The 169,829-nt window shown below is 68.1% G+C and carries 156 protein-coding genes and 3 pseudogenes; 97 read left to right on the top strand and 62 right to left on the bottom strand.

The window, feature by feature from the left end; translation table 11 throughout:
* Positions 1-337, bottom strand: a 337-nt coding sequence (locus NK1_RS14720; protein WP_063009064.1) for a prepilin peptidase, incomplete at its 3' end; no start/stop codon positions are given.
* Between the two features lie 174 nt (positions 338-511).
* Here NK1_RS14720 and NK1_RS14715 point away from each other — a divergent pair.
* The 5 genes from NK1_RS14715 (at position 512) to NK1_RS14695 (ending at position 3,827) form a co-directional block, all read left to right on the top strand.
* Positions 512-1,648: a M24 family metallopeptidase gene (locus NK1_RS14715; protein WP_063009084.1), complete on the top strand. Its 1,137-nt coding sequence runs from the start codon at positions 512-514 to the stop codon at positions 1,646-1,648.
* Positions 1,649-1,728: 80 nt separating this feature from the next.
* Complete coding sequence (efp, locus tag NK1_RS14710; RefSeq protein WP_036502667.1) at positions 1,729-2,292, top strand: elongation factor P; 564 nt, start codon at positions 1,729-1,731, stop codon at positions 2,290-2,292.
* Positions 2,293-2,392: 100 nt separating this feature from the next.
* Positions 2,393-2,902, top strand: coding sequence for a transcription antitermination factor NusB (gene nusB / locus NK1_RS14705; protein ID WP_051024705.1), 510 nt, complete (start codon positions 2,393-2,395; stop codon positions 2,900-2,902).
* Positions 2,902-3,159, top strand: coding sequence for a YciI family protein (locus NK1_RS14700; protein ID WP_036502665.1), 258 nt, complete (start codon positions 2,902-2,904; stop codon positions 3,157-3,159). Before nusB ends, NK1_RS14700 begins: the two co-directional genes overlap by 1 nt.
* Positions 3,160-3,269: 110 nt before the next feature.
* On the top strand, positions 3,270-3,827 hold the full coding sequence (locus NK1_RS14695; protein WP_063906007.1) for an LppU/SCO3897 family protein: 558 nt from the start codon (positions 3,270-3,272) through the stop codon (positions 3,825-3,827).
* 14 nt (positions 3,828-3,841) lie between these two features.
* Here the strand turns inward: NK1_RS14695 and NK1_RS14690 are convergent, their stop codons facing one another.
* Positions 3,842-4,819 carry a quinone oxidoreductase family protein gene (locus NK1_RS14690; protein ID WP_063009063.1) on the bottom strand — a complete coding sequence of 326 codons (978 nt, stop codon included), beginning with the start codon at positions 4,817-4,819 and terminating at the stop codon, positions 3,842-3,844.
* A 91-nt stretch (positions 4,820-4,910) separates the two neighbouring features.
* Between NK1_RS14690 and NK1_RS14685 the strand changes: the two genes are divergently transcribed.
* Complete coding sequence (locus tag NK1_RS14685) at positions 4,911-5,483, top strand: TetR/AcrR family transcriptional regulator (RefSeq protein WP_245660497.1); 573 nt, start codon at positions 4,911-4,913, stop codon at positions 5,481-5,483.
* On the opposite strand, the gene NK1_RS14680 is transcribed toward NK1_RS14685, so the two are convergent.
* Positions 5,473-6,717: an ArsB/NhaD family transporter gene (locus NK1_RS14680; RefSeq protein WP_084460933.1), complete on the bottom strand. Its 1,245-nt coding sequence runs from the start codon at positions 6,715-6,717 to the stop codon at positions 5,473-5,475. The genes NK1_RS14685 and NK1_RS14680 overlap by 11 nt on opposite strands.
* A 65-nt stretch (positions 6,718-6,782) precedes the next feature.
* Entirely contained in the window at positions 6,783-7,925 is a 1,143-nt protein-coding gene (locus tag NK1_RS14675; RefSeq protein WP_063009061.1) for a serpin family protein, read from the bottom strand.
* Positions 7,926-8,218: 293 nt separating this feature from the next.
* On the opposite strand from NK1_RS14675, the gene NK1_RS14670 reads away from it, so the two are divergent.
* Positions 8,219-8,770 (top strand): DUF4334 domain-containing protein, encoded by a 552-nt coding sequence (locus NK1_RS14670; RefSeq protein ID WP_063009060.1) that lies wholly within the window; start codon positions 8,219-8,221, stop codon positions 8,768-8,770.
* A 4-nt stretch (positions 8,771-8,774) separates the two neighbouring features.
* On the opposite strand, the gene NK1_RS14665 is transcribed toward NK1_RS14670, so the two are convergent.
* The 3 genes from NK1_RS14665 to NK1_RS14655 all read right to left on the bottom strand — a co-directional run bounded on the left by NK1_RS14665 (position 8,775) and on the right by NK1_RS14655 (position 11,137).
* Positions 8,775-9,515 (bottom strand): HD domain-containing protein, encoded by a 741-nt coding sequence (locus NK1_RS14665; protein ID WP_063009059.1) that lies wholly within the window; start codon positions 9,513-9,515, stop codon positions 8,775-8,777.
* Between the two features lie 47 nt (positions 9,516-9,562).
* On the bottom strand, positions 9,563-10,189 hold the full coding sequence (locus NK1_RS14660; RefSeq protein ID WP_063009058.1) for an alpha-ketoglutarate-dependent dioxygenase AlkB: 627 nt from the start codon (positions 10,187-10,189) through the stop codon (positions 9,563-9,565).
* An 81-nt stretch (positions 10,190-10,270) separates the two neighbouring features.
* Positions 10,271-11,137, bottom strand: a complete 867-nt coding sequence (locus NK1_RS14655) for an alpha/beta fold hydrolase (protein WP_245660496.1) — start codon at positions 11,135-11,137, stop codon at positions 10,271-10,273.
* A 208-nt stretch (positions 11,138-11,345) separates the two neighbouring features.
* On the opposite strand from NK1_RS14655, the gene pyrR reads away from it, so the two are divergent.
* The 14 genes from pyrR (at position 11,346) to NK1_RS35730 (ending at position 27,437) form a co-directional block, all read left to right on the top strand.
* Positions 11,346-12,008: a bifunctional pyr operon transcriptional regulator/uracil phosphoribosyltransferase PyrR gene (pyrR, locus tag NK1_RS14650; protein ID WP_082856957.1), complete on the top strand. Its 663-nt coding sequence runs from the start codon at positions 11,346-11,348 to the stop codon at positions 12,006-12,008.
* A complete protein-coding gene (locus NK1_RS14645) occupies positions 12,005-12,970 on the top strand; it encodes an aspartate carbamoyltransferase catalytic subunit (protein ID WP_063009056.1) in 966 nt (321 codons plus the stop codon). The genes pyrR and NK1_RS14645 overlap by 4 nt, the downstream gene beginning before the upstream one ends.
* A 31-nt stretch (positions 12,971-13,001) precedes the next feature.
* The gene (locus tag NK1_RS14640; protein WP_063009055.1) at positions 13,002-14,342 is read left to right on the top strand and encodes a dihydroorotase; all 1,341 of its coding nucleotides are present in this window, start codon (positions 13,002-13,004) and stop codon (positions 14,340-14,342) included.
* Entirely contained in the window at positions 14,342-14,857 is a 516-nt protein-coding gene (locus tag NK1_RS14635; protein ID WP_036502645.1) for a PH-like domain-containing protein, read from the top strand. Before NK1_RS14640 ends, NK1_RS14635 begins: the two co-directional genes overlap by 1 nt.
* Before the next feature lie 37 nt (positions 14,858-14,894).
* Positions 14,895-16,013 (top strand): glutamine-hydrolyzing carbamoyl-phosphate synthase small subunit, encoded by a 1,119-nt coding sequence (gene carA / locus NK1_RS14630; protein WP_063009054.1) that lies wholly within the window; start codon positions 14,895-14,897, stop codon positions 16,011-16,013.
* Entirely contained in the window at positions 16,013-19,339 is a 3,327-nt protein-coding gene (gene carB, locus NK1_RS14625) for a carbamoyl-phosphate synthase large subunit (protein ID WP_063009053.1), read from the top strand. Before carA ends, carB begins: the two co-directional genes overlap by 1 nt.
* A 14-nt stretch (positions 19,340-19,353) precedes the next feature.
* Positions 19,354-19,737, top strand: a complete 384-nt coding sequence (locus NK1_RS14620) for a hypothetical protein (RefSeq protein WP_063009052.1) — start codon at positions 19,354-19,356, stop codon at positions 19,735-19,737.
* Positions 19,734-20,558, top strand: a complete 825-nt coding sequence (pyrF, locus tag NK1_RS14615; protein ID WP_063009051.1) for an orotidine-5'-phosphate decarboxylase — start codon at positions 19,734-19,736, stop codon at positions 20,556-20,558. The genes NK1_RS14620 and pyrF overlap by 4 nt, the downstream gene beginning before the upstream one ends.
* 614 nt (positions 20,559-21,172) lie before the next feature.
* Positions 21,173-21,493 (top strand): integration host factor, actinobacterial type, encoded by a 321-nt coding sequence (gene mihF, locus NK1_RS14610; protein ID WP_030513994.1) that lies wholly within the window; start codon positions 21,173-21,175, stop codon positions 21,491-21,493.
* 7 nt (positions 21,494-21,500) lie between these two features.
* The gene (gene gmk / locus NK1_RS14605) at positions 21,501-22,082 is read left to right on the top strand and encodes a guanylate kinase (protein ID WP_036502635.1); all 582 of its coding nucleotides are present in this window, start codon (positions 21,501-21,503) and stop codon (positions 22,080-22,082) included.
* A 63-nt stretch (positions 22,083-22,145) separates the two neighbouring features.
* Positions 22,146-22,421 (top strand): DNA-directed RNA polymerase subunit omega, encoded by a 276-nt coding sequence (gene rpoZ, locus NK1_RS14600; RefSeq protein WP_025350704.1) that lies wholly within the window; start codon positions 22,146-22,148, stop codon positions 22,419-22,421.
* A 53-nt stretch (positions 22,422-22,474) separates the two neighbouring features.
* Positions 22,475-23,692 (top strand): bifunctional phosphopantothenoylcysteine decarboxylase/phosphopantothenate--cysteine ligase CoaBC, encoded by a 1,218-nt coding sequence (coaBC, locus tag NK1_RS14595; protein WP_063009050.1) that lies wholly within the window; start codon positions 22,475-22,477, stop codon positions 23,690-23,692.
* A gap of 200 nt (positions 23,693-23,892) precedes the next feature.
* Positions 23,893-25,107, top strand: a complete 1,215-nt coding sequence (gene metK / locus NK1_RS14590) for a methionine adenosyltransferase (protein ID WP_036502629.1) — start codon at positions 23,893-23,895, stop codon at positions 25,105-25,107.
* A gap of 122 nt (positions 25,108-25,229) precedes the next feature.
* Positions 25,230-27,437: a primosomal protein N' gene (locus tag NK1_RS35730; protein WP_245660503.1), complete on the top strand. Its 2,208-nt coding sequence runs from the start codon at positions 25,230-25,232 to the stop codon at positions 27,435-27,437.
* A 44-nt stretch (positions 27,438-27,481) separates the two neighbouring features.
* On the opposite strand, the gene NK1_RS14580 is transcribed toward NK1_RS35730, so the two are convergent.
* Positions 27,482-28,321, bottom strand: a complete 840-nt coding sequence (locus tag NK1_RS14580; protein ID WP_063009080.1) for an NAD(P)H-binding protein — start codon at positions 28,319-28,321, stop codon at positions 27,482-27,484.
* Between the two features lie 73 nt (positions 28,322-28,394).
* On the opposite strand from NK1_RS14580, the gene NK1_RS14575 reads away from it, so the two are divergent.
* The 5 genes from NK1_RS14575 to NK1_RS14555 all read left to right on the top strand — a co-directional run bounded on the left by NK1_RS14575 (position 28,395) and on the right by NK1_RS14555 (position 33,342).
* Positions 28,395-28,976, top strand: a complete 582-nt coding sequence (locus tag NK1_RS14575) for a TetR/AcrR family transcriptional regulator (protein WP_063009049.1) — start codon at positions 28,395-28,397, stop codon at positions 28,974-28,976.
* 108 nt (positions 28,977-29,084) lie between these two features.
* Positions 29,085-29,732 (top strand): PadR family transcriptional regulator, encoded by a 648-nt coding sequence (locus tag NK1_RS14570; protein WP_374726714.1) that lies wholly within the window; start codon positions 29,085-29,087, stop codon positions 29,730-29,732.
* A 251-nt stretch (positions 29,733-29,983) separates the two neighbouring features.
* Positions 29,984-30,544 (top strand): peptide deformylase, encoded by a 561-nt coding sequence (def, locus tag NK1_RS14565; protein ID WP_063009048.1) that lies wholly within the window; start codon positions 29,984-29,986, stop codon positions 30,542-30,544.
* Complete coding sequence (fmt, locus tag NK1_RS14560) at positions 30,545-31,468, top strand: methionyl-tRNA formyltransferase (RefSeq protein ID WP_063009047.1); 924 nt, start codon at positions 30,545-30,547, stop codon at positions 31,466-31,468.
* A 542-nt stretch (positions 31,469-32,010) separates the two neighbouring features.
* Entirely contained in the window at positions 32,011-33,342 is a 1,332-nt protein-coding gene (locus NK1_RS14555; RefSeq protein WP_245660494.1) for an RsmB/NOP family class I SAM-dependent RNA methyltransferase, read from the top strand.
* A 13-nt stretch (positions 33,343-33,355) separates the two neighbouring features.
* Here NK1_RS14555 and NK1_RS14550 read toward each other — a convergent pair whose 3' ends face one another.
* A complete protein-coding gene (locus NK1_RS14550) occupies positions 33,356-34,555 on the bottom strand; it encodes a YeiH family protein (RefSeq protein WP_084460930.1) in 1,200 nt (399 codons plus the stop codon).
* Positions 34,556-34,658: 103 nt separating this feature from the next.
* On the opposite strand from NK1_RS14550, the gene NK1_RS14545 reads away from it, so the two are divergent.
* Complete coding sequence (locus NK1_RS14545) at positions 34,659-35,579, top strand: LysR family transcriptional regulator (protein ID WP_063009046.1); 921 nt, start codon at positions 34,659-34,661, stop codon at positions 35,577-35,579.
* A gap of 10 nt (positions 35,580-35,589) precedes the next feature.
* Here NK1_RS14545 and NK1_RS14540 read toward each other — a convergent pair whose 3' ends face one another.
* Together NK1_RS14540 and NK1_RS14535 are read right to left on the bottom strand one after the other, a co-directional pair.
* Positions 35,590-36,321, bottom strand: a complete 732-nt coding sequence (locus NK1_RS14540) for an RNA polymerase sigma factor SigF (RefSeq protein WP_063009076.1) — start codon at positions 36,319-36,321, stop codon at positions 35,590-35,592.
* 194 nt (positions 36,322-36,515) lie between these two features.
* Positions 36,516-36,938 carry an ATP-binding protein gene (locus tag NK1_RS14535; RefSeq protein ID WP_036502614.1) on the bottom strand — a complete coding sequence of 141 codons (423 nt, stop codon included), beginning with the start codon at positions 36,936-36,938 and terminating at the stop codon, positions 36,516-36,518.
* 123 nt (positions 36,939-37,061) lie between these two features.
* On the opposite strand from NK1_RS14535, the gene rpe reads away from it, so the two are divergent.
* The gene (rpe, locus tag NK1_RS14530) at positions 37,062-37,724 is read left to right on the top strand and encodes a ribulose-phosphate 3-epimerase (protein ID WP_036502611.1); all 663 of its coding nucleotides are present in this window, start codon (positions 37,062-37,064) and stop codon (positions 37,722-37,724) included.
* Here the strand turns inward: rpe and NK1_RS14525 are convergent.
* Positions 37,696-38,163 carry a hypothetical protein gene (locus NK1_RS14525; protein WP_063009045.1) on the bottom strand — a complete coding sequence of 156 codons (468 nt, stop codon included), beginning with the start codon at positions 38,161-38,163 and terminating at the stop codon, positions 37,696-37,698. The genes rpe and NK1_RS14525 overlap by 29 nt on opposite strands.
* 491 nt (positions 38,164-38,654) lie before the next feature.
* Here NK1_RS14525 and NK1_RS14520 point away from each other — a divergent pair, with 491 nt between their 5' ends.
* The 4 genes from NK1_RS14520 to NK1_RS14505 all read left to right on the top strand — a co-directional run bounded on the left by NK1_RS14520 (position 38,655) and on the right by NK1_RS14505 (position 41,624).
* Complete coding sequence (locus tag NK1_RS14520; RefSeq protein ID WP_063009044.1) at positions 38,655-39,275, top strand: riboflavin synthase; 621 nt, start codon at positions 38,655-38,657, stop codon at positions 39,273-39,275.
* A gap of 81 nt (positions 39,276-39,356) precedes the next feature.
* Entirely contained in the window at positions 39,357-40,607 is a 1,251-nt protein-coding gene (locus NK1_RS14515) for a bifunctional 3,4-dihydroxy-2-butanone-4-phosphate synthase/GTP cyclohydrolase II (protein ID WP_036502604.1), read from the top strand.
* A gap of 29 nt (positions 40,608-40,636) precedes the next feature.
* The gene (gene ribH, locus NK1_RS14510) at positions 40,637-41,116 is read left to right on the top strand and encodes a 6,7-dimethyl-8-ribityllumazine synthase (protein WP_036502603.1); all 480 of its coding nucleotides are present in this window, start codon (positions 40,637-40,639) and stop codon (positions 41,114-41,116) included.
* Between the two features lie 4 nt (positions 41,117-41,120).
* Entirely contained in the window at positions 41,121-41,624 is a 504-nt protein-coding gene (locus NK1_RS14505; protein ID WP_084460924.1) for a PH domain-containing protein, read from the top strand.
* Positions 41,625-41,628: 4 nt separating this feature from the next.
* Here the strand turns inward: NK1_RS14505 and ggt are convergent, their stop codons facing one another.
* Positions 41,629-43,572: a gamma-glutamyltransferase gene (ggt, locus tag NK1_RS14500; protein WP_063009043.1), complete on the bottom strand. Its 1,944-nt coding sequence runs from the start codon at positions 43,570-43,572 to the stop codon at positions 41,629-41,631.
* 100 nt (positions 43,573-43,672) lie between these two features.
* Between ggt and NK1_RS14495 the strand changes: the two genes are divergently transcribed.
* Positions 43,673-45,142 carry an amino acid permease gene (locus NK1_RS14495; RefSeq protein WP_063009042.1) on the top strand — a complete coding sequence of 490 codons (1,470 nt, stop codon included), beginning with the start codon at positions 43,673-43,675 and terminating at the stop codon, positions 45,140-45,142.
* A gap of 27 nt (positions 45,143-45,169) precedes the next feature.
* Here NK1_RS14495 and NK1_RS14490 read toward each other — a convergent pair whose 3' ends face one another.
* Both NK1_RS14490 and NK1_RS14485 read right to left on the bottom strand, forming a co-directional pair.
* Positions 45,170-45,583, bottom strand: coding sequence for a DUF3291 domain-containing protein (locus tag NK1_RS14490; RefSeq protein ID WP_063009041.1), 414 nt, complete (start codon positions 45,581-45,583; stop codon positions 45,170-45,172).
* An 88-nt stretch (positions 45,584-45,671) separates the two neighbouring features.
* Positions 45,672-46,475: an ABC transporter ATP-binding protein gene (locus NK1_RS14485; protein ID WP_063009040.1), complete on the bottom strand. Its 804-nt coding sequence runs from the start codon at positions 46,473-46,475 to the stop codon at positions 45,672-45,674.
* 248 nt (positions 46,476-46,723) lie between these two features.
* Between NK1_RS14485 and NK1_RS14480 the strand changes: the two genes are divergently transcribed.
* Positions 46,724-48,772: an MFS transporter gene (locus NK1_RS14480; RefSeq protein ID WP_084460922.1), complete on the top strand. Its 2,049-nt coding sequence runs from the start codon at positions 46,724-46,726 to the stop codon at positions 48,770-48,772.
* A gap of 101 nt (positions 48,773-48,873) precedes the next feature.
* Here NK1_RS14480 and NK1_RS14475 read toward each other — a convergent pair whose 3' ends face one another.
* Positions 48,874-49,572, bottom strand: a complete 699-nt coding sequence (locus NK1_RS14475) for a haloacid dehalogenase type II (protein WP_063009039.1) — start codon at positions 49,570-49,572, stop codon at positions 48,874-48,876.
* Positions 49,573-49,741: 169 nt separating this feature from the next.
* Here NK1_RS14475 and NK1_RS14470 point away from each other — a divergent pair, with 169 nt between their 5' ends.
* Positions 49,742-50,461, top strand: a complete 720-nt coding sequence (locus NK1_RS14470; protein WP_063009038.1) for an oxygen-binding di-iron domain-containing protein — start codon at positions 49,742-49,744, stop codon at positions 50,459-50,461.
* Positions 50,462-50,607: 146 nt separating this feature from the next.
* Complete coding sequence (locus NK1_RS14465; RefSeq protein ID WP_063009037.1) at positions 50,608-51,174, top strand: hypothetical protein; 567 nt, start codon at positions 50,608-50,610, stop codon at positions 51,172-51,174.
* On the opposite strand, the gene NK1_RS14460 is transcribed toward NK1_RS14465, so the two are convergent.
* Entirely contained in the window at positions 51,171-52,877 is a 1,707-nt protein-coding gene (locus NK1_RS14460) for an FAD-binding dehydrogenase (protein ID WP_063009036.1), read from the bottom strand. The genes NK1_RS14465 and NK1_RS14460 overlap by 4 nt on opposite strands.
* Before the next feature lie 91 nt (positions 52,878-52,968).
* Here NK1_RS14460 and NK1_RS14455 point away from each other — a divergent pair, with 91 nt between their 5' ends.
* Positions 52,969-54,255 carry a winged helix-turn-helix domain-containing protein gene (locus tag NK1_RS14455; RefSeq protein WP_063009035.1) on the top strand — a complete coding sequence of 429 codons (1,287 nt, stop codon included), beginning with the start codon at positions 52,969-52,971 and terminating at the stop codon, positions 54,253-54,255.
* On the opposite strand, the gene NK1_RS14450 is transcribed toward NK1_RS14455, so the two are convergent.
* On the bottom strand, positions 54,233-55,273 hold the full coding sequence (locus tag NK1_RS14450; RefSeq protein ID WP_063009034.1) for a bile acid:sodium symporter family protein: 1,041 nt from the start codon (positions 55,271-55,273) through the stop codon (positions 54,233-54,235). The genes NK1_RS14455 and NK1_RS14450 overlap by 23 nt on opposite strands.
* Before the next feature lie 71 nt (positions 55,274-55,344).
* Between NK1_RS14450 and NK1_RS14445 the strand changes: the two genes are divergently transcribed.
* The 8 genes from NK1_RS14445 to tpiA all read left to right on the top strand — a co-directional run bounded on the left by NK1_RS14445 (position 55,345) and on the right by tpiA (position 64,985).
* Positions 55,345-56,199 carry a LysR family transcriptional regulator gene (locus tag NK1_RS14445; RefSeq protein ID WP_063009033.1) on the top strand — a complete coding sequence of 285 codons (855 nt, stop codon included), beginning with the start codon at positions 55,345-55,347 and terminating at the stop codon, positions 56,197-56,199.
* 53 nt (positions 56,200-56,252) lie between these two features.
* Positions 56,253-58,373 carry an excinuclease ABC subunit UvrC gene (uvrC, locus tag NK1_RS14440; RefSeq protein WP_063009032.1) on the top strand — a complete coding sequence of 707 codons (2,121 nt, stop codon included), beginning with the start codon at positions 56,253-56,255 and terminating at the stop codon, positions 58,371-58,373.
* A 104-nt stretch (positions 58,374-58,477) separates the two neighbouring features.
* Entirely contained in the window at positions 58,478-59,419 is a 942-nt protein-coding gene (gene rapZ / locus NK1_RS14435) for an RNase adapter RapZ (protein ID WP_030514029.1), read from the top strand.
* Entirely contained in the window at positions 59,416-60,513 is a 1,098-nt protein-coding gene (locus tag NK1_RS14430) for a gluconeogenesis factor YvcK family protein (protein ID WP_063009031.1), read from the top strand. Before rapZ ends, NK1_RS14430 begins: the two co-directional genes overlap by 4 nt.
* Positions 60,504-61,487 carry a DNA-binding protein WhiA gene (gene whiA / locus NK1_RS14425; RefSeq protein WP_036502574.1) on the top strand — a complete coding sequence of 328 codons (984 nt, stop codon included), beginning with the start codon at positions 60,504-60,506 and terminating at the stop codon, positions 61,485-61,487. Before NK1_RS14430 ends, whiA begins: the two co-directional genes overlap by 10 nt.
* Before the next feature lie 465 nt (positions 61,488-61,952).
* On the top strand, positions 61,953-62,972 hold the full coding sequence (gene gap, locus NK1_RS14420; RefSeq protein ID WP_036502572.1) for a type I glyceraldehyde-3-phosphate dehydrogenase: 1,020 nt from the start codon (positions 61,953-61,955) through the stop codon (positions 62,970-62,972).
* A 4-nt stretch (positions 62,973-62,976) separates the two neighbouring features.
* Positions 62,977-64,197: a phosphoglycerate kinase gene (locus NK1_RS14415; RefSeq protein ID WP_063009030.1), complete on the top strand. Its 1,221-nt coding sequence runs from the start codon at positions 62,977-62,979 to the stop codon at positions 64,195-64,197.
* A gap of 2 nt (positions 64,198-64,199) precedes the next feature.
* Positions 64,200-64,985: a triose-phosphate isomerase gene (gene tpiA, locus NK1_RS14410; protein ID WP_063009029.1), complete on the top strand. Its 786-nt coding sequence runs from the start codon at positions 64,200-64,202 to the stop codon at positions 64,983-64,985.
* Between the two features lie 92 nt (positions 64,986-65,077).
* On the opposite strand, the gene NK1_RS14405 is transcribed toward tpiA, so the two are convergent.
* Positions 65,078-65,920: an SAM-dependent methyltransferase gene (locus NK1_RS14405; RefSeq protein WP_063009028.1), complete on the bottom strand. Its 843-nt coding sequence runs from the start codon at positions 65,918-65,920 to the stop codon at positions 65,078-65,080.
* Between the two features lie 110 nt (positions 65,921-66,030).
* Here NK1_RS14405 and NK1_RS14400 point away from each other — a divergent pair, with 110 nt between their 5' ends.
* Positions 66,031-67,206 carry a cytochrome P450 gene (locus tag NK1_RS14400; protein ID WP_063009027.1) on the top strand — a complete coding sequence of 392 codons (1,176 nt, stop codon included), beginning with the start codon at positions 66,031-66,033 and terminating at the stop codon, positions 67,204-67,206.
* A gap of 54 nt (positions 67,207-67,260) precedes the next feature.
* Here the strand turns inward: NK1_RS14400 and NK1_RS33745 are convergent, their stop codons facing one another.
* From NK1_RS33745 to NK1_RS14385, 3 genes are read right to left on the bottom strand one after another with little or no spacing between them, the layout of a single operon-like run.
* Positions 67,261-69,684, bottom strand: coding sequence for a thiamine pyrophosphate-dependent enzyme (locus tag NK1_RS33745; protein ID WP_439955941.1), 2,424 nt, complete (start codon positions 69,682-69,684; stop codon positions 67,261-67,263).
* Positions 69,685-69,691: 7 nt separating this feature from the next.
* Positions 69,692-70,375: an FMN reductase gene (locus NK1_RS14390; RefSeq protein WP_063009026.1), complete on the bottom strand. Its 684-nt coding sequence runs from the start codon at positions 70,373-70,375 to the stop codon at positions 69,692-69,694.
* 60 nt (positions 70,376-70,435) lie between these two features.
* The gene (locus NK1_RS14385; protein WP_063009025.1) at positions 70,436-71,575 is read right to left on the bottom strand and encodes an LLM class flavin-dependent oxidoreductase; all 1,140 of its coding nucleotides are present in this window, start codon (positions 71,573-71,575) and stop codon (positions 70,436-70,438) included.
* Positions 71,576-71,740: 165 nt separating this feature from the next.
* Between NK1_RS14385 and NK1_RS14380 the strand changes: the two genes are divergently transcribed.
* From NK1_RS14380 to secG, 4 genes are read left to right on the top strand one after another with little or no spacing between them, the layout of a single operon-like run.
* Positions 71,741-72,346 carry a TetR/AcrR family transcriptional regulator gene (locus NK1_RS14380; RefSeq protein WP_063009024.1) on the top strand — a complete coding sequence of 202 codons (606 nt, stop codon included), beginning with the start codon at positions 71,741-71,743 and terminating at the stop codon, positions 72,344-72,346.
* A gap of 2 nt (positions 72,347-72,348) precedes the next feature.
* Entirely contained in the window at positions 72,349-73,533 is a 1,185-nt protein-coding gene (locus NK1_RS14375) for an NADH:flavin oxidoreductase (protein ID WP_063009023.1), read from the top strand.
* Positions 73,534-73,568: 35 nt separating this feature from the next.
* The gene (locus tag NK1_RS14370; RefSeq protein ID WP_063009022.1) at positions 73,569-74,315 is read left to right on the top strand and encodes an SDR family oxidoreductase; all 747 of its coding nucleotides are present in this window, start codon (positions 73,569-73,571) and stop codon (positions 74,313-74,315) included.
* A gap of 21 nt (positions 74,316-74,336) precedes the next feature.
* Entirely contained in the window at positions 74,337-74,570 is a 234-nt protein-coding gene (gene secG / locus NK1_RS14365; protein WP_030518417.1) for a preprotein translocase subunit SecG, read from the top strand.
* Here the strand turns inward: secG and NK1_RS14360 are convergent.
* Positions 74,557-75,720, bottom strand: coding sequence for a YbfB/YjiJ family MFS transporter (locus tag NK1_RS14360; RefSeq protein WP_063009021.1), 1,164 nt, complete (start codon positions 75,718-75,720; stop codon positions 74,557-74,559). The genes secG and NK1_RS14360 overlap by 14 nt on opposite strands.
* Positions 75,721-75,790: 70 nt before the next feature.
* On the opposite strand from NK1_RS14360, the gene NK1_RS14355 reads away from it, so the two are divergent.
* A complete protein-coding gene (locus NK1_RS14355) occupies positions 75,791-76,651 on the top strand; it encodes a LysR family transcriptional regulator (protein WP_063009020.1) in 861 nt (286 codons plus the stop codon).
* Positions 76,652-76,660: 9 nt separating this feature from the next.
* Here NK1_RS14355 and NK1_RS14350 read toward each other — a convergent pair whose 3' ends face one another.
* Both NK1_RS14350 and NK1_RS14345 read right to left on the bottom strand, forming a co-directional pair.
* A complete protein-coding gene (locus NK1_RS14350; protein ID WP_063009019.1) occupies positions 76,661-77,152 on the bottom strand; it encodes a flavin reductase family protein in 492 nt (163 codons plus the stop codon).
* Between the two features lie 67 nt (positions 77,153-77,219).
* Positions 77,220-78,056 (bottom strand): SDR family NAD(P)-dependent oxidoreductase, encoded by an 837-nt coding sequence (locus NK1_RS14345; RefSeq protein ID WP_063009018.1) that lies wholly within the window; start codon positions 78,054-78,056, stop codon positions 77,220-77,222.
* Between the two features lie 54 nt (positions 78,057-78,110).
* Here NK1_RS14345 and NK1_RS14340 point away from each other — a divergent pair, with 54 nt between their 5' ends.
* Positions 78,111-79,103: an alpha/beta fold hydrolase gene (locus NK1_RS14340; protein WP_063009017.1), complete on the top strand. Its 993-nt coding sequence runs from the start codon at positions 78,111-78,113 to the stop codon at positions 79,101-79,103.
* Between the two features lie 145 nt (positions 79,104-79,248).
* Here the strand turns inward: NK1_RS14340 and pgl are convergent, their stop codons facing one another.
* The 5 genes from pgl to tkt are packed head-to-tail and all read right to left on the bottom strand — an operon-like array spanning position 79,249 to position 85,724.
* On the bottom strand, positions 79,249-79,980 hold the full coding sequence (gene pgl / locus NK1_RS14335; protein ID WP_063009016.1) for a 6-phosphogluconolactonase: 732 nt from the start codon (positions 79,978-79,980) through the stop codon (positions 79,249-79,251).
* The gene (gene opcA / locus NK1_RS14330) at positions 79,973-80,881 is read right to left on the bottom strand and encodes a glucose-6-phosphate dehydrogenase assembly protein OpcA (protein WP_174552721.1); all 909 of its coding nucleotides are present in this window, start codon (positions 80,879-80,881) and stop codon (positions 79,973-79,975) included. The genes pgl and opcA overlap by 8 nt, the downstream gene beginning before the upstream one ends.
* Positions 80,878-82,440, bottom strand: a complete 1,563-nt coding sequence (gene zwf, locus NK1_RS14325; protein ID WP_063009014.1) for a glucose-6-phosphate dehydrogenase — start codon at positions 82,438-82,440, stop codon at positions 80,878-80,880. The genes opcA and zwf overlap by 4 nt, the downstream gene beginning before the upstream one ends.
* Positions 82,441-82,445: 5 nt before the next feature.
* Positions 82,446-83,576 carry a transaldolase gene (gene tal / locus NK1_RS14320; protein WP_063009013.1) on the bottom strand — a complete coding sequence of 377 codons (1,131 nt, stop codon included), beginning with the start codon at positions 83,574-83,576 and terminating at the stop codon, positions 82,446-82,448.
* 3 nt (positions 83,577-83,579) lie between these two features.
* Positions 83,580-85,724 (bottom strand): transketolase, encoded by a 2,145-nt coding sequence (gene tkt / locus NK1_RS14315; protein WP_063009012.1) that lies wholly within the window; start codon positions 85,722-85,724, stop codon positions 83,580-83,582.
* A 438-nt stretch (positions 85,725-86,162) separates the two neighbouring features.
* On the opposite strand from tkt, the gene NK1_RS14310 reads away from it, so the two are divergent.
* Positions 86,163-87,149 carry a heme o synthase gene (locus tag NK1_RS14310; RefSeq protein ID WP_039778891.1) on the top strand — a complete coding sequence of 329 codons (987 nt, stop codon included), beginning with the start codon at positions 86,163-86,165 and terminating at the stop codon, positions 87,147-87,149.
* A 169-nt stretch (positions 87,150-87,318) separates the two neighbouring features.
* Here the strand turns inward: NK1_RS14310 and NK1_RS14305 are convergent, their stop codons facing one another.
* Together NK1_RS14305 and NK1_RS14300 are read right to left on the bottom strand one after the other, a co-directional pair.
* On the bottom strand, positions 87,319-88,491 hold the full coding sequence (locus NK1_RS14305; RefSeq protein WP_063009011.1) for a hypothetical protein: 1,173 nt from the start codon (positions 88,489-88,491) through the stop codon (positions 87,319-87,321).
* Between the two features lie 145 nt (positions 88,492-88,636).
* A complete protein-coding gene (locus tag NK1_RS14300) occupies positions 88,637-90,070 on the bottom strand; it encodes an FAD-dependent monooxygenase (protein WP_063009010.1) in 1,434 nt (477 codons plus the stop codon).
* A gap of 79 nt (positions 90,071-90,149) precedes the next feature.
* On the opposite strand from NK1_RS14300, the gene NK1_RS14295 reads away from it, so the two are divergent.
* A complete protein-coding gene (locus NK1_RS14295; protein ID WP_063009073.1) occupies positions 90,150-90,770 on the top strand; it encodes a TetR/AcrR family transcriptional regulator in 621 nt (206 codons plus the stop codon).
* A 4-nt stretch (positions 90,771-90,774) separates the two neighbouring features.
* On the opposite strand, the gene NK1_RS14290 is transcribed toward NK1_RS14295, so the two are convergent.
* Positions 90,775-91,740 carry a quinone oxidoreductase family protein gene (locus NK1_RS14290; protein ID WP_063009009.1) on the bottom strand — a complete coding sequence of 322 codons (966 nt, stop codon included), beginning with the start codon at positions 91,738-91,740 and terminating at the stop codon, positions 90,775-90,777.
* 82 nt (positions 91,741-91,822) lie between these two features.
* Here NK1_RS14290 and NK1_RS14285 point away from each other — a divergent pair, with 82 nt between their 5' ends.
* From NK1_RS14285 to NK1_RS14275, 3 genes are read left to right on the top strand one after another with little or no spacing between them, the layout of a single operon-like run.
* A complete protein-coding gene (locus NK1_RS14285) occupies positions 91,823-92,173 on the top strand; it encodes a hypothetical protein (RefSeq protein ID WP_063009008.1) in 351 nt (116 codons plus the stop codon).
* A 1-nt stretch (position 92,174) separates the two neighbouring features.
* Complete coding sequence (locus tag NK1_RS14280; protein WP_063009007.1) at positions 92,175-92,954, top strand: transporter substrate-binding domain-containing protein; 780 nt, start codon at positions 92,175-92,177, stop codon at positions 92,952-92,954.
* 25 nt (positions 92,955-92,979) lie between these two features.
* Positions 92,980-93,852, top strand: a complete 873-nt coding sequence (locus NK1_RS14275; protein ID WP_063009006.1) for a class I SAM-dependent methyltransferase — start codon at positions 92,980-92,982, stop codon at positions 93,850-93,852.
* 6 nt (positions 93,853-93,858) lie between these two features.
* On the opposite strand, the gene NK1_RS14270 is transcribed toward NK1_RS14275, so the two are convergent.
* Positions 93,859-94,083 (bottom strand): FmdB family zinc ribbon protein, encoded by a 225-nt coding sequence (locus NK1_RS14270; RefSeq protein WP_063009005.1) that lies wholly within the window; start codon positions 94,081-94,083, stop codon positions 93,859-93,861.
* Between the two features lie 154 nt (positions 94,084-94,237).
* Here NK1_RS14270 and NK1_RS14265 point away from each other — a divergent pair, with 154 nt between their 5' ends.
* Positions 94,238-95,296: a phosphotransferase gene (locus NK1_RS14265; protein WP_063009004.1), complete on the top strand. Its 1,059-nt coding sequence runs from the start codon at positions 94,238-94,240 to the stop codon at positions 95,294-95,296.
* 30 nt (positions 95,297-95,326) lie between these two features.
* Here the strand turns inward: NK1_RS14265 and NK1_RS14260 are convergent, their stop codons facing one another.
* The 4 genes from NK1_RS14260 to mptB all read right to left on the bottom strand — a co-directional run bounded on the left by NK1_RS14260 (position 95,327) and on the right by mptB (position 99,801).
* Positions 95,327-96,301, bottom strand: a complete 975-nt coding sequence (locus NK1_RS14260; protein ID WP_063009003.1) for a COX15/CtaA family protein — start codon at positions 96,299-96,301, stop codon at positions 95,327-95,329.
* An 88-nt stretch (positions 96,302-96,389) separates the two neighbouring features.
* Positions 96,390-97,178: an ABC transporter permease gene (locus NK1_RS14255; RefSeq protein ID WP_063009002.1), complete on the bottom strand. Its 789-nt coding sequence runs from the start codon at positions 97,176-97,178 to the stop codon at positions 96,390-96,392.
* Positions 97,175-98,107 carry an ABC transporter ATP-binding protein gene (locus NK1_RS14250; RefSeq protein ID WP_063009001.1) on the bottom strand — a complete coding sequence of 311 codons (933 nt, stop codon included), beginning with the start codon at positions 98,105-98,107 and terminating at the stop codon, positions 97,175-97,177. The genes NK1_RS14255 and NK1_RS14250 overlap by 4 nt, the downstream gene beginning before the upstream one ends.
* On the bottom strand, positions 98,104-99,801 hold the full coding sequence (gene mptB, locus NK1_RS14245) for a polyprenol phosphomannose-dependent alpha 1,6 mannosyltransferase MptB (protein WP_063009072.1): 1,698 nt from the start codon (positions 99,799-99,801) through the stop codon (positions 98,104-98,106). The genes NK1_RS14250 and mptB overlap by 4 nt, the downstream gene beginning before the upstream one ends.
* 172 nt (positions 99,802-99,973) lie before the next feature.
* On the opposite strand from mptB, the gene NK1_RS14240 reads away from it, so the two are divergent.
* The 9 genes from NK1_RS14240 to NK1_RS14200 all read left to right on the top strand — a co-directional run bounded on the left by NK1_RS14240 (position 99,974) and on the right by NK1_RS14200 (position 108,405).
* Positions 99,974-100,768 (top strand): helix-turn-helix transcriptional regulator, encoded by a 795-nt coding sequence (locus tag NK1_RS14240; protein WP_063009071.1) that lies wholly within the window; start codon positions 99,974-99,976, stop codon positions 100,766-100,768.
* Positions 100,765-102,225 carry a Fe-S cluster assembly protein SufB gene (gene sufB, locus NK1_RS14235; protein WP_036502488.1) on the top strand — a complete coding sequence of 487 codons (1,461 nt, stop codon included), beginning with the start codon at positions 100,765-100,767 and terminating at the stop codon, positions 102,223-102,225. Before NK1_RS14240 ends, sufB begins: the two co-directional genes overlap by 4 nt.
* On the top strand, positions 102,225-103,418 hold the full coding sequence (gene sufD, locus NK1_RS14230; RefSeq protein ID WP_063009000.1) for a Fe-S cluster assembly protein SufD: 1,194 nt from the start codon (positions 102,225-102,227) through the stop codon (positions 103,416-103,418). The genes sufB and sufD overlap by 1 nt, the downstream gene beginning before the upstream one ends.
* Positions 103,419-103,469: 51 nt before the next feature.
* Positions 103,470-104,246 carry a Fe-S cluster assembly ATPase SufC gene (gene sufC / locus NK1_RS14225; RefSeq protein ID WP_036502483.1) on the top strand — a complete coding sequence of 259 codons (777 nt, stop codon included), beginning with the start codon at positions 103,470-103,472 and terminating at the stop codon, positions 104,244-104,246.
* 1 nt (position 104,247) lies between these two features.
* Positions 104,248-105,507: a cysteine desulfurase gene (locus NK1_RS14220; RefSeq protein WP_063008999.1), complete on the top strand. Its 1,260-nt coding sequence runs from the start codon at positions 104,248-104,250 to the stop codon at positions 105,505-105,507.
* Between the two features lie 46 nt (positions 105,508-105,553).
* Complete coding sequence (sufU, locus tag NK1_RS14215) at positions 105,554-106,048, top strand: Fe-S cluster assembly sulfur transfer protein SufU (protein ID WP_063008998.1); 495 nt, start codon at positions 105,554-105,556, stop codon at positions 106,046-106,048.
* The gene (locus NK1_RS14210) at positions 106,045-106,416 is read left to right on the top strand and encodes a metal-sulfur cluster assembly factor (protein WP_036502473.1); all 372 of its coding nucleotides are present in this window, start codon (positions 106,045-106,047) and stop codon (positions 106,414-106,416) included. Before sufU ends, NK1_RS14210 begins: the two co-directional genes overlap by 4 nt.
* Positions 106,417-106,515: 99 nt before the next feature.
* Positions 106,516-106,953 (top strand): DUF4189 domain-containing protein, encoded by a 438-nt coding sequence (locus tag NK1_RS14205; RefSeq protein ID WP_157104269.1) that lies wholly within the window; start codon positions 106,516-106,518, stop codon positions 106,951-106,953.
* A 189-nt stretch (positions 106,954-107,142) separates the two neighbouring features.
* Complete coding sequence (locus tag NK1_RS14200; protein ID WP_063008996.1) at positions 107,143-108,405, top strand: acyl-CoA dehydrogenase family protein; 1,263 nt, start codon at positions 107,143-107,145, stop codon at positions 108,403-108,405.
* Positions 108,406-108,492: 87 nt separating this feature from the next.
* On the opposite strand, the gene NK1_RS36045 is transcribed toward NK1_RS14200, so the two are convergent.
* Together NK1_RS36045 and ku are read right to left on the bottom strand one after the other, a co-directional pair.
* Positions 108,493-109,254 carry an RDD family protein gene (locus NK1_RS36045; RefSeq protein WP_063008995.1) on the bottom strand — a complete coding sequence of 254 codons (762 nt, stop codon included), beginning with the start codon at positions 109,252-109,254 and terminating at the stop codon, positions 108,493-108,495.
* A gap of 188 nt (positions 109,255-109,442) precedes the next feature.
* A complete protein-coding gene (gene ku, locus NK1_RS14190; RefSeq protein WP_063008994.1) occupies positions 109,443-110,402 on the bottom strand; it encodes a non-homologous end joining protein Ku in 960 nt (319 codons plus the stop codon).
* 857 nt (positions 110,403-111,259) lie between these two features.
* On the opposite strand from ku, the gene NK1_RS14185 reads away from it, so the two are divergent.
* Positions 111,260-111,952 (top strand): ATP-dependent DNA ligase, encoded by a 693-nt coding sequence (locus tag NK1_RS14185; RefSeq protein WP_157104268.1) that lies wholly within the window; start codon positions 111,260-111,262, stop codon positions 111,950-111,952.
* 246 nt (positions 111,953-112,198) lie between these two features.
* Here the strand turns inward: NK1_RS14185 and NK1_RS14180 are convergent, their stop codons facing one another.
* Entirely contained in the window at positions 112,199-112,885 is a 687-nt protein-coding gene (locus NK1_RS14180; protein ID WP_084460916.1) for a TetR/AcrR family transcriptional regulator, read from the bottom strand.
* Positions 112,886-112,947: 62 nt separating this feature from the next.
* Here NK1_RS14180 and NK1_RS14175 point away from each other — a divergent pair, with 62 nt between their 5' ends.
* The 4 genes from NK1_RS14175 to NK1_RS14160 are packed head-to-tail and all read left to right on the top strand — an operon-like array spanning position 112,948 to position 116,514.
* Positions 112,948-113,643 carry an enoyl-CoA hydratase/isomerase family protein gene (locus NK1_RS14175; RefSeq protein WP_063008991.1) on the top strand — a complete coding sequence of 232 codons (696 nt, stop codon included), beginning with the start codon at positions 112,948-112,950 and terminating at the stop codon, positions 113,641-113,643.
* The gene (locus NK1_RS14170; protein ID WP_245660493.1) at positions 113,643-114,539 is read left to right on the top strand and encodes an alpha/beta fold hydrolase; all 897 of its coding nucleotides are present in this window, start codon (positions 113,643-113,645) and stop codon (positions 114,537-114,539) included. The genes NK1_RS14175 and NK1_RS14170 overlap by 1 nt, the downstream gene beginning before the upstream one ends.
* The gene (locus NK1_RS14165; RefSeq protein ID WP_063008989.1) at positions 114,536-115,411 is read left to right on the top strand and encodes a metal-dependent hydrolase; all 876 of its coding nucleotides are present in this window, start codon (positions 114,536-114,538) and stop codon (positions 115,409-115,411) included. The genes NK1_RS14170 and NK1_RS14165 overlap by 4 nt, the downstream gene beginning before the upstream one ends.
* A 20-nt stretch (positions 115,412-115,431) precedes the next feature.
* Positions 115,432-116,514: a PDR/VanB family oxidoreductase gene (locus tag NK1_RS14160; RefSeq protein WP_063906004.1), complete on the top strand. Its 1,083-nt coding sequence runs from the start codon at positions 115,432-115,434 to the stop codon at positions 116,512-116,514.
* Between the two features lie 220 nt (positions 116,515-116,734).
* On the opposite strand, the gene NK1_RS14155 is transcribed toward NK1_RS14160, so the two are convergent.
* Complete coding sequence (locus NK1_RS14155) at positions 116,735-118,462, bottom strand: tyrosine-type recombinase/integrase (protein ID WP_063008987.1); 1,728 nt, start codon at positions 118,460-118,462, stop codon at positions 116,735-116,737.
* A gap of 511 nt (positions 118,463-118,973) precedes the next feature.
* Complete coding sequence (locus NK1_RS34515) at positions 118,974-119,585, bottom strand: hypothetical protein (RefSeq protein ID WP_157104267.1); 612 nt, start codon at positions 119,583-119,585, stop codon at positions 118,974-118,976.
* A 270-nt stretch (positions 119,586-119,855) separates the two neighbouring features.
* Here NK1_RS34515 and NK1_RS14145 point away from each other — a divergent pair, with 270 nt between their 5' ends.
* Positions 119,856-120,275 carry a DUF1003 domain-containing protein gene (locus NK1_RS14145; RefSeq protein ID WP_063009070.1) on the top strand — a complete coding sequence of 140 codons (420 nt, stop codon included), beginning with the start codon at positions 119,856-119,858 and terminating at the stop codon, positions 120,273-120,275.
* 441 nt (positions 120,276-120,716) lie between these two features.
* Here the strand turns inward: NK1_RS14145 and NK1_RS36320 are convergent.
* Positions 120,717-120,833: pseudogene (locus NK1_RS36320) on the bottom strand (transposase); the annotation flags it as partial.
* A gap of 244 nt (positions 120,834-121,077) precedes the next feature.
* Between NK1_RS36320 and NK1_RS14140 the strand changes: the two are divergent.
* Entirely contained in the window at positions 121,078-121,737 is a 660-nt protein-coding gene (locus NK1_RS14140) for a hemerythrin domain-containing protein (protein WP_063008985.1), read from the top strand.
* Between the two features lie 35 nt (positions 121,738-121,772).
* On the opposite strand, the gene NK1_RS36040 is transcribed toward NK1_RS14140, so the two are convergent.
* A complete protein-coding gene (locus NK1_RS36040) occupies positions 121,773-122,264 on the bottom strand; it encodes a transposase (protein ID WP_167354263.1) in 492 nt (163 codons plus the stop codon).
* A gap of 69 nt (positions 122,265-122,333) precedes the next feature.
* Here NK1_RS36040 and NK1_RS14135 point away from each other — a divergent pair, with 69 nt between their 5' ends.
* Entirely contained in the window at positions 122,334-122,993 is a 660-nt protein-coding gene (locus NK1_RS14135) for a nucleoside/nucleotide kinase family protein (RefSeq protein ID WP_063008984.1), read from the top strand.
* A 42-nt stretch (positions 122,994-123,035) separates the two neighbouring features.
* On the opposite strand, the pseudogene NK1_RS33725 reads toward NK1_RS14135, so the two are convergent.
* The 10 genes and pseudogenes from NK1_RS33725 to NK1_RS14090 all read right to left on the bottom strand — a co-directional run.
* A pseudogene (locus NK1_RS33725) lies at positions 123,036-123,222 on the bottom strand (transposase); the annotation flags it as partial.
* Between the two features lie 137 nt (positions 123,223-123,359).
* A complete protein-coding gene (locus NK1_RS14130; protein ID WP_063008983.1) occupies positions 123,360-123,680 on the bottom strand; it encodes a hypothetical protein in 321 nt (106 codons plus the stop codon).
* Positions 123,681-123,857: 177 nt separating this feature from the next.
* Complete coding sequence (locus tag NK1_RS14125) at positions 123,858-124,685, bottom strand: SDR family NAD(P)-dependent oxidoreductase (RefSeq protein WP_063008982.1); 828 nt, start codon at positions 124,683-124,685, stop codon at positions 123,858-123,860.
* Positions 124,686-124,722: 37 nt separating this feature from the next.
* The gene (locus NK1_RS14120) at positions 124,723-125,712 is read right to left on the bottom strand and encodes a PDR/VanB family oxidoreductase (protein WP_063009069.1); all 990 of its coding nucleotides are present in this window, start codon (positions 125,710-125,712) and stop codon (positions 124,723-124,725) included.
* Positions 125,713-125,748: 36 nt separating this feature from the next.
* Positions 125,749-126,954, bottom strand: coding sequence for a cytochrome P450 (locus tag NK1_RS14115; protein ID WP_063008981.1), 1,206 nt, complete (start codon positions 126,952-126,954; stop codon positions 125,749-125,751).
* A gap of 680 nt (positions 126,955-127,634) precedes the next feature.
* Positions 127,635-128,414 carry an SDR family NAD(P)-dependent oxidoreductase gene (locus NK1_RS14110; protein ID WP_063008980.1) on the bottom strand — a complete coding sequence of 260 codons (780 nt, stop codon included), beginning with the start codon at positions 128,412-128,414 and terminating at the stop codon, positions 127,635-127,637.
* 37 nt (positions 128,415-128,451) lie between these two features.
* A complete protein-coding gene (locus tag NK1_RS14105) occupies positions 128,452-129,696 on the bottom strand; it encodes a TetR/AcrR family transcriptional regulator (protein ID WP_084460912.1) in 1,245 nt (414 codons plus the stop codon).
* A 54-nt stretch (positions 129,697-129,750) separates the two neighbouring features.
* Positions 129,751-130,167: a MaoC/PaaZ C-terminal domain-containing protein gene (locus tag NK1_RS14100; RefSeq protein WP_063008979.1), complete on the bottom strand. Its 417-nt coding sequence runs from the start codon at positions 130,165-130,167 to the stop codon at positions 129,751-129,753.
* Complete coding sequence (locus tag NK1_RS14095) at positions 130,164-130,619, bottom strand: MaoC family dehydratase N-terminal domain-containing protein (RefSeq protein ID WP_063008978.1); 456 nt, start codon at positions 130,617-130,619, stop codon at positions 130,164-130,166. Before NK1_RS14095 ends, NK1_RS14100 begins: the two co-directional genes overlap by 4 nt.
* Positions 130,619-131,803 carry a lipid-transfer protein gene (locus NK1_RS14090; protein ID WP_063008977.1) on the bottom strand — a complete coding sequence of 395 codons (1,185 nt, stop codon included), beginning with the start codon at positions 131,801-131,803 and terminating at the stop codon, positions 130,619-130,621. The genes NK1_RS14095 and NK1_RS14090 overlap by 1 nt, the downstream gene beginning before the upstream one ends.
* A gap of 267 nt (positions 131,804-132,070) precedes the next feature.
* On the opposite strand from NK1_RS14090, the gene NK1_RS14085 reads away from it, so the two are divergent.
* From NK1_RS14085 to NK1_RS14035, 11 genes are all read left to right on the top strand, one after another.
* Positions 132,071-132,895: an SDR family NAD(P)-dependent oxidoreductase gene (locus NK1_RS14085; RefSeq protein WP_063008976.1), complete on the top strand. Its 825-nt coding sequence runs from the start codon at positions 132,071-132,073 to the stop codon at positions 132,893-132,895.
* On the top strand, positions 132,892-133,749 hold the full coding sequence (locus tag NK1_RS14080; RefSeq protein WP_063008975.1) for an enoyl-CoA hydratase-related protein: 858 nt from the start codon (positions 132,892-132,894) through the stop codon (positions 133,747-133,749). The genes NK1_RS14085 and NK1_RS14080 overlap by 4 nt, the downstream gene beginning before the upstream one ends.
* A gap of 52 nt (positions 133,750-133,801) precedes the next feature.
* Positions 133,802-134,791, top strand: coding sequence for a DUF7064 domain-containing protein (locus NK1_RS14075; RefSeq protein ID WP_063008974.1), 990 nt, complete (start codon positions 133,802-133,804; stop codon positions 134,789-134,791).
* A gap of 49 nt (positions 134,792-134,840) precedes the next feature.
* Positions 134,841-136,409 carry an AMP-binding protein gene (locus NK1_RS14070; protein ID WP_063008973.1) on the top strand — a complete coding sequence of 523 codons (1,569 nt, stop codon included), beginning with the start codon at positions 134,841-134,843 and terminating at the stop codon, positions 136,407-136,409.
* 107 nt (positions 136,410-136,516) lie between these two features.
* The gene (locus NK1_RS14065) at positions 136,517-137,728 is read left to right on the top strand and encodes an acetyl-CoA C-acetyltransferase (protein WP_063008972.1); all 1,212 of its coding nucleotides are present in this window, start codon (positions 136,517-136,519) and stop codon (positions 137,726-137,728) included.
* Positions 137,729-137,793: 65 nt separating this feature from the next.
* Positions 137,794-139,932, top strand: coding sequence for a 3-hydroxyacyl-CoA dehydrogenase NAD-binding domain-containing protein (locus NK1_RS14060; protein WP_063008971.1), 2,139 nt, complete (start codon positions 137,794-137,796; stop codon positions 139,930-139,932).
* Between the two features lie 2 nt (positions 139,933-139,934).
* The gene (locus tag NK1_RS14055; protein ID WP_063008970.1) at positions 139,935-141,077 is read left to right on the top strand and encodes an acyl-CoA dehydrogenase family protein; all 1,143 of its coding nucleotides are present in this window, start codon (positions 139,935-139,937) and stop codon (positions 141,075-141,077) included.
* Complete coding sequence (locus NK1_RS14050) at positions 141,074-141,880, top strand: SDR family NAD(P)-dependent oxidoreductase (RefSeq protein ID WP_063008969.1); 807 nt, start codon at positions 141,074-141,076, stop codon at positions 141,878-141,880. Before NK1_RS14055 ends, NK1_RS14050 begins: the two co-directional genes overlap by 4 nt.
* Positions 141,881-141,905: 25 nt before the next feature.
* Positions 141,906-142,997 (top strand): phosphotransferase family protein, encoded by a 1,092-nt coding sequence (locus NK1_RS14045; protein WP_310408485.1) that lies wholly within the window; start codon positions 141,906-141,908, stop codon positions 142,995-142,997.
* Between the two features lies 1 nt (position 142,998).
* Positions 142,999-143,409 carry a hypothetical protein gene (locus NK1_RS14040; RefSeq protein ID WP_063008968.1) on the top strand — a complete coding sequence of 137 codons (411 nt, stop codon included), beginning with the start codon at positions 142,999-143,001 and terminating at the stop codon, positions 143,407-143,409.
* Between the two features lie 96 nt (positions 143,410-143,505).
* Entirely contained in the window at positions 143,506-145,041 is a 1,536-nt protein-coding gene (locus NK1_RS14035; protein ID WP_063008967.1) for a long-chain-fatty-acid--CoA ligase, read from the top strand.
* A gap of 60 nt (positions 145,042-145,101) precedes the next feature.
* On the opposite strand, the gene NK1_RS14030 is transcribed toward NK1_RS14035, so the two are convergent.
* Together NK1_RS14030 and NK1_RS14025 are read right to left on the bottom strand one after the other, a co-directional pair.
* Positions 145,102-147,036: a flavin-containing monooxygenase gene (locus NK1_RS14030; protein ID WP_157104264.1), complete on the bottom strand. Its 1,935-nt coding sequence runs from the start codon at positions 147,034-147,036 to the stop codon at positions 145,102-145,104.
* Positions 147,037-147,065: 29 nt separating this feature from the next.
* A complete protein-coding gene (locus NK1_RS14025; protein ID WP_063009066.1) occupies positions 147,066-148,106 on the bottom strand; it encodes an LLM class F420-dependent oxidoreductase in 1,041 nt (346 codons plus the stop codon).
* Between the two features lie 642 nt (positions 148,107-148,748).
* On the opposite strand from NK1_RS14025, the gene NK1_RS14020 reads away from it, so the two are divergent.
* Both NK1_RS14020 and NK1_RS14015 read left to right on the top strand, forming a co-directional pair.
* Positions 148,749-149,948: an acyl-CoA dehydrogenase family protein gene (locus NK1_RS14020; RefSeq protein ID WP_063009065.1), complete on the top strand. Its 1,200-nt coding sequence runs from the start codon at positions 148,749-148,751 to the stop codon at positions 149,946-149,948.
* 224 nt (positions 149,949-150,172) lie between these two features.
* Complete coding sequence (locus NK1_RS14015) at positions 150,173-152,032, top strand: acyl-CoA dehydrogenase (RefSeq protein ID WP_063008965.1); 1,860 nt, start codon at positions 150,173-150,175, stop codon at positions 152,030-152,032.
* A gap of 82 nt (positions 152,033-152,114) precedes the next feature.
* Here NK1_RS14015 and NK1_RS14010 read toward each other — a convergent pair whose 3' ends face one another.
* A complete protein-coding gene (locus tag NK1_RS14010; RefSeq protein ID WP_063008964.1) occupies positions 152,115-154,253 on the bottom strand; it encodes an acetate--CoA ligase family protein in 2,139 nt (712 codons plus the stop codon).
* 313 nt (positions 154,254-154,566) lie between these two features.
* Between NK1_RS14010 and NK1_RS14005 the strand changes: the two genes are divergently transcribed.
* From NK1_RS14005 to NK1_RS34510, 8 genes are all read left to right on the top strand, one after another.
* Positions 154,567-155,463 (top strand): alpha/beta hydrolase fold domain-containing protein, encoded by an 897-nt coding sequence (locus NK1_RS14005; RefSeq protein ID WP_063008963.1) that lies wholly within the window; start codon positions 154,567-154,569, stop codon positions 155,461-155,463.
* Positions 155,464-155,551: 88 nt separating this feature from the next.
* Positions 155,552-156,040 (top strand): flavin reductase family protein, encoded by a 489-nt coding sequence (locus NK1_RS14000; RefSeq protein WP_063008962.1) that lies wholly within the window; start codon positions 155,552-155,554, stop codon positions 156,038-156,040.
* A 32-nt stretch (positions 156,041-156,072) separates the two neighbouring features.
* Complete coding sequence (locus NK1_RS13995) at positions 156,073-156,993, top strand: alpha/beta hydrolase (RefSeq protein ID WP_063008961.1); 921 nt, start codon at positions 156,073-156,075, stop codon at positions 156,991-156,993.
* Positions 156,990-157,787 carry an enoyl-CoA hydratase-related protein gene (locus NK1_RS13990; protein ID WP_063008960.1) on the top strand — a complete coding sequence of 266 codons (798 nt, stop codon included), beginning with the start codon at positions 156,990-156,992 and terminating at the stop codon, positions 157,785-157,787. Before NK1_RS13995 ends, NK1_RS13990 begins: the two co-directional genes overlap by 4 nt.
* Positions 157,774-158,412: a 3,4-dihydroxy-2-butanone-4-phosphate synthase gene (locus NK1_RS13985; RefSeq protein WP_084460907.1), complete on the top strand. Its 639-nt coding sequence runs from the start codon at positions 157,774-157,776 to the stop codon at positions 158,410-158,412. Before NK1_RS13990 ends, NK1_RS13985 begins: the two co-directional genes overlap by 14 nt.
* A gap of 63 nt (positions 158,413-158,475) precedes the next feature.
* On the top strand, positions 158,476-160,173 hold the full coding sequence (locus NK1_RS13980; protein ID WP_063008958.1) for an FAD-dependent oxidoreductase: 1,698 nt from the start codon (positions 158,476-158,478) through the stop codon (positions 160,171-160,173).
* Between the two features lie 190 nt (positions 160,174-160,363).
* Entirely contained in the window at positions 160,364-161,401 is a 1,038-nt protein-coding gene (locus tag NK1_RS13975) for a porin PorA family protein (protein WP_157104263.1), read from the top strand.
* A 350-nt stretch (positions 161,402-161,751) separates the two neighbouring features.
* Positions 161,752-161,985 carry a hypothetical protein gene (locus NK1_RS34510; protein ID WP_157104262.1) on the top strand — a complete coding sequence of 78 codons (234 nt, stop codon included), beginning with the start codon at positions 161,752-161,754 and terminating at the stop codon, positions 161,983-161,985.
* An 88-nt stretch (positions 161,986-162,073) separates the two neighbouring features.
* On the opposite strand, the pseudogene NK1_RS13970 reads toward NK1_RS34510, so the two are convergent.
* Positions 162,074-163,238, bottom strand: a pseudogene (locus NK1_RS13970) (IS3 family transposase).
* Here NK1_RS13970 and NK1_RS35000 point away from each other — a divergent pair.
* Positions 163,131-163,469 carry a hypothetical protein gene (locus tag NK1_RS35000; RefSeq protein WP_063008956.1) on the top strand — a complete coding sequence of 113 codons (339 nt, stop codon included), beginning with the start codon at positions 163,131-163,133 and terminating at the stop codon, positions 163,467-163,469. The pseudogene NK1_RS13970 and the gene NK1_RS35000 overlap by 108 nt on opposite strands.
* Before the next feature lie 1,605 nt (positions 163,470-165,074).
* Here the strand turns inward: NK1_RS35000 and NK1_RS13960 are convergent.
* The 3 genes from NK1_RS13960 to NK1_RS13950 all read right to left on the bottom strand — a co-directional run bounded on the left by NK1_RS13960 (position 165,075) and on the right by NK1_RS13950 (position 169,476).
* Positions 165,075-165,923 carry an SAM-dependent methyltransferase gene (locus NK1_RS13960; protein ID WP_281189155.1) on the bottom strand — a complete coding sequence of 283 codons (849 nt, stop codon included), beginning with the start codon at positions 165,921-165,923 and terminating at the stop codon, positions 165,075-165,077.
* A 281-nt stretch (positions 165,924-166,204) separates the two neighbouring features.
* The gene (locus NK1_RS13955) at positions 166,205-167,329 is read right to left on the bottom strand and encodes an acyl-CoA dehydrogenase family protein (protein ID WP_245660491.1); all 1,125 of its coding nucleotides are present in this window, start codon (positions 167,327-167,329) and stop codon (positions 166,205-166,207) included.
* 473 nt (positions 167,330-167,802) lie between these two features.
* The gene (locus NK1_RS13950; RefSeq protein WP_281189154.1) at positions 167,803-169,476 is read right to left on the bottom strand and encodes a cutinase family protein; all 1,674 of its coding nucleotides are present in this window, start codon (positions 169,474-169,476) and stop codon (positions 167,803-167,805) included.
* Between the last annotated feature and the right edge of the window lie 353 nt (positions 169,477-169,829).

Below are 169,829 nucleotides of genomic sequence, written 5' to 3'. Positions count from 1 at the left end.
CGATCCCGGCCGCGGCGGTCAGCGCAGGTGCGCCGATCGCGGCCCACACCCAGCAGGACGGCCCGCCGCACGCCGCGGCCGCACCGGTGCCGAGTGCCAATTTCACATCTCCGGCCCCGCACGCCGCCGGCGCGATCAGATGCGTCAGCAGATACGGCACGGCGAGCAGTAGCGCACCGGCGATCGCGGCGGTGGCACGGCCGGTCGAGGCCGCGAACATCGGCACGACCGCCGCGCCCGGCAGAGTGAGCACGTCGGGCAGGCGCCCGGTCCGGATATCGATCACGCTGAGCGCAACGCACCAGACGATCAGGGCGAGGTAGGCGGCGGTGGTCATGGCAGCTATCGTCTCCCGTCGGCGAGAGCCCACCCCTGCCCGCGAACCTGAAATGTGGACAACCGCAACAGTTGTGAACACCCGGCGGGTAACACCCGCGCGCCGCCGGTCGCGGCCGTGGGGCGGGGAGACGGCGTGACGGCCTCGCAACACGACAGCGGTAGCGTGGCAGCCATGTCTGCTGATGACGGTGCCCGGCGTCCCGACCACGCTGCGCGTCGGGCCGGGTTGCGAGACCTGTTGGTGGAGAACGGGGTCGATGCCCTGCTGGTGACCGATCTGGTGAATATCCGGTACCTGACCGGCTTCACCGGTTCCAATGCCGCCCTGCTGGTGCACTCCTGGGACGGCAGCCAGGTGGGCGAGGACGGGGAGCGGACCGTCATCTGCACCGACGGCCGCTACCTCACCCAGGTCGGCGAGCAGGTGCCCGACGTGCGCGCGGAGATCGCTCGCGCCAGTGCGCGGCGGTTGGTCGAACTGGCCGGGGAATGGCAGATCGGCCGGGTCGGCTTCGAAAGCCATGTCGTGACGGTGGACCAGCACCGCGGCTTCGTCGATCAGGGCAGCGGGCTCCAATTCGTCCCCGCGCCGGGTCTGGTCGAGCAACTGCGCACGGTCAAGGACGACTACGAGGTCGAGCAACTGCGGACGGCGTGCGCGGCCGCCGACGCCGCGCTGGCCACCCTCCTCGAACGAGGGGGGCTGCGCCCGGGCCGCACCGAGCGCCAGGTCGCACGTGAGCTGGAATGGCTGATGTTCGAGCACGGTGCCGACGCGATCGCCTTCGAGACCATCGTGGCCGCCGGCGCCAATTCCGCAGTGCCGCATCATCGCCCGACCGGAGCGATCCTGGCCGCCGGCGATTTCGTGAAGCTCGATTTCGGCGCGGTGGTCGGCGGCTACCACTCGGATATGACGCGCACGCTGGTCCTCGGCGAGCCGACCGATTGGCAGCGCGAGATCTATCAGCTCGTGTACGAGGCGCAACGGGCCGGCCGCGAGGCGCTGAAGCCCGGTGTGTCGTGCGCGGCGGTCGATGCCGCGGCCCGCTCGGTGATCGAGTCGGCCGGGCACGGCGACCTGTTCGTGCACGGCCTCGGGCACGGCGTCGGACTGCAGATCCACGAAGCGCCTCCGGTCGCCAAAACCGCGACCGGTACACTTCTGGATGGCGTGGCGGTGACCGTCGAGCCAGGTGTGTATTTCCCCGGCCGCGGCGGAGTTCGCATCGAGGACACGCTCGTGGTTCGTGCGGGGGGTCCGGAATTGCTCACCCACACCACCAAAGACCTCACCGTGGTCGACTGACCCCGGCTGCACCACCGGGCCGGGCCCTACGGCCCGGCCTACAGAACGTCGAACAGTACTAACAAGGAGATCCGAGGACAGTGGCGGACACCAGCGACTTCAAGAACGGCCTCGTGCTGAAGATCGACGGTCAGCTCCAGCAGATCATCGAGTTCCAGCACGTCAAGCCGGGTAAAGGTCCCGCGTTCGTGCGGACCAAACTGAAGAACGTGCTGTCCGGCAAGGTGGTCGACAAGACGTTCAACGCCGGCGTGAAGGTGGAGACCGCCACCGTGGACCGCCGGGACATGACCTACCTGTACCACGACGGGTCGGACTACATCTTCATGGACGGCGAGACCTTCGACCAGATCGGCATCGACGAGCGGACCATCGGCAAGGGCGCCGGCTTCCTGCTGGAGAACATGACCGTGCAGGTCGCCACGCACGAGGGCGCGCCGCTGTACGTCGAGCTTCCGGTCACGGTCGAACTCGAGGTCACCCACACCGAGCCCGGCCTGCAGGGCGACCGCTCCAGCGCCGGCACCAAGCCCGCGACCCTGGAGACCGGTGCCGAGGTGCAGGTGCCGCTGTTCATCAACGTCGGCGACAAGCTGAAGATCGATTCGCGCGACGGCGGCTACCTGGGCCGGGTCAACGCCTGATCCTGGCGGATCCACCGGCCCGGCGCCGGAACCATGGGCGGCGCGGGCGTACCGGCTTTCCGGTATCGCACGCGCCGCCATCGACACTGCGAACGGGATAATGGTGATCGTGGCTGATCAGCCTGTGGACAAGAAGTCCACCCACAAGAAACTCGGAGCCCGGCACAAGGCCCGCCGCCGGGCCGTGGATCTGCTCTTCGAGGCCGAGGCGCGTGACGTGGACCCGGCCGATCTGGTCGTGGAGCGTCTGGACCTGGCCGGTCGCGACGAACAGGTCGCCCCGGTGAATCCCTACACCCGCACCCTCGTCGAAGGCGTCGCCGACGATCTGGATCGCGTCGACGGCACCATCGAGTCCTATCTGCAGGACTGGACCCTGGGCCGGTTGCCCGCGGTGGACCGCGCCATTCTGCGGGTGGCGGTGTGGGAGTTGTTCCACGCCAACGACGTTCCGCCCGTCGTGGCGGTCGACGAGGCCGTCGAGCTGGCGAAGGAGCTGTCGACCGACGATTCGCCCGCGTTCGTCAACGGCGTGCTCGGCCGCATCGTGTCGCTGGCCGACCAGGTACGCGCCGCCGCGGCCGCGACCCGCCGCGACGGCGGGGAGTGATGATCAAATATCTCGTTCTCGCGATGCGCACCTCGGCCTGGTCCGACGCGGTCATCGAACCGCACCGCGAATGGCTGGCCGATGTGCGCGCGCGAGGTCAGCTTGATTGCACCGGCCGCTTCACCGACGGCAGCGGCGGGGCGTATCTGGTGCTGGCCGAAGACCTTTCGGCCGCACGGGAATTGGTGTTCACCGATCCCATCCACACCACCGGCGCCTCCGAGCTGACGATCCACGAATGGGAGATCACGGGCTGAGCCGCGCTCCCGGTTCCCGCTCCTGAATTCGGACAAACCTGCGAAATTTCCCGGATCCCCGCGGGGACCGCATACTGTTCCGGTCACTTGACCTAGAAAAGGTGGAACGGATGCGGTTCAATTCGGCGACAGCGCGTGCGGCGCTGCGTCTCGCCCCGGCGATCGTCGCGGCGGCGACCCTGGCCACGACCGGTTGTTCGGCGGTGGAAAAGGGTGTCGACAAGGGGGTTCAGGTCGCCAAGGATCACAACAAATCCGATACCGCCCGCGCCAAGGTCGGTGACTGCATCAACGTGATCAACGCCTCGGCCGTCGATTCCGATACCGAACCGGTCGCCTGCACCTCCGACAAGGCCGTCTACAGGGTCGCGCAGGTGCACAACGACAAGGTCGACTGCGGCGCAGATTTCACCTCGTACGAGGAAACTCTCAACGGTGGCACGCTGGCGTATCTGTGCCTGGCGCCGAATTTCAAAGCGGGGCTGTGCTATGCGGATTCGCCGCTCAGTGGCTACAAATACGCCGACTGCACATCCTCGGAGGCGAGTTTCCGTGTCGCCCAGCGCATCGACGGACAATCCGACGACACGCTGTGCGGCCCGGAGTCCGACAGTGTGATCACACTGTCGGATCCGCAGACGACATTCTGTCTCGCGCAACCGAAATGAGCCCGGGCGTGCCCTCAGGCGGTCTCGGGCCGCAGCACGATCGTGCCGAAGGTCGCGCGCTCGTCGACGCGTCGATGAGCCTCGGCCGCATCCGCCAGCGGTAGGACGCTGTCGATCAGCACCGTGAGGTCACCGGCGGCGGCGAGTTCGAATGCCGCCGCCCGCTTCGCCGCCACCCCGGCCAGCCACTGTGGTCCGGAGCAGCCGGTGAAGGTGAGTCCGCGCATGATCAGATCCATGGTCGTGACCTGCGCGGGAGCCCCGGACAGCCAGCCGTAGCCGAGCATCCGGCCCCGCAGCGGGGTCATGAGATCGAGGACGGCCGCGGCACTCTCGCCGCCGATCGAGTCGAAAACCACGTCGACAGTGGTGTTTTCGAGGCGTTCGCCGAGGTGTCGCGGCCACTCCGGATCGCGGTGGTCGACGACCGTGTGCGCGCCGAGTTCGCGGGCGCGCTCGGTTTTGGCCGCTCCGCCGGCGGTGGCGATGATGTGCGCGGCGCCGGATCGGGCCGCCAACTGGGTGAGGTAACCGCCGATGCCGGTGGCCGCCGCCTCGATCAGGACGGTTTCGGTGCCGGTGAGTGCCGCGGCCTCCAGCAGGGCGAGAGCCACCGATCCGCTCATCGCGACCGCCGCGGCGGCATCACCGGCCAATCCGTCCGGTACGCGCACCGCGGATTCGGCAGGGGCGCACATCCACTCGGCGTAGCTGCCGAAGTCGTTGCGCGCCACCAGGACTCGCTGTCCCTTCCATTCCGGGTCGACGTCGTCGGCGACGGCGGTGACGACGCCGACCGCCTGGGTCCCGAACACCGTGGGCGTCGGCTTCGGCGTCGGATACATGCCCGTACGCAACATCGTCTCCGGGTAGAGCACGGGCACCGCCTCCACTCGTATCAGCACCTCGCCGGGCCGGGGGCTGGGTTCGCCCACCTCGCGCGCGACGAGGACCTCCGGTCCGCCGACCCCGGTCATTACGATTGCCTGCATATCGACCTCATAACTTGACTAACGGTCCAGATATTCCGTCGGGAAGAATATGGACCGTCGGTCAAGTTTGTCAACGGGACTGGAGTGCACAGTGGCGCAGCAGCGCAAAGAACGAGCCGATGCGGCGCGCAACCGCCGTGCGATCCTCGATGCGACTCGGGCGCTGCTGGCCGAAGGTGGGGCCGAGGCCGTGACCATGGACCGAGTGGCGGCCGCGGCGGGAGTCGGGAAAGGCACGGTGTTTCATCGTTTCGGCTCGCGCGCCGGGCTGTTGCACGCGATGGTCGCCGAACCGGCCGAAACGCTGCGGGCGGCGATCACCGACGGCCCGCCGCCGCTGGGCCCGGGCGCGGCGGCGGGGGAGCGGCTGCTCGCCTTCTTCGACGCGATGGCCACGATGGTCGCCGACAACGTCGAACTGATGGTCGCGGCCTACCGCAGCGTGCCTCCGCATCCGCGCACCTCCGAATTCCACGCCACCTGGGCGGAACACATCACGAAGCTGCTGACCGAGGCGCGTCCGGACCTCGACGCCGAGGCGGTCGGCCATCTGCTGTTCGGCATGCTGGGCAGTGATTACGCCCTCGCCGCGGTGCGCGAGGGCGAGAGCGCGAGATTGCGAGCGGCCGTGCGGCAGGTGGTGCTCGCCGTGGTCAGCCCGTGAGCAGAACGCCGCCCACCGCCCCCGCGGTCGCGACCATCGCCAGCGCCAGCCCGGTGCAGACGAACCGCACCGGCGGCACCCGGACCGCATGGGAGCGGCAGAACTCCAGGCACAGCAGCGTCGCCAGCGAGGCCCACGGGGTCGCGATCGCGCCGACGTTCGTACCGATCAGCAAGGACAGCAACTGGTTTCGGTGCTCGGGCGGTATCACCGCCTCACCCGCGGTGTAGGCGGGCAGGTTGTTGACGATATTCGACAGTCCGAGGCCCGCCCCGGCCGCGCGGTAGGCCCCGGCGGCACCGGAATCCGTGCCGATCAGCGCGGCCATCAGATCCGAGAGTCCGTAGCGGCCGAGAGTCGGGATGACCAGGAACAACCCGACCACGAAGATCAGCAGCTGCCACGGGATCAACGACGGCCGCAGGGCATCGCGGTCGAACACGGCGAATCCGGCGATCGCGAGGACAGCCGCGGCGAGTGCGGCGTAGCCGATATGGTCGCCGACGAACGGAATCGCCAGGACGAACAGGGCGCAGGCGCCGCCTGCCGTCGCGAACAGCGCCCGTTCCCGCGCATTTTCCAGCCGGATCGGGGGCGGTGCCACATAGCGATCGGAGCCGCGGCGGCCGCGCCGCCAGTACCAGATCCACAGGGCCGCCATGGTCGCGGCGAGCGAGATCAGCTGGGGCAGCCACATTCTGGCCGCGAAGCCCGTGGCATCGAGTCCGATGCGGTCGGCGGCGAGCAGATTGGTGAGGTTGGACACCGGCAGCAGCAGGCTCGCGGTATTCGCCAGCCACAACGTCGTCATGGCCAGCGGCAGCGGGGGAATCCGCGCGGGCCGGGCCAAGGCCAGCATGACCGGTGTCAGCAGGACCGCGGTGGTGTCGAGGTTGAGCACCATCGTCGTCACGGCCGCGAAGCCGACGCAGAGCACGAACAGCGCCGGATAACTCCCCCGGCCGGCGATCGCGATCCGATGGGCGATCACGTCGAAAACCTGTGCGCGCCGGGCCAGATGGGCCAGCACGATCACGCTGCCGAGAAACAGCAGCAGCGGCCCGATCCGGCGCATATTCGCCTCGGCGTCGGCGCGCGGCAGCCATCCGGTCAGCACGCACACGACACCGGCCGCGAGGACGGCGATGCGGATCCAGTCCAGCACACGGGGGGCGGAGGCTTCCTCCGGCTCCGGGGCCCGCGCGTTGCGCTCGGGCGCCACCGGTTCGGACATCCGGCCATCATCGCACCACGGCGCACGCCGGTGCGTGCCGGTCCGCTCGGCTCCTGAGGGGCGGTTCACGACGCGGGAGTGGCGATCCAGCCGGCCACGATCACCAGCCCGGTGGGACGGTGGACGCCGAGGAAGCCGAAGGGACGATCGAAGTTCACGGCGATCATCAGCGCGGCGGCGGGCGCCGGTGGCCTGCCGGTCGGTTCCATGAGGACCGCGGTGACGGCCGCGGCCGCGAAACCGTCGGCGGTGAACCGGGCGCAGACGTCCTGGGCGGCCGCCGTCACCCGCAGCGCGACCGGCGAGAGGCCGGGGAACGGGTTGTCCGCGGCGGTGGTCGCCGCGGTCAGGCCGAACAGCTCCGGCGTGCGCAGCAGGTCGTGGGTGGATCGAACGGCGAAGGGCGGCACCTGGATTCGCAGGGTGTCCGATACGGCGGTCACCTGCCGGACCTCGAGCCCGGGAGCTGCGGTGCCGAGTCCGGGCCGGAGCGTCTGCACCGAACCGTCGAGTGCCCCCAGCCCGGCCGCCAGCACCGCCGGGGCGGTGACACCGTCCGCGCCGAGCAGCAGATGCACATCCAGATCGGACGCGCCGCGCACCACCACGCGCGAGACGGGTGTGCCGGCCGGCAGCACGGCGGCGTCGCCGAGGTCCGTGCTGTACCGCGCTAGAGCGGGCCCGCGGTGGCCCCGCCACGGACCACTCGACGGTTCCAGCACGTCGGCGTGGAAGTTCTGCCGCCACGCGGTGCGGGCGACGACGGCGGTGGCCAGCGCACATGCGGTCGCCGCGCCGATCCGGGCGGGGAAGCGGTCGATCAGGCCGTCGGTATGGCGACGCGCCCAGTCGTCGAGCCCGTCCGGACCGCGCAGCGCGGCGATCGTCCCCGGCGGCAGGGTACGGATCCACTCGTCGCGCAGCGCGATATCGTCGCGCACCCACACTCCGAGTGCCGCGCGCACCGATTCGGCGGCCTCGATCCGGCGCAGCAGAGTGATCGCGGCGTCGTGGGCGGATGCCGCGGGAATGCCGGCCGCCGCGGTGAGTTCGCCGCGGGCCGGCTCGCAGGCCGTCGCGGCCAGGAGTGCGAGCAGTGGCCAGATCCCACAGCCGGACAGGACGAAATCGTCGGAACCCGCTGCGGCGCACCACTTTCCGGTGAGGTCGTTGGCGGCGGCCACATCGGGCGCGAGGCTCGGCTGCATGGGCGAAAGCCTACCGACGGGCGCCGACAGCAATGCGCCCCTGCCGGGGTGTACGTGGGCGGCAGGGGCGCGTCCGGAGCTGATGGTCCGGACGATCGGCCGGAACCGATCTGCCCACGAGTCTGGTTCCTCAACCGCACTCGAGGTCCAGCCCTCCGGTGCGTGGTCTGCGTCACGCCCGCGGAAACAGTGGCCGAAACTACGTCTTCGTGGCCGAACGTGTTGAGGTGTCCCGGCCGGTGTGTGGCATCCTTCCGAGGCGGAACGGTCCGCGAGAGGTCCAGGAGGTAGGGATGGCTGGTGCCGGTACGGCCCGTCTGGCGGAACTTCGCGCGGGTCGCACGACCCCGGAGCATGCATGGCAGCTGTACGACAGCCTGCCGGAGGTCGCGGTCACCGAGATCACCACCGGCCGCTGGACCGGCGACGAACTGGACACCGGACATCCGTGGGCCGGGGTGCTCGTCGAATCCGGCTGGTACGGAAAGCAGTTCGACTCTCCCGACGAGGTGCAGCCGCTGTTGTTCGCCGGGCCGGACGGCCGGGTCTTTCCGGTCGATCCCCGCCGGGTGCCGCTGGGGCTGGCCGGGACGTTGCCGGCGGCGGGATTCCGGGCGGCGCGGCGCATGCTGCCGGCGTTGCGCCCGCTGCTGCGGACCCGCGTGTATCGTGCGCGCCTGCGCGAGATCGAATTCCGCGGCAAGGTCAGCGCGGCCATGATCTACGACCACCTGCCCATCGTCGACATCTTCCGTCGCGTGGACGAGGACACCCTGCTCGGCGTGATGGATATGCGCGGGCTGAGCGACCCGTACTTCTTCGTCCTGCGCCGCGACCGCTCCTGACCGCTCAGTCGTCCCCGGCGGCGAGGATCACGTCGAAGCGGGCGTCGGCGGTGTCGAGCTGTTCGAGAATGTGCTGCTTGACATGCGGCGCCAACGGTGTGTCCGCGCGGGTGATCAGTTCGCGGTAGACCGCGGTGAGCGGCCGGTATTTGGTGGCGAGTTTCGACATGACGGCCTGTTCGTCGGCGTAGAGGATGCCGACGCCGTTGTCGGTGAAGTCGGAGATCTTCACCACCCGGGCCCACGGATCACGGTCCAGGCTCGCGGCGACGTGGTCGCGATATCGGATATGCCGGTCCTCATCCGCGTCGTGAGCCGGATTGGTCACCGCCGCAACGAGATTCGATACGCGTTCGCCGAAGCGCCGGGTCAGTACCGCGAGTGCCGCCGCGGGGGAGTCCGCGTCCGGATCCCGCTCATCGCGGAGGGTGACCAGGTCGTCGGCGTGATCCTCGACCGCATCGTGCAGGAGTCCGGCGAGTACCAGATCGGTGTCGTGCACCTCGTAGTGGCTCACGATGCGGATCGCCACCCGCAGGAGATGATTCAGATACGGCTCGCGGCCGTAGTTGTCGTCGCGGTGCAGGTCGGCCACGAATTCCAGTGCCGCGTCGACCCGTTCGGGATCGGCCAGTTTGCGCTGCGACTCGAGCAGCAGCCGCTGCCGCAGCCCTTCCTCGCCGTGCACATCGCTGAGTGTGTGCAACGGCATGGCCGCCAGAATTCCCGCCCCGATGGACTCCATCCGCCCAATCTAGCGGGCCGCGGTGACAATCCGCCGCCGCCGGGTTGTCAGCGGACCCCGCGCGGACGGAATTGGATGCTGATCCGCGGACCCACCGGCCGTCGCGTCTTCGGCACCGCATGTTCCCAGGTGCGCTGGCAGGAGCCGCCCATCACCAGAAGATCGCCGTGCCCGACGTGATAACGGATGCTCGCGCCGCCGCCGCGCGGACGCAGCAGCAGGGCCCGCGGCGCACCGATCGACAGGATCGCGACCATGGTGTCGTGGGTGGAACCGCGGCCACCGGTATCGCCGTGCCAGGCGACGCTGTCCTCGCCGTCGCGGTAGTAACACAGACCGGCCGTACGGAACGGTTCGCCGAGTTCCGGGCCGTAATGGCCGCTGAGCGCGGCGCGCGCGTCCTCCAGGATCGGATCCGGCCAGGGCTCGTTCTCGCCGTAGTGCCGCAGCAGTCGCGGCACGTCCACTACTCGGTCGTACATCGGGCGACGGTCGGCTCGCCACGGCACACGAGTGGCCAGCCGTTCGAACAGTTCGTCGGCACCGCGCAACCATCCCGGCAGCAGGTCGACCCACGCACCCTCGGTCAGCCGGGTGCGGCGCACGCCGTCCAATGGTCCCAGCTCGATATCGCCGAAGCCGTCGAACAGCGATCTCTGCAGCGGTGTCGACATGCGTTCGAATCTACGTTCTATCGAACATATGTTCAAGCCTCGCGGTGTACCGGTGTCCGGCGCTGATGCGAGCGGCCCGGATCAGCTCAGGTGCGCACGCACGAAGTCGACCACCGCATCGGAGAATTCGTCGTTGACATCGCTGGCGGCGGTATGGGCGGCACCGGTGATCTCGACATACTCCATCTGCGGCACCAGCGCGCGGAAGTCGGCGACGCCCTGTTCGCTGACCACGTCCGAGAGTCGTCCGCGCACCAGCAGCACCGGGATCTCGAGCGCGCGGGCGGCATCCTCGAGGTCGCCGGTCTGCAGTTCGATGTCCTCGGGCCGGCTCGACATCATCGCCGGATCCCAGTGCCAATACCAGCGTCCGTCCTCGCGCAGCCGCAGATTGCGCCGCAGGCCCTCCGGGTTGCGGGGGCGGCGGCGGTGGGGCAGATACTCGGCCACCGCATCGGCGGCTTCCTCCAGAGAGGCGAAGCCCTCGGGATGGCCGCCGAGGAAGTTCATGACCCGTTCCACGCCCTTGTGTTCCGGGCGCGGCACCACATCGACCAGAACGAGTCCGGCGATGCGCTCCCGGCCGGGACGGGCGGTCGCCAGCAGTGCGGTCAATCCGCCCATGCTCGCACCGACCACGATCGCGGGCCGGTCGAGTTCGGCGAGGATGTCCAGGAGGTCGGCGGTCATCGCCGTGCGCGAGTAGTCGCCGTCCGGCGCCCAGTCGCTCTCGCCGTGACCGCGGGCGTCCAGCAGAACGGCGTGCATTCCCACCTTCGCCAGCGCGGCGCCCGATTCCTTCCACGAGTGCCGGGTCTGGCCGCCGCCGTGCAGGAAGACCGCCAGCGGGCCGTCGGCCGGCCCCCAGCTCTCCCCGGCCAGGGCGATGCCGCCGTGGCCGCGGAAGGTGATCCGGCGGGGCTCGGTGAAGTCGGCTTCGTTGCTCACCCTCCGAGCATCCCACATCCGGTTTACGCTGTATGAAACAGTCCCGGCCAACGGTTGTGCCGCCCGCGTGATGTGTCGGCATAGCCGCAGGTGGCGGGGCTCACAGCGGGACCCCCGCCGACGGGAGGCCGCGGCGGCGCTGCTACGCTCAGGCATCGAAAAGACATCCTTTAACGGACCGTCCGGTGAGGCGGGGAAGGAGGTCGGCATGGCCGTGCCCGAAGAGCGCGGCGGCCGCGTCGCGCCCGAAGAACGGGCCGCCAGGTCGAGCGCTGCCGAATATTCGCAGCGGCACGACCCCGAATGGGTCCGCGCCGGACGTGAACTGTTGTCCGCGTCCGATGTCGGCCGGACCATCGCGCGCATGGCGCATCAGATCATCGAGAAGACGGCGCTGGATTCGTCGGATCCCGAGGCGCCCCGGGTGGTGCTGATCGGTATCCCCACCCGCGGCACCACCCTGGCCGCGCGGCTGACCGATCGCATCGAGGAATTCTCCGGCGTGCGTCCCGCGCTGGGTTCGCTCGACATCACGCTGTATCGCGACGACCTGCGCAACCGCCCGCATCGCCCGCTGGAACGGACCTCGGTCCCCGAGGGCGGCATCGACGACGCGCTGGTCGTTCTCGTCGACGACGTGCTGTTCTCCGGTCGCAGCGTGCGCTCGGCGCTGGACGGTCTGCGCGATCTGGGCCGCCCGCGTGCGGTGCAGCTGGCGGTGCTGGTCGATCGCGGCCACCGGGAACTGCCGATCCGCGCCGACTACGTCGGCAAGAACGTGCCCACCTCGCGCAGTGAGGACGTGTCCGTCCTGCTCAGCGAACACGACGGCCACGACGGCGTCTATCTGCATCAGGGGGATGAGCGGTGAGGCATCTGCTCTCGGTCACCGACCTCGACCGCACCACCGCCACCGAGCTCCTCGACGACGCCCAGCGCTTCGAACAGGCGCTGCTCGGCCGTGAGGTCCGCAAACTGCCCACCCTGCGCGGCCGCACGGTGATGACCGTGTTCTTCGAGAACTCCACCCGCACCCGGGTCTCGTTCGAGGTCGCGGGCAAATGGATGAGCGCCGACGTCATCAACGTCAGCGCCTCGAGCTCCTCGGTGTCGAAGGGTGAGTCGCTGCGCGATACCGCGCTGACGCTGCACGCCGCGGGCGCCGACGCGCTGATCGTGCGGCATCCGGCCTCCGGCGCGGCCCATCAGATCGCCCGCTGGTTCGGCGAATTGGACGCCGGTTCGGGCGGCTACACCGGAACCGGTCCCGCGATCGTCAACGCCGGCGACGGCACGCACGAACATCCCACCCAGGCCCTGCTGGACGCGCTGACGCTGCGGCAGCGACTCGGCGAGCTGGCGGGCAAGCGCATCGTGATCGTCGGCGACATCCTGCACAGTCGCGTCGCGCGGTCCAACGCCTTCCTGCTCGACACCCTCGGCGCCGAGGTGGTGCTCGTCGCGCCGCGCACCCTGCTGCCGGTCGGGGTCGAGCAGTGGCCGGTGCAGGTCTCGCATTCGCTCGACGCGGCGCTGCCCGGCGCGGACGCGGTGATGATGCTGCGGGTGCAGGCCGAGCGGATGAACGGCGGCTTCTTCCCGTCGGCCCGCGAATATTCCATCGCCTACGGACTGAACGAGCGGCGCATGGCCCTGCTCGACAACGACGCGGTCGTCCTGCACCCGGGTCCGATGCTGCGCGGTATGGAAATCTCCTCGGCCGTCGCCGATTCACCGAAAGCCGCAGTGCTGCAACAGGTCACCAATGGTGTGCACATGCGCATGGCGGTGCTGTTCCGCCTGCTGGTCGGCGCGGGGGAGGCCGTCGCATGAGCATGAGCTTCGACGTGGAAGGTGAGGGCGCGTGAGCGATCTGGTTATCCGGGGCGTGCGGCCCTACGGCGAGGGCGAGCCGGTCGACGTGCTGGTGCGCGACGGTGTGATCGTCGCACTCGGCGCGCGATCCGGCGCGGCCGTCGACGGCGTCGAGGTCGCCGCCGATGCGGAGGTGCTGGAGGCGGACGGCCGGATCCTGCTCCCCGGCTTCGTGGACCTGCACACCCATCTGCGCGAACCCGGCCGCGAGGACACCGAGACCATCGAAAGCGGTTCGGCGGCAGCGGCATTGGGTGGCTACACCGCCGTGTTCGCGATGGCCAACACCTATCCCGTGGCCGACACCTCGGTCGTCACCGATCACGTGTGGCGGCGCGGGCAGGAGGTCGGGCTGGTCGATGTGCATCCGGTCGGCGCGGTGACGGTCGGCCTGGCCGGTAAGCAACTGGCCGAGATGGGCACCATGGCCGCCGGTGAGGGCCGGGTGCGGATCTTCTCCGACGACGGGCACTGCGTCTACGACCCGCTGATCATGCGCCGCGCGCTCGAGTACGCGAAATCGCTCGGCGTGCTGATCGCCCAGCACGCCGAGGAGCCGCGGCTCACCCAGGGCGCGGTCGCGCACGAGGGCCCGAACGCCGCCCGGCTGGGCCTGGCCGGCTGGCCGCGCGCGGCCGAGGAGTCGATCGTGGCCCGCGACGCGCTGCTGGCCCGTGACGCCGGAGCCCGGGTGCACATCTGCCACGCCTCCACCGCCGGCACCGTCGAACTGGTGAAATGGGCCAAGGCCCAAGGGATTTCGATCACCGCCGAGGTCACGCCGCATCATCTGCTGCTCGACGATTCGCGGCTGGAGACCTACGACGCGGTGAACAAGGTCAATCCGCCGCTGCGGGAGGCTTCCGACGCCCAGGCGCTGCGCAAGGCCCTGGCCGACGGGGTGATCGACTGTGTGGCCACCGACCACGCACCGCACGCCGAACAGGAGAAGTGCTGCGAGTTCGCCGCCGCCCGTCCCGGCATGCTGGGGCTGGAGACGGCGCTGTCGATCATCGTCGAGACCCTGGTCGCTCCGGGCCTGCTCGACTGGCGCGGGGTGGCGAAGGTGATGAGCGAGAACCCGGCCCGCATCGCCGGGCTCGACGATCAGGGCCGCCCGATCGCGGTCGGCGAACCGGCCAACCTGACCCTGATCGACCCGGATGCCTCGTGGACCGTGCGGGCGCGGGAGCTGGCGAGCATTTCCGACAACACGCCGTACGAGGCGATGACCCTGCCCGCCAAGGTCGCCGCCACGATGCTGCGCGGGCGGATCACCGCCCGCGACGGAGTGGTGACGACCGCCCTGGCGGGGAGAGTGGGGCGATAATGGAGCGAACACTGTGGGTGATCGGGCTGGCTGTCCTGTTCGTCCTGTTCCTGTGGTTGATGTATCGCTCCTGGCTCGTGCGGGCCCGGAAGCAGGCCTCCTCGGTCGGGGAGCTGCCGACGGTGCCGGCGGATCTGGGGGCGCAGGTGCTCGAGCCGACGACCGGGCTGTACACCGGTACCACGTTGGCTCCGAGCTGGCAGAACCGCATCGTGGTCGGAGATCTGGGCTTCCGCGCCACGGCGGAGCTGACCCGCTTCGAACGCGGGATCCTGCTGGAACGCGACGGCGCGGAGGTGATCTGGATTCCGCAGGAGTCCATCACCGCGGTCCGCACCGAACGCGGCCACGCGGGCAAGGTGATGACCGACAATGGTGTGCTGGTTATTCGCTGGAAACTGCCGACCGGAACCGAGGTCGATACCGGGTTCCGCGGCGACGACAAGACGGTGTATCCGGCCTGGACGGCCATATCCGCGACGGGACAGACCGGCGCGGCGACGGGAGACGAATAAACGTGAAGGCTGGATTTCTGGTGAACGAGGTGAGCGAATGAGCGACCGCGCCGCGGTGATGGTGCTCGAGGACGGACGGGTGTTCCGGGGCCGGCGGTTCGGCGCCGAGGGCGAGACGCTGGGCGAGGCGGTGTTCTGCACCGCGATGACCGGCTACCAGGAGACCCTGACCGACCCCAGTTACCACCGCCAGATCGTGGTGGCCACCGCCCCGCAGATCGGCAACACCGGCTGGAACGACGAGGACGACGAGTCGAACCGCATCTGGGTGGCCGGGTACGCGGTCCGCGACCCCGCGAAGCGGGCCTCGAACTGGCGCGCGACCACGACCCTGCAGGACGAGCTGGAGCGTCAGCACATCGTCGGCATCGCCGGGATCGACACCCGCGCGCTGGTGCGCCACCTGCGCACCCGCGGTTCGATGAAGGCGGGCATCTTCAGCGGTGACGCCGCCGCGGCCTCGACCGAGGAGTTGCTGAGCCGGGTCACCGGTCAGGCCTCGATGCTCGGCGCCGATCTGGCCGGGGAGGTCTCCACCGACGGCGTGTACACCATCGAGCCCGCCGGTGAGCACCGGTTCACCGTGGTCGCGGTCGATCTGGGTATCAAGACCAACACCCCGCGCATGTTCGCCGAGCGTGGCATCCGGGTGCACGTGGTGCCCTCCGGCGTCACGCTGGACCAGATCAAGGAGCTGAAGCCCGACGGCGTCTTCCTCTCCAACGGACCCGGCGACCCGGCCACTCAGGACGATGCGGTCGAGCTGACCAAATCCGTTCTGGGCGAAGGACTTCCACTGTTCGGAATCTGCTTCGGCAACCAGATCCTGGGCCGCGCGCTGGGCTTGAGCACCTACAAGATGAAGTTCGGCCACCGCGGCATCAACGTCCCGGTCATCGATCACACCACCGGCGCGGTATCGATCACCGCGCAGAACCACGGCTTCGCGCTCGAGGGTGAGGCCGGGCAGCGCTTCGACACCCCGTTCGGGACCGCCGAGGTCAGCCACACCTGCGCCAACGACGGCACCGTCGAGGGGGTACGCCTGGTGGACGGTCGCGCGTTCTCGGTGCAGTACCACCCGGAGGCCGCCGCGGGGCCGCACGACGCCGCCTATCTGTTCGACCGCTTCGCGGGTTTGATGGAGGAAGCCTGATGCCACGCCGCACCGACCTGAACCACATCCTGGTCATCGGCTCCGGGCCGATCGTCATCGGCCAGGCCTGCGAATTCGACTACTCCGGCACCCAGGCGTGCCGGGTGCTGCGGTCCGAGGGCCTGCGGGTGTCGCTGGTGAACTCCAACCCGGCCACGATCATGACCGACCCGGAATTCGCCGACTCCACCTACGTCGAGCCGATCACCCCGGAATTCGTCGAGAAGGTCATCGCCAAGGAGCGTCCCGACGCCATCCTCGCGACCCTGGGCGGTCAGACCGCGCTCAACACCGCGGTGGCGCTGCACGAGAACGGGGTGCTGGAGAAGTACAACGTCGAGCTGATCGGCGCCGACTTCGAGGCCATCCAGCGCGGTGAGGACCGCCAGAAGTTCAAGGACATCGTCGCCAAGGTCGGCGGCGAGTCGGCGCGCTCCAAGGTCTGCTACACCATGGACGAGGTGCGCGAAACCGTTGCGGAACTGGGCTTCCCGGTCGTCGTGCGGCCCTCGTTCACCATGGGTGGCCTGGGCTCGGGCATGGCCTACAACGACGAGGACCTCGACCGCATCGCCGGCGGTGGCCTGGCCGCCTCGCCCACCGCGAACGTCCTCATCGAGGAATCGATCCTCGGCTGGAAGGAATACGAACTCGAGCTGATGCGCGACGGCCGCGACAACGTGGTCATCGTCTGCTCGATCGAGAACGTGGACCCGATGGGTGTGCACACCGGTGACTCGGTGACCGTCGCCCCGGCCATGACCCTCACCGACCGCGAATATCAGAAGATGCGCGATCTCGGTATCGCGATTCTGCGCGAGGTCGGCGTCGACACCGGTGGCTGCAACATCCAGTTCGCGGTGGATCCGCGCGACGGTCGCCTGATCGTCATCGAGATGAATCCGCGCGTCTCGCGCTCGTCCGCGCTGGCGTCCAAGGCCACGGGTTTCCCGATTGCCAAGATCGCGGCGAAGCTGGCCATCGGCTACACGCTCGACGAGATCGTCAACGACATCACCAAGGAGACCCCGGCCTGTTTCGAGCCGACGCTCGACTACGTGGTCGTCAAGGCGCCGCGGTTCGCGTTCGAGAAGTTCCCGGGCGCCGACCCGACGCTGACCACCACCATGAAGTCGGTCGGTGAGGCGATGAGCCTGGGCCGTAACTTCTCCGAGGCGCTCGGCAAGGTGCTGCGCTCGCTGGAGACCAAGGCGGCCGGGTTCTGGACCCAGCCCGACGGCCGCTGGACCGACGTCGCCGAGATCCTCGACGATCTGCGCGTGCCGACCGAGGGTCGGCTCTACCAGGTGGAGCGGGCGCTGCGGCTGGGCGCGAGCGTCGAGGACGTCGCGCAGGCCTCGGGCATCGACCCGTGGTTCGTCGCCGAGATCGCCGGACTGGTCGAGCTGCGCGCCGAGATCGCTCAGGCGCCGGTGCTCGACGAGCCGCTGCTGCGCTACGCCAAGCACAACGGCCTGTCCGATCGCCAGATCTCCGCGCTGCGACCGGAACTGGCCGGTGAGAACGGAGTGCGCGAACTGCGTCACCGTCTCGGCATCCGGCCGGTCTACAAGACGGTCGACACCTGCGCCGCCGAATTCGAGGCCAAGACGCCGTATCACTACTCGAGCTACGAACTCGATCCGGCCGCCGAGACGGAGGTCGCGCCGCAGCTCGAACGCGAGAAGGTGATCATCCTCGGTTCCGGGCCGAACCGCATCGGCCAGGGCATCGAATTCGACTACTCCTGCGTGCATGCCGCGCAGACGCTGTCGCAGGCCGGGTATGAGACGGTCATGGTCAACTGCAACCCGGAGACCGTCTCCACCGACTACGACACCGCCGACCGCCTCTACTTCGAGCCGCTGACCTTCGAGGACGTGCTCGAGGTGTACCACTCCGAATCGGAGTCGGGCCGGGTCGCCGGGGTGATCGTGCAGCTCGGCGGGCAGACGCCGCTGGGTCTGGCGCAGCGGCTCACCGACGCCGGAGTGCCGGTGGTCGGCACCTCGGCGGCGGCGATCGACCTGGCCGAAGATCGCGGCGAATTCGGCGACGTCCTGGTCGCCGCCGGTCTGCCCGCGCCGAAGTACGGCACCGCCACCACGTTCGAGCAGGCCAAGCAGATCGCGGCCGAGATCGGTTATCCGGTGCTGGTCCGCCCGTCGTATGTGCTGGGCGGGCGCGGTATGGAGATCGTCTACGACGAGAACTCGCTCGAGGGCTACATCTCCCGCGCCACCGAACTGAGCCCGGAACATCCGGTGCTGGTCGACCGCTTCCTGGAAGACGCCATCGAGATCGACGTCGACGCGCTCTGCGACGGCGAGGAGGTCTACCTCGGCGGCGTGATGGAACACATCGAGGAGGCCGGCATCCACTCCGGCGACTCGGCATGCGCACTGCCGCCGATCACCCTGGGCCGCAGCGATATCGAGGCGGTCCGCCGCTCGACCGCCGCACTGGCCAAGGGCATCGGCGTCAAGGGCCTGCTCAATGTGCAGTACGCGCTCAAGGACGACGTGCTCTACGTGCTCGAGGCCAATCCGCGCGCCAGCCGGACCGTGCCGTTCGTCTCCAAGGCGACCGGTGTGCAGCTGGCCAAGGCCGCCGCGCGCGTCATGCTGGGCACGAGCATCGCCGAATTGCGCAAGGAGGGCATCCTGCCCGCCGAGGGCGACGGCGGGCACGCGCCGATGGATGCCCCGGTCGCGGTGAAGGAAGCGGTCCTGCCCTTCCACCGGTTCCGCCGTCCCGACGGCACCGGCATCGATTCGCTGCTGTCGCCGGAGATGAAGTCCACCGGTGAGGTGATGGGTATCGACGCCGATTTCGGTACCGCCTTCGCCAAGAGCCAGTCCGCGGCCTACGGTTCGCTGCCGGTCGCCGGCACGGTGTTCGTCTCGATCGCCAATCGCGACAAGCGGGCCATGGTGTTCCCGGTCAAGCGGCTGCACGATCTGGGCTTCCGGATCCTCGCCACCGAGGGCACCGCGGAGATGTTGCGGCGCAACGGGATTCCGTGTGAGCGGGCGCGCAAGCAGTCCGATCCGGTGCCCGCGGCCGGTAACGGCGAGCCGATCGAACCGTCGATCGTCGATCAGATCAAGGACGGTGAGATCGACATCGTGTTCAACACGCCTTACGGTAACTCCGGGCCCCGCGTGGACGGTTACGAGATTCGTACCGCCGCGGTGGGCGCCAACATTCCGTGCATCACGACGGTTCAGGGTGCGGCTGCAGCCGTACAGGGCATCGAAGCAACCATCAACGGCGGTATCGGGGTGCGCTCGCTGCAGGAGCTGCACGCCGTATTGCGCGGCTAAGAGGAGAGATAACGGTGGGAGCCATCGGTTTCGGCGCGGGAGTGCGGCCCCCGGGGGCCGGTCGGGCGACGACTCGGCGGATTCGGGGATTCGGCGCGGCGGAGGCGGCGCCGCCGGGAGGCGGTGACATCCGCCGGATGCGCAACGTCGGCGGCTACAGCACGGTCGGTTTCCGGGCGATCCCGCCGATCGGGCGCAAGCCCGCGCCCGACGCCGACGCCGAGGCGGACGCGCTCACCGACGCGGTGCTGGCCCGCGCGGACGAGGTTCTCGCCCAGGCCGACGAACTGCTCGCCTACGGCGGTGAGGACGCCTACGCCGAACCCGGGGCCGCCGGCGCGCAGGCCCCGACCGCTCCCGCCGGGGACGAGCTGGCGGGCGCCGGGGCGAGCCGGTGACGCCGTTCGGCCTGCGGCTGGCCGACGCGATGGGCCGGCTGGGCCCGCTGTGCGCCGGTATCGATCCCCATCCGCAGTTGCTGCGTGCCTGGGGACTCGGCGAGGACGTCGAGGGCCTGAAACGGTTCTCCGACATCTGCGTCGAGGTGTTCGCGGGCCGGGTGGCGCTGGTGAAACCCCAGGTGGCGTTCTTCGAGGAGTACGGCTCCGGCGGGATCGTCGTGCTCGAGGACACCATCGCCGCGCTGCGTGAGGCCGGCACGCTGGTGCTGGCCGACGCCAAGCGCGGCGACATCGGCTCCACCATGGCCGCCTACGCGCGGGCCTGGCTGGGCGACGGTCCGCTGGCCAGTGATGCGGTGACGGTATCGCCGTACCTCGGCTTCGGTGCGCTTTCGCCCGCGCTGGACGCCGCGCGGTCGGCCGGGCGCGGGGTCTTCGTCCTGGCGGCCACCTCGAATCCGGAGGCCGCCCAGGTGCAGCGCGTCACCGCGGCCGACGGTCGTTGTGTCGCGCAGATCATGATCGACGAGGCGGCCGGCTGCAACGCCGGGGAAGAATTCGGATCGGTCGGCGTCGTGGTCGGCGCGACCCTCACCGAGCCGGTCGACGTGAGCAAGCTCAACGGTCCCGTCCTGATGCCCGGCGTCGGCGCCCAGGGCGGGGGAGCGGAGTCGATCCGCGCGCTGATCCCGTCCGACCGGTTCGCGGCCGTGGTCCCCAACGTCTCGCGGGAATTGCTCGGCGCCGGGCCGTCGGTCGCGGCGATGCGCACCAAGATGCACAAGCTCGCCGACGAATTCGCCTTCCTGCAGGCCTGATCCGTTCCGCCCGGGTTCGGCGCGAGCCGTCGCGCGCCCGGGCGCAACGCGTCCGCGACGCGCGGCCGTGCCGGGAACCGGTTACCCCTTCGGAAGGCGACCGGTCTGTTTGTGTTTGCGGCTCGTTCGCGCGCGGGTGTGCCCGTTCCCAGGTGGAAGTTACACATACGTGTTTTTCCGGCTCAGCGGCCCTTCCGGAGCGTCTTACGGCCCTGTTCCGCGTGTCGCCGACCGGCGCCGAGCGTGTCCCTGTCGCCGCGCCACACCGCGACACGCTGGGGCAAATATTCGCGACACGCGGAGAATTTTCAGAAAGTTCCAGGTCGCGTGATTACGGGTCGGTTACGGCCGCATCCGGTCGCCCTCGAAACCACCGGCGAACCCGTCGAAAAGGGGATAACCCCAGGTCATCGGCATGTTGGCGAAATCCTTCGGACCGGCGCCGGGACCGGGCGCATTCGGTCGCGTGACCTGCCCGGTAACGGGCCCGAATACCCGAATCGGGCGCTGACCTGGGGGGTGGGTTCGCAATCGGAGCGCCGCGTGGGTACGGTCGCTGAGACCACCGGGTTACCGGAGGTAGATCTAGCAATGAACGATGAGACGGAGGAACCGTGGCCCTTCCCCAGCTGACTGACGAGCAGCGCGCCGCTGCTTTGGAGAAGGCGGCTGCCGCTCGCCGCGCTCGGGCAGAGCTCAAGGAGCGCTTGAAGCGTGGCGGCACTGACCTGAAGACGGTCCTGAAGGACGCCGAGACCGACGAGGTCCTCGGCAAGATGAAGGTATCCGCGCTGCTGGAGGCCCTGCCCAAGGTCGGCAAGGTCAAGGCGGCCGAGATCATGAGCGAGCTGGAGATCGCGCCGACCCGCCGCCTGCGGGGCCTGGGCGACCGGCAGCGCAAGGCGCTGCTGGCGAAGTTCGACTTCGAAGCCTGATCCGAGGGTGGTCGAACACACTCAGAAGGGTCGGCTGGTAGTACTGGTCGGCCCCTCGGCCGTCGGCAAGTCCACCGTGGTCCGTTGCGTCCGGGAACGGCTGCCGGAACTGGTGTTCAGTGTGTCGGCCACCACCCGGGCCCCCCGGCCCGGGGAGGTCGACGGCCGCGACTACCGGTTCGTGACCCGTGCCGACTTCGACACCATGATCGAAGAAGGCGAACTACTCGAATGGGCCGACATTCACGGCGGCCTGCAACGGTCGGGTACCCCGGCCGCCCCGGTGAAGGCGGCAGTGGCCGCCGGGAAACCGGTCCTGGTGGAGGTGGACCTCGCCGGCGCCCGCTCGGTCCGAGCGGCGATGCCCGAGGCGCTGCTGGTCTTTCTGGCCCCGCCCAGCTGGGAGGAACTCGTCGCCCGGCTGACCGGCCGCGGCACCGAATCACCCGAGGTGATCGAGCGTCGGCTCGCCACCGCGAAGACCGAACTCGCCGCCTGTGACGAGTTCGACATCGTGATCGTGAACGACGACGTGACCACGGCCTGTGAGCAGTTGGTATCGTTGTTCGTTAGCACAAATTCGAGATGATCGCGGGCGATCCGCGAACTCGTCTCGACCGCAACTCCCCATCGACCCGCAGGAGCCTCCCTAGTGAGCGACACCAAGACCGTGCCCGCCTACGACACCCCGGTCGGCCTCACCAACCCGCCGATCGACGAGTTGCTCGAGCGCACGTCGTCCAAGTACGCGCTGGTCATCTACGCGGCCAAGCGGGCGCGTCAGATCAACGACTACTACAACCAGCTCGGTGACGGCATCCTCGAGTACGTGGGTCCGCTGGTCGAGCCGGGTCTGCAGGAGAAGCCGCTCTCGGTCGCCATGCGCGAGATCCACTCCGACCTGCTCGAACACACCGAGGGCGAGTGACCCTGCGGTCGTAACCCGCTGTCTCTCCACCGGACCGAAGAGGCCTGATTCAGATGCGAATCGTTGTCGGCGTGGGCGGCGGGATCGCCGCCTACAAGGCGTGCTCGCTGGTGCGCAAGTTCACCGAGACCGGGCACGACGTCCGCGTCATTCCCACCGAGTCCGCACTGCAGTTCGTCGGTAAGGCCACCTTCGAGGCGCTGTCGGGCAATCCGGTGCACACCGGGGTTTTCGCCGATGTGCCCGAGGTGCCGCATGTGCGCATCGGCCAGGAGGCCGATCTGGTGGTCATCGCCCCGGCCACCGCCGATCTGATGGCGCGCGCCGCCTCCGGCCGCGCCGACGATCTGCTCACCGCCACCCTGCTCACCGCCCGATGTCCGGTCGTCTTCGCTCCCGCGATGCACACCGAGATGTGGGAGCATCCGGCCACGATCGCCAACGTCGCCACGTTGCGCGCGCACGGCTCGACCGTGATGGAACCGGCCTCCGGGCGGCTCACCGGCGCCGATACCGGTCCGGGCCGCCTGCCCGAACCGGAAGAGATCTTCGCGCTGGCCTCGCTGCTGCTCGAACGCTCCGACGCGCTTCCACGCGATCTGGAGGGGCGCCGCGTCGTCGTCTCCGCGGGTGGCACGCGCGAACCGCTCGATCCGGTCCGGTTCCTGGGCAATCGCAGTTCCGGGAAGCAGGGCTATGCCATGGCCCGGGTGGCCGCTCAGCGGGGCGCCCAGGTCACCCTGATCGCCGGCAACACCATCGGCCTGGAGCCGCCCGCCGCCGTCGAGGTCGTGCACGTGACGACCGCCGAGCAGATGGGCACCGCCGTCGACAAGCACTCCGTGGGCGCGGACGCGGTCATCATGGCCGCCGCGGTCGCCGATTTCCGCCCGGTCAACGTGGCCGCCGCGAAAATCAAAAAGGGCGCGCACGAACCGAATTCGATCGAGCTGACCAAGAATCGCGACATTCTGGCCGGGCTGGTCCAGGCACGCCGCGACGGGCACCTCGCCGGCCTGGCGATCGTCGGGTTCGCCGCCGAAACCGGCGACGAACACGGTGATGTGCTGACCCACGCGCGGGCGAAACTGGCTCGTAAGGGTTGTGACCTGTTGGTGGTCAATGCCGTCGGCGAGGGTAAGGCGTTCGAGGTCGACAACAACGACGGCTGGCTGCTCGGCGCCGACGGCACCGAACAGTCGCTCGATCACGGTTCCAAGGCGCTGCTCGCCAGCCGGGTCCTCGATGCGCTGGGCCCGCTCTTGCGTTGAGCCGCAAGCTGTTCGACCGCGCCGCCGCCGTTGCGACGTGGTCGGGATACCCGCGGCGGCCGGTGCGAGGGCCCGGACGCCGCCGCTGCGCCCGGCCGTGGCAAGTTTGGAATAGTCTGAGGTAAAGGGTTGTGCGGTGACGCGAGGCCGCTACTGTCGCATCCCGACATGAGAAACCCGTTGAGGGAGAGGGAACAACTGTGCGCACGTCCGGTAGCCGGCTATTCACGAGTGAGTCCGTCACAGAGGGTCACCCGGACAAGATCTGTGACGCGATCAGCGATTCCATCCTCGACGCGCTGCTCACCGAGGACCCGCACAGCCGGGTGGCGGTCGAAACCCTGGTAACCACCGGTCAGGTCCATGTCGCCGGTGAGGTCACCACCGAGGCCTACGCCGATATTCCGACCATCGTGCGCGAGAAGGTGCTCGAGATCGGCTACGACTCGTCGGCGAAGGGCTTCGACGGCGCCTCCTGCGGCGTGAACGTCGCCATCGGCGCGCAGTCGCCCGATATCGCGCAGGGTGTCGACCACTCGCACGAGGCGCGCGTCGGCGGGTCCGACGACGAGATCGAACGCCAGGGCGCCGGTGACCAGGGCCTGATGTTCGGATACGCCACCAAGGAGACCCCCGAGCTGATGCCGCTGCCGATCGCGCTGGCGCACCGGCTCTCGCGGCGGCTGACCGAGGTCCGCAAGTCCGGCGTGCTGCCCTACCTGCGCCCGGACGGCAAAACCCAGGTCACCATCGAATACGAGGGCGATCGTCCGGTCCGGCTGGACACGGTGGTGCTCTCGACCCAGCATGCGGCCGATATCGATCTGGACAATCTGCTGGCGCCCGATATCCGGGAGAAGGTCGTCGACGCGGTTCTGGCCGATCTGGAACTGCCCAACCCGCTCGACACCTCCGACATCCGGCTGCTGGTCAACCCCACCGGCAAGTTCGTCCTCGGCGGTCCGATGGGCGATGCCGGCCTGACCGGCCGCAAGATCATCGTCGACACCTACGGTGGTATGGCCCGTCACGGCGGTGGTGCCTTCTCCGGTAAGGATCCGTCGAAGGTGGACCGCTCGGCCGCCTACGCCATGCGCTGGGTGGCCAAGAACGTGGTCGCAGCAGGCCTCTCCGACCGCGTCGAGGTCCAGGTGGCCTACGCGATCGGCAAGGCCGCCCCGGTGGGCCTGTTCGTGGAGACGTTCGGCACCGAGCAGGTCGATCCGTCCCAGATCTCGAAGGCGATCGGCGAGGTCTTCGACCTGCGCCCGGGTGCGATCATCCGCGATCTGGACCTGCTGCGGCCGATCTACGCGCCGACCGCCGCCTACGGTCACTTCGGCCGCACCGACATCGACCTGCCGTGGGAGCGCACCGACCGCGCCGACAAGCTGCGCGCGGCCGCCGGTCTCTGATCGGGTCCGCGCCTGCCGTGGCGGAAGCGGTAGAACCGACGGCGCCCTCCGTTCCGACGGAGGGCGCCGTTTGCGTGCCCGCCTCGTCGTCCGCCGAAACCGATGGCGAGAAGGCTCGCGACATTCCGCTCGACAAACCGATCGCGCGGGTGCTGCCGTTGCTCGAACCCGCCCATCTGGACCGCGATTTCGATTACTCCGTGCCGCCGGAGATGGACGAGCTCGCCCAGCCCGGAGTGCGCGTGCGGGTGCGCTTCTCCGGCCGCCTGGTCGACGGATACATCCTCGAAAGACTGGCGCGCACAGAGCATTCCGGCAAAATTCAGCCGTTGCAGCGGGTGGTGTCCGGTGAACGGGTGCTGACCCCGGAGACCGTCCGGCTGGTGTCCGCGGTCGCCGCGCGGTACGCCGGCACCCGGGCCGACGTGCTGCGGCTGGCGATTCCACCGCGTCATGCGCGCACCGAAGCGGCCGAACCGAAACCCGTGGAACTGCCGGAGATTCCGGAGGATTTCCCGGCCTGGTCCCGCTATGTGCACGGCGAGTCGTTCCTGGCCGCGCTGCGGCGGGGGGACGGTCCGCGCGCGGCCTGGCAGGCGATGCCCGGTGAGGAGTGGCCGCGCCGGCTCGCGGAATTGGCGGCGACGACCGTCGCGAGCGGCCGCAGCGTGATCGTGATGGTTCCGGATCAGCGCGATCTGGACCGGGTGGTCGCGGATTGTGCTGCGCTGGTGGGAGATTCGGTCGTCGGTCTGTCGGCGGGGCTGGGTCCCGCCGCGAGGTACCGGCGCTGGCTCGCGGTGTTGCGCGGTTCGGCGCGGGTCGTGGTGGGGACACGCAGTGCGGTCTTCGCGCCGGCGCGGGAACTGGGCTTGATCGTGGTGTGGGACGACGGCGACGACACCTATGCCGAACCGCGTGCACCGTATCCGCACGCTCGTGAGGTGGCGATGCTGCGCGCGCACGAAACCGGTGCGGCATGCGTGATAGCGGGGTTCGCGCGGACGGCGGAGGCGCAGGCCATCGTCGAATCCGGATGGGCGCACGATCTGATCGCCGACCGGAAGACGTTGCGCGCCAACACCCCTCGAATCCATGCGCCGGGTGACAGCGACATCGCCCTGGAGCGCGACCCGATGGCGCGGGCCATCCGCATCCCGGGCACCGCCTTCGCCGCGGCGCGCCGGGCCTTGGCCGCCGGTGACCCGGTGCTCGTGCAGGTGCCTCGGCGCGGATACGTCCCGGCCCTGGCCTGCGCGAAATGCCGCGCCCCGGCCCGCTGCCGGCACTGCAACGGCCCGCTGTCGTTGCCGGATAGCGGTAGCTGGGGCAGGCGAGACGTCCGGCCGAACGAGAGATCCCGAGGCAACGCTTCCCGGGGTACGGCGCGGTCGGCAGGCGATGCGACCGCCGCCGGCCGGGTCGGCCGGACGCTCGCCGGCGATCATCGCGTGGGACATGCCGGCGCGCAGCGTCCGGACCTCTCCCGCCCGGATACGGCCCCGGACGAACGCCGACCGTCGGCAGTTCCGTTGGGCAGCAAGGATTCCGGGGATGTAGCCCAGAGCCCGAGCTGTCGCTGGTGTGGAAAGGTGGAACCGGCCTTCCGGTGTGGCACGTGCGGTTCGCGGGCGCTGCGGGCCGTGGTGATCGGCGCCCAGCGCACCGCGGAGGAATTGGGCCGGGCCTTCCCCGGTGTGCCGATCCGCGGTTCGGGCGGTACCGCGGTGCTGGATGCGGTGCCGGACGGCCCGCAGGTGGTGGTGGCGACCATCGGTGCCGAGCCGCCGGTGCCGGGCGGCTACGCGGTGGCGCTGCTGCTCGACGGCTGGGCGCTGCTCGGCCGGGCGGACCTGCGGGCCGCCGAGGATGCGCTGCGGCGCTGGATGTCCGCGGCCGCCCTGGTCCGCCCCACCGGCGAGGTGCTCGTGATGGCCGAACCGGCGTTGCCGACCGTGCAGGCGCTGGTGCGCTGGGATCCGATCGGCCACGCCCGCCACGAACTGGCGGCTCGCACCGAGGTCCGGTTCCCGCCCGCGGTGCGCTTGGCCGCGGTGGACGGTACGACCGCCACCATCGGCGAGCTCCTCGGTGAGACGGCACTTCCGGACGGTGTCGAGGTGCTGGGCCCGGTACCACTGCCGCCGGGCGCCCGCACCCCGTTCTCCGGCGACGCCGCGCCCGCCGAGGTCGAGCGGATGATTCTCCGGGTCGATCGGCGGGCGGGCGCGGCGCTGTCGCGTGCGCTGGCCGCCGCCCTCGCGGTGCGCAGCAGTCATCGCTCGGACGGTCCGTTGCGGGTGCAGATCGATCCGGTCGACATCGGCTGACGCACAAGCGAATTCGTCGTTTCCGGCAGGGCGGCTGGTGATGTTCAGCGGAACATGTCGATATTGCGTCGCGCCCACGCCGAGAACGGCCGCGGTGCCCGGCCGAGGACCGCCTCGACATCGCCGCTGACCCGCAGTTCCTCGGCGGTCGGCGCACCGATGATCGCCAAGGTGGTGTCGGCGGCGTCGGCGGGCATCACGGTGAGCAACTGCGCGTACGCCTGCTCGGCCGTCTGCTCGACGAAGCGCACCGGCTCGCCGAGGGTTTCGGCCAGATCGCGCACCCGGTCATGCGGCGATTCGGGTGCGGGGCCGGTCAACACATAGGTCCGGCCGGCGTGACCGGGCTCGCGCAGGGCGGCGGCAGCCACGGCGGCGATATCGTCTGGGTCCACGAAGGGGATCGCGACATCACCGAACGGGGCGGTGACCGTTCGCTGCGTGCGCACGGCGTCCGCCCACATCGCGGCGTTCGATTGAAAACCGCTCGGCCGCAATATGGTCCATTCCAGCCCCGAGTTCCGGACGGCGATCTCGACCTGCTTTCCGAACTGTCCGTGCGACGCGCTGTCGGGCCGCGTTCCGACGCCCTGGGACGACAGCAGGACGATGCGCCGCACTCCCGCGTCCCGTGCCGCGGCGAGCACTCCCGGCACATCTGCCGCCAGCGATCCCGGCGCGAGCAGGAGGAACAGCTGTTCCGCACCGTCGAGGGCTGCTGTGACCTCGCCGGTATTCGTCAGATCGGCCGCGATGTGCCGCACGCCGTGGGGGAGGTCGTCGGGACGGCGGCGGGATACGGCGGTCACCTTCTCACCGGCCTCGGCGAGCATCCGCACCAACGGCCGTCCGACATTACCGGTCGCTCCGGTTACCACGATCATCTTCACTCCTGAGTTAGTTGACTGACTAACATGACCGTACGGCATCGCCGGCGAGGTGTCTATAGTCAGTTGTATGACTAACTCAGTCGACAGCAAGCGGGCCGGCGGCAAGCGTGAACGGCTTGCCGCCGCGGCCGCCGAGGTCTTCCATCGGCAAGGGGTGGAGAAGACGACGATCGCCGACATCGCACGGGCCGCCGAGGTGCCCGTCGGCAACGTGTACTACTACTTCAAGACCAAGGATCAGCTGATCCAGGCGGCAATCGGCGCCCACGCCCACACCCTGGACGGCTTCCTCGCCGAACTCGACCGGGAACCCCGGCCGGTCGATCGGTTGCGGGCGTTGATCCGGTCCTGGGTCGGCCAACGCGATCTCGCGGCCCGATACGGTTGCCCGTCCGGAACCCTGGCCACCGAACTCGACAAACGCTCCGACGGAATGGAGCAGGAGCTCGCCGAGGTGATGGGCGTCCTGCTGGCCTGGGTCCAGCGGCAATTCGAGGAGATGGGCCGCGCGGACGCGCGCGAACTGGCCGTCGCGCTGATTGCCTCCTATCAGGGAATCTCCCTGCTCACCAACACCTTTCGCGATCCGGAACTGATGCGAACGGAAGGCGACCGGCTGGAACGCTGGATCGATTCGCTCGCGGCCTGAACCGCCGGCCCTGCTGTGGTGCGTCCCATACTTGTCAAAGATGCATTGCCGATATATCGTTGATTGCGTCAACGTAAGACAATGCCCGAGGAGGCAATCATGGAACGCATGGAGAACATGGACAGGTTCGCCCGCGGCCGCCGTCGCGGACCCCGGCCGGACGCGCAGGAACGCGGCGGCCACGAACAGTTCCGTCGCCACCCGCGCGGACACGGCTTCGGACCCTTCGGCCCCGATTTCGGGCCCGGATTCGGTCCGGGCGGTCATGTCGGCCGCGGGCGCGGTCGCGGTGGGCGCGGACGGCGCGGTGATGTCCGCGCGGCGATCCTGCTGCTCGTGCAGGAACGGCCGATGCACGGCTACGAGCTGATCCAGCAGATCCGCGAACGGAGCGACGACATCTGGCGGCCCAGCCCCGGTTCGATCTACCCGGCGCTGTCCCAGCTCGAGGACGAGGGCCTGGTGATCATCGAGAAGGTGGCCGGTCGCAAAACCGCGAAACTGACCGACGCGGGCGCCGAGTACGTCACCGAACATCGCGACGAACTGGGCGATCCCTGGCAGGACGTCCGCGAGGGCGTCGGCGATCAGGCGCTGGACCTGCGCGAACTGGTCGGCCAGCTGATGGGTGCGGTCGGGCAGGTCGCCCGCGCCGGCACTCCCGAACAGGCCGGTAAGGCCGCCGAGGTCCTCACCGAGGCCCGGCGTTCGATCTACCGGATCCTCGCCGACGACGACACCACCGCGGCCGAGTGAGGCGACGACAGTGTCCCGTCCCACGCACCGGGCCACGCGGCGCGCAATCGAAGGATGGGACGAGGCCGGAACCGCCGAGGCGGGGGCCTCGCCCGGCGTAGGGCGCTCGCGACGGTGGTGGCGTGCGGGGCGGTGGTCGCTGGGCACCGAAATCGGTGAGGTGATCCTGGAGCCGCATTCCTGACGAAACGGATTTCCGGCCGCCCGTAAACTGGGGCGACCGCAATGTCGTCTCGCCCGGGAGTGTGCCTGTGACAATCCAGCCCGTTCGCCTGTTCGGCGATCCCGTCCTGCGCGCCCGCGCGGACGAGGTCGACGCCTTCGACAGGGACCTCGAGCAGCTGGTCACCGACCTCACCGACACCATGCACGCCAGTCGCGGCGTCGGCATGGCCGCCCCGCAGATCGGTGTCGGCCTGCGGGTGTTCGTCTACGACACCGGTGATGCCGCCGGACACGTCGTGAATCCGGTCTTCGAAGTTCTCGGCACCGACGAGCAGACCGGCCCGGAGGGTTGCCTGTCGATTCCGGGGCTGCGCTACGACGTGACCCGCGCGCACCGCGTGGTCGCGCGCGGGGTGGATATGCACGGTGAGCCGGTGAAATTCGAGGCCGAGGGGCTGCTGTCCCGCTGCGTGCAGCACGAAACCGATCATCTCGACGGAGTGCTGTATCTGCAGCGACTGGAACCGGCCACCCGCAAGCAGGCCATGCGCGCGGTGCGGGAATCGGAGTGGTTCGTCGCCGGTAAGACGGTGATGTCGGCGGCCGAGGTCGCCGGCAGCCGTCCCGAGTCCGGGCGGGGCGAGTAGATGCGCCTGGTCTTCGCGGGGACTCCCGAACCGGCCGTGCCGTCCCTGCGTCGGCTGATCGAATCCGAGCGCCACGAGGTGGTGGCGGTGGTGACTCGGCCGGATGCGGTGGCCGGACGTGGTCGCAAGGTGACGCGCTCGCCGATCGGTCGGCTGGCCGACGAACACGGCATTCCGGTGCTGACCCCGCGCAAACCCTCGGAGCCGGAATTCGTTGCGGCACTGACGGATCTGAAACCCGACTGCTGTCCGGTGGTGGCCTACGGCGCGCTGCTGCCGCGGGTGGTGCTCGACATCCCGCGCCACGGCTGGGTCAACCTGCATTTCTCGCTGCTGCCCGCCTGGCGGGGCGCGGCGCCGGTGCAGGCGGCGGTTCTGGCCGGTGATGAGATCACCGGCGCCTCCACCTTCCGCATCGAGGAAGGGCTGGACACGGGGCCGGTCTACGGCGTGGTCACCGAACGCATCGGCATCACCGATACCGCCGGCGCCCTGCTGGAGCGGTTGTCGGTCTCCGGTGCGCGACTGCTCGAATCCACCCTCGACGGAATCGAGGACGGCACCGTCCAGGCCGTGCCGCAATCCGGTGAGGGTGTCTCCTATGCGCCCAAGGTGGAAGCCGACGAGGGGCACATCCGCTGGGATCAACCGGCGCTGGCGGTCGGCCGCCGGATTCGCGCCGTCACTCCCGCGCCGGGCGCATGGACCGAAATCGACGGTAAGCGATTGAAACTCGGTCCGGTCGAACTGGTCGAGGACCAACTGCCCGAGCGGGTGATCGAGGTCCGGAAGTCCGGTGTCTACATCGGCACCGCCACCACGGCCGTGCGTTTGGACCAGGTGCAGCCCCAGGGCAAACGGATGATGCCGGCCCTGGACTGGGCCCGCGGCGCACGCCTGGAGCCCGGCGCGGTGGTCGAGTGACCGGCCCACGTCGAGAAGGCGAACGACCCGACCGCGACGGTCGGAAAACGAGCGCTGCCGGCCGTGGAAAAGGCCGGGCGGACAACGGATCTCGGCATCGCGGCGACGCGGAGCCAGGTTCGGGCGGCCGGGGCGGTGACGCCAGTCGGGCCCGTCGGCGCGAGGGGCTCGATTCGTCGCAGGACCGGGCGCGACGCTCCGGCGGGAGTGGTGCTCGCAGTGCCGGGCGCGCCGACGCCGGATCGGGACGAGGCCATGATGCCGCGCCCGGCGACGACACGTCGAAAAGAGCCTCCGATGGTCCTAGGTCGGCTGGGAAACCCGCTGTGGGGCAGCAGAAGTCGTCGCGACCTGCGGCGGGCGCGGGTTCCGCGCGGCGCGGGGGCGCCGGGAAACCGTCGCGGGGCGCCGACCCGCGCCGGGGTCCGCGTCGGGATTCCCGCGGCGACGATTCGCCGCGCGGTGCGGATTCCCGTCGGGCGGACGGCGATGCGCGCCGGACCGGTCGCTCCGCAGACCGGTATCAGGGACGACGCGGTGTGGTGGGTGACGCTCCCCGGCTGGTCGCCCGCGATGTGTTGCGAGCGGTGCGTGAGCGCGACGCGTACGCGAATCTCGTGTTACCCGTGCTGTTGCGCGAATACGGATTGTCCGGGCGCGACGCGGCTTTCGCGACCGAACTCGCCTACGGCTCCTGCCGCGCGCTGGGCGTCCTCGATGCGGTGATCGCCGAATGCGCGGGACGTCCGATCGCGGAGATCGACGGTCCGCTGCTCGATGTGCTGCGTCTGGGCGTATATCAACTGCTGCGGACCCGGGTGGGATCACACGCCGCGGTCGACACGTCGGTCGATCTGGTGCGCACCGAATCCGGTAGCGGCAAAGCCGGTTTCGTGAACGCGGTCCTGCGCCGGGCGGCGGCGCGGACACCGGAGCAGTGGGTGGAGGATCTGGCGCCGCGGGATCCGATCGGTCGTGCGGCGTTCGAATTCGGGCATCCGGTCTGGATCGCGCAGGCCTTCGCCGACGCGCTCGGTGCGCGGGCGGGAGAGCTGCGCGATCTGCTCGCCGCTGACGACGAACGGCCGATCGTGCACCTGGTGGCGCGGCCCGGCGATATCACCGCCGAGGAATTGGCGCTGGTCAGTGGCGGTGAACAGGGCCGCTGGTCACCGTATGCGGTGTACCTGGACAGCGGCGATCCGGGGCAGCTGGAAGCGGTGCGCGAGGGTATGGCCGCGGTCCAGGACGAGGGCAGCCAGCTGGTCGCGTTGTCGCTGACCCGGGCGCCGCTGCTCGGTGCGGACGGTGGGCGCTGGCTCGATCTGTGTGCCGGCCCCGGCGGTAAGACCGCCTTGCTGGGCGCTCTGGCCGATATCGACAGGTATCGGGTCGACGCCGTCGAACCCGCCGAACACCGAGCCGAGCTGGTGCGCAAGGCCACTCGCGGCCTTCCGGTCAGCGTGCATGTGGTCGACGGCCGCGACTGCGGGCTGGAACCCGGCTACGACCGCATCCTGGTCGACGCGCCGTGCACCGGGCTGGGCGCGCTGCGCAGGCGACCGGAGGCGAGGTGGCGGCGCACCCCGGCCGATGTGCGCGACCTGACCACCCTGCAGAGCCAATTGCTCACCGCCGCATGGGATCTGCTGCGCCCGGGCGGTGTAGTGGTGTATTCCACCTGTTCCCCGCACCTGGCCGAAACCGTCTCGGTCGTCTCCGACTTCGTTCGCCGATCCGACGCCGAACCACTCGACACCCGCACGCTGCTTCCCGGAGTCACCGACACCGGCGACGGTCCCGCCGCCCAGCTGTGGCCGCACCGCCACGGCACCGACGCCATGTTCATGGCCGCTCTGCGCAAACCGCTCTGACATCGCGGGCCGCTCAGCCGGCCAGAACCGCGCCGGTGAGGGCGATGCCGGCCACCCATACGGTCGACAGGAGGGCCAGGATCAGCGGGCGCGGCCCGACGCGGCGCAGGGCGGCCAGGCGTACGCCCGCGCCCAGGGCGAACATGGCGGCGGTGAGCAGCGCGGTCTGGAGCAGTTTGGCCGTACCGAGTACCGATTCGGGCAGCAGTCCGGTGGTGCGCAGTGCGGCGCAGGCCAGGAAGGCGACGACGAACAGCGGGATCAGGGGCGGCCTGCGGGTTCCGGGCGCGGTGTCCTCGCACCGGCGAACCTGCCAGCCGATCACCGCCAGCACCGGTGCCAGCAGCACTACGCGCGCCAGTTTGACCACGACCGCGACGGTCAGCGCTGCGCCACCGATCGCGCCGCCGGTCGCGACGACCTGCGCCACCTCGTGCACGGATCCACCGGCCCAGATCCCGGCGGTGCGATCGTCGAGGCCCAGAGCGCTCGACAGCAGGGGCAGCGCGCCGATCATGATCGTGCCGAAGACGACCACGAGTGCGATCGCGGTCAGCACTTCCTCGTCTTCGGCGTCGACCACGCCGTCCACCGCCGCCGCGGCGGCCGCACCGCAGATGGAGAATCCACACGCGATCAGCAGTCGCTGCGTCCAGCTCAATCCCAGCAGCCGGCCCATGAACATCGTGCCGCCGATGCCGAGGGCGACGATCGCGACGACCACCGCGATCACGGCGGGCCCGAGCCCGACAATGTCGGCGAATGTCAACTGCAGGCCGAGCAGCGCGACGCCGACGCGCAGCAGCCGCTTCGCCGAGAACTGCAGCCCCGGCCGCACCCGCTGCGGCAAGGGCACGCCATTGGCGAGCACCGCCCCGACGACGATCGCCGACAGGAGCGGGCTGACCGTGGGCGTGAACTGTGCGATACCCAGCACGAGCGCGGTGATCGCGACCGTCAGAGTCAATCCGGGAACGATATCCGTCCCGTCGGCCGCGCCGGAGCGCCCGGCGGCGAATCCGCTTCGCCGGAGCCGGGCTCGCCACCGCCGCCCCAGCGCGCGGCCGGAGGTCGGCGGGGAGGATTGGATACCGCGCTGCGAACCGACCGCGAGCTTGTCGGTATCGCCGGTCCGGTCGGCCGCGCCCGGCTCGGTGGCGCCGGGCACGTCGTCGGCGGTCTCGGCCGCTCGCGAGGAATCCAGACTTGTCATGACGACTACGGTCTCGTGAATCGGTGGGGGCCGGTAGCGGCCGAAACGGCATCGCACTCATATCCTGGTGATATGAGTCGGGTGTAACACATATGATTGCGGTATGGCCGATGTACGCCCCGACCTGGGTTTCCTCGAGCTGCTGGTCGCCATCGACGACCACGGCAGTCTGGGTGCGGCCGCACGCTCGATCGGCATGGCGCAGCCGAACGCCAGCCGGGCGGTGCGCCAGTGGGAGCATCGGCTGGGCCTGGCCCTGCTGCGCCGCTCACCGCGCGGCTCCACGCTGACCCCCGCGGGAACCGTCGTCGTGCACTGGGCGCGCGAGGTGCTGGCGGATCTGGACCGGCTCCTCGACGCCGCCGCCGCACTGCGCACCGATCAGGAGGCCGAACTCACCGTCGCCGCCAGCATGACGGTCGCGGAATGTCTGCTACCCGGGTGGCTCGGTGCGTTCCGCCGCGGTCATCCGGATGTGAAAGTGCATCTGCAGGTCCACAATTCGCGCCAGGTGTGCGACCGGCTGGTGGCGGGGGAATGCGATCTGGGATTCGTCGAATCGCCGGCGGTGCCCGACGGGTTGCCGCATGTGACCGTCGCACACGATCGACTGCTCGTCGTGGTGGATCCCGGGCATCCCTGGGCGCGCCGCCGCACACCGCTCACCGTCGCCGAACTGGCCGCGACACCGCTGGTGGTGCGCGAACCGGGATCCGGCACTCGCAGCACCCTCGACGTCGCGCTGGCCGAATATCCACGCGCCGAACCACTTCTGGAACTCGGCAGCGCCGCGGCCATCCGCACCAGCGTGCTCGGCGGCGTGGGGCCCGCGGTACTGAGCACGCTGGCGGTAGGCGACCAGCTCGAGCGTGGCGAACTGCGCGCGGTCACCGTCGCGGGCCTGGATCTGCGGCGCACCCTGCGCGCGGTGTGGCGTCCACCGCGCAAACTCGGCGGCCCGGCCGGACAACTGGTATCGGCCATCGTGCAGGCCCAGCGGACCGCGACAGCGGATCCGGTGTAGCGCGCCGGCTTCACTCGCGGGCGCTCTGCTCCCGTAGCCGCGCAAGGGTTTTCGCGAGAATCCGGGAAACGTGCATCTGCGATATCCCCATCCGCTGCGCGATCTGGGTCTGTGTCATCGATTCGAAGAATCGCATGGTGAGGATGCGTCGTTCCCGTTCGGGCAGGCCCGCGAGCAGCGGCCGGATCGCCACGTACTCCTCGACCCGGTCGAACTGTGACTCCTCCTCGCCGAGGGTGTCCAGCAGCGAGGCCTCGGTCTCGCGGCCCACCGACACCGCGTCGATCGAGCTGGGCTGATACGCGTTGCCCGCGATGACGGCCTGGGTCACCTCGTCGGGATGGATATCGAGTTCGGCGGCGATCTCCTTGGCGGTCGGGGAGCGGCCCAGCGACTGCGAGAGCGTATCGATCGCCGAGCCGATGCGCAGATGGGTTTCCTTGACCCGCCGGGGAACTCGCATCGCCCAGGTGTTGTCGCGGAAGTAGCGGCGCACCTCGCCCATGATGGTGGGCACCGCGAAGGACAGGAAGTTCGAGCCGCGCGAGACGTCGAAACGGTCGACGGCGTGGACCAGCCCGACCCGGGCCACCTGCGTCAGGTCGTCGAACGGTTCGCCGCGGCCGCTGAATTTGCGGGCGATGTGATCCGCCAACGGAATACAGCGGTTGATCAACTCGTCGCGCAGTTCGGCGCGGCGGTCGTCACCGGCCTCCGACAGTGCCTGGAACAGCAGGTTCACATCGTCGTATCCGGAAACCGAACCGGTGACCTCGGCGACCTCGTCCCCGTCCTCCTCGTCGTCCGGGGTGGCCTCGCCGCCGTCCGCGCGGCCCTCGCCGTCCTCGGCGCCGGTGTCGTCAGGGGATCCGCTCGCGGCCGTACCCGCGGTGTTCTCGGCGTCCTCGGCCTCGAACACGTTGTTCTCGTCGGCCACTACGCCTTCCCCCGGACCCGGCGAAATTCGACCACCGTCGGGTATCCGGAAATCGCCGAATCGAAGGGTTCCTGCGCGACGTCGATGCCGTCGGTGAGCGTCCGCAGCACATGCCAGCCGAAGCTGCGCTGGTCGGGCAGTTTCGAGGTGGCCGCGATCCCGGCCACCCGGACGAGGAGATCGTTGTCGCCGACGGTGAAGCGGCACTGCAGGGTGCTGCCGGGAACGGCGAGTTCGATCAGCGTCGAGCACGCCTCGTCGACGGCCAGCCGGATATCGGCGACCTCGTCGAGTGTGAAATCGCTGAGCAGGACCAGTGTTTCGGCCAATCCGCGCACGATGGGCAGTTGCGACACGGTGGCCGCCACTCCGATTTCGACGGGTGTGCTGCGCAGTCCCTCTTCAGCCGACATGTTGATCACCCTACGAAGGCTACCCAACTTCGCGTCGCGCAATCGCCGACAGTGCCGAAAACCGGTGTGATCGACCCAGTACACTCACGCGCTGTGTCCCTCTCGAATTCCCACTTTCACCGGCCGTCGCCGATGATCGCGCCGTCCATCCTGTCCGCCGATTTCGCTCGTCTGGCGGAGGAGGTACGCGCCGTCGAGGGAGCGGACTGGCTGCACGTCGATGTGATGGACAACCACTTCGTACCGAACCTGACCCTCGGCCTGCCGGTGGTGCAGAGTCTGCTGAAGACCACCGACATCCCGCTCGACTGCCATCTGATGATCGAGGATCCGGCCCGCTGGGCGCCCCCGTACGCGGAGGCGGGTGCCTACAACGTGACCTTCCACGCGGAAGCGACCGACGATCCGGTCGCGGTGGCCCGGGATATCCGCGCCGCCGGCGCCAAGGCCGGATTGTCGGTGAAACCGAATACGCCCATCGAGCCGTACCTGGAAATTCTGCGAAATTTCGACACGCTGCTGGTGATGAGTGTCGAGCCCGGATTCGGTGGTCAGTCGTTCATTCCGCATGTGCTGGAGAAGGCCCGCGCGGTCCGCCGGCTCGTCGACAGCGGTGAATTGCGTCTGGTCGTCGAAATCGACGGCGGCATCAATATGGACACCATCGAAGCCGCCGCCGAGGCCGGCGTGGACTGCTTCGTCGCCGGGTCCGCGGTGTACGGCACGGACGATCCGGCCGCGACCGTGGAAGCCTTGCGCGAGAAGGTCATCGAGGAGCAGGCGGCGCGGCGCTGAGCCGAGCGGCCTCCACGACCGCGGCCATGGGGACGACCGCCTCGAGGTGGTCCGGCGTCTGCACCCAGATCCGATAGCCGGTCCGTTCGTCCTCGGCCGAGGGCAGCACCACGTGACTACCCGTGCACGCGACCGTCGTGTACAGCCGGAACAGTTCGGCCGCAACGGATGTGCTGACGCCGGCGGAGCACGACGGGCCGGTGATGAAGGTCCAGCGCCGCGCCCGCGGATGGTGTACGACGGGAGTGACGAGTCCGGACTGGGTGAGCTGGCGCAGGACCCGCTCACCCACATCGGCCGGCATGGTGACCGCGCCGAATTGCTGCCCGATCTCGAGCACGATGTGCCGCGATGCGTCGTCCACCGACGCGGGCAGATGAAAGACGCGGCGATACCGCTCGCAACGATCCGTGAGAGACGTATCGATCACCGTGGTCACGCCGCACCCCCATGAGGTTGTTGTCCAATGAACTGTTGGAATCAACTGCATAACAATATTGCTACCGAATTCGCCCCGGTGCAAGCGTTGGGGTTGAATTCGCAGTCACGTGGGTAACAAATTGAATTCGGCCGCGATCCGGGCCGGTAGAAGCCGGATATTCGACCGGTGAAATCCTGAATTCGATTCCCTTTTCCTGAAATTGTCCCGCTATTCCTTTTCGGCATTCGGGGATACGGCGGTCGCGCGGGGGAGTCGATCGGCCCGCTCGGCGCGTCGCCGATACCGCGCCCGGTTCGGTGCGCTTTTCCGGTCCGAAAGTCTTGAATGTCCGGCCGCGACCGGTCGGTAGGACGGCCGGATGTGCTCTGCTACAGCGCGTCGTTACGCTGATGACACTGCGGCCCGTGGGGGAATACCCCGGGCCGCCGGCACCGTTTGCGCTAGCGGACGCCCCGACGCGGTGGGCGCCGGGCTGACAGGAGATACGGATGTTCACAGGCATCGTCGAGGAGCTGGGGGAGATCGTCGCCGCCGAGCGGTCCGCGGACGCGGCCAGGCTCACGATTCGCGGCGCGACCGTGACCTCCGATGCCCGCCACGGCGACTCCATCGCGGTCAACGGCGTCTGCCTGACCGTGGTCGACGTGGTCGACGGTGACAGCTTCACCACCGACGTGATGGGGGAGACGCTCAACCGTTCCGGCATCGGCAAACTCGACATCGGCTCGAAGGTGAACCTGGAGCGCGCCGCGGCGGTGAACAGCCGCCTCGGCGGCCACATCGTGCAGGGCCATGTCGACGGCACCGGGGTCATCCTGTCGCGCACCCCCTCCGACAACTGGGAGGTCGTGCGAATCTCGTTGCCCGACAACCTGGCTCGCTATGTGGTCGAGAAAGGGTCGATCACCGTGGACGGCATCTCGCTGACCGTCTCGGGCCTCGGCGTCGACGAGGGCGGCGAACCCGGGCACCGCGACTGGTTCGAGGTCTCGTTGATCCCCACCACCCGCGAGCTCACCACCCTCGGCGCCGCGCCCGCCGGCACCACGGTGAACCTCGAGGTCGACGTCATAGCCAAATATGTCGAGCGACTCCAGCAGCGTGGCTGACCGGAGCAACCGCGACGTCGTACCGGCGACCCGACCCAGTAGGCTCGAGTCGCACCTATTCCGAAGTGGAGCACAGCAGACGTGACCAGGTTCGACACCATCGAGCGCGCAGTCGCCGATATCGCCGCCGGTAAGGCGGTCGTCGTCGTCGACGACGAGGGCCGGGAGAACGAGGGCGACCTCATCTTCGCCGCGGAGAAGGCGACCCCCGAGCTGGTGGCTTTCATGATCCGATACACCTCCGGCTACATCTGTGTGCCGTTGACCGGTGCGGACTGTGATCGGCTGGGGCTGCCGCCGATGTATTCGATGAACCAGGACAAGCACGGCACCGCGTACACGGTGTCGGTGGATGCGCGCGAGGGCATCAGCACCGGCATCTCCGCCGCCGACCGCGCGACCACCATGCGCCTGCTGGCCGATCCGGCCTCGCGCGCCGACGAGTTCACCCGGCCCGGCCACGTCGTGCCGTTGCGCGCCAAGGACGGCGGGGTGCTGCGGCGGCCCGGCCACACCGAGGCGGCCGTGGATCTGTCCCGGATGGCCGGTCTGAGCCCGGCCGGTGTGATCTGCGAGATCGTCAGCCAGAAGAACGAGGGCGATATGGCCCGCACCGAAGAGTTGCGGATCTTCGCCGACGAGCACGAACTCGCGCTGATCTCGATCGCCGACATGATCGCGTGGCGCCGCAAGCACGAGAAGCAGGTGGAGCGGATCGCCGAGGCGCGCATCCCCACCAAGTACGGCGAATTCAAGGCCGTCGGCTACAAGAGCATCTACGACGATGTCGAACATGTGGCGCTGGTCCGCGGTGATCTGAGTGTCGACTCCGGTGACGACGTCCTGGTGCGCGTGCACTCGGAATGCCTCACCGGTGACGTATTCGGCTCGCTGCGCTGCGATTGCGGGCCGCAGCTGGATGCCGCGATGGAGATGGTCGCGGCCGAGGGACGCGGTGTGGTGCTCTACATGCGCGGGCACGAGGGCCGCGGCATCGGCCTGATGCACAAGCTGCAGGCGTATCAGCTGCAGGATTCCGGGCACGACACCGTGGACGCGAATATCGAACTCGGCCTGCCCGCCGATGCCCGCGACTACGGCACCGGGGCGCAGATCCTGGTCGATCTCGGGATCAAGTCGATGCGGCTGCTCACCAACAACCCGGCCAAGCGGGTCGGCCTCGACGGCTACGGCCTGAGCATCACCGAACGGGTGCCGATGCCGGTGCGGGCCAATGCCGAGAATCTGCGGTATCTGCGCACCAAGCGCGACCGGATGGGCCACGACCTGGTCGGCCTCGACGACCTGGACCTCGGCGAGACCGCGCAGTAGTCAGAATTCGTGAAAAGGGGTATCGGTCGATGAGCGGTACGGGTGTACCGGAGTTCGCGCTGGCGGACGCGAAGGACCTGAGGGTCGGCATCGTCGCCTCGCGGTGGCACACCACCATCTGCGATACGTTGCTCGCCAATGCCGAGCGGGTGGCCCGGGAAGCGGGCGTCGAGCAGATCACGGTGGTGCGCTGTGCCGGGGCGATGGAGTTGCCGGTGGTCGCGCAGGCGCTGGCCCGCACGCACGACGCGGTCGTGGCGCTGGGTGTCGTGATCCGCGGGGGGACACCGCATTTCGAGTACGTCTGCGATGCGGTGACCGCCGGGCTGACGCGGGTGTCGCTGGACGAGGGCACGCCGGTCACCAACGGGGTGCTCACGGTGAACACCGAGGAGCAGGCCCTCGACCGCGCGGGCCTGCCGGATTCGGCCGAGAACAAGGGCGAGCAGGCGAGTGCCGCGGCCCTGGATGCCGCCCTGACCCTGCGCGCGCTGCGCCGAGAAGCCTGAGCCGATGCCGCCGGTCGTGCACCTGTTCAAACGCGGTCCGCAGCCCCCGGGCGCGGACGCACAGCAGTGGGATCTCGAGGTGCGTCCGCGCCGGGCGGTGCGCACCGCGCGCATCGTGGCGGCCGTGATCGCCGTCTTGTTCATCCTGGCAGGGGCGTTGTCGAGCAATTCGACGACCGGGGTGAACTTCCGCGGCGCCGACCAGGTGGCGATCATCTGCTTCGGATTGTTGCTGGCCGGTGCCGTGCTGCTGCTGACCCGGCCGCGGGTGCGCGTCGGACCGCGGGGCGTCGTCGTGCGCAACATCCTGGGCGACAACGAGTTCGGCTGGGCCGATATCCGCGGTGTCGCGATTCCGGAGAAGAAGTCCTGGGCGCGACTGGAATTGGCCGGCGACGAATACGTCCCGATGCTGGCGATCCGCGTCAACGACAAGGATCACGCCGCCCGGGCGATGGATCGCTTCCGCGAACTCGGCGCGAAATACACCGCCGCACAGCAGGACTGACCGGTCAGCGGGCGTCCCCGAGGACGATGCCCTCCCGCCGGGGATCCGCTCCGCCGATCCAGCCGCCGCTCTCGCGCTGCAGGGCGCTGAGCCCGCTGGACTGCGGGTCGACCGAGACCTGATGCCCCATCTCGCGCAGCTTCTGCACCAGCGGATCGTGGGCGCCGTTGTCGGTGGCGTCGATCGCGGGATGTTCCCCGCCCACCCCGGTCACCGGTGTATTCGCCGCACCGAAGGCCACCTGCGAGACCGCCTGCTGCGGATCCAGATGCCAATCCAGCAGGCCCACCAGCGCTTTCACCACGAACTGGATGATCACCGAACCGCCGGGGGACCCGGCGACGTCGACCAGCTGACCGCGGGACCCGTCCGGCGTCCGATCGAAGACCAGGGTGGGGCTCATCGAACTGCGCGGCCGCTTCCCGGGCTGTACCCGGTTGGCCAGCGGCACACCGGCCGCATCGGCCGGTTGGGCACTGAAGTCGGTGAGCTGATTGTTCAGGACGAATCCGTCGACCAGATGGAACGATCCGAACGCCGATTCGACCGTGGTGGTCATGGTCGCGGCGTTGCCGTACCGGTCCACCACGGAGATGTGGCTGGTGCCGTGTTCGGGTTGCTGCACGCCGGTGCCGAGCGGGACCGGACCGAAGTCGCCCGGCTGCGCGGTGCCCATGGAATGGTTCGGGTCGATGCGGGCGGCCCGCTGCTTCAGATAGTCCTTGTTCACCAGCGCGGCGGGTGAGCCGCCGGGCAGCGGAACGAAATCGGGATCGGCGATGTACTTGTCGCGGTCGGCGTAGGCCAGCCGCTCGGCCTCCGAGATCAGATGCACCGCTTCGGCTTTCGGGACGCCGCCGTTACGGTCGAGACGGTCCGGGGACAGGCCGGCGAGATCGAAGTTCTCCAGAATCCCGAGGGTCGCGGCGACGGTGATACCGCCCGACGACGGATTGGGCATCCCGCAGATCCGGTGGCTGCGGTAGTCGGTGCACAGGGCGGTGCGTTTCTTCGCCTGATACCGCGCGAGATCGTCGAGCGAGAGCTGACCCGGGGTGCGGCCGCCGCTGGTGGTCGCGGTGGCGTCGACGATGTCGCGGGCGACCGCTCCGGTGTAGAAGGCGTCGGGGCCGTCGGAGGCGATGGCGCTCAACGTCTTCGCCATGGCCGGATTGGCGAGGTGGAAGCCTCGCGGTTTGGGAGAGCCGTCCGGCTGCAGGAAGTACTGCCGGGCATTCGCGTCCCGGGCCAGGTCCGGGGCCGACTGCGCGATCTGGCTCGCCATCCGGGCGCTGATGTCGAAACCGTTGTCCGCCAGCGAGATCGCGGGACCGAACAGCTCGCGCCAGGACTGCTTGCCGTGGTCGCGATGGGCCGCCTCGAGCAGTCGCAGCACGCCCGGCACGCCGATCGACCGTCCGCTGGCACGGGTATTCGGTTGTGGCATCGACTGATCGGTGTCGCTGATCCAGCGCAGATAGTTTTCGGTCGCGGCGGCGGGGGCGACCTCGCGACCGTCGTAGGCGTCGACCGATCCGGCAGCGGCGTCGTAATAGAGCAGGAATGCGCCGCCGCCGATGCCGGAGGCCTGCGGTTCGACCAGGCCCAGTACCGTTTGTGCGGCGATCAGCGCGTCGGCCGCGGTGCCGCCGTCGGCCAGGACCTCGCAGGCGGCGTGGGTGGCCAGCGGGTTCGCGGTGGAGACCGCGAAGGTGTGGGTGCGAACCGGGGTCATACCGCTGCGGTAGCCGGTGGCGATCTCGGGATTGGTGGCCAGATTCGTCGCACTCGCCGCCGGTCCCGCCGCGGCCGTGATCGGGGTGCCGTCCGGACCTGCGACGCAGCTTCGACCGGCCTCGGAGGTGGTGGACGAGCAGCCCGTGAGCAGTCCGGTGGTCAGCAGCAGGGCGGCGCTCGCGCCGGCCAGAATCGCTCGCGTGCGCCTCATGCAGGCACTTTAACGCGCACCGGCCCCACCACGCCGGGCATCATTCCCACACCGGGTAACGTCGAGCCGCCCCGACCTCGACCAAGGGATCACCCCACCGATGAGCGAGACACCAGCACAGACGCACCTGTCCGCGGAGGACAGCGGCTACCACAAGAGCCTCAAGCCGCGGCAGTTGCAGATGATCGCGATCGGCGGCGCGATCGGCACCGGTCTGTTCCTCGGTGCCGGCGGTCGGCTGGCGCACGCGGGGCCGGGACTGTTCCTGGTGTACGCGGTCTGCGGTGTATTCGTCTTCTTCATCCTGCGGGCGCTGGGCGAACTGGTGCTGCACCGGCCCTCGTCGGGGTCGTTCGTCTCCTACGCGCGCGAGTTCTACGGGGAGAAGGCGGCTTTCATCGCCGGCTGGACCTATTTCCTGAACTGGTCCATGACGGGCATCGTCGACACCACCGCGATCGCCACCTATCTGCACTACTGGGGTGCGTTCGGTGCGATCCCGCAGTGGGTGCTGGCGCTGATCGCGCTGTGCCTGGTGCTGAGCGTGAATCTGATCTCGGTCAAATGGTTCGGTGAACTCGAGTTCTGGGCGGCGCTGATCAAGGTCGTCGCGCTGGTGTCGTTCCTGATCATCGGCATCGTCTTCCTCGGCGGGCGATTCCGGGTCGACGGGGCCGCAACGGGTTTCGGGTTGGTCGCGCAGTCCGGTGGCTGGTTCCCGACCGGGGTGCTGCCGCTGGTCACGGTCGCCTCGGGCGTGGTGTTCGCCTACGCCGCGGTGGAGATGGTCGGCACCGCCGCGGGGGAGACCGAGAATCCGCAGCAGATCATGCCGCGCGCCATCAACTCGGTGATCCTGCGTATCGCCGTGTTCTATGTCGGCTCGCTGATCCTGCTGGCCCTGTTGCTGCCCTACACCGCCTATCACGCCGACGAGAGCCCGTTCGTCACCTTCTTCGCCGAACTGGGTGTCCCGCATGCCGGTTCGGTGATGAACCTCGTCGTGCTCACCGCGGCGTTCTCCAGTCTCAATGCAGGTCTCTACTCCACCGGGCGCATTCTGCGCTCGATGGCGGTCAACGGCAGCGCCCCGCGATTCACCGCGCGGATGAACAGCCGCGGTGTGCCCTACGGCGGCATCGTGCTGACGAGCCTGATCGCTCTGGTCGGCATCTGGCTCAACTACATCGTGCCGGCGCGCGCCTTCGAGATCGTGCTCAACATCGCCTCGCTGGGCATCCTGTCCTCCTGGGCGACGATCGTGCTGTGCCAGCTGGCGCTGTGGCGGCGCTGGCGGCGTGGTGAGCTGGAACGTCCCGCGTTCCGCATGTTCGGCGCCCCGTATACCGGCATCGCGACCCTCGTCTTCCTGGCCGCGATGCTGGTGCTGATGGCCTTCGATCACCCCGTCGGCACGTGGACGGTGGCGAGTCTGGTGATTCTGATCCCGGCGCTGATCGTCGGCTGGTTCGCGGCCCGCTCGCGGGTACTGGAGGTGGCGCGGCTGCGGGAACCGCCCGAGGACGAGGAGCCGGCCAGGCGTTCGGAATCGGTGCCGGTCGACGACTGATCCGGCCGGGCGCGGCGGCGGATCGTCTCAGAGAGTGGCTGTGCTGCTTCGCTTCTCGCGTTCCTCGGCGATGCGACGGCGCGCCTCGGACCAGTCGATCGGCAGGTCGGCGGCGGGGACGGACCAGAACACGAACGTCGATTCGCGCATGACCGCGCGAGCCCGCACGATGGCCGAGGCGTGCGGATCGGTGCGGGCGTAGGCGCCGATCGCCTCCTGATCGGTCCAGGCCGACAGGGTCCAGAACGTGCGGCGGCTGAGGTCGGCCTTCAAAGCGATGCCGAGGGCGCCGGGGGAGCGGCGGGCCTGGCGCCGCAGCACGATCGAGGTCGCGAGGAATCCGGGCACGTGCCGCAGTGACCGGACTTCGAGCCGCGAGGCCATGATCTGGACGGTATCGGTGGTGGGCCGCTCGACGGTGACCCAGGGCAGTGTGGGCATGGCGGAGAACTTTCGACGAGGCGAGTGAATGCTGACGCCTGCCCAACATCGCATGTTCCACGAATCTTGTCAATGACAAGATTCGTGTTCAGGCGTGTACGCTGCGCTCTGCCCGCACCTGCCAGCGCCCGTCGTCGGTGCGGGTCAGCCGGATCGGATGGTCGAAACAGGTGCTGATATTGCCGCTCGTCAGCACCTCGTCCACGGGTCCGCTCGCCACGCAACGTCCCGCGCGGAGCAGGAGCGCGTGGGTGGTGGCCGGGGGTAACTCCTCGAGGTGATGGGTGACCAGGACCGACGCCAGCTCGGGATGGGTGGCCTGCAGCAGATCGATCCGGTCGATGAGCTGTTCCCTGCCGCCGACATCGAGGCCGGTGGCCGGTTCGTCGAGCAGGAGCAGTCGCGGCTCGGCGATCAGAGCCCGGGCGATGAGGGCGCGCCCGCGCTCACCTTGGGACAGGGTGGGCCAGCGGGCGTCGCGGCGATGGGGCAGCCCCATGAGTTCGATGAGCCGATCCGCCTCGGCGTCCTCTTCGGGCGTCGGTGACCAGCGCTGCTTGATATCGGCGGTACCGGTCAGCCCGGTCAGGACCACCTCGTGTGCGGTGAGGGGGTAGGGCGGAGTGTGCCGCGGGTCGACATGCCCGATGGCCGAGCGCAATTCGCGCATATCCACCCGGCCCAGCCGATGGCCGAGCACGTGCACACTGCCGTGGGTGGGATGTTCGAAGGCGCCGAGCATCTTCAGCAGAGTGGTCTTGCCGGCACCGTTGGGGCCCAGTAGCGCCCAATGCTCGCCGGCGCGCACGGTCAGCGACACCGCGGACAGGATCGGATTGCGGTTGCGCACGAAATCTACGGCGTCCACCTGCAGGATGGGGGAGTCGACCATGGACCCACGGTAGCAAACTCCTCAGACAAGCTGATAGGTCGTGGGTCGCGCGTACAGCGCTGCGAATATCCGGCAACCGTCGACCGGTCGGTATGTGCCCCGCAATCGGATCGGTCGGTTCGATCGAGTTGCCGGAAAAGTGATGTGGATCACGGTTGGCCGCTACCCTTTTCCCACCCGGTGCTCGTGCGGAATCACAAGAGATTCGTCCCGCGACGAGATGCCGTGGTCAGAAAGGCATCTCGACCATGAGCTCGACCTCGACAGCAGTCGCACCCACCCTGCTCACCGGATTGTGGCGGCGAAAACTACCGCACTATCCCGATACCCCCGCCCGCTCCTGGTATCTGACGCTCGTGGTGATCACCTCGATCGTGCTGTATTACCAGCTCTTCGTCGCGGGCGCGGTCGGAAATCAGCTGATCGCCTACTTCCACCTCTCCTTCGCCTATTTCGTGTGGATCTTCATCATCGGCGCGGCCTTCGGCGCCGCCGCTTCGGTGGCGGCGGGGCTGCTCGATCGGTGGGGGCGCGCCAATATCGTGGCCTACGGGGTGGTGATCTGTTCGCTGCTCACCCTGTTCGCGCTGCCGGCGACGACCACGAAGATGGCCTATCTCGTCGTCTACTGCGTGGTGAGCGTGGTCGAGGGCGCGGTGCTGGTGGCCACCCCGGCGTTGATCCGGGACTTCTCGCCGCAGCTCGGCCGCGCCTCGGCGATGGGATTCTGGACTCTGGGACCGGTGATCGGCGCCCTCGTCACCAGCGAGATCACCGCCCGCACCCTCGACAGCCATCCGGATTGGCAGTTCCACTACCGCCTGTGCGGTGTGATCAGCTGCGCGGTCGCCGTCGTCGCGGTGATCGGATTGCGCGAACTGAGTCCGCGTCTGCGTGATCAGGTGATGGTGAGCCTGCGGGATCGGGCCCTGGTCGAGGCGCGGGCCAAGGGGCTGGATGTCGAGTCGCTCGAGCGTGGGCAGTGGCGTCAGATGATGCGCGTCGACGTGGTCGGCTCGGCCCTGGCCATCAGCATCTTCCTGGCATTCTTCTACACCATCGTGTCGTTCCTGCCGGTCTATCTGGCCACGAACTTCGGTTTCACACCGGCGCAGGCCAATGCGCTGGGTAACTGGTACTGGATCGCGAACGCGGTGGCGCTGGTGGTGACCGGCATCGTGTCCGACATCCTCAAGGTGCGCAAACCGTTCATGATCCTGGGCGCCCTGATCAGCATCGCCGGGCTGTACGTCTTCCTCGGCTACACCGATCATCCCGACACCGGCTATTACTCGTTCGCGGTGGTGATGATGGTCATCGCGGTCGGCGGCGGCATCGCCTACGCCACCTGGATGGCGAGTTTCACCGAAACCGTGGAGCGCCACAATCCGGCCGCGACCGCGGTCGGGCTGGCCGTATGGGGTGGTGTGCTGCGCACGGTGGTGACCTTCACGCTGTTCGGCCTGCTGATGGTGGTCGACGCGGCCGGGCCGCTGGTCAACAACGGTCCGCGACTGCAGGAGATCCAGGCACAGTACGGACCCCAGCTGGCGACCATCCAGACCGTCGGCGCCGAGACCATGACGCAACTCGGTCGCAATCCCGCCGATCCGTCCGCGCAGATGGCCGCGTTGACGAAGCTGACCGGGGCGACGCCCGCCGACATCCAGGCCACGATCGCGGTGAACGCGCGCTATCCGCAGGAATTGGCGACACTGCAGGCGGTGGATCCGGCGACGCTCGGCGCCCTGGCGGTGAATCCGAACGATGCGCGGGCCGCGGGCGCCGCGGTCGGTCAGGTGGCGGCGAAGTTCGGCATCGGCCCGGCCGAAGCGGCGGGGCGGCTGGCCGCGACCCAGCAGGTGCCGCGTGACCAGCTGGCGGTCGCGAGCACGGTCGGCCCGAAACTCGTTACCGCGCAATCGCAATTGCAGGCCGTGGCCACCGTGCCGGCCGATGATCTGGCCTATGTCGCCGCGCACGGCCCCGAGGTGAAACAGGCGGCCGCCGATTCGCCGGTGCAGTGGCGGCAGTGGTGGTGGATCTGCCTGATCGCCCAGGTGCTGTTCCTGCCGTTCGTGTTCCTGATGGCCGGGCGCTGGAGTCCGAAGCGGGCCGCCGCCGATGCCGCCGAACACGACCTGCGCGTACGTCAGGAACTCGTGGCGCTGGCGGAAACGGATGGTGGGACGCAGTCCTCGGCAGACTCGGTGGGTCTCACCGAAAGCGCCTCCGGGGCAGGTGAATCGGCGGAGGATGAAGCCGCGCCGCCTGCCGAGCCGGCGCCCGCGGGGTAGTTCCGCGACGCGCATCGAGGTCCGGAACGGGCGACACGTCCGTTCCGGACCTCGATGCGCGTCGACCGTCGAATAGCGGCGTATGCGCTCGCCGATGCGGTTCAGCACCCCAGCCGGTCGGCCAGATCCTCGAAATCGGTGACATTGAGGTCGAATTCGTCACTGAATGCGGTGTCCGCCAGGGCCGGATCACCGAATTCGAGCGGTCGTGCGACGAAGGCGGTGCGGAAGCCGAGGGCGGCCGCGGCCCGGATGTCGTACTTGTGACTCGCGACCATCATGATCTCGCCCGGCTGGGCGCCGAGGTAGTGCGCCGCCATGCGGTAGGTGCGGGGATCGGGTTTGTGTGCGCCCGCCATCTCGGCCGTGAACACCGCGTGCCACGGGAAATCGCAGTGCCGGGTGATGCCGACGACCGCGTCGACGTCGGCGTTCGACAACGTCGCGAGTGTGTAGCGGCGTCGCAGGCGGGTCAGGCCCGGCACCGCGTCCGGCCAGGGGTCCAGCCGTTTCCACGCGGAATTCAATTCGGCGCGGACGTCGGAGGTCGCCTCCATACCGCGCTCGGCGAGCAGGTCGTCGAGCGCGGTGCGATAGATCGAATCGACGCTGACCCAGTGGTCGCCGACCGCGGCGGTGCCGCGGAAATACGCTGCGCGCCAATCGTTCACGAACGCCGACCAGTCCCGGCCGGGATACCGCTGCCCGAGGAGCGCCGCGGCCGCCGTGACGACGGTGGAATGAAAATCGGTGGCGGTGCCCTGGACGTCGAACAGCAGTGCCTTCGGCCGGTCGCTCATGATCGCGATCGTATCGGCGGCCGGTCGGCGGGCCGCGCGGCCGGGCGGCGCTATCGACCTCGCAGTGTGATCTGGATAACATCTGATTCGGGGGTCGACTCGGAGACAGCGGGTCCGCGCCGCCGTAGGTGATCCCGCCGGCGCGCGAGGCCCGGATGGGAGCGAGACCATGCAGACCCGTACCGATGAGGTAGCCGACCGGATCTACCGGATATCCACCTTCGTGCCCGAGGTCGGTCCGACCGGATTCAGCTTCAACCAATTCCTCGTGGTCGACGAGGAGCCACTGCTGTTCCACTGCGGCATGCGCGCGCTGTTCCCGCTGGTGAGCGAGCAGATCAACGCGATCGTGCCGGTCGAGCGGCTGCGCTGGATCACCTTCGGCCACGTCGAGGCCGACGAATGCGGGGCTATGAATCTGTTTCTCGCCGCCGCGCCGCACGCGCAGGTGGCCCACGGAATCCTCGGTTGTCAGGTCTCCATCGACGATCTCGCCGACCGGCCGCCACGCCCGCTGGCCGATGGGGAGGTCATCGAACTGGGCGAGCGGCGGATCCGTCATATCGATACTCCGCACGCACCGCACAACTGGGAGTCGCGGGTGCTCTACGAGGAGACGACGGGGGTGCTGTTCTGTGGTGACCTCATGACCCAGGTCGGCGACGGGCCCGCACTCACCGAATCCGATGTGGTCGGTCCGGCCGTCCTCGCCGAGGACGTCTTCCGGGCGACGTCACTGGGCCCCGCCGTACCGGCCGCCCTGTACGGATTGGCGCAGCTGAATCCGGCGACCCTGGCGGTGATGCACGGCTCCAGCTTCGCCGGGGACGGCGCCGCCGCGCTGCGGGCACTGGCGGCGGACTACGAGAGACGCTTGCTTCCAGCGTGATCGGCCCGCGCCGGATCACGGCGCCTCGATCCGGTGCGCAACGGCGGGCGGGTGTATGCCGACGCGACACCGGGTATGCCGTAGGCGCGCCGAGCGGCGGGTGTGGCCCTACACTCGGCACACACATTCGACGGAGGTGATCGGCGGTGTATCCCCAGGATCCGCGTGAGCAGCACACCACGCGGTACGAAAGCGGTTATCAGCCGGGCGGGTATCAGGAACCCACCTACCAGCAGGATCCCGCATACCAGCCCTACCGGACACCGGGTGGAGCGCACCCCGCGCCCCGGCGGCCCGAGGTGAACGTGGGCATGTTCGCGGGCGGGGTGCTCGCCACCGCGGTCGTCACCGCGCTGGCGGCGTGGCTGTGCGCGTGGATCATCGACGTCGTCGCCACCCGCGCCACCGAGAGCGGCAAGTTCGGGGTCTGGAACCCGATGGCCGAACAGGGCTACTGGTTCGCTGTGGTCGCGTTCCTGTGTGCCCTGCTCGCCGGCGTGCTCTGGTACCTGCTGCATCTGGGCACGCCGTCGCCGGACATGTTCTTCGCCTGGATCGTCGGGATCCTCATCGCGGCGGCGGTGGTCATTCCGCTGACGCTGTCCAGCGATATCTGGGTGGGCGTGTCCACCGCCATCGAACATCTGGTGATCGGCCTGCCGATCTTCAGCCTGACCCGCACCGTCGGCGCGAAGAGCCTGGAGCGGCCCTAACGCGACAGCCGGGCCATCGCGAGCCCGGCCGCGCGGCCGGAGAAGATGCATCCGCCGAGAAAGGTGCCTTCCAGCGCGTTGTAGCCGTGGACGCCACCACCGCCGAAGCCGGCGACCTCACCCGCGGCGTACAGGCCGGGGAAGGGGGCGCCGTCGGAGCGGATCACCTGCGAGTCGAGGTTGGTCTGCAGACCGCCCAGCGTCTTGCGGGTCAGCACGTTCAGGCGTACCGCGATCAGCGGACCGTGCGCCGGATCGAGAATCCGGTGCGGTGCCGCGACCCGGCCCAGTTTGTCGCCGAGTGAGCGGCGCGCGTTGGCGACCGCCATCAACTGCGCGTCCTTGCTGTATTTGTTGTCCAGTTCGCGATCGCGGGCGACGATCTGGTGTTCCAGCGCGGCGACGTCCAGTTGCGGGCCGCGCGCGATCTCATTCATGCCGCGCACCAGTTCCGGCAGGGTGTCGGCGACGACGAAGTCCACGCCGTGCCGTTTGAACGCCTCGACCGGGCCGGGCGCGCCCTTGGCCGCGCGGCTCTTGAGCGTGAGTTTGAGGTCCTTGCCGGTGATGTCGGGGTTCTGCTCGGAACCCGAGAGCGCGAACTCCTTCTCGATGATCGACTGGGTGAGCACGAACCACGAGTAGTCGTAGCCGGTGCCGAGGATCGCCTTCATCGTGGTATTGGTGTCGAAACCGGGGAAACACGGTGCGGGCAAACGCTTTCCGTTGGCGTCGAACCACAGCGACGACGGTCCCGGGATGATACGGATGGCGTGATCGGGCCAGATCGGATCCCAGTTGTGAATGCCCTCGGTGTAGTGCCACATCCGGTCGCGGTTCACGATGCGCCCGCCGGCCGATTCGGAGATCGCGAGCATGCGGCCGTCGACATGGGCGGGCACGCCGGAGATCATGGTCTGCGGGCAGGGGCCGAGCCGTTCGGTGGGCCAGTTCTTCCGGATCAGGTCGTGGTTGTGGCCGATGCCACCGGAGGACACCAGCACCGCCGGAGCGCGGAATTCGAACTCGCCCACCGTCGTTCGCGACGAAGCCACGCCTCGATCCAGGTCGCTCGGTTCCAGGACGCTGCCCCGCACGCCGACCACCGCGTCGCCCTCGACGATCAGATCGTCGACCCGGTGCCGGAACGCGAATTCGACCAGTCCGCGCTGCTCCGCGGCCAGTACCGGTTCCAGGAAGACGCGCAGCACCTCCGGCCCGGTACCCCAGGTGAGGTGGAAGCGCGGCACCGAATTGCCGTGCCCGTCGGCGGTGGCGCCGCCGCGTTCGGCCCAGCCGACCAGGGGAGTCACCCGCAAGCCGAGATCGTGCAGGTATCGCCGCTTCTCCCCGGCGGCGAACTCGACGTAGGCGCGCGCCCACTGGCGAGCCCAGTGATCCTCGTCGTCGCGATCGAATCCGGCCGAACCCAGCCAGTCCTGCCAGGCCAGCGCGAAGGAGTCCTTGATGCCGAGGCGCCGCTGTTCCGGGCTGTCGACGAGGAACAATCCGCCCAGCGACCAGAATGCCTGCCCGCCGAGATTGTTGCGATTCTCCTGGTCGAGCACCAGCACCCGCCGTCCGGCGCGCGTCAGTTCGTAGGTGGCCACCAGTCCGGCCAGCCCGGCTCCGACGACGATGACATCCGGCTGTTGTGACGGTGCCACGGGCACTCCTCCGCATTCGGCGCGATTTGGATACATTCGTGTATCGAACGTGTTCAAGGTAGCAGATTCGAGCCGTCGCGAGCCCGGCTCCGGCATATCTGTCGGTGGGTCATGGCAGATTCGGTGCGTGCGCACCATGACCTCCGCCGCGGCTCGCCGGGCCGCACTCGCCGCCCAGGGATTCGCCACCGCCACCCGCGATCGAGCGGACGGGGCCGGTGGCGCGAGCCGCCGAACCGTACTGGGCGTGGTCCGCAATACCAAACTGCTGCAACTGGATTCGGTCGCGGCGGTGGTCCGGGCGCAGTACGCGCCGGTGTTCGCCCGGATCGGCGCCTACGATCGCACGCTGCTCGACGAGGCGATCTGGGAACACAGTGCCCGTCGGCCGCGCCGGCTCGTGGAGTACTGGGCACACGAGGCGGCGCTGATCCCGGTGGAGGATTGGCCACTGCTGCGGTGGCGGATGGCCGGTTACGCGCACGGCCGCTGGGGCGGGGCGCGCCGGGTACTCGACGAGAATCCCGATCTGCCCGGCCGGGTGCTGAGCGTGATCGACCAGGTCGGCGCGTGTACCGCGGCAGAGGTGGAACGGCAGCTCGAGCTGAATCGCCCGCGGCGCAAGGATCATTGGGGCTGGAACCACAGCGATACCAAGGTGGTGTGCGAGATGTTGTTCGCCACCGGCGAACTTTCGGTGGACAAGCGGGTCGGCTTCCAGCGGCACTACGACCTCACCGAGCGCGTGCTGCCGGACGAGGTCGTGAGCCGCCGCGTCGACGAAGCGGACGCCGTGCGTGAGCTGGTTCTGCGGGCCGCCGACGCGTTGGGGGTGGCCACCGAGACCGATCTGCGCGACTACTACCGGCTGCATCGGCGGCAGTGCGAACCGGCGCTGGCCGAGCTGGTCGACGCCGGAGAACTCGAGCCGGTGCGGGTGGACGGCTGGGACAAGCCGGCCTACCTGCGTACCGGGGCCCGGATCCCGCGACGGGTCGACGGCGCTGCCCTGCTGTGCCCGTTCGACCCGCTGATCTTCTTCCGGCCCCGGACCGAGCGGCTGTTCGATTTCCACTACCGGATCGAGATCTACACCCCGGAACACAAACGGGTGCACGGCTATTACGTCTTTCCGTTCCTGCTCGACGGTGAACTCGTCGGCCGGGTGGACCTGCGCGCGGACCGCGCGACCGGTCGGCTGCAGGTGCTCGGGGCCTTCGCCGAACCCGATCGGCCCCACGCGCGCGTCGCTCACGAACTGGCCGGGCAGTTGGAGGCGATGGCCGGGTGGCTGGGGCTCGAGACCGTGGTGGTCGGCGACCGCGGCGATCTGGCGACGGCGCTGGCCGTCGAAGTGGCTGCCCGCGAACGGCTTTCGGTGCCGGCCGGGGTCAGCTTCGCTGAGCCGGGGTGATGCCCGGGACCGCCGCGTCGGGGGAGGTGACCGCTGTCCGGGCCGCCTCGGCCTCGTCCGCCGCGCGCCCCCACCGCCCGGCCAGCGCGGCGCAGGTGATCAGCTGAATCTGGTGGAAGATCATGAGCGGCAACACGATCAGGCCCACCGGATGTCCGGCGAACAGGACCGTCGCCATCGGCAGGCCGGTGGCCAGACTCTTCTTGGATCCGCAGAAGATCACCACGATGCGATCGGCCCGGTCGAATCCGAACAGCCGGGCCACTCCCGCCGTCACGCCCAGCACCACCGCCAGCAGGACGATCGCCACACCCACGACCGCCAGCAGGCGACCCACGGCCAGCCCCTGCCAGACGTGTTCGACCATGCCCGCGCTGAAGGCGGCGTACACCACGAGATACACCGAACCGCGATCGACGACCTTGGTGAGGGTGGTGTGCGCCAATATCCGGTGCAGCTTCGGCCGCAGCAGCTGACCGGCGATGAACGGCAGCAGCAGCTGCACCACGATCTCCACGATCGACATCGGCGAGACGGTGGCGTCACCGGTGGTCTGCATCAGCAGCATCACCAGCAGGGGTGTCAGGAACACGCCCAGCAGGTTCGACACCGAGGCACTGACCACCGCGGCCGCCACGTTGCCCCGCGCGATGGCGGTGAACGCGATCGAGGACTGCACCGTCGAGGGCAGCAGGCACAGATAGAGCATTCCGGTGTAGAGCTCGTCGCTGAGCACCGAGGGGACCAGCAACCGCATCGCCAGGCCGAGCAGTGGGAACAGGACATAGGTCGCGGCCAGCACCGTCGTGTGCAGCCGCCAGTGCCGCAGGCCGGCGAGCGCCTCGCGCGGTTCGAGCCGGGTGCCGTACAGCAGGAACAGCACCGCGATCGCTACCTTGGTGACCCACGTCAGGACGTCGGCCGCGCCGCCGCGGGCGGGCAGGATCAGGCCGATCGCCATCGCCGCGAACAGGCCCAGCAGGAAGCCGTCGATACGGAGTTTGGCCAGCAACGTCACCTCGCCACGGTACGGCGCGGCCCACTGATCACCAAAGTCGATGGAAGCGATATCTATGAACGAGTAACGTGATGAGTGTGTTCGATCCGGAATTGCTGCGCACCTTCCTGGCGGTCGAACGCGCCGGCGGGTTCACCGCGGCGGGCCGCATCCTCGGCCTGCGCCAGTCCACGGTGAGCGGGCATATCGCCCGGCTCGAGCAGGCCGCGGGCCGCGAACTGATTCGCCGCGACACCCGCAATCTGGCGCTGACCGCCGACGGGGCCGCGATGGTCGGCTTCGCGCGCAGCATCCTCGACGCACAGGCCCAGGCCGACCGCTACTTCTCCGATTCCCGGCTCACCGGACTGATCCGGCTGGGCGCCTCCGATGATCTGGTGGCCCGCGAACTGCCCGACGTCCTGCTGGAATTCCAGCGTTCGCATCCGGGCGTGGATCTGGAACTGATCGTCGGGCTCAGCGAGAACCTCAAGACGAGGATGGCGGCGGGCGAGCTGGACCTGATGGTGGCCAAACGGCTGCCCGGCGAGCGGCACGGGGAACTGCTGTGGCGCGACCGGCTGGTGTGGGCCGGGCGCTCGGGCATCGGCGACATCGTCGATCCGGTGCCCGTCGTGACCTATCCGCCGCCGAGCCTGACCCGGCACGTGGCACTGCGCGCACTCGAGCGGGAGGGCCGGACCTGGCGGATCGCCTGCGTCAGCGACAGTCAGCTCGGGCTGCGGGCCGCGGTGCTGGCCGGGCTGGGAGTCGTGGCGCACGCCGAAACTCTGCTTCCGCCAGGGCTTTTCGCGGTCGAGGACGAGAAGCTGCCGGAATTGGGCGAGCTGGAGTTCGTGCTGCTGCGCCGGCACAGCCGGCTCTCCGAACCCGAGCAGGCACTCTGCGACGCGATCCTCGCCGGCGCCCACCGGATGCACCGATGACGATGACGGTCGGCGCGTCATCGGCTGTCGGTGCCGGTCGTTAACCTGGTGGCGTGGCAGATCCCGCGACCTATCGCCCCGCACCGGGCACCATTCCCGTCGACCCCGGCGTCTACAAATTCCGGGATTCCTACGGGCAGGTGATCTATGTCGGCAAGGCGAAGAGTCTGCGCAGCCGCCTGAATTCCTACTTCGCCGATGTGTCCTCGCTGCATCCGCGCACCCGGCAGATGGTGACCACCGCCGCGAGCGTCGAGTGGACGGTGGTTTCCACCGAGGTGGAGGCGCTGCAGCTGGAGTACAACTGGATCAAGGAATTCGATCCGCGCTTCAACGTGCGCTACCGCGACGACAAGACCTACCCCATGCTCGCGGTGAGTATGAACGAGGAATATCCGCGGGTGTTCGTCTATCGGGGGGCGCGCAAGAAGGGTGTGCGGTATTTCGGACCGTACGCCCACGCCTGGGCCATTCGCGAGACCGTGGATCTGCTGCTGCGGGTGTTTCCGGTGCGGACGTGTTCGGCCGGAGTGTTCAAGCGCCACAGGCAGATCGGGCGTCCGTGCCTGCTCGGTTATATCGACAAGTGTTCAGCGCCGTGCATCGGCCGTGTCGACGCCGACGAGCACCGCCGCATCGCCGAGGACTTCTGCGACTTCCTGTCCGGCCGCACCGATCGCATGGTGCGAGAGCTGGAACGCCGAATGCAGTCCGCCGCAGCGGATCTGGACTTCGAGACCGCCGCCCGGCTGCGCGACGACGTCGCCGCCCTCAAGCGCGCGCTGGAAAAGCAGGCGGTCGTGCTCGGCACCGGTACCGACGCGGATGTGATCGCGTTCGCCTCCGACGAACTCGAGGTCGCGGTACAGATCTTCCATGTGCGCGACGGGCGGGTGCGCGGCCAGCGCGGCTGGGTCGTCGACAAATCGGGCGACGCCGTCGACCTGAACTGGGCCGGTACCGAAGACGCCGCGGGCGCCGCGCCGATCGACGAGGGCGCCCAGGGGCCGAGCGAGCTGGCCGCCCTGGTGGAACAATTCGTCACCCAGTTCTACGGCGAACAGGCCGCCTTCGCCGAGCACACCGATACCGAGACCCCCGCCACCGCGGTCCCGCGCGAGGTCCTGGTGCCGGAACTGCCCGGCGATCCGGAGCAGGTGCAGGGCTGGCTGTCGGGGCTGCGCGGTTCGGCCGTGGCGCTGCGGGTGCCGCAGCGCGGTGACAAGAAGGCGCTGATGGAGACCGTGCAGCGCAATGCGCAGGAGGCGCTGGCCCAGCACAAACTCAAGCGCGCCGGCGATCTGACCGCGAGATCGGCCGCGCTGCAAGGCATTCAGGACGCCCTCGATCTCGACAGCGCGCCGCTGCGCATCGAATGCGTCGACATCAGCCACGTGCAGGGCACCGATGTCGTCGCCTCGCTGGTGGTGTTCGAGGACGGGCTGCCGCGCAAATCGGAATACCGGCACTACACGATCAAGGAGGCCGCGGGTGAGGGCCGCTCCGACGATGTGGCCAGCATCGCCGAGGTCACCCGGCGCCGGTTCTATCGGTTGCGTAAGGAATTGGACGAGATGAGTGCGGCGGCGACGGCGGAGGCCGATGCGGCCGAGCACGCGGGCGCAACCGGTGCTCCACATCCGCAGGCCGGCGCCGCGGCGATCGCCACCGCCGAGGCCGAACCCGCGGATCTGCCGCCCGGGATCGATCCGGCCACCGGGCGGCCGCGCAAATTCTCCTATCCGCCGAACCTGTACGTCGTCGACGGCGGCGCCCCGCAGGTGGCGGCCGCGGCCGAGGTGCTCGATGAACTCGGCATCACCGACGTGGCGGTGATCGGGCTGGCCAAGCGCCTGGAGGAGGTGTGGGTGCCGGGCGAGTCCGACCCGGTGATCATGCCGCGCACCAGCGAATCGCTGTTCCTGCTGCAGCGCGTGCGCGACGAGGCGCACCGGTTCGCCATCACCTTCCATCGCAGTAAGCGTTCACGCCGGATGACCGCTTCTGCCCTGGATTCGGTGCGGGGACTGGGCGAGACGCGGCGTACCGCACTGGTGACCCACTTCGGTTCGGTGGCCAAACTCAAGCAGGCTACGGTGGAGGAAATCACGGAGGTGCCCGGTATCGGGGTGGCGACGGCCAAGGCCGTGCTCGCGGCACTCAACTCCGAATGACGTCTCGGTCACGGCTCGGTGTCGCCGGCGCTGCGCGCACGGCCGCGGCCGGTGGGGGCGGGCAGGATGATCGAATGGCAGCCACGGACGGAACCCGATAGGACATGACGAGCGTCGAATCGAACCCCAACGCGAGTACCGGCATTCGGCCGCGGCCCGATGCGCATCCGGTCGAGGTGGTCATCGTCACCGGCCTGTCCGGTGCCGGGCGTGGTACCGCGGCCCGAGTCCTCGAGGATCTCGGCTGGTACGTCGCGGACAATCTGCCGCCGGAACTGATCGGCCGGCTCATCGAACTCGGTGCCGCCGCCGATCCGCCGATCACGAAACTCGCGCTGGTCATGGACGTGCGCAGCCGCTTCTTCACCGGCGATCTGTCCGGGGTGACCGATCAGCTGCGAGCCAACGGGGTCGGTACCCGCCTGCTGTTTCTCGAGGCCTCCGACGATGTGCTGATCCGGCGCTTCGGCTTCGCCCGCCGCCGCCACCCGCTACAGAGCGAGAGCGCCGACGGCACCCTCTCGGCCGGGATCGCCGCGGAGCGCCGGGCCCTGTCGAAGGTCAAGACCGCCGCCGATCTGGTGATCGACACCACCGCGCTGTCGGTCCACCAGTTGCACCGCAAATTGGAGGAGGCCTACGGCGGCGGCGCGCCCGCCGCCCTGCAGGTGACGATCCAATCGTTCGGATTCAAATATGGCGTTCCGCTGGATGCGGACATGGTTTTCGATGTGCGATTTCTGCCGAATCCGCATTGGATTCCGGAATTGCGGGAACATACCGGGCAGGACGCCGTGGTCAGCGAGTACGTATTGTCACGGCCCGGCGCCGACGACTATGTGAATACCTGCCGCCATCTGGTCGACCTGACCACCAGCGGCTACCGCCAGGAGGGTAAGCGATATATGACCGTGGCAGTGGGGTGTACCGGTGGTAAGCACCGCAGCGTGGCGATCGCCGAGGAGCTGGGTGAACTGCTGGGCCGGCCCGACAGTGCCTCGACCGATGTCGTGCGCGTGGTCCACCGGGATCTGGGGCGCGAATGACCGACGCGGACCATCGTGACGACACCACCCCCTCCGAAGAAACCGAAAAATCGGGTGATTCGGCCGACCCCACGCTGGTCGCCCTGGGCGGCGGACACGGTCTCTACGCCACGCTGACCGCCGCGCGCCGGATCACCGAGCGCATCACCGCGGTCGTCACCGTCGCGGACGACGGCGGATCGTCCGGACGCCTGCGTTCCGAACTGGGCATGCTGCCGCCGGGCGACCTGCGGATGGCGCTGGCCGCCCTGGCCGAGGACCCCGACGGGATCTGGGCGCGCACGGCGCAGCATCGCTTCGGCGGCACCGGAGCGCTGGCCGGGCATTCGGTCGGCAACCTCGTACTGGCCGGGCTGGCCGAGGTGCTGGGCGACCCGGTCGCGGCGCTCGACGAGATGGCCGCGATCCTGCGCTGCACCGGCCGCGTGCTGCCGATGTCGCCGACCGCGCTGACCATCGAGGCCGACGTCTCCGGGCTGGAGGCAGACCCGCGGGTCAGCCGGTGTATCCGCGGCCAGGTCGCGGTGGCCACCACACCGGGCAAGGTGCGCCGGGTCCGGCTGATCCCGTCCGACCCGCCGGCCAGCCCGGAGGCCACCTCGGCGATCGAGCACGCCGATGTGGTGGTCCTGGGCCCCGGATCCTGGTTCACCAGCGTCATTCCGCACATGCTCGTGCCGGATCTGCGGGAGGCGCTGATGCATACCCGCGCGGTAAAAGTGCTGGTCCTGAACCTGGCGGCGGAGCCCGGAGAGACCGCGGGATTCTCCGCCGAACGGCATCTACATGTATTGTCCCAGCACGCACCGGATTTCGCTGTCGATGATGTGCTGGTGGACTCCGGCTCCGTACCCGAGGGTAGGGAGCGCGAACATGTGGCAAGAGCTGCCGAACAGCTGCGTGCACGAGTAACCTTCGCTGATGTCGCCGAGGCGGGGACGGACCGGCACCACCCTGGAAAGCTAGCCGCCGCACTGGATCAGGTGATCCGCCAACCTCGGCCGGAATTGGCAGGGCTTCGAGTCGAAGGACGGCATCCGGTCCAGCAGGTGCGGTCCGTGTTGGGTGGAAAGGAGCGGGTCTCGTGGCGATGACAGCCGAGGTGAAAGACGAGTTGAGCCGTCTGTCCGTCTCGCAGGTGAGTGCACGCAAGGCGGAACTGTCGGCCCTACTCCGGTTCGCCGGTGGCCTGCACATCGTCGGCGGTCGGGTGATCGTCGAGGCCGAGGTCGATATGGGCTCGATCGCGCGGCGACTACGGCGCGAGATCTTCGAGCTCTACGGCTACGGATCGGATGTGCACGTGCTGGGCGCGGGTGGTCTGCGCAAGACCTCCCGCTATGTCGTGCGCGTGTCCAAGGAGGGCGAGGCGCTGGCCCGCCAGACCGGATTGCTCGATGTGCGCGGCCGTCCGGTGCGTGGTCTGCCCGCCCAGGTCGTCGGCGGCAGCATCGGCGATTCGGAGGCGGCCTGGCGTGGCGCCTTCCTGGCTCACGGTTCGCTGACCGAGCCCGGGCGTTCCTCGGCGCTCGAGGTGAGCTGCCCCGGGCCCGAGGCGGCACTGGCCCTGGTCGGCGCGGCCCGCCGGATGGGTATCTCGGCCAAGGCCCGCGAGGTGCGCGGCACCGATCGGGTCGTGGTGCGCGACGGAGAGGCCATCGGTGCCCTGCTGACCCGGATGGGCGCCCAGGACACGCGCCTGACCTGGGAGGAGCGCCGGATGCGGCGGGAGGTCCGCGCGACGGCGAACCGCCTCGCCAACTTCGACGACGCCAACCTGCGCCGCTCGGCCCGGGCCGCGGTCGCCGCCGCGGCGCGCGTGGAGCGTGCCCTCGAGATCCTCGGCGAGGACGTGCCGGATCATCTGGCCGCCGCGGGGCGGCTGCGCGTGCAGCACCGCCAGGCCTCCCTGGAGGAACTCGGCCAGCTGGCCGACCCGCCGATGACCAAGGACGCCGTCGCCGGGCGTATTCGCCGGCTGTTGTCCATGGCCGACCGCCGCGCCAAGGACTTGGGCATTCCCGATACCGAGTCGGCGGTCACGGCCGAACTTCTCGAAGACGCATGAGCGGCGACGGTCCCGGATGGTCGGCATCGGCCCGGGACCGCCTTCGCAATGACGGTCCCTCGGCGGGTTTCCCGGTCCGAGGGTGACTCGAGCTGCCGTGGTCGCGAAACCCCTTGTGCCACACGAGCGATGGTTTGTCCACAGGTTAGTGGTTGTCCACAACCCGCGGTCGTGACGCCTTCGCGGGCGAGCGCGGTGCGATAGGCTCTTGCTACCGAACCCACCGGCATCGAAACAGTTGAGCCGGAACAGGTGAAAACCCTGGCAGATGGGTATCCCCGCCGCGAATGGGCTGGGCCGGCGGCCCCGGCCGCGACGGTTCGGTGCGGGAGGCACGAATACACGCTCACCGGCGCAGCGCCGGGTCGGTGAGGTCGCGGCAGGGGCGTGTCCGTGATGTTATGGCCGGGCATTAGGGTGGTCTGGCATCGGAATGAATCCGCTTGAAAGCTGAGGAGCGATAACGTGACTGTCCGGGTAGGCATCAACGGCTTCGGTCGTATCGGACGTAACTTCTTCCGGGCGGTGGAGGCGCAGAAAGCGCTCGGCACCACCGACATCGAGATCGTCGCGGTCAACGACCTCACCGACAACGCGACCCTGGCCACGCTGCTGAAGTACGACTCGATCCTCGGCCGGCTGCCGCAGGACGTCTCGCTCGACGGCGACGACACCATCGTGGTCGGCGACCAGCGGATCAAGGCACTGGCCATCAAGGAGGGCCCGTCCGCGCTGCCGTGGGGCGATCTGGGTGTCGACGTGGTCGTCGAGTCGACCGGCATCTTCACCGACGCCACCAAGGCCAAGGGGCACCTGGCCGCCGGCGCCAAGAAGGTCATCATCTCCGCACCCGCCAAGGGTGAGGATCTGACCGTGGTCATGGGTGTCAACGACAGCCAGTACGACGGCAGCCAGAACATCATCTCCAACGCGTCGTGCACCACCAACTGCCTCGGCCCGCTGGCCAAGGTCCTCAACGACGAATTCGGCATCGAGCGTGGCCTGATGACCACGATCCACGCCTACACGCAGGACCAGAACCTGCAGGACGGCCCGCACAGCGACCTGCGTCGCGCCCGCGCCGCCGCCCTGAACATCGTGCCCACCGGCACCGGCGCCGCCAAGGCCATCGGCCTGGTGCTCCCGGAGCTGCAGGGCAAGCTGGACGGCTACGCGCTGCGCGTGCCGGTGCCGACCGGTTCGGTCACCGACCTGACCGCGACGCTGCGCAAGTCGGCGACCGTCGACGAGATCAACGCCGCCTACAAGGCCGCCGCCGAGGGTCCGCTGAAGGGCATCCTGAAGTACAACGTCGACCCGATCGTCTCCAGCGACATCGTGACCGACCCGCACTCCTCGATCTACGACGCGCCGCTGACCAAGGTCATCGACGACCAGGTCAAGGTCGTGTCGTGGTACGACAACGAGTGGGGATACTCCAACCGCCTCGCCGACCTGATCGGCCTCGTCGGCAAGTCGCTGTAAACCCATGGCAGTCAAGACCCTTCAGGATCTCCTTGCCGAGGGCGTGGAGGGGCGGGGCGTGCTCGTGCGCTCCGACCTCAACGTTCCCCTCGACAACGGCGTGATCACCGATCCGGGCCGGATCATCGCCTCGGTACCCACGATCAAGACACTGGCCGAGGCCGGCGCCAAGGTCGTCGTCACCGCCCACCTGGGCCGTCCCAAGGGCGAACCCGACCCGAAGCTCTCGCTGGCCCCGGTGGCCGCGAAGCTGAGCGAGGAGCTGGGCCGCAACGTGCAGCTCGCCGGTGATGTGGTGGGCCAGGACGCGCTCGCGCGCTCCGAGGGCCTCACCGACGGTGATGTGCTGCTGCTGGAGAACATCCGCTTCGATCCGCGCGAGACCAGCAAGGACGACGCCCAGCGCCGGAAGCTGGCCCGGGCGCTGGTGGAGCTGGTCGGCGACGACGGCGCGTTCGTCTCCGACGGCTTCGGGGTGGTGCACCGCAAGCAGGCCTCGGTCTACGACGTGGCCGAACTGCTGCCGCACTACGCGGGCACGCTGGTCGCCGCGGAGGTCGACGTCCTGCGCAAGCTCACCACCGACACCGAGCGCCCGTACGCGGTCGTGCTCGGCGGTTCCAAGGTGTCGGACAAGCTCGCCGTGATCGAGGCGCTGGCCCCCAAGGTCGACACCCTCGTCATCGGTGGCGGCATGTGCTTCACCTTCCTTGCCGCTCAGGGTCTTTCGGTCGGCTCCTCGCTCCTGCAGGAGGAGATGATCGATACCTGCAAGGAGCTGCTGGACCGTTTCGCCGACGTCATCCACCTGCCGGTGGACATCGTGGCCGCGGACGAGTTCGCCGCGGACGCGGAGTCGAAGACGGTGGCCGCCACCGAGATTCCCGAGGGCTGGATGGGCCTGGACATCGGGCCCGAGTCGGCCAAGCGGTTCGCCGCGTTGCTGACCGAGGCTCGGACGGTGTTCTGGAACGGCCCGATGGGTGTATTCGAGTTCGAGGCCTTCGCCGCGGGGACGCGTGCGGTGGCCGAGGCGCTGGTGAGCGCGACCGGTAAGGGTGCGTTCACCGTGGTCGGCGGCGGCGATTCGGCCGCGGCCGTGCGTACGCTCGGCCTGCCGGAGGACGGGTTCTCCCACATCTCCACCGGCGGCGGCGCCTCGCTGGAATACCTGGAGGGCAAACAGCTTCCGGGTATCAGTGTGCTCGCGGACGGGGAGGGCTGATCATGGCACGCAAACCGTTGATCGCCGGCAACTGGAAGATGAACCTCAACCACCTCGAGGCCATCGCCCTGGTGCAGAAGATCGCGTTCGCCCTGCCGGACAAGTACTTCGACAAGGTCGACGTCACGGTCATCCCGCCGTTCACCGACATTCGCAGCATCCAGACCCTCATCGAGGGTGACCGGCTGCGGCTCACCTTCGGTGCCCAGGACGTGTCGGTGCACGAATCCGGCGCCTACACCGGTGAGATCAGTGCGGCCATGCTGGCGAAGCTGTCGTGCAGCTACGTCGTGGTCGGCCACTCGGAGCGGCGGCAGTACCACAACGAGGACGACGCCACGGTGCTGGCGAAGGCCAAGAAGGTGCTGCAGTACGACATGACTCCGATCGTCTGCATCGGCGAGGGGCTGGGCGTGCGCGAGGCGCAGACCCACGTGCAGTACAACCTCGAGCAGTTGCGCGGTTCGCTCAAGGGGCTGACGCCGGAGCAGATCGCGAAGGTCGTCATCGCCTACGAGCCGGTCTGGGCGATCGGCACCGGTCGCGTCGCCACCCCGGCGGACGCGCAGGAGGTGTGCGGTGCGCTGCGTGCCGAACTGGCCGAGCTGGCGGGCCAGGAGGTCGCGGCGGGTGTGCGCATCCTCTACGGCGGGTCGGTGAACGCCAAGAACGTCGGCGAGCTCATCGCGGCCGCCGATATCGACGGCGCCCTCGTCGGTGGTGCCTCGCTGAAGGGCGACGAGTTCGCGACCCTGTCCGCGATCGCCGCGGGCGGTCCGCTGCCCTGATCGCGGCGGGCGGGTAACCGCCTGCGGCACATGACGATTCGGCCCCGGTTCCGCACTCCGCGCAACCGGGGCCGACGTCGTGTACGAACCGATCAGGGTTTGCGTGCCACCGCGCCGAGCATCGATACCGCCTCCGGCCGCGGATGGGCCCGATGAGATTCGGTGGGCCAGTTGATGACCGATCCGATCCCGGGTTCGACGAGTTCGAGCCCGGTGAAGAATCGGCTGAACTCGGCGGTCGAGCGCAGCCGGAACGGGATACCGCTGCGCTTGTTGGCCTGTTCGCTGTCGGCGAGGTCCTCCTCGGACAGGTGATCGCTGGTGGCATGCGACATCACCAGATAGCTGCCGGGCGCCAGCGCGTCGATCCATTGCCGCACCGTGTCGTAGGGGCGGTCCTCGTCGGTGAAGAAGTGCACCACCGCGAGCATCATCAGCGCCACCGGTTGCGACAGATCCAGCGTGGCCAGCAGGTCCGGGTGGGTGAGAATCTTTTCGGGCTCGCGCGCGTCGGCCTCCAGATACGCGGTCGCGCCCTCGGGTGCGCTGGCGAGCAGGCTGCGGGCGTGCAGGGCGACGATCGGATCGTTGTCGACGTAGACGATGCGGGATTCGGGCGCGGCGGCCTGCGCGATCTCGTGCACATTGCCGGCGGTCGGCAGACCGGCGCCGAGATCCAGGAACTGCCGGATGCCGACCTCGGCCGACAGATAACCGACTACTCGGTGCAGGAATGCCCGATTCTCCAGCGCGGAGATCTGCACGCTGGGGAAGGCCTCGGCCACCGCTTCGGCGGAGGCTCGGTCGGCCTCGAAGTTGTCCTTGCCACCGAGCCAGTAGTCGTAGCGCCGGGCCGGATGCGGGGTGGTGACATCGATACCGGGCGGCGCCACCGGATCCGCATGCGGGCGGTGTGATCCGGTCACTGGTTCCATGACACCTCTTCCTTCCGTCGACGGCGACGAACCATTATCGACTACTGTCATCCTGTCAGCTCGGATGGCGAACCGGCGCGGCCCCTGCCGTGCGGCTGGGGAGGTCGAAGATGTCAGTGCAATTCAGTCCGTACGATTTCGGAATTCACGACGATCCGTATCCGGTCTACGCACAACTTCGGGAACAGGCGCCGGTGTTCCGCAACGGCGACGACGACTTCTGGGCGCTGTCGCGCTACGCCGATGTCCTTGCCGCACTGCGTGATTCGGATCGCTTCTCGAGCGCCAACGGGCTGCGGATGGAACCGGCCTTCTGGGGACCGCAGGCCGAGCAGTTCTTCTCCTTCGTGGCGATGGATCCGCCGAAACACACGCGCATGCGCGGTTTGGTCACGCGCGCCTTCACCGCGCGCCGGATACAGGCGCTGGCGCCGCGACTGCGTGAGATCGCCACCGACCTCCTGGAGCCGCTGCTCGAACGCGGCAGTTTCGACCTGATGACCGACTTCGCCGGCCCGTACCCGACCGAGGTCATTTCCGAACTGGTCGGCGTGCCGCGCGCGGACCGCGATCTGGTGCGCGAACTCGGCATGGAGATCATGTACACCGAGGAGGAGTCGACCGATCTGCGGCCGGAGGCGATGCAGGCGATCGGCGCCCTGGTCGGCTACTACACCGAGCTGACCATCGAACGCAGCAAACACCGCACCGACGACCTGCTGTCCGGTCTGCTCGACGCCGCCGACGGGGACGACCGGCTCACTCCCGAGGAAATCGTGGGCGTGCTGATCCTGCTGATCGGCGCGGGCATCGAGACGAGCATGCTCACCCTCGGCAATCTCTGGTACGCCGGGTGGGCGCATCCGGACCAGCGGGCCGCGGCGCTGGGGCGCGTCGACGACTGGATCGCCGAGGGCATGCGCTACGACCCGGCGACCCAGTCGCAATTACGCACCACCACCGAAGCCGTCGAACTGCACGGCGTCGCGATTCCGGCGGGGGCGCGGATGCTGTTGCTGACCGGTTCGGCGAACCGTGATCCCGAGGTGTTCGACCGCCCCGACGTCTTCGATCTCGATCGCGACACCTCCGATGCGCTGGTCTTCGGCAGCGGCCGCCATCACTGCCTCGGTTCGAATCTGGGGTTGCTCGAGTTGCGGACCGCGCTCGGGGAGATCACCGCCCGCATCGCCGATTACGACGTCGACCCGGCCGGGCTTCGGCGCCTGCACTCGTCGAACAATCGCGGTTTCGCCGCGCTGCCGACAACGGTCACCCTGCGCTGAACATTCGGATGCGGGGCGGGTGCACCCGGTCTTCGGCGCACCCGCCCGCGTGCGTCAGACCTGGGAGCGCGGGCCCGATTCCAGCAACCGATGCGCCGCGTCCTCGATCGCCGCTTCGCTCAGCAGCACCAGTTCGGCGGCCGGGCCGAGCGGAACGAAACTGTCGGCGCTGGTGACGCGCGCGAGACGGCCGTCGAAACCGCCGTCGAGCAGCGCTGTGCACACCGATTCCGATACCCCGCCGCTGCGGCGGGTCTCGTCGGCGACGAGCACGGCGCCGGTGGCGCGGGCATGGTGCAGCAGATCGTCGACGGGAAGCGGCGTGAGCCAGCGTAGGTCGAGCACGCGAGCGTGAATGCCGTTGTCCGCCAGGCGTCGTGCCACGCGCAGGCTCATCGGCACACCGTTGGCGAAGGTGACGATCGTGAGATCGGCACCGTCGCCGTGGATTCGGGCGCGGAAGAGGGATGCCGGATCGTCGGCGGGGGTGGCGAGCCAGCCGGCGTCACCGGGGCGGTGCAGGTCGCGGGTGTGGTAGAGGGCGATCGGTTCGAGGTAGAGACATACCCGGCCCTCCCCGCGAGCGACCTCGACGCACCGCCGCAGCATCGCGGCCGCGTCGTCGGCCCGGGCCGGCGCGGCGACGACCACTCCGGGGATATCGCGCAGCGCCGCAACGGAATTGTCGTTGTGGAAATGCCCGCCGAAGCCGCGCTGATAGGCGAACGAGGCGATCCGCACCACCATCGGATTGTGGTACTGCCCCGCGGAGAAGAACGACAGGGTCGCCGCCTCACCTCGGATCTGGTCCAGCGCATTGTGCACGTAGGCCAGATATTGGATCTCCGGAATCGGTACGAATCCGGCGAGTCCGGCGCCCAGCGCGGTACCGAGCACGCTCTGCTCGTCGAGCAGGGTGTCGAACACTCGACGCGCCCCGAACTCACGCTGCAGCCCCTTGGTCACGCCGTAGACACCACCCTTGCGGCCGACGTCCTCGCCGAAGACCAGCACATCGGGCTGATCGGCGAGTAGTGACGCGAGGGTGTGGTTGATCGACTGTGCGAGCGTCATCGGCCCGGGTCGCTCGGCCGTCTGCCCCGGTGCCGCCTGCGCGCGCGCCGTCGAACCGGACTCACCGTCGGTCGAGGAGTGAATGGAATCCACCGTCGTCGAAGCGCGGGAGACGGAGTCGCCGGGAGCGTTGCGAGGTCGCGCTCGGGCGGTGGGTGCGGATCCGGCGGCCCTCTGATCGAAAGCGCTTGTGCGAAGCGCACTCTCGGCCTGCGGCTGCGGCGCGGAGTCGACGCGTGGCGTGCGATCGTCGGCTCGCGGGCCGAGAATGGCGAGCGGCTGTCGTTCACCTCCGAATACCACTGGCGCCTGGATCGCCTCGGCCGAGTCCAGATGCGGTTCCTCCGCCACCCGGGCCACCGTCGCCGCCACTCGGGCGCCGATCGCGTCGTAGTGGGCGAGAACCTCCTCGGCGGTCGCCGCGCCGATCTCGACGAGGAGCCGGGCCGTGGCGGCCACCGGGTCGCGGCGCCGGTCGGCCTCGATGTCCTCCGGTCGCCGATACGCCGATTCCACATCGGATCCGGCATGGCCGAGCAGTCGCACCGTGCGCAGCCGCAACAGGGCGGGCCGCCGCCGCGCGCGCACGGATTCCGCGGCGGCGGAGGCCACCGACAGGGCCTGCCGCAGATCGGAGCCGTCGGCGTCGAAATACCGCAGACCCGGTCGCGATCCGAAGGCCGCTTCGATCCAGTCCGGGGGAGTGGGCACGCTGATACCGATCCCGTTGTCCTCGCAGACGAACAGCAGCGGCATCGGAATACCTTGGTGAGCCGTGTGGATCGCGGCGTTGATCGCGCCGGTCGCGGTCGAGTGATTGGCCGAGGCGTCCCCGAATGTGCACAGCACCACCGCATCTCGCGGCCACGGCGTTTCCCGGCCCAGCCGTCGCGCCCGATCGAGGGCGAACGCCAGACCCATCGCCCGAGGCAGATGGGAGGCGATGGTGGAGGTCTGCGGTATCACCGACGCGGGCGCGCTGCCGAACACCTTGTGCCGCCCGCCCGAGATCGGATCCGCGGCGGCCGCGACGACACCCAGCAGCACGTCACGAATCGGATCCAGCCCCGGGACCTGCCGGCAGCGATGGACGAAGAACGCGCCCGACCGGTAGTGCAGCAGCGCCGGATCGGTGCTGCGCAACGCCTGCGCCAGCACCACATTGCCCTCGTGGCCGCTGGAACCGATGCTGTAGTACCCGCGTTTGGCCGCGCCGAGCCGCCGCGCCGCGATATCCAGATGCCGGCTCGTGGCCTGGGCATCGAACAACTCCAGACATGTCCCGGCGGTGATCGGACTGCCGCTGCCGATCGGATCGGTGGCGGCGCGGCGCGGTCCCGGCCGCACCTCTCGCAGGGAAGTACGCAACCATTCGTCGAGAAGCTCTTCCGGGCCCGCTGTCACCCCTCCATCATGTCGCCTGCGACCGCCCGCGCACCGGATGTTCGGTATGCCCCGTGTGGCCTGCGAGCAGCTTCGCGAACGGCGTCACCTCGCCGACATGGTTGCCCGAGTGCCGGGCGCGGGTCGGTTCCGGGAGGAAGCCGTCCACGCCGGTCGGCACCGCGACCACGAGGGTGGCGAATTCGGCCGCGGCGCGGTGGATCCGCTCGCCGAGTCCGGCCGAACCGAAATCCTCGGTCGCGGCGAACACGCCGGTCGGAACGACGACGGCGCGTAGATAGGTGAACAGCGGCCGCATCGCATGTTCGAGCACCAGCGCGTGCCGGGCGGTTCCGGCCGTGGCGGCGACGAGCACCGGCATGGCGTTGAGCGCTTCGGTGTCGAGCACGTCGATGAACATCTTGAACAACCCGGAGTAGCTCGCGGCGAACACCGGGGTGACGGCGATGACACCGTCCGCGGCGGAGACCTTCTCCCGCGCTGCCGCCACCGCGGGGGTCGGCAGACCGCCGGAGACCATCGTGGCGGCGAGATCGCTTGCCAGGTCTCGCAATTCGATGACCTCGATGTCGACGGCCTCGCCGCGGGCGCCGACGGCCGAGGCCACCGCATCGGCGAGCTGATCGGCGAGCAGACGGGTGCTCGACGGCTGCGACAACCCGGCGGTGAGTACGACAACGGTGTGCGACATGGGTTTTCGTCCCTCGTTCGATGCGGTGGATGAGTGCGGCGGTCGGATGATTACTACGAATCAGGCCTGCTCGGCGGCGGCCAGCAGCCGCTCACGCGCCGGCTCGACCAGGTGATGCGGCGCCTCCGGACCGGCGGCCACCAGCGACGCGTGGGTCGGCGGATCGCTGGGAACGTGGGCGGGACGGCGCAATTCGAATTCCTTGCGCAGCACCGGCACCACTTCGTGGCCGAGGATTTCGACCTGTTCCAGGGCGACGTCGATCGGCAGGCCGGCGTGGTCGATCAGGAACAGCTGGCGCTGGTAGTCGCCGGCGTAGTCGGCGAAGCCGAGGGTGCGCTCGATGACCTGCTCGGGAGTACCGACGGTCAGGGGCGTCATCTCGGTGAAGTCCTCCAGCGACGGACCGTGCCCGTAGACGGGCGCGTTGTCGAAGTACGGCCGGAAGAACTTCTTGGCCGCCGCCTCCGTCTCGGCCATGAAGACCTGCCCGCCCAGCCCGACGATGGCCTGGTCGGCCGAGCCGTGACCGTAGTGCTCGAACCGCTGCCGGTACAGCCGCACCATCTCCTCGGTGTGCTCCTTGTTCCAGAAGATGTTGTTGTGGAAGAAGCCGTCGCCGTAGTAGGCGGCCTGCTCGGCGATCTCCGGCGACCGGATCGAGCCGTGCCACACGAACGGCGGCGTGCCGTCCAGCGGTGCGGGAGTGGCGGTGAATCCCTGCAGCGGCGTGCGGAACTGACCCTGCCAGTCGACCACCGGTTCGCGCCACAGCCGGCGCAGCAGGTGATAGTTCTCGATCGCGAGTTCGACGCCCTTGCGGATGTCCTTGCCGAACCACGGGTAGACCGGGCCGGTGTTGCCGCGGCCCATCATCAGATCGACCCGGCCGCCGGACAGATGCTGCAGCATCGCGTAGTCCTCGGCGATCTTCACCGGGTCGTTGGTGGTGATGAGGGTGGTGGAGGTCGACAACCGCAGTTTTTCGGTGCGCGCGGCGACCCAGCCGAGCATGGTGGTCGGCGAGGACGGCACGAACGGGGGATTGTGGTGCTCACCGGTGGCGAACACGTCCAGCCCGACCTCCTCGGCCTTCAGGGCCAATCGCATCATCGCGTCGATGCGTTCGCCCTCGGTGGGCGCGATTCCGGTGGTCGGATCGACGGTGACGTCGCCGACGGTGAAGATGCCGAACTGCATGGCCGCCTCCTGAGGTCTGATCAAAAGTTCAATCACCTGAACGAGGGTGGCTTCCCCAGTATTCCTTGACATGTCCACTATCGGAAAAACTGCGTTGCGCAGCACTTTGTCTCACTGATTCAATCAATGATTGAAACCTGTTCTGTGTCGTGGTTCACTAACCGCATGGGCGAGAAGGTGGCGGCGGGTACCCGGGCCAAACTGCTGGCGGCCGCGGAGCGGTTACTGCTGACCGAGCGCTACGAGGACGTCTCGGTGCGGGCGATCTGCGTGGCCGCGGGCGCCAACCCGGCCGCGGTGCACTACCACTTCGGCTCCAAGGAGACTCTGATCGCCGCCCTGATCGAGGATCGGCTCGGACCGCTGTGGGCCGAGGGGCTGGCGGCGGCCACGGCCACCGCGCCCAGCTCGGTCCCGGCGGTGGTCGATGCGGTGCTCGCGCCGTTCGTCGACCTCGCCGCCGACCCGATGGGCCGGTTGCATCTGCGGTTGCTGGCCGGATTGATCCTGCGCCGGCGGCCGATGTCCTGGCAGCACCAGTGGTTCCGGATGGAGTCGTGGTCGCAACTGCTGCCCGAGCTGAGCTCCGGCGAGGCACGCCGCCGCTGGCAGCTGGCCTTCGACCTGATCATCATGCGCTTCGGCAGCACCGAGGACTACGACATCGCGCCGTCCTCGGTGGCGACGCTGCGCGAATTCGTCATCGCCGGGTTGAGCGCGCCGCCGCCCGTGCCCGCCCCCACCGCTTCGCACACCGCCGTACAGGAGTAGTAGTGAACGATATCTTCGAACCCGTCGATCTGGGCCCGATCACCCTGCGCAACCGGGTGATCAAGGCCGCCACCTTCGAGGGCCGCACACCCGATGCGCTGGTCACCGACGAACTGATCGAGTTCCATCGCGAGATCGCGGCCGGCGGCGTCGGAATGAGCACCATCGCCTACTGTGCCGTCGCGCCGGGCGGGCGCACCGATCGGCACCAGATCTGGATGCGTCCCGAGGCGCTACCGGGCCTGCGGCGGCTCACCGACGCCATTCATGCCGAAGGCGCCAAGGTCAGCGCGCAGATCGGGCATGCCGGGCCGGTGGCCGATGCCGCCTCGAACCGGGCACCGGCGCTGGCGCCGACGCGGCTGTGGTCGCCGCTGAGCATGAAGATGATGAAGTCCCCGTCGGTGGCCGAGATCCAGGAGCTCGTCACCGCGCACGTGCGGGCGGTATTGCTGGCCGAGGAAGCCGGATTCGACGCCGTGGAACTGCATTTCGGCCACAACTATCTGGTCAGCTCGTTCCTGAGCCCCCTGCTGAACCGCCGCAAGGACGCCTACGGCGGCCCCTTGGAGCATCGCGCCCGGATGGCCCGCGAAATCGCGCTCGCGGTGCGCGAAGCCGTCGGCAACCGGCTGGCGATTCTGGCCAAGCTGAATATGGAAGACGGTGTGCGCGGCGGCTTCTCGCTGGCCGAATCGCTCCGGGTGGCGTCCTGGCTGGAATCCGACGGTGGACTCGACGCCCTCGAACTGACGGCCGGCAGTTCGCTGCTCAACCCCATGCTGCTGTTCCACGGCGATGCGCCACGGCAGGCGTTCGCCAAGACGCTGCCCGGCCCGACCCGGCTGGGCTTCAAGCTCGTCGGCAAGGCGTTCCTGCGCGAATACCCGTATCACGGCACCTATCTGCTCGAACGGGCCCGCCAGTTCCGCCGCGAGCTGTCGATGCCGCTGGTACTGCTGGGCGGGATCACCGATATCGACGATATGCGGCGGGCGCGCCGCGAAGGCTTCGAATTCCTGGCGATGGGCCGCGCCCTGCTGCGCGAACCGGATCTGTTGCAGCGCATCCGGTCCGATGCCGACATCCGCTCGGCCTGCATCCACTGCAACGAATGCATGCCCAGCATCTATACCGGCACCCGATGCGTGCTGCGGCTGGACGGCCCGCCCATTCCCACCCGCTGACCCGGATCGACGAGAGAGAAGAGAGAGACGAATTCATGAGTGGACGTTTGACGGGCCGAGTCGCCCTCATCAGCGGCGGTGCTTCCGGCATGGGCGCCTCGCACGCGCGGGCCTTCGTCGCCGAGGGGGCGCGGGTGATGCTCGGCGACATCGCCGACGACGCTGGGCAGGCGCTGGCCGCGGAACTGGGTGAGCAGGCCGGCTACGTGCACCTCGACGTCACCGAGTCCGCCGATTGGCAGGCCGCCGTCGCCGCCACCGTCGAACGATTCGGGCTGTTGAACGTGCTGGTGAACAACGCGGGCGTCCTCGACGGCGGCCCGCTGGGCGCCTACACCGAGAAGCAGTGGCAGCGGGTCATCGATATCAATCTGACCGGCCCCTTCCTGGGATTGAGTGCCGCACGCGACGCCCTGGTGGCCGCCCGGCCGGCCGCGGTGATCAATATTTCCTCCGCGGCCGGTATCCAGGGCGTGAGCGGTATGCACGCCTATACCGCCTCGAAATTCGGGGTGCGGGGACTGACCAAGTCGGCCGCGCTGGAACTCGCGCCCGAGGGCGTGCGGGTCAACTCGGTGCATCCCGGCGGCATCCTCACGCCGATGATCGGAGTCACCGAGGAGATCGCCGTCGATCGCGGCGAGAATGTGCGGGCGCGGCTCGGCCTGCCCGCCGAGGTGTCGGATCTGGTGGTTTTTCTGGCGAGCACCGAATCCAGCTATTGCACCGGTGCGGAATTCGTCGTCGACGGCGGGATGACGGCCGGTTCGGTGGTGGGCTGAGCATCCGCATAAACTGTCGGCATGCAAATGTTCCTGGATATCCTCCTGGTCATCACCAGCGTGTTGCTGGTGTTGCTGGTGTTGCTGCACCGCGCGAAGGGTGGAGGCTTGTCCAGCCTGTTCGGTGGCGGTGTGCAGTCGAGCCTGTCCGGATCCACGGTCGTCGAGAAGAACCTCGACCGCATCACCATCTTCGTGGGCCTGATCTGGTTCATCGCCATTCTCGGCATCGGCTTCGAGATCAAGTTCGCCTGAGCGGCGTGGGCGCTGCGGCCTCAGGGTCGCGGCGCCGGCCCGATCCGATCGTGATCGCTGTTACGGCTGCCACGGCCAGAATCAGCGTCGCGATCGTGAACGCGGCGCCGTAGCTGTCGCCGAGCACCGGCGCCACCACCAGGGGACCGAGCATCTGGCCGAGTCCGTATCCGGCGGTCAAGGTCACCGCCGCACCCGGCCCGGCCAGATCGTCGCCGATCTCGAGGGCGAGCAGGGTGATCCCCATGAAGGTCGCGCCGAACAGCGCGGCCGACACCACCGCCGGCCACACACCCGCCGACAGCGTCGGCAACAGCGCGGACAGGCACTGCAGCACGAGTGCGGCCACCAGCGCGATCACCGGCGTCGCCCGTCGGGCGATCAGGCCCCACACCACCGTCGCCGGGGCGGCCGCCACTCCCACCACGATCCAGATCGCGGTGCCGGCCGTCCGATGTCCGGTGGCGCCGACCGCGGCGACCAGGAACGTGCCCAGGACGATATAGCCCAGCCCCTCCAGGAAATAGGTCGTCTGCAGGAGCCGCCAGTTGCGTGTCGACCGCACCGTGGCCGCACCGGTCCGGCTGCCGGCGACGACCTCCAACCGCAGGGCAGGCCACAGCAGCAACGCGGTCAGTCCGGCCGCGGCGAGCCACAGCGCCTGCCACGACAGCACCGATTGCGCGATCAGCACCAGCGCCCCGGTTGCCGCGATTCCCGTACCCACTCCGGCGAAGGCGATACCGGCTGCGCGCCTGCGGTTTTCGTGCCGGGCGGCGATCTGCGCACAGCCGATGAACAGCACCGCGCTGGCGATGCCGGCCACCGTCCGCAGGATGATCGGCAGTATCGCGGGCGCCGGAACAGCCATGGCCGCTTCACTCGTCACCAGCGCGGCAGCCGAGACCCGGAAAGCGTTGCCGCCGTTGTATTCCGGAAAGCGTGCCAGCGCGACCGCGCCCAGCAGGTAGCCGGCGTAGTTCGCGGCGGCCACGATCGCGCCGGTATGTGCGCCGAAGCGTCCGGCATCGATCATCACCGGAAGCAGCGGCGTGTAGACGAAGCGCCCGATGCCCATGGCGGCGGCCAAGCCGGCCGAGGCGCGCAGGGCCGGCGCGAGGGATGCCTGGCGAGGAACTGCGATGGTCACGTCGATCCACGCTACGGATCCCTCGCCGTCCGGTGAAATGCTTGCTGTGCACGATGTATACGCTGAGCGTATGGAACTGGAATTGCGGCATCTGCGCGCGTTCCTGGTGCTGTGCGAGGAAGCCAACTACACCCGCGCCGCCGCCCGGCTGCACACCACGCAGCCGTCGCTGACCCGCACCGTGCAGCAGGCGGAACGGATTCTGGACTGCCGGCTGGTCGAGCGCAGCGCGCGGCGCTTCGCCCTCACCGCGGAAGGGGAGTATCTGCTGGCGGCCGCGACACGGATCGTCGCCGACGTCGACGCCGTGACCGCCGATCTGCGGCTGCGGGCCCGGGTGTCGGTGGGATTTTCCTGGCTGCTGCCCGACGATTGGTTCACCGAGGTCCGTACCCGTTTCGAGGCCCGCGGCGGGCGGGTCGGCATCCATCGCATCGACGATCCGGTGGCCGCCGTCGCGGCGGGACGTATCGATATCGCCCTGTATCGCAAGGAGATTCGGCTGCCGGCCGCCATGACCGGGCGGATCATCGGCACCGAGCGGCGGGTGGCGGCGGTCTCCACCCGCTCGCCGCTGGCGAAGGCGTCGGCGCCGCGATGGCAGGATCTGGCCGCCCATCCGCTGGTGGTCAACACCGTCTCCGGCACCACCGACGAAACCAGTTGGCCCGCAGCCGAATCCGGACGTGAGATCGTCACCTGCACGAATTTCGACGAATGGATCGAACTGATCGCCGCCGACCGGGGCATCGGGGCCGTTCCCGAATTGGCGCGGACCCGGGCGCCGCATCCCGGTGTGGCCTACCTCGACGTCCCCGATGCCCCGCCCTCGACCCTGCGGCTGGCCTGGCGAACCCGGCCCGCGCCGGGCAGGTCGGTGCGAAGCTTCCTCGATATCGCCCTGAGCGGCCAGGGGGCCTCGAGCTGCTAGAGGGCAGCTTCAAGCGGGGTGGCCGGGGGTGAGATCGGCGAGGTCGCTGTAGCGCAGTCCGGTGGTGCCCTCCGGCGGCTTCGGGCCGCCCAGCGGTTCCAGTAACAGACCCACGTGGTCGCCGAAATCGTGTCGCTCGAGGATCCGGCCGCAGAACCAGGCCGCTGCCTCGTCGAGCACCACGACTCCATCGGGCCCGTGATGCCACCGGCACCATGTGAACTTGTCGATATCGTCGCCGGTTTCCGCGCCGAAGAGCTGTGCCAGGGCCCGCGACCCGGAATCGATGAGATGAACCGCGACGTGGGTGGCGTCGGCCACCACCCGGTAGGTGTGGTTGAGCTCGGAAACACACACCAGGAATCGGCGTGGTTCGATACCGACCTGGGATGCGAAGCCGACGACGCACCCGGCGCGCCCGGACTCGGTCGCCACTGTCACCACATAGATCGGAGCGTCCGCCGCCGCTACCAACGCGTCGAAATTCGCGATCGCGTCCATCCACCCTCCTTCACCGCCGGCGCCGCGCGATGCGGCCCGCCGCCTCAGGCTAGGACAACGGCGGCCCTCACGTGCGCGGCACGCGACCGTCGATATCGGTGAACCCGTAGGCTTCGGCCAGATCGGCCACCCGCCATGCACGGCCCGTGCGCGAACGCCGGCTCGGATCCGCCGCGAGCGCGACCACCGCCCGCCCGGCGAAATGCGGAGTCTCGGCCTCGTTCAGATCGAAGGTGCCCTCACCGGGGAGTGTGATCAGCCGTCGTCCCTGCGCATCGACCGGAACCAGCTGCAGCAGTTCGGTATTCACGATTCCCGGCCACAGCGACACCACCGTGACCTCGGTGCCGGCCAGATCGTGCGCCATATCCGCGGTCAGCCGGTCGACGGCGGCCTTGCCCACGCCGTAGACGACATTGTGCGTGAAATGTTCGGCGCCCGGTGAGGAGATGTCGACGATCAGCCCGCCCGATTCGATGAGCAGCGGCGCCGCGAAATGGGCGGCAGCGTAATGGGAGCGCACGCCGATGTCGAAGCCCTCGTCCCACGCCTTCGGCGGCACCTCCCAGAACGGTTTGCCGAGCCAGCGCGCCGAGGCGGGGGAGTTGTAGACATTGTTGACCAGCACATCCAACCGGCCCTGGTCGGCACGTACGGTATCGAACAGTCGCGCGACCGCCTCGTCGTCGCGATGGTCGCAGACGAACGGCACCCCGCGCCCGCCGAGCTCATCGATCTCGCTCGCGGTCGCGGCCACCGTGCCCGGCAGCTGCCCCGGGCGTTCGGAGCGCCCGGTCACGTAGACCGTGGCGCCGGCCGCGCCCAACTCCAGCGCGATGCCCTTACCGATGCCGCGGCTCGCGCCGGTGACGACGGCGACTCGATCGGTCAGTATTCCGTTCACGACTCCGGGACACTACCGTGAAACGAGAACGTGTTCTAGTACCTGGGAGGCGCAGTGGGGCCGACGCATCGGTTCGTGGAGACCAACGGGATTCGGCTGCATATCGCCGAAGAGGGCCGCGGATATCCGGTGATCTTCTGTCACGGATTTCCGCACGGCTGGTATGTGTGGCATCGGCAGCTGCCGGCGCTGGCGGCGGCCGGATATCACGCCATCGCCCCGGATCTGCGTGGGTACGGCCGCACCGAGGCGCCCGGCGGAGTGGAGGAGACCACGAACCGGGCCGTGATCGGCGATCTGCTCGGGCTGCTCGACGAGATCGGCGCCGAGCGAGCGGTTTTCGTCGGCCTGGACTTCGGCGCCCAGCTGGTGTGGGAGCTGGCATTGCGGGCACCGGAGCGGGTCGCGGCGATCATGGTGCTGAACAATCCGTACGCGCCCCGGCCGCCGAAGGCGCCGTCGGAGTTCTGGACGCGCGCCGCGCAGCGTCATTTCCTGCATCTGTCGTATTTCCAGGAGCCCGGTGTCGCCGACGCCGAACTCGCCGCGCGTCCCCGCGAATTCCTGGCCCGCGTGTACTACGCGCTCAGTGGCGAGTTCCACTACCTCGACACGTGGAAGAATCCACCCGGCATCGGTTACCTCGACGCTCTGCCGCAGGCGCCCGCACTGCCCTGGTCGTGGTTGCCGGAATCCGAATTCGAGACCCTCGCAGCCGAATTCGAACGAACCGGCTTCACCGGCGGGCTCACCTGGTATCGGGCATTGGACCGCAACTGGGAACTGACCGAGGGCGTGCCCACGACGGTCACGGTGCCGACCTGTTTCCTCTACGGCGAGAACGACCCTGATATGGAAGGTTTCAGCGGCCGCGACCCGCTGGCGGTGCTGCGCACGCACGTACCGGATCTGCGCGCGGTCGAAAAGGTCCCGGGCGCAGGGCATCTCGTTCAACTCGAGCGGACCGGTGCGGTGAACGACTTCCTGTTGCGTCACCTTGCCGAACTGGTCGCCGGCGATGCGTCGCGAAATGCGGCGCTGCGGTAGGGATTCGCCCGGCCCCCGCGCCGGGTGCGGCCGGAGCGTCTACGCGCGCATCCTGCCCGCGCGCCACCTCGTCGGTGTGTGTCCGAGCCTGCCTGTCGCCGCGTGGGCGCAGACGGACGACGACCAGCCGGGATAGCGCTCCGGGTCAGGGCAGCTTCGCGGCCGCGGCCTCGTCCAGCATCCAGGTCGTGGATTCACTGCCGTGCGCCCCGGCCGCCGGGATCTCGAGCGCGGACGCGCCGGCCACCGCCTGGGCCACCGCATCGGCCTTGGTCTCGCCGCCGACCACCAGGACCACGTGCCGGGCGCGGGCGACCGCGGGCAGGGTCAGGGTGACGCGCACCGGCGGCGGTTTCGGCGAATCGGTCACGGCGAGAACGAGTTCGTGCTTCTCCGCCACGGCCGCGGAATGCGGGAACAGCGAGTTCACATGCGCGTCGCCACCCATGCCGAGCAGATGCAGGTCGAATGCGCCGTGCTCGGCCAGATGCGCGTGCACCGCCGCCGAGTACTCCGCGGCGGCCTCGACCGGATCCGGATACTCCCCGTCGGAGGTCGCGACCGGATGCACCCGCGCCGGGTCCACCGGCACGTGATCGAGCAACGCCTCGCGCGCCTGCAACTCGTTGCGCTCGGCGTCGCCCGCGGGGACGAACCGCTCGTCGCCCCAGAACACGTCCAGGCGCGCGAAATCGACGGCCCCGGGCGCCTGACGGACCTTCTTCAGCAGGTCGATGCCGGTGCCGCCGCCGGTGAGAACCACCGACGCCGAACCATGTTCGGCCTGAGCCCTGGTGACCACCTGCACGAACCGCACGGCTGCCGCCGTCACCAGTTCGTCGTGCCCGGCGAAGACCTCGATCTCCGGCTTACTCATAGATCACCTTCCCGATTCCGGCCAGTGCCTCGGCGTAGACCTCGTCGGCGTCCAGCCGCCGCAGTTCCTCCGCCAGGCAGTCCTTGGTCTCGCGACGGGCGAGTGCGAACCGCTGATCCGGCTCACCGGTGCGCGTCAGGGTCGCGGTGCGGCCCGTCTGCGGGCGTTCGATCCCGACCGAGATCGACGCCCGGTGCAGCACGACCTTCAACTCCCCGGTCTGCCGGCGGATCGGGCAGTCCAGTTTGGCCGCCAGCCATCCCGCCAGGATGTCGAGCGCGGGTTCCTCCGCCAGGCCGGACACGGTCACCGATTCGATCGGCTCGTACGGCGGCACGTCGAGCGCGGAGGCCAGCAGCGCCCGCCAGAACGTGATCCGGCTCCATGCGAGATCGGTGTCGCCGGGGGCGTAGGAATCCAGCCGCCGGGTGATCGCCGCGCGCGGATCGGGAGCGTAGGTGGAATCGGTGATGCGGCGAATGGCCAAGCGCCCCACCGAATCCCGTGACGGGAACTCCGGCGCGCCGCGCGGCCACCACGCCACCACCGGAGTATCGGGCAGGAGGAACGGGATGACGACGCTGCTCTCGTTGTTGACCAGTTCGCCCTGCAGCCGCAGCACTATCACCTCGGCCGCCCCGGCATCGCCGCCGACCCGGATCTGGGCGTCGAGTTTGGTCTCGGAGAACCGGTCGCCGCGCGCGAGCACGATCACGCGACAGGGATGTTCGCGGCTGGCGTCGTTGGCGGCGTCGATGGCGTCCTCGGCCTCCGAGGAATCCAGCGTGCACACCACCAGCGTCAGCACCCGGCCCATGGCGATCACGCCGTTGGACTCCCGCAGGCTGACCAGGCGTTTGGTCACCTCGCGGGTACTGGTGTCGGGCATGTCCACGATCATGGCCGCCGCCATTCTCGCCCGGTGCGGGCGAGCATCTCGTCGGCCGAGGCCGGACCCCAGGTGCCGGACTCGTAGGACTCGGGCTTACCGCCCTCGGCCCAGTGATCGAGCACGGGATCGAGGATGCGCCACGCCAATTCGACCTCCTCGTTGACCGGGAACAGCGACGGCTCGCCCAGCAGCACATCCAGGATGAGCCGCTCGTAGGCCTCGGGCGAGGATTCGGTGAACGATTCGCCGTAGCTGAAATCCATGTTGACGTCGCGGACTTCCATGCTGGATCCGGGCACCTTCGAGCCGAACCGCATGGTGATGCCCTCGTCCGGCTGCACCCGGATGACCAGCGCGTTCTGACCCAGCTCCTCGGTCATGGTCTGATCGAAGGGCAGATGCGGAGCCCGCTTGAACATGACCGCGATCTCGGTGACCCTGCGCCCCAGGCGTTTTCCGGTGCGCAGATAGAACGGCACGCCCGCCCAGCGGCGGGTGTCGACGTTCAGCGTGATCGCGGCGTAGGTCTCGGTGCGTGAATGCGGATCGAAACCCTCCTCCTCGAGCAGGCCCACCACGCGTTCGCTGCCCTGCCAGCCGGCCGCGTACTGGCCGCGCGCGGTGGTCTCCTCCAGCGGTTCGACCAGCTTCGTCGCCGAGAGCACCTTGATCTTCTCGATCTGCAGCTGCCGCGGCTGGAAGCTGACCGGATCCTCCATCGCCGTCAACGCCAGCAGTTGCAGCAGATGGTTCTGGATCACGTCGCGCGCGGCGCCGATGCCGTCGTAATAGCCTGCGCGCCCACCCAATCCGATGTCCTCGGCCATCGTGATCTGCACGTGGTCGACGAAGTTGGCGTTCCAGATCGGTTCGAACAGTTCGTTCGCGAACCGCAGCGCCAGCAGATTCTGCACCGTCTCCTTGCCGAGGTAGTGGTCGATACGGAAGACCGTCTCCTCGGGGAACACCCGGTTGACCAGGGCATTGAGTTCCTGGGCGCTCTTCAGGTCGTGCCCGAAGGGCTTCTCGATCACGACCCGCCGCCACGACTGCGGTTTGCCCGGTGCCGCCTCCGGGGCCTTCGCCAAACCCGTCCGCGAAAGCTGTTCCAGCACAACGGGAAACGCGTTCGGCGGAATCGAGAGGTAGAAGGCGTGGTTGCCGCCGGTGCCGCGTTCGGCGTCGAGCTTCTTCAGCGTCTGCGCGAGTGTGCCGAAGGCGGCGTCGTCGTCGAAGGTGCCCTGGACGAAGCGGATACCTTCCGACAGCTGATCCCACACCTCCTGCCGGAACGGGGTGCGGGCGTGCTCCTTGACCGCCTGGAGGACGACCTGAGCGAAATCCTCGTCGGCGTAGTCGCGCCGGGCGAACCCGACCAGCGCGAAACCGGGTGGCAGCAGCCCCCGGTTCGCGAGGTCGTAGATGGCCGGCATCAGTTTCTTGCGTGACAGGTCACCTGTCACCCCGAAGATCACCATGCTGCACGGGCCGGCGATCCGGGGAAGCCGCTTGTCGCGCTCCTCGCGCAGCGGATTCCCCGGGGCGGCCGTCTTCTTCTGGCCGGCCATCGCGGTCAGTTGCTTCCGGTGCTCTTCAACTCGGCGGTGGTCGCGGTGAGCAGCTCGTCCCACGACTTCTCGAACTTCTCGACACCTTCGCGCTCGAGGACGGCGAACACGTCGTCGAGGTCGATTCCCACGCCGGTCAGCGCGTCGAACACGCCTTGCGCGTCGGCTGCCGTGCCCGACACCGTGTCCCCGCGCAGCTCGCCGTGGTCGGCGAACGCCTCGAGGGTCTTCTCCGGCAGCGTGTTGACCGTATTCGGCGCCACCAGCTCGGTGATGTACATGGTGTCGGGGTAGTCCGGGTTCTTCACACCCGTGGACGCCCACAGCGGCCGCTGCCGGTTACCGCCGGAGGAGGCCAGATGCGAGTAGGTCGAGGTGTGGTTACCCCCGTCGAACACGTCCTGGTAGGCGGCGTAGGCCAGACGCGCGTTGGCGATTCCGGCCTTACCGCGCAACGCCAGCGCCTCGTCGGAACCGATCTGCTCGAGCCGCTTGTCGATCTCGGTGTCCACGCGGGAGACGAAGAACGACGCGACCGAATGGATGCGGGCCAGGTCGTGGCCGGCGATGCGCGCCTTGCGCAGGCCGTCCAGGTAGGCGCCCATCACGCTGAGGTAGCGCTGCACCGAGAAGATCAGCGTGACGTTGACGCTGATTCCTTCGGCGATGACGCGCGTGATCGCGGGCAGGCCCTCCTCGGTGGCCGGAATCTTGATGAACAGATTCGGCCGGTCGACGATCTTCCACAGCTCGACCGCCTGCGCGACGGTCTTGTCGGTGTCGAAGGCCAGCCGGGGGTCCACTTCGATCGAGATCCGGCCGTCGACGCCACCGGTCGATTCGAAGACCTCGGCCAGCACGTCGCAGGCCGAGCGAACGTCGTCGGTGGTGATCGTGCGGATGGCGGCATCGGCATCGGCGCCCTGGGCGGCCAGTTCCTTGACCTGGTCGTCGTAGGCGTGACCCTCGCTCAGCGCGGCCTGGAAGATGGTCGGGTTGGTGGTCACGCCGACGATGCTGCGAGTGGCGACGAGTTCGGCGAGATTGCCCGAGCGGATCCGGTTGCGTGACAGATCGTCGAGCCACACCGACACGCCTGCTCTGGACAGTGCGGCGAGATTCTCGTTCTGTGCCATTGGTTATCCCTTCACCTTGTCGAGTGAGCGCTTCGCGGCGTCGACGACGGCTTCGGCGGTGATGCCGAATTCGCGGAACAGGGTCTTGAAGTCGGCCGAGGCACCGAAGTGCTCGATCGAGACGTTCTCACCGTCGCTGCCGGTGAAGCGGTGCCACGGCATCGCGATACCGGCCTCGACCGTGACGCGGGCGGTGATCTGCGGAGGCAGCACCTCGTCGCGGTAGGACTGTTCCTGCGCGTCGAACCATTCCACGCACGGCATGGACACCACCCGGGTGCCGATGCCCTGCTCCTCCAGCGTAGTGCGCGCGGCGACGGCGAGCTGAAGTTCGGAACCGGTGGCGATCAGGATCACCTGCGGTGTGCCGGTGGACGATTCGGCCAGAATGTATCCGCCGCGGGAGACGCCCTCGTAGCTGGTGCCCTCCAGGGTGGGCACGTCCTGGCGAGTCAGCGCCAGCGCCGACGGGCCGTCGGTGTGCGGGTGGTCGGCGGGCACGAAATGCGAATGCTGCTCGGCACTTTCGAGCTCGAGGATGGTGCGCCACGCGTACACGGTCTCGTTGGCGTCGCCGGGGCGGACCACGTTCAGGCCGGGGATGGCACGCAGCGCGGCGAGATGCTCGATCGGCTGGTGGGTGGGGCCGTCCTCACCCAGGCCGATGGAGTCGTGGGTCCACACGTAGATGGCCGGCACCCGCATGAGCGCGGCCAGCCGGACCGCCGGGCGCATGTAGTCGGAGAACACCAGGAAGGTGCCGCCGTAGGGCCGGGTCGGGCCGTGCAGGGCGATGCCGTTGAGGATCGAGCCCATCGCGTGCTCGCGCACACCGAAGTGCAGCGTGCGGCCGTAGGGCTCGGCCTTCCACATACCGGTGGAGATCGACGCCGGGCCGAAGCTCGGCACGCCCGGCATGGTGGTGTTGTTCGATTCGGCGAGGTCGGCCGAACCGCCCCACAGCTCCGGCAGCACCGGCGCCAGCGCGGCCAGCACCTTGCCCGAGGCCTTGCGGGTGGCCATGCCCTTGGCGTCGGGCTCGAACGAGGGCAGTCCCTCGGTCCAGCCCTTCGGCAGCCGGCGCTCACGCAGCCGGTCGAACAGCTCCTTGTTCTCCGGGTTGTTCTGCGCCCACGCGTCGAACTGCTCCTGCCAGACGGCGCGGGCGGCCTTGGCGCGCTCGGCGGCGTTGCCGCGGGTGTGGGCGATGACCTCGTCGTCGACGACGAAGCTCTGGCCCGGATCGAAGCCGAGGATCTCCTTGGTGGCGGCGACCTCGTCGGCGCCCAGCGCGGCACCGTGCGCGGCGCCGGTGTTCATCTTGTTCGGCGCGGGATAGCCGATGATCGTGCGCAGCAGGATGAACGACGGCTTGTCGGTGACGGCTTGGGCGGCCTCGATCGCCTCCAGGATGCCGGTGACGTTCTCACCGCCCTCGACGACCTGCACGTGCCAGCCGTAGGCGCGGTAGCGCTCGGCGGTGTCCTCGGTCAGCGCGATGGAGGTGTCGTCCTCGATCGAGATCCGGTTGTCGTCGTAGAAGACGATCAGATTGCCCAGCTGCTGGGTACCGGCCAGCGAGGAGGCCTCCGAGGTGACGCCCTCTTCGATGTCGCCGTCGGAGGCGATGACGTAGACGAAGTGGTCGAACGGGCTGGCGCCGGTCGCGGCGGACGGGTCGTAGAGACCGCGCTCGCGGCGGGCCGCCATCGCCATGCCGACCGCCGAGGCCAGGCCCTGGCCGAGCGGGCCGGTGGTGATCTCCACGCCCCTGGTGTGGCGGAACTCCGGGTGACCCGGGGTCAGCGAACCCCACTTGCGCAGGTGCCTCAGGTCGTCGAGTTCCAGGCCCAGTCCCGACAGATACAGCTGGATGTACTGGGTCAGGCTGGAATGTCCGCACGAGAGGATGAACCGGTCGCGGCCGGTCCAGTCCGGATCGCTCGGGTCGTAGCGCAGGACCCGCTGGTAGAGGGTGTAGGCCAGCGGCGCCAGGCTCATCGCGGTGCCGGGGTGGCCGTTGCCGGCGGCCTGCACCGCGTCGGCGGCCAGGACACGGACGGTGTCGACTGCTCTGGTGTCCAGTTCGGTCCAGTCGGCCGGATGTGCGGGCTGGGTGAGTGCGCGGATGTCGTCTGTGACTGACACGACCGAGGTTCTCCTGACCTTCTCGTGTGTGTACAACGGCGGCTTGCGGGCTGTACCCACCACCCTAGAGGTCGCCTGATCGCCGTGAGTGGGGAACCCTTCGCCCGCACCCCGTGCAGGTGCGCGGGGTTACGGTGAATGATGACAGCCGCCGACGTGCCGGGCCGAAGCGATTCCGCACAGCGGCCGACGGCGGATATGTGACGTGGCCCTCGCGTCCGGACCGGCCGGGGCCGATCGCCTGCGGCACGGGCGGTTTCGCGGCGGGTGGGTGCCGGAGCACAACACGCGGGGGTCTACCATCGTCTGTAGTAGAGGCTGCGCCGCCCGCGCCGCGCTCTGCGGTGACAGCGGAAACGGCTGCGCGCGGGAGGCCCGCCACGCCGCCGAAACCGTTGCTTCCCTACCGGATCGATGCACCACCTGCGAGGAGAGACAGTGCGGATTGGGCAACAGCCGGGTGATGCGCATGGCTCCTCCGCGACGGCGCTCGCCGACCGTGTCCAGGGCAGCGGCCCGCTGTCGAAGCTGACCCGCCGGGTGCTCGCCTACATCGCGCTGACCAAGCCGCGAGTCATCGAGCTGCTGCTGGTGGCCACCATCCCGACGATGCTGCTGGCCGACCGCGGCCATGTCGACATCCGGTTGATCGTGGCCACCCTGTTCGGCGGCTGGATGGGCGCGGCCAGTGCCAACACCCTGAACTGCGTCGCCGACGCCGATATCGACAAGGTCATGAAGCGCACGTCGAAGCGTCCGCTGGCGCGCGAGGCGGTGCCGACCCGCAACGCGTTCGTCTTCGGTGTCGCCCTCGGCGCGGGCTCGTTCGCCTGGCTGTGGTGGCAGGCCAATCTGCTCTCCGGCCTGCTCGTGGTCGCGACGATCCTGTTCTACGTCTTCGTCTACACCCTCGGCCTCAAGCGCCGGACCTCGCAGAACGTGGTGTGGGGCGGCGCCGCGGGCTGTATGCCGGCACTGGTCGGCTGGTCGGCGGTCACCGGTACCATCGGCTGGCCCGCGATCGCGCTGTTCGCCGTCATCTTCTTCTGGACGCCGCCGCACACCTGGGCGCTGGCTATGCGCTACAAGGACGACTACCGCGCGGCCGGCGTGCCGATGCTGCCGGTGGTGGCGACCGAGCGCGTGGTCACCAAGCAGATCGTCATCTACACCTGGCTGACCGTGCTCGCGACCCTGGCGCTGATTCCGGCGACGGGTGTCGTGTACGCGGCCGTCGCGATCGTCGCGGGCGCCTGGTTCCTGCTGATGGCACATCAGCTGTATTCCGGCGTGCGGCGCGGCGCGTCGGTCAAGCCGCTGCGGCTGTTCCTGCAGTCCAACAACTACCTCGCCGTGGTGTTCTGCGGTCTGGCCGTGGACTCGGTCCTCGGCTGGCACACCATCGGCTCGACGCTGTTCGGCTGAGATCGCCCCGGGCGCCGGTCCGCGCCCGGGAACAGCCACTTCGGCGCGTCTCGCCCGACGTCGGGCTATATGCGGTCACGACCCCGGCGAGTACTGCCGGGGCCCAGCTGTCATCTCGTCGCCTGCGTCATCTCGGCGCCGTTGCGGCGGGCAATCGTCGGTGCTCGGTTCACGGGCAGCCGGGCTGGAACGGATAGCACGCGTGCCCGGGCGTCGAGGGCGGCACCGTGCGTTCCGGTGCGGGGGTGTAGGGCGCGGTGGTCGTCGTGGCGGTGCGACCGGGGGCGGGGGCGTGGCTGGGGCCCGAGCCGGACCCGCCGCCCGCGGTGCACATGGCGGCCAGCGCCAGCACCACGACCAGAACGCCCAGCAGGACCAGCGGCACCAGGCCGCGGTTGCGGTTGCGCCGCGGCGGAGCCGCCGGTGGGCGCGGATCGAAGGGCACCGAATACGGTTGCTGATTCTGGCCGTAGGCCGGCGCGGGACCCGTCTGCGCGGGACCGCCGGGTCCGAAACCCGAGGCGGCGACCGGCTGAGGGACGGTGCCCGGCGCGGTTTGCGCCGCCGGATTCGGGCGAGCCATCGATACCGGGGCACCGCCCGGCGACATCGGCGCTGCGGAGGCGGCGGCCGGGACACCGGCCGGACCGGCCCCGGGAAGCGGCGCACCGGCCGGCGGTTTGGGGCCGCGGGACGGAACCGGATTCGGCGGTGGGGGAGTGCGCTCCAGCCGGGCGGGAAACCCCTCCGCCGTGAGATCGGAATGGCTTGCCGCCGCGGCGAATCCGAGCGCGGCCAGCGCCTGGCCGACCTGCGCCGCATTCCAGGTGTCCGGTGCGTCCGCGGTGATCCGGGTGAAATAGTTGCGCAAGGCCGCGGGGCCGTCGCCGAGCACCACATCGATCCCGTCGGGCAGGTCACCCTGCTCCAGGGAGACCCGGCTGCTCAATTGCGGCATCACCAGCACCATGCCCGTCACCCCGACCCGCTCCCGGCCGGGCGCGCCGCGCAACAGTTCGGCGATCTCGCCGGTGCGGGCGCGGATCTCGGTCATCGGTTCGGTTCCGGCCTCGGTTCCCGACAGCGGCGCGATGCGGTCGCCGATGGTCCAGGGCCGGTAGCCCGAGACGGTGAGGGTGCCGCTCGCCCGTTCGGTGAAGTCCTTGATCACGACGACCACGCAGGTCTTGGGCGTCCACACGATCGCGTCGGCGGCCCCGGCCGCGACCACCGCGATACCGGGTAACGCGTGTGCGCCGGTCCAGGTCTTCAGCCAGTTCGCCACCGTCCGTTCGGAATTGGACAGCCGCGACGGGTCGTCGTTGCGAACCTTCACCAACATCTGGATCAACCCCTGACCGATGCCTGTTCTGCCGGCCGCCCCGAGCGACCGCCCGACCACCGTACGACGGTACGGCGAAGCGGGCGAATCGGCTTGGGCGGCAGCACAGATCATCCACCATCGGTGCGCCCGGGTCGTCGGCGGGTCACCCCTGCCGATGCCAGGCGAGGTATCCGTCCGGGCGCACCAGCACCTGCGTGCCCGCGGTGGCGGCATAATCGGTGAAGGCGTGGCCGTCGACCGCGATCAACTGCCCGGGTTCGGGCCGATAGCCGGGCGCGACGATCGAATACGCCCGCACCCCGGCGTCTTCCGAGATTCCGGCCGGTGTGCCGAACGTCAGGCGGGTCGCGTGCGGGCCCCGGAACAGGTCGAACAGGCGCAGCGCACTACCGTCACCGCGCTGCAGCGGGGCGTCGGGCGCCCGGTCGCCCGCGGTGAGCCCGGCGGCGTCGGACGCATCGCGATAGCTGATGTCGAGTTGATGGGTCTCGGCGCCGCGATTCATCGCGTCCTCGTGTCCCTCCAGGTGTTTGTCGAGCAGGGCCGTACTCAGGCCGAGCACTCGCCGAGCGACCGCGCGGCGCTCGGACTCGTAGGTCTCGAGCGGGCCGGGATCGCCGCCCACCGCGGCGGCCAGTTTCCAGCCCAGGTTGTAGGCGTCCTGAATGCCGGTGTTCATCCCCTGCCCACCCGTGGGCGGATGCACGTGTGCCGCGTCGCCCGCCAGGAACACGCGGCCGGACCGGAACCGTTGCGCCAGCCGGATATTGGGCCGCCACACCGTCGACCACACCGGTTCCCCGACGGTGAGATCGGTGCGCCCGCTCACCCGGTCCAGCCGTTCCTGCAGGACCGCGCGGGTGGGCCGCGGATCGTCTCCGAGCGGGGCCGCGAACTGGAACAGCCGGCCGCCGGGCAGCGGCGTCAACGCGACTCCCGCGGTGGGTGTCGCGGCGGTGGCGAACCAGTATCCGAAGTCGTGATCGAGCGCGTCGACCGGGACGTCGCCGAGCAGCATGCGAATCGACTCGTCGGTGGTTCCCTCGAACGGGATTCCCAGCGTGCGCCGCACGGTTCCGGCGCCGCCGTCCGCCCCGATCAGATACCGCTCCGCGACGTTTTCGGTGCCGCCGGGTCCGGTCAATGTGGCTCGCACCTCGTCGGCGTCCTGGGTGAAACCGGCCAGGGCGGTACCGAATTCGACGCGCACACCGAATTCCGCGAGGCGGTCGCGCAGCAGTCGCTCGGTGTCGGATTGCCCCAGCACCCATGGATTCGGATACGGCACGGCCGGGCTCGCCGCGCGGGATTCGCTCATCCGGCGTTCGGCCACCAGCGTGCCGTCGAGGTAGGCGCGCATGAGGGGAGTGGGAGTTCCCGCCGCGAGGACGGCGTCGAGCACGCCGAGATCGTCGAACACCTCCAGCGTGCGGGGCTGGATGCCGTCGCCCCGGGATCCGGTGAACGGAGTGGTGGCCTTGTCCACGATGCGTACGTCGACCCCACGGCGGGCCAGGTCGATGGCGAGCGTGAGTCCGGTCGGGCCGGCTCCGACGATGAGAACTGTGCGGGTCATGACAACCTCTAACTGAATCGAGTTTCACTGAATTAGAATTCAGTATGGGTTGATAATGTTCGGAGTCAAGGAGGTGGTGATGGCGACCGGACATGAGCAGGCCGGCAGTCGCAAGCAGCGGTCCGCGGAAACCGAGCAGGCGCTCAAGGACGCCGCCCGGCGGCTGTTCGCCGAGCGCGGCTACCTGAACACCAAGATCACCGACATCACCGCGGCGGCCGGCCGGGCGGCGGGATCGTTCTACAACCACTTCGCCGGTAAGGAACAGCTGCTCCAGGCGCTACTGGAGGACTTCGCGGCCGAAGGGGACACCTCCGCCGGGGCGGGCGCGCACGATCCCGATTTCACCAAGCCGCAGGCCGTCGAATTCCATATCGAGCAGTACTGGCACTATGCGCGCCGGCATTGGCCGGTGCTGCGAGCGGTGACGCAGGCGGCGCTCGTCGACGAGGACTTCGCGCGGCTGACCAGTCGATTCACCGCCGGTCAACTCGACGAGGTGGTCGACCACGTCGACGGTTTCGAGACCGCCGGACTCCGCCTGCCCAGCACGCCCGAGGTCAGCGTCGCGATGATGTTCCTGCTGGTGCGGGCGTTGCTGGAGGCAGTGGAGGAGGGCGTGCTCGCGCTCGACGACGAGCAGGCGGTGGCCGGGCTGACCCGGTTCGTCTACCGGGGGCTCACCGGCCGCGACTACTGACCGCTCACGGCACCAGCACGATCGACCCGGTGGTCTTGCGGGCCTGCAGATCGCGATGCGCCTGCGCGGCCTCGGTCAGCGGATATTCGGCGCCGACCCGCACCCGCAGCGTCCCGTCGGCGACAGCGTTCAGGACATCGCCTGCGCGCCAGGTCAATTCGTCACGATCCCGGGTGTAGTGGGCGAGCGTCGGACGGGTGACGAACAGCGAACCGGCCGGATTGAGCCGCTGCAGATCGAACGGCGGCACCTGACCGCTGGCGGCGCCGAACAGCGCCAGCATGCCGCGGATGCGCAAGGCCGCGAGGCTCGCCTCGAACGTCGCCGCGCCCACTCCGTCGTAGACCGCCGCCACGCCGATCCCGTCGGTGAGGTCGCGCACCCGCTGGGCGAGGTCGTCGCCGTAGCGCAGCACCTCCGCGGCGCCCGCCTCGCGGGACAATTCCTCCTTCGCGTCGGTCGACACCGTGGTGATCACGCGGATACCGCGGGCGGCGGCCAGCTGGGTCAGCAGGAGTCCGACGCCGCCGGCGCCGGCGTGAACCAGAATCGTCTCCCCGGGCTGCGGCTTGTACACCGATTCGATCAGGTAGTGCGCGGTCATTCCCTGCAGCAGGGCCGAGGCCGCCACCGCGGCCGGAACCCCGTCGGGGACGGCCACCGCCACCGCGGCGTCCACGGCGACCTTCTCCGCGTAGCTACCCGGCGCCGCCGCCCACGCGACCCGATCGCCGACGGTGAATTCGGTCACCTCGGAACCGGCCTCGGCGACCACGCCCGTGCCCTCGGAACCCGGAATGTAGGGAACCGCCTGCGGATAGGTGCCGGTGCGGATGTAGGTGTCGATGAAATTGACACCGGCCGCCTCGGTATCGACGAGCAGCTGATTCGGCCCGATGACAGGGTCGTCGACCTCGGTCGCGACGAGCACTTCGGGACCACCGTGTTCGCTGACCTGAATGGCGCGCATGGCTTTCAGTTCTACACCCCCGTGTGCTGCGAACCCCGGTAGGGCGGCCGGGCGGTCCCTACCGGACGGTAAACTGCACGCCATGAGCGAAACCGCCACCGCGGCCCCGGTCGCGCCGTCGTCCACCGTCGTCGAGTCGGTCAAGAAGTTCGTCGCCGCCCACGGTGGTTCGGGTACGGCCGTGCTGCAGCCGATCGGCCGCATCGGGGTCCGCATCACCCTCGTCGGCGCCGACGGCGTGCTCGGCGATCGAGTCGTCGCGGATCTGGCCACCGCCAAGGCCGTGGTCGAGGCCGTCGACGGCCTCGCCGAAACCGAGCACTGGGATCGCGATCTGAGCTCGGCCGCCACGCCCGCGAAGGGGCACTGGGCGCGGATGGCCGGCTGGGTCGCCCATCAGACCCGGTTCCCGAAGGCGCGCAACGAGAACTGAGATGGCTCTGCGGCATCGGATGATCGCCGCCGCGACGGCCGGTGCGGCCGCGGTCCTGACGATCGTCGTACCGGCGCGAGCCGAGGACCCCGCCGCCGTGCGGGTCTGCACCACCGGAGATTATCCGCCGTATTCGGTCACCGACGGCCACGGCGGCTACCGAGGCATCGATATCGACCTGGTCCGCGACATGGCGCAGCTGCTGGGGCGCCAGGTGCGGTTCGTGCCGACGACCTGGGCGTCGATGGGCAGCGATTTCGCCGCGCGCGCTTGTGATCTCGCGGTCGGCGGAATCTCCGACGCCGCGGCCCGGCGCGCCTATGCCGACTTCTCGCTGAGCTACGGCACCGACGGCAAGACCCCGATCGTGCGTGCCGGCGACGCCGGAAAGTACGCCACGATCGAGCAGATCGATCAGCCACAGGTACGGGTGATCGTCAACCGCGGCGGCACCAACGAGCAATTCGCCCGCACGCATTTCCCGCATGCGCAGCTGACCGTATGGCCGGACAACGTCACCATTTTCGACCAGATCGTCGCCGGTCGCGCGGATGTCTTCGTCACCGATTCGGTGGAGGGCCGCTATCGCGTGCGGCAGCATCCCGAGCTGCGGGTGCTGCACCCGGAGACGCCCTTCGACTCCTTCGGCAAGGTGTTCCTGCTACCGAAGAACGAGGTCGCGACCGCGGTGATGATCGATTCCTGGCTGGCGAGCCAGCTCGCCACCGGCGGAGTCGACCGGCGCGTCGCGGAATGGATCGGACCACACGCCACCGCCTGAGCGACGCGCGACCATAATCGACCGGGTGACGGATAAAGCGGCGAGCCGGACCGCGGTCCTGGTCTGTCAGGGCCGGGCCGTGGCCGACGGGCGACTGGCGATCGGGCGATTCTCGGATCCCATTGCGGCACAACTGCTTCACGACGACGAACGCGCGGCGGTGCGGCGCGCGCGAGCCGAGCATCCCCCCGGTGGCTGGCGGGAGCGGCTCGAATTCGAGATGCTCACGGCCACGGCCGCCGTGCTGGCCACCCGCACCGTCGTCATCGACGAGGCGATCCGCGAGGCGTCGGCCGCGCAGCTGGTACTGCTCGGCGCCGGACTCGACGGACGGGCCTGGCGGGCCGGCGAACCCGCCGCCGATGTTTTCGAGGTCGATCATCCTGCCTCGCAACGGGACAAGCGCGAACGGGTAGGTGCGCTGGTTCCGGTCGCGAAGTCGCTGACCTATGTGCCGGTGGAATTCGGCCGCGACGACCTGGGGACGCGCCTGGCCGAGGCAGGCCATCGCGCGGACGCGACGACCACCTGGGTGTGGGAGGGTGTCCTGCCGTATCTCACGCAGCCGCAGGTCGAATCGACGCTGGCCGTCGTCGCCGCGCGCAGCGCGAACGGCAGCCGATTGATCGCGACCTATCCCACCCCGAACCGCTTAGCCGCACTCGGTCGTGCCGGTATGCGGCTCTACAGCAGACTGGCCGGCGCCCGGGACCCGCTCGCCGACGAACCGCACGTGTCGGCGTGGTCGCCCGCGGAAATGGCCGCGCTGACAACGCGTTACGGGCTCACGGTCACCGCGGACGTCGAGCTGATCGAGGCGGCGCGCCGGCTCGACGTGCCGGCCCGGCAGTCCCGCGCCTACGGACTGGGGCGCGCCCTGATCGCCGACCGCGTCTGATCGCGATCAGCCGCAGCAGCCGCCACCGCAGCAACCGCCGCCGGACGGTGCGGGCGGTGCGGACGGTGCGCCCGATCCCGCGGCCTTGCCGGTGAGGGCGACCGTGGTGAGCAGTTTGACGGTGTCGCGGTGGCCACCCGGGCAGACCGCCGGGTCGCCGGATTCGCTCATCGGCCGGGTCAATTCGAACGATTCCGTGCATTCCCGGCAGCGGTAGGCGTAGGTCGGCATAGGTGAATTATGGCTGCCGGGGCCGGGGACGGCTCGATGCGGGTCGATGCCGCTCAGGGCGGCCGGATCTCGCTTTCGGGTGTCCTGGAGGTACGTCCGTGTTACTGTCCCGGACACATGTCCGGCCGATTGTCCGGGTGGAGGGAGTGGGCAGATGACGGCAACCGCGAAGATCGTGGCCGGCGCCGACGAGATCACCCCGCAGTGGTTGAGGGCGGCGCTGTCGACGCCGGTGCGTGAGGTGATCGCGACGCCGGTGGGCACGGGCCAGATGGGCTCGGTATTCCGGCTGGAGATCAGCGGCGAGGGCGCCCCGCGGCGGTTGATCGCGAAACTGCCGGCCGCCGATCCCGCAGCGCGTGCCATGGTCGCGGGCGCCTATCGGCAGGAAATCCGCTTCTACCGTGAGATCGCGCCGACCGTATCCGTTCGCGTGCCCGCATGCCATTACGCCGAATTCGACGCAGGCGGTGCGGAATTCACCCTCCTGCTCGACGACCTCGCCCCCGCTCGCCAAGGTGATCAGCTCACCGGATGTACGGTGGCCCAGGCGCACGCGGCGGTAGGTAATCTCGCCGGATTGCACGGCCCGCGCTGGTGCGATCCCGGCCTGCCCGCGATCGAGGGATTGACCTTCAACGGTGACGCCGAGGCGCAAGCTCTGGCCGAATTGTACGGTCCCGCAACGGAAATCTTCATCGACCGGCTGGGGGAGCGGCTCTCGCCGGCCGATCACGAGACGTTGCGCGCCTGCGTTCCCGGCATCGCCGACTGGCTGCTGGCCGCACCCGAGCGCTTCGCGCCCGTGCACGGCGACTACCGCCTGGACAATCTGATGTTCTCCGGCGACAGCGAGAGCGTCGGGATCGAGGTCTGGGCGGTCGACTGGCAGACCCTCGGTCTCGGATTGCCCGCGCGCGATCTGTCCTACTTCGTCGCCACCGCCCTGGAACCCGAGATCCGCCGCGCCCACGAGGACTCGATCGTCGAAACCTATTGGCGCACCCTGTGTTCCTACGGCGTCACCGATTACACGCTGGAGCAGTGCCGCCAGGATTACGGGTTCGCGCTGGTGCAGGGCCCGCTGGTCGCGGTGTTCGGCGCCGCCTACGGTGCCGCCACCCCGCGCGGGGACGAGATGTTCGCGGCCATGGCGCGCCGCAGCTGTGCCGCGATCCGGGACTGGGACGCACTCGAGCGGAAACCGGCGTAACCGTCAGCGCAGAAGGAGGCGGGGCCCGCGTCAGGCGGCGCGGGCGGCTGCTTCGGGGGCGGGCGCGGTGACCTGTTCGCGGGTGCGCATCGAGGCCCACAACGCGGCCGTCGCGACGATGCACGCGGTGGCTCCGGCGACGTGGAAGACCACCAGCGCCGCGGGGACGTGCGTGAAGTATTGGACGATGCCGAGCAGCGCCTGGGCGCAGACCGTGGCGATCACGACGATCAGGCGCACCCGGATCGCGCGGGTCATACCCACCGCGGCCAGTCCGAAGCCGAGGCCGACCAGCAGCCCGAGATACGCCACGAGCAATTCGGCGTGGGCGTGCACCAGGGTGACGATCTCGATCTGCAGGCGTGCCACCGGCCGCTCGGTGCTCTTGTCCCCGGCATGGGGTCCCGCGCCGGTCACCAGGGTGCCGGCGATGAGGGTGCCGGTCATCGCGACCGCGCTCAGTGCGGTCAGCCAGCGCAGCGGCGCCGGGACCTGGACCACGTCGACCCCGTCGTCGGGTTCGCCGACCTTGGCGAACAGCAGTGTCGCCAGCCACACCATGAGCATCGAGGCCAGCAGATGGACCGAGACGGTCCACCACAGCAATCCGCTGCGCACGGTGATCCCGCCGATCACGGCCTGCAGGACGGTGCCGCCGGGCATCAGCCAGGCGTAGATCACGACCTCGCGCCGCCGCCGCGCCCGGACCACGGCGAGCACGATCAGTGCCGCGCACAGCGTCACCGCGAAGGTGAGCATCCGGTTGGAGAATTCCACCGCTTGGTGGATCGCGGGAACTTCGGCGTGTGCGGTGGGGGTGAAACTGCCGGGGAAGCATTGCGGCCAGGTCGGGCAGCCGAGGCCGGAGGAGGTGACACGCACGATGGCGCCGGTCACCGAGATGCCCGCCTGGGACAGGATCACCGCCAACGCGATGATGCGCTGCACCCGCAGGGAGGGCAGCGGCAGAAAGTCGACGAGTCGCACAAACGCGCGTGACAGCACGAAACGATGGTAGACGCAGCCGGATCCGCGCCCGCACGGGGGCTACTACGTTGTGTCGTTGCCGTCACATCCGGGGCGGGATCACGATTCAGTCGAAGCGGAACCAGCGCGTCGCCAGCCAGCCCGTCACCGCGCCCCACACCACGAGCACCGCGATGCCGTACCAGTCCACGCTGGTGTGCAGCGCCTGATCCAGTGCTTCGGCCAGCGCCCCCGAAGGGATCAGCCGCGCGATCAGCGTCACCGCGTGCGGGAGGTTGTCCGAGGCGAAGACCAGACTCGCCACCCCGAGCATCACGAACCACAGGATGTTCGCCAGCGCGAGCACGATCTCGGCCTTGAGGGTGCCGCCCAGCAGCAGTCCCATCGCGACGAAGGTGGCCGTGCCGAGCGCGATGACCAGCGCACCCAGCGCCAGCCCGCCGATCGCGGGCCGCCAACCGAGCGCGACACCGATCAGGCCGAGCAGAACCGATTGCAGCACCACCACGATCAGCACCGCCGCACATTTGCCGCCGACGATGCCCCAGCGCGGTAATGCCGTGGCGCCCAAGCGTTTCAGCGCACCGTAGCGGCGGTCGAAGCCGACCGCGATGGCCTGGCCGGTGAACGCGGTGGACATGATCGCCACCATCATCACCGCCGGCACGATCCGGTCGACCTTGTGGTGTTCGCCGAGGCTCGAGCCCAGCGGCAGCAGGGTCAGCCCGATCAGCAGTGTGATCGGAATGAACATGGTCAGCAGGAGCTGTTCGCCGTTGCGCAGCAACAGGACCAGCTCCATGCGGGTCTGCGCGGCCAGCATGGCCAGGCGCGGAGCCGGTCGCGGCGCGGGGCTGAAGGTGCCGGGGGTGAAACGAGGGGCGGTCCGGGTCATCCGCGCAGCTCCCGTCCGGTCAGTTCGAGGAATACATCCTCCAGGCGGCGCTGGTCGATGCGGATATCGGTGGGCAGCACGTCGATTCGTGCGCACCAGGCGGTCACGGTGGCCAGCACCTGCGGGGTGATGTCGCCGCACAGCAGATAGGAGCCGGGAGCGGTCTCGCTGGGAGCGAATCCTTCCGGTAGCGCGCTTTCCAGTAGCGCCAGGTCGAGCTTCGGTGGTGCGCTGAAACGTAGTTGCCCCTCGGCGCCGGCGGAGGTCACCTCGGCCGGGGTGCCGGCGGCGACGATGCGGCCGTGGTCGATGATCACCAGCCGGTCGGCGAGCTGTTCGGCCTCGTCCATCATGTGCGTGGTGAGCAGAATGCCGACGCCGTCGCGGCGCAGTGCGTCGATCAGCTCCCACACCAGATGCCGGGCCTGGGCGTCCATTCCGGCGGTGGGCTCGTCGAGGAAGACCAGTTCGGGACGTCCCACCAGCGCGCACGCCAGCGCGAGGCGCTGCTGCTGACCGCCGGACAGGCGCCGATACGGGGTGCGGCGGGCATCGTGCAGGCCCAGGGTGTCGAGCAGCCACTGCGGATCGAGCGGATCGGCGGCGTAGGAGGCGACCAGATCGAGCATCTCGCCGGCGCGCGAGCCCGGGTAGGCCCCGCCGCCCTGCAGCATCACACCGATGCGCGGGCGCAACCGATCGGAATCGGCGACCGGGTCGAGCCCGAGCACCCGCACCGAACCGGCGTCGGGGGACAGGAACCCCTCACACATTTCGACGGTGGTGGTCTTGCCGGCGCCGTTGGGGCCCAGCAGCGCCAGCACCTCCGCGCGTCCGACCTCGAAAGCGACCCCGTCCACGGCGGTGGTGTCGCCGTAGCGTTTCACGACACCGTCGATACAGACAGCGGGTTCCGAGGCTGCGCTCACGATGAGACACCGTATGCCGGGCCCGGCTGTGACGGAGCAGACACCCCTGCCCGATTGCGCCAGGGCAGCAGGTTCCGGGTCGCCGCGATGAATCCGAGCGCGACGATGACCACGGCGACCGCCGCCTCGATGATCTGGAAGACCCCGAAATCGGCGCCGCGCGGCATCAGCATCACGCTCACGACCGCGGAGAACGCCACGGCCGGGACCCGGAACGCGGGTGTGGTGGCCCACGCCGCGAGCGGCACGATCGCCCACAGCAGATACCACGGCTGGACCACGGGGAACAGCAGCACGATCGCCGCCAGCGACACGCCCATCGCGCCGACCGGCTGCAATCGTCCGGTCCAGGTGGCGATCAGCATGCGCACGGTGATCAGCGCCGCCACCACGCCGGCGATCGGTCGGGTGATGCTCAGCAGCGCGGTGGTGTGATCGCCCAATCCCAGCAGGACGCCGCCGAATCCGGTGATGATGCCGATCGCCGTGGGCAGCGACATCCAGCTCCGCACGGTGCTGGCGGCGTTGAGGGTATGCGTCCAGCCGAAGCCGAGTCCGGAGGTATAGCTGACGAACAGGGTGGTGACCAGGGTGATCGCGCCGAGGACCGCCGCGGCGGCCAGCATCGGCCGCCACCCGCGACCCCAGCGGCGGGCCAGGGCCATGCCGACGAATCCGAGCGCGATGATCGAGGTGATCTTGACCGCCGACGAGAGAGTGATGACCACTGTTCCGAAGGTCAGCAGCAGCCAGCCGCGCTGATCGAATCCGCCCAGACCCGGGGCGTGGTCGGTGGCCAGCGCCCGCAGGCAGAACTCGACTCCGGCCAGCATCAGGCCGAGCATCAGCGCGTCGTTGTGCACGCCGCCGACCAGGTGGAACAGCACCAGCGGGTTGGCCGCGCCCAGCCACAGCGCGCTGACCGGTGCGACTCCGCAGCGCCGCGACAGCCGCGGCAGCGCCCAGACGATGAGTGCCACTCCGGCCAGTGCCAGCAACCGATGCGCCCAGACGCCGACGATGATGTTGTCGCCGGTCACATGCGCGATGCCGCGGCCCATCCAGACGAACAGCGGTCCGTACGGGGCGGGGGTGTCGCGCCAGATGTTGGGCACGTTGTAGGTCAGCACGTTGTGCAGGCCCAGGCCGGTGGCCGGGCCGACCGCGTACGGATCGAGGCCGCGGGCCGCGATCTCGCCCTGTGCCAGATAGGAATAGACGTCGTTGGAGAACAGCGGCGGCGCCACCGACAGCGGGATGATCCACAGCAGCAGGGTGCGATCGAGCTGGGAGCGGCTGAGCCGGTGCACCGGTGAGCCGCCGAATCCGCCGACCGCGAAGCGGCCCAGCAGCAGCCACGCCATCACCACGAAGACCGTGCCGATCATGCACAGCGCCAGCGACGAGGTCTGCCAGCGCGCGAAGACGCCGATCACCCGGACTCCGGAGACCGGATTCTGCAGCACGGGCTGGGCGGCGACGCCCAGCGCGCTGATCGCCATGAGCACCGAGCCGGTGGCGCCGAGCAGCCGAATGCGCTTGAACTGCGCGGTTTCCCGGCTGTCGAGTCCCGGCGCGTCGGCTTCGACGGTGTGTAGCACCGCGATGGTGTGATCGGCGGGCGGGACGTCCAGGCCCAGGGCCCGGCGTCCGATCTCGATGCTCCTACGCCATGCGCCTTCCACAACCGCCACGGAGGTCAAGCGTAGCCGGGGTGGACGCCGGGCCGATCGCAACGTCGCGACGCGGACCGTGACATATTGCACCGGGCGTCTATCCCCAGGTCGGAGCCGCATTCGGAAGAGATTCAGGGCACCCTTACTAGAATGCGGGAAATAATTCCGTCACACTGATGTTGTGAAAACCGTGGGTTTGCGGGAGAACGAGGTGAATACCGAGCGTCAGCAGGGCGCCCGGCCTTCCGCCGCGCCCGCGGCCGCCGGTGAGGGGCATACTCGCGCGGCCGTCGTCCAGCTGCTGCTGGAGGAGGGGCCGATCACCGCGACGGCCATCGGGCAGCGGCTGGGACTGAGCCCGGCCGGTGTGCGTCGTCATCTCGACGCGCTGATCGAATCCGGCGAGGCCCGGGCCATGCGCTCGGCGCCGTGGCAACAGCAGGGCCGCGGTCGTCCCGCCAAGCAGTTCCAGCTGACCGCCGCCGGTCGCGGCCGGCTCGGTCACGCCTACGACGATCTGGCGGGAGCCGCGATGCGGCAGCTGCGCGAGATCGGCGGCGAGAACGCCATCATGGATTTCGCTCGCCGCCGCGTCGGTGTGATCGTCGCCGGTATCGATCGCCTGGCTCAGCACACCCCGGCCGCCACGTCGGAGAAGGCGGAGGAGATCGCCGAGGCATTCAGTGACGCCGGCTTCGCCGCCACCACCCGCAAGGTCGGCTCCGGCGTCCAGATATGCCAGCATCACTGCCCGGTCTCCCATGTGGCCGAGGAGTTCCCGGAGCTGTGCGCCGCCGAACTCGAGGCATTTCGTGAGCTGCTCGGAACCCACGTGCAGCGGCTCGCGACCATCGCCAACGGTGACTGCGCCTGCACTACCCACGTACCCCTGTCCGTTTCCCCGACGAGCAATGCTCAGCCCACTCGCGCCGTTGCACAGCCCGCAACGGCAGCTCGAAACGACTCCGGAAGGAGTGCCGAATGACGTCGACCACCGCGGCGAGCCGTGAATCCGATGCGCCCCAGAACCAGGCCCTGACCCAAGAGGAGACCATCGCCTCCCTGGGTACCTACGGCTACGGCTGGGCGGATTCGGATATCGCCGGCGCCAGCGCCAAGCGCGGCCTGTCCGAGGACGTCGTGCGCGACATCTCGGCGAAGAAGAACGAGCCCGAGTGGATGCTGGCCGCCCGCCTCAAGGCACTGCGCATCTTCGACCGCAAGCCGATGCCGAGCTGGGGCTCCAACCTCGATGGCATCGACTTCGACAACATCAAGTACTTCGTGCGCTCGACCGAGAAGCAGGCCGAGAGCTGGGAAGACCTGCCCGAGGACATCAAGAACACCTACGACAAGCTGGGCATCCCGGAGGCGGAGAAGCAGCGCCTGGTGGCGGGTGTGGCCGCTCAGTACGAGTCGGAGGTCGTCTATCACCAGATCCGCGAGGACCTCGAGGCCCAGGGCGTCATCTTCCTCGACACCGACACCGGCCTGCGTGAGCACCCGGAGATCTTCCAGCGGTACTTCGGCTCGGTGATTCCGGCGGGCGACAACAAGTTCTCCGCGCTGAACACCGCCGTATGGTCGGGTGGTTCCTTCATCTACGTGCCGCCGGGCGTGCACGTCGACATCCCGCTGCAGGCCTACTTCCGGATCAACACCGAGAACATGGGCCAGTTCGAGCGGACGCTGATCATCGTCGACGAGGGCGCCTACGTGCACTACGTCGAGGGTTGTACCGCGCCGATCTACAAGTCCGACTCGCTGCACTCGGCGGTCGTGGAGATCATCGTGAAGAAGGGCGGCCGCTGCCGCTACACCACCATCCAGAACTGGTCGAACAACGTCTACAACCTGGTCACCAAGCGGGCCAAGGCCGAGGCGGGCGCGACCATGGAGTGGATCGACGGCAATATCGGCTCCAAGGTCACCATGAAGTACCCGGCGGTCTGGATGACCGGCGAGTACGCCAAGGGTGAGGTGCTGTCGGTGGCGTTCGCGGGCGAGGGCCAGCACCAGGACACCGGCTCGAAGATGCTGCATCTGGCGCCGCACACCTCCTCGACCATCGTGTCGAAGTCGGTGGCGCGCGGCGGCGGCCGCGCGTCCTATCGCGGCCTGGTCCAGATCAACAAGGGTGCGCACGGCTCCAAGTCGACCGTGAAATGCGATGCGCTGCTGGTGGATACGATCAGCCGCTCCGACACCTACCCCTACGTCGACATCCGCGAGGACGACGTGACGATGGGTCACGAGGCCACCGTCTCCAAGGTGTCGGAGGATCAGCTGTTCTACCTGATGAGCCGCGGCATGACCGAGGACGAGGCGATGGCGATGGTGGTGCGCGGCTTCGTCGAGCCCATCGCCAAGGAACTGCCGATGGAATACGCGCTGGAACTGAACCGGCTCATCGAGCTGCAGATGGAAGGAGCGGTCGGCTGATGCCGGTCGAGAATGTGGCTGTCGCGGGTGAGGCCCGCATCCCGGCCGTCAACAAGGGTGAGCTGTTCGCCTCGTTCGACGTGGGCGCCTTCGAGGTGCCCTCGGCGCACGACGAGGCCTGGCGGTTCACCCCGCTGCGCCGGCTGCGTGGCCTGCACGACGGCACCGCGGTGCGTGACGGCCGGGCGGGTATCGAGGTCGCTGCCGTCGACGGCTCGGCGATCGACGGTGTGACGGTCGAGACCGTCGGCCGTGACGACGCCCGGCTCGGCGAGGGTGGGGTGCCCACCGATCGTGTTGCCGCCCAAGCCTATTCGGGTTTCGAGCAGGCGACCGTGGTGTCGGTCGGCGCCGAGACGGAGGTCGCCCGTCCGGTGGTCGTCCGGATCACCGGCCCCGGCGCGGACAAGACGGCGTTCGGTCATCTGCAGATCCGGCTCGCCAACTTCGCGGTCGCGACGGTGGTCATCGACCAGCGCGGCAGCGGAACCTACGCGGAGAACGTGGAATTCGTCCTCGGTGACAGCGCCAAGCTGACCGTGGTCGCGGTTCAGGATTGGGCCGACGACGCCGTGCACGTCACCGCCCATCACGCCAAGCTGGGTCGCGATGCCGTCCTGCGGCACACCGATGTGACCCTCGGCGGCGATCTGGTGCGGCTGACCGCGACCGTGCGCTATGACGGTCCCGGCGGCGACGCCGAACTGCTGGGTCTGTACTTCGCCGACGACGGGCAGCATTTCGAACAGCGCCTGCTGGTCGACCACGCGCAGCCGCACTGCAAGTCCAACGTGCTGTACAAGGGTGCGCTGCAGGGCGATCCGAGCTCGGCCAAGCCCGATGCGCACACCGTCTGGGTGGGCGACGTGCTGATCCGCGCGGAGGCCGAGGGCACCGACACCTACGAGGCCAACCGCAATCTGGTCCTCACCGACGGCGCTCGTGCCGATTCGGTGCCGAACCTCGAGATCGAGACCGGCGAGATCCTCGGCGCCGGCCACGCCTCGGCCACGGGCCGATTCGACGATGAGCAGCTGTTCTACCTGCGAGCTCGCGGTATTTCGGAGGAGGCCGCACGCCGCCTGGTGGTGCGTGGTTTCTTCCACGAGATCATCCAGAAGATCGCGGTCGTCGAGATCCGGGAGCGGCTGGAGTCGGCCATCGAGGCCGAACTCGCCGCCATCGGCGCCTAGCACCGGCGCGTCCCGGCAGCCCGAAACCTCCACCAGCCCAGAAGGAATGCAATGACCACCCTCGAAATCAAGGACCTGCACGCCGAAGTCGCCAATCCGGACGAGAACGGCGAGCCCATCAAGATCCTCAAGGGCGTGAACCTCACCGTGAAGTCGGGCGAGACCCACGCCATCATGGGCCCGAACGGCTCCGGCAAGTCCACGCTGTCCTACGCCATCGCCGGTCACCCCAAGTACACCGTGACCCAGGGCTCGATCACCCTCGACGGCGAGGACGTGCTGGCCATGTCCGTCGACGAGCGCGCCCGCGCCGGCCTTTTCCTGGCCATGCAGTACCCGGTCGAGGTGCCGGGTGTGTCCATGTCGAACTTCCTGCGCACCGCCGCGACCGCCGTGCGCGGCGAGGCCCCGAAGCTGCGCCATTGGGTCAAGGAAGTCAAGGAGTCGATGGGCGAGCTCGAGATCGACGCCGCGTTCGCCGACCGCAGCGTCAACGAGGGCTTCTCCGGCGGTGAGAAGAAGCGCCACGAAATCCTGCAGCTGGGCCTGCTCAAGCCGAAGATCGCCATCCTCGACGAGACCGACTCCGGTCTGGACGTCGACGCGCTGCGCATCGTCTCCGAGGGCGTCAACCGCTACAAGGAGCGGGAGAACGGCGGCGTCCTGTTGATCACCCACTACACCCGGATCCTGCGCTACATCCAGCCGCAGTTCGTGCACGTGTTCGTGGGTGGCCGCATCGTGGCCGAGGGCGGCTCCGAGCTGGCCGACGAACTCGACGCCAACGGCTACGTCCGCTTCACACAGACCGCGACCGCGGGAGCCTGATATGACCGCTGTGACACGCACACTCGACGTCGCCAGGATCCGGGCCGATTTCCCGATCCTGAACCGGACGGTGCGTGACGGAAAACCGTTGGTGTACCTGGATTCCGGGGCCACCTCGCAGCGACCGCTGGCCGTCCTCGACGCCGAACGCGAATTCCTCACCCACACCAATGCCGCCGTGCACCGCGGCGCGCATCAGCTCGCCGAGGAGGCGACCGACGCCTACGAGGGCGCACGGGCCGATATCGCGCGCTTCGTGGGCGTGGAGGCGAACGAGATCGTGTTCACCAAGAACGCGACCGAATCGCTGAACCTGGTGACGTATTCGTTCTCCGACGACCGCTTCCCGTACCACGTGGGACCGGGCGACGAGATCGTGATCACCGAACTGGAGCATCACGCGAATCTCGTCCCGTGGCAGGAACTCGCGCGTCGCACCGGCGCCACCCTGAAGTGGTACGGCATCACCGACGACGGGCGCATCGACCTGGATTCGCTGGAACTGACGCCCGCGACCAAGGTCGTCGCGTTCACCCATCAGTCGAATGTGACCGGTGCGGTCGCCGACGTGCACGAGATGGTGCGCCGCGCCAAGGCGGTCGGCGCGCTGGTGGTGCTCGACGCCTGCCAGTCGGTTCCGCACATGCCGGTGAACTTTCGTGAGCTCGGTGTCGACTTCGCCGCGTTCTCCGGCCACAAGATGCTGGGCCCGTCCGGTGTCGGCGTGCTCTACGGCCGCTACGCCCTGCTCGAGGAGACCCCGCCGTTCATCACCGGCGGCTCGATGATCGAGACGGTCACCATGGAGGCGACCACCTACGCGGCGCCGCCGCAGCGGTTCGAGGCCGGTGTGCCGATGACCTCCCAGGTGGTCGGATTGGGCGCGGCCGTGCGGTATCTCGAGGCGATCGGGATGGACGCCGTTGCCGCACACGAACATACGCTGGTCGGCGCCGCCCTGGAGGGACTCGGCGCGATCGACGGCGTGCACATCGTGGGTCCGACCGAGAACGTGGACCGCGGTGGCGCGGTGTCGTTCGTGGTCGACGGGATCCACCCGCACGACGTGGGTCAGATCCTGGACGACGAGGGTGTCGCCATCCGCGTCGGGCACCATTGCGCTTGGCCGCTGATGCGCCGGCTCGGTGTACCCGCCACCGCCCGGGCCTCCTTCGCCGTCTACAACACGCTGGACGAGGTGGAGGCGCTGGTGGCCGCGGTCCGTAAGGCACAGAAATTCTTCGGGGTGGCCGACCGTTGAATCCGGCGAGCGCGAGCGACCAGTGAACGGGGCGTGAGGTTTCCCAATGCGTATGGAACAGATGTACCAGGAAGTGATCCTGGACCACTACAAGCATCCGCACCACCGCGGGCTGCGGGAACCGTTCGGTGCCGAGGTGCATCACGTCAACCCGACCTGCGGTGACGAGGTGACCCTGCGGGTGCACATCGACGACAACGGCGATGTCGCCGATGTGTCCTACGACGGGCAGGGCTGCTCGATCAGCCAGGCCGCCACCTCGATCCTCACCGATCAGGTCATCGGCCAGCCCGTGCAGCAGGCGCTGAAGGTGGTCGACTCCTACAGCGAGATGATCTCCAGCCGCGGCACGGTCGAGGGCGACGAGGACGTGATCGGCGACGGCATCGCGCTGGCCGGTGTGTCGAAATATCCGGCCCGGGTGAAATGTGCCCTGCTGGGCTGGATGGCGTTCAAGGATGCCGTGGTGCGGATAACCTCGGCTGAAGAGACCAAGCGGACCATGGGCAACGGGTCCGCCGGAAATGGGGAAAGCTCATGACTGAGACGCCGGCAACCGAACAGCCGAACACCGAGGCCGAACTCTCCCAGGAGCAGGTCGCGTTGCTCGAGGACATGGAGGAGGCGATGCGTGACGTCGTCGACCCCGAACTCGGCATCAACGTCGTGGACCTGGGGCTGGTCTACGGGATGCGGCTCGAGGAGGAGGTGGCCGTCCTCGACATGACCCTCACCTCCGCGGCTTGCCCGCTCACCGACGTGATCGAGGACCAGTCGCGAAACGCGCTGGTGCGCAGCGGTTTGGTGGAGGATCTGAAGATCAACTGGGTCTGGATGCCGCCGTGGGGTCCGGACAAGATCACCGACGACGGCCGCGAGCAGCTGCGCGCCCTGGGCTTCACGGTCTGATTCTCGCCAGCGGGTAGGGGGCGAAGTGGACATCCGGGGCCGCTGTGGAGCAGGATCGCCTGCGTCCAGTACGCAGACTTGAACGGGGTGGATTCACGGATGTCCCACATGTTTTCCCGGCGTGTCCGCTCGGCGGCCGTCGCGGCGGTGGCCGGTGCGGGTTTCGCGGTGGCCGGCGCCGCCGGTTCGGCCCAGGCCGACGGCGACCTGCACGGTGCGATCGCCTACTCCGACAGCAGCGGAGTGGTGGCCGCGGCCACCAACTTCGCCGACGCGCCCAGCGCGGATGCCGCGGCCCGAGCGCACTGCGGTCGCGGTGACTGCCGCGTCATCTTGGATTTCAGCAACGGCTGCGGTGCTGTCGCTCAGGGAGCGGACGGCCGGATCGCGGTGGGCTGGGGTCCGACTCAGGTGGAGGCCGAGAAGCAGGCGAGGGATTTCCTGGGGCCGAGCGCGCCGCCGTTCCCCGACCTGGGGAGTGCGAGCCCGCGCCCGGCGACCATCGCCCTGAGCAGCTGCACGGCGAACGCGCACTGATCGTTCGAGCCGACGGTGGCCGACCTGCATGGCAGGTCGGCCACCGTCGGCTCTCCCGCTGTTTCGCGCTCGATCACCGATGTCCGGGTCGGTCCCGCACCGGATTCATCGGCGGCCATGCCGAGAAGGCATGCTGCGCGATATCGTGAGGCCCGAATCGCCGGACCGGCCGAAACGGTAGGAGTAGCAGTGGATTTCGACTTACCCCCCGAGCTCAGCGATTATCTGGCCGAACTGGATGCCTTCATCGACCGCGAGATCGTGCCGCTCGAACGCGAGAACGACAACATCCGCTTCTTCGACCACCGCCGTGAAGACGCGCGCACCGACTGGGACCGCGGCGGGCTGCCCAGCGCCGACTGGGAGGATCTGCTCGCCGAGACCCGCCGCCGCGCCGACGCCGCCGGGCACTATCGCTACGCGTTCCCGGCCGACTTCGGCGGCCGCGGCGGCACCAATCTCGATATGGCCGTCATTCGCGAACATCTCGCCCGCCGGGGACTCGGCCTGCACTGCGATCTGCAGAACGAACACGCCGTGGTCGCCAACAATGTGGGCTTGCTGCTGATGCTGGAATACGGTTCGCCGCAACAGCAAGCGGAATGGGTGGAGGGCCTGGCGGCGGGCACGAAATTCTTCGCCTTCGGCATCACCGAACCCGAACACGGTTCCGACGCCACCCATATGGACACCCGCGCGGTGCGTGACGGCGACGGCTGGGTGATCAACGGCGAAAAGACCTGGAACACCGGCATTCACACCGCCGACGCCGATCTGATCTTCGCGCGCACCGCCGGCGAAGCGGGGGACGGCAGGGGCATCACCGCATTCCTGGTGCCGCCCGATGCCCGCGGATTCACGGTCGAGGAATATCTGTGGACCTTCAACATGCCCACCGATCACGGGCGGGTCACCCTGCGTGACGTGCGCGTCGGCGCCGACGCCGTCTTCGGTCCCGAGGGCCGCGGGCTGGCGGTCGTCCAGCATTTCTTCAACGAGAACCGGATTCGCCAGGCGGCGTCGAGTCTCGGAGCGGCGCAATACTGCATCGACCGGGCCGTGGCATATGCCAAGGAGCGCAAGCCCTTCGGTAAAGCGCTCGCCGACAATCAGGCGATCCAATTCCCGCTGGTCGAATTGCACACCCAGTGCGAGATGCTGCGCACGCTGATCCACAAAACCGCGTGGACCATGGATCGCCGCGGCACCTTCGCCGCCTCCGAGCAGGTATCGATGTGCAACTACTGGGCCAATCGATTGTGTTGTGAGGCGGCCGATCGCGCCATGCAGGTGTACGGCGGCCTCGGCTATTCGCGCCACCAGCCGTTCGAACACATCTACCGCCACCACCGCCGCTATCGAATCACCGAGGGAGCGGAGGAGATTCAGATGCGGCGAGTAGCGGGTTACCTGTTCGGATTCATGTCCTCTCACGCGCCCAAGGGCGTGTGAGACCGTCCGGCATCGGCGCTCGCCACACGAAACGGCCCCGCGTCCGATCAGGGAACCGCGGGGCCGTGACAGCGCTGAGCAGCGACGTTACTGCTGAGCCTGCACCACGATCGTGCCGACGATCTTGTCGGCGAAGGTCTGGTTCTTCTCGTCCCACAGCGGCCACAGATAGCCGAGGCCGCACAGGGCGTTGTCGAGGATGTGGCAGAGTTTGCGCACGAAGGCCATACCGAAACCGAGCACCTGACCGTCGGCTTCCTTGATCACGCGGATGCCGACGACCTTCTTACCGGGCGTCTGACCGGTCGTGCCTTCCTGGTAGATGAGCCACAGCCCCAGAGCCAGCCCCACCGCTATCGCCAGGAGCATCAGGATGATGCCGACGGCGGTCAGGCCGCCGCTCGTGCACGAACTGGTGGAGTAGGAGTACGAGGAGCCGTAGGTGTCGTCGTCGAACGAGCAGTCCACGTCCTTGGTACCGAGCCCGAACGCGAGTCCGTACAGGATAGCCAGCGGGACACCGACGATCAGCGCATCGATGAGGTACCCGCCGACGCGCGCGAACCAGTGCGCGTAGGGCGCGGGCGGGCCGAAACCCGGTTGCTGATAGCCGTAGCCCGGCCCGGCCGGCGGGTAGCCGGCTCCGGCAGTGCCGTAATTCTGTTGTGCCGCACCATATCCCGGAGGTTGGGTGCCGTAACCCGGTGGGGGAGCGGCATATCCGGGCGGCGGCGCGCCGTAACCCGGCGGGGGTGCGCCGTAGCCCGGCTGCGGGCCGGCGGGCGGATACCCGTAGCCCGGTTGCCCCGGCTGGCCGTACGGGCCGTTCGGGTCCGACGGGTTGGTCATATGTGGTTCCTCCGGAAGCTGGTGGTACGGGGACGATCCGGGCCCCGACCGGGTCGAACTGTGATTGCACCGTACGGTAACCGCCAGGCCCCGCCAAAGTATGGCCGACCCGCGCGCAATGGGCGCGCCGAACAGTCGGATATCCTGCTCACGATTGCCTGATTCGGCGACGACGCCGGAAGCGCCGCCTAGGCTCCCTTGCGGGTCTGCTTGGTGGCCTTGGGCGCCGCCTTCTTCGCCGTCGACTTGCTCGCCGATTTGGTACCGGTGGATTTCGACGCGGCCCGCTTGGTGGTCGCCTTCGCGGTCGACTTGGCGGCGGATTTCGAGGCTCGGCCCCGGCTCGGCTTGCCGGATTCCCCACCGCGGCCGGTGGCTTCGAGGCTGCGCTGCAACGCGGCCACCAGATCGACGACCTCGGCATCCATCTGCGCCGGTTCCGCCTCTTCGTGGCGGGTGACGCGGTCGGATCCGGATTCGATGGCCTCGTCGAGCAGCTTTTTCAGCTCGATCTGATATTCGTCGGTGTACTGATCGGGATCGAAATCCTCCGACATGCTGTCGACCAGCGTCTGTGCCATCGCGACTTCCTGCGATCGCGGTGCGGCGGCATCGTCGAGCGATTCGAATTCGGCCGCCCGCACCTCGTCCGGCCACAACAGCGTCTGCAACACCAGCACCCCGTCCCGCACCCGCAGCGCCGCCAGCCGCGTCTTCTGCCGCAGCGTGAAATGCACCAGCGCCACCCGATCCACCTGATCGAGTGTCTTCGCCAGCAACACGTACGCCTTGGGCGTCGTGGAATCGGGCTCGAGGTAGTAACTGCGGTCGAACAGGATCGGGTCGATCTGCTCGGAGGGGACGAACTGCAACACCGGAATCTCGTGTTTCTCGGCCACTGGCAATTTCGCGAAATCCTCGTCGGTGAGAATCACCTTGTCGCCCTCGGGCGACTCATACGCCTTGTCGATATCGGCAAAGGCCACCGACTGCCCGCACACCGTGCAGACACGGTCGTATTTGATCCGCCCGCCGTCCTTGGCGTGGACCTGATGAAACCTGATGTCATGGTCCTCGGTGGCGGTATAAACCTTCACCGGGACATTCACCAGCCCGAACGCGATGGAACCTTTCCAGATCGACCGCATCCTTCGATGCTAACTATGACCGGTCGGTTTTGTCCGGCGAAGCGGCGCGACCTGCGGGTTCGTGGTTGTTGATGAGTGTTGCCGGTTGCTGTCTGTTGCTGTTTGTGGACCTGCGACGTCCTGTGGACGTCCTGTAGGTGGGCGTCATTTCGGCCATCCTCGTACGATTTCGAAGCGAATCGAGGGCTAGGGCCGTGACGTCCGGGGGCATTCATCGATCGGTTCCGCATCACTCGTCCCGCCGGATGTCATGTCCTAGCGCCGAGCCTTCGGCGTATCCCCGGCGGTGGACCGGGGCGGAGTGAGGTGGCGAATGCGTGATGGGCACACGTCGAGGAGCGGTAGCGGACCAGCAGCGCGAAACGCGTCGCACTGTCCGTGCAGGAGCGGCCTGAGGTAGGCCAGTAGCCTAGTTCGAAGAGAATGCCCAGGACGAAATACTGGATGACGTGGGTACCGGTGCGCCTGCAGTCGGTTGCGGTGGTTCGCCCCTGTGAGCGGACTGGATCCCAGTGTGGGGGTCAGGGGTTGGAGTCCCCTTAGCTCCACTGAAATAGCAGGTCAGGCCCGGTCTTCGACCGGGCCTGACCTATTTGATCCAGCCCCACGGAAACCCCGCGATTTCGGCACCTAATTCTGATTCGCTCGAGTGTGGGCCCGTAACGCCGCTCGCGCAGCCGGTTTCGGCGCGTGATCTGCGGTCGCCCGAAGGTGCGGGCCAGCAGGTTGCGCATCCGGGCCTGAGTCCAGCGTTCGGCGACCTCGGGGTGTGGTTGCGGAGCAGTCATGTCCAGTACGACGTCACGCGGCCGGAACTGGTTGTCTGATGCGGCAGACGCACCCGTGCTGGACAATCGGTGCTGGTCAGCCGCGTGTGGTGGGTGGTCCCGCTCCGTCACTGGGTGATTGCCGGAGGTACGCTACTGGGTGTGGGACGCGTGCCGGCGCCGATGCTGGCGACCGCTGGGCGGCCGCCTGAGAACTCGGATCAGTGGGCGACTGAGATGAAGTGGGACGGCATGCGCGCTATCACCTCCCTCGACAACGGGGAGCCCAGGCTCTATTCCCGCAACGGGCGAGAGGCCACGGCATCGTTTCCGGAGCTGACCGCCGCGCTTGCCGACACCGCGACCGGTCGGCGGTTCGTGATCGATGGTGAGGTGGCCGCCCCGGAGTTGCCGACCGGGATTCCTTCGTTCCGGCGGTTGCAGCACCGCATGCATACCGCGCGGCCGCCGGCAGGGTTGATCGCCTCGATTCCGGTGCAGCTGTTCGTCTTCGACATCCTCGCCGTCGACGACACCGACACCACACCGCTTACCTACGTCCAGCGTCGCGACCTGCTCGCCGACTTGGATCTGGCCAGCACCGCCGCCGCACTGGACCGATATCGCGCCCGCGCAGCTGCTCGACACCGCCGCCGAGCACGGCCTCGAGGGTATCGTGTCCAAGCGCCTGGACTCGATCTACCGGCCCGGCCAGCGATCACGCTCGTGGATCATTCTCTGCACTTCGCAAGCGGACTCGCCGAGCGCGCCGAAGAGTTGTGATCTTCGGAGTTCGGTGGCCGATATCCTGCGGCGATAGTTGGCCGGTCGATGCGACGCCGGTGCGGAGTGCGAGGCCGCACGAAAATGTCAGTGCTCTGAGCTGGGGTTCTGCCAGGCTGGGTAGGTCAGATCATCGGGCCGGTGCCGTGCCCCGGCTGCTGTTGGTGAACGTTGTTCTGACCGGCGTCGCCCGCAAGCGATGAGTGTGCTCGCGGTGGTGTGTCCCGGGGTGCGCTGATTGCAGGCCTAGGCTCGCCGGGGGTCGCCGGAGGGCTTCGGCAGCACTGCGTGATCGTTGGCCGCTGGGGCGTGGGGCGGTGGAGTAGCGGATGGTTGGTTCATCGTGGGCGGGCCGATGACGGCCCGGACCGCGTCCGGAAGGTGTCTGCGCCTGCTCTGCGGGGGAGATTGTCCTTGCTGAAGGTATCGCCTGGCGAAGCTGAACGGCATGTCGACGACGGCCAAGACCAGCAGGTCGACGGCGTCGCGGTGCGCTCGCCCGAGCAGTGCTGTGGAGAGTTCCTTCATGAGGTAGGCCGTGGTCTGTTCGGCATCTCGGATCTGGCTGAGCATCTGCGGGGACAGGCGCAGGTTCATCACGTCGTCTCGGGAAAGCCGGTCCAGCAGCAACGCATCATGCGGCTCGGCGACGCAGTGGTCGAACAGGGCCAGTGCCAGCTCGACGATGACATCAACCGCTTTGGGCTCGGGTTCCAGGTTCTGCGGCCACACCTCGTGTGTGCGGCGGACGGCGCGTAACCACGCTTGGGCCAGCATCTCGTCGACGGAGGCGAACCGGTGATAGATCGATCCGACCGGTGCGCCGGCCTGGGTGGCGATCGCGGTGATCGTGGCGGCGCGCGGCCCGCGTTGCAACACGACTTCGCGGGCGGCGTCGAGCAGCACGTCGGTGGAAAAAAGGGTTCTGGCCACGCAGTGAGTATCTCAGAGCGGAGGGGGTAGACAGAAGCATTTCTAGAAGTTATTTTCTAGAAATGAATTTCGCATCCTTGGGGGTGTCATCGGTTCCCTCGTTGACGCGGCACGGACATGTCCACGTTCTCGATCTCGGCGACGGCGAGAATGCGATCAACCCCGCCTGGCTCGATGCCGTCGAATCCCATCTCGACGTCGTCACCGCCCATGACGGGCCCGCGGCGCTGGTGACCACCGCCAGCGGCAAGTTCTGGTCCAACGGGCTGGACCTGCAATGGCTGATGGCTCACAGCGAGCAGATCCCGGCGTTCAGCGGGCGGGTGCAGACGCTGTTCGCGCGGATGCTGACCATGGACGTGCCCACCGTGGCTGCCGTGCAGGGCCATGCGTTCGGGGCCGCCGCGATGCTGGCGCTGGCACACGATCAGCGTGTGATGCGCGAGGACCGAGGCTATTTCTGCTTCCCGGAGATCGACATCCAGATCCCGTTCTCCGATGCGATGTGTGACCTGATCACCGCGAAACTCACCTCCGCCACGGCACACGAGTCGATGACCACCGGCCGCCGCTACGGCGGCCCTGAGGCGGTGACCGCGGGCCTGGCCGACGTGGCGGTACCGCAAACGCAGGTGTTCGGCGAGGCGCTGGCGCGTGCTGAGGCCCTCGCACCGAAGGCCGGTCAGACATTGGGCCTGATCAAGGCCCGGCTCTACCGGCATGCCGTGGCGTCGCTGCGTGAGGCAGGTGCCCAGTGATGAGCCGGCATCTGATCGCATCCGACGGTGTCGGCCTGGTCATCCGGGAACGCGGTAACCCGCGCTCGCCGACGGTGCTGTGCGTGCACGGATTCCCCGATGATCACACGGTGTGGGACGGGGTGGCAGCCAGACTCGAATCCGCTTTTCATGTGGTGAGTTTCGACGTACGAGGCTCGGGTGACTCCGACGCCCCGACCCGAATCCGGGACTACCGCCTCGACCAGTTGGCCGATGACATCGGACGAGTGATCGATGCCGTCAGCGCCGATGACAAGGTGCACCTGGTCGGTCACGACTGGGGCTCGGTGCAAGCCTGGCACGCGGTGACCGGTCCTGCACAAAGCAAGGTCGCGTCGCTGACCTCGATCTCTGGGCCGTGCCTGGATCACATTCCCTTCTGGATCGGTGACCGGCTCACCGCGGGCCCGCGAGGCTGGGCCGAGATCCTGGGAATGTGGAAGTCCCCGCTGTACATGGGGTTCTTCCAGATTCCGTGGCTGGCGCCGCTGATGTGCCGCCTCGGGGTCGTCGACGCCGTGATCGCAATGGCCGAACGCGTGGAGGCCGGGGCGCGGCCGATCGGCATGCCCGAAGACCGTGCCCGCGCGAATCGAGCGGGCCTCAAGATCTACACCGCGAATCTGCTGCCGCGGCTTCTGCGCCCCCAACGGCGCCGCACCCAGGTTCCGGTGCAGGTGCTGGCACCTCGTTCGGACCTGTTCATCACCGCGGCCAGCCAGACCGCGATCACCCGCTGGGCGCCGAACTCGCAAGTGCGTTCGGTCGAAGGCGGGCACTGGGTCCCGGCGTTCGACCCCGCCGAGGTCGCCCGCCACGTGCGCGCCTTCATCGGCGAGCACACCACGACTGAGAAGGAAGGTTTGCCAGGATGACCTCGAACCCCGATACCGGCACCGTCGCCCTCACCGCTCGCAACGTGAGCTGGGACTGGACGGGCCTGCCGATGCACTACGTCGACGACAACGCCTTCGTCACCCACTACTGCAACGGCATGAACATGCTGCTTCCCGAAGGCGAGGTGTTCTTCGTCGATGTGTTCAGCAAAGCACTGCCGCTGATCAAGGACGACGCGGTCCGTGAGGACGTGATCGGGTTCATCGGCCAAGAAGCCACCCACTCGAGCTCCCACCAGTCACTGCTGGACCATCTGCAGGCCCAGGGCCTGCTCGTCGAGCCCTACATCGAGCAGATCCGCTGGTTCTTCCGCAGCCTGTTCGGCGACCGCGAGTTGACCGGCCGCCGCGCCGAAGCCTGGCTGCTGGAACGGGTGGCCATCGTGGCCGCGCTGGAGCATTTCACCTCCTACCTCGGCAACTGGGGCCTCAACGCCCGCGGCTGGGACGACACGATCGAACCCCGGGTGCTGGACCTGTTCCGCTGGCACCTGGCCGAAGAGGTCGAACACCGCCACGTCGCCTTCGACCTCTACACCCACCTCGACGGCCGCTACTGGCGGCGGGTGCGCGCATGGCTGATGTCCGCCCCGACACTGGCGATCCTCTGGGTGCGCGGAATCCGGTACCTGATGTCGGTGGACCCCGACCTCGCCGGCCGCGACCGGCGCATCCGGTGGAGCGATGTGCGATCAGCGTGGCGGCGCGGGCTCATGCCGAGCCCGGCCAGCCTGGCCGCGATGTTCTTCGAATACCTGCGGCCTTCCTATCACCCGTCGAAGTACGGCTCGACCAGCCAGGCCGTGGCCTATCTGGCGTCCTCGCCGGCGGCACGTGCCGCGGCCCAGTGACCAAGCGTTCGGAGCTCATCATGTCCTCGACCAGCCCTGCTCGAGTCCCGGCTTCGCTGGCGCGCCCCGGCAAGCCGGACCGGCTGATGTCGACCTATCGAGTCGCGACCCGCTTTCTCGCCGCCATAGTCGCCCGTACGAGGATTCCGGCCACCGAGCAGATCGATCGCGCCATCAGCCTGATGGTCGCCGAGAACCGGCTCATCGCCGACGATGTGGTCGGTGTACGCCTGGAATCGAGCGACGGCCGCCCGCTACCTTGTTGGTCTCCCGGCGCGCATCTGGACCTCATCCTCCCTTCGGGCACACCACGTCAATATTCGTTGTGCGGCGACCCCGATGATCACTCGAGCTACCAGATCGCGGTGCGACGCATCGCCGACGGCGGCGGCGGGTCCATCGAGATCCACGACGCATTACCGGTCGGCACCACGGTAATCGGGCGCGGACCGCGTAACGGATTTCCGTTCGCCTACCCCCATCTGGCACGCGCCGATATCTCCCGCGTCGAGTTCATCGCGGCGGGAATCGGCATCACCGCCATCCTGCCCATGGTGCGCGCGGCCGCGGCCGCCGGGGTCGACTGGCATCTGACCTACCTCGGCCGCAGCGAAAAGACAATGGCGTTCCTCGACGAGATCGCCCGCTTCGAATCGCGTCGCGTCCGCATCCACACAGGCCCTCGCCTGCCCGTCGAGGACCTGCTGTCCCACACCGATCCGCGAACATCGGTCTACTTCTGCGGCCCCCCAGCACTGTTGCACGACGTGCGCGATGCCATCGATCAGCAGGCCACAGCCGGTTTCCACTTCGAACGGTTCTCCCCACCACCTGTGCTCGGCGGCCGAGCATTCAGCGTGCACCTGAACCGGTCGAAACGCGATGTCGAGGTCGCAGCCGATGAATCAGCCCTCGCTGCGATCCGCGCCACCTCGACCGCGGTCTCCTACTCGTGCCAGCAGGGCTTCTGTGGAACGTGTCGTGTGCGGGTGCTGTCGGGCGAGGTCGAACGCCGCGGACAGTCGGCGTTTCTCGACGCCCCCGATTCGATGCTGATCTGCGTCGACCGCGCCGCATCCGACCACCTCACCCTCGAGCTCTGACGAGCGCCGCCCGCGACTGAGTCGACTAGTGCCTGCCAGCACCATGGCTTCGACGCGGGTCAGCGGCATACCGTGAGCATCGCGGCGTATTCGGTCATGACCCCGAAGGCAACACCGGCCGGCGCACACGTCAGCATCCGCCAAACGATGCCCCTCACCACCGGACCTCGCCGCAGCCTGACCTACACGCTATGACTGTGGCGCCGAGCCTCGAGTACCGTCAGCGTTGAGGTCTTGCGCACGGGTGGGTTCGAGTGTGAGGGGGACCGGTTCGGGGGGCGAGCCTGGTGAGGCGTTCTGTCTGCTCGCGCTTGTGTTTCAGGAAGCTCAGGGTCAGGTCGATGCCTTCGATTTCTCCGATCCAACCTTCGCGCTCGGCCCGCGCGCGCCGGTCGAGCAGGTCGGTCTCGATCTCGGTGAGACGTGGCAGCATTTTGGGGTTGATGTTGAGCATCGGACAACGGATACAGGCGTGTTCGTGTGGGCAGCCGGTGCCGTAGGGGCGGGCGCACCCGCCCAGTTCGACCTTGCGTTTGTCGAAATGTTCTTCGAAGTCGCTCCATTCAGCAGCACTGACTTGGCTGTATTCGTCCTGGTTGCGGTCGCGGCGGCGTTTGTTCAGGTGTGCCTGGTAGTGCCGGATGACCTCTTCGTCGAAGACGGTGACGTAGCCGCGGAAGGTTTCCAGGTTCAGGTGGCCGAGCAGGGCGGCGCCAATGTGGATCGGCAGGCCGCTGTTGGCCAGCTCGGTGGCGAACAGGCGCCGGAAGTCGTGGGGGCTGAAGCGGATGCCGCGGAAGCCGGGATGGGTTTCGGCGAGCTCGCGGCAGGCGGTGGTGAGCCAGCCCTGGATGGTGCCGGGGCTGGCGACGGTGCGCAGCCTGCCATATTGGCGTTGAAATAGGAACGGCATGGGTTCAGACCAGCTGCGGTCGTTGGTGTCGTAGCGGGTCAGTAGTGGGACCGGGTCGGCGCCGGCGGTGTGGCGTTTGATGATCTGGGCGATGACGTGGAACAATTCGGCCGACATCGGCATGACGCGTTCGCGGTCGCTCTTGGACGGGGCGATCACCAGCAGGGCGATCACCTCCCCGTTCGGGCGCCGGTATTGGCGGATGCTCAGATGGGACAGCTCGCACAGTTCTTCGCTGCGTACACCGGAGAGCCGCAGCACCTCGACGGTCGCGCAACGCCAGAAGGCGTAGTCCTCGCTCAGGGTGATGTTGGTCGTTTCCCCGGTGACGAGGTCACGGACTCGCAGGTGGTATCGGTCTCGGGAGCGGTCGGTTCCGCGGTCGATCCGCTGGAATTCGCGGCCGTCATGGGTGAACCGCGTGCCGGGTTCAACCGAGCGTGCGGCTGCCAGCAGCGAACGAACGTGCTCGTACCGGGTTTCGACGTATTCGACCAAGGCCGGTAGCAACGGTTGACGCAGGCGCATGCGGTCATCGATGCGTTCTTTCAGTCGGCGGCGCCGTTTGCCGTAACCACGCAGCTCGCCGTTGGGGATCGGGCAGGCCACTGCCCACCGAGCCCAGGTTGCGGGGTCCTCGACTGCCCAGCTGTGCAAGTCCGTGTACAGGGCCCGCACGAGGATCAGGATGCTGTGCGGGTCTTTGCGGGCTCTTCCGTCGGGCAGCCAGTTGAGGCCTTCGCGCCATTGCCCGTAGGTGGCCTGGTCGATTTCCAGGCTGCCGGCCTGGGCGGGGTTGATCGCTTCGATCGCCGACCGAAAATGCCCGGCCAGCATCCTGGCCATGGACTCGATATGGCAGTAGTCGGAGTCGGCTCGGCGGCGGCTGATGTAGTCGATGAGTAGTTGTCGAATGGCTTTGTCGCGAATCGGATATCGGTCGACGAGCTCATCGACGCTGCGCTGGCCCGCGACGAGAAACGCCCGCATCGTCGGTGGAGTCGACGCCGGGAAATGACCGGTCTCCCACAGCATCTGATCGGGCTCAAATGCCTCATGGCGCGACGCTGGGCGGCGGACTCAGGAACAGGGTTGAGCACCGGACCGCGGCCGAATCCGGCGTGGTAGGCGCAGAAGCCCCACACCACGCTCAGGCAATGGTTGATCGTGCGGGCCGCGTACCCCGCCTTCAGCGAGGGCTTGCCGGCGCGCGGATTCACGCACCCAGGCGGTGCGGCGGCCGCGCGACGTCGCCGCCGCTGCGGGTTGGGCGCGGTTCGCATCCAGCCGACCAGCAGCGCGATCTCAGCCCCGGTAGCGCGAGTCCAGTCCAGATCCAGACACCACAGCAGACGAAACCATCGCAGCAGGTCATAGCCATAACTCTTGGCGGTCAACGGGCTGGCATCGCTCAGGGCGAGGTCGCGAAGATAACTCTCCACCGGTTCGATCGAGCTGCCGTGTCCGTCGAGCACGAGAAATGGCGGAAGCTTGCCGGGCCCGGCCACAACGGCGCCGGTCCTGGGAAGGGGCGTCAATCCGTTCATCAGGGAGTGCCGGAGATCGTTGTCCACACCAACTCCTTCGTTGCCACGAAGCACTTGGCGGTGCAGTCAAGAGACAAGACCCCGCTTCGGCGGTCGGCGGATGTCGTTGTCGCGGGCTGGATCCCGGGCAGCCGCCCCAGCCGCGGCGTGTTCGGGTCGGTGATCGAGTTTGTGGCCTTATGTGTAGGGCCACGGGTCGGCGTCGCGGTGGGTGACGCGTTGTAGTCGGGGATGGTCAGGCGGGTACAGCCATCGGACGGGCACCCGGATTGTTTCCAGGTGGGGATGCGGGCCGGCCGGCCGGTGTGGTCGGTCAGCATTCCCACGACGCGGTAGCCATGGCGTGCCGGCAGGCCGAGGTCGCTGGCCTGGGTGTCGGTGAGGACGATGTCGGTGTAAGCGTGTTCGATCACCCGCAGTCCTTCGGTGGTGGCCGGGGCGGTGTCGCGGTCGATGCTGGTGACGGTGAGCCGGAAGCGGGTGCCGGTCAGGAGTCCGGCCACCCACATCGGTGTGCCCGGTAGCTCGCGTTCGGGGTAGCGGGCGATCGGTAGTCGGTGGGGGACCAGGACCACGTAAGTGTGCCCGATCTCCACGTCACGGGTGCGCACATATCCTGATTCGTCGTGTTCCCCGCCGGGGTTACACGCGGCGAACCTGGGCGGGCGCAGATCGCGGGCGCCGGGATTCGTTCTAGCCTCAGCACCATCCCTGGATCCGGGCCACCGTCGGCCGCAGGGAGTTTGCGGCCCACTTCCGGGAGAGGTTCTGTCTCACCCGTCTCCGGCCGGATCCCATGGCTCAGGCGAGATGCACGCCGCGCGCGGATAGCATTCGGATGCGGCCGCCGTCGCCGATGTGTTTTGCAGAGGAGCTTATTCATGTCACAGCCACCGCGCAGCGACCAGCATCCCGTCGTGGCCGACTTCCGGGCCAAGCGGAGAGAAAACTGGCAGCTACGCTTGGCTGACTGGATCACCCGGTTCGCCGGGTCGATGCCGTTTGTCTACCTCCACGCGGCGGGGTTCGCCGGTTGGATGCTGTTCTGTGAGGACAGCCCGTGGCCCACGCTGACGCTCGTCGTGTCGCTGGAGGCCATCTTCCTGTCGACGTTCGTCATGATCGGGCAGAATCGTGCGGCCGAGTTCCAGCAGCTGAAAGCCGATCACGACTTCGCCGAGGAAGAGTTGGAACTCAAGACCAATACCGAACTCACCCGCGCGATCCACGTGATGACCACTGAGTTGCATCGCAGGATCATCGTCGACGAGGAAATATTCGGCCGCACCGAGAAGTCGTGATGTCAGAACCGTCGATCGCACGGGCCGAACCACGACTACTGCGACGAAGTAGATCTTCGTTGCAATGTCCGCCCCCGGCCTGCGACCAGCCGCTGCCGCCGCGCGTGTGGTCTTGCCCCCGCTGGCATCCGAGCCCCACTTTCCAACGGTCGTGCTGTTGCCGACGCTGCGCCTCGGTCTCGCGCCCCAACGAGAGTAGAGGCCGAACTCGACGGTGTCCCAGGGCATCCCGACCGTCCCCAGCCCAGAACGAGACCAAATTTCGAGACCAGCCCACATGCGACTTCGAAGCGCTGGCAACGGTGCACCAATGCTGTCTCGAAACCAAGAATTCAAGACAGGAACGATTCGGCCCAACCCCGCTCGCCCGCACCGTGTAGCGGCTACCCACGCCCTTGAACGCCTCTGTCCGCGCGCCGGAGGCGCGCGGACAGAGGTTGAGATCGTCTGGTCGCTGATGCCCAGGTCCTTGGCTATCTGCGCAACCGGCCGGCCGGCAGCGACCAGATCGAGAACCTTGCGGCGGAACTCCTCGGGATACCTTTTGGGCACGAACATGTCTCCTTCGACGACATCGTGACCAGAAGTCAAGCATCCCGACTCCGGGAAAGCCGGGGTACATCAAAGTCTCCGGACATCCCGGTGCGATTCACGCAGCCGCCGATTCTTGGTTGTGCGGGCGGCCCGGACCAACGGCAGTTCTGTCGTCCAGGTCTGGCTGCGTCACGCCCTCATGGGAGGGCGCTGGCGGTTGTGGCCGTATCTTCATGGCGATGTCGTACTCGCCGAAGGGTCTTGAACAATGAGCTGTGACACCCAGGCCATGGTGGTCGTGCACCGCGCCTTCACGCGCGAAATCCGGCTGTTGGGCGAAATCGCCGCTGTCACCCCGCAATCGGACCTCGACCAAGTACGCCGTGTGGTCCGTCACGGGCGCGAGTTGCTCCAGGCGCTGCACCACCATCACGATTCCGAAGACGAACTGGTGTGGCCGCGGCTACGTTCCGCGGGCATCGACACCGCTTTGATCGAGGTCATGGAGTCCCAGCACGCCGCGCTCGCGGCAGGCATGGCCGCCCTCGACTCCGCCCTCGCCTGCTGGGAGTCCGATCCGGCCGCGGCCGATCAGGTCACGGCGGCGGTGGCTCGCCTGCACCCGCTCCTCACCGAGCATCTCGCCGAGGAGGAGAACTCGGTGCTGCCCCTCGTGGCCCGCACCCTCACCGAACCCCAATGGGCCGAACTGGGTGAACGCGGCATGGCCTCGCTCCCCAAACGCCGGGCCCTGGTCTTCCTCGGCCACATCCTCGAGGAGGCCGACCCGACCGAACGCGCCGACTTCCTGCGCGATATTCCCGCGCCGGTTCGCATGCTCTACCGCTTCCTCGGCGCGCCGGGCCATGCCCGCGAAACCCGCATCCTGCGCCGCGATCTGGTGCGTTCCGACACCAGCTACCAGTGATCGCGGAATGTCCGCTCATTGGCTCCCCCTTTATGTCAAGAGGCGGTTGGGAGTTCAGCGTTAGGCTGGTTGTCGGTAGGTCCGGGTTGTGGCTTGTCCGAAGGATCGGTGTGCGGGGTCGTGCCGGTCACGCTGGAGTAAGTTGTCGTTCCCGAATGCCCTCCCGGGCCTGCCGCGTCTCGCCGCCGCTGGTCAGCGAGCATCCGGTTGTAGGCCACGTTCGACAATCGGCGTTTGAGCGCCCGCATCGATTCCATCGAGGTCTTCCCGGCGGCGCGTTTGCCGTCGTAGTAGACGCGGCCGGCGGTCTGGTGACGCAGCTGGACGATCGCCATGATGTGCAGGACACGGTTGATCTTCCGTTTCCCGGCCCGGGAAAGCCGGTGCCGCTGCTGCTGTCCGGATGAGGCATCCAGCGGGGCGGTCCAGACTGTGACTCGCGGCGGAAAGTGGCAATGTTTCCGCGATTTCGATGGCGCAGACGCCGGGAACAGTGTCGAGCCTCCGAAGCAGGATCGCTGGTGCACTCTCGCTGGCGATGGCGGGTCGAGGTTGTCGAGCGAACCGCAGGGCGTACACGAGTCGATACTTGTTCCATGGTCGATGTCTTCGGAGCGGTCGCCGCACGGATAACCGAAGGCGCCACATCCGGACGTACCCTCGTCGCGATAGACGGCGTGGACGGCAGTGGGAAGACCACGTTCACCGCAGAACTCGTGCGGCGGCTGCACACTCGGCCGGTTATCGTGTTGCACGCCGATGACTTCCTCAACCCGTCCGCTGTCCGGCACGCACGGGGCCGGCGATCCCCGCACGGTTTCTGGCTTGATTCCTACAACTACCCCGCACTGTGTCGTGATGCACTCGATCCGTTGCGTCCCGGCGGTGACGGCTGGTACCGCACCGCCTCCTACGATCCGGACTCCGACACCGTCGTGCGCCCCAGCCCACGATGGGCGCCACGCAACGCGATTGTGGTGGTCGAAGGGATGTTCCTGCATCGAGACGAACTCGCAGACATCTGGGATACATCGGTTTTCCTCGATGTCCCGTTCGACGTGACGGTCGCCCGAATGGCCGAACGCGATGGTACTCACCCGGACCCGGCGCACGAGACGGTGCGCCGATACGTCGACGGACAACGTCTGTACTTCGCACGATCACAGCCGTGGTCACGGGCTGGCATCGTCATCGACAACACCCGATACGACCAGCCGAACATCGTCGCCCCGGAACATGCTCACGCTGCCCGGTAATCGAACCCGCATCGAACAACGCTCGATCAGTGAAGACCGAGAGGACTGCCGTGACACCTCGGCGCCATAGACCTCAGCAAGGTGCGCGCTGATCGAACCGTGGGTCAGGCCCTTGGCCGACAGCGACAGCACTATCTCATCCACCCCGGTCAGCCTGCGCGGGCGTTTGCGGACGGTCTGCGGCCCGAACGGTGCCGGCGGTGTCCCGAGGAACCTTCACCTCGATCGGCCGGACCTGTCTCCGAGGAGATCGAAGTCGAATACCCCAGTCCGCGAGTAGACAGGGTTACCGATCGTGGCTGCACCGCATGACTGCCGATGCCCTCCACTCGACCGAGGTTCGGTCGGTGTCCGAGCCGTCTGCGATTAGCGGAGGCGCTGTCCACGAGCCGGGGAACGGCGTTGCCCCGGGCGCAATTGGCGGGTGATCTGCTCGACCGACTCGGCGAGGACTTCGGCGAACCGGGAACGGCTCATGCCGAATCGCACGAACAACTCCTCGTCCGGCGGGCCGCCGAAAGGTGACCACGCCTCGGCGAACTCCACGATCTGCCAGGCATCCGGCCGGGGCCCGCGCCGGGCGTGCGGTCCTGCCGGGATCCGCTCGCGCGGGTGAGGCCGTCGATGGTGCGCGGGGATGCCCCGCTCGGCGGTGAGGGCCTGCCGGTTCGGTTGAAAGGTCGTCATCTTCGGTGTCCTGTTCGGTAGCGACGTGCGAATCGCACTCGGCGGGAACGCTTTCGGGTGCGGGCGGAGCGCAGGCAGGCCCCGGAGAAGCGGAGGGGCTCCCCGGGGCCGTATGCGAATGCTGTCGAACCGATGGTGGAGTGGATCAGGGCAGGCCGGGGTTCGACAGGTCGGGGGTCACTGGCTTTCGGCCGTGGTCATTCCGAGGTTGCGCATGTCCGGGACGAACGGCTGGTGGGCGAGCAGGCCGCCGTCGACCCGGATCACCTCGCCGTTGATGCCGCGCGAGTCGTCGGAGGCGAGGAACAGGTACGCCTTGGCCAGTTCGGTGGGGCCGTTGAGCGTCGGGTTCATCGTGTGCCGGATGTAGATATCCTTGATCTCCTGCGGCAGTGCCTGCGCCGGGGGAGTGGTGGTGGTGCCGGGGCAGATCGCGTTGCAGCGCACGCCCTCCTTGCCGTACTGCGTCGCGGTGTATTTGGTGAGCGCGAGCAGGGCGGCCTTGGTGGCGCCGTAGCCGGTGAGGCTGTTGTCGCCGGCGAAGGCGTGGGTGGAGGCGGTGTTGATGATCGAGCCGCCGTGTTCACGCAGGTAGGGCAGGGTGTGCTTGGTCATCAGCATGGCGGCGCGCAGGTTGACGGCCAGGACGTTGTCCCAGGTCTCGACGGACATGGTGGCGACGTCACCGTCGTCCATGGGGAAGATGCCCGCGTTGTTGACCACGATGCCGGGGGTGCCGAAGTACTCGACGGTCCGCTGGACCAGCTGCTCGATCTCGCTCTCGTTGCGCAGATCGAGGCCGTACGCGAGGGCGGTCTTCTCGCCGTGCCGCTCGTTGAGTATGTCCGCGAGACGCTGCGCGCCTTCGATATTGATGTCGGCCACGACCACGCGCGCGCCTTCGGCTGCCAGTTCCGTGGCGGTGGCGCCGCCGATGTTGAGACCGCCTTGCTCGACGAATGTCGCACCGGTGACGATCGCAATCTTGCCTTCTACGCGACCCATTGTTCTCTCCTGTCGAAATAGGTGTTCGGAAGTCTTGTCACAGATCCAGGACTAGGCGCTCGCCCAGGCACCGGGATACGCAGATGAGGATGTATTCGTTGCTTTCGCGTTCTTCGGGAGTCAGGACCTCGTCACGGTGGTCCGGCCTACCGTCGAGGACCGTCTGTTCACACCGGCCGCACATGCCCTGCTGGCAGGACGAGAGCACCTCGACTCCGGCGGCTTCGAGCGTGTGCAGGATGCTTTTGTCCGGCGGAATGATGATCGTCCGATCCTGTTTGGCCAGAACGACTTCGAAGGCCGTGTCGGTGGCGGTGCGGTCGTCGGTCTTCGGTACGAAACGCTCGGTGTGCAGGGCGCCCGTGGGGCGGTCGCCGCACTGCTGCTCGAGCGCTTCGAGGAGCGCGGCGGGGCCGCAGCTGTAGATCGCGGTGTCCGAGGGCGTTCCGGCGAGGACGCCGGCCAGGTCGATCAGGCCGGCGCGGTCTTCGGGCCAGAACTCGACGCGATCGCCATATCGCTCGAGTTCGTCGCGGAAGGCCATGGAGTCGGCGGTGCGGCCGCCGTAGACCAGTCGCCACGTGGCGCCTTGCTCGTGGACGTGCGCGATCATCGGCAGAATTGGGGTGATCCCGATGCCACCCGCGATGAACAGATACCGCCGCGCCTCGACCAGGGCGAAGTTGTCGCGAGGCGCGCCGACGCGGATCTTCGTGCCCGCGCGCAGCGAGGTGTGGATGTACTCCGAACCGCCCCGGCCCTTGCCGGGTGGCTCGCGCAGCACCGCGATCCGCCACGCGTCCGGATCGCGGCGATCACCGCACAGAGAGTACTGACGCACCGCGCCCGAGGGAAGGAACACGTCGATGTGGGAACCGGGCTGCCATGCGGGCAGCAAGGCGCCGGTCACCGGTCGCAGGGTCAGGGCTTTGACGCCGGCTGCGACATCCTCGATGCTTTCGACGACGACATCCAGATCATCGGCGGCCTCGCCCGACGAAGCTGCCGAGACTTTCGAAGGTGTCAACGACACGTTCCTTCCATGACACGAGGGCGATAACTGTCAGCGATCCCAGGTGATGGGCAATTCGTCGAGTCCGAAGATCCTGGCGAACTTGACCTTGACCTCGGCCGCGGGCACCGCCAGGCGCAGCGTGGGGATCCGCTCGAGCAGCGTGGTGAACACGATGTCCAGTTCGAGGCGGGCCAGCGGAGCGCCGAGGCAGGTGTGGATGCCGTGGCCGAACGTCATGTGACGGCTGGCGTCGCGGTGGATGTCGAAGCGTTCGGGGTCGTCGAAGACGTCGGCGTCTTTGTTGGCCGCCTCGGTGGACATCATCACCAGCTCGCCCTTGGCGATCTTCTGGCCGTTGATCTCGATGTCCTCGGTGACGGTCCGGGGCAGGTTGCCGATGATGTCGAGGTGGCGCAGCAGTTCCTCGACCGCCTGCGGCATGAGCTGGGGATCGTTGCGCAGCTCGGCCAGCTGGTCGGGGTGCTCCAACAGCGAGAACAGGCCGAGGCCGATCATATTGCCGGTCGTTTCGTGCCCGGCCATGAGCAGGAAGGTCGACATGCCCGCGACGTCGATGACGGTCAGCGCACCGGAGTCGATGTGCTTGACCAGCAGGCTGATCAGGTCGTCGCCAGGCTCGGCCTGCTTGATGGTCACCAGCTCGGCGAGGTACATCATGACCGCGCCGATCGCCGCCTCGACGTCCTCGGGAGTGCTGTTCGGGGCCAGCACGGCCCGGGTGCGTTCCTGGAAGAAATCGTGCTTGTCGTAGGGGACGCCGAGCAGTTCGCAGATCACCAGGGAGGGCAGCGGCAGGGCCAGCGCGTCCACCAGGTCCACCGGACCCTCGGAGGCCAGCATGGCGTCGATCAGCTCGTCGGCGATGCGCTGAATGGCCGGGCGCATGGCGGCCATCCGGCGCGGGGTGAACTCCTTGGCCAGGATGCGGCGCAGATCGTCGTGCTGGGGCGGGTCCATGGCGACGAAGAAACCGGGCACGGCCTGGTCGCCCGCGTCGCCGCGGGAGGAGTCGTCGATGCCGCGGACGCTCGTGCGCGGATCGGCGAGCACGGAGCGGACGTTGTTGTAACCGGTGACCAGCCAGCCGGGCGTGCCCTTGAAGTCGACCTTGCGCAGCGCGTCGTCGGAGTAGGACTCGTACTGCTTCGACAGCGAGAACGGGCACTCGCGACGGAACGGGAACGAGGCGAGGTCCTCGGTGGCGACCTCTGCTTCGGCGGGTTGCGTTGTCATTACTGCTCCTTCGTTGGGGCCGGTGTTCCGTGGGCCGTCGGGGGCCGGCGCCGCTCGATGACGAACTGAGAGCCTCCCGGTGATCCGGGGGAATCGGGAGAGCTCGCCCATCCGGTGAAATGTGACGGAGGGCACAGAGTGTGTTAGCGCTCATATCGTGGCATGTCGCGAACGACTCGTCAATGGGGACTGGTGATAAATCTTGTACGCAGCCGCTCACACTGCCGGGAGTGGCCGATGCGTGTCAGCAAAAGTGCTGTAAGAAAACATAATTCGCGGTGAAACGACCGATCTTCGGTAGTCGTTCCTCGCCCTTCCGATCGGCTGCTCCAGGCCCGGCAAACGGCTGTGTGGCCGATGGTGTTAATACAGATTATGAACTGACGGCTTCCGGTTGTCGCTGTGGACGCGTTGGAAGGGGGGACAGTACGTGGCACCTCGCGCCTGCGATCGGGCCCGAGACAGGGGTCGGGTGGGGGGTGGCGCAGCGGAATACCGACAGCTCGGGCAGCGGTCGCCCAAGGGTTGCTCCGAACGCTCCTGAGTCGTCCGAAAGGCACTCGATCGCGCGGCCGTCCGATCGCTGCGGCGTCGAATCGCCGCAGCATCGAATTTGCCGCAGCGGTGGCCCGCTGCGGCGGCAGCTCACTACGATTCGGACCGCGCTCGGCGCGGCGTTGTCAGGCGGAGGCGCGTGCGCGCTGGAAATGCGTGAGCAGGTCCGGGTACTTGACCAGGTGTGCGCCGCCGTTGATGTCGAGGGTCTCGCCGGTGAGCCACGCGGCGCGAGCGATGTAGACCGCGGCGTCGGCGATTTCCTCCGGGGTGCCCGGTCTGCCCAGCGGGGTGTTGGCTATGTAATCGTCCTCGAGGCCGGGAACGCTCATCGAGGGGCTGGTCAACGGTGTCATGACGATGCCGGGGGCGATGGCGTTGACCCGGATGCCGCGCGGGGCGAGTTCGAGTGCGGAGACCTGGGTCAGCATGGCCAGACCGGCCTTCGCCGAGCAGTAGGCCGCCATCCCGGTTCCCGGCTGCCGGGCATTGAGCGAGGACAGCGAGATGATGACGCCGCCCGCCTCCATGGCGCGGGCCGCGTGTTTGACAACGAGGAAAGCACCGGTCAAGCACACATCGACGACTCGGCGGAACTTCTCGACGGGCAGATCGGCGACCGCGCCCGCGGCGCTGACGCCGGCGCTGTTCACGGCGATGTCGACCCGTCCGTGAGCCGAGCGGGCCGTCTCGAAGAGCTCGCGGACGGAGTCCTCGTCGGTGATCTCCACCCGGGCGGAGTCGTGGCCCGCGCCGAGCTCGTCGGCGAGTGCGCGGGCCTGGTCGGCATTGCGGTCGGCGACGGTGACCGTCGCTCCGTCCGCGGCCAGTGCGCGGGCGATCGCGGCGCCGATGCCGGAAGCGCCACCTACGACTACGGCATGACGCCGTGCTGTCTCTGACATTGCTGGGGTCCCCTTATCGGAGGGAATAAGTGGATGTTCATCGAATGAGGCTCTGCGGCAACACCATCGCGGTCGCCAGGGCGGTGAGCTCCTCGGCGATCCCGGGCCGCTGCCGGAACTGCGGAAGCTGCGAGATGTCGGTGACGACGCCGATCACCGCCTGGGCGAGTGCGCGGGCGTCCGCGGTCGTGAGGGCGGGTGCGAGTTCGCAGATGGCCTGCACCCACTCGGCGACGTACTCGCGCTGGGTCTCGCGCATAGCGGATTGTTCCTCGTCGGACAGGTACAGCAGGTCCGTGGCCAGAATCTGCATGATCCGGCCGTGCACACCCAGCGCCTGTCTGATGTAGGTGCGGATGAGCGCGTCGAGCACCTCGCGCGCGTCGGTCGCGTGCGCCAGGGCATCGGCGGTCGTGTAGAGCAGCCCTTCGGCGCCTCGCTCCAGGATGGCGCGCAACACCTGCCCTTTGCCGGTCACGTGCTGGTACAGCGTGGCCACCGACATCTCCGAGGCCTTGGCGATGTCGTCGATGCGCACGTCGTAGAAGCCGCGCTCCTCGAACAACCTGGTGGAGGCCTCGATGATGCGCTCGCGTCGTCCTGCAGGGCGCCGCGGCACGGCGGGAGGCAGTGCGACCGCGTCCGGCGCGATGTCGGGCAACGGGCAGTCGATGATCGTCTCGGCCAGGGCCGCTTGGATTTCCATCAACCGCTCGGGTGACAGATGGCCGCGGATATCGGGCGTGTTCGAGTACATGGTGAGCACGGCGAAGCCGAGCAATTCGGCCTTGCGGTCGTCTACGGCCGGATTCAGGGCGGTGATCTTCGAGGCGATGTAGTCCCGGTTGGCGGTGAAGTAGCCGCTGAACAACTCGTATTCGGCCTGAAGCAGGTGCCGACGCTCACGCCGCCACAAGGTCGCCTCGTCGCCGTTGGCCGTCAGATCACTGAGCCCTTCGAGGAACACGTCGAGTTGCTCGCGGGGAGTCGAACCCATCCTGTCCGCATGTTTCTCGAGTTCGGCCACCATGTCGGTCTGGCCTTGCAGCGCGCGTACCAGGATGGCGTATTTGCCCTTGAAGTGCCGGTAGACCGCGGGCCCGGTCAGGCCGACGGCGGCGCCGATCTGGTCGATACTGACGTTCTGGTATCCCAAGTCCTGGAACAGACGCGCGGCGGCCCGTGCGATCTGCTCGGTGCGCTGGCTACCTCGCGTGGGCAGGCTCGCGAAGTGCCCGTCGGTGTCAGTGTTCGTCGTCGGCGTCGCCGTCGGTCGTGACATGTCAGCTCTTCCCTGTGGGCGCGATCATGCGGCTATTTTCGCATCTCGGGCATGTCATGCCCCTGGCCACGACACGACTGCTTTTCCGGCCAGCGTCTTGGTCCCGTCCGCGAGTTCGGCGGTCAGGTCGAGATGGGCGCGCTGTTCGCCGTCGACGGTCTCGATGCCGGTGACTTCGGCGTGGAACACAGGTTCGGCGAGAACCGGTGTGATCGCCGTGAATCGGGTGGACAGTTCGAGAATGCGGCTCTGCGGCACCCAGTCGGTGAGCAGCCGGCCCAGGTAGGCCATCGACAGCATGCCGTGGGCGAAGACGTCGTCCATGCCCGAGGCCCGTGCCGAGTCGATATCGATGTGGATCGGGTTGTGGTCGCCCGAGGCGCCGGCGAAGAGGGCCAGCGTCGTGCGGGAGACGGCGCCGGGACGCAGTTCCGGAACAGACGTTGTCGTGGCGAGGGCGGGTGAGTTCACGAGGTGCCTCCGGGGTTCTTGATGACGCTGACGCTCTCGAGTTCGGCCACGACCGCGCCGTCCCTGGTCACCGTGGTGCGGCGGACCAGGAAGTCGAGCGCGCCACCCGCTTTGGAGTAGGCGTCGACGTAGGCCGAGTCGAACTGCACCCGGTCTCCGGCGTGGACATCGGCGAAGTATCGGAATCGCTGCTCACCGTGGAGCACGGTGCCGAGGTCGACGCCATGGGCGGCGAGATCGTCGAAGACAGGGGAGTTCTCGAGTTCGAGGCCGAACAGGAAGGTTGGCGGGGCGAGCACATCGGGATGGCCCGCGGCGATCGCTGCGTCCCGGTCGCGGTAGATCGGGTTCTGCTCGCCGATCGCGATGGCGAATTGCTTGATCCGGCCGCGTTCGATGTCGGCGATCACCGGCGGAGTGACGACATCGAGGATTGCGTGATCGAGGGACATCAGCCCACCTTCTCGTACAGGGTCACGACGCAGGCGCCGCCGAGACCGAGGTTGTGCTGCAATGCGATTCGCGCGCCGTCGACCTGGCGATCGCCGGCCTGGCCGCGCAGCTGCCACACCAGTTCGGCGCACTGCGCCAGGCCGGTGGCGCCCAGGGGGTGGCCCTTGGAGAGCAGGCCGCCGGACGGGTTGGTTACGACGCGGCCGCCGTAGGTGTTGTCGCCGTCGAGGACGAACTTCTCCGCGGTGCCCTCGGGGGTGAGGCCGAGGCCCTCGTAGGTGATGACCTCGTTGGTGCTGAAGCAGTCGTGCAGCTCGACCACCGGGATGTCGAGCGGGTCGATGCCGGACTGTTCGTAGACCTCGGCGGCGGCCTTGGCGGTCATGTCGTAGCCGGCCACCTTCATCATGTCGGTGGTCTCGAAGGTGCCTGCCACATCGGTGACCAACGACTGGGCCTTCACACGGATGCTCGCGTCCAGGCCGCGGGCGCGGGCGAACTCCTCGCTGCACACGATCGCGGCGGCCGCGCCGTTGGTCGGCGGGCAGCACATCAGCAGCGTCAGCGGTCCCCAGATTTGCTTCGAGCCCATCACGGTGGCCAGGTCGATCGGGTCGCGGAACACCGCCAGCGGGTTGCGGCCCGCGTGCGAGCGCGCCTTGACCGAGACACGTCCGAAGATCTCGGAAGTCACGCCGTAGCGCGACATGTATTCCACGCCCGCGCCGCCGAACATCTTCGCCGCCATCGGGGCCGGCTCGTCGCCGCCGGGTCGCGAGGCCGCGATGTTCTCGCCGCGCTCGGTCGGGCTCGGGCGATCGCCGAAGGCGTTGACCAGGGCGCCCGGCTGCATCTGCTCGAAGCCGAGGGCGAGCACACAGTCGGCCGTGCCGGAGGCGACCGCCTGGCGTGCCAGCCAGAGGGCACTGGAGCCGGTGGAGCAGTTGTTGTTGACGTTCACCACCGGAATGCCGGTCATACCGACCTCGTAGAGGGCGTTCTGCCCGGAGGTGGAGTCGCCGTAGACGTACCCCACATAGGCCTGCTGGACATCGCCGTAGTCGATGCCCGCGTCCTGCAGGGCCGCGATGGTCGCCGCGGCGCCCATCCGGTCGTAGGTCTCACTCTTTCCGGGTTTGGTGAAGGGCATCATTCCGACGCCGCTGATACAGACGTTAGTCATGGGTCTGTCCTTGCTCGAGGGGTTGTGTCGAGGGAGTGTGCGCCCGAGGGACGTGCGCACCGTCGGGCCTGACATGGACTATACATATTCATGACTAACAAATGCCGCATTCTGCCTGAAGAAATCCGGCATTGACGGCCAAGTGAGCTGAAGTTAGTATTCACCCCAGTGACCGCAGTCACAGATTGTCGGTACGAACTATTTCGCGCAGGTCGACGCCGATTCCCCGGTGTCGCGCCTATGGCGGCAAATCTCAGGAGGCAGCACGTGAGCGTGCAGAAACTGCAGGACAAGGTTGCGTTGGTTTCCGGCTCGGGCCGTGGCATCGGGCGCGCGGTCGCGCGGAAGCTGGCGTTCGAAGGGGCCAAGGTCGTGATCAACGATCTCGATCCGGAGCCGGCGAAGGAGGTCGTCGCCGAGATCGAGGCGCTGGGCGGTCAGGCCGTGGTCTGCCTCGGCAGCGTCACCGACCCGGAGTTCGCCGATCGGTTCGTGGCCACCGCGGTGGACCACTTCGGCGGCATCGACATCATCGTCAACAACGCCGGCTACACCTGGGACAACGTCATCCAGAAGATGACCGACCAGCAGTGGAACGACATCATCGACGTGCACCTCACCGCTCCGTTCCGCATCCTGCGCGCCGCGCAGCCGGTCATCAGCGCCGCGGTCAAGAAGGAGCGCGAGGCGGGCGTCGTGCCGTGCCGCAAGGTTGTGAACATCTCTTCCACCTCCGGTCTGCAGGGCAACGCGGGCCAGGCGAACTACTCCTCGGCCAAGGCGGGCATGGTCGGTCTGACCAAGGCGATCGCCAAGGAGTGGGGTCGCTACAACGTCACCGTCAACGCCGTCGCCTACGGCGTGATCAACACTCGCCTGACCTCGGTGACCACAGAGGAGAAGACCATCAAGGTGGAGGAGCGCGACATCAAGGTCGGGGTGAACCCCGCGGTGATGGAGGCGGCCACCAAGCAGATCGCGCTCGGCCGGGCGGGCACCGTCGAGGAGGCCGCGGGCGCGGTCTACCTGCTGTGCAGCCCCGAGTCGAGCTACATCACCGGCGAGACCCTGGTCTGCGGCGGCGGTTTGTGACCGAGGCCGCCACCGTGACCGAACAGTACGAGGATGTGCGCTACGAGGCGTCCGAGGGCATCGCCGTGGTGACCCTCGACGCCGCGCAGCGTCGCAACGCGTTCCGGGTCCCGATGCTGGTGGACCTGCTGCGCGCACTCGATCGTGCCGACCACGATCCCGCGGTGCGCGCGGTGATCGTGACCGGCGCCGGGGAGGCCTTCTCTCTGGGCGCGGCGCTGGACGGCCCGGCGACGCTGTCGAAGGCGCTGGCCGAGGACGTCGACGGCCACACCCCGACCGGTTACCGCGAGCCCGCGGGCCGGATCAGCGAGCGGCTGTTCGCCATGCAGAAGCCGGTGATCGCCGCGTTCAACGGGCACGCGATCGGCGGCGGGGCGACGATCGCCGCGGCGATGGACATCCGCATCGGCAGCGAAAAGGCCCGGTTCGGCTTCGTGTTCAATCGACGTGGCGTGGTGCCGGAGGGCGCGTCGTCGTGGTTCCTGCCCCGGCTGGTCGGGATCGGCCGGGCGACCGACTGGATCCTGACCGGTCGCGTGTTCGACGCCGCCGAGGCCTACGAAGCGGGCTACCTCACCCGGGTGATCCCCGCCGATCAGGTGATGACCGTGGCCATGGAGTACGCGAACCAGTTCGTGCGTGACACCTCGCCGACCTCGGTCGCGCTGTCCAAGCGGCTGCTCGCCTCCGCGTGGAAGTACTCCCATCCCGGTCCGGCGGCCGCGGACGAATCCCGCGCGTACGCGGGCAGGGTCGACTCGGCGGACGCCCGCGAAGGAATCATGTCCTTCCTCGAGCACCGCCCCGCGGTGTTCCCGCCGCTCGATCCGTCCCCGGCCGAGAAGTTCTGAGTCCATCCCGACGGCCCGTCCCGCCGCTTGTAAGCCTGCATCGAGGAGCACGATGACCAACGAACCGTTCACTGTCTGTAAGTACGGCGCCGACGCGGAGGGGACCCACGACTTCGCGGGCATCCCCAACTTCAATGAGAGCGTCTACTTCAACTTCGTCGATCCGGTCTCTCAGCTCGGCGGGCTGGTCCGGATCGGCAACCGGCCGAACCTCGGCTACAGCGAGACCTCGGTGCAGCTGACCCTGCCCGGTGGGGCCATCGCGTTCCGGGCCGGGCGCACCCCGCGCGAGACCAACGACGACTTCTCCGGTCAGGGCCTCGAGATCACCTTCACCGAACCCACCCGCAAGGCCGAGATCCGTTACCGCAACACCGTCGCGCGGGTGGTCCATCCGTCGTTGATGGCCGAGCAGGGCCGCATCGCGTTGAAGAACGCGCCGTCGGAGGAATGCGAGATCTCGTTGTCCTACGAGGCGTCGAGCCCGATGTTCGTGATCAACAGCGACGGTGACGGTGACTGCACCCCGGGCAGTTCCACGATCGCCTCCGACCACTACGAGCAGTTCGGGCACCTGTCGGGCACCATCCGGGTCGGCAACCGGACCTGGGTGCTCGACAAGGTCACCTCGTTCCGCGACCACTCGTGGGGGCCGCGCGAGTGGGCTTCCTACACCGGTGAATGGGTGGCGGGCTGGCTGGCGGACGGCACCGCGTTCAGCGCGTACGGCGAGTACGAGAAGTCCGGGGTGCGGGTGTCGGCCGGCGCGGTGCTGACCACCGACGGTGTCGCGCACCCGATCACCGAGTACCTCGTGCACACCGACTACGCGGGCGAATCCACCTACTCGGGACGCCACGTCGGCATCATCACCGCCGAGGGTCTGCCGACGATCCTCGTCGACGGCGCCATCCGGCACTTCGTCCCGGTCACCCAGCGCACCGAGGACCGCGCCGTGCGGATGGGCCAGATGACCGTCGACCTCGCCGAGGGACACGGCGGCTGGGCGGTCGCCGAGTTCCTGCGTCCGATCCGCCCGTAGGCAGTCACGCCGCACCACCCCGACCGAACAGCCTTCGAGGAGTACACCCATGTATCCCGGCCGCCACGCCGTCGAACATCCCGATCGCCCAGCCATCGTCATGGCCCCCAGCGGCGAGGTCCTGACCTACGCGGACCTCGACGCACGGGCCAACCGGCTGGCCGCGCTGTTGCGCGCCGAGGGCTTGGCGCCGGGTGACCACATCGCGCTGTTCATGGAGAACCACCTCGAGATGATCGTCGCGATGTCGGCGGCCGAACGGTCGGGGCTGTTCTACACCCCGGTCAACTCGTTCCTCTCGGCCGCCGAGGCCGCCTACATCATCGACGACTCGCAGTCCAGACTGGTCATCACCACGGTGGCGAAAGCTGCTGTCGCGCAAGAGTTTCCCGAACTGTGTACGCGGGTGAGCCGCTGGCTCATGGTCGACGCCGAACCCGGCTCGCCCGCACTGACCGGACCGTACGAGTCCTACCGCGCGGCGGTCGCCGCGTTCGGCCCCGAGCCAGGGGAGCACGAACGGCTCGGCACCCCGATGTTCTACTCCTCCGGCACCACCGGCAAGCCCAAGGCGATCAAACGCCTGTTGCCCGACGCGCATCCGGGCCAGATCCTGGAGATCGAGGACTTCGGCCGCACACTGTTCCACCTGCGCGAGGGCATGCGCTTCCTCTCGCCCGCACCGCTCTACCACTCAGGTCCGCAGTCGACGGTCGCGATCAGCCTGCGCTTGGGCGCCACTGTCGTCGTGATGCAGAAATTCGACGCCGAGATGTACCTCGAACTGATCGAGAAGCACCGCATCACCCACTCGATGGTCGTGCCGACCATGTTCTCCCGCCTGCTCAAGCTGCCCGCAGACAAGCGCGCCCGTGACGTCTCCTCGCTCGAGGTCGTGGTGCACGGCGCCGCGCCGTGCCCGGTCGCGGTCAAAGAAGCCATGCTCGAGTGGTGGGGCCCGGTGATCTACGAGTACTACGGCGGCACCGAGGCCAACGGCATGTGCGGCTGCACACCCGAGGAATGGCTGGCGCACAAGGGAACCGTCGGCAGGCCGTTCATGGGCGAGCCGGTGATCCTCGACGAGGACGGCAACCAGTGCCCGCCCGGCGTCGCGGGAACCATCTGGTTCCGCGGTGCGGGCAGCGGCTTCGAGTACTTCAACGATCCGGGCAAGACCGCCGAGGCCAAGGACGCCACCGGGACGATGTCCAAGATCGGCGACATCGGCTACCTCGACGAGGACGGATTCCTGTATCTCACCGACCGTCAGGCGTTCGTCATCATCTCCGGCGGGGTGAACATCTACCCGCAGGAGATCGAGAATCTGCTCGTCACCCATCCGAAGGTGATGGACGCCGCCGTCTTCGGCGTCCCCGACGATGATTTCGGTGAGGCCGTGAAGGCCGTGATCCAGGCCGTCGATCCGGCTGCGGACGGTGCGGACCTGGCCGCCGAACTGGCTGCGTTCTGCCGCGAGAACCTCGCGAAGTTCAAGTGCCCCAAATCGTTCGACTTCATCGATGAGATGCCCCGGCTGCCCACCGGAAAGCTGTACAAGAAACCGCTGCGCGATGCCTACTGGCAGACGACGGAATCGTCCGCGGCCGCCGGCTGACCGTCACCCACCGACTGCTCCACTCACAGCGCGCCACCTCGGCGCGGGCGCCGCAGACCGAAGCCCCGCCCCATGAGCGCGGCCCTCACCCAGAACAGGATCACCCAATGCCTCATGACGTGTACGTGTACGACGCCTTCCGCACCCCGCGAGGTCGCGGCAGGGGCGGAGCCCTGCACGGCGTCAAGCCGATCTCGCTCGTCGTCGGTCTGCTGCGCGCGCTCCAGGACCGCAATCCGAGCCTGGACCCCAAGCGTGTCGACGACCTGATCCTGGGCGTGGTCAGCCCGCTGCGCGACCAAGGCGCCGACATCGCGCGCATCGCCGCGCTTGCCGCCGGACTGCCCGACACGGTGGCCGGTGTGCAGATGAACCGGTTCTGCGCCTCCGGGCTCGAGGCCGTCAACACCGCCTCACAGAAGGTGGCCTCGGGCTGGGAATCGCTGGTGCTCGCGGGCGGTGTGGAGAGCATGTCCCGGGTGCCGATGGGCTCCGACGGTGGTGCCTGGGCCAACGACCCGGAGACCAACCTGACCACCGGATTCGTTCCGCAGGGCATCGGCGCCGACCTGATCGCCACCCTCGAGGGCTTCACTCGTGAGGACGTCGACGCGTTCGCCGTCGAATCGCAGCGGCGCGCCGCGACCGCCTGGGACGAGGGCCGTTTCGCGCGGTCGATCGTGCCGGTGCTGGACCGCAACGGTCAGACGATCCTCGACCACGACGAGCACATCCGCCGCGGCACCACCCTCGAATCGCTGGGCAAGATCAAGCCCGCCTTCGCCGCGCTGGGCACGCAGGCCGGGTTCGACGCGGTCGCGCTGCAGAAATACCACTGGGTGGAGCGCATCGACCACGTGCACACCGGCGGCAACTCCTCGGGCATCGTCGACGGCGCCGCGCTGGTGGCGATCGGCAACGAGGCGATCGGCAAGGAACTCGGCCTGACCCCGCGCGCCCGCATCGTCGCCGGCGCGGTGAGCGGCTCCGATCCCACCATCATGCTGACCGGCCCCGCCCCGGCCAGCCGCAAGGCGCTCGAGGTCGCGGGTCTGAGCGTCGACGACATCGACCTGTTCGAGATCAACGAGGCGTTCTCCTCGGTCGCCCTGCGTTTCATGAAGGACCTCGACATTCCGCACGAGAAGCTCAACGTCAACGGCGGCGCGATCGCCATGGGCCATCCGCTCGGCGCGACCGGCGCCATGCTGATCTCCACCGTCGTCGACGAGCTCGAACGCCGCGATCAGCGCCGCGGACTGATCACGCTGTGCGTGGGCGGCGGCATGGGCATCGCCACGATCGTCGAGCGGGTGTGAACGCACCGATGGCCCAGACATCTCCCCACCAGAATTCCGACAACTCTTCGAGCGAGGCCGACGCTGTGACCACCCCCGACACCATCACCTGGGAGCAGACCGAATCCGGCGTCGTGGTCCTGACTTTCGACGACCCCGCCCAGTCGGTCAACACCATGACCGCGGCCTGGTCGGCCTCCTTCGCCGCGGCCCTGGACCGGCTGGCCGGGCTGGGCTCCGAGCTGACCGGTGTGATCCTGACCTCGGCCAAGAAGACCTTCTTCGCCGGCGGCGATCTCGGTGATCTGCTCGCCACCACCGCCGAGCGGGCCGGCGAACTGACCGCCTTCGCCAACGGCGCCAAGGCCATGCTGCGAAAGCTCGAGACTCTCGGCGTTCCGGTGGTCGCCGCGCTGGGCGGCAGCGCGCTCGGCGGTGGACTCGAGATCGCGCTCGCCTGCCACCACCGCGTCGCCGTGGACGCGCCGTCTATCCGGATCGGTCTGCCCGAGGTCACCCTGGGCCTGCTGCCCGGCGGTGGCGGCGTGGTGCGCACCGTCCGGCTGCTCGGCCTGGACACCGCCCTGGACAAGGTTCTGCTGCCCGGCACCACCTATCGTGTCGGTGACGCGGTCGCGCTCGGACTGATCGACCGCGTCGTCCCCGACGCCGAGGCGCTGATTCCCGCAGCGCTGGAATGGATCTCGGCCAATCCGGGCGCCACCCAGCCGTGGGACCGCGGCGAGTCGATCCCTGGCGGCACCGCCAACACCCCGTCGATCGAGGCCGTGCTGCCGGTGCGCGCCGCCGCGCTGCGCAACCGCCACAAGGGCGCCCCGATGCCCGCCCCGGCGAATATCCTGTGCGCGGCCGTCGAGGGCACCCAGGTCGACTTCGACACCGCCTCGGCGATCGAGACCCGCTATTTCGTCGAGCTGGTCACCGGCCCGGTCGCGAAGAACATCATCCAGGGCACCTTCTTCGACAAGCAGGTCATCAAGTCCGGCGCGAGCAGGCCGGAGGATTTTCCCACCCACCGTGCCACCTTCGCCGCCGTGCTCGGCGCGGGCATGATGGGCGCGGGCGTGGCACTGTCGTGCGCGCTCGTCGGCATGACGGTGGCACTGAAGGACGTCGATCTCGCCGCCGCCGAGCGCGGTAAGGACTACGCCCGCAAGGTGCTCGGCAAGCAGGTCGAGAAGGGCAGCCGCACCCGCGAGGACGCCGACGCGATCCTCGAACTCATCACCCCCACCGCGTCCGTGCAGGATCTCGCCGGCGCCGATCTGGTGATCGAGGCCGTGTTCGAGAACCCCGATCTCAAGCGCAAGGTCTTCGCCGAGGTGCTCGACGTGGTGGCCCCCGACGCGGTGCTGGCATCCAACACCTCCACGCTGCCGATCACCGATCTCGCCCGCGATCTGCCGCGCCCCGAGGACTTCATCGGCCTGCACTTCTTCTCGCCGGTCGACCGCATGGAACTGATCGAGATCATCGTCGGCGACAAGACCAGTGACGCCACCCTGGCCAAGGCCTTCGACATCGCCCTGCAGATGCACAAGACCCCGATCGTCGTCGGTGACGGCCGCGGCTTCTTCACCAGCCGGGTGATCCTGCAGCGCCTGGTCGAGGCTGCCGCCATGGTGGGCGAGGGCGTCCATCCGCAGTCCATCGAGCAGGCCTCCCTGCAGGCCGGCTACCCGGTGGGCACGCTGGCGCTGCTCGACGAACTGACCCTGTCGTTGCCGTTGAAGATCCGCGGTCAGTTCCGTGAGGTCGCCGAACAGAACGGCGGAGAGCTCGCCGCCCACCCCGGCGACGCGGTGCTCACCACGATGGTCGAGGAACTGGGCAGGCCCAGCCGCCTCGCCGGCGCCGGCTTCTACGACTACGTCGACGGCAAGCGGGCGGGGCTGTGGTCTGGTCTGGCCGAACAGTTCCCGCGTACCGAGCTGCAGGCCGACCTCACCGAGCTTCGCGATCGGCTGCTCTTCGCCGAGGTGCTCGAAACCGTCCGCTGCCACGACGACGGCATTCTGCGCTCGACGGCCGACGCCAATGTGGGCTCGCTGCTGGGCATCGGCTTCCCCACCTGGACCGGCGGCACCAGCCAGTTCGTCGCGGGCTACCCGGGCGGCATCGCCGCATTCGTCGCGCGCGCTCAGGAACTGGCCGACCGATACGGCGCGCGGTTCACCCCGCCCGCCTCGCTGACGGAGCGGTGAGTATGCGCAGAGAGCTGTACACCGACGAGCACGAGGCGTTCCGGTCGGCCTTCCGCGCACTGCTCGACCGGGAGGCCGTGCCGAACGTCGAGAAGTGGGAGCAGGCGGGCACCGTCGATCGCGGGTTCATCACCAGCGTGGCCGAATGTGGTTTCCTCGGTTTCGAATTCGATCCCGAATACGGCGGCCTGGGCATCGACGACTTCCGCTACAACACCGTCATGGCCGAGGAAGTCGTGCGCTCGGGCATGGCAGGCGACACGTTCAGCATGCAGAACGACATCATCGTCCCCTACCTGCGCGACCTGGCCACCGACGAGCAGAAACAGCGCTGGCTGCCGAGATTCACCCGCGGCGACTGCGTCACCGCCCTGGCGATGACCGAACCGGGAGCGGGCTCGGACCTCGCCTCGATCCGCACCAGCGCCGTTCGCGACGGCGACCACTTGGTGATCAACGGCGCCAAGACGTTCATCACCAGCGGCGCCACCTGCGACCTGGCGATCGTGCTCATACGCACCGGCGAACGAGACGGGCGCGGCACCTCGCTGGTCGGAGTCGAGTACGGCACACCGGGATTCGAACGTGGCAAGCCGATGCACAAGATCGGGCGCAAGGCCCAGGACACGGCGGAACTGTTCTTTACCGACTGCCGGGTCCCGGTCACGAACATCCTCGGTGAACCGGGGCGCGGCTTCGGCTCCGCGATCGCGAATCTGCCGCGCGAGCGGCTCTCGATCGCGGTCTCGGCGGTGGCTTCGGCAGCGCACGGGCTGAGCTTGGCGCTGGACCATGTGCGCTCGCGCGTCGCGTTCGGGGCGCCGCTGGCCGACCTGCAGTCGGTGCGGATGTCCATCGCCGACATGCACACCGACGTCAAGATCCTGCAGTACTACATCGACGGCTGCGTCACCGCGCTCAACCGCGGCGAACTGTCCGCCGCCGAGGCCGCCGGCGCCAAATACAAGGCCACCGAACTGCAGTGGAGTGTGCTCGACCGCTGCCTGCAAATGTTCGGCGGCTACGGCTACATGGAGGAATACCCCATCGCACGGATGTGGCGCGACGCGCGTATCCAGCGAATCTACGGAGGAGCGAACGAAGTGATGACCGATCTCGTCGGCCGCGCGGTGGTGGCCGGATGACCAGCGCATCGCAGGCGGGCCCGCTCGCCGGACGGACCGCACTCGTCACCGGCGGCTCGCGCGGCGTCGGTCGCGCGGTCGCGCTGCGGCTGGCCCGCGACGGCGCCGCGGTGGCGGTGAACTACCGGCGCGACGCGGCGGCCGCCGACGAGGTGGTCGAGCAGATCGTCGCGGCGGGCGGTCGCGCGGCGGCCTACCGGGCGTCGATCGACGACGAGTCGGCCGTCGCCGAGATGGTGACCGCCATCCGCGCCGATCTCGGCCCGGTGGATCTGATCGTCAGCAATGCCGGTTCGGCCAGCCGCGGCCAGGACGTCGCCTCGACGCCGCAGGCAGATTTTCTGCAGCTCATGCACGTGCACGCGTTCGGCCCGATCGCCTTGATCCAGCAGGTGCTGCCGGATATGCGCAAGGCCGCGTCCGGTGCGGTCGGCCGGGGCGACATCGTGATGATCTCCTCCAACACCACGACGTCGGCCCCGCCGAACTCCGCGCCCTACACCATGGCCAAGGCGGCGATGGAGACCTGCGTGCGCACCATCGCGCGGGAGGAACGCCGCTACGGCATCCACGCCAATATCGTGGCCCCCGGTCTGATCGCCACCGAGATGGGTAAACGACTCGTCTCCGCGTCGCGCGGCGCCGACATCGGCGATCTCGACGCCGACTCGCCGTTCGGGCGGGTGTGCCGTCCCGAGGACGTCGCGGGCACGGTGGCGTTCCTGGTCTTGCCGGACTCCGGCTATGTGACCGGACAACGGCTGGTCGTCGACGGCGGCGGCCCGAACCCGACGATCTTCTGACGACCGAGACACGAGTGAGGTTTCCGTGACGACCGTGGCCGAGGCAGACCGCACCCCCGACAACGGGGGAACCACCGTCGGCGAGCCCGAAGACTTCTTCGCCGAGCTGACCGCATCGCTGGACACCGCATTGTCGGCGAACAACACTCTGCGCTTGATCGACATCGACCAGCGCGGCGAGGGCAACTCGTGGGAGACCTACCTGGTCACCGCCGAGTGGACCGCAGGCGCCGACCGGCGAAGCGCGACCTATGCGGTCAAACGCCAGCCGGTCAGCGGCATCATCGACGACTACGACGTGGACCGCGAGGTCGGCTTGCTGCAGGCCGCCGACCGGGCGGGGATGCGGGTGCCCGCTGTGCTCGCCCACCGCGGCGAGCGTGACGGTGACCGGGGATTCTTCGTGATGGAGAAGGTGCCGGGCATTATCCCGATGCCGCACAACGTCTCGCGCCTGATCCCAGACGCCGCCGTGCGCGCGGATCTCGGACGGCAGGTGGCCAGGGAGATGGCCCGTCTGCACAGCGCCGATCCGGCCTCGATGGGGCTGGACATGCTCGGGCCGGTGCCCGGCGGCGCCGACACCGGCCGGATCGAGAACGACAAGTGGGCCCGCGCCTACCGCGAGGTGGCCGACATCCCGATCCCCGTGCTCGACCTGGCCTGCGCGTGGCTCGACCACCGCGCCGGCACCGTGTCCGGCCGGGTGAGCCTGGTGCACAACGATTTCCGGATCGGCAATCTGGTGATCGAGGACGGATCCATCTCCGGCGTGCTGGATTGGGAGACCGCACACTTCTCCGATCCGGTCGCCGATATCGCCTGGTTCGCGCAGCGCACCTCGCGCGGCCGCTCACCGCTGCTGTGCAAGCTGATCGAACTCGAGCCGTTCCTCGACGAGTACGAGCGAGCGGGCGGCTGGCGGCCGAGCTCCGAAACGCTCACCTGGTGGTCGGTGCAATCGCTGGTCAAGACGGCCGTGGGCTGCCTGCAGGCCGTGGATGTCTACAAGCGTGGCGACCGCGACGAATTGCGGTACTCGAACATGGCCCACAGCGTCTACTACAGCGTCGGCTGGTTGACCACCATGCTGCGCGACGGAGAATGGGGACACTGACATGACCGTCTATTCGACCGATCTGACCGGGCTGCTGGCCACGATCAAGGACACCCTCGGCCACCGCGTGGCGCCCGCGGTGCCGGAGGGCACCGCCCGTCAGGAACTCGCCGCGGTGCTCGAGCAGCTCGACAACCTCACCCAGCGGATCTCCTGGGACCAGGCGGCACTCGCGCAGACCTGCGAGCGCACCGAGGCACTGGCGACGCGCCTCGGGCTCGCGCCGGCGGGCGATGTCCACGCCGGGGTCGACGCTCTGCGCGCACGCCGCCGCCACGTCTCCGACGTCCTGCGTGAGGCCTACCGCGATGGCGCGCCGCGCGCCGGGCTCGTCGAATCCGTTTTGGAGTTCTCGGAAAGGGATGTCGCCGAACAGATCTCGGTGGGCCTGCGCGCCGGACTGCCGATCTGACCCGGAATATCCAGCGCGGCTGGGGGAGTCACCCCCTCGTGATCTGATCACCTACCGCCGGGCGGCCCGGCTTTCGACTATCGGAGGAGGGCGCAGATGCGCGTCCACGAACTGCTGGACCACTGGGCCGAACGGTTCCCGGACGAGGTCTATGTGACCGACGGCAGCCGCAGTCTCACCTGGGACGAGATGCGCCGGTGGACCCACCGGGTCGGCAACTGGCTGGCCGGCGAACTGCGGCCCGGCGAGCGTTTCTGCCTGCTGGAGCGCAACTCGCTCGAGATGATCGCGCTGTACTTCGGCGCGTCGCGCGCGGGAGTGGTGCCGGTGCCGCTCAACTTCCGGCTGGCGCCCCAGGAGTGGAAATACATCGTCGAGGACGCCGGGTGCCGCCTGGCCGTCGTCCACGAGGACTACGCGCAGGCGCTGACCGGGGCCGTCCCCGGTATCACGGCGTCGGTCATCCGCGACGACAGCCCGTCGCGCCTGCGGTTCGCCGAGGAGGTCGCCGCGACCCCGGACGACGCGATCGACCGCGATGTGCCTGCCGAGGCGATCTACCACCAGATGTACACCAGCGGCACCACCGGAAAACCCAAGGGCGCCATGGTGTCGCACCGGGCGGCCTGCACGAACGCCCTGCAGATCCAGCTGGCGCTGAGCTCGGTGCGCCGAGCCACGCTCTGCGTCATGCCGCTGTTCCACGCCGGCGCCGCGCTGCAGATCCTGGCCTACACCTCGGGCGGCTGCTCGGTGCACGTGGTGCGCGATTTCGACCGGACCGAGGTGCTGCGGGCGATGTCCGAGCGCCGCATCCAGCTGCTCACCCTGGCCCCGGCGATGATCCAGGCCATGATCGACGATCCCGTCGCCGCGCAGCTGGACTTCTCGGCGCTGGAGCTGGTGGTCTACGGCTCGGCGCCGATGGCTGTCGAGCTCGTCAAGCGGGCGATGGAGGTGTTCGGCTGCGATTTCGCCCAGGCCTACGGCATGACCGAAACCACCGCGGTGGCCACGATTCTGGCTCCCGAGGACCATCGCCGGGCCGTGGCAGGCCGCCCGGACATCCTGGCCTCGGCGGGACGTCCGGTGCTCGGGACCGCCGTCCGCGTGATCGGACGCGACGGTGCGGAGCTCCCGGTCGGCGAGGTCGGTGAGATCGTGGTCCGCGGCCCGCATCTCATGGACGGCTACTGGGGACTGGGGGAGGCGAGCCGGGCCGCGCTCGCGGGCGGGTGGATGCACACCGGCGACGCGGGCTATCGCGACGCCGAGGGTTTCGTGTTCATCTCCGACCGGGTGAAGGACATGATCGTCTCCGGTGGGGAGAACATCTACCCCCGCGAGATCGAGGAAATCCTGTTCGAGATGCCGGGCATCGCCGACGTGGCGGTCATCGGCGTGCCGAGCGAACGTTGGGGTGAGAGCCCTGTCGCGGTGGTCGTTCCCGCCGCGGGCGCGACCGTCACCGAGCAGATGGTCCTGGAGCACTGCCGGGCCAACCTCGCGAAGTTCAAATGTCCCGTCTCCGTGACGTTCGTCGACGCGCTGCCGCGCAGCGCGGTCGGCAAGGTCCTCAAGCGCGATCTACGCGAACCCTATTGGCAGGGGATGGATCGCCGCATCAACTGAGGCGGCACCGGGCGTACGAGCCGGCGCGGTGAACTCACCGCACCGGCCGTGCCGAACAGCTCAGTCCGTACCGCGCGGCGTCGCCACGAAGTCGGCGGGTTCGGGCTGCTGTGTCCGTGTCCAGTATTCGACGACCGGCCACGGGGAGTTGGTCACCACTCGTCCGCTGGAATTGCGGTAGTAGCTGCTCACACCGTCCATGGCGTACACCATGCGGGAGTTCGCCTCGTCGAGTTCTTCGTTGTACCGGTCGTAGGCATCCTGGCGGCATTCCAGGGTCGCCAGGTCGTCGGTGACCAGGCGGCTGATCGCCTCGACGACGTAACGGACCTGCGCCTCACCGATGGTGATGAAGCTTCCGCCCGGCGGATTGGTGTTCGGGCCGTAGAGGAAGAACAGGTTCGGATAGCCCGGCGTGGTGATGCCCAGATGGGCGCGTCCGTTGTCGTCGTCCCAGTGCTCGCGCAGCGCGATGCCGTCACGGCCGCGGATGTCCATCGGGTACAGGTAGCGCTGCTGCTGGAAGCCCGTGCACAAGATCAGCACGTCGATCTCGCGTTCCTCGCCGCCTGCGGTGACGAGCCCGGCCGGCGTCAGCCGCTCGACAGTGTCGGTGAGCAGTTCGACATGCGGCTTCACCAGCGTGGTGAACCAGCCGTTGTCGATCAGCAGCCGCTTGCCGAACGGCGGGTAGGTGGGCAGCGTCTGCTCGCGCAACTGCTCGTGCCCGGCCAGCTGCTGCTCCAGATACTGGGTCAGGTAGGCGCGATACGCGTCGTTGAGCGAGCTGACGAGCTTGCCTTTGGCCTCGCGCTGCGGGTCGACCGGCAGGGCGGCGTAGGTGCGTTCGGTGTAGAGCCAGTACAGCCGGAACCGGTACCAGCCGCGATAGAAGGGAATGTTGTCGTACAGCCAGTGCTTGGAGTGCGGCGAGGGCTGGAAATAGTTCTCGTTGGGCGCGATCCATTGCGGCTGACGCTGTAGCACGACCATGCTCTGCACCTGGTCGGCGATGGCCACGACGAGCTGCATGGCGGCGGCGCCGGTGCCCACGACCGCCACCCGCTTGCCGGTGAGGTCGATGGCCTCGGGCCAGCGCGCCGCATGCACGATCTGGCCGCGGAAATCGTCCGTGCCGGGGAACTGCGGGATATTGGGGGTGCTGTGCAGGCCGGCAGCGGTCACCAGCGCGGTGGCGCGCAGTTCCTGTCGCTCGCCGTCGGGTCCGGTCACCGAGATCACCCACTGCCGGGCCTGGTCGTCCCAGACGGCGTTGTCGACCAGGTGGCGCAGCCGGATCTTGTCGAGCACGCCGGATTCGCGGGCGACATCCTCGAGGTAGTCGAAGATCTCGTCGCGGCGGGCGAAGTTTTCTGTCCAGTTCTTGGGCCGGAACGAGTAGGAGTACAGATCGCTGGGGATGTCGACGCGGGCGCCGGGATAGGTGTTCTCCCACCAGGTGCCGCCGATGCGGTCGTTGCGCTCGAACACGGTGTAGGGGATGCCCGCCTTGTCGAGGTGGATGGCGCAGGCCAGGCCGGAGATGCCCGCGCCGACGATGACGACGCCGAAGCCGGGCCGGTCGTGTTCGATGAGCGCCCCGATGTCGGCGGGTTCGAACGGGGTGAAGCCGAGTTGTTCGGCGATCATGGGGGAGTAGGTCTCGGGGATCGGCTCGCCCATGACGGTGCTCATCAGGCGGGCGAGTTCGTCGCCGGTCGGTGCGGGCCGCGCTATCGGCTTGCCCTTGCTCCAGTCGAGGATTGCGTCGGTGGCCGCCTGGTGGATCTCGGCTTGGATGGCCGGATCGAGTCCGCCCGAGTTCAGTTCCTCGTACCCCTTGGGGGCGGCGGGGACGTAGGGCGCCGACAGCCACTTCTCCTCGCCGGTCAGCTGGTAGATCACCGGCAGCAGGCAGGGAATGTTGCCCGCGGTGACGGCGGCGTGCACGGTGGCGCGGTCGAGATCGGGGTTCGGTGGCATGGTCGGGCTCAAGTCGTGTCCTTCGGGAGTGGATTGGATGGTCAGTCGGTCAGTGAACGCAGGAGTTCGATCGCCGAGAGCCGCTCGGGGTGGGTCGGTGCCATGGGGCTGACGTTGAGCAGACCGACGCCGATCTCGCGGAGCATCGCGATCCGCTCGGCGACATAGGAGGCGGGGCCGATCAGTGAGGTCGCGCGGACGAGTTCGTCGGGGACGGCGGCGGCCGCCGCACGGTGCTTGCCCGCAAGGAACAGCTCCTGGATGGCCTCGGCCTCGGCGACGAATCCGTAGCGTTTGGCGAGGTCGTTGTAGAAGTTGCGGGTCCGTGATCCCATGCCGCCGATGTAGAGGGCCAGTTGGGGGCGGGCCCGGTCGAGCCACGGCGCGGGATCGTCGGTGACGGCGAGGGGAAGGCGCACGATGATGTTCAGCTCGCCCAACTCGGCGGCGCGCCTGGCTTTTCCGCGGGCGAGCGCCGCACCCCACACCGATTCCAGCTTCTCCGGGTGAAAGAAGATGGGCTCCCAGCCCTCGGCGATCTCGGCGGTGAGCTCGACCATCTGCTCGCCCAAGGCGGCGATCGAGACCGGAATCCGATCGCGGACCGGGTGATTGATGAGTTTGAGCGGTTTGCCCAGGCCGGTGCCGCGGTCGGCGGGAAGCGGGATCTGGAAGTGCCTGCCCTGGTGGCGCAGTGCTTCGCGCCGCCAGACGGTGCGGCAGATCTCGATTGTCTCCCTGGTCTTGCCCAGCGCGTGCCCGAAGGGGACGCCGTGAAATCCTTCGACCACCTGCGGTCCGGAGGCACCGATTCCGAGCCGGAATCGCCCCTTCGATACATAGTCGAGGCCCGCCGCGGTCATGGCCAGTGTGGTCGGGGTGCGGGAGTCGATCGGGAGGATGCCGGTGGCGAGTTCGATGCGTGAGGTGCGCGCCGCGAGGTAGCCCAGCTGGCTGACCGCATCGAAGGTGTACGCCTCGCCCATCGTCACCGAGTCGAGGCCGGCGGCCTCGTAGTCGACGATCTGAGTGGCGATCTCGTCGAACGGTGGACCGAAGTCCAGCACCGTGCCGATACGCATGTGCTCTCCTGCTTTCCGCAATTCGCAGCCCTCGCTGCGTGCGATGAGGTTCTGGCCGACCGTGTGACCGGCTTCGGGGGTCACGACAGTCGCCGCTGCGAGTGGGTGTTAATGCTAACTATGGTCACTATAAGTGGTCAATGCTAGTTAAAGGCGACTTTTTGGGCCTAAAGTTATTTGTGAATATGGAGCATTGCCGGGGTCGGTGGTGATGCGCCGGACCGTGGCCGACTCGAACCGCCGTCCTCGGCGGGAGGCTCGTGGTCCTCGAGTTCCGGGTGCGCCGACGCCGCTTGTTTCGACTCGATGAGAAGCTCTCCGCCGACCCTTTCTCGGCAGACGGATGGGCGGAATGCCTGTTCGGGGCGATCGAGTCGGCTGGTGGCGGGCCACCCGCCGCGGGCGGGGGGCGGCGGGTGTGAATGACTGTTTCGGACTGTTATGGCAGAAATTGTACCTCTGGCCTGCATAATCCATCCTTGACATTAGTGGTAACTATGTTACCTTGATCACAACAGTGCCCCTGACCTGGTCTCGAGCCGCCTCGGGGGGTGCTGCGGGGGGCAGGGAAGACCGGATGCGTGGGAGCCACTCGACTGATGAGCGCGCCTCCGGATGGACATCCGCATGAAAGGCATGAAAATGACTGAGACGCTGACCCGTGAGGCAGCTACCGGCAGCGACCGGGTGACCGACTATGTGCAGCGCGCCCGTTCGATCGCGCCGCTGATCAGGCAAGAGGCCGCCGCCATCGAGCGTGACCGCACGATCACCAAGCCGGTCGCGGACGCGCTGGACGAACTGGGACTGCACCGGATGCTGGAGCCCGAGGAACTCGGCGGCGGCGGTCTGCTCCCCAGTGAGGGCATGCGGGTGTACGAAGAGCTCGCCAAGGCCGACGGTTCGACCGGCTGGGCCATGATGGCCAGCACCTGGGGCACCGCCGGCGTGATCGGCCAACTCTCGGCCGAGGTCATGGACGCGTTGCTGGGCAGGGACGAGCCCTTCATCGTCGCGGGTCAGCTCCTCCCGCGGCATCCCGGCGTGCAGGTCGAGGGTGGCTACATCATCGACGGCAACTACTCCTTCGCCAGCGGCTCGGATCACGCGACCTGGATCGGTGCGGGCTTCTACGTCGCCGACGAACAGGGCAGTCCGATCCTGGGCGCCAACGGTCAGCCGCAGGCGCGCATCGCCCTGCTGCCCAAGGATCAGGTCGAGTTCAAGAACAACTGGGACGTCTGGGGGCTGGCGGGCACCGGCAGCCACGACTACACGATCTCGAAGAAGTTCGTGCCCGCGGAGTACACCACGCAGACCTTCGGCGGCACGCCGACTCGCCCCGAGGTCCTGTACAAGCTGGGCAACGAGTTCGTCGGCGGCATCTGCCACGCGCCGATCGTGCTCGGAATCGCCACTCGCGCACTGGAACTGGTAGCGAAGATCACCGACGGCAAGGTGCGTCCCACCTACTCCGTTCCGGTCGGCGAAGCCGACATCTTCCGGCTCGATTTCGCGCGTAAGGAAGCCGACCTGCAGGCCGCCCGCCTGTACTGCTACGACGTCGTCGAGTCGGCCGAGGCCGCGGTGAGCGGCGGGCAGCCGGTGACGCCCGAACAGATCGCCCGCGCGTCGCAGATGCTGTCGTGGGTGCACGAGGTCACCGCCGACATCGTGATGTTCGCGCATCGCTGGGGCGGCAGCCAGAGCATCGCCCGGACCAGCACGTTGGGCCGCTTCGTGCGGGACATGAACGTGGCGACTCAGCACCTGCTCGTCGACCCGAAGATGTTCGTCGATGCCGCCGCGGTCCTGCTTCCGGTCTACGCCGCCGAGGCGTAAACAATCCGAGCCGCCGAGGCGTAAGAATCCCAGCCTCCGAGGCGTGAACATCTGACGAGGCCGGACCCGGTCGCCATACATGACACGGTGGGCATGCCGCGTGAGCGCGGCATGCCCACCGGTCGTGGCCGACGCCTGCGCTGGTCCCGCCGTCGAGCGACGAAGTGCACGAAACAGTTCCCGACCTGCCGTGGGTGGGTCGACAAACGTGAGAGGCACCCACGATGGGCCATTACAAGAGCAATCTCCGCGATGTGGAGTTCAATTTGTTCGAACTGCTCGAACGCGACCGGGTGCTGGGGACCGGGCCGTTCGAGGAAGTCGACGGGGACACCGCGAAGATCGCACTGCGCGAGGTCGACCGCCTCGCCCGCGAGGAGCTCGCCGAGTCCTTCGAAGAGGCGGACCGCCATCCGCCCGTCTTCGACGCCGCCGCGCACACGGTGGCCATCCCGCCCGCGTACACGGCCATGTACAAAACCTGGATGAACGCCGAGTGGTGGCGACTGCGGGTCCTGCCGGAACTCGGCGGGACGAACGCGCCGAGTTCACTCAACTGGGCACTCGCCGAATTCGTGCTCGGCGCCAACCCCACGCTGTGGACCTATGTCGGCTTCCCGACCGCGACCAGGGTCGTGTACCGCAACGGCACCGAACGCGACAAGCGGATCGCACAGATCGCCGCCGAGAAGCAATGGGGCGCGACGATGATGCTCACCGAACCCGACGCCGGTTCCGATGTCGGCGCCGGCCGGACCAAGGCGATCCCGAACGAGGACGGCACCTGGAACCTCGTCGGCGTCAAGCGCTTCATCACCGCGGGCGAGCACGATCTGTCCGACAACATCATCCATCTCGTGCTGGCCCGGCCGGTGGGAGTCGAGGGCGTGGGCGGCCCGGGCACCAAGGGGCTCAGCCTCTTCCTCGCCCCGAAATTCCACTTCGACCTCGAGACCGGTGAGCTCACCGGCGAACGCAACGGCGTCTACGTCACCAATGTCGAGAAGAAGATGGGCGTGAAGGTCTCCGCGACCTGCGAGATGACTCTCGGCGAGAACGATCCGGCCCGCGGCTGGCTGCTCGGCGAGGTGCACGACGGCATCAACCAGATGTTCGAGGTGATCGAGGACGCCCGGATGATGGTCGGTTCCAAGGCAATCGCGACTTTGTCCAGCGGCTACCTCAACGCACTCGACTACGCCAAGATGCGGGTGCAGGGCGCCGATCTGACCCGGTCGTCGGACAAGGCGGCGCCGCGGGTCGTCATCACCCGCCACCCGGACATCCGCCGGTCGCTGCTCACCCAGAAGTCCTACGCCGAAGGGATGCGCTCGCTGGTCCTCTACACCGCCTCCTGGCAGGACGAGATCGCGCTCGCCGCCGCGGCGGGTGAGGACACCGCACTCGCCGAGGCCGTCAACGACTTGCTGCTGCCGGTGGTCAAGGGTTACGGGTCCGAGCGCTCGTGGACGGTGCTGGGCACCGAATGCCTGCAGACTTTCGGCGGATCGGGATACCTGCAGGACTATCCGCTCGAGCAGTACGTGCGCGACGCGAAGATCGACACCGTCTACGAGGGCACGACCGCCATCCAGGCCCAAGACCTGTTCTTCCGCAAGATCGCCAGGAACTCCGGCGTCGCGTTCGGGCATCTCGTCCAGGAGATGTCGTCGTTCGCCGATGATCCGGCCGCAGGCGCCGAGCTGGCGTTCGAACGCGACCTGCTCCTCGAGTCGGTCGGCGCTGTCGGGGCGGTCGTCGAGAAGATGACCGCCGACCTGCTCGCCGCGAACCCGAAGGCCGGCGGCAAGGAGACCGACATCTACAAGGTGGGGCTGAACGCGACACGGCTGCTCTACATCCTGGGCGATGTCCTCGTCGCCTGGCTGCTGCTGCGCGGCGCCGCGATCGCCCTGCGCGCACTCGAGGCCGGCGCCTCGGCCGAGGACACGGCGTTCTACGAGGGCAAGGTCGCCGCGGCGCGGTTCTTCGCCCGCAACGTCCTGCCCGTCACGGCCGCGGAGGCCGCGATCGCCCGCGCCGTGGACGACTCGGTCATGGCCCTCGACGAAGCGGCCTTCTGAGCTGTCCGCCGGGCAGAATATATGCCGGAAACGAACGGCGCGCCCGACTCGAGTCGGGCGCGCCGTTCGTCTGTCCGCCGTGCTACTCGGCGCCCTCGCGCACGATGAACAGCGCGTCGACAGCGAGCAATCCATCGGCGGTGACCAGCAGCGGATTGACGTCCAGCGACTCGAGCCAGCCGTGGCAGGCCGCGGCCAGGCGGCCGAATCCGACCAGCACCTCGGCGAGCCGGTCCAGATGCCACGGCTGCGAACCCCGGTAGCCGTGCATGATCCGCAGCTCGCGGAACTCCTCGATGAGCGCTTCGGCGTCGATGCGGGTCAACGGCGCCGGGCGGCCGCCGACTCGTTCGAGGACCTCGACGAGGATGCCGCCGATGCCCAGCACCACCATCGGCCCGAGTTCACTGCGGCCTTCCACCCCGACGAGCAGCTCACCGCGCGCGGCGGCCATCGGCTGCACGGCAACGATCTCGCCGACATCGTGGCGTGCCGCGATCGCGCGCATGTCGGTCACCGCCCGATCGAGATCCGCCCGCGTGACGTTCAGTGCCACCGCGCCGAGCTCGGTGCGGTGCGGGACGTCGGCGAGCTTCACCGCGTACGGGCCCTCGAACCTCGGTGTGGCCTGCTCGTCCGCACCGACGACGCAGTACGGCGAGGTGGGGATGCCGAACTCCGCCAACAGATCCATGGCCTGGGTGAACGGCAGGAAACGGCGGCCGTCCGCGGTGGCGGGGAACGGCCCGGGCGGGCAGGCGAGCGCCGCCACGGGCTCGGCCTGCGGGCGGGCCGTGGCGCGGTCCCGGACGAACGCGCCCATCGTCTGCAGTCCGCGCAGGGTACCGCGCAGTCCGTAGCCGAGCGCGACACTGCCGTCCGAGCCGATCACTTCCCGGGCGAACGAGCCGACCGGGCCCGCGCCCGCGGCGATCGCGACCGGCTTGCCGAAACGGCGTGCGGCGGTGGCGACCTCGTCGATGAGGCGGCGATAGACCGGGGAGTCGTCGCCCTCACCCCACATGTTGACGAACACGACCGCGTCGAGGTCGGGTGATCCGACATAGCGTCCGACGATGTCGGTCCAGAATGTCGCGCCGAATCCGGTGGTGTCCAGGGGGTTCGGAACGGTGATGCCCGGGATCGTCGAGGCGACCCAGTCGGCGAGGGAGTCCAGCGGCGGCAGGGTGAGCCCTTCGGCCTCGGCGATGTCGAAGGCCAGCGAGGCGAAGCCGCCGGTGCCTGCGACGACGCCCAGTCGCTCGACGGCGTTCCATTTCGCGGGGTCGAGCTGGTCGACGATCGAGAGCCGGTCGATCATTTCCTCGATGTCGTGGGCGAGCTGGATGCCGGCGTGCCGGAATGCGACGTCGTAGGCCCAGGAGTTCCCGGCCAGCGCGCCGGTGTGCGAGGCCGCCATCTGCTGGGTCCGGCGGTTGCGGGCGAGCTTGACCGCGACGATCGGCTTGGCTGCCTCCCGGCAGCGCCGCGCCGCCCGGAAGAACGCCTCGGGCCTGCGGATTCCCTCGACGATCAGACCGATGGCGGTGGTCTGCGGGTCGTCGGCCAGGAAGTCGAGGTAGTCGGCGATGTCGGTGACGGCTTCGTTGCCCGCCGAGATCAGGCGCGAGATGCCCACCCCGGTCCGCCTGCCCGCGGTGATGGCGACGCCGCCGATCATCGCGCCGCTGTGCGAGACGATGGACACCCCGCCCGCCGGCGGGTGGTAGTTCGCCGAGGCGGTCAGATTGAGGCTGCGGGGAACGCTGATGTAGCCCAGGCTGTTCGGGCCCACAACGGCCATGCTGCCGCGCCGTGCCGCGGCGACCAGCCGGCGTTGTAGCTCGCCGCCGTCCGCGCCGACTTCGGAGAAGCCGGCGGCATAGATGATCAGCCCACCACAGTCCAGCGACGCGCATTTCTCGGCCAATGCCACGGTCCGTTCAGCCGACATCACCGAGAGCACAGCGTCGATCGGGCCGGGCACCTCGGAGATCGAGGAGTGGGTCGGTGTGCCGAAGACGGTGGCCGCGCTCGGGTGGACGAAGTGCACCTGTGCGCCACTGTCGAGCGTCGGCCGGATGAAGGGCGCGACCGGGGACTTGTCACTCAGGCCGACGATCGCGATGGTCGACGGGTTAAGTACGCGGTCGAGGGGGGATCTCGGGTGCGGGGCGGGTTCCTGCGTGCGCGCCGAATCGTCGTCCGCTAGGAGGGGCATGACGTGGTCCTTCTGATCGAGTGTCGGGTGTCCGGTCGAGCACCCTGCGATGTCTGTGGCCGGGGGGAGAAGTGACGAGCCGGGCAGATGCTGCCTGCGGTGCGCTCGCGCCGCCCGCGCTGTTCCGCCGGGCGCCGAGCCGCTGCTCGATTGCGTCGAAATCTATCATCGTGAACAGCGGTTATGGTCGCTTTCTGTCGACAAATCGAAAAGATCCTGAGAAACGGGTTCAAAAGTTAATGGTAACTATGTAAGCTCGCTCACATGCTCGGCGAAGAGGTGCGCCGGGATTCGAAGTCAATCCGGAGGATTCATGGCCAGGACCGAGGCACTCGCACGCGCCGAGAAGATGTATCTCGAAGGCTTTCCCGACCCGGCGACGGCGACGATCGAGGATCTGCGCGACGCCTACGACCGACTGCTGCTGCAGTTCCCCCTCCCCGAGGACATCGAGCCGGTGGCAGGTGAAGCAGGTGGCGTCCCCGTCCTGTCGGTCACCGCGAAGGGCGCCGCGCGCGACAAGGTGCTCGTGTGGTTCCACGGCGGCGGCTACTCGATGGGCAGCGCACGCGGTTTCCAGAACCTCGCGCACACGCTCTCGCGTGCTGCCGGCGTGACCGTCGTCGTGCCCGACTACCGGCTCTCGCCCGAGCACGTGTTCCCCGCCGCGCTCGATGACGGCGCCGCCGTGCTGTCGGCACTGGTGGCGGAGTGCGGCGCGGGCAATACCGCGGTCGGCGGCGACTCCGCGGGCGGCGGCCTGGCGTTGGCCGCCCTGACGGTCCTGCGAGACAAGGGCGAAGCGCTGCCCGGCGCGGCGGTCTTCATCTCCCCGCTGCTCGACCTCACCGCCAGCGGAGCGAGCGTGGACGAGTTCGACGGCAAGGACATCGCCGTCTCGCGCGGCTCGATCCTCAACATCAGCGGGGCGTACCTGCAGGGGCGCGACCCGAAGGATCCGCTCGTGTCGCCGCTGTTCGCAGAGCTGGGCGGCCTGCCGCCCGCGCTGTTCATGGTCGGCTCCGGCGAAGTGCTGCTCGACGACTCCCGCCGTGCGGCGGCCTCGATCACCTCTGCCGGCGGGTCGGCCTCGGTGACGCTCTACGACGACATGTGTCACGTGTGGCCGTTGTTCGCCGCGATCCTGCCCGAGGGCGTCCAGGCCGCCGAGGAAGCGGGCGCCTTCATCCGCAAGAACCTCGGGCTCTGAGTCCCGCCCAACCGATCCGCTCGCAGGCGTCGCCTCCCTCGGGCGCGACGCCCGCGGTCAGACTTCCACGCACGAAAGGACGCCCGAGATGTCCGCCCCGCAGACGACCGACCTCACCGCGCAATTCCGAGACGCGATGGCCACGGTGTGCACGCCGGTCGCGGTCGTGACCGCCATGGACGGCGAGCGCCCGCACGGCACGACCGTGAGCGCCTTCGCCTCCCTGTCGATGACGCCGCCCTCCTTGCTGGTATCGCTGGACCAGGGCTCAGAGCTGTTGAGCCTGATCTTGGAGACAGGGATCTTCGGCGTCAATGTCCTCGGCAGCATGCAGTCCGCGCTGGCGGCGCAATTCGCGCGCAAGGGCAAGGACAAGTTCCTCGATGTCGCCTGGCAGGTCGATTGCGGTGTGCCCCGCATCGCGGGCGTGCCGCACTGGGTGGCCGCCGAGGTCATGGACACCACCACGGTCGCCGATCACACGATCGTGTTCGGCCGTGCCCTCGCCGTCGAGAGCCGAACCGTGCCGCCACTGACCTATCACGGCCGAGTGTTCGGCACCCACGCCGCACTGTAGGCGCGGATCGTTTCGACGAAGGACGGCATGCAATGACACACGTGGACAATCCCGCGACCGAGCTCGACCGTGCGGAAGCCCTGAACCGAGCGCGCACGTCGTTCGCCTCGGTGTTCGGCGACGGCAGACTCTCGCTGGCGCAGTTGCGCGGGAACCTCGACGCGATGATGCTCGAACCCGCACTGGCCGAGGATGTTTCGGTGATCGAGTCGACCATCGAGGGCGTCCCGGTGCTGCGGGTCTCGGCCGGGACCGGCATCGGTGACGACGTGCTGGTGTGGTTGCACGGCGGAGGATACGTCATGGGCAGCGCCCACGGGTACCGGCACGCCGCCGCGGCGCTGTCGCGCGCCATGGGCGCGGTGGTGATCGTACCCGACTATCGGCTCGCCCCCGAGTTCCCGTTCCCCGCCGCACTGGACGACGCCACCCGGATTCTGGGCGCGGTCATCGCCGAGTTCGGTGCCGAGCACACCGTTCTCGGCGGTGACTCCGCCGGCGGCGGACTGACCGTTGCCACACTGATCGCGTCACGTGACAGCGGTAGTCCCTTACCCGCGGCTGCGGCTGTGGTCTCGCCGCTCGCGGACTTCACCGTGTCCGGAGTCACTGTCGTCACCAATCGCGCCACCGACCCCGTGATCACCGAACGCGACCTCGGACTACTGGCGGCCACCTATCTCCAGGGCCACGACCGCTCGGATCCTCTCGCCTCTCCGGTTTTCGGCGATCTGGCCGGGCTCCCCCCGATGCTGCTGCTGGCCAGCGACAGCGAGATCCTGCTCCACGACGCCGTGCGCATCCACGAGGCGGTGCAGCGGACCGGCGGATCGAGCACCCTCTCGGTCCACCCCCACACCTGCCACGCCTGGACGCTGTTCACCGACTTCCTGCCGCAGGCGCGGGAAGGCGTGGCCGAGATCGCCGGCTTCTTGCGGAAGGTTTTGCCATGAGCGTGAGCGTCACCGACGACGCCGCGGTGCGGCACATCCTGATCGATCGTCCCGACCGCATGAACGCGGTCGACAAGGACGCCCTGCACCGACTCGCCGACGCGATCGAAAGCGCCGGCGCGGACCCCGACGTGCGGACGATCGTGCTGTCGGGGACAGGTCGAGCCTTCTGCGCCGGTGGCGACCTCGATGTCGAGGAGCCGCTGTCGGTGGAGAACACCGCGAGCACCTCCGACGCCGCGACCCGCTGCATTTCGGCGATCGTCGCTGTGCCCCGCCCGGTCCTCGCCGCGGTGCGCGGCCCGGCAGTGGGCGTGGGCGTATCACTCGCGCTGGCAGCGGATTTCACCGTCGTCCGTTCGGACGCCTTCTTCTCCATGCCGTTCACCTCGATCGGCTTGATGCCCGACGGCGGCGCCACGGCACTGGTCGCGGCCTCTGTCGGACGCGCCGTCGCGATGCGGATGTCGCTGCTCGGCGAGCGCCTGAGCGCGACGGACGCGGCCCGTATGGGCTTGGTGGCGGCGGTGCACGAACCCGATGTCTTCGAAGCGGAACTGGCGAAGCTCACCGCGCGACTGAGCAGGATCTCCATCGAATCTCTCGCCCTGACCAAACTCGCGGTCAACGACTCGAGCCTGACCGAACTCGGCGACGCCTTCGCACGCGAGCGCGCCGGCCAGATCCGGCTGACGACGACGGACAGCTTCCGCGACGCCATCGCGGCATTCACCGCAAAACGCACCCGGCCGGAGACCGGAGAAAGAACTGGGAGTGACCATGTCGGTAGCTGAGATCAAGCCCATGTCCCCGATCGATGCGCGGCAGACCGATCGCGCTCGCGTTGAGCAGGCCGCGGCCGATCTCGCCGCAGGCAGGTCGATCGTGCTGTTCGACCCCACCTGCGGGGAGGCGAATCTGGTCGCCGCCGCCGAATTCGTCACCACCGATTCGGTGGCGTTCATGGTCCACTACACCTCGGGGTTCGTGAAAGTCGCTGTCCCGGAGGAGGACTGCGTCCGGCTGTTGCTTCCGCCGATGTGGCAGTTCGGCGGTTTCGACGCGAGTTCCGTTCCTGCCGTGACGGTGGACGCCGTGGAAGGCACCGGCACCGGCATCTCCGCGGCCGACCGCGCGCGGACGATCAGGACCATCGCCGACCCGCGAACCGTCCCGACCGCCCTGTCCAGGCCGGGACATGTCGCCCCGATCATCGCCCGGCGCGGCGGTAGCGGCGTGGCCGAATCGGTCGTGCAACTGATGCGCGTCGCCGGCCTGCGCCCGATGGCGGCCCTGTGCGAACTGGTCTCCCCGACGGATCCGACCAGGATGGCTGACGAGCAGGAGAGCATCGATTTCGCGCGCGATCACGCGCTGACCTTCGTCTCGGTATTCGATGCGGTGACCTTCACGCATTGATTCCCGGATCCCGAACCGCCGACCGCCGGATGCGGCCGGCGGCACTCGTCCGAGGAGTTTGCCTTGTCTTTTGTCGTGACCCAACCATGCTGTAACGACGCCGCCTGCGTGCAGGTGTGCCCCGTGAGCTGCATCCGCCCCACCCCGGACGACCCGGCCTTCCGCTCCACCGAGATGCTCTACATCGACCCGCAGACCTGCATCGACTGTGGCGCCTGCATGGAGGCATGCCCTGTCGATGCCATCCACCCCGAAGACGAACTGCCCGACGATCAGCTGCGCTATCGCGAGATCAACGCGGACTACTTCCGCCGCACTCCTCTCGACGCGGGGACGCCACCGGCTCCCCAGCCTCCGGTGAAGGTGCCCAAACCCGATTCGCCCCTGCGCGTCGCCGTGGTCGGCTCCGGACCCGCCGGTGTCTACGCCGCGGCCGAGCTGATGGCCCGGATGCCCAGCGGCGGAATCGACATCGAGATGTTCGATCGGCTGCCCACGCCGTGGGGTCTGGTGCGCGCCGGGGTCGCCCCCGATCATCTCGGCACGAAGGCCATCACCGAGGCGTTCCGCCGGATCGCCGCCAAACCCGGATTCCGGTTCCACCTGAATGTCGAGATCGGCCGCGATCTCACCCACGGCGAACTGCTCGCGCACCACCACGCCGTGATCTACGCCGTCGGCGCGCTCGAGGATCGCAAACTCGACATTCCCGGCGCGGACCTGCCCGGCAGCGTGGCCGCCACCGAGTTCGTCGCCTGGTACAACGGCCACCCCGACTACGCGAACCGCGCCTTCGACCTGACCGGTGAGCGCGCGGTGATCGTCGGCAACGGCAACGTCGCCCTCGACGTCGCCCGGCTGCTCGTCTCCGACCCGGACGATCTCGTCCGTAGCGACATGGCCGAGCACGCACTGGAAGCGCTGCGGCAGAGCAATATTCGCGAGGTCGTCGTCCTAGGCCGTCGCGGCGTGGCCCAGGCCGCCTACACCACTCCCGAATTGCTGGCGCTCGGTCGCATTCCGGGAGTCGATGTGGTCGTCGACCCCCGCGAACTCGATCTCGGCGGCGTCGCGGGCGAGGACCGGTCCTTCTCGACCGATCTGAAGACACGAGTCGCCGTCGAATACTCCGACAGCACAACGACTCCGGGCAACAAGCGCATCGTTCTGCGGTACCTCGCTTCACCGGTCCGGCTGCGCGGCGCCGATCGTGTCGAAGGCGTGGAAATCGTCCGCAACGAACTGGTTCGCACCGAGCGCGGCACGCTAGAGGCCCGCCCCACCGGCACGACCGAGATCCTCGACGCCGGCCTGGTCCTGCGCTCGATCGGCTACCGCGGCACAGCGGTGCCGGGTGTGCCCTTCGACGCGGACGCGGGCCGGATTCCCAACATCGACGGCCGGGTCCTCGATCCCGACACCGGCGCGGCCCTAGCCGGCGTTTACACGACCGGCTGGGTCAAACGCGGCCCCTCCGGTGTGATCGGCACCAACAAACGGTGCGCCCAGAACACCGTCGCCGCACTGATCGACGATCTGCTCGCGGATCGCCTGCCGCAGCCGAAGTCCGGCCGCGACCGGGATGCGCTGTTCGTTTTGGTCGTCGAGCGTCGCCCGGAAGTCGTGGACAGGAAGGGCTGGCTGGCCATCGACGCCGCCGAGCGCAAGGGTGGCCGCGACCGCGGCCGTCCCCGCGTCAAGATCACCGATACTGCGGAGATGGTCGAGATTGCCGGAGCCGCGATGCACCCGGCGGGATAGGAGCCCGGTCGAGCAGTGCCGATGATTCTCGGCACTTGCCCGTCCGTTCGTCGCGACGCAATCGGCGCCGCGATCTCGCAGGCCCGATGCCCGGGCCTGAACGGCGATTTCGCCGTAGCGCGGTGGCCCCGTCGTGGACCCCGCGCGACTCGATGCTGTCTGCTCGTCATCCAAAGCAAAGGAGCTTGTGATGTCTGTTCGTAAGTCGTCGGTGGTCTGGACGGTATCGGGGGCCGTGCTGATAGTCGGCGCGGTGATCATCAGGTTCGCGGTGCTGCCCGCCATGACGAAACTGCCGGACGATCTCAGTCAATCGCAGCGGTACGACGGCACGATGCAGGCACTGAACTCGCATGCCTTCGCGGCAGGTGACTTCGCCGCCCTGCTGACTCCGCAGATGCCGATCACCGCCGACCGCAGCCTCACCGTCGACGCGGTAGACGGCGACACCGCCATCGTGACCAGCAACTCCGTGGTCACCCTCCCGGATTCCTCGACCCAGGACGACGTGCACACCTATGCGGTCGACCGCGTCGACTACTCACCCGTCGAACTCACCGACGCACAGAAGGACTCACTGGTCCCGGCCGACAGGCGGACCACCTTCGAGGCGCACAGCGGTCTCACCTTCAGCTGGCCGATGGACCCGGCCGCAACCGACACCATGCTCTACGATCCGGTGACCCGCACCGCCCAGCAGGCGACCTTCGTCGACGAAAGCGAAGTGCAGGGCCGGAAGGTCTACAACTACCGCGTCGACGCCGCGGGCCCGATCGGCAACCCGGCGCTGCTCGCCCGCTTCCAGGGCTTCCCGGCGCAACTGCCCAAGGCCATGGTCGAGGGACTGCTGCAGGCCGGAGTCGTCCCGGAGAAGTCACGCGAGGCCCTCACGGCGGCACTGCCTTCGCTGCCAGACCCGGTCGCCATCGGATTCGGCAGCATTAACGGGATCGCTGCCGCCGTCGACACGGAGTTCGGCGCGCCGCTGAAGGTCGAGCAGACCCAGGGCACGTATGTCACCGTCTCCGCCGACGGCCGCGACATTCCGGCCCTGCCGCTGTCGATCGTGAGCATTCACACCGCCGAGAACGAGGTGGTCGCCAGCGCGAACACCCTCACGAAGAACTCGACGATGCTGTTGATCCTCGGCGTGTGGCTGCCGGTGGCCATGGTAATGATCGGCATCGCGCTCCTGTCGCTCGGCATCGTCCGGCGCCGGGCCGCCTGAGCTGGACGACGAAGCCGGTCCGCCTTTCAAGAGGCGGCACCGGCTTCGGTCGTGCCAGATGTGGGCTACGCGCGGCCGCGCCTCCCGCTCACGGAGTCGGCACCGGTGGTGACGGCGCGAACGTGACCGGCAGTTCGGCGAGCGTGCGATGCATCGGCCCGAGGCTGCAGATGTATGTCTGGCCTCGGCATCTGCCTGTGTCGCATTGAGTTTTCTCAGCTCAGCACGGTTCGCGTACCGGCCCATTGGGCCTGGTCTGCGAGGTCAAGGCGCAACCCAGCGTGACCCGCGACTGTGGGAACAAGGTGGTGCAATCCGATGCCGTCGCGCGACCGGGAACCCCGCCACAGATGCAGGCCGCACTGCAGAAGAACCCCGGCATGTTCCAGATCATCGGCGACCCGCCCTTCTGCGCCGGCAGCCTCGAGGCATTGAGCACGCTCAAAGCCAGCCAGCCCGAACTCGTTCCCGGACAGACCAAGATCAGATCAATGGCGGACCGATCAATCATTGAGTGTCCCAATGCATCCCAGGCTTGGGCAATCACGAAATGCGAGCCAGAACCAGCATTGGATCGGCATTGACAGGAGCAAGATGTGGGAGTCTGAGATCGTGGACGAGGCGATGGAGCGCACCTAGCCTGACGGGGCTGCTGCACGATCGGGTGATTCGTTATGCGGCCTGAACGGTCGCTGGGGTCATGATTGTCTCGTACTCGATCGGGGTCGATCGCCCGAGTCGAGTCTGGCGGCGTCGGCGGTGGTAGGTGCGTTCGATCCAGGTGACGATCGCGATCGGTAGTTGTTCACGGGTGTCCCACCGCTGCCGGTCCAGCACGTTGCGTTGTAGCAGGCTGAAGAAGCTTTCCATAGCGGCGTTATCCCCGGCCGCGCCGACGCGGCCCATGGAGCCGACCATGCGATGACGGTTGAGGGCGTGGACGAATCGCCTCGAGCGAAATTGAGATCCGCGGTCGGTGTGCAACACGCAACCGGCCACATCACCTCGTCGGGCAACAGCATTGTTCACCGCGGTCACCGCCAGCCGGGACTTCATCCGTGAATCAATCGAGTAGCCGACGATCCGGTTGGAAACACGTCCTTGACCGCGCACATGTAGAGCTTGCCTTCACCGGTCCGATGTTCGGTAATATCGCTGAGCCACAAACAATTTGGGTTATCGGCCCTGAAGTTCCGCTGCACCAGGTCGTCGTGGACAGGCGGCCCGGGTTTGCCGTTCTTACCGCGACGCGGATTGGCGAACACGCTCCACCACCGGTTGTTCGAACAGATCCGCCACGCGGTCCGCTCAGCCATCGCTTCTCCTGCCTCGCGGGCCTCATCGGCCAGGAACCGATACCCGAACTCAGGGTCGTCGCGGTGCGCGTCGAACAACGCGTTGGCCCGATACCCTTGCGCGACCTCGCCGGCGGTCACCGGTTCGGCCAGCCAGCGGTAGTAGGGTTGGCGAGCGAGCTGCAGTACCCGGCACGTCACCGCCACAGGAATCCCCTCGGCGGCAAGCTCTTTCACGATCGGGTAGAGCCTTTTCCCGGTAACTGCGCCTGCGACAGATACGCCGCGGCCCGCCGCAACACCTCGTTCTCCTGCTCCAGCAACCGAATACGACGCCGCGCATCACGCAACTCAGCCGACTCGCTGCGCGTGGTTCCGGGCTTGTTCCCCTCGTCAACGTCGGCTTGACGCATCCATTTCTACAACGTCATCGCATGGATCCCGAAATCTGCCGCGATCTGATCCAGCGTGACCCCGTCGTCGCGGTTGCGAGCCACTCGGACGACGTCGTCGCGGAACTCTTTCGGATACGGCTTGGGCACAGTGACATCCTCTCAGGCCCACCTCCCGGCAAGCCATCTCAATTGTCCCTATCTGTGCAGCAGCCCCGATCGCCGGCGACCGTGTTGACGCGCTTGCAGGACTTGGCAGAGGCCACCGAAGCGGATGAACTTCTGATCAAGACCGACCTCTACCACCCGCGCGACCGACGCGAGTCGTTCAAGCTGCTGGCCGACGACCTTCTCGCGCACAGTCACAGGCAAACCCCGTAGCAGGTCCAGCCAGCGGATCGTCTGCCTCCAGTTCACTACTCCGCCCTCGCTTCCGGCCCGCTCGGGTTCGGGCTCTGTGGGTCCTCTGTGAAGTCGGCAGGGGAGTGGTAGTTCTCGGGGCGGGTGCCCTGTCGGTGCGTCGGATCGCTCCGCCGCCGAGCAGGTCCAGCCGAGTGAACGCAGCCCGGTCGGCCTAGGTATCAATCATTCGCCGATATTGACGCTCTAGATCGATGTCTTATCGGCGCATCGGCGCGTTCGCCGGATCCGGCGCCGATTCGCGCTCGACGTACTGCGCGTTCACTTGCATACGGTGCTGTGAAACCAACCGGACGCTTGCAAACAACGCGTGGCAGCTACAGCCGCATTCGTGACGTGACGGGGGATAAAAATCTTTGGGCATCGAATTTGCAGGTTCTTCGGAGCTGATCTGATAACGGCGAGGGTGGCAATAACGCGAGTCCGGATTGCCATCCAGGAAGCGTGGAAAAGGTGCGGCAATCGCGCGTATCCTTCTTCACGCGGCATTGTTTGGAGTCTTTTGTGTGAGTTTGTATCTCCGGTGGCTATGTGTAATGTCTCAGCTCGGGCCCAGGGGGAGCTCCAAGTTGACCAAGGTAGGAATGTCCTCGGAGGGAGGTGATCATCTGTGATTCTGACTTTTGTCGTAAATCTGCTGCACTCGCTGCTCGGTATTGTGCTGTGATTGCAATCCGGTCGCTTTACCTCCCCGATATGCGGCCGGTCTTTTCTCTGCCCGTAAAGGCGTTGGTCGCTCCTTTCTGTGAGGATGCACGCTGTGGCGGGCTTGCTCAGGGGCGATCCACCCCTGAGTGATGCGAATGGTCAATTCGCTAGAATGGGGTGCGGTGTCAGAATCCGGCGATTTACCAGCACTGCATTCTGTTCTGCCTATCTCTGAATTTCTTATCGGAGCTTTCGGCTCCGGCAGGTAATTCGGTGGTTGATGGAGTCTTGTTCATGAGATTCCTATTATGTCGGACGCGGGTGGTGACTTGGCATGCATACCGCCCGCGTCCGAATAAATCGGGTAATTATAGACTCGGGGCATTGATGAAGAGAGTGGACGGCGCCGTGACCGCTTGGTGCCGTATTCTCGGACTGACCCCATACTTGACCATCATCGAGGACTCGACCTCAAACGCCGTCTGCAAACATCGAGAGCGCGTGGCGCCCGCTACCGAACCCGCGATTAGCCATGGCGGCTCCCCGATTCTCGGTGGCATATGCATACTTGCCAAGTCCGTGCCTTGGGTTTCTTGAGATGTGGGCCTACAAGTTTCCAACGCGGAGATCTTCGCATGGGCCGAAAGCATCGACGGCCTCCAACTCCTCATTGATTGAAGCCGCAAAGCCGCCGCCCGCATCTGCACCGTGACCGCCGCGACTGTCCCCAGGTGGTGCGCTCGACAGATGGTGTCGACCGAAGCGCATCCACACCGTTACCCCCATTATCGCGATGTGCACCTCGGCCTGAACGCAGAACAGGCAGCACGGATGCAGGTTGAATGGCCCGTCCGCCGGCTATGCCGATCGCGTGTGCCCCGACTGACCAATTCATTGTGGGCGTTGTGCGGAGCCCGGTCACGAGTTCTCGCGTGAGGTGCGCTCGGTCCGGGACGGGAACGGAATCACGGTAGAGTTCGCCGTCTTGCGCCCGACACCGCCGAGCAGTAGCCGTTTCTCGATGCATCGGGGCTCGAGTGTAGGCCCCATAGGCCACCAGTCGTCCAGTTCGACGAGTCCGGGGGCGAGTATGTCCAAATCGCCGAACAGCGAGGCGATTTCGTCCCTGGTGCGGTACCAGCCGGACCCCAAGCCCGACGTTATGAACCGGTGTTGAAGTTGGACGGCCATTTCGTGCGCCGCGGATCCGTCGGCGGGGTCCCAGAAATGGGTGGTCGCAACATAGGAACCGACCGGAATCGCGTCGATGTATCGGCGCATGACTCCGGCAGGGTCGACGTCGGCGTCTACGTGGTGGAGAACGCCGCACAGGATAAGAGCGAGGGGACGACTCGGATCGAGATGTGCGGCGATCTCGGGATGGGCCAGCAAGGTCTGTGGCTGGGTCAGGTCGGCCGACACGAAATGAGTGTGTTCGTTGCTCTGGAGCAGGGCTCGGCCGTGGAGGGTGCACAGCGGATCGTTGTCGACGTACACCACCTGTGCGGTGGGATTGTGCTGCTGCGCGATTTCGTGGGTGTTGCAGACGGTCGGGAGGCCGGCACCGAGGTCGAGGAACTGGTCGATGCCGACGGAACCGGTGAGGTAACGGACCACTCGGTGCAGCCATTGCCGGTTCATCCACGCCACGTCACGTTGGCGCGGTGCGATTTCAGCGACCTTGTCGCGCACGAAACGATCGACTTCGTAGTTGTCCTTGCCGCCCAGAGTCGCGTCATACACGCGAGCGATGCTTGCCCGCGACATGTCCAGCCCTACTGGGCTGCGTACCCGTGTCGCCGGGGCGTTTTGGGACGGGTCCGGCATGAAGACCTCTCTGGACTGCGAAACCGACTGAGTAGTGCGCATGTATTTGCCGCAATTCATAAGTGTGCCAGGAGGTTCAGGGACCCGATACGGTTTCGTCGGATGCCGGCAGGACCTGGGGCGGTAGGCCGGATGAAGACCGGTTCTTCTCAACGGCTGAACCGGTCTCCGGGAGCCGGTGCGCGCGGGCTGGGAGCGGTGTCGACGCCGGATGAAGTCCTTCAGATCGTGGCGACCGCAGCCGTCGTCGGCGCGACGCTGACCGGAACCCGCGCAGTTTCTTGATATTGCAGTCGGGACAAAGTGCAGCCGGTGCTGAGGAAATCGAGTCGGAGCGCCGTGCCACCGAGCATGCGGGCGATAATGTCGGCTTGTGAGTAATAGCGGCGCAACGGCCTGGTGATTTCGGTACTGATTTCACCGTTGAGCTGACGGCACGTGTGCATTGCCTCCGGCAGCGCTTCGCCGACCCAGTACGTCAGCACTGCGAGGTCGGTGTCCAGGCTTTCGCAATGCTCGGGACCGTCGTTCTCCTGCGCGAGCGCCCGATTCACCGACAACGTGGCCGAGTGCAACGCACGGGAGGTCAGATAGACATCGGCAATGTGCTGTGAGGCTGCTCGGTACCGTGCGGAGGAACGTCCGAGCTGATGCCGTATACGGAGGTGTTCGGCGGTCCGCATCAGTACACCTTTCAACAGGCCGTCTGCTACCGAACCGATGGCGGCCAGGGCCAATCGATTCAACGGTGGGATACCGTCCGGAAGAAGTTGCTCCGTTGGTATGGGTACGTTGTCCAAGTACAGCGAAAATTCCGGGAGTCCGCTGGGGGATATGTTTCGGATGCGGCCGATGCCCGGCGCTTCCGCATCCACCACAGCGAGACCGGAATCGGTCGGCACCAGAATCCACCGTGCCATGTTCGCGTAAAGCACGTGGACCTTATGGCCGCTTATTCGCACCGTGTTGCCATCGGTGACCGCGATGGTCTCCGGCCCTTTCGAGAACGGTGCCCCAGGTTCGTTGAGTGCTGCCGTGAGTACCGCTCCCTTGGCGACAGCTGGAAAGATCTTCTCCGCCAACATATCCGGCGCGGTTCGTAGCAGAGGAAGGACCCCGAAACCGAGGGTCGGTAGTACGGGCACCTCCACGGCGTCGGTTGCCAACTCCGTCAGCATCGCCGCTACTTCCAGCACGCCACCGCCGTCTCCGTCGTACCGCGGCGGCAGAGGAGTCGACAGAAGTCCGCTGTCGACTAGGGCAGACCAGAGCGCGATATCGCGTGTGCTCTCGCGTTCCAGCAATCGTACGACGATTTCAGCGACCGCATCCTGGTTCTCGTCCATGGTGAAATCCAATACAAAGCTCCCGATCGAGGTATGGGCATATGTACTTAGCTGTCGGGTATTTCGGAAAAATGGAACCGGGATAGTTCTATTTGTGGCCGAGGGGCGGAAGGATTACCTGTTCCGGAACCGGCCTCGAGAGGTGTGAGTGCGGGTGAGCGTCCGAATCGCATCACTGATCTTCCAGCGGCAACAAACGGCGTATATGCCAGCCGAAAGTTTCGCAACCAAGGTGCTGAGCTGATCGGCGGGCGAGTATCGCTTCATTAGACGGCATGCGAAGGAGTGGCACAGTCGAGTAGCGCGATATTTGCGCCCCGAAATTGAAGGTTTGGCTTATGTCACGCGTAGGGTGTCGTCCTTCACGCAGGATGACATGCGGGTTTGCGACGACGGGCCCTGCGAAACCGATTGTTCGTTGACTGCATCGGGCTCTATACCGGGTTGGTCGTTGTTTCGAAAACTATTCGAATCTACGTTCTGATCATTTCTCCGTCTTCGTCCGGTTCGATAGAGGTGATATTTTCTCGAATCGTACAGGAAACCTCGCCTTTGTGGTGTAATTCGGCGGATCGGTTGTTGATTTCGGTCGGAGCAGGCATGTCGTCCTCTTGGGGACTTGATTTCGCGGCCGTTGCTGGGGCCTGTGGACGGCGTAAGTGGTTTCGGATGGCGGTCGAAATTCTGGCGACGAGGATGAGACCGATCAAAAAGAGCAGCCAATTCAGTCGACTGTTCGATCGGTCGCTCACGTGGAGAGCAGGGGCGCTGGGGGGCATGGGCTGTGTCGTCGTGACTGGGAGGTCGGCCGGCGACGAGGGGGTGGTGACGGGGATCTTGTCCGATGGCCTTGCCGGCAACGCCGGAGGCGAGGCAGTCGGGGTCGTCGGTACCGAGATCGAGGGTGGGGCAGTGTCGAGCGGTCCGTGAGTTCGACGGGAGAAACGGGGGGCGGCAAGGTCGCGAGCCACGGCAGCGAACCAGTCGGCGAGCACTTCGGTGCTGGAGCGGACGCTCATGCCGGCGGTTGCGTAGGCGCCGTGTTGGTGGACGGTGTCGGCATAGCGGAGCCACGTGCGCAGGTCGAGCAACTCGGCGTTGTCGGCACCGAGCCGACCGACGGCATCGAAGATCTGAGTCAGTAGCTGGAAGGCTTCGGGCTGTGCCGGCGGATGGTGCCCGGCGGAGGCGACGTCTTGGGCGAGGCGGGTGAGCCCCGCTAGCGGGTCGGCTGAGGCAGCGGTCGCGACCTCGGAAAACTCGGAGGCGGACAACGTGAGTGCAGTCCCGGTGATGGCGAGAAGTGTGTTGAACGCGGCGGTCGCAAGTTTCAGCAGCGCTTCGCGAGACTCCGGATCCGCGAGGACGCGTGGATCGGCGGCTTCGGCGAGCCGGATACTGAGTGTCTTTTCCGGTGTCAACGACAGAGTTCCGAGCGAATAGCCGTGCAGGTCCTCACTCACCACCGCTGCCAGCGTTTTCGTGAGTGTCGCCTGGATGGTGCCCGCGATGGAGAACAGTGTCGCCACCGGGTCGTCGGGGTTGAATTCGACCTGTCCGGCGATCGTCGCGATCATATGAAGTAGCGGTGAATCGGCGGGTGCGTCACAAGCCAGATCTCCGGGTAGGCACAGCGAGGCCACCCGCCCGGTGAGCGCTCCGAAATTCTCTGTGATGTCTCGGATCGGGCCGATGCCGCCACCCGGCGGAGTTGGTAGTAGAAACCGCGGCAACTCGGCCACTTCCGTCCCGGCGGTGTCGGGCGCCGGATCCGGCCGATCTTTACCCGGGACGCCAGGAAACACTGGTGCGGCACGGCCACGGGTGGGGTCCGCGAGTAGTGCCACTGCGGCTACCTGATCCGGCCGAATCGCGCCGGCGCCGGTCCCGACCTCCTGGGCGAACATCGAAACAACGTGCGCCCCTTGGGAATAACCGATCAGTGCCAGTTGGGTATGCGAGCATCGGCCGACGATCTCGCGTGCCATCGACTGCAGGCGGTCGAGACCCTCGGCCGCCGAGTACGAATACGGCGTAGGCCCGCCGGGCACCATGCCGCCGAACGAAGCCATGTACGGGACATACGCGTGCCCTGCCCCCTGTGGCCCCACCCTGGACAGAAATGGGACAAGCACTGCCGAAAGCATGCCGTCATCGACGGAAACCGGTGCATCCGGCGATGATTCGCCTGTCCCTTGGACCCCGAGGACATACAGGGGAGGACACTGCGGCCCATCGGGCGATAGCCCATCGTCGGGTTGCGCCGCTGCTGACCCGGCTGCCGTAACGACAGCTGCAGCGAATACGCTCGACATCCCTCGCAACAGTGCCGAGCGCATCGGTCGTGCGTGCACCTTCGACATCATGGACGAATCTCCCGGATGGAATTCTGTGTGTGCAGCCGAGTGCGGTCTCTCCCGTGGACTGCTGGGTGTTCGAACAGTGCAATGGGTGTTTCAGAGCGGCGGGACACAGTTCCGCCGTCCGGGACCTCGTATTT

This window comes from Nocardia kruczakiae NBRC 101016, assembly GCF_001612965.1.
Classification (GTDB): Bacteria; Actinomycetota; Actinomycetes; order Mycobacteriales; family Mycobacteriaceae; genus Nocardia; species Nocardia kruczakiae.
The sequence above is the reverse complement of the archived record's forward strand: the minus strand, read 5'-3'. Positions and strand labels throughout refer to the sequence as shown.

Bases quoted from the DNA above. Each gene is read 5' to 3' on its own strand.
- NK1_RS14495 (WP_063009042.1), top strand. From the start codon at position 43,673: ATGAGCGAGACACCAGCACAGACGCACCTGTCCGCGGAGGACAGCGGC.
- NK1_RS14270 (WP_063009005.1), bottom strand. From the start codon at position 94,083: ATGCCGACCTACGCCTACCGCTGCCGGGAATGCACGGAATCGTTCGAA.
- tal (WP_063009013.1), bottom strand. From the start codon at position 83,576: ATGGCACAGAACGAGAATCTCGCCGCACTGTCCAGAGCAGGCGTGTCG.
- ku (WP_063008994.1), bottom strand. From the start codon at position 110,402: ATGCGGTCGATCTGGAAAGGTTCCATCGCGTTCGGGCTGGTGAATGTC.
- NK1_RS14550 (WP_084460930.1), bottom strand. From the start codon at position 34,555: ATGACAAGTCTGGATTCCTCGCGAGCGGCCGAGACCGCCGACGACGTG.
- sufC (WP_036502483.1), top strand. From the start codon at position 103,470: ATGACCACCCTCGAAATCAAGGACCTGCACGCCGAAGTCGCCAATCCG.
- NK1_RS14280 (WP_063009007.1), top strand. From the start codon at position 92,175: ATGGCTCTGCGGCATCGGATGATCGCCGCCGCGACGGCCGGTGCGGCC.
- fmt (WP_063009047.1), top strand. From the start codon at position 30,545: ATGCGCCTGGTCTTCGCGGGGACTCCCGAACCGGCCGTGCCGTCCCTG.
- NK1_RS14205 (WP_157104269.1), top strand. From the start codon at position 106,516: ATGTCCCACATGTTTTCCCGGCGTGTCCGCTCGGCGGCCGTCGCGGCG.
- NK1_RS14040 (WP_063008968.1), top strand. From the start codon at position 142,999: ATGACCGTCTATTCGACCGATCTGACCGGGCTGCTGGCCACGATCAAG.
- NK1_RS14695 (WP_063906007.1), top strand. From the start codon at position 3,270: ATGCGGTTCAATTCGGCGACAGCGCGTGCGGCGCTGCGTCTCGCCCCG.
- pyrR (WP_082856957.1), top strand. From the start codon at position 11,346: ATGGCCGTGCCCGAAGAGCGCGGCGGCCGCGTCGCGCCCGAAGAACGG.
- NK1_RS14210 (WP_036502473.1), top strand. From the start codon at position 106,045: ATGACTGAGACGCCGGCAACCGAACAGCCGAACACCGAGGCCGAACTC.
- NK1_RS14545 (WP_063009046.1), top strand. From the start codon at position 34,659: ATGGCCGATGTACGCCCCGACCTGGGTTTCCTCGAGCTGCTGGTCGCC.
- NK1_RS14670 (WP_063009060.1), top strand. From the start codon at position 8,219: ATGGCTGGTGCCGGTACGGCCCGTCTGGCGGAACTTCGCGCGGGTCGC.
- NK1_RS14000 (WP_063008962.1), top strand. From the start codon at position 155,552: ATGTCCGCCCCGCAGACGACCGACCTCACCGCGCAATTCCGAGACGCG.
- NK1_RS14175 (WP_063008991.1), top strand. From the start codon at position 112,948: ATGAATTTCGCATCCTTGGGGGTGTCATCGGTTCCCTCGTTGACGCGG.
- NK1_RS14110 (WP_063008980.1), bottom strand. From the start codon at position 128,414: ATGTCAGAGACAGCACGGCGTCATGCCGTAGTCGTAGGTGGCGCTTCC.
- NK1_RS14025 (WP_063009066.1), bottom strand. From the start codon at position 148,106: ATGCGTATCGGCACGGTGCTGGACTTCGGTCCACCGTTCGACGAGATC.
- NK1_RS14255 (WP_063009002.1), bottom strand. From the start codon at position 97,178: ATGACCCGGACCGCCCCTCGTTTCACCCCCGGCACCTTCAGCCCCGCG.
- NK1_RS14170 (WP_245660493.1), top strand. From the start codon at position 113,643: ATGAGCCGGCATCTGATCGCATCCGACGGTGTCGGCCTGGTCATCCGG.
- sufD (WP_063009000.1), top strand. From the start codon at position 102,225: ATGCCGGTCGAGAATGTGGCTGTCGCGGGTGAGGCCCGCATCCCGGCC.
- NK1_RS13995 (WP_063008961.1), top strand. From the start codon at position 156,073: ATGACACACGTGGACAATCCCGCGACCGAGCTCGACCGTGCGGAAGCC.
- NK1_RS14075 (WP_063008974.1), top strand. From the start codon at position 133,802: ATGACCAACGAACCGTTCACTGTCTGTAAGTACGGCGCCGACGCGGAG.
- rpe (WP_036502611.1), top strand. From the start codon at position 37,062: ATGATCGCGCCGTCCATCCTGTCCGCCGATTTCGCTCGTCTGGCGGAG.
- NK1_RS14160 (WP_063906004.1), top strand. From the start codon at position 115,432: ATGTCCTCGACCAGCCCTGCTCGAGTCCCGGCTTCGCTGGCGCGCCCC.
- NK1_RS13990 (WP_063008960.1), top strand. From the start codon at position 156,990: ATGAGCGTGAGCGTCACCGACGACGCCGCGGTGCGGCACATCCTGATC.
- NK1_RS14490 (WP_063009041.1), bottom strand. From the start codon at position 45,583: ATGCCCACACTGCCCTGGGTCACCGTCGAGCGGCCCACCACCGATACC.
- NK1_RS14165 (WP_063008989.1), top strand. From the start codon at position 114,536: ATGACCTCGAACCCCGATACCGGCACCGTCGCCCTCACCGCTCGCAAC.
- NK1_RS14065 (WP_063008972.1), top strand. From the start codon at position 136,517: ATGCCTCATGACGTGTACGTGTACGACGCCTTCCGCACCCCGCGAGGT.
- NK1_RS14265 (WP_063009004.1), top strand. From the start codon at position 94,238: ATGACGGCAACCGCGAAGATCGTGGCCGGCGCCGACGAGATCACCCCG.
- NK1_RS14700 (WP_036502665.1), top strand. From the start codon at position 2,902: ATGATCAAATATCTCGTTCTCGCGATGCGCACCTCGGCCTGGTCCGAC.
- NK1_RS14010 (WP_063008964.1), bottom strand. From the start codon at position 154,253: ATGCCCCTCCTAGCGGACGACGATTCGGCGCGCACGCAGGAACCCGCC.
- NK1_RS14090 (WP_063008977.1), bottom strand. From the start codon at position 131,803: ATGACTAACGTCTGTATCAGCGGCGTCGGAATGATGCCCTTCACCAAA.
- NK1_RS14285 (WP_063009008.1), top strand. From the start codon at position 91,823: ATGAGCGAAACCGCCACCGCGGCCCCGGTCGCGCCGTCGTCCACCGTC.
- NK1_RS14445 (WP_063009033.1), top strand. From the start codon at position 55,345: ATGAGTGTGTTCGATCCGGAATTGCTGCGCACCTTCCTGGCGGTCGAA.
- NK1_RS14020 (WP_063009065.1), top strand. From the start codon at position 148,749: ATGACTGAGACGCTGACCCGTGAGGCAGCTACCGGCAGCGACCGGGTG.
- NK1_RS14105 (WP_084460912.1), bottom strand. From the start codon at position 129,696: ATGTCACGACCGACGGCGACGCCGACGACGAACACTGACACCGACGGG.
- NK1_RS14580 (WP_063009080.1), bottom strand. From the start codon at position 28,321: ATGATCGTGGTAACCGGAGCGACCGGTAATGTCGGACGGCCGTTGGTG.
- NK1_RS14355 (WP_063009020.1), top strand. From the start codon at position 75,791: ATGGAACTGGAATTGCGGCATCTGCGCGCGTTCCTGGTGCTGTGCGAG.
- NK1_RS14665 (WP_063009059.1), bottom strand. From the start codon at position 9,515: ATGGAGTCCATCGGGGCGGGAATTCTGGCGGCCATGCCGTTGCACACA.
- carB (WP_063009053.1), top strand. From the start codon at position 16,013: ATGCCACGCCGCACCGACCTGAACCACATCCTGGTCATCGGCTCCGGG.
- NK1_RS14430 (WP_063009031.1), top strand. From the start codon at position 59,416: ATGACCGACGCGGACCATCGTGACGACACCACCCCCTCCGAAGAAACC.
- rapZ (WP_030514029.1), top strand. From the start codon at position 58,478: ATGACGAGCGTCGAATCGAACCCCAACGCGAGTACCGGCATTCGGCCG.
- NK1_RS34510 (WP_157104262.1), top strand. From the start codon at position 161,752: ATGCAGGCCGCACTGCAGAAGAACCCCGGCATGTTCCAGATCATCGGC.
- NK1_RS14470 (WP_063009038.1), top strand. From the start codon at position 49,742: ATGCAGACCCGTACCGATGAGGTAGCCGACCGGATCTACCGGATATCC.
- NK1_RS13975 (WP_157104263.1), top strand. From the start codon at position 160,364: ATGTCTGTTCGTAAGTCGTCGGTGGTCTGGACGGTATCGGGGGCCGTG.
- NK1_RS14125 (WP_063008982.1), bottom strand. From the start codon at position 124,685: ATGGGTCGCGTAGAAGGCAAGATTGCGATCGTCACCGGTGCGACATTC.
- NK1_RS14485 (WP_063009040.1), bottom strand. From the start codon at position 46,475: ATGGTCGACTCCCCCATCCTGCAGGTGGACGCCGTAGATTTCGTGCGC.
- NK1_RS14635 (WP_036502645.1), top strand. From the start codon at position 14,342: ATGGAGCGAACACTGTGGGTGATCGGGCTGGCTGTCCTGTTCGTCCTG.
- NK1_RS13985 (WP_084460907.1), top strand. From the start codon at position 157,774: ATGTCGGTAGCTGAGATCAAGCCCATGTCCCCGATCGATGCGCGGCAG.
- NK1_RS14035 (WP_063008967.1), top strand. From the start codon at position 143,506: ATGCGCGTCCACGAACTGCTGGACCACTGGGCCGAACGGTTCCCGGAC.
- coaBC (WP_063009050.1), top strand. From the start codon at position 22,475: ATGCGAATCGTTGTCGGCGTGGGCGGCGGGATCGCCGCCTACAAGGCG.
- carA (WP_063009054.1), top strand. From the start codon at position 14,895: ATGAGCGACCGCGCCGCGGTGATGGTGCTCGAGGACGGACGGGTGTTC.
- NK1_RS14385 (WP_063009025.1), bottom strand. From the start codon at position 71,575: ATGCAGTTCGGCATCTTCACCGTCGGCGACGTCACCGTCGATCCGACC.
- NK1_RS14415 (WP_063009030.1), top strand. From the start codon at position 62,977: ATGGCAGTCAAGACCCTTCAGGATCTCCTTGCCGAGGGCGTGGAGGGG.
- NK1_RS35000 (WP_063008956.1), top strand. From the start codon at position 163,131: ATGGATCCCGAAATCTGCCGCGATCTGATCCAGCGTGACCCCGTCGTC.
- NK1_RS14715 (WP_063009084.1), top strand. From the start codon at position 512: ATGTCTGCTGATGACGGTGCCCGGCGTCCCGACCACGCTGCGCGTCGG.
- NK1_RS14380 (WP_063009024.1), top strand. From the start codon at position 71,741: ATGGGCGAGAAGGTGGCGGCGGGTACCCGGGCCAAACTGCTGGCGGCC.
- NK1_RS14675 (WP_063009061.1), bottom strand. From the start codon at position 7,925: ATGCAGCCGAGCCTCGCGCCCGATGTGGCCGCCGCCAACGACCTCACC.
- NK1_RS14680 (WP_084460933.1), bottom strand. From the start codon at position 6,717: ATGTCCGAACCGGTGGCGCCCGAGCGCAACGCGCGGGCCCCGGAGCCG.
- NK1_RS14570 (WP_374726714.1), top strand. From the start codon at position 29,085: ATGGAGAACATGGACAGGTTCGCCCGCGGCCGCCGTCGCGGACCCCGG.
- NK1_RS14575 (WP_063009049.1), top strand. From the start codon at position 28,395: ATGACTAACTCAGTCGACAGCAAGCGGGCCGGCGGCAAGCGTGAACGG.
- NK1_RS14370 (WP_063009022.1), top strand. From the start codon at position 73,569: ATGAGTGGACGTTTGACGGGCCGAGTCGCCCTCATCAGCGGCGGTGCT.
- NK1_RS13950 (WP_281189154.1), bottom strand. From the start codon at position 169,476: ATGCTTTCGGCAGTGCTTGTCCCATTTCTGTCCAGGGTGGGGCCACAG.
- NK1_RS14350 (WP_063009019.1), bottom strand. From the start codon at position 77,152: ATGGACGCGATCGCGAATTTCGACGCGTTGGTAGCGGCGGCGGACGCT.
- NK1_RS14660 (WP_063009058.1), bottom strand. From the start codon at position 10,189: ATGTCGACACCGCTGCAGAGATCGCTGTTCGACGGCTTCGGCGATATC.
- NK1_RS14305 (WP_063009011.1), bottom strand. From the start codon at position 88,491: ATGTTGGTGAAGGTTCGCAACGACGACCCGTCGCGGCTGTCCAATTCC.
- NK1_RS14115 (WP_063008981.1), bottom strand. From the start codon at position 126,954: ATGACAACGCAACCCGCCGAAGCAGAGGTCGCCACCGAGGACCTCGCC.
- sufU (WP_063008998.1), top strand. From the start codon at position 105,554: ATGCGTATGGAACAGATGTACCAGGAAGTGATCCTGGACCACTACAAG.
- secG (WP_030518417.1), top strand. From the start codon at position 74,337: ATGCAAATGTTCCTGGATATCCTCCTGGTCATCACCAGCGTGTTGCTG.
- ggt (WP_063009043.1), bottom strand. From the start codon at position 43,572: ATGAGGCGCACGCGAGCGATTCTGGCCGGCGCGAGCGCCGCCCTGCTG.
- NK1_RS14475 (WP_063009039.1), bottom strand. From the start codon at position 49,572: ATGAGCGACCGGCCGAAGGCACTGCTGTTCGACGTCCAGGGCACCGCC.
- NK1_RS36045 (WP_063008995.1), bottom strand. From the start codon at position 109,254: ATGACCAACCCGTCGGACCCGAACGGCCCGTACGGCCAGCCGGGGCAA.
- NK1_RS14690 (WP_063009063.1), bottom strand. From the start codon at position 4,819: ATGCAGGCAATCGTAATGACCGGGGTCGGCGGACCGGAGGTCCTCGTC.
- pgl (WP_063009016.1), bottom strand. From the start codon at position 79,980: ATGAGTAAGCCGGAGATCGAGGTCTTCGCCGGGCACGACGAACTGGTG.
- NK1_RS14460 (WP_063009036.1), bottom strand. From the start codon at position 52,877: ATGTATCCAAATCGCGCCGAATGCGGAGGAGTGCCCGTGGCACCGTCA.
- NK1_RS14135 (WP_063008984.1), top strand. From the start codon at position 122,334: ATGGTCGATGTCTTCGGAGCGGTCGCCGCACGGATAACCGAAGGCGCC.
- ribH (WP_036502603.1), top strand. From the start codon at position 40,637: ATGAGCGGTACGGGTGTACCGGAGTTCGCGCTGGCGGACGCGAAGGAC.
- NK1_RS13955 (WP_245660491.1), bottom strand. From the start codon at position 167,329: ATGGACGAGAACCAGGATGCGGTCGCTGAAATCGTCGTACGATTGCTG.
- NK1_RS14130 (WP_063008983.1), bottom strand. From the start codon at position 123,680: ATGACGACCTTTCAACCGAACCGGCAGGCCCTCACCGCCGAGCGGGGC.
- NK1_RS14050 (WP_063008969.1), top strand. From the start codon at position 141,074: ATGACCAGCGCATCGCAGGCGGGCCCGCTCGCCGGACGGACCGCACTC.
- NK1_RS13960 (WP_281189155.1), bottom strand. From the start codon at position 165,923: ATGTCGCGGGCAAGCATCGCTCGCGTGTATGACGCGACTCTGGGCGGC.
- NK1_RS14005 (WP_063008963.1), top strand. From the start codon at position 154,567: ATGGCCAGGACCGAGGCACTCGCACGCGCCGAGAAGATGTATCTCGAA.
- NK1_RS14505 (WP_084460924.1), top strand. From the start codon at position 41,121: ATGCCGCCGGTCGTGCACCTGTTCAAACGCGGTCCGCAGCCCCCGGGC.
- tpiA (WP_063009029.1), top strand. From the start codon at position 64,200: ATGGCACGCAAACCGTTGATCGCCGGCAACTGGAAGATGAACCTCAAC.
- NK1_RS14095 (WP_063008978.1), bottom strand. From the start codon at position 130,619: ATGTCCCTCGATCACGCAATCCTCGATGTCGTCACTCCGCCGGTGATC.
- NK1_RS14220 (WP_063008999.1), top strand. From the start codon at position 104,248: ATGACCGCTGTGACACGCACACTCGACGTCGCCAGGATCCGGGCCGAT.
- zwf (WP_063009014.1), bottom strand. From the start codon at position 82,440: ATGGCCGGCCAGAAGAAGACGGCCGCCCCGGGGAATCCGCTGCGCGAG.
- NK1_RS14480 (WP_084460922.1), top strand. From the start codon at position 46,724: ATGAGCTCGACCTCGACAGCAGTCGCACCCACCCTGCTCACCGGATTG.
- NK1_RS14015 (WP_063008965.1), top strand. From the start codon at position 150,173: ATGGGCCATTACAAGAGCAATCTCCGCGATGTGGAGTTCAATTTGTTC.
- NK1_RS14070 (WP_063008973.1), top strand. From the start codon at position 134,841: ATGTATCCCGGCCGCCACGCCGTCGAACATCCCGATCGCCCAGCCATC.
- opcA (WP_174552721.1), bottom strand. From the start codon at position 80,881: ATGATCGTGGACATGCCCGACACCAGTACCCGCGAGGTGACCAAACGC.
- sufB (WP_036502488.1), top strand. From the start codon at position 100,765: ATGACGTCGACCACCGCGGCGAGCCGTGAATCCGATGCGCCCCAGAAC.
- NK1_RS14520 (WP_063009044.1), top strand. From the start codon at position 38,655: ATGTTCACAGGCATCGTCGAGGAGCTGGGGGAGATCGTCGCCGCCGAG.
- NK1_RS14145 (WP_063009070.1), top strand. From the start codon at position 119,856: ATGTCACAGCCACCGCGCAGCGACCAGCATCCCGTCGTGGCCGACTTC.
- NK1_RS14390 (WP_063009026.1), bottom strand. From the start codon at position 70,375: ATGTCGCACACCGTTGTCGTACTCACCGCCGGGTTGTCGCAGCCGTCG.
- NK1_RS14295 (WP_063009073.1), top strand. From the start codon at position 90,150: ATGGCGACCGGACATGAGCAGGCCGGCAGTCGCAAGCAGCGGTCCGCG.
- NK1_RS14400 (WP_063009027.1), top strand. From the start codon at position 66,031: ATGTCAGTGCAATTCAGTCCGTACGATTTCGGAATTCACGACGATCCG.
- NK1_RS14155 (WP_063008987.1), bottom strand. From the start codon at position 118,462: ATGCTGTGGGAGACCGGTCATTTCCCGGCGTCGACTCCACCGACGATG.
- nusB (WP_051024705.1), top strand. From the start codon at position 2,393: ATGGTGATCGTGGCTGATCAGCCTGTGGACAAGAAGTCCACCCACAAG.
- NK1_RS14055 (WP_063008970.1), top strand. From the start codon at position 139,935: ATGCGCAGAGAGCTGTACACCGACGAGCACGAGGCGTTCCGGTCGGCC.
- NK1_RS14300 (WP_063009010.1), bottom strand. From the start codon at position 90,070: ATGACCCGCACAGTTCTCATCGTCGGAGCCGGCCCGACCGGACTCACG.
- NK1_RS14405 (WP_063009028.1), bottom strand. From the start codon at position 65,920: ATGGAACCAGTGACCGGATCACACCGCCCGCATGCGGATCCGGTGGCG.
- NK1_RS14140 (WP_063008985.1), top strand. From the start codon at position 121,078: ATGAGCTGTGACACCCAGGCCATGGTGGTCGTGCACCGCGCCTTCACG.
- NK1_RS14290 (WP_063009009.1), bottom strand. From the start codon at position 91,740: ATGCGCGCCATTCAGGTCAGCGAACACGGTGGTCCCGAAGTGCTCGTC.